At 73.2% G+C, this 230,686-nt stretch carries 179 protein-coding genes and 5 pseudogenes (1 of these 184 cut by a window edge); 88 read left to right on the forward strand and 96 right to left on the reverse strand.

What is annotated here, in order from left to right:
• Positions 1 to 471 (reverse strand): annotated as a pseudogene (locus BLR33_RS26820) (hypothetical protein); the annotation flags it as partial.
• On the opposite strand from BLR33_RS26820, the pseudogene BLR33_RS26825 reads away from it, so the two are divergent.
• Positions 458 to 754, forward strand: a pseudogene (locus BLR33_RS26825) (tyrosine-type recombinase/integrase); the annotation flags it as partial. The pseudogenes BLR33_RS26820 and BLR33_RS26825 overlap by 14 nt on opposite strands.
• A gap of 204 nt (positions 755 to 958) precedes the next feature.
• On the opposite strand, the gene BLR33_RS34835 reads toward BLR33_RS26825, so the two are convergent.
• Both BLR33_RS34835 and BLR33_RS26830 read right to left on the reverse strand, forming a co-directional pair.
• Positions 959 to 1,630 carry a hypothetical protein gene (locus BLR33_RS34835; protein ID WP_176930512.1) on the reverse strand — a complete coding sequence of 224 codons (672 nt, stop codon included), beginning with the start codon at positions 1,628 to 1,630 and terminating at the stop codon, positions 959 to 961.
• Positions 1,631 to 1,683: 53 nt separating this feature from the next.
• A complete protein-coding gene (locus tag BLR33_RS26830) occupies positions 1,684 to 8,625 on the reverse strand; it encodes an RHS repeat-associated core domain-containing protein (protein ID WP_093787207.1) in 6,942 nt (2,313 codons plus the stop codon).
• Positions 8,626 to 8,992: 367 nt separating this feature from the next.
• Between BLR33_RS26830 and BLR33_RS36785 the strand changes: the two genes are divergently transcribed.
• From BLR33_RS36785 to BLR33_RS26845, 3 genes are all read left to right on the forward strand, one after another.
• Positions 8,993 to 13,909 carry a LamG-like jellyroll fold domain-containing protein gene (locus BLR33_RS36785; RefSeq protein ID WP_265737051.1) on the forward strand — a complete coding sequence of 1,639 codons (4,917 nt, stop codon included), beginning with the start codon at positions 8,993 to 8,995 and terminating at the stop codon, positions 13,907 to 13,909.
• A 389-nt stretch (positions 13,910 to 14,298) separates the two neighbouring features.
• On the forward strand, positions 14,299 to 15,144 hold the full coding sequence (locus BLR33_RS26840) for a prephenate dehydratase (RefSeq protein ID WP_093787208.1): 846 nt from the start codon (positions 14,299 to 14,301) through the stop codon (positions 15,142 to 15,144).
• A 600-nt stretch (positions 15,145 to 15,744) separates the two neighbouring features.
• Positions 15,745 to 16,053 (forward strand): SCO5918 family protein, encoded by a 309-nt coding sequence (locus BLR33_RS26845; protein ID WP_093787209.1) that lies wholly within the window; start codon positions 15,745 to 15,747, stop codon positions 16,051 to 16,053.
• 242 nt (positions 16,054 to 16,295) lie between these two features.
• Here BLR33_RS26845 and BLR33_RS26850 read toward each other — a convergent pair whose 3' ends face one another.
• Positions 16,296 to 17,924 carry an RICIN domain-containing protein gene (locus BLR33_RS26850; protein ID WP_093787210.1) on the reverse strand — a complete coding sequence of 543 codons (1,629 nt, stop codon included), beginning with the start codon at positions 17,922 to 17,924 and terminating at the stop codon, positions 16,296 to 16,298.
• 623 nt (positions 17,925 to 18,547) lie between these two features.
• Here BLR33_RS26850 and BLR33_RS26855 point away from each other — a divergent pair.
• Positions 18,548 to 21,295 (forward strand): glycosyl hydrolase family 65 protein, encoded by a 2,748-nt coding sequence (locus BLR33_RS26855; RefSeq protein WP_107408922.1) that lies wholly within the window; start codon positions 18,548 to 18,550, stop codon positions 21,293 to 21,295.
• A gap of 91 nt (positions 21,296 to 21,386) precedes the next feature.
• Here BLR33_RS26855 and BLR33_RS26860 read toward each other — a convergent pair whose 3' ends face one another.
• Positions 21,387 to 21,986, reverse strand: a complete 600-nt coding sequence (locus tag BLR33_RS26860; protein ID WP_176930514.1) for an FAD-dependent oxidoreductase — start codon at positions 21,984 to 21,986, stop codon at positions 21,387 to 21,389.
• A 44-nt stretch (positions 21,987 to 22,030) separates the two neighbouring features.
• Entirely contained in the window at positions 22,031 to 22,642 is a 612-nt protein-coding gene (locus tag BLR33_RS26865; protein WP_107408923.1) for a DoxX family membrane protein, read from the reverse strand.
• A gap of 232 nt (positions 22,643 to 22,874) precedes the next feature.
• Between BLR33_RS26865 and BLR33_RS26870 the strand changes: the two genes are divergently transcribed.
• The gene (locus tag BLR33_RS26870; RefSeq protein ID WP_093787213.1) at positions 22,875 to 23,618 is read left to right on the forward strand and encodes a CBS domain-containing protein; all 744 of its coding nucleotides are present in this window, start codon (positions 22,875 to 22,877) and stop codon (positions 23,616 to 23,618) included.
• Between the two features lie 122 nt (positions 23,619 to 23,740).
• Here the strand turns inward: BLR33_RS26870 and BLR33_RS26875 are convergent, their stop codons facing one another.
• The 4 genes from BLR33_RS26875 to BLR33_RS26890 form a co-directional block, all read right to left on the reverse strand.
• Complete coding sequence (locus tag BLR33_RS26875; RefSeq protein ID WP_093787214.1) at positions 23,741 to 24,496, reverse strand: class I SAM-dependent methyltransferase; 756 nt, start codon at positions 24,494 to 24,496, stop codon at positions 23,741 to 23,743.
• Positions 24,497 to 24,691: 195 nt separating this feature from the next.
• Positions 24,692 to 25,978: a nucleotide disphospho-sugar-binding domain-containing protein gene (locus tag BLR33_RS26880; protein ID WP_143031761.1), complete on the reverse strand. Its 1,287-nt coding sequence runs from the start codon at positions 25,976 to 25,978 to the stop codon at positions 24,692 to 24,694.
• Positions 25,979 to 26,216: 238 nt separating this feature from the next.
• Positions 26,217 to 26,528 carry a hypothetical protein gene (locus BLR33_RS26885; RefSeq protein ID WP_093787216.1) on the reverse strand — a complete coding sequence of 104 codons (312 nt, stop codon included), beginning with the start codon at positions 26,526 to 26,528 and terminating at the stop codon, positions 26,217 to 26,219.
• A gap of 405 nt (positions 26,529 to 26,933) precedes the next feature.
• Complete coding sequence (locus BLR33_RS26890; protein WP_093787217.1) at positions 26,934 to 27,617, reverse strand: uracil-DNA glycosylase; 684 nt, start codon at positions 27,615 to 27,617, stop codon at positions 26,934 to 26,936.
• A gap of 546 nt (positions 27,618 to 28,163) precedes the next feature.
• Here BLR33_RS26890 and BLR33_RS26895 point away from each other — a divergent pair.
• The 6 genes from BLR33_RS26895 (at position 28,164) to BLR33_RS26920 (ending at position 33,861) form a co-directional block, all read left to right on the forward strand.
• Positions 28,164 to 28,871 carry a FadR/GntR family transcriptional regulator gene (locus BLR33_RS26895; RefSeq protein ID WP_093787218.1) on the forward strand — a complete coding sequence of 236 codons (708 nt, stop codon included), beginning with the start codon at positions 28,164 to 28,166 and terminating at the stop codon, positions 28,869 to 28,871.
• A 415-nt stretch (positions 28,872 to 29,286) separates the two neighbouring features.
• Positions 29,287 to 30,243, forward strand: coding sequence for a creatininase family protein (locus BLR33_RS26900; RefSeq protein ID WP_093787219.1), 957 nt, complete (start codon positions 29,287 to 29,289; stop codon positions 30,241 to 30,243).
• Positions 30,240 to 31,100 carry a substrate-binding periplasmic protein gene (locus BLR33_RS26905; RefSeq protein WP_093787220.1) on the forward strand — a complete coding sequence of 287 codons (861 nt, stop codon included), beginning with the start codon at positions 30,240 to 30,242 and terminating at the stop codon, positions 31,098 to 31,100. Before BLR33_RS26900 ends, BLR33_RS26905 begins: the two co-directional genes overlap by 4 nt.
• Positions 31,101 to 31,113: 13 nt before the next feature.
• Entirely contained in the window at positions 31,114 to 31,866 is a 753-nt protein-coding gene (locus BLR33_RS26910) for an amino acid ABC transporter permease (RefSeq protein WP_093787221.1), read from the forward strand.
• The gene (locus tag BLR33_RS26915) at positions 31,863 to 32,657 is read left to right on the forward strand and encodes an amino acid ABC transporter ATP-binding protein (protein ID WP_093787222.1); all 795 of its coding nucleotides are present in this window, start codon (positions 31,863 to 31,865) and stop codon (positions 32,655 to 32,657) included. The genes BLR33_RS26910 and BLR33_RS26915 overlap by 4 nt, the downstream gene beginning before the upstream one ends.
• A 202-nt stretch (positions 32,658 to 32,859) precedes the next feature.
• Entirely contained in the window at positions 32,860 to 33,861 is a 1,002-nt protein-coding gene (locus BLR33_RS26920; RefSeq protein WP_093787223.1) for an alpha/beta hydrolase family esterase, read from the forward strand.
• 633 nt (positions 33,862 to 34,494) lie between these two features.
• On the opposite strand, the gene BLR33_RS26930 is transcribed toward BLR33_RS26920, so the two are convergent.
• The 3 genes from BLR33_RS26930 to BLR33_RS26940 all read right to left on the reverse strand — a co-directional run bounded on the left by BLR33_RS26930 (position 34,495) and on the right by BLR33_RS26940 (position 38,691).
• Positions 34,495 to 35,970 carry an NF041680 family putative transposase gene (locus BLR33_RS26930; protein WP_093787225.1) on the reverse strand — a complete coding sequence of 492 codons (1,476 nt, stop codon included), beginning with the start codon at positions 35,968 to 35,970 and terminating at the stop codon, positions 34,495 to 34,497.
• Between the two features lie 136 nt (positions 35,971 to 36,106).
• Positions 36,107 to 37,711 carry an MFS transporter gene (locus BLR33_RS26935; protein WP_245771691.1) on the reverse strand — a complete coding sequence of 535 codons (1,605 nt, stop codon included), beginning with the start codon at positions 37,709 to 37,711 and terminating at the stop codon, positions 36,107 to 36,109.
• A gap of 335 nt (positions 37,712 to 38,046) precedes the next feature.
• Positions 38,047 to 38,691, reverse strand: a complete 645-nt coding sequence (locus BLR33_RS26940; protein WP_093787226.1) for a TetR/AcrR family transcriptional regulator — start codon at positions 38,689 to 38,691, stop codon at positions 38,047 to 38,049.
• 292 nt (positions 38,692 to 38,983) lie between these two features.
• Here BLR33_RS26940 and BLR33_RS26945 point away from each other — a divergent pair, with 292 nt between their 5' ends.
• Together BLR33_RS26945 and BLR33_RS26950 are read left to right on the forward strand one after the other, a co-directional pair.
• The gene (locus tag BLR33_RS26945; RefSeq protein WP_093787227.1) at positions 38,984 to 40,294 is read left to right on the forward strand and encodes an ATP-grasp domain-containing protein; all 1,311 of its coding nucleotides are present in this window, start codon (positions 38,984 to 38,986) and stop codon (positions 40,292 to 40,294) included.
• Positions 40,291 to 41,541, forward strand: a complete 1,251-nt coding sequence (locus BLR33_RS26950; RefSeq protein ID WP_176930516.1) for an MFS transporter — start codon at positions 40,291 to 40,293, stop codon at positions 41,539 to 41,541. The genes BLR33_RS26945 and BLR33_RS26950 overlap by 4 nt, the downstream gene beginning before the upstream one ends.
• Positions 41,542 to 41,635: 94 nt before the next feature.
• On the opposite strand, the gene BLR33_RS26955 is transcribed toward BLR33_RS26950, so the two are convergent.
• Positions 41,636 to 42,832, reverse strand: coding sequence for an MFS transporter (locus BLR33_RS26955; RefSeq protein ID WP_093787229.1), 1,197 nt, complete (start codon positions 42,830 to 42,832; stop codon positions 41,636 to 41,638).
• A 150-nt stretch (positions 42,833 to 42,982) separates the two neighbouring features.
• A complete protein-coding gene (locus BLR33_RS26960; RefSeq protein ID WP_093787230.1) occupies positions 42,983 to 43,927 on the reverse strand; it encodes a LysR family transcriptional regulator in 945 nt (314 codons plus the stop codon).
• A gap of 133 nt (positions 43,928 to 44,060) precedes the next feature.
• Here BLR33_RS26960 and BLR33_RS26965 point away from each other — a divergent pair, with 133 nt between their 5' ends.
• A complete protein-coding gene (locus tag BLR33_RS26965) occupies positions 44,061 to 44,993 on the forward strand; it encodes an NAD-dependent epimerase/dehydratase family protein (protein ID WP_093787231.1) in 933 nt (310 codons plus the stop codon).
• 56 nt (positions 44,994 to 45,049) lie between these two features.
• Positions 45,050 to 45,601 (forward strand): NADPH-dependent F420 reductase, encoded by a 552-nt coding sequence (locus BLR33_RS26970; RefSeq protein WP_245771692.1) that lies wholly within the window; start codon positions 45,050 to 45,052, stop codon positions 45,599 to 45,601.
• Positions 45,602 to 45,969: 368 nt separating this feature from the next.
• Here the strand turns inward: BLR33_RS26970 and BLR33_RS26975 are convergent, their stop codons facing one another.
• Positions 45,970 to 46,455: a MarR family winged helix-turn-helix transcriptional regulator gene (locus BLR33_RS26975; protein WP_093787233.1), complete on the reverse strand. Its 486-nt coding sequence runs from the start codon at positions 46,453 to 46,455 to the stop codon at positions 45,970 to 45,972.
• Positions 46,456 to 46,905: 450 nt separating this feature from the next.
• Here BLR33_RS26975 and BLR33_RS26980 point away from each other — a divergent pair, with 450 nt between their 5' ends.
• On the forward strand, positions 46,906 to 48,396 hold the full coding sequence (locus tag BLR33_RS26980) for an MFS transporter (RefSeq protein ID WP_093787234.1): 1,491 nt from the start codon (positions 46,906 to 46,908) through the stop codon (positions 48,394 to 48,396).
• A gap of 25 nt (positions 48,397 to 48,421) precedes the next feature.
• Here the strand turns inward: BLR33_RS26980 and BLR33_RS26985 are convergent, their stop codons facing one another.
• Positions 48,422 to 48,838 carry a VOC family protein gene (locus tag BLR33_RS26985; RefSeq protein WP_093787369.1) on the reverse strand — a complete coding sequence of 139 codons (417 nt, stop codon included), beginning with the start codon at positions 48,836 to 48,838 and terminating at the stop codon, positions 48,422 to 48,424.
• A gap of 455 nt (positions 48,839 to 49,293) precedes the next feature.
• Positions 49,294 to 49,629 (reverse strand): cupin domain-containing protein, encoded by a 336-nt coding sequence (locus tag BLR33_RS26995; RefSeq protein ID WP_093787236.1) that lies wholly within the window; start codon positions 49,627 to 49,629, stop codon positions 49,294 to 49,296.
• 360 nt (positions 49,630 to 49,989) lie between these two features.
• Here BLR33_RS26995 and BLR33_RS27000 point away from each other — a divergent pair, with 360 nt between their 5' ends.
• Positions 49,990 to 50,640 carry a GntR family transcriptional regulator gene (locus BLR33_RS27000; protein ID WP_245771693.1) on the forward strand — a complete coding sequence of 217 codons (651 nt, stop codon included), beginning with the start codon at positions 49,990 to 49,992 and terminating at the stop codon, positions 50,638 to 50,640.
• Between the two features lie 275 nt (positions 50,641 to 50,915).
• On the opposite strand, the gene BLR33_RS27005 is transcribed toward BLR33_RS27000, so the two are convergent.
• Positions 50,916 to 51,857, reverse strand: coding sequence for a helix-turn-helix transcriptional regulator (locus tag BLR33_RS27005; protein WP_093787237.1), 942 nt, complete (start codon positions 51,855 to 51,857; stop codon positions 50,916 to 50,918).
• Between the two features lie 104 nt (positions 51,858 to 51,961).
• Between BLR33_RS27005 and BLR33_RS27010 the strand changes: the two genes are divergently transcribed.
• Positions 51,962 to 52,990, forward strand: a complete 1,029-nt coding sequence (locus BLR33_RS27010; RefSeq protein WP_093787238.1) for an aldo/keto reductase — start codon at positions 51,962 to 51,964, stop codon at positions 52,988 to 52,990.
• 182 nt (positions 52,991 to 53,172) lie between these two features.
• Here BLR33_RS27010 and BLR33_RS27015 read toward each other — a convergent pair whose 3' ends face one another.
• Complete coding sequence (locus BLR33_RS27015; protein ID WP_093787239.1) at positions 53,173 to 55,434, reverse strand: alpha-galactosidase; 2,262 nt, start codon at positions 55,432 to 55,434, stop codon at positions 53,173 to 53,175.
• 269 nt (positions 55,435 to 55,703) lie between these two features.
• On the reverse strand, positions 55,704 to 56,090 hold the full coding sequence (locus BLR33_RS27020) for a MerR family transcriptional regulator (protein WP_176930518.1): 387 nt from the start codon (positions 56,088 to 56,090) through the stop codon (positions 55,704 to 55,706).
• A 195-nt stretch (positions 56,091 to 56,285) separates the two neighbouring features.
• Here BLR33_RS27020 and BLR33_RS27025 point away from each other — a divergent pair, with 195 nt between their 5' ends.
• A complete protein-coding gene (locus BLR33_RS27025) occupies positions 56,286 to 57,284 on the forward strand; it encodes an alpha/beta hydrolase family protein (protein ID WP_107408925.1) in 999 nt (332 codons plus the stop codon).
• Positions 57,285 to 57,291: 7 nt separating this feature from the next.
• On the opposite strand, the gene BLR33_RS27030 is transcribed toward BLR33_RS27025, so the two are convergent.
• The 6 genes from BLR33_RS27030 to BLR33_RS27055 form a co-directional block, all read right to left on the reverse strand.
• Entirely contained in the window at positions 57,292 to 58,080 is a 789-nt protein-coding gene (locus tag BLR33_RS27030) for an SDR family NAD(P)-dependent oxidoreductase (RefSeq protein ID WP_218136709.1), read from the reverse strand.
• Positions 58,077 to 59,156: an LLM class flavin-dependent oxidoreductase gene (locus BLR33_RS27035; protein WP_093787242.1), complete on the reverse strand. Its 1,080-nt coding sequence runs from the start codon at positions 59,154 to 59,156 to the stop codon at positions 58,077 to 58,079. Before BLR33_RS27035 ends, BLR33_RS27030 begins: the two co-directional genes overlap by 4 nt.
• 124 nt (positions 59,157 to 59,280) lie before the next feature.
• Complete coding sequence (locus tag BLR33_RS27040) at positions 59,281 to 60,075, reverse strand: amino acid ABC transporter ATP-binding protein (protein WP_093787243.1); 795 nt, start codon at positions 60,073 to 60,075, stop codon at positions 59,281 to 59,283.
• Positions 60,072 to 61,100, reverse strand: a complete 1,029-nt coding sequence (locus BLR33_RS27045) for an amino acid ABC transporter permease (protein WP_176930520.1) — start codon at positions 61,098 to 61,100, stop codon at positions 60,072 to 60,074. Before BLR33_RS27045 ends, BLR33_RS27040 begins: the two co-directional genes overlap by 4 nt.
• Before the next feature lie 8 nt (positions 61,101 to 61,108).
• Positions 61,109 to 62,083 carry an ABC transporter substrate-binding protein gene (locus BLR33_RS27050; RefSeq protein ID WP_176930522.1) on the reverse strand — a complete coding sequence of 325 codons (975 nt, stop codon included), beginning with the start codon at positions 62,081 to 62,083 and terminating at the stop codon, positions 61,109 to 61,111.
• A 109-nt stretch (positions 62,084 to 62,192) separates the two neighbouring features.
• A complete protein-coding gene (locus BLR33_RS27055; protein ID WP_093787245.1) occupies positions 62,193 to 62,966 on the reverse strand; it encodes an HpcH/HpaI aldolase family protein in 774 nt (257 codons plus the stop codon).
• A 308-nt stretch (positions 62,967 to 63,274) separates the two neighbouring features.
• Between BLR33_RS27055 and BLR33_RS27060 the strand changes: the two genes are divergently transcribed.
• Both BLR33_RS27060 and BLR33_RS27065 read left to right on the forward strand, forming a co-directional pair.
• Positions 63,275 to 64,450, forward strand: a complete 1,176-nt coding sequence (locus BLR33_RS27060; protein ID WP_093787246.1) for a pyridoxal phosphate-dependent aminotransferase — start codon at positions 63,275 to 63,277, stop codon at positions 64,448 to 64,450.
• A 95-nt stretch (positions 64,451 to 64,545) separates the two neighbouring features.
• Positions 64,546 to 65,100 carry an Lrp/AsnC family transcriptional regulator gene (locus BLR33_RS27065; RefSeq protein WP_093787247.1) on the forward strand — a complete coding sequence of 185 codons (555 nt, stop codon included), beginning with the start codon at positions 64,546 to 64,548 and terminating at the stop codon, positions 65,098 to 65,100.
• Positions 65,101 to 65,171: 71 nt separating this feature from the next.
• Here the strand turns inward: BLR33_RS27065 and BLR33_RS27070 are convergent, their stop codons facing one another.
• Positions 65,172 to 65,948, reverse strand: a complete 777-nt coding sequence (locus tag BLR33_RS27070) for a maleylpyruvate isomerase family mycothiol-dependent enzyme (protein WP_093787248.1) — start codon at positions 65,946 to 65,948, stop codon at positions 65,172 to 65,174.
• Positions 65,949 to 66,362: 414 nt separating this feature from the next.
• Here BLR33_RS27070 and BLR33_RS36790 point away from each other — a divergent pair, with 414 nt between their 5' ends.
• Positions 66,363 to 69,299 (forward strand): Ig-like domain-containing protein, encoded by a 2,937-nt coding sequence (locus BLR33_RS36790; RefSeq protein ID WP_143031762.1) that lies wholly within the window; start codon positions 66,363 to 66,365, stop codon positions 69,297 to 69,299.
• 130 nt (positions 69,300 to 69,429) lie between these two features.
• Here BLR33_RS36790 and BLR33_RS27080 read toward each other — a convergent pair whose 3' ends face one another.
• The 7 genes from BLR33_RS27080 to BLR33_RS27110 form a co-directional block, all read right to left on the reverse strand.
• On the reverse strand, positions 69,430 to 70,929 hold the full coding sequence (locus BLR33_RS27080; RefSeq protein WP_093787250.1) for a CoA-acylating methylmalonate-semialdehyde dehydrogenase: 1,500 nt from the start codon (positions 70,927 to 70,929) through the stop codon (positions 69,430 to 69,432).
• Positions 70,930 to 70,975: 46 nt separating this feature from the next.
• Complete coding sequence (gene iolD / locus BLR33_RS27085) at positions 70,976 to 73,006, reverse strand: 3D-(3,5/4)-trihydroxycyclohexane-1,2-dione acylhydrolase (decyclizing) (RefSeq protein WP_093787251.1); 2,031 nt, start codon at positions 73,004 to 73,006, stop codon at positions 70,976 to 70,978.
• The gene (gene iolB, locus BLR33_RS27090; protein ID WP_093787252.1) at positions 73,003 to 73,941 is read right to left on the reverse strand and encodes a 5-deoxy-glucuronate isomerase; all 939 of its coding nucleotides are present in this window, start codon (positions 73,939 to 73,941) and stop codon (positions 73,003 to 73,005) included. Before iolB ends, iolD begins: the two co-directional genes overlap by 4 nt.
• The gene (locus BLR33_RS27095) at positions 73,938 to 74,816 is read right to left on the reverse strand and encodes a Cgl0159 family (beta/alpha)8-fold protein (RefSeq protein WP_093787253.1); all 879 of its coding nucleotides are present in this window, start codon (positions 74,814 to 74,816) and stop codon (positions 73,938 to 73,940) included. The genes iolB and BLR33_RS27095 overlap by 4 nt, the downstream gene beginning before the upstream one ends.
• The gene (gene iolC / locus BLR33_RS27100) at positions 74,816 to 75,787 is read right to left on the reverse strand and encodes a 5-dehydro-2-deoxygluconokinase (protein ID WP_093787254.1); all 972 of its coding nucleotides are present in this window, start codon (positions 75,785 to 75,787) and stop codon (positions 74,816 to 74,818) included. Before iolC ends, BLR33_RS27095 begins: the two co-directional genes overlap by 1 nt.
• A gap of 2 nt (positions 75,788 to 75,789) precedes the next feature.
• Positions 75,790 to 76,710 (reverse strand): TIM barrel protein, encoded by a 921-nt coding sequence (locus tag BLR33_RS27105; RefSeq protein WP_093787255.1) that lies wholly within the window; start codon positions 76,708 to 76,710, stop codon positions 75,790 to 75,792.
• Between the two features lie 289 nt (positions 76,711 to 76,999).
• Complete coding sequence (locus BLR33_RS27110; protein ID WP_176930524.1) at positions 77,000 to 77,791, reverse strand: GntR family transcriptional regulator; 792 nt, start codon at positions 77,789 to 77,791, stop codon at positions 77,000 to 77,002.
• Positions 77,792 to 77,906: 115 nt separating this feature from the next.
• Between BLR33_RS27110 and BLR33_RS27115 the strand changes: the two genes are divergently transcribed.
• Positions 77,907 to 78,902: a Gfo/Idh/MocA family protein gene (locus BLR33_RS27115; protein ID WP_093787256.1), complete on the forward strand. Its 996-nt coding sequence runs from the start codon at positions 77,907 to 77,909 to the stop codon at positions 78,900 to 78,902.
• A 252-nt stretch (positions 78,903 to 79,154) separates the two neighbouring features.
• Here the strand turns inward: BLR33_RS27115 and BLR33_RS27120 are convergent, their stop codons facing one another.
• The 6 genes from BLR33_RS27120 to BLR33_RS27145 all read right to left on the reverse strand — a co-directional run bounded on the left by BLR33_RS27120 (position 79,155) and on the right by BLR33_RS27145 (position 89,614).
• Positions 79,155 to 82,184 carry a glycoside hydrolase family 2 TIM barrel-domain containing protein gene (locus BLR33_RS27120; RefSeq protein WP_093787257.1) on the reverse strand — a complete coding sequence of 1,010 codons (3,030 nt, stop codon included), beginning with the start codon at positions 82,182 to 82,184 and terminating at the stop codon, positions 79,155 to 79,157.
• A gap of 89 nt (positions 82,185 to 82,273) precedes the next feature.
• Positions 82,274 to 85,000: a glycoside hydrolase family 38 N-terminal domain-containing protein gene (locus BLR33_RS27125; protein ID WP_093787258.1), complete on the reverse strand. Its 2,727-nt coding sequence runs from the start codon at positions 84,998 to 85,000 to the stop codon at positions 82,274 to 82,276.
• 151 nt (positions 85,001 to 85,151) lie between these two features.
• Positions 85,152 to 85,958: a carbohydrate ABC transporter permease gene (locus BLR33_RS27130; protein ID WP_093787374.1), complete on the reverse strand. Its 807-nt coding sequence runs from the start codon at positions 85,956 to 85,958 to the stop codon at positions 85,152 to 85,154.
• Between the two features lie 62 nt (positions 85,959 to 86,020).
• Positions 86,021 to 86,977 (reverse strand): carbohydrate ABC transporter permease, encoded by a 957-nt coding sequence (locus tag BLR33_RS27135; RefSeq protein WP_093787259.1) that lies wholly within the window; start codon positions 86,975 to 86,977, stop codon positions 86,021 to 86,023.
• Between the two features lie 7 nt (positions 86,978 to 86,984).
• Positions 86,985 to 88,331, reverse strand: a complete 1,347-nt coding sequence (locus BLR33_RS27140) for an ABC transporter substrate-binding protein (protein ID WP_093787260.1) — start codon at positions 88,329 to 88,331, stop codon at positions 86,985 to 86,987.
• 275 nt (positions 88,332 to 88,606) lie between these two features.
• Positions 88,607 to 89,614 (reverse strand): LacI family DNA-binding transcriptional regulator, encoded by a 1,008-nt coding sequence (locus tag BLR33_RS27145; protein WP_093787375.1) that lies wholly within the window; start codon positions 89,612 to 89,614, stop codon positions 88,607 to 88,609.
• A 601-nt stretch (positions 89,615 to 90,215) separates the two neighbouring features.
• Between BLR33_RS27145 and BLR33_RS27150 the strand changes: the two genes are divergently transcribed.
• Complete coding sequence (locus BLR33_RS27150; protein ID WP_093787261.1) at positions 90,216 to 92,477, forward strand: NEW3 domain-containing protein; 2,262 nt, start codon at positions 90,216 to 90,218, stop codon at positions 92,475 to 92,477.
• A gap of 159 nt (positions 92,478 to 92,636) precedes the next feature.
• On the opposite strand, the gene BLR33_RS27155 is transcribed toward BLR33_RS27150, so the two are convergent.
• The 4 genes from BLR33_RS27155 to BLR33_RS27170 form a co-directional block, all read right to left on the reverse strand.
• Complete coding sequence (locus tag BLR33_RS27155; protein WP_093787262.1) at positions 92,637 to 93,395, reverse strand: alpha/beta fold hydrolase; 759 nt, start codon at positions 93,393 to 93,395, stop codon at positions 92,637 to 92,639.
• A gap of 237 nt (positions 93,396 to 93,632) precedes the next feature.
• Positions 93,633 to 94,373, reverse strand: coding sequence for an SDR family NAD(P)-dependent oxidoreductase (locus BLR33_RS27160; protein ID WP_093787263.1), 741 nt, complete (start codon positions 94,371 to 94,373; stop codon positions 93,633 to 93,635).
• Between the two features lie 94 nt (positions 94,374 to 94,467).
• Positions 94,468 to 95,124 (reverse strand): helix-turn-helix domain-containing protein, encoded by a 657-nt coding sequence (locus tag BLR33_RS27165; protein WP_176930527.1) that lies wholly within the window; start codon positions 95,122 to 95,124, stop codon positions 94,468 to 94,470.
• An 83-nt stretch (positions 95,125 to 95,207) separates the two neighbouring features.
• Positions 95,208 to 95,966, reverse strand: coding sequence for a DeoR/GlpR family DNA-binding transcription regulator (locus tag BLR33_RS27170; protein ID WP_093787265.1), 759 nt, complete (start codon positions 95,964 to 95,966; stop codon positions 95,208 to 95,210).
• 92 nt (positions 95,967 to 96,058) lie between these two features.
• On the opposite strand from BLR33_RS27170, the gene BLR33_RS27175 reads away from it, so the two are divergent.
• Entirely contained in the window at positions 96,059 to 97,537 is a 1,479-nt protein-coding gene (locus BLR33_RS27175) for an MFS transporter (RefSeq protein ID WP_093787376.1), read from the forward strand.
• A gap of 26 nt (positions 97,538 to 97,563) precedes the next feature.
• On the opposite strand, the gene BLR33_RS27180 is transcribed toward BLR33_RS27175, so the two are convergent.
• From BLR33_RS27180 to BLR33_RS27195, 4 genes are read right to left on the reverse strand one after another with little or no spacing between them, the layout of a single operon-like run.
• Positions 97,564 to 98,037, reverse strand: coding sequence for a gamma-glutamylcyclotransferase family protein (locus tag BLR33_RS27180; RefSeq protein WP_093787266.1), 474 nt, complete (start codon positions 98,035 to 98,037; stop codon positions 97,564 to 97,566).
• The gene (locus BLR33_RS27185) at positions 98,021 to 98,488 is read right to left on the reverse strand and encodes a Fur family transcriptional regulator (protein ID WP_322987198.1); all 468 of its coding nucleotides are present in this window, start codon (positions 98,486 to 98,488) and stop codon (positions 98,021 to 98,023) included. The genes BLR33_RS27180 and BLR33_RS27185 overlap by 17 nt, the downstream gene beginning before the upstream one ends.
• 36 nt (positions 98,489 to 98,524) lie before the next feature.
• Complete coding sequence (locus BLR33_RS27190; RefSeq protein WP_093787268.1) at positions 98,525 to 99,211, reverse strand: response regulator; 687 nt, start codon at positions 99,209 to 99,211, stop codon at positions 98,525 to 98,527.
• Positions 99,208 to 100,839: a sensor histidine kinase gene (locus BLR33_RS27195; RefSeq protein ID WP_245771694.1), complete on the reverse strand. Its 1,632-nt coding sequence runs from the start codon at positions 100,837 to 100,839 to the stop codon at positions 99,208 to 99,210. The genes BLR33_RS27190 and BLR33_RS27195 overlap by 4 nt, the downstream gene beginning before the upstream one ends.
• 163 nt (positions 100,840 to 101,002) lie before the next feature.
• Between BLR33_RS27195 and BLR33_RS27200 the strand changes: the two genes are divergently transcribed.
• From BLR33_RS27200 to BLR33_RS27240, 9 genes are all read left to right on the forward strand, one after another.
• Positions 101,003 to 102,403, forward strand: a complete 1,401-nt coding sequence (locus tag BLR33_RS27200; protein WP_245771695.1) for a cation:dicarboxylate symporter family transporter — start codon at positions 101,003 to 101,005, stop codon at positions 102,401 to 102,403.
• A gap of 380 nt (positions 102,404 to 102,783) precedes the next feature.
• Entirely contained in the window at positions 102,784 to 103,200 is a 417-nt protein-coding gene (locus tag BLR33_RS27205; protein ID WP_093787270.1) for a gas vesicle protein GvpO, read from the forward strand.
• Between the two features lie 115 nt (positions 103,201 to 103,315).
• Complete coding sequence (locus BLR33_RS27210) at positions 103,316 to 103,765, forward strand: gas vesicle structural protein GvpA (protein ID WP_093787271.1); 450 nt, start codon at positions 103,316 to 103,318, stop codon at positions 103,763 to 103,765.
• Between the two features lie 3 nt (positions 103,766 to 103,768).
• A complete protein-coding gene (locus BLR33_RS27215) occupies positions 103,769 to 104,482 on the forward strand; it encodes a GvpL/GvpF family gas vesicle protein (RefSeq protein ID WP_093787272.1) in 714 nt (237 codons plus the stop codon).
• Between the two features lie 9 nt (positions 104,483 to 104,491).
• Positions 104,492 to 104,770, forward strand: coding sequence for a gas vesicle protein GvpG (locus BLR33_RS27220; protein ID WP_093787273.1), 279 nt, complete (start codon positions 104,492 to 104,494; stop codon positions 104,768 to 104,770).
• Between the two features lie 83 nt (positions 104,771 to 104,853).
• On the forward strand, positions 104,854 to 105,513 hold the full coding sequence (locus BLR33_RS37190) for a gas vesicle protein (protein ID WP_093787274.1): 660 nt from the start codon (positions 104,854 to 104,856) through the stop codon (positions 105,511 to 105,513).
• Positions 105,510 to 106,319, forward strand: a complete 810-nt coding sequence (locus BLR33_RS27230) for a GvpL/GvpF family gas vesicle protein (RefSeq protein ID WP_093787275.1) — start codon at positions 105,510 to 105,512, stop codon at positions 106,317 to 106,319. Before BLR33_RS37190 ends, BLR33_RS27230 begins: the two co-directional genes overlap by 4 nt.
• Positions 106,316 to 106,573 carry a gas vesicle protein gene (locus BLR33_RS27235; RefSeq protein ID WP_245771696.1) on the forward strand — a complete coding sequence of 86 codons (258 nt, stop codon included), beginning with the start codon at positions 106,316 to 106,318 and terminating at the stop codon, positions 106,571 to 106,573. Before BLR33_RS27230 ends, BLR33_RS27235 begins: the two co-directional genes overlap by 4 nt.
• Positions 106,563 to 107,063 (forward strand): gas vesicle protein K, encoded by a 501-nt coding sequence (locus BLR33_RS27240; protein ID WP_093787276.1) that lies wholly within the window; start codon positions 106,563 to 106,565, stop codon positions 107,061 to 107,063. Before BLR33_RS27235 ends, BLR33_RS27240 begins: the two co-directional genes overlap by 11 nt.
• A 159-nt stretch (positions 107,064 to 107,222) precedes the next feature.
• On the opposite strand, the gene BLR33_RS27245 is transcribed toward BLR33_RS27240, so the two are convergent.
• On the reverse strand, positions 107,223 to 107,861 hold the full coding sequence (locus BLR33_RS27245) for an HD domain-containing protein (protein WP_093787277.1): 639 nt from the start codon (positions 107,859 to 107,861) through the stop codon (positions 107,223 to 107,225).
• Positions 107,862 to 107,979: 118 nt separating this feature from the next.
• Between BLR33_RS27245 and BLR33_RS27250 the strand changes: the two genes are divergently transcribed.
• Complete coding sequence (locus BLR33_RS27250) at positions 107,980 to 108,933, forward strand: GlxA family transcriptional regulator (protein WP_093787278.1); 954 nt, start codon at positions 107,980 to 107,982, stop codon at positions 108,931 to 108,933.
• A gap of 50 nt (positions 108,934 to 108,983) precedes the next feature.
• On the forward strand, positions 108,984 to 109,334 hold the full coding sequence (locus tag BLR33_RS27255; RefSeq protein ID WP_093787279.1) for a hypothetical protein: 351 nt from the start codon (positions 108,984 to 108,986) through the stop codon (positions 109,332 to 109,334).
• 26 nt (positions 109,335 to 109,360) lie between these two features.
• Here the strand turns inward: BLR33_RS27255 and BLR33_RS27260 are convergent, their stop codons facing one another.
• Entirely contained in the window at positions 109,361 to 110,203 is an 843-nt protein-coding gene (locus BLR33_RS27260) for an SDR family NAD(P)-dependent oxidoreductase (RefSeq protein WP_093787280.1), read from the reverse strand.
• 40 nt (positions 110,204 to 110,243) lie between these two features.
• A complete protein-coding gene (locus BLR33_RS27265; protein ID WP_093787281.1) occupies positions 110,244 to 110,600 on the reverse strand; it encodes a nuclear transport factor 2 family protein in 357 nt (118 codons plus the stop codon).
• Positions 110,601 to 110,693: 93 nt separating this feature from the next.
• On the opposite strand from BLR33_RS27265, the gene BLR33_RS27270 reads away from it, so the two are divergent.
• Positions 110,694 to 111,209 carry a winged helix-turn-helix transcriptional regulator gene (locus BLR33_RS27270; RefSeq protein ID WP_093787282.1) on the forward strand — a complete coding sequence of 172 codons (516 nt, stop codon included), beginning with the start codon at positions 110,694 to 110,696 and terminating at the stop codon, positions 111,207 to 111,209.
• 69 nt (positions 111,210 to 111,278) lie between these two features.
• Here the strand turns inward: BLR33_RS27270 and BLR33_RS27275 are convergent, their stop codons facing one another.
• Positions 111,279 to 112,172 carry a phosphotransferase gene (locus tag BLR33_RS27275; RefSeq protein ID WP_093787283.1) on the reverse strand — a complete coding sequence of 298 codons (894 nt, stop codon included), beginning with the start codon at positions 112,170 to 112,172 and terminating at the stop codon, positions 111,279 to 111,281.
• Positions 112,173 to 112,285: 113 nt separating this feature from the next.
• Positions 112,286 to 113,152: an SDR family oxidoreductase gene (locus BLR33_RS27280; protein WP_093787284.1), complete on the reverse strand. Its 867-nt coding sequence runs from the start codon at positions 113,150 to 113,152 to the stop codon at positions 112,286 to 112,288.
• A gap of 89 nt (positions 113,153 to 113,241) precedes the next feature.
• On the opposite strand from BLR33_RS27280, the gene BLR33_RS27285 reads away from it, so the two are divergent.
• Entirely contained in the window at positions 113,242 to 113,970 is a 729-nt protein-coding gene (locus BLR33_RS27285) for a TetR/AcrR family transcriptional regulator (protein ID WP_093787285.1), read from the forward strand.
• A gap of 83 nt (positions 113,971 to 114,053) precedes the next feature.
• A complete protein-coding gene (locus BLR33_RS27290; protein ID WP_093787286.1) occupies positions 114,054 to 114,395 on the forward strand; it encodes a hypothetical protein in 342 nt (113 codons plus the stop codon).
• Between the two features lie 134 nt (positions 114,396 to 114,529).
• Here BLR33_RS27290 and BLR33_RS27295 read toward each other — a convergent pair whose 3' ends face one another.
• The 3 genes from BLR33_RS27295 to BLR33_RS35335 form a co-directional block, all read right to left on the reverse strand.
• A complete protein-coding gene (locus BLR33_RS27295; protein ID WP_093787287.1) occupies positions 114,530 to 115,303 on the reverse strand; it encodes an SDR family NAD(P)-dependent oxidoreductase in 774 nt (257 codons plus the stop codon).
• A 1-nt stretch (position 115,304) separates the two neighbouring features.
• Positions 115,305 to 116,840 carry an MFS transporter gene (locus BLR33_RS36365; protein WP_245771697.1) on the reverse strand — a complete coding sequence of 512 codons (1,536 nt, stop codon included), beginning with the start codon at positions 116,838 to 116,840 and terminating at the stop codon, positions 115,305 to 115,307.
• Between the two features lie 479 nt (positions 116,841 to 117,319).
• Positions 117,320 to 117,499 carry a hypothetical protein gene (locus tag BLR33_RS35335; RefSeq protein ID WP_176930529.1) on the reverse strand — a complete coding sequence of 60 codons (180 nt, stop codon included), beginning with the start codon at positions 117,497 to 117,499 and terminating at the stop codon, positions 117,320 to 117,322.
• A gap of 630 nt (positions 117,500 to 118,129) precedes the next feature.
• Here BLR33_RS35335 and BLR33_RS27310 point away from each other — a divergent pair.
• The gene (locus tag BLR33_RS27310) at positions 118,130 to 121,564 is read left to right on the forward strand and encodes a lectin (protein WP_093787288.1); all 3,435 of its coding nucleotides are present in this window, start codon (positions 118,130 to 118,132) and stop codon (positions 121,562 to 121,564) included.
• A 111-nt stretch (positions 121,565 to 121,675) separates the two neighbouring features.
• On the opposite strand, the gene BLR33_RS27315 is transcribed toward BLR33_RS27310, so the two are convergent.
• Both BLR33_RS27315 and BLR33_RS27320 read right to left on the reverse strand, forming a co-directional pair.
• Positions 121,676 to 122,527, reverse strand: a complete 852-nt coding sequence (locus BLR33_RS27315) for a helix-turn-helix domain-containing protein (RefSeq protein WP_093787289.1) — start codon at positions 122,525 to 122,527, stop codon at positions 121,676 to 121,678.
• A 184-nt stretch (positions 122,528 to 122,711) separates the two neighbouring features.
• The gene (locus BLR33_RS27320; protein WP_093787290.1) at positions 122,712 to 123,902 is read right to left on the reverse strand and encodes a M20 family metallopeptidase; all 1,191 of its coding nucleotides are present in this window, start codon (positions 123,900 to 123,902) and stop codon (positions 122,712 to 122,714) included.
• 357 nt (positions 123,903 to 124,259) lie between these two features.
• Here BLR33_RS27320 and BLR33_RS27330 point away from each other — a divergent pair, with 357 nt between their 5' ends.
• The 3 genes from BLR33_RS27330 to BLR33_RS27340 all read left to right on the forward strand — a co-directional run bounded on the left by BLR33_RS27330 (position 124,260) and on the right by BLR33_RS27340 (position 125,902).
• The gene (locus BLR33_RS27330) at positions 124,260 to 125,048 is read left to right on the forward strand and encodes an SDR family NAD(P)-dependent oxidoreductase (protein WP_093787291.1); all 789 of its coding nucleotides are present in this window, start codon (positions 124,260 to 124,262) and stop codon (positions 125,046 to 125,048) included.
• A 73-nt stretch (positions 125,049 to 125,121) separates the two neighbouring features.
• Entirely contained in the window at positions 125,122 to 125,340 is a 219-nt protein-coding gene (locus BLR33_RS27335) for a 4-oxalocrotonate tautomerase family protein (RefSeq protein ID WP_093787292.1), read from the forward strand.
• A 361-nt stretch (positions 125,341 to 125,701) separates the two neighbouring features.
• Positions 125,702 to 125,902 carry a hypothetical protein gene (locus BLR33_RS27340; RefSeq protein WP_143031763.1) on the forward strand — a complete coding sequence of 67 codons (201 nt, stop codon included), beginning with the start codon at positions 125,702 to 125,704 and terminating at the stop codon, positions 125,900 to 125,902.
• A gap of 249 nt (positions 125,903 to 126,151) precedes the next feature.
• On the opposite strand, the gene BLR33_RS27345 is transcribed toward BLR33_RS27340, so the two are convergent.
• Entirely contained in the window at positions 126,152 to 126,652 is a 501-nt protein-coding gene (locus BLR33_RS27345) for a hypothetical protein (protein ID WP_093787294.1), read from the reverse strand.
• 218 nt (positions 126,653 to 126,870) lie between these two features.
• The gene (locus tag BLR33_RS27350) at positions 126,871 to 128,169 is read right to left on the reverse strand and encodes a phosphoribosyltransferase family protein (RefSeq protein WP_093787295.1); all 1,299 of its coding nucleotides are present in this window, start codon (positions 128,167 to 128,169) and stop codon (positions 126,871 to 126,873) included.
• 933 nt (positions 128,170 to 129,102) lie between these two features.
• On the opposite strand from BLR33_RS27350, the gene BLR33_RS27355 reads away from it, so the two are divergent.
• Positions 129,103 to 129,648, forward strand: coding sequence for a hypothetical protein (locus tag BLR33_RS27355; RefSeq protein ID WP_143031764.1), 546 nt, complete (start codon positions 129,103 to 129,105; stop codon positions 129,646 to 129,648).
• A 106-nt stretch (positions 129,649 to 129,754) separates the two neighbouring features.
• Here the strand turns inward: BLR33_RS27355 and BLR33_RS27360 are convergent, their stop codons facing one another.
• Both BLR33_RS27360 and BLR33_RS35340 read right to left on the reverse strand, forming a co-directional pair.
• Positions 129,755 to 130,249: a hypothetical protein gene (locus BLR33_RS27360; RefSeq protein ID WP_093787297.1), complete on the reverse strand. Its 495-nt coding sequence runs from the start codon at positions 130,247 to 130,249 to the stop codon at positions 129,755 to 129,757.
• Between the two features lie 10 nt (positions 130,250 to 130,259).
• Positions 130,260 to 130,403, reverse strand: coding sequence for a hypothetical protein (locus tag BLR33_RS35340; RefSeq protein ID WP_176930531.1), 144 nt, complete (start codon positions 130,401 to 130,403; stop codon positions 130,260 to 130,262).
• Between the two features lie 39 nt (positions 130,404 to 130,442).
• On the opposite strand from BLR33_RS35340, the gene BLR33_RS27365 reads away from it, so the two are divergent.
• Both BLR33_RS27365 and BLR33_RS27370 read left to right on the forward strand, forming a co-directional pair.
• On the forward strand, positions 130,443 to 131,099 hold the full coding sequence (locus BLR33_RS27365) for a hypothetical protein (RefSeq protein ID WP_245771698.1): 657 nt from the start codon (positions 130,443 to 130,445) through the stop codon (positions 131,097 to 131,099).
• Positions 131,100 to 131,434: 335 nt separating this feature from the next.
• Positions 131,435 to 131,875, forward strand: coding sequence for a TIGR03618 family F420-dependent PPOX class oxidoreductase (locus BLR33_RS27370; RefSeq protein WP_093787298.1), 441 nt, complete (start codon positions 131,435 to 131,437; stop codon positions 131,873 to 131,875).
• 43 nt (positions 131,876 to 131,918) lie between these two features.
• Here the strand turns inward: BLR33_RS27370 and BLR33_RS27375 are convergent, their stop codons facing one another.
• Positions 131,919 to 132,389: a winged helix-turn-helix transcriptional regulator gene (locus tag BLR33_RS27375; RefSeq protein ID WP_093787299.1), complete on the reverse strand. Its 471-nt coding sequence runs from the start codon at positions 132,387 to 132,389 to the stop codon at positions 131,919 to 131,921.
• A gap of 167 nt (positions 132,390 to 132,556) precedes the next feature.
• Between BLR33_RS27375 and BLR33_RS27380 the strand changes: the two genes are divergently transcribed.
• Positions 132,557 to 133,312 carry an SDR family oxidoreductase gene (locus BLR33_RS27380; protein ID WP_093787300.1) on the forward strand — a complete coding sequence of 252 codons (756 nt, stop codon included), beginning with the start codon at positions 132,557 to 132,559 and terminating at the stop codon, positions 133,310 to 133,312.
• Positions 133,313 to 133,373: 61 nt separating this feature from the next.
• Here BLR33_RS27380 and BLR33_RS27385 read toward each other — a convergent pair whose 3' ends face one another.
• Positions 133,374 to 134,105, reverse strand: coding sequence for a class I SAM-dependent methyltransferase (locus BLR33_RS27385; protein ID WP_093787301.1), 732 nt, complete (start codon positions 134,103 to 134,105; stop codon positions 133,374 to 133,376).
• A gap of 258 nt (positions 134,106 to 134,363) precedes the next feature.
• Between BLR33_RS27385 and fdh the strand changes: the two genes are divergently transcribed.
• The 13 genes and pseudogenes from fdh to BLR33_RS27445 all read left to right on the forward strand — a co-directional run bounded on the left by fdh (position 134,364) and on the right by BLR33_RS27445 (position 149,762).
• Positions 134,364 to 137,624, forward strand: coding sequence for a formate dehydrogenase (gene fdh, locus BLR33_RS27390; protein ID WP_093787302.1), 3,261 nt, complete (start codon positions 134,364 to 134,366; stop codon positions 137,622 to 137,624).
• Complete coding sequence (locus tag BLR33_RS27395; protein WP_093787303.1) at positions 137,621 to 138,625, forward strand: 4Fe-4S dicluster domain-containing protein; 1,005 nt, start codon at positions 137,621 to 137,623, stop codon at positions 138,623 to 138,625. Before fdh ends, BLR33_RS27395 begins: the two co-directional genes overlap by 4 nt.
• A gap of 2 nt (positions 138,626 to 138,627) precedes the next feature.
• A complete protein-coding gene (gene nrfD / locus BLR33_RS27400; RefSeq protein WP_245771699.1) occupies positions 138,628 to 139,683 on the forward strand; it encodes an NrfD/PsrC family molybdoenzyme membrane anchor subunit in 1,056 nt (351 codons plus the stop codon).
• A 149-nt stretch (positions 139,684 to 139,832) separates the two neighbouring features.
• On the forward strand, positions 139,833 to 141,461 hold the full coding sequence (qcrB, locus tag BLR33_RS27405; RefSeq protein WP_093787380.1) for a cytochrome bc1 complex cytochrome b subunit: 1,629 nt from the start codon (positions 139,833 to 139,835) through the stop codon (positions 141,459 to 141,461).
• Complete coding sequence (gene ctaD / locus BLR33_RS27410; protein WP_093787305.1) at positions 141,458 to 143,164, forward strand: aa3-type cytochrome oxidase subunit I; 1,707 nt, start codon at positions 141,458 to 141,460, stop codon at positions 143,162 to 143,164. Before qcrB ends, ctaD begins: the two co-directional genes overlap by 4 nt.
• Positions 143,161 to 143,559, forward strand: a complete 399-nt coding sequence (gene ctaF, locus BLR33_RS27415) for an aa3-type cytochrome oxidase subunit IV (RefSeq protein ID WP_093787306.1) — start codon at positions 143,161 to 143,163, stop codon at positions 143,557 to 143,559. The genes ctaD and ctaF overlap by 4 nt, the downstream gene beginning before the upstream one ends.
• Positions 143,560 to 143,754: 195 nt before the next feature.
• Positions 143,755 to 143,832 carry a putative leader peptide gene (locus BLR33_RS37195; protein ID WP_407639729.1) on the forward strand — a complete coding sequence of 26 codons (78 nt, stop codon included), beginning with the start codon at positions 143,755 to 143,757 and terminating at the stop codon, positions 143,830 to 143,832.
• Between the two features lie 294 nt (positions 143,833 to 144,126).
• A pseudogene (gene ssuE, locus BLR33_RS27420) lies at positions 144,127 to 144,672 on the forward strand (NADPH-dependent FMN reductase); the annotation flags it as partial.
• Between the two features lie 218 nt (positions 144,673 to 144,890).
• Positions 144,891 to 146,138, forward strand: coding sequence for an LLM class flavin-dependent oxidoreductase (locus BLR33_RS27425; protein WP_093787308.1), 1,248 nt, complete (start codon positions 144,891 to 144,893; stop codon positions 146,136 to 146,138).
• Positions 146,135 to 147,388 (forward strand): MFS transporter, encoded by a 1,254-nt coding sequence (locus BLR33_RS27430; protein WP_093787309.1) that lies wholly within the window; start codon positions 146,135 to 146,137, stop codon positions 147,386 to 147,388. The genes BLR33_RS27425 and BLR33_RS27430 overlap by 4 nt, the downstream gene beginning before the upstream one ends.
• A gap of 91 nt (positions 147,389 to 147,479) precedes the next feature.
• Positions 147,480 to 148,592, forward strand: coding sequence for an LLM class flavin-dependent oxidoreductase (locus BLR33_RS27435; protein WP_093787310.1), 1,113 nt, complete (start codon positions 147,480 to 147,482; stop codon positions 148,590 to 148,592).
• A gap of 63 nt (positions 148,593 to 148,655) precedes the next feature.
• Positions 148,656 to 149,090, forward strand: coding sequence for an OsmC family protein (locus BLR33_RS27440; protein ID WP_176930533.1), 435 nt, complete (start codon positions 148,656 to 148,658; stop codon positions 149,088 to 149,090).
• 9 nt (positions 149,091 to 149,099) lie between these two features.
• Positions 149,100 to 149,762 carry a GntR family transcriptional regulator gene (locus BLR33_RS27445; protein WP_093787312.1) on the forward strand — a complete coding sequence of 221 codons (663 nt, stop codon included), beginning with the start codon at positions 149,100 to 149,102 and terminating at the stop codon, positions 149,760 to 149,762.
• Between the two features lie 170 nt (positions 149,763 to 149,932).
• Here the strand turns inward: BLR33_RS27445 and BLR33_RS27450 are convergent, their stop codons facing one another.
• The 5 genes from BLR33_RS27450 to BLR33_RS27470 form a co-directional block, all read right to left on the reverse strand.
• Entirely contained in the window at positions 149,933 to 150,700 is a 768-nt protein-coding gene (locus BLR33_RS27450) for a SigB/SigF/SigG family RNA polymerase sigma factor (RefSeq protein ID WP_093787313.1), read from the reverse strand.
• A gap of 217 nt (positions 150,701 to 150,917) precedes the next feature.
• Positions 150,918 to 151,388 carry a DUF6098 family protein gene (locus BLR33_RS27455; protein WP_245771700.1) on the reverse strand — a complete coding sequence of 157 codons (471 nt, stop codon included), beginning with the start codon at positions 151,386 to 151,388 and terminating at the stop codon, positions 150,918 to 150,920.
• Positions 151,389 to 151,449: 61 nt separating this feature from the next.
• A complete protein-coding gene (locus tag BLR33_RS27460) occupies positions 151,450 to 153,639 on the reverse strand; it encodes a catalase (protein ID WP_093787314.1) in 2,190 nt (729 codons plus the stop codon).
• Between the two features lie 262 nt (positions 153,640 to 153,901).
• Positions 153,902 to 154,741: an SDR family oxidoreductase gene (locus tag BLR33_RS27465; protein ID WP_093787315.1), complete on the reverse strand. Its 840-nt coding sequence runs from the start codon at positions 154,739 to 154,741 to the stop codon at positions 153,902 to 153,904.
• A 146-nt stretch (positions 154,742 to 154,887) separates the two neighbouring features.
• The gene (locus BLR33_RS27470; RefSeq protein ID WP_093787316.1) at positions 154,888 to 155,220 is read right to left on the reverse strand and encodes a hypothetical protein; all 333 of its coding nucleotides are present in this window, start codon (positions 155,218 to 155,220) and stop codon (positions 154,888 to 154,890) included.
• A gap of 166 nt (positions 155,221 to 155,386) precedes the next feature.
• Between BLR33_RS27470 and BLR33_RS27475 the strand changes: the two genes are divergently transcribed.
• On the forward strand, positions 155,387 to 156,196 hold the full coding sequence (locus BLR33_RS27475; RefSeq protein ID WP_093787317.1) for an SDR family oxidoreductase: 810 nt from the start codon (positions 155,387 to 155,389) through the stop codon (positions 156,194 to 156,196).
• A gap of 322 nt (positions 156,197 to 156,518) precedes the next feature.
• Here the strand turns inward: BLR33_RS27475 and BLR33_RS27480 are convergent, their stop codons facing one another.
• On the reverse strand, positions 156,519 to 157,214 hold the full coding sequence (locus tag BLR33_RS27480; protein ID WP_093787318.1) for a GPR1/FUN34/YaaH family transporter: 696 nt from the start codon (positions 157,212 to 157,214) through the stop codon (positions 156,519 to 156,521).
• A gap of 148 nt (positions 157,215 to 157,362) precedes the next feature.
• Between BLR33_RS27480 and BLR33_RS35670 the strand changes: the two genes are divergently transcribed.
• Positions 157,363 to 157,551 carry a hypothetical protein gene (locus tag BLR33_RS35670; protein WP_093787319.1) on the forward strand — a complete coding sequence of 63 codons (189 nt, stop codon included), beginning with the start codon at positions 157,363 to 157,365 and terminating at the stop codon, positions 157,549 to 157,551.
• A gap of 215 nt (positions 157,552 to 157,766) precedes the next feature.
• On the opposite strand, the gene BLR33_RS27490 is transcribed toward BLR33_RS35670, so the two are convergent.
• Positions 157,767 to 158,339, reverse strand: coding sequence for a hemerythrin domain-containing protein (locus tag BLR33_RS27490; protein WP_093787320.1), 573 nt, complete (start codon positions 158,337 to 158,339; stop codon positions 157,767 to 157,769).
• A gap of 164 nt (positions 158,340 to 158,503) precedes the next feature.
• Positions 158,504 to 159,385 (reverse strand): SigB/SigF/SigG family RNA polymerase sigma factor, encoded by an 882-nt coding sequence (locus BLR33_RS27495; RefSeq protein WP_093787321.1) that lies wholly within the window; start codon positions 159,383 to 159,385, stop codon positions 158,504 to 158,506.
• Positions 159,386 to 159,804: 419 nt separating this feature from the next.
• Here BLR33_RS27495 and BLR33_RS27500 point away from each other — a divergent pair, with 419 nt between their 5' ends.
• Positions 159,805 to 161,271 (forward strand): aminotransferase class I/II-fold pyridoxal phosphate-dependent enzyme, encoded by a 1,467-nt coding sequence (locus tag BLR33_RS27500; RefSeq protein WP_093787322.1) that lies wholly within the window; start codon positions 159,805 to 159,807, stop codon positions 161,269 to 161,271.
• A 145-nt stretch (positions 161,272 to 161,416) separates the two neighbouring features.
• Here the strand turns inward: BLR33_RS27500 and BLR33_RS36795 are convergent, their stop codons facing one another.
• From BLR33_RS36795 to BLR33_RS27515, 3 genes and pseudogenes are all read right to left on the reverse strand, one after another.
• Positions 161,417 to 162,040 (reverse strand): SDR family NAD(P)-dependent oxidoreductase, encoded by a 624-nt coding sequence (locus BLR33_RS36795; protein ID WP_407639728.1) that lies wholly within the window; start codon positions 162,038 to 162,040, stop codon positions 161,417 to 161,419.
• Positions 162,041 to 162,228: 188 nt separating this feature from the next.
• A pseudogene (locus BLR33_RS36800) lies at positions 162,229 to 162,651 on the reverse strand (SDR family NAD(P)-dependent oxidoreductase); the annotation flags it as partial.
• A 199-nt stretch (positions 162,652 to 162,850) separates the two neighbouring features.
• Positions 162,851 to 164,143: a zinc-dependent alcohol dehydrogenase gene (locus BLR33_RS27515; protein WP_093787323.1), complete on the reverse strand. Its 1,293-nt coding sequence runs from the start codon at positions 164,141 to 164,143 to the stop codon at positions 162,851 to 162,853.
• Positions 164,144 to 164,556: 413 nt separating this feature from the next.
• Between BLR33_RS27515 and BLR33_RS27520 the strand changes: the two genes are divergently transcribed.
• From BLR33_RS27520 to BLR33_RS27540, 5 genes are all read left to right on the forward strand, one after another.
• On the forward strand, positions 164,557 to 165,255 hold the full coding sequence (locus BLR33_RS27520) for a HemK2/MTQ2 family protein methyltransferase (RefSeq protein ID WP_093787324.1): 699 nt from the start codon (positions 164,557 to 164,559) through the stop codon (positions 165,253 to 165,255).
• Between the two features lie 28 nt (positions 165,256 to 165,283).
• Positions 165,284 to 165,604, forward strand: a complete 321-nt coding sequence (locus BLR33_RS37200; protein WP_093787382.1) for a CDGSH iron-sulfur domain-containing protein — start codon at positions 165,284 to 165,286, stop codon at positions 165,602 to 165,604.
• On the forward strand, positions 165,601 to 166,620 hold the full coding sequence (locus tag BLR33_RS27530) for an iron-containing redox enzyme family protein (protein ID WP_093787325.1): 1,020 nt from the start codon (positions 165,601 to 165,603) through the stop codon (positions 166,618 to 166,620). Before BLR33_RS37200 ends, BLR33_RS27530 begins: the two co-directional genes overlap by 4 nt.
• On the forward strand, positions 166,617 to 167,282 hold the full coding sequence (locus BLR33_RS27535) for a UdgX family uracil-DNA binding protein (protein WP_093787326.1): 666 nt from the start codon (positions 166,617 to 166,619) through the stop codon (positions 167,280 to 167,282). Before BLR33_RS27530 ends, BLR33_RS27535 begins: the two co-directional genes overlap by 4 nt.
• 139 nt (positions 167,283 to 167,421) lie before the next feature.
• Positions 167,422 to 168,576: a glutathione-independent formaldehyde dehydrogenase gene (locus tag BLR33_RS27540; RefSeq protein WP_093787327.1), complete on the forward strand. Its 1,155-nt coding sequence runs from the start codon at positions 167,422 to 167,424 to the stop codon at positions 168,574 to 168,576.
• Positions 168,577 to 168,601: 25 nt separating this feature from the next.
• Here the strand turns inward: BLR33_RS27540 and BLR33_RS27545 are convergent, their stop codons facing one another.
• Positions 168,602 to 169,060 (reverse strand): MarR family winged helix-turn-helix transcriptional regulator, encoded by a 459-nt coding sequence (locus BLR33_RS27545; RefSeq protein WP_245771701.1) that lies wholly within the window; start codon positions 169,058 to 169,060, stop codon positions 168,602 to 168,604.
• A gap of 118 nt (positions 169,061 to 169,178) precedes the next feature.
• Here BLR33_RS27545 and BLR33_RS27550 point away from each other — a divergent pair, with 118 nt between their 5' ends.
• On the forward strand, positions 169,179 to 170,093 hold the full coding sequence (locus BLR33_RS27550) for an NADP-dependent oxidoreductase (protein ID WP_093787329.1): 915 nt from the start codon (positions 169,179 to 169,181) through the stop codon (positions 170,091 to 170,093).
• Positions 170,094 to 170,221: 128 nt separating this feature from the next.
• Here BLR33_RS27550 and BLR33_RS27555 read toward each other — a convergent pair whose 3' ends face one another.
• Both BLR33_RS27555 and BLR33_RS27560 read right to left on the reverse strand, forming a co-directional pair.
• Positions 170,222 to 171,628, reverse strand: a complete 1,407-nt coding sequence (locus BLR33_RS27555; protein WP_093787330.1) for a hypothetical protein — start codon at positions 171,626 to 171,628, stop codon at positions 170,222 to 170,224.
• Positions 171,629 to 171,883: 255 nt separating this feature from the next.
• Positions 171,884 to 172,795 carry a MurR/RpiR family transcriptional regulator gene (locus BLR33_RS27560; RefSeq protein WP_093787331.1) on the reverse strand — a complete coding sequence of 304 codons (912 nt, stop codon included), beginning with the start codon at positions 172,793 to 172,795 and terminating at the stop codon, positions 171,884 to 171,886.
• A gap of 888 nt (positions 172,796 to 173,683) precedes the next feature.
• On the opposite strand from BLR33_RS27560, the gene BLR33_RS27565 reads away from it, so the two are divergent.
• Positions 173,684 to 176,836: a hypothetical protein gene (locus BLR33_RS27565; protein WP_143031765.1), complete on the forward strand. Its 3,153-nt coding sequence runs from the start codon at positions 173,684 to 173,686 to the stop codon at positions 176,834 to 176,836.
• Positions 176,837 to 176,996: 160 nt separating this feature from the next.
• The gene (locus tag BLR33_RS27570) at positions 176,997 to 179,180 is read left to right on the forward strand and encodes an ATP-binding SpoIIE family protein phosphatase (protein ID WP_093787333.1); all 2,184 of its coding nucleotides are present in this window, start codon (positions 176,997 to 176,999) and stop codon (positions 179,178 to 179,180) included.
• A 319-nt stretch (positions 179,181 to 179,499) separates the two neighbouring features.
• On the opposite strand, the gene BLR33_RS27575 is transcribed toward BLR33_RS27570, so the two are convergent.
• Entirely contained in the window at positions 179,500 to 180,675 is a 1,176-nt protein-coding gene (locus BLR33_RS27575; protein WP_093787334.1) for a beta-ketoacyl-[acyl-carrier-protein] synthase family protein, read from the reverse strand.
• Between the two features lie 349 nt (positions 180,676 to 181,024).
• Here BLR33_RS27575 and BLR33_RS27580 point away from each other — a divergent pair, with 349 nt between their 5' ends.
• Both BLR33_RS27580 and BLR33_RS27585 read left to right on the forward strand, forming a co-directional pair.
• On the forward strand, positions 181,025 to 182,056 hold the full coding sequence (locus BLR33_RS27580) for an MDR family NADP-dependent oxidoreductase (RefSeq protein ID WP_093787335.1): 1,032 nt from the start codon (positions 181,025 to 181,027) through the stop codon (positions 182,054 to 182,056).
• 118 nt (positions 182,057 to 182,174) lie between these two features.
• The gene (locus BLR33_RS27585) at positions 182,175 to 182,567 is read left to right on the forward strand and encodes a MerR family transcriptional regulator (RefSeq protein ID WP_093787336.1); all 393 of its coding nucleotides are present in this window, start codon (positions 182,175 to 182,177) and stop codon (positions 182,565 to 182,567) included.
• A gap of 112 nt (positions 182,568 to 182,679) precedes the next feature.
• Here BLR33_RS27585 and BLR33_RS27590 read toward each other — a convergent pair whose 3' ends face one another.
• Complete coding sequence (locus BLR33_RS27590) at positions 182,680 to 183,636, reverse strand: alpha/beta hydrolase (RefSeq protein WP_093787337.1); 957 nt, start codon at positions 183,634 to 183,636, stop codon at positions 182,680 to 182,682.
• 73 nt (positions 183,637 to 183,709) lie between these two features.
• Here BLR33_RS27590 and BLR33_RS27595 point away from each other — a divergent pair, with 73 nt between their 5' ends.
• From BLR33_RS27595 to BLR33_RS27615, 5 genes are all read left to right on the forward strand, one after another.
• A complete protein-coding gene (locus tag BLR33_RS27595) occupies positions 183,710 to 184,672 on the forward strand; it encodes an AraC family transcriptional regulator (protein WP_093787338.1) in 963 nt (320 codons plus the stop codon).
• A 293-nt stretch (positions 184,673 to 184,965) separates the two neighbouring features.
• Entirely contained in the window at positions 184,966 to 186,117 is a 1,152-nt protein-coding gene (locus BLR33_RS27600; RefSeq protein WP_093787339.1) for an esterase-like activity of phytase family protein, read from the forward strand.
• Positions 186,118 to 186,369: 252 nt separating this feature from the next.
• Positions 186,370 to 188,349 (forward strand): ABC transporter transmembrane domain-containing protein, encoded by a 1,980-nt coding sequence (locus BLR33_RS27605; protein WP_093787340.1) that lies wholly within the window; start codon positions 186,370 to 186,372, stop codon positions 188,347 to 188,349.
• On the forward strand, positions 188,346 to 190,106 hold the full coding sequence (locus tag BLR33_RS27610; protein WP_093787341.1) for an ABC transporter ATP-binding protein: 1,761 nt from the start codon (positions 188,346 to 188,348) through the stop codon (positions 190,104 to 190,106). The genes BLR33_RS27605 and BLR33_RS27610 overlap by 4 nt, the downstream gene beginning before the upstream one ends.
• A 72-nt stretch (positions 190,107 to 190,178) precedes the next feature.
• Complete coding sequence (locus BLR33_RS27615; RefSeq protein WP_176930545.1) at positions 190,179 to 190,706, forward strand: NUDIX hydrolase family protein; 528 nt, start codon at positions 190,179 to 190,181, stop codon at positions 190,704 to 190,706.
• Positions 190,707 to 190,797: 91 nt separating this feature from the next.
• Here the strand turns inward: BLR33_RS27615 and BLR33_RS27620 are convergent, their stop codons facing one another.
• From BLR33_RS27620 to BLR33_RS27630, 4 genes are all read right to left on the reverse strand, one after another.
• Entirely contained in the window at positions 190,798 to 191,874 is a 1,077-nt protein-coding gene (locus BLR33_RS27620) for a DUF3533 domain-containing protein (protein WP_093787343.1), read from the reverse strand.
• Between the two features lie 413 nt (positions 191,875 to 192,287).
• On the reverse strand, positions 192,288 to 192,932 hold the full coding sequence (locus BLR33_RS27625) for an IS110 family transposase (protein ID WP_322987199.1): 645 nt from the start codon (positions 192,930 to 192,932) through the stop codon (positions 192,288 to 192,290).
• A gap of 233 nt (positions 192,933 to 193,165) precedes the next feature.
• Entirely contained in the window at positions 193,166 to 193,444 is a 279-nt protein-coding gene (locus BLR33_RS34840) for a hypothetical protein (RefSeq protein WP_143031766.1), read from the reverse strand.
• Complete coding sequence (locus tag BLR33_RS27630; protein WP_093787344.1) at positions 193,444 to 201,099, reverse strand: RHS repeat domain-containing protein; 7,656 nt, start codon at positions 201,097 to 201,099, stop codon at positions 193,444 to 193,446. The genes BLR33_RS34840 and BLR33_RS27630 overlap by 1 nt, the downstream gene beginning before the upstream one ends.
• Before the next feature lie 265 nt (positions 201,100 to 201,364).
• On the opposite strand from BLR33_RS27630, the gene BLR33_RS36805 reads away from it, so the two are divergent.
• Positions 201,365 to 207,139, forward strand: coding sequence for a LamG domain-containing protein (locus BLR33_RS36805; protein WP_143031767.1), 5,775 nt, complete (start codon positions 201,365 to 201,367; stop codon positions 207,137 to 207,139).
• A gap of 182 nt (positions 207,140 to 207,321) precedes the next feature.
• On the opposite strand, the gene BLR33_RS27640 is transcribed toward BLR33_RS36805, so the two are convergent.
• Positions 207,322 to 208,689 carry an MFS transporter gene (locus BLR33_RS27640; RefSeq protein ID WP_245771703.1) on the reverse strand — a complete coding sequence of 456 codons (1,368 nt, stop codon included), beginning with the start codon at positions 208,687 to 208,689 and terminating at the stop codon, positions 207,322 to 207,324.
• Positions 208,690 to 208,999: 310 nt separating this feature from the next.
• On the opposite strand from BLR33_RS27640, the gene BLR33_RS27645 reads away from it, so the two are divergent.
• The gene (locus BLR33_RS27645) at positions 209,000 to 209,542 is read left to right on the forward strand and encodes a COG4315 family predicted lipoprotein (protein WP_093787383.1); all 543 of its coding nucleotides are present in this window, start codon (positions 209,000 to 209,002) and stop codon (positions 209,540 to 209,542) included.
• An 85-nt stretch (positions 209,543 to 209,627) separates the two neighbouring features.
• Here the strand turns inward: BLR33_RS27645 and BLR33_RS27650 are convergent, their stop codons facing one another.
• Complete coding sequence (locus tag BLR33_RS27650; protein WP_245771704.1) at positions 209,628 to 210,128, reverse strand: lamin tail domain-containing protein; 501 nt, start codon at positions 210,126 to 210,128, stop codon at positions 209,628 to 209,630.
• A gap of 446 nt (positions 210,129 to 210,574) precedes the next feature.
• A complete protein-coding gene (locus tag BLR33_RS27655; protein ID WP_093787347.1) occupies positions 210,575 to 211,507 on the reverse strand; it encodes an NADP-dependent oxidoreductase in 933 nt (310 codons plus the stop codon).
• Between the two features lie 322 nt (positions 211,508 to 211,829).
• On the opposite strand from BLR33_RS27655, the gene BLR33_RS27660 reads away from it, so the two are divergent.
• The gene (locus tag BLR33_RS27660; protein ID WP_143031768.1) at positions 211,830 to 215,690 is read left to right on the forward strand and encodes a SpoIIE family protein phosphatase; all 3,861 of its coding nucleotides are present in this window, start codon (positions 211,830 to 211,832) and stop codon (positions 215,688 to 215,690) included.
• A 144-nt stretch (positions 215,691 to 215,834) separates the two neighbouring features.
• On the forward strand, positions 215,835 to 216,833 hold the full coding sequence (locus tag BLR33_RS27665) for an aminoglycoside phosphotransferase family protein (protein ID WP_093787349.1): 999 nt from the start codon (positions 215,835 to 215,837) through the stop codon (positions 216,831 to 216,833).
• A 27-nt stretch (positions 216,834 to 216,860) separates the two neighbouring features.
• On the opposite strand, the pseudogene BLR33_RS27670 reads toward BLR33_RS27665, so the two are convergent.
• Together BLR33_RS27670 and BLR33_RS27675 are read right to left on the reverse strand one after the other, a co-directional pair.
• A pseudogene (locus BLR33_RS27670) lies at positions 216,861 to 217,238 on the reverse strand (nuclear transport factor 2 family protein).
• Positions 217,239 to 217,543: 305 nt separating this feature from the next.
• Positions 217,544 to 218,317, reverse strand: a complete 774-nt coding sequence (locus BLR33_RS27675) for a hypothetical protein (RefSeq protein ID WP_143031769.1) — start codon at positions 218,315 to 218,317, stop codon at positions 217,544 to 217,546.
• A gap of 400 nt (positions 218,318 to 218,717) precedes the next feature.
• Between BLR33_RS27675 and BLR33_RS27680 the strand changes: the two genes are divergently transcribed.
• Complete coding sequence (locus tag BLR33_RS27680) at positions 218,718 to 220,313, forward strand: immune inhibitor A (protein WP_245771705.1); 1,596 nt, start codon at positions 218,718 to 218,720, stop codon at positions 220,311 to 220,313.
• A 6-nt stretch (positions 220,314 to 220,319) separates the two neighbouring features.
• On the opposite strand, the gene BLR33_RS27685 is transcribed toward BLR33_RS27680, so the two are convergent.
• Positions 220,320 to 222,446, reverse strand: a complete 2,127-nt coding sequence (locus tag BLR33_RS27685) for a SpoIIE family protein phosphatase (RefSeq protein WP_245771706.1) — start codon at positions 222,444 to 222,446, stop codon at positions 220,320 to 220,322.
• 400 nt (positions 222,447 to 222,846) lie between these two features.
• On the opposite strand from BLR33_RS27685, the gene BLR33_RS34495 reads away from it, so the two are divergent.
• The 4 genes from BLR33_RS34495 to BLR33_RS27705 all read left to right on the forward strand — a co-directional run bounded on the left by BLR33_RS34495 (position 222,847) and on the right by BLR33_RS27705 (position 226,490).
• Positions 222,847 to 223,098 (forward strand): hypothetical protein, encoded by a 252-nt coding sequence (locus BLR33_RS34495; protein WP_107408927.1) that lies wholly within the window; start codon positions 222,847 to 222,849, stop codon positions 223,096 to 223,098.
• A 148-nt stretch (positions 223,099 to 223,246) separates the two neighbouring features.
• On the forward strand, positions 223,247 to 224,428 hold the full coding sequence (locus tag BLR33_RS27695) for an aldose epimerase family protein (protein ID WP_093787352.1): 1,182 nt from the start codon (positions 223,247 to 223,249) through the stop codon (positions 224,426 to 224,428).
• Complete coding sequence (locus BLR33_RS27700) at positions 224,425 to 224,823, forward strand: NTP pyrophosphohydrolase (protein WP_093787353.1); 399 nt, start codon at positions 224,425 to 224,427, stop codon at positions 224,821 to 224,823. The genes BLR33_RS27695 and BLR33_RS27700 overlap by 4 nt, the downstream gene beginning before the upstream one ends.
• Before the next feature lie 104 nt (positions 224,824 to 224,927).
• Positions 224,928 to 226,490 (forward strand): AlkA N-terminal domain-containing protein, encoded by a 1,563-nt coding sequence (locus tag BLR33_RS27705; protein ID WP_093787354.1) that lies wholly within the window; start codon positions 224,928 to 224,930, stop codon positions 226,488 to 226,490.
• 25 nt (positions 226,491 to 226,515) lie between these two features.
• Here BLR33_RS27705 and BLR33_RS27710 read toward each other — a convergent pair whose 3' ends face one another.
• The 5 genes from BLR33_RS27710 to BLR33_RS36395 form a co-directional block, all read right to left on the reverse strand.
• The gene (locus tag BLR33_RS27710; RefSeq protein ID WP_245771707.1) at positions 226,516 to 227,625 is read right to left on the reverse strand and encodes a DUF5954 family protein; all 1,110 of its coding nucleotides are present in this window, start codon (positions 227,623 to 227,625) and stop codon (positions 226,516 to 226,518) included.
• Between the two features lie 126 nt (positions 227,626 to 227,751).
• Positions 227,752 to 228,654, reverse strand: a complete 903-nt coding sequence (locus BLR33_RS27715) for a GH25 family lysozyme (protein WP_176930539.1) — start codon at positions 228,652 to 228,654, stop codon at positions 227,752 to 227,754.
• 620 nt (positions 228,655 to 229,274) lie between these two features.
• Positions 229,275 to 230,114, reverse strand: coding sequence for a GNAT family N-acetyltransferase (locus tag BLR33_RS27720; protein ID WP_093787355.1), 840 nt, complete (start codon positions 230,112 to 230,114; stop codon positions 229,275 to 229,277).
• Entirely contained in the window at positions 230,111 to 230,305 is a 195-nt protein-coding gene (locus BLR33_RS34845) for a hypothetical protein (RefSeq protein ID WP_143031770.1), read from the reverse strand. The genes BLR33_RS27720 and BLR33_RS34845 overlap by 4 nt, the downstream gene beginning before the upstream one ends.
• A 53-nt stretch (positions 230,306 to 230,358) precedes the next feature.
• Positions 230,359 to 230,686, reverse strand: the 3' portion of a protein-coding gene (locus tag BLR33_RS36395; protein ID WP_245771708.1) for a sigma factor-like helix-turn-helix DNA-binding protein. 260 nt of this gene lie beyond the right edge of the window; only the last 328 of its 588 coding nucleotides appear in the window; its start codon lies off the right edge, out of view; its stop codon occupies positions 230,359 to 230,361.

Genomic DNA, 230,686 nt, shown 5'->3' on the forward strand with positions numbered 1-230,686 from the left:
GAGTGCGCCGAGGACGGCGAGGCCGTAGCCCGCCACGCCGAGCGGGGCGAGGCCGGGGCGGGTGCGGTCGCCGAGTGCCACCACGCCCACGATCGCCGGGCCGAACGTCTCGCCGAGCACCATGGCCGCAGTGGCGATGGTCACCGAGCCGTGTTGCAGGGCCGAGGTGAGCAGCAGGAAGCCCGCGCCGCCGGCCAGCAGCAGGGCGTACGTCGCCGGGTCGGTCACGATCGCGCCGGGCGACAGATGGGGGATGAGGCGTACCGCCAGCGTCACCACGCCGAAGCCCAGGCCCGCGCCCAGCCCGAGAGCGGCCGACCGCACCCGAAGGCCCGGCAGCCGGCCCGCGGCCAGCCCCGCGACCAGTGTGAGACCGGCGGCGACGAGCGTGCCCCAGCGCAGGGCGGGCGTCCCGGACCCGTGCCCCCCGCTGCCGGAGGCCGCCGCGAGCAGCCCCACCCGGCACTTCAACACCCTGCTCCGCCGGGCCACGCTCCGCCGCATCCTCTTCCACGACCGCCGGCGCTCGGCGGCAACCCTGCTCCTGGAGCAGGGCGTCGAACTGGTCGTCATCAAAGAGCTGTTGGGTCACGCTCACATCGGCGTGACCGCGACGGTGTACGCCCACGTCCGGCTCCGCCTCCAGCGCCACGCCATCGACCTCCTCGGCAACGCCCTCCGTAACCCCCACGAGTCCGCCACCCGACCCGACGAAGGCGGCGAACCACCACTTCGTGTAGCACCTGTCCACTGACGTTGCCGTCAACTACTGCCGTCAGACACCCCAGAGGCCCTGCCGGAAGTCATTTCCGGCAGGGCCTCTACGCACACTTCGCACGCCAAGACAGGTTCACCTCGTGCTCCCGTCACCGCCGAAGTACGTGCGCGTCGTCGCAGCCTCAGGTCGTGAGCGAGGTAGGGGTGAGTGAAGAGTTGACCACGCCAACCGCGTGACCCGCTACTGTCCGCCCACCACACGATGTAGCCCGGATCCTCCGAAGCCCAACTCCTCCATCCGCGATTGGGCATCCAAAGCGAGCAGCCTGGTCCGCGCAAGGACGCTGACCTGGGGGACATCACCGTACCCCGGATTCAAAAAGCGCTCTACTGACAATGCATAGTCGTCAGATACCCACCACTGGGCAAGGCTGCCAGAGGCGACCAAATCCAACTGCAATGAACCGTCATCCAACAAGCCCAAGACTCTCTGCGGCTCACCTCTGAAAAGCGCAGCAAATCGCCACCCACGAAGCGAATTCCACATTGCAATATTTTCTACCATGTGTCCAACGCCATCGAACAAGGGCCAAAAATCAAAGCCCCAGGAACTCCCAATCCGGCCAGAATCAGAGAGCGTCAGCGCACACTGAATTGCATTGTGTCGCGCCACCCGAACGACATATTCATCCCCGGCTTGCCATGCCTGCAACCGTCCGGTAGAACCTAGTTCGAGCTGACCGGCAAGAGCTCCGTCGGGCACTGTGACTTTCATTCCACCATATACGCGGTTTACTTCACCGACTTGCGCAATGAGTGCTTCAACCTTCCTGGATCGAACCGGTTCCCCCAATCTCTCCACGTCGATAGAGAATTTTCGCTCCGCCTCTGCGCCTTCCTTCAATGATTCCATCTCAAGGAATCGCCTGGCCCTTGAGGACAACCCGGCACTATTATCCTCCATCTTCACCCCTGCGTATTAAGGTACGTGAACATCCGCTGGCATGCCGGACAGGGCAGCAGCTCTTCTCCATGCTCTGCGTAGTCATACCCCTGACTACCTCCAGCGATTTTTACCGCTGCTGGTTTAGCCCCTACGAGCGGCGCCCCTTGCTTCTCAAGGTCGCACAATGCTCCCACCTCTGCACAGCCGCCATGGTGACCGGTCTCTTCAACTGCTTCCCGAACCTTAGGGGTCAAGGTTGAAGGGTTGCGCGCGGAACTCACGCCGTACCCTTTTGCTCCATTCGTGGACGTGACTTCTGAAGCGACATTCGTCCTGCCGATGTTTGCGTCCGCAAGATCAAGCAATTCATCGCTGGGTCCCGTACCACAGTTGTGAACGAGTACCGGCGTGCCACCCGCCAGTACATAGTACGAGTGGAGACCCGCCACGGTGAGGTCGTAGGTGACCGCGGTGGTGTGGTAGTTGCGGACGGCGGTGACGGTGGCGTCGGTGCCGTTGGGTTCGCGGAGGTGGGTGCCGGGGGTGAGGTGGGAGGCGTCGACCCACTGGTGGGTGGTGGCGTTCCAGAAGGGGTGGTGCCAGGTCGTGGTGAGGGTGGCCGGCTTCGGCGCAGCAACCGGGCCGGACTTCGTACGGTCCGGCTGGGGGCCTGCGGCCGGGGTGATGGTGAGCTGGGTGAAGTCGTGGTCGGTGGTGGTCCTGATGACCTTCTCCACCGTGCGGGCCGCGGTCTGCCCGGTCTGCGGGTCGGTGGCCAGGACCTGCTGGCCGACCTCGACATCCGCGATGGGCTCGCTGGTGCCGTTCGCCTCCAGGACCGGGGTGTCGCCGGTGAAGCTGTGCGGCCGCACCACGCAGGCGGCGGCGTCCTCGCCGAGGTCGGCCGCCTCCTTCTCGGCCATCTCCTCCCCGGCCTCGTAGGCCGCGATCTCCAACTCGTCCTCGCCGCCTGTGAAGACGAAGCCCGCCACCAGGGCCCCGGCCTTCGCGCATCCGCCGAGCGAGGGGTCGGAGACGCAGCCGACGACGTCCGAAGCGCCGGAGGCGTGGTAGGCGATCTTGGCGCCCTTGGCGATGTCGCTGGTGAAGGAGCCCCACCGGGACTTCTTCTTCTTGGCCTTGGGCTTCGGCAGCGGGTGCGCCAGCTCGTACTGGTACGTGTAGTAGCTGACGGCCTGCTGGTACAGCAGCCTGTTCAGCTTCGCCGTCGCGTGGCCGTTGCTGTCGGTGTAGCCCTGGTCGTGGTACCAGTCGTGCATCCCCTGGACGTTGCCGAACCCGAGCCCGGTGACGTCGTCGTAGAGCATCGTGCCCGTCGGGTCCGAACCGGTGACCGGGTCGTTGCCCGCGTAGTCGTAGCCCCCCATCTGTGTGGGGTCATCGGCCTCGAAGACGGGGTCCACCGACAGGAACCGCCCGCTGGACGGGTCGTACTCCCGCGCCCCGAGGTTCTCCAGCCCGGTCGCCGCGTCCGGGGTGCCCCCCACGTAGCCGTCGTCCCCGCCCGGCCACACCGAGGGCGCCGTCCGCTCGCCACCGAAGGGGAGGTAGGAGCGCCGGGTGGCGGCCAGGGTCTGGTAGTCGATGGCGAGGGTGTCGGTGCCCTGGCGGTCCGGGATCAGGTACTGCACGTCGCCGCTGCTGGAGCGCTCCGCGATCGTGGTCCCGTCCAGGTCGTAGTAGCGGGTCGCGGTCAGCGCGTGTGTCGCGTTGTCCTCCACGACCTGCTGCCCGTCCAGGAACAGCGTCGTCTGGCCCGGATCGGTCCGCAGTACCAGGTTGCCGTCGGTGTCGTACAGGTATGTGGTGGTTCCGCCGGTCGCGGTGTCCGAGAGCGAGGCCAGCTTTCCCTGGTCGTTCCAGTCCATGGTCTGGGTGCCGGCCTGGGTGGTGACGCTCTTCTCGTCGCCGTCCTTGTCGTAGGTGTAGGAGGCGGTGTGCGCGGTGGCGTCCGGGCCGGAGGCCGTGGTCCCGTTCAAGGTGTGCGGCTGGTCGTCGGCCGAGCCCTGCGCAGGGTAGGTGTAGGTGGTCGTGGTGTCCCCGGCCACCTCACCGCTGGTGTCGTGGTCGGTCTGGGTGGCCCGGTTGCCGGCCGCGTCGTACGTCCAGGACTGCCAGTACGGCTGCGGGCCGCCGACGCTTGCGCTGTCCCCGGGTGCGGGGGTGGCGGCGCAGCCGTCGGTGGCGGTCCACGCCGCGTCCAGGCGGGTCGCGTAGTCGTAGTCGAAGCACTGCTGGTCGGTGACGGCGCCGCTGTTCTGCTTGTCGGTGGTGGAGGTGACCAGGCCGGCCCCGCCGGACACGGCTGCGTCCTGGTAGGAGTAGGAGGTGTTGTCGACGACGGTGGACGACGTGGCGGTGGTGGTCTGCGCGTTGGTCAGCCGCTGCGTCTGCTGGTCGTAGGTCAAGGCCAGCGCGGCCCAGTTGCCGGAGGTGCCCATGGTGTACTGCAGCGGCTTGCCGAACTCGTCGTAGCCGACCGCCGATACGTAGTCCCAGCCGATCGTGGTGCTGTCGCTGCCCGCGCTGATGGGCTGGCCGTACAGGTCGTAGTCGTAGAGGACCTGTTCGCCGGCGATGCCTCCCGCGGCCGCGTAGGAGCGGCTGGCCAGCAGCCCGCTGACGGCGGTGTAGGTGCGGCTGGTCACGTAGCCGCCGGAGGGTTCGAGCGCGGCGTCGGCTGCTGGGAGGTTGGCCAGGGTCTCCCGCTGGCTGCCGGGCAGCCCGAGCCCGTTGTAGTTGAGGACGGTGTTCGTCACCGACGGGCTGCTGGTGCCCTTCTGGTAGGAGGTCGTGGCGGTCGGCAGGCCCTTCTTGACGGTGTCGTACGTCCACGCGCCTGTCTCGTTCGCGGCCGAGGGCGCGGCGCCACCGGTGGTGTCGTAGCTGAAGGTCTTGCGGCCGTCGGCGTCGTAGGCGTAGGTGGCCTGGTGGCCGAGGGCGTCGGTGGTGGTGAGCAGCTGGCCGGCGGCGTCGTAGGTCGAGGTGGTGGTGCCCGCATCCGGGTCGGCTGCGGAGACCTGGTTGCCGAGCAGATCGAACGTCCATGACCACGTGTTGCCGGCCGCGTCGGTCTCGCCGGTGCGGTTGCCGCTCGCGTCGTAGGTGTAGCGGGTGGCGGAGTAGTCCGCGGCGGGGTCGTTCACCGGGTCGGCGGGCACACCGGAGTGGTACTGGTAGACGGCAGTGGTGTTGCCGCGGGCGTCGATGAAGGTGCTCTGCGCGACGCCGCCCTTGGGCGGGACGGTCGTGGTGACGTTGCCGCCGTAGCTGGTGGTGGTGCGCCAGGTCTCGGTGCCGAGCTTGTAGGAGATCGCGGCGGTCTGCCGGCCTGCCCCGTCGTAGAGGTAGCCGGTCGCGGACGGGATGTCGCTGGCCTGCGCCTGGACGAGGGTCGTGGAGACGGCGCTTCCGTTGTGGTATGGGTCGGTGGTGCTGGCCTGCCAGCCGTCGGTGTTGTAGACGGTGTCGGTGACGTTCCGGCCGCCGTCCTCGGTGGCGGTCTGCGTCTCGCGCTGCCGCAGCAGCGAGTCGTAGAGCACCTCGCTGGTGCGGTAGGTGTCATTGGCGTCGTTGTTCAGGGTCTGGGTGGTGACGAGGGAGGGCGCGCTGGCGGAGATGGTGTAGGTGTGCTTGTCGACCGCGGACGTGATGCCGGGTTTGAAGTCGGCGGTGGACCGGCCGAGGGCGTCGTACTGGTGCTTGGTGACGTAGCTCGCCGGGTCGGTGGACGTCAGGGGCAGATCCCGCAGCGGGTCGTACGTGGTCACCGTGGCAAGCGACTTCGGGTCGGTGACGCTGACCGAGGTCGGCGACGCGCCGGTGGCCGGGGTGTAGTGGGTCGTGGTGGTGCGGTTGTCCGCGTCGGTGTCGGTCAGTGTGCGGCCGTACTCGTCGACGGTGCTGCTGGAGGTGGTCGTGAAGACCGGCGTGGAACCGCTGTAGGAGGACGCCTTCTGCGTCATCGTCGCCGTGCCCGAGGTGGGTGCGGCACCGAAGGTGGTGGAGCCGTCGTAGTAGGTACGCGTGTCGGAGACGGCGTCCCGCGGGAAGGAGGGCGTGGTGGAGCAGTCGACCGCGACGGTGGTGTTCTCGTCGGGTGCGTCCAGGATCCAGGCAGTGGTGTTGTCGGCGTAGGTGACGGTGGCGCACTGGTCGTCGGCCGCGGTGCTGACGTCGCCCAGGTCGTCGGTCTTGGTGACGCGGCCGTAGGAGTCGTGGGTGAAGTCGGTCTCCGTCTCACCGGTACGGCCGTCGGAGAACGGGGTGTAGACGCGTTCGCGGCTCTCCCCGGTGAGGTAGGCGTGCTGGGCCGGTAGGCCGCCGGTCAGCGTGTGGGTGGCGCGGGACGCGGACGTCCAGGGGTCGGTGATGGTGTCGGTGACGACCTTTCCGCTGCCCGTGCCGTCGTACCGGATGGCCTCGTAGGGCAGTCCCGCGTACTGGTCGAGGTCGGTGACCGCCGGGTCGCCGCGGGAGTCGGTCACCGTCGCCGACCGCGTCCCGTTGTTCGGCAGGGTGTCGCCGTCCATGCCGCGGAAGTAGGTGTAGTCGGTCTCGGTGATCGGGTCGGGGGCCACGCCGGTGGTGACCTTCATGCCCTGGAAGCCGCGGAAGTCGTTCCAGGTGCGCTGCTTGGACGGGGTCAGGACGCTGTCGTCGTAGTGCCAGGCCGGCGTACCGATCGGCGTGTAATGCGTGGTGATGTCGTCGTTGACGCCGCCGCCGGTCTTGTCCTGTTCCGTGACGGAGGTGACGACGTACTTGTTGAACCAGTCCTGGATGGGTTCGGTCTGGCCGCCCGGTGTCCAGTAGGCGGGGTAGCACAGCTTGGTGTTCTGGCTGGGGTCGGAAGGTGTCGCGCTGCCGCACGCCGCCGAGGAGTAGTCGACGCTGATGACTTCACCGGTCTCGGTGGTGATGGTGTCGAGGCGGTGCCGGGTGATCGGCGGGTATCCGTCGGTGACGTCCACGCGGTTGGCCAGCGGTCGCCCGGCAAGCGTCACTGGCGGCAGGGGGATCGAGGTCGTGGGCCCGGTGCCCTGGGCGTCCTCGCCAGTGCGCACGATGGTGGACAGCCACAGCGACGGTGTGGTCGAGTCCCCGGTCGGCGGGAAGGTGTGCGTGAACGCGTACTTGTCGACGTCGCTGAGCGTGCTGCCGTCCAGCGCCTGGGTCTGGATGCCGGTCAGCTCGTATGTCGACCAGAACGTGGGCGTGTTGACGGTGCAGGCCGCGTTCTGCGCGCACTGCAGGTCGTAGGGGACGTCCGGCCAGTCCTTGGCGGTGGACGAGCTCAGCGTCGAGGTGGCACAGCCGCTGCCGGAGGTGTCGCAGCGACCGCTGACGGTGAAGCTGACCCGGCCGGCCGGAGTCGTGCTGTAGACCTGTCCTGCGCGCTGCCCGTAGTCGATGCGGCTGAGGTAACCGCTGCGGGTGTAGGGCGTGTTGGCGGTGGTGCCCAGGTCCCGGGCGTAGTAGCCGGTGTCGTCGGTGTACCAGTACGACAACGCGTCCTGGTGAGAGTCCACCACGTAGTCGAGGTTCCAGCGGTATGCCTGCTGGCACCAGGAGTTCGCGAACGTCGCGTTGTAGCAGGGCTGTCCGGAGGCGGTGGCGTAGACCGGCTCGGTCCACACCGAGTTGGTGGTGGCGTCGCCTGAGGCGTAGCCGGGAAGCTGGTCGAGGCCGAAGTAGTACTGGGTGCCGTCGTCGCCGGTCACCACCCAGTACTCACCGTTGTGCGCGCCGTTGGAGGCGCCGGTCTCGTACTGGACCCGCTCGTTCGCGTCGTCCTGCGGCCGCCAGGTGCCGGTGGCGTCGTCCTTGATGAGGGTGGAGGATTTTCCGGCCAGCGAGAGCGTGAGCGTGTCGTCGTCCGACCAGCAGTTGTCCTGGGTCTTGGTGGCGCCTGCGGGGTTCTGGTCGCAGGACTGGTAGGAGCGCTCGATGAAGCCGGGGTCGTAGCCGAATCCGTCACCGATCGGCGATGCCTGGTTGTTGGTGGAGGAGGTCAGGCCGTCCTGGGACTGGGAGTTGTAGTCCAGTTCGACCTTGGGCGCGAGCCCGCCGGGCACGGTCGGCGTGACGATCGGGTACGACCAGGAGAAGGCGTCCGAACTGCCGCCGGCCTGCCAGGTCGAGGACGGCTGCAGCGAGGTCGCCGCGAAGTTGCCGCCGCCTCCGCCGGCCGAGGACACAGCGGCCACCACCGTGGTGGACGAGGCGGCCTCGAGCGGGATGTCGGAGGCGGTCAGCGTCTTCGCCGCGGCGTCCCCCTGCGACGCGACGGGCCGCTGTGTGCGGCATCCTGCCTTGTCCGGAGTGGTCAGGGCGCAGGCCGGCAGAGTGACCAGATGCAGCCGGGATGCCCAGTCGCCGCCGAACGCGTCCGCGAACCGGCTGTAGTCCAGGGTCGCTCCGACATCCGCACGGGTCTGGGAAGCACGGCCCTCTGCGGTGAGCGACAGCAGGACGCCGTTGACGCCCGCCGCCTGTGCCGAGGCGCGTGGCAGCACCTTCACGGCGACCGTGGGAGGTGCCGTGAGCCGAGCAGCCGCGTGCTTCCCGGACGAGGACTTCCCGGCGGCGGGCTTCGGCGCGTCGGGCTTATCGGGGGCGCCGATCCACACCGGGAGCGAGCCGGCCCGCTGCGCAATCCCCAAGGAGTCCGCGTCGAGGGCGACTTCGGCGCTGCCGGACGGCCATACCGCCGCGCTCGGCCGGTAGCTGGGCATCGGCTTCGGCTTGGCGTACTTCGACACCACCGCGGTCACCGGGACCGACGTCGCCTTCGGCGGGGCCGGCGGCTTGCCGGGGGCCGACGCCTGCGCCGGAACCGCCTGAAGCAGCGCCGCGCACACCGCCAGAGCACCTGCCACAGCGGTGAACGCGCGCAGCGAGGACGCCCGCAGCGAGCGTGGCGTGCTTCCGGCCGACATCCTCGCCGTTCGTCGCCGGTGCCGTGCCCAGCCAGAAGCCACGTGCCCCACCCCTCACCCTCGGTGACCGATCACGTGACGGCACGCGATCATCCGCCGGGAAACTACCAACCCCCCTGACCTGCCTAACTCCCATTACCAACACATGACCCGATATTCACTTTTACTAATTCGACACACTTCCCATACAACTGGGCGGAATCGCTGACTCCGCGTTATCACCCCCACTGGCATGGGCTTTTGTCCTCTTCTAGCGTCTGACCGGACCGGAATCACCGGCCTTCGGACGGGAGATCACGTGACGCGCTCGCACCACGCACCAGCCCGGACGGGTCAAGCCGCACGGTCGGGGGGACCGCAGGGATGCTTGAGGACGGCCGCCGTAGCCGCACTCGCTCTGCTCGCCTCCGCCGCTCTGGCCCTGCCCGCCTCCGCCGCACCAGCACAGCCCGACACCGGCACGGGCCAGGACAACTACTCGTCCGGCCAGTCGGCCCCCGTCACCCCGGCGACGCCGGCCGACCCCGCCGTGCCCCGTCTCGACGACGGCTACGGGCCGGATGCCGCGCAGTCACAGGCCATGCAGAAGGCCGCCGCCGAAGCCGCCGACACCGGTCAGCCCGTCGCCGTGGACAGCCTGACCACCCCCGAGCAACAGGTCACCGCGCTGCCCGGCGGGGGATTCCAGCTGAACGCGAACCCGGAGCCCGTGCGCGCACGGAAGGCAGGCGCCTGGGTCCCGGTCGACACCGCCCTCCATCAGGCTCCCGATGGCCGATGGGCGCCTTCCGCCACCGCGTACGGCACGGTCTCCTTCTCCGCCGGTGGTGACACCGCCCTGGTGACCAGCTCCTACGCCGGCACAGCCGTCACCATCCGCTGGCCGCACGCACTGCCGGCTCCCGAGATCGACGGGGCGACCGCCACCTACCCGGACGTGCTGCCGTCGGTCGATCTGAAGCTGACCGCCACGTCCTCCGGCGGCTTCAGCGACGTGCTGGTCGTCAAGTCACCTGCCGCAGCAGCGCGCCCGGACCTCGCCACCCTCGAACTCGCCACCTCCGTCACGGGAGGTACCCTGCATCACTCCGGGAACGGGCTGAGGGTCGCAGACCACGCGGGGAACGAAGTGATGTCGGCGGCCACGCCCCTGATGTGGGACTCCAACACCACGCTGCCCGCGAACACCTCGCACAGCGCCGCGGCCTCACGGGTCCCGACGGCCGCCGACCCGTCCGACGCAGCCCACGCGGGACTGGCCGCACACATCGCACCGGTCATGACCTCGGTCAGCGGCTCCCGGCTCACCCTCACACCGCAGCAGAGCCTGCTCACCGCGCGCACCACCGTCTTCCCGGTCTACATCGACCCGACGTTCAACTGGCACCCGTCCAGCCCGGGCGCTCCGGCCTTCGACGAGGTCAAGCAGGGCTGCCCCGGCACGTCCTTCTACAACAGCACCGGCAAGCTCGCCGACAACGGCAACCTCGGCGTCGGCTACAACGGCTGGGCCGAAGGCGACTGCAACACCGGCGACGAACACGCCATCTACCAGTGGAAGCTCTCCTCCACACTCTTCGGCGCGCACATCAACAGCGCCACAGTGGAAGCCACCGAGGTCTTCACGGCCGCCTGCTCGGGCACCTACCCGGTCAACCTGCACTGGTCGGGCGGAATCGGCTCCGGCACCGACTGGAGCAACCGCCCCAAGTACAACAGCTACTCGACCTCCGTCGACTTCGCCCGCGGCTACAACCCGGACCTGTGCCCGTCGGCCGGCGACGTCAGCCACGGCTTCAACGTCCTCACCCCCATCAAGGCCGATGCCTCCGGGCACTCCGCCTCCTTCACCGCCACCCTGAGCGAGGACAGCACCGAGTCGTCCCGCAACGACTTCGGGTTCTCCCGCTTCTCGCACAACCCGAGCCTGCAGATCGAGTACAACACCAAGCCCTCGGTGCCCTCGGCCGCGACCATGGCCGCGATCTCGGGGGCGGACGACGCCGCGTGCGACACCACCGCCCCGTACCCGTACATGGGCAAGACACTCGCCAGCACCCCGCCGATCCTTGAGGCCAAGGTCTCCGACAAGGACGCCGACAAGCTCCGCGCCACCTTCCAGTACTGGGTCGACGGCAGCACCACCAAGGCCACCGGTCTGAGCAACGACAACCTCAGCAGCGGCACCTACGCCAAGTTCAGCCTGCCCGCGAGCTTCGTCAGCTCCCTCACCAACGGCAAAACCGTCGACTGGCAGGCGGAAGTCACCGACGGCGAGGACTCCACCACCTTCGCCCAGTCCCCCACCTGCCACTTCACGGCAGAACCCACCGCGCCCGACGCACCCACCGTGACCTCCGAGAACGACCTCTACCCGAACACCGACCAGGACGGAGGCGTCGGCGCAGCCGCGGGCACGGCAGGGACATTCGACGTCGCCACCGCCGGTGGGGCGAGCGCCGCGAAGTTCGTCTGGTCCCTCGACGTGCCGCCGCCCACCAGCAACCCGCCGGCCGCGCAGACCGTGCCCGCCTCCTCCGGCAAGGGCCAGATCAGCGCCACCCCGTACGCGCCCGGCCCGCACACGCTGTGGGTCTACGCCGTGGACGCCGCGGGCGACGACTCCGGCACCACCGGATACCCCTTCCTCGCCACCGGCGACCCCGGCAGCACCTGCTCCACCCTGAGCGCCTGCTTCGACAACACCGCCATCAGCGCCGACACCGCCACCGCGAAGGCCGACATCGACGGCAGCGGCGACAGCTTCTCCGCCACCGACCTGGCCAATGCCGGCTGGACCAGTGGCGGAAAGGTCACCGTCGACGGCGCCACGTTCACCCTGCCCGCCTTCGGCTCCGGCCAGAAGGACAACGTCCTCGCCGACAACCAGACCGTCGGCTTCAGCGGCTCCGGCAGCGCACTGGAATTCCTCCTCACCGCCACCGACGCCAACCTCGCCACCCCCGGCGCCATCGACGGCGACCAGACCGCCCCCTACGTCCCCGAAGGGACAGAAGTCGTCGGCTCCTACTGCTTCGACGGCACCACGCCGAACGGCCCCTGCGCCGCGACCGGCTCCATCACCTACACCGACGGCACCTCGGTGCCCTACGTCCTGACCGTGCCCAACTGGTGGGACATGGGCGGCTCTCTGCCCACCGTCGTCCTGCCGCACCGCAATGACGCCACCGGCACCCATGCCTCACCGCACGGGCTGTTCGCATTCTCCGTCCCCACCAACCCCGGCAAGACCATCGCCTCCGTCACCCTGCCGGACGTCGGCAACCACATCGGCTTCCAGGCCCCGACGCTGCACATCTTCGGCATGGCCACCCGCAACACCACCGCCGGCACCCCCGAAGCCACCGGCACCACCGCCGCCGCCCCCGACGGCCAGTCCTGGACCGGCGCCTGGGCCAACCCCAACGAGGGCCAGTACAACTTCCAGGGCACCGCCTTCTCCAACCAGACCTTCCGGGTCGCCCTGAAGCCCTCGCTGTCCGGCGGCACCGTACGCGTCAAACTCGACAACGCCCTCGGCGCGAGCAAGCTGACCATCGGACACGCCACCGTCGCAGTCGACTCCGGCTCGGAATCCCCCTCCCCGATACCCGCGGGAGCACCGGCGACACTGAAGTTCGGCGGCGCCCAGTCCGTCACCATCCCCGCCGGCGGCTCCGTCTACAGTGACCCGCTGGGCTTCTCCGTCACCGCCGGCCAGTACTTGCTGGTCTCCTACCAGCTGTCCAACTCCGTGCCCTATCTGGTGCAGCACTCGTTCGCCAACACCGCCTACGAGTACCTCACCGCCGTCGGCGCCGGCGACAAGACCACCGACACCACGGGAACCCCCTTCGCCGAGCAGTGGAACGGCTGGTACACCGACCTGGTGACCAACCTCGACGTCATCTCCGCCGGGACCCCCACCCAGGCCGTACTCGGCGACGGTCTCATCGACGCCTTCCAGCCCAACACCCACCCCGTCACCAACGGCACCCGCGTCTCCGACGCCCTGGCCGACGCCGAACCCACCACCCCCCACCCCTACGGCACCATCGCCGAAGGCATCGAGTCCAACGACCTGATGACCGACAACCCCCAGACCTACAACGGCAACACGGTCGGCGGCCCCGCGGTCCTCTCCCGCATCGACCGCGACCTCCTCGACCAACCCGGCATCAGCAACGTCGTCATCACCGAGGGACTCGAAGACCTCCTCCAGGGCACCACCAGCGACGCACTCGAATCCAACGGCTACACCGCGCTCGTCCAGCAACTCCAAGGCTGGGGCATCGCCACGACCATCGCCTCTCTCACCCCGTGCGAGGGATACGGCGGAAGCGGGGCCACCCCCGACGATCCCTGCACCGCCGACACCGACACCAACCGCACCGCCGTCAACGACTGGCTCAGCGGCATGCCCCTGGGCACCCCATGGGACACCGCGCCGGTCTACAACGCAGACTTCGACACGGCGCTGGCCGTGCCCGACTCCACCACCGGTGAGGAGAAACTCGCCACCGCCGCCGACACCGGCGATCACGTCAACCTCACGGACGCCGGCTACGCCGCCGAGACACTCGCCATCATCTCCCCCCACGACACCTGGAACTTCGACGACGGCGACGGCTTCACCCTCGCCACCGACACCGCACCCACCGACACCCCCACCACCGCGAACGACACCACCACCGGGGTCGGCGCCGAACCCCTGACCCTCGCCGGGACGACCACCTGGACCGACGACCCCACCCGCGGCGAAACCCTCACCTTCGACGGCGCCACGGGCGAAGCCGACAGCACCGGACCCGCGCTCGACACCACCGGCAGCTACTCCCTCTCCGCCTGGGTCAAACTCAGCTCGCTCCCCGCCCACAACGCCACCGTCGCCGCCCAGTCCGGCACCGTGAACAGCCCCTTCTACCTGCAGTACAACTACACCGCCGCAGGTGCTCCCGGCTGGGCGCTCAGCTTCACCAAAGCCGACACCGCGAGCCCCGGCTTCTGGACCGCGGCGACCACCGGCGCCACGACCAGCTGGACCCACCTCGTCGGCACCTACAACGCCACCACTCACACCGCCCGCCTCTACGTCAACGGCACCCTGGCCGCCACCGCCACCGGCGTCACCTCCTGGAACGCCACCGGACCCTTCACCGCCGGCCACGACCAGTACAACGGCGCCGACGGCGACCACCTCCCTGGGGCCATCAGCGATCTCCAGGCCTGGAACTACACCCTCGACCCCAACCAGGTCACCGCCCTCTACCAGCAGATCCCCTGACCACCCCCTCAGTGAGAGCGCGCGGCCTACTACTGCGGGTGGCCGCGCGCTCACCACCGCCAGGGGAACTCGACCAGACCCCCTGCTGCCCGCCAGGCCCCCGGACGACCCGCGACGTGCGGGTCCCACGCCCGGTAGGGCTCACCGCTTGCGCAAGCGGCTGACCCCTCAGAGAAGAGTCCCCGGTGACCGCATCGCGGGCGGGCGCGGCAGCGGGGGCGGTGGTGGCAGTAGCGTACGAGGGAGGCGCTCCCGTACCAGCCAGGTGGCGGGCGCGGTCTCGGGGAGTCCGCGGCGGCCGGTGCCGCCCCGCTCCTGCAGCACGCGCGGTTCACGGCGGGGCTCCCGCCGGGCCGCGGCAGCTCCTTCACGGCGGAACGGTGACACGCATGACGACAGTCGCATACCAAGGCGAACCCGGCTCCAACTCGTCCACGGCGGCGCGCGAGCTGTTCCCCGGCTGCACGGAGCTGCCCTGCACGGGCTTCGAGGAGGCGCTGGACGCGGTGACCCTCGGTACGGCGGACCTCGCGGTGATCCCCGTGGACAACTCGACCGCCGGCCGGGTCGCCGACGTGCACCACCTGCTGCCGGAGTCGGGGCTGTCGATCGTCGCGGAGTACTTCCTCGCCATCCGCTTCGACCTGGTGGGGGTGCGCGGGGCGTCACTCGCCGGGGTCGAGTGCGTACGCAGCCACGTGCACGCGCTCGGGCAGTGCCGCAAGGTGCTGCGGAAGGGGGGCTGGCGCACGCTGGTCACCGACGACACCGCGGGCGCCGCCCGCGAAGTGGCCGAACTCGGCGACCCGCGGCACGCGGCACTCGCGCCACCGCTCGCGGCCAGCCTGTACGACCTGGAGGTGCTCCAGGCCGGCGTCGAGGACAACCCGGACAACACGACGCGGTTCGTCGTCCTGTCCCGCGAGGGCGCTTCCCCGGCCGCGGAAGCGCCCGAGGGCCCGATGATGACCAGCCTGTTCTTCTGCGTGCGCAACATCCCGAGCGCTCTCTACAAGGCGCTGGGCGGTTTCGCGAGCAACGCGGTGAACCTCACGAAGATCGAGAGCTACCAGATGGGCGCGGGCCTCAACCCGAGCCGCTTCTACGTGGAGATCGAGGGCCACCCCGCCGAGCCGCACGTGGCCCTGGCCCTCGAAGAGCTCCACTTCTTCTCCTCCGAAGTCCGCATCCTGGGCACCTACCCCGCCCACCCCCACCGCACGGAGTCCCGCTAGCAGGTGCCGCTACCCGCTCAGGGGCATTCAGGTCGCGCGGCACTCCGCGGGCCGGCAGCGACGGTGAGCTGCCCGATCCGGATGCGGGAGGGGCTGCGGCCGTGGCCGGATCCTGCGTGCCCGGCCGGGGCAGGACGTTGTGCGAGGCCGAGCGGGGCAGCGCAGCGGAGGGCGATCGGTCCCGGCGGCGGGATCGGGTCTCAGCAGCGGGGCGGAACCGAGGGGGCCGTGCTAGCGTGGCGGTGGGTTGCAGCCGTGGTTGCCGGAGAGTCCGGCTCCGGACCGGGCCGATCGCCGCGGCAGGGCGGACTTCCCACCCGGAGTTCCAGACATCGCATCCGAGAACGCCTACTTCACCGCCGGGACCTGCACCTTCGAGGCGCGGGCTCCGGCTCGCCGCGTTTCACGAGGTGCGCCGCGACGGCCAGGAGGGTTCGCATCGAGCGTGACCGCCTGCTCCGGTACGGGGCCGCAACGGGGAAGGCCCGGCGACGCTCCCCCGTCAGGCCGCACCCCTGCCCGAAGTCCCCGGCCGGACCTCGCTCCCGGCCCGTTGGCCCCTTCTCCGACCAGCCACTTCTCCAGCTCTTGTGAGGCTTCATGCGTTGCATCATCGCCCGGTACCCGTTCGACCTGACCAAGGACGGAGTGCTGGACTCCATGAAGGGCATCGCGCCCGAGCCCGTCACCGGCCGGTCCGTCGTCATCGGCCGCCGCCGCTACCCGATCAAGCAGGTCGGGCAGGTGATCACCCGACAGGACCCCCGCGACTTCACGGGTGACGAGGTCGCGCGTGCGTTGACCCGTCTCGGGTTCACCTGCGAGGAGCAGCCGCCGGCGGCAGACGTCCCGACACCGCTTCAGGCCGCCTCGGCGCTGTTCGGAACCGCCGACACACCGCAGGAGTGACGACCGGCGGGTGACCGCCGCACAGACTCAGCGGGGGCCCTGCCGACACGTGTCGGCAGGGCCCCCGATGCCGTACGGGCCGGACCACGAGCGGAGGACCGGTGCGCCCACATCGGCACAGAGCACCGGCGCGCAGCCGATCCGTCCCGGCCCCGCCGGCCCGGCGCTGAACCGAACGCGCCGTACGTGCCCGCTCCTGACTGTCCACCGCAACGCCCGAGCCCGCAGCAGCGGCCGGGACGCTACGTCGCGCTGCCCACCCAGGAGTGGGCGGGGTTCGTGGCGTCGCAGGGCCATTGGACCGCGTCGGCGCCGTTCGTGGTGCTGCCGCCGTAGATCGTCAGGCACTGCGCGCTCTCGCCGTTGAAGAGGATCGAGCCGTCGCCCGCGGCTCCCGTCGCACGGGTCCACTCCTGGGAGGCGCTGCCGTTGCAGTCCCACTGAACCAGCAGCGCGCCGTTCGTGCTGCTGCCGCCGTAGACCGTCAGGCAGCGGCCGCTCTGGAAGTTGCGGATCGTGTCGCCGCTCCAGTACCAGTTCTGCGGGCTCGTGCCGTCGCAGTCCCACTGCACGACGTCCGCCCCGTTGTTGAGGCTCGCCCCGTACGGCAGCAGGCACTTTCCGCTGTTGACGTTCTTGAAGCGCACCGTGCTGATCGCGCTCGCGGCCGGGTCGATGTCGAACACCACCCGCTGCGGGTACACCTCGTCCGCCTGGTCGACCTCGTTGACGCCGTGGATGCGGTCGGCGCCCGCGTCGTAGTCGAGGTTCTGCGTCATGTCGGGGGCCGCGGTCAGCACCGAAGGGGCCGCGCCCGGGGCGCCCTTGTGGATGCAGTCGCTCTCGCGGTAGCCGTTGTCGAAGCTGCTCGGGCAGGTACCGCTGATGAAGAAGGCGCCGTCGGCGAAGACCACGCCCTGCATGTGCCAGACCGGCGAGACCCACGCGGCGGTGGCCGCGCTGCTGCCGTGCGCCGTGGCGGAGACCGGCAGGCCGGTGTCGAGGTCGAACGGCCAGCGCATCAGGCGCCCGCCGGGCGCGTTGTCCTGCACGTACTCGGCGGAGGTCAGCGCCTGGTCCGCCCGGTCGAAGCTCATGGCGTTCAGGCAGGGGCCGTCGCCGGTCAAGGACGCGCAGGCGCCGTCGGCGAGGCCGGTGGTGGAGTAGCTGTAGCGCACGGGCAGGAGGTAGGTGAAGCCCTGGAAGCCGATGGAGTCCCGTCGCAGGTCGCCGAGTTGGTAGACGTCGAGCCTCTTGCCGTAGCCGACCAGGAGGTTGTCGCCGTACCAGACGACGCTGTCCACATGGCCCGGCCGGGTGGTGAAGGCGCCGGCCGTCCCGGGGGTGATCAGCAGGACGTCCACGTAGCGGGGAGTGGCGCTGTCGCGGTCGATGAAGCGCAACTTGGCGAGGCTGTCGGATGCCGCGTGCCAGGAGGTCACCTCCCAGCGGTGCCCGCCCCAGGTGCCGTCGGAGGTCTTGGCGTGCGGAAGTGAAAGCCCTTGCGGGGCCCAGCCGTTGGTGCCGCTCTCGTCGGCGGAGTCGTCCCAGCAGTAACCGGCCGCGTGGACACCGGGGTTGAAGGGCGTCGGGTAGCACAGGCCGGACCGGCCGGCCGTGCCGGTACCCGCCAGACCGGTGAGGGACTGCGTCGAGAGCGCGGGATTCTGCGCCAACTGGCCGATGTCGTCGGCGTGGTCGGGCAGTGCGGTGAGCTGGAAGCTGCTCGCGTCGATCGGGTCGATGCCGGACGCGGCGTGCGCGGTACCCGCGCCCGCTCCCGCCCACAGCCCGCCGGCGAGCACGACGGCCGCCGTCCATGTACGCAGCAGCCGCGCGGCGCGGCCGAGGTTCCGGAGATGGGGTGCCATGGGCCACCCTCCTGCCTGGTGTGGGACATGCGGTCACGGGACATCAGTGGCGTCCGCCGACCGGACGCCACCCACCGAGGCGCCACCCTCTCATGCCCCACCGCCCGGAATCCGAGTCGCGACCTCCCCACGGCCTGGCTGACCTGCCGAACTCCCGTCCGCCCGGCCCGCAGGCGGAACGAGGTGGGCGAAGCGGCTCCCGTGAGTGTCACCCGCGCCGCCGCCAGCCGATCAGGCCGCCCACCGGATGAATGCCCTTACCGTTTCGATCCCTTGACGGTGATCTTGGCGAAACGTAGCGTGTGCGTCCGCAGGGCCGCGGCCTGCACCGGCGGCCGGTGCCGTGGACGCGTCACCCGCCTTTCCGCGCAGGTCGCGCCTCCCCCCGCCGTTTCTTTCGGGCTTCTCTTCGGCCCGCACACCGCAGAGGAAGGAACCAGGTGGGCATCACACCCTCGCGCCCCCGGCCGCGGACGGCGCCACAGCCTCCCGGAGCGCACCCGGCACCGCAACCACCGGCGGCCGCGCAGCAGCAGCCCTCCCCCGCCGATCGCCCGGGCCGGCGCCCCGACCGACAGCCCGGTGCACAAAGCCGCGTACGCGCCACCGCAAGGACCGCCCGGGTGGCCCGCAGGACCCGGCGCGCCGCGGGCCTCGTCCTCGCCCTCGGCGGCCTGATCGGCGCGGTCGCCGCCGCCCCCGCCTCCGCCGCCCACCAGGCCCCCGCCCCCGACACCTGGGTGCTGAGCACCACCGACACCACGCATGACTACGCGCCCACCTTCGTCGGCAACGGTTACCTCGCCGCCCGTGTCCCGGCCGCCGGTGAGGGCTACGCGGCGAGCCCCGTCACCACCCAGGCGGAACTCGCCGGCTTCTACGCCCAGCCGCCCGGCGACTACGAGCGCCGGGCGAGCCTGCCGACCTGGACCACGCTCGGCTTCGGCCGCACCGGCGACGTCCACGGCATCCCGGGCACCTGGTCCTGCGGCTTCGACCAGCTGTGCCCGGCCCGCGACGGCGCCATCTCCGGCGGTGCCTTCGTGGAGACCTCCCACGGCGGCTCCATTGCCGGCGGCTACCTGGCCGGCCTCAATACGAACAACACGCCCACTGTGGGCGGCAAGGACAGCATCGTGCTGCGCGACGCCCCGGCCGGCCAGGCCGTGCTGGACGTGCGCTACGCGAACGGCAGCGGCACCCCGCAGACCGTCCACCTCGGTGTCGACGGCGCCTCCCAGCAGCTGACCCTTGCCCCGACGGCCAGTTGGGACGACTGGGCCGTGGCGCACATCCCCGTCACGCTCACCGCGGGCACCAATACCCTGGAGATCACCGTCGCCCAGGGCGACACCGCGCGGGTGAACGTGGACTACCTCGCCGCCTACCCCGAAGGCGCGCAGCCGCCGACGGCCGTGGCCCCCGAGACCGTGGGCACCACCAGCGACTACCGCCAGTCGCTCGACCTCCGCACCGGCACGCTCACCACCTCCTTCGACTGGACCTCGCCCGAGGGCGACCGCACGAGCTTCAGCTACGCGGTCGACACCAGCCGCGCGCAAGGCCACTTGGGCACCGTCACCGCGCGCGTCGTGCCGCACTGGAGCGGAAACGCCACCGCGGTCGACGAGTTCGACGGCCGCGGCCTCGACCACGCCTCGGCCACCGGCTCCACGGTGGACGGCAGGAGCGCCACCCTGTCGGAGACCGTCGCCACCGACGGCAACCTCGTGACCGCGGGCCTGAGTTCGGCGCTGCGGGTGGACGGCCGCACGCAGCGCACCCGGCCGCTGCCCGCCGGCGACGACGGCAGCGCGGGCCAGAGCGCCGCCTTCACCGTCCGGGCCGGGAAGACGTACGAGATCACCAAGTACGTCGGTGTGGCCTCCAGCGTGGACACCGACCGGTCGCTGACGGCCGCGACACCGCAGCAGGCAGCCGCGGCCACGGCCGCCGGTGCCGCACGCGACGGCCTCCGCGCGGTGCGGGCCGCCAACGACCGCGCGTGGGCGAAGCTGTGGCAGTCGAGCATCTCGGTGCCGGGCGACGCGGCCATGACCGCGCAGATCCACGCCTCGATGTTCTACCTGCTGGCGAGCATGCGCGACGGCGTCACCTGGAGCACCAGCCCGGGCGGGCTGTCCTCCGACGGCTACAACGGCCATGTCTTCTGGGACATGGAGACGTGGATGTACCCGGCGCTGCTCGCCCAGTACCCGGACATCGCGCAGACCGCCGACACCTACCGGCAGAAGCTGCTGCCCGCCGCCGAGGCCGCGGCCGCCGCGCTGTCCACCCCGCAGCAGCCGATCAAGGGCGCGAAGTTCCCCTGGGAGAGCTCGCTGACCGGCAAGGAGTCGATCCCGCCGGGCAACAACGAGGGCAACGACGAGATCCACATCGACTCCGACATCGCCCTGGCCCAGTGGCAGTACTACGAGGCCAGCGGCGACACCGCCTGGCTGCGGGACAAGGCGTGGCCGGTGCTGAAGGACATCGCCGACTACTGGGCCACCCGAGCGGTGCCGGACGGCTCCGGCGGCTACGACATCGACCACGTCCAGGGGCCCGACGAGTACCACGACCCGGTGGACGACAGCGCGACCACCGACGCCGGCGCGCAGGCGTCGCTGCGGATCGCCGTCCAGGCGGCCGGCATCCTCGGCAAGGCCGCCGACCCCGCCTGGAGCACGGTCGCCGACGGCCTGAAGATCCCGGTCGACTCCGCGCTCGGCATCCACCCCGAGTACCAGGGCTACAACGGCGAGCAGGTCAAGCAGGCCGACGTCACGCTGCTGCAGTACCCCTGGAACGTGCCGATGCCGGCCGCGCTCGCCCAGAGCGACCTGGACTACTACACCGCGCACACCGACCCCGGCGGCCCGTCGATGACCGACTCGATCGCCACCATCGACGCGGCCGCGCTCGGCTCGCCCGGCTGCACGGCCTACGACCACCTGCGCAGCAGCGTCGACCCGTTCATCGCGGCGCCGTTCGACCAGTTCCACGAGACGCGCACCGGCGGCGCCTTCACCTTCACCACCGGAGAGGGCGGCTACCTCCAGCAGTTCCTCTACGGCTTCACCGGGCTGCGCTGGGGCACCGACGCCGTCACCGTGGACCCGTTCCTGCCGCAGCAGCTGCCGGGCGTGGACATCACCGGCGTCAAATGGCACGGCAGCACGTTCGACGTCTCGGTCGGGCAGCGGACCACCACGCTGACCGTGCGCTCCGGCCCGGCGCTGGCGGTCCGCGACGGCAGCGGCACGGTCCACCGGGTCCACCCCGGTGCTCCGCTCCACCTCGCCACGCGGCATCCGGCGCCCTCCGCGGGCGGCACGGGCGGCTGCGCGGGCGGCACCGGGCAGTAGACCGGCCGCGAACGGCACGACGCCGGGGCCGCGCGGAGTCCCCCGTGAGGGGACCCGCGCGGCCCCGGCGTCTTTGGCGCCGTAGCGGCGGTCACGTGTCGGAGCCGGCCGTCTCGCGGTGGCCCGCCGCCGGGTGGGCCGGGGGCGGGTCCGCGGCCAGGTAGCCGCGGACGGAGCGGGCCAGGCGCTCGGCTTGGGCGTGGAGTTCGGCGCCGGAGGTGTCGGAGGCGCCGGCGCCGATCGCGTAGACGCGGGGGTGGGTGCGGCAGGCGCGGGTGCGGGGGTCGACAGCGACGGTTCCGGTGGCGTCGGCCAGGCCGGCGGTTCGGGTCACGAAGGAGGATCCGCCGGCAGGGCCCGGCAGGTGCGGCCGCCCGGTGGCGACGACCAGGATGTCGAAGGGGAGGGTGGTGCCGTCGGCGAGGGCGACCTCCGAGCGGTCGAGGTCGGCCGCGGCCGCTTCGGCCTGCAGGAAGGCGATCCCTTCGCGCAGCAGCCGGTGCTCGGGAGCGTGGAGGGTGTCCGGGCCGTACAGCCCGAGGACGGTGAGGAGTTCGGCCTCGTGGTCGCGGGTGTCGTAGCGGTCCACCACGGTGATGCGGACGCCGTCCGAGCCGCAGTAGCAGCGCAGCCGGTTCGCGACGAGGATGCCGCTGCCCCCACCGCCGACGACCACGATGTGCGCGTTCATGCCGTCCTCCTTCGCTGGTCGGGTTGCTGCGGTCGGATGGGGTGTCAAAGGAGCCAGCGGTGGTCGCGGACCACGGGGAGGCGGGCCCATATGCGGCCGAGGCCCCAGGTGTTGCCGGCGTAGAGGGCGGCCGACAGGATCGCCGCGAGGGCGTAGAGGACGTGGTAGTCGACCAGGGGGTTGGACGAGCCGCTGGGGGCGCCGCCCGACAGGTGCTGGGCGAGTGGCCATTCGGCCGCCCACATCATGGCCATCATCACGGTGCCGGCGACCGCGGTGATCCGCAGCGCGACCCCGCTGACGAGTGCCAGGCCGATGCCGAGCATGCCCAGCATGAAGAGCCAGTCGGCCCAGCCGTCGCCGGCGATGTCGCGGAAGAAGCCCTGCAGCGGGCCGACGTGGATGTTCGACAGGAAGCCCTTGGTCGGCGAGCCGCCGTCGATCCAGCCCTTGCCCGAGCCGGTGGCGTAGTGCCAGCCGAAGGTCTTGTCGAGGAACGCCCACAGGAAGACGAACCCGGTGGCGATCCGCACCACCGCGGCGACCCGCGCCACGGCCGGCGTCATCACGGTGCCGGGCCGCCCGGTGTGCACGGCGGCTTGCCCGGCCGGGCCCTGCGGTCCGGCGGCGAGGGGGGTTTCCGGGTGAACGGCCATGACGGCTCCTCCTTGCGGTGGTGGTGCGGTGCGGTTGCTGACGGGATCACTGTCGCCCTGCGGCGGTCCGCCCCGCTGGAGGCCGACGTCCCGCCGCCGCGGGACCGAACGGCCCTGCGTACGGGCCTGGTTGGGGCCCCACCGGGCGCCCCGGTCAGCCCTCGTGCATCGCCCTCGCGCGCGGCACGGTAGGTGCGGGAACCCACCGGCCCGACACCTTACGGAGGACACCATGAAGCACCGCATCGTCGGCAGCGTGATGACGGGCGACGTCGTCAAGGTCCGCGAGCAGACACCGTTCAAGGAGGTCGCGACCCTGCTCGACGCGCACCGCATCAGCGGCCTGCCCGTCGTGGACGACGACGACAAGGTCGTCGGCGTCATCTCGGAGACCGACCTGATACTGCGTCAGGCACAGGCCGAGGACGACGGCGAACCGCCGCGCCGGCACCGGCCGTTGCTGACCAGGACCGCGCGCACCACCGCGGCGAAGGCGCTCGCGCTGACCGCGGGCGAGCTGATGTCCACCCCGCCGGTCACCGTCCGCGCGCAGGACTCCCTCGCGCACTCCGCCCGCCTCATGGCCGCCCGCCACGTCGAGCGCCTGCCGGTTCTGGACGAGGAGGACCGCCTCGTCGGCATCGTCACCCGCCGCGACCTGCTCACCGTCTTCCTGCGGCCGGACGAGGAGATCCGCCGCGACATCGTCAAGGAGATCCTGGTCGAGTCGCTGTGGCTGCCCCCGCAGGCGGTCGGCGTCAGCGTCGAGGACGGCGTCGTGACGCTGGAGGGCCGGCTGGAGCGCGAGAGCGAGGTGCTCGTGGCGGGCCGGATGACGGCCAGGATCGACGGCGTGGTCGCCGTCCGCAACCACCTCACCGCGCGCTTCGTCGACTCCGCCCCGCCCGCCCCGCCGGAGGTGCACGGCATCGCCGACGAATGGCTGCAGCGGCCCCGGCACACGACGCAGCACTGACCACGGCGCCGGCCGGCGCATCGACCGTGGCGCCGGCCGCGCCGGGCAAAGCACGAGCGCAGAGCCTGTCGGGGCCGGGCGCCGGGCCAACAGCCCTGCGGCGACCGCGTGTTGGGGGGCAGCTATCGCTGCGGGAGGCGGTAGACCGAGACGTGGGAGCGCGACTCGGCGGTGAACTCCGCGCCCTGCCAGTCGGCGTGCCGCGACTCCGGCTCGAAGCCCGCCAGTTGGGCCATCAGGTCGAGTTCGGCGGGCCAGATGTAGCGGTGCGGGGTGCGGAAGAGGCGGGCCTGCCGGCGGTCGTCGTCGCCGGGCCCGTCGAAGTGGAAGTGGTGCGAGACGACGTGCTGGCGCAGCACGTCATAGGTGTCCAGGCCGATGTACCCGGGCTCGGACTGCCAGACGGTGGCGGTCCGCCCCGGCGGCAGCGCGCGCAGTTCGGGCACCCACAGCTCGATGACGAACCGGCCGCCGGGCGCGAGGTGGCGGGCCGCGTTGCGGAAGCAGGCGACCTGCTCGGCCTGCGTCAGCAGGTTCGAGATCGTGTTGAACACCAGGTAGACCAGGGAGTGTTCACCGGGTACGACGGCGGTCGTCATGTCGCCGAGGACCACCGGCACGGTCTCCTCGTCCACCTTGGCGCGCAGTTGCTCCAGCATCGCAGGCGACAGCTCGATCCCGGCGACGCGCACCCCACGCTCGGCGAGCGGCACGGCCACCCGTCCGGTACCGATGGCGAACTCCACCACGGAACCGCCGCCCGCCAGTTCGGCCAGGCGCTCCACGGTGGGGCCCAGCACCTCGGGGGCGAACATCCCGGAGCCGGGGGTGTCGTAGCGCTGCGCCGTCTCGGCGTCCCAGATCTCCTGCTGCTCCATGCTGTCCACCCTCGCGGGCCCGGCCGCGTGCGGTCCAGCGAATAAACGCCGCCGAACCGCACGCGCGTCGCCAGGAAGTGCGCGCTGACGGCCGCACATTGGGGCCGTACCCTCACCGTCTGCCGGCTGCGGGCCGCCGCACTTCAGCCGCGAGCCGCGGGCCGGGCGGGAGCACCGGGTGGGAAGCAACTGCCCCTATCGGGCGGTGAGTTCGGCGAGCGCCCGCTCGATCTCCGCGAAGGCGTCGACCGCCGCGTACTGCGCGGCCAGGCGCTGCGCGTTCTGCCGGTAGGAGGTGGTGCCGAGGAGTTCGTCGACGGCCTTGCGGACATCGATGGCGGCGGGCCGGTCGGTGCCGAGGTCCACGGCGGCGCCGGTGGCGGCCAGGCGCACGTTGTTCTCCAGCTTCTCCTCGCTGATGCCGGCGGCGACGATCGGGACGCCGTTGCGCAGTGCCTGCTGGACGGCGCCGAAGCCGCCGTTGGTGACCAGGACGTCCGCGTGCGGCAGGAGCGCGTCGAAGGGCACGAACTCCGCGACGCGGGCGTTCGCCGGGACGCCGTCGACCTCGCCGGGACGGCCGGTGGCCGCGACGACCAGACCGGGGAAGTCCGCCAGGCCCTCCAGGGTCGGCTCGATCAGCTCGCCGAAGTCCTGGTTGGCGATCGTGCCCTGGGTGACCACGACGACCTGCTCGGCGGCCGCCACCTCGGGCCACCACGCGGGAAGTTCGCCGATCTCGTCCGACGGGGGCAGAGTGCCGACGAACCGTACGTGCGCCGGGGTGTCGCTGCGCCGGTAGCTCAGCTCCTCGACCGACAGCTGCAGGAAGCGGTCGGCCTTCAGCACGGTGGAGTCCAGGAAGAACGGCGCCTCGGTGACGGTGACGCCGAGCTCGGCGAGCGTGCGGACGAACAACTCCTGGGCAGGGCCGAGCAGTTGGCCTTGCATGAAGGCGTTGGCCTCCTGGTTGCGGGCGCGGCCCTCCTCGCTGGCGTCCGGCGGCAGGCCCATGCCGAAGGGCGCGGTGTCGATGCTGGAGAGGGTGAAGGAGACCGGGCCGAGGCCGATCGCGGCCGCCGGGCGCGGCCCGGGCGCCCCGAACAGCGCGGGCATCGCGCCCAGGAACCCGGTCTCGTACACCAGGACCACCGGCTCGCCGGCGGCCTCGGCGAGCAACCGCTGCACGTCGTGGTGCTGGGGCGCCATCGCCGTCACGAACAGATTGCGCATGTCCCAGGCGAACCGCTGGGGCCCGGCGGGCACCGCCATGCGCTCGGCCGAGGTGAACGCCTGCTCCAGGTCGGCCCCGGCCGCCCCGGTGAACGCCTCGTACCGGACCCCGGCCTCGGCCTCCTCGCGGAACCGCCCGTGGCTCAGCAGCGTCACGTCGTGCCCGCGGCCGGCCAGGAACCCGGCCACCCGGTTCAGCGGGGCGAAGTGCCCGTAGACCGGCGAAGCGGCCACCAGAATCCTGCTCAAGGAGATCTCCTCGTCCGTGCTCGTCCATGCGCGTTGGTGCTTGTTCGTGCTCGGTAACGGCGGTCCCCGCTGCGGAGGGCGCGCCGCACGCGCGTCTCCCTCTTACACGCACGGGAGCGGCGAGGCGTTCAACGGCAAACGGAACGGAAGTGAAGAGGAGTCAGAAAGGCAGGGTTCGGGTGCAGGTTCGGGGGACCCGCTTCCCCGCAGTACGGCGGCAGGTGGCCGCGTCCCGGTCTCAGGCGGCGCGGTGGCGCGGTGCGGGGTGGCGCAGCCGCGCGGCCATGCGGGCGGCGTGGATCAGGGCCGCGAGGAACGCGACGAAGCACACGGACGACATCACGGCGACCACGTTGCGGATGTCGTCCAGGTCCGTCTCCGCCGCGCCCCAGGCGAGCAGGCCGGACAGGACGAAGAACACGGCGGCGAGCATCGCGGAGAACCGGAGCCCCAGTGCGTGGGAGGGGGTGGCGAAGGGCCGCGGCGGCTCCGCCGGCTGCTCCGCCCGCGCGTCGGGCCGTGTCGCCTGCTGCGTGCTCATCGCGTTCATGGCGGACCTCCCAGGGGTTTCCGCTGCGGTGACGGCGCGGCGCTCGGGCGGGCCGTCCCACCCTTGCCGCCGCGGGCAAGGGAGCCGCGGCGCTTGGCCGGCCCCTTCCCCTGCCCACCATTGTCCGACGCGTTCCGCGAGCGCGCATGTCCCGCCGCGGCTTCGGCCCACGGCCTCCCGTCGGGCTCCGCGGTGGCCGGGTGCCTTCGCTCGGACCAGTCGGCGCGGGTCCGAGCCACCCGGGACACGCAGCCGGCGGAAGGCGTCGTGCCCCGGAGCGGTACTCAGGGCGGGACGGGCACGGGGCGAGCACGGCGTCGCGCAGGCGGGCCGCGCCCTGGCCCAGGGTCCTCGTCGGTACGACCATGCCCCCGGGTCCGAGCCCTGCCGTGTTCCTCAGGGCCTTCAAGCCCGCCCGCACAACTCCAGGGCGCGCCGGAAGGTCGCGTCGAGCATCGCGTCGGTGAGCAGGCCCGTCGAGGTGTTGCGGCGGCCGGGGTGGTAGCAGGCGAGCTGGGTGCGGCCGTCGGGGCGGAGGGCCTCGGCGCCGTGGCGGAACGGCGGCCGGGGGCGCAGGCCTCCCTGCAGCGCGGCGGCGTCCCAGGCGAAGGCGCCGAGGGTGACGATGACGGCGACATCGGCCAGGGCGTCGAGTTCGGCGGTGAGGTAAGGCAGGCAGGCGTCGCGCTCCTCGGCGGTGGGACGGTCCGCGGGCGGCGGGCAGCGTACGGCCGAGGCCGTCCAGGCACCGGTCAGCCGCAGGCCGTCACCGCGGTCGACCGAGGTGGGGCGGTTGGCCAGGCCCGCCCGGTGCAGGGCCGCGGTGAGCCGGTCGGCGGTCGCGTTGCCGGTGAGGGCGCGCCCGGTGCGGTTGCCGCCGTGGGCCGCCGTGGCGAGCGCGAGCACGTAGATCCGGGCCTTCGGGTCGCCGTGTCCCGGTACCGGCCGCGCCCAGTACGCCTGCCCGGCGAACCGCGCCGGCGGTGAGGCCGCGGCCTCCTGCCGCCAGGCCACCAGCCGCGGGCACCGCTCGCACGCCACGATCCGCTCCGCGGTCCGCGCGAGCCGGAGCGAGCGATTGTCGGACACGCCCCCAGCATCCCACGCACCGCCCTCACGCCCCGACCACCGCACACCCGCCGCGCACGCCGATCGCCTCACCTGCTGCACACCCGACGCCCGCAGGGACCGTACGCACCTACGGCCGCGTCCGGCGGTCGGAGTGGCGCGCGGGAACGGTGCGGGCGGGACCGGCGAGTTGGGCGGTCCAGGGGTCCGGCAGGTCCGGCGGACCACGACCCACGGGCCGGCTCGGGCCTCCGCCCGCCGGTGTACCGACGCGCCCGCGGGCACGCCCGTATGCGGGCAGGTTCGGCCGATACGGCCCGGGGCCGGCTCGGGTGGCCGCAGGCCGGCGTACTCCTTGCGCTCCGCCGCACCACCACAGCCCCGCCGCACCCGCCGCGCCTGCCTCACCCCTCCACGCTTCCCGCGCCCCGCTTCCACCCCGCGCCCGCGTCCGGCCCGCCCGCTCGCCGGGGGGAGCGGGAGCTGGTCGTGTCACATGTATTGACGAGCAGATTTGGTAAGTGATTTAGTCACTTACCAACCCCGAGCGAGCAGGAGGGCGCGACGATGCGCGAGGCCGAGACACCCGTGGGCGGCAGCGGCGCCGCGCTCGACCGGCCGGCGAGCCTGTCGGAGCGGCTGGCATCCGGGCTGCTCGACCTCATCACCCGGGACGGACTGCGCCGCGGCGACCCGCTGCCGTCCGTCAAGGAGCTGGCCGCGCGGTTCTCCGTCACCCCGCCCACCATGCGGGAGGCGCTGCGCCGGCTGCAGGCCACCGACGCGGTGGAGCTGCGGCACGGCTCGGGCGTGTACGTCGGCAAGGGCGTCCACCGCACCCTGATGCCCAACCCGAACTCCACCGTCACCGACTACGCCGCCCTGGCGCTCGAACTGGTCGAGGCGCGGCTCGTCATCGAGCCCGGTATTGCCGCACTGGCCGCCGAGCACCGCGACGAGGCCGCCCTCGAACGCCTGGAGCTGGCCCTGGAGACCGCGACCAGGGCCCCCGACGACCCCCGCCCGCACCTGAACTTCCACCGGGAGCTGGCGATGGCGTCCGGCAACCGCATGCTCTACGAGGTCGTGGACTCCCTCCTGGTGGTCCGCAACCGCGAGCAGCGCACCCTGCGCCGCATGATCGCCGACCGTCGCCGCGACTACGACGAGCACCGGGCGATCCTGGTCGCCGTCCGCGCGGGCGACGCGGCGGCGGCCGAGTCCCTGACCCGCGACCACCTGCGCCAGTTGCGCTACACGGTGGCACCGAACTGACCTGCGAACCGGGCCCGTTCACCGCGAGCCGGCACCCGCACCCGAATCCGTCCGCGCACCCGCACCTTCATACGTCCACGATTCCGTAGGCCCGTTCCCCGTATCCCCGAGCACCGACCCGCACCCCCGTACGCACCCGTCGCCCCGAAGCGACAGCTCGACGACCCCAACGGCACGGCGGCGTAACGCCGTTCAGGCCGCGGCCCCAACCTCCGGCCCGCGCACGCCGTGCACTCCCCCCGCGGCAGCAGCCCGCTGGCACGGCGGCCCCAACGGCCGCCCCGGGCAGGCATGTTCGTTCTGTCCTGCACAGGAGCGCCCGCCGGCAGCCGGCCCCGAGCCGCCACGACCCGAACCCGCCTTCGCAGCCCTCCGCGGCACGCCGCGCGGGCGCCCTCACCACCCCAGGAAGCAGATGACCACCCAGAACTCCCCCACCACCGCGCCCCGTTCGCACCGGCTCGGCGAGCTGACCTGGCCGGAGATCCGCGACCGGCTCGCCGTGGCGCCCGTGGCGATCGTTCCGCTGGGCGCCTGCGAGCAGCACGGTTACGGCATGGCCCAGCGGACCGACACCACGCGGGCCGAGGTCGTCGCCGACATGGTCGCCGAACGCCTGTCGCCCGCCGTCGTGGTGGCGCCCGCCATCCCGGTCGGCGTCTCCGAGCACCACATGGGCTTCCCCGGCACGCTCACCCTCACCGCCGACACCCTCAGCCGCGTCATCGACGAACTGGTCACCGCGCTGTACCGGCACGGCTGGCGGCGGGTGTTCGTGCTCACCGGCCACGGCGGCAACAACGCCGCCGTGGAGGTCAGCGTCGCCCGGCTGCGCGCCCTGCTGCCCGACCTCCACCTCGCGTGGAGCGGCGTGACACCCGTCGCCTCCGACGTCGCCGCGAAGATCGCCACCAGCCGGGTGCGCGGCCACAGTTGCGAGATCGAGACGTCGCAGGCGATGTTCGCCGACCCCTCGCTCGTGCTGCCCGAGCGCCTCACCCGCGGCAGCGCCGCGCTGGAGGACCTGGACCCGGCGGGCCGGCTGAGCCGCAGCCACCCCGGCATCCACTTCCCGCAGGCGTACCACGCGTTGAGCGCGACCGGCACCCTCGGCGACGCCACCGCCGCCACCGCCGAGAACGGCGCCGCCATCATCACCACCGTCGTGGACCGGATCGCCGCCTTCCTGGAGGGCTTCATCGCCCTCCCCGACCGCGCACCGGCCCCGACGGCGCCCCCGTCCCCGTACGCATCCCCGTACGCGTCCTCGGCTGCGTCCCCGTCGTCCCTACCGTCCCCACAACTCCCGTCCCCACAGCCCCCGTCCCCGCACCCGCACGTGCCCGACGCCCGACCCCTGGAGAACCGATGATCCCGGCCAGCACCACCCGCCGCGCCGCCCTCGCCGGCGCCGCGTGCCTCGTCCTGCTCCCGCTCTCCGCCTGCGGCGGCTCCGGCTCGTCCGCCGGCTCCACCACCTACGGCACCCTCAGCTCGGGCACCGTCAAGTTCGCCTACCGGGCCGACGACAAGCCCGTGTCCTTCGTCCAGGACGGCAAGCCGGCCGGCTTCATGGTGGACCTGACCACGGCGATGGCCGCCAAGCTGCACCTGAAGGCGACCTACGTCTCCACGAACTTCAACAGCATGGTCCCCGACGTGCGCAACCACATGTTCGACGCCGCCGCCTTCGGCACCCTCGTCACGCCCGCCCGCGCCGGGCAGACCGCCTTCACCACGGCCGTCAACTACAGCCAGGCACAGGTGCTCTCGCGCAAGAAGTCGGCCATCGCCGCCGTCGCGGACTGCAACGGCAAGACGATCGCCGTCACGCAGGGCAGCGAACTCATCGCGCTGGTGCAGAAGATCGCACCGAAGGTGACGGTACGTCAGTTCCCGAACGTCGCCGCCAGCGCCAACGCCCTCGTCGCCGGCCAGGTCGACGGCCTGCTCACCGGCGTGACCACCACGCAGAACCTGCTGGCGCAGCACAAGGACTTCACCGCCTCCCCGCCGGTCACCAGCGGCATGAGCGCCTTCCCCGTCGCCAAGGACCGGCCCAAGCTGCTCAAGGCGCTCAACTCCGCGCTCGCACAGGTCATCGCGGACGGCACCTACACCCGGCTGTTCGCCAAGTGGAACCCGCCCGGCACCACGATCCCCGCCAAGCTGCTCAGCGACTACCCGGGCATGCGGCAGGTCCCCGGGGCCTCCGCCGCCGCGTCCTGAACGGCGGCGCGCCATGAACGGACTGCACCGCGTCCGGGACACCTTCTTCAACGGCCATCTGCTCGCCGAGGTCTTCCCCTCCCTGCTGCGCACCGGACTGCTCAACACCCTCGTGCTCGCTCTGCTCGCCAGCGCCATCGGCCTGGTCGCCGGCATCCTGCTGGCCTCCGGATTGATGTCGCGCCGCCTGGTGGTGCGCGTCCCGTGCCGGACCTACGTCGACATCCTGCGCGGCCTGCCCCACATCCTGAGCATCTACCTGATCGGCCAGGGCCTGCCGCTGGCCGGCCTGAACGTCTTCGGCACCTGGACCTACGGCTACGCGGCCCTGGCCATCGGCCTGACCGAGGGCTCCTACATGGCGGAGATCTTCCGTTCGGGCTTCCAGAGCGTGGACCCCGGCATCGTGGAGGCCGCCCGCTCGCTGGGCATGTCGCACGGCAAGGCGATGCGGCTGGTCGTGGTGCCGGTCGGCTTCCGGCGGGTGCTGCCCGCGCTGACCGGGCAGTTCATCCTCGTCATCAAGAGCACGGCCCTGGTCTACCTGCTCGGCCTGGTCACCGGGCAGCGCGAGATGTTCGCCATCGCCCAGGACGCCTCCGCCAACGACGCCTCGCTCACCCCGCTGGTCGCGGCCGGCGTGCTGTACCTGGCGATCACGGTGCCGCTCACCTACGCCGTCAACGCCTGGGACCGCCGGCTGCGCGACGGCCGCAGGGCCCGCCCGGCCACCGAACCCGTACCGCAGCAGGAGGCGCTGGTATGAGCACGTCCGGTTCGCCGGCCAAGTCCGCGGCCCCGCCGGCCCCCGAGGCGGGCCACCGCTCGCCGACCGCCGTCCGCTTCGAGGACGTCCGCAAGAGCTACGGCGCCACGCCCGTGCTGCGCGGCGTCGGCCTGGAGGTCGCCGGCGGCACCACGACCTGCGTCATCGGCCCGTCCGGGTCGGGGAAGTCCACGCTGCTGCGGTGCGCCAACCTGCTGGAGGTCCCCGACAGCGGCCGCGTCCTCATCGGCGGCGAGGCGATCACCGCGCCCGGTGCCGACGTGGACCGCATCCGCACCCGCGTCGGCATGGTCTTCCAGCGCTTCCACCTCTTCCCGCACCACACCGTGCTGGACAACGTGACACTCGCCCTGCGGCAAGTGCTCGGCACACCACGGGAGAAGGCGGTGGAGATCGCCCGGAGCCGGCTCGCCGAGGTGGGGCTGACCGGTGTCGAGGACCGCCGCCCGCACCAGTTGTCCGGCGGGCAGCAGCAACGGGTCGCCATCGCCCGCTCGCTGGCCATGGACCCCGAGGTGATGCTCTTCGACGAGGCCACCTCCGCGCTCGACCCCGAACTGGTCAAGGGCGTCCTCGCGGTGATGCGCGACCTCGCCGGGCGCGGCATGACCATGCTGGTCGTCACCCACGAGATGCGGTTCGCCCGCGAAGTCGCCCACCAGGTCGCCTTCCTGGACGGGGGCCGGCTGCTGGAGACCGCGCCGCCGGAGCAGTTCTTCGACGCACCACGCAGCGAGCGGCTGCGGGGGTTCCTCGACCAGGTGCTGTGAGCCCCACGCTTCGGACGCGCTGCGCCGAGCAGGCCTACCTCCCTCCGCGCGGCCGTGACCGCCTCGCCGGACACCGCGGCGAACCCGCCACGCCCGCGCGGACTTCACCGTACGGACGCCGAACCCCCTTGTGCCGAGCCGCGCTTGACGTCCTCGCCGCTCCGACGCCCCACCACTTCACCCTTCCCGAGGAGGCAACGCCATGCCCCGAACCCCCCGCCGCCGCAGACTACGCGCGGCCGGTGCCGCCCTGCTCGCCGCGGCGGCCGCGACCGCCACCGCCCTCACCTCGGCGGGCACGGCCACCGCCGCCGCGCCCGCCCCGTCCGGGGTCGTGGACCGCGCGATCCCCACCACCGGCTGCGGCCTGCCCCCCTTCGCCGCCCCCGGCAGCACCACCCCGCAGACCCTCACCACCGGCGGCACCACCCGCAGTTACGTCCTCCACCTGCCCGACGGCTACCGGCCGCTGCACCCCTACCAACTCGTCCTCACCTTCCACGGCCGCGGCAAGTCCGGCGCCGACCAGGCGCAAACCACCGCCGTCGCCGACCGCGACACCATCGCCGTCTACCCGCAGGGCCTGCCGGGCACCGGCACCAAGGGCGAGGCGGCCTGGCCCGGCGCTCCGTACAGCACGCCCGCCATGGACAACGACCCACTGTTCGTCAGCGACCTGATCACGCACCTGCAGCGCACCTTGTGCGTCGACCCGAACCGGGTGATGCTCGCCGGCAAGTCCAACGGCGGGGCCTTCGCCGCGCTGCTGGCCTGCACGATGTCGCGCCGGATCGCCGCCCTCACCGTCGTCTCCGGAGCCCTGTACGGCCAGCACGGCTGCTCCCCCGCACGGGCCGTCCCGGTCCTGGACTTCCACGGCACCGGCGACACCACCATCCCCTACGCCGGCGACCCGGCCCGGGACCTGCCCGCGATTCCCGATTGGACGGCCCAGTGGGCCGCGCAGGACGGCTGCACGGCCGGTCCGCGGACGTTCTTCCAGCAGGACGACGTCACCGCCGAGCGCTGGACCGGCTGCCGCGACCGGGCCGAGGTGGAGCACTACCGGATCGACGGCGGCGGCCACGTGTGGCCCGGCAGCACCACCGACGGCGCCACCCAGACAGTCAGCGCCACCGCCCTGATGACCGCCTTCGTCCACCAGCACCCGCTCACCGGCCGGTACCTTGCCCCGGCACTGTGACCCCTGCAGCCCCCGCGCCGGGGACGGCGGACCGAACCGCCCTCCCCGGCGGGGGGGTTGCCCGCCGTCCGGACGGCCGCCCGACCGCAAGCGCCCGCGAACCCCGTACCGATCGGGGGTGCTGCGTGAACTCCCCTTGCTGGCACGGCGTCTCCGCCGACCCCTTACGGCGTGCCCGCCGGCTCGCGGCGGTTCAGCTTGTTGTTTAACCTGCGGGGCTGAGAGGGCAGCCGGGGTGATTCACCGCGTTGGTTTCACGAGATGTCCCAAGGCGACAAGCCCAACGCCAATGGCGAGGAGTGACGGCGAATAGGTGCTCCAGCTGACCACCATGAGGAGGGCACCCGCTCCCCAGAGCCTGGGCTGTCGGACATATCGCTGAAGCCGCCGACCCGGCATGCGGCCGAGTAGCAGGGCGTGCACTCCGATGACGGTCCAGGCAAGGGTCAGCGTGACCAGCACGAACCCAATTGCCAAGACCGATGCGCCGAACATGATCAGGCCCCCTGTGGTGTGGTGGGTCCCATCCAATCCGAGGACGTCGGGTGTGTCAGAGTCGGGGCGGCTCTTTCGTGGCTCGAACGCCGTGGTGCCCAACTGGTCACCGGGGGCGGCGCCGGCAACCCCTCGAATTCAACCAGTTCGTCGGGGTTTGGTGCCGATCTTGTGGTGGGCTGGTCGCTGGTATGCCTCGCCGGTGGCAAGGATTCTTCCCACGTCGTGGCGGGTTGCCGGTCTCCGGTTCTTCGAGCCAGGCGGGCGTCCAGGGCCGGGCGTGGTGGGTTTCGGCGCACCGGCCGGAGAACCCGTCGTCGTGCGGAGGTTCCGGAACCCGCGCCGGACGCGGGCCGGGGTGAGCTTGTGCGGGCGCGCCGGCTTCTCCCAGGGCCGGCGCAGATCGGTGGCGAGGGGGCGGGCGAGACGGAGCTGGGTGTGGGCCGCGATGATCAGCCAGGTCCAGCGGTCGGCGGCGGCCGAGTCGCGCAGGCGGGGCCGGGTCCAGCCGAGGGTCTGTTTGAGCATGCGGAAGGTGTGCTCGATGTCGAACCTGCGCAGGAACGCCTGCCAGCAGCGGTCGACGTCGGCCGGGGTGGCGCCGGTGCGCGACCACCACAGCCAGACCGGCTTGTTGACCCCGCCGGACGGCAGGTGCTCGACGGTCAGGCGGATGACGGTTCCCTCGATGAGTGGCAGCGGGCCGTCGTGGCGGAGCCAGGCGGCCCGCTGGGTCAGCCTGGGGTGCAGGCGGTCCCAGGCCCGCGCCGTGGCCTTGCCGTAGAGGCGAGTGTCGGTGACGGTGGCGGCTTGTTCCTCGCCCCAGGTGGCGGGGTCGCCGAAGACGAACTCCCCGCCGTGCTTGGGCAGTCGTCCGCCCTTGGGGTGGGCCAGGAAGAACTCTTCCCGCGAGGGTGCCGGGCGGCGCATCACCCGGTCCGACCGCGTCCGGCCAAGGATCTCGACCGGCAGGCCGGACAGCAGGTGGGCGATGCGCGGGGCCTCGTATCCGGCGTCGACCACGATCAGGATGTCCGGATCGCCCTCGGCCCACTGGCCCGCCGCGACGAGCCGTTCGACCACCTCGCGGACCTGGGCGGCGGTGACCGCGGCGAGGTCGGCGCCGGGGGTGAGCCGGATGGCGTCAAGGAGCGCGGTCCAGGAAGTGCGGCCGGTCTCCAGGGCGACAATGACCGAGTACGGCCAGCCGGGCATCATCTGGTGCTTGGCGTTGCCCCGGCCGTAGGTGTGGCAGAACGAGCGATCCGGTACCGCGCCGGCATCGGGCCGCAGCCACGGCGAGATATCCACGGCCAGGACCAGTCGCCCATCGGCTGCCCGGGGCAGCGGCACCCCGACCAGTGCCCGCCGCAGCCGGGCGACATCGAGCCCGCCGCGGTTCAGGCCGGCGTAGAGGGAACCGTGACCCCGGCGGTGCTCGGGCGCCAGGGCGAGGCCGACAAGCGACCGCACCTGTCCGTCGGTGCACAGCACCGCGTCGGTCAGCTCGAACAGCGCGTCGGCGCGGGCGGTCAGGCAGTCGTAGAAGTCGGTTCGGAACCGGGACAACACGGCCAGGGACTCGACGCGTCCAGCGTCGTGCAGCAGACTCACCCTCGCGGCCTTGGCATGATCAACAGCGTCTCGACAACGCACATGATCACACCAAGGCCGCACTGCTGTCGCATCAACCCTCACAGGTCAGCGGGTACTCAACTCGCTGAACGGACACAGTCGTTAAAGAACAAGTTCAGCGCCTGTCCGCGAACTCCTCGCGGGCCGAGCCGGGTTGCGGCACCCCGCCGTCGCCCTCGGCGGCGCCCCCGGGGACGAGTTCGGCCTTCGAGGATCCGCGCAGCAGCAGCGCCACCGTCACCACGGCCAGCAGCGCGACACCGCCACCGGTGGAGAACGCCCAGTGCAGGCCGTCCATGAAGGCGCTGCGCGCGGAGTGCGCGACCGGTCCGCCGACAGCCTCCGCGCCGGCCAGCGAGGCGTGCGCCGCGCCCTCGGCCTTGGGCGGCAGACCCGCCGGAAGGTCCAGGTTGTTCCGGTAGCCCGCGCTCAGCACGCTGCCGAGGATCGCGATGCCCAGCGCGCCGCCCAGCTCGCGGGACAGGTCGTTCATGGCCGAGCCCACGTTCTGCAGCGCCCGCGGCAGCGCGTCGGTGATCTCGGTGGTGGCCGGGGTCATCGCCAGCCCCGTGCCCGCGCCCAGCGGCAGCAGCCCGGCCACGATCAGCCAGTACGAGCTGTCCGTGCCCAGCCGGGAGAGCACCGCCATGCCGACCGCGACCAGCACAAGACCGATCAGCCACGGCCGCCGCACCCCCACCTTCGCCACCAGGCGCGGGGTCAGCCGGGTCGCCGGCACCAGCGCCACGGCCATCGGCAGCACACCCAGCGCGGCATCCAATGGATCGTCGCCGCGCACCAGTTGCATGTACTGCATCATCACGAAGATGAAGCCGAAGAAGACCACGAACTGCAGCATCACCGACACCGAGCCGGCCGCGAACCGGCGGTTGCGGAACAGCCGCGGGTCCAGCAGCGGGTGCTCGCGGCGCAGCTCCCACACCGTGAAGGCGGCCAGCACCAGCAGCCCGAGGGCGATCCCGCCGAGCGTGAGCGGGTCGGCCCAGCCCTTGGTCGGCGCCTCGATCACGGAGTAGACCAGCGCCAGCAGGCCGAGGACGGCGATCACCGCGCCCACCGCGTCCAGCCGCGGCTGGTTCGGTTCGGCCGACTCCGGGACGAAGACCACCGTGCCGATCGCGGCCACCACGGCGAGCACCACATTGAGCACGAACGCCGAGCGCCACGACCACTCCTGGAGCAGCAGGCCCGTGCACAGCACGCCGACGACCGCGCTCGCGGCCGCCACCGCCGTCCACACGCTGACCGCCCGGGTGCGCTGCTCGCGCGGGAAGGTGCTGGTGATGGTGGACAGCGTCGCCGGCATCACCATGGCCGCGCCGACACCGAGCAGGGCGCGCAGGGCGATGAGCTGGTCGGGGTTCTTCGTGAACAGCGCGAGCACCGAGCCGGCCGCGAAGACGACGAGGCCGATGATGAGCAGCAGCCGCCGGCCGAACCGGTCGCCGAGGGCGCCGGCGGGCAGCAGCAGCGAGGCGAACGCCAGGCTGTAGGCGTCCACCACCCAGGACAGCTGGGTCTGGGTGGCGTGCGTCTCGCGGGCCAGGTCCGGCAGCGCGACGTTCAGCGACGCCATCGCCGAGACGACCGCCCCCAGGGCGAGGCAGGTGATGAACAGGACGACGCCGTGCCGCATGGCCGGGGCGCCGTCCCCGGTGGTCGCGGGTCCGTCGACCCCGCTGCGCGCTTCGCTCCGCATGGAGGCCCTCCTCCGTCAGGGAAGTTCTGTGTTGACGGGACCACGGTGACGCGCGGGCCGCAGCCATTTCCACGCCGTGGAATTCATCGGGCCGCCACGGGGGCTTCCGGTGGTGCGTTCACGCAGGTCACGCGGGTGCGGGCGGGTCGCAAACGGGCGGGTGGCCGCGGGATCGGCGGCGGGCGTTGAATTCGGGAGAGGGGCGCCGAGGTGCGGCGACGGATTCGTGGCGGGCCGGCGCAGGGTTTCGGGCGGCGGGCCTGCCGAGGTTTCGCGAGACGGCGCGCCCGCCGTCGCCGAGGCCACCGGGGCTCGTCGCGGCCCGTTGACGCGGGTCAGCCCGTGCCTGCCGCCTTCGGCCGGGCCGGGGCGCGGCGGGGCGGCGGCCCCTGGAGGGCGGCGCGTACCGCGGGCCCGTACAGGCGGGCGACCTCCTCGGCGGGCATCGAGGCGATCGGCTCCACGCGCAGCAGGTAACGGGTGACGATGATGCCGGCCATCTGCGTGCAGAAGCCCATCGCGCGCTGCCGTGCGTGCGGCCCACCGATCCGGTCGGCGACGCGGTCGATCAGCTCGCGCTCCAGCACTTCCCTGACCAGCGCGGCGGAGTCGGCGTCCGCGGCGATGCGGCGCAGCATGCCGAGCAGCGCGGGCCCGGACTCGGCGGAGTCCCAGGTGACGAGCATCCGCCGCAGCGCGCGCGGCCCGAAGGTGGCGGGGTCGCCCCGGAGCACCTCGGCGATCTGCTCGGCGGGGTTGGCCACCAGCGCCATGGCGGCGCCGAACAGGCCCCGCTTGGAGCCGAAGTAGTAGCTGATGAGGGCGGGGTCCACGCCGGCCTCCTGCGCGATGGACCGCAGTGTGACGGCCTCGTACCCGCGGGCGAGGAACCGCGCCCGCGCCACTTCGAGGATCGCCTCCCGCGCCCCGGTCCCCCCGCTGGGCCGCCCCGGTTTCCGCCTGCCCCCGCCATCCGCCATCCCCCGATGCTACGAGCCGGCGAGCACCCCCGCCGCCAGGACGGGGCCGCCCGCCGGGAGACGCTTCGGGTGGATCGGGCGGGCGGCCCTTGCCGCGGAGGGCGCGGTCCCGGTCAGCTCCAGTAGGCGAGCGGAACCTCGGGGCCCGCGCAGCCGATGAACGCGGCCATGCCTACGCGGTGCCGTCCGCTGGCACGTCGAGGTCGATGTTCACGGTGAGCAGCAGCTAGTGCCGTAGCTGTTAACGTGCCGGGACACGCAGGGTTCGAGATGCGGTCAGGAGCGTGACGGGATGACAGTCGGCGGGGACGGCGGGCCCTCTTCCCCGGAGGCGGGGCCGGATCTCGACGCGGTGCGGTACCTGCTCGTCGGGTACAGCGCGGACCTCCTCGTCGACCTCGACGGCTTCCTGCCGGAGCGCAGCGTCGCCGTCGTCGAGACGCCGGACGTCATCGAGGCCAGGGGGGTGCGCGGGCAGATCGGGGCCGTCCGCTGCCTGGCCGCCGTCCTCGCGGCCCCGATCCAGGACGAGGCGAACGCCGTCCGGCTCGTCGGGCTGGTCCCGCGGCCGCCGCGGATCGGCGCCGTGGTCCCCGCGAGCGATTACGGGGTGGTGGCCGCCGCCACGCTGGCCGCCGCCTGGGGGCTTCCGGGCGCGGGTCCGGACGCGGCCCCCGTCTTCCGGGACAAGGCGGAGTTGCGCCGCACGGCGGGCGGGGCCGGGATCGCCCAGCCCGAGTGGCGCCTGGTGACCGGCCCCGCGGAGGTCGCCGCCTTCCGGGCCGGCGGCGACGGCACGTGCGTGCTCAAGCCGACGAACCGTCAGGCCAGTGTGGGGGTGCAGATCCTGCCGCCGGACGCGGACGTCTTTACCGCGTGGGCGCTGACGGCGGGCGCCGAGGAGCAGATGTTCCGGCCGGGCGACGCCGGGGGCTCGCGCTATCTGGCCGAGCGCCTGCTGCGCGGGCCCGAGGTCAGCGCGGAGGTGCTGGTCCGCGACGGCCGGACGGTCTTCTTCAACACCACGGCCAAGGACGTCCAGCCGGGACGGCACCCCGTCGAGACCGGTCATGTCGTCTCGGGGCCGGTGACCGAGGAGGTGGCGGCCGCGCTGGCCACGGGCATGCGCGCCCTGGTGGAGGCGACGAAGTTCGGGTCCGGCGTCCTGCACGGCGAGTGGATCGTCGTGGACGGGGTGCCGCACCTGGTCGAGTGCGCGGCCCGGCTCCCCGGCGACTACATCGTCGAACTCATCGCGATGGCCTACGACTGGAGCCTGCTGCACGGCTTCCTCGCCGTCCTCGAAGGACGGGCCGCCGACCCCGCGCCGCCGGTCGCGCGGGGGGCCGCGATCCGTTATCTGTCCGCCGCCCCCGGCACGGTCGACGCGGTCGACGGGGTCGAGCAGGCCCGTGCGGTGCCCGGCGTGTGCGACGTACTGGTCCGGGTCGCCCCAGGCGACACCGTCGAACCCGTCACCAGCTCCTGGAAGCGTCCCGGCCACGTCATCGCCACGGCCCCCGACGCGCCCTCGGCCGCCCGCGCCGCCGAACAGGCCCGCGCCGCGCTCACCATCGCCACGCACCCCGGGGCAGGCCGGTGATCCGGTTACGCGACTACGTCCCGGCCACCAGGGCCGGACGTGTCTTCGCGCTGAGCGCCTTCATCGACGCCTCGGGCACCGGCCTCTACCTCGCCGGCTCGGCGGTCTTCTTCGTGCGGGTCGTCGGCCTGACCAGTACGCAGGTAGGGCTCGGCCTCACCGTCGGCATGACGGTGGGCTTCCTGTCCACGGTGCCGATGGGCCTGGCCGGCCGGCGGATCGGCGCGAAACGCCTGCTGGTCCTGCTCCAACTCGCGCGGGGCTGCGGGCTGCTCGCCCTGGCCTTCTGCACCTCGTTCCCCTGGTTCGTGGCGCTCAGCGTCTACCTGGCCGTGGCGCAGAGTGCCACCGGGCCGATGACGCAGGCCGTCATCGGCGCCGCCTCGGGCGAGGAGGAACGGGTCCGGACCATGGCGGTCGTCCGGTCCACCCGCAACCTGGGCTTCTCCGTGGGCGCTGCGGCCGTGGTCCCCCTTCTGACCACGCACTCGCCGTGGGCGTACCGCAGCGTCGTCCTCGGCAACGCCGTGTCGTTCGTGCTGGCGGCCCTGGTGGTCATGCGGCTGCGGCTGCCCACGGCGCCGAAGGTCCTGCGGACCGGCGACGCGCTCGGACTGCTCGGCCACTTCCGTGACGTCCGCTACCTGTCCATGACCGGCCTCAACGGCGTCCTGGTCCTGCACAACACCCTGCTGTCGGTCGGAATCCCGCTCAGCGTCGTACAGGCCAGCCGTGCTCCGGTGGCCGTCGTTCCGCTGCTGACCCTCACCAACACCGTGATGGCGGTCGCCCTCCAGGTCCCGGTCGCCCGGCGCGCCACGGCCTTCGCCGGATCGATCCGCGCGCTGCGCTGCGGCGGCCTGTCACTGGCCGGCTGCTGTGTGGCGATGGGATTGACCCAGCAGGCCGGCCGCTGGACCGCCGCGGCGCTGCTGTTCGTCGCGATCGTCCTGCTGAGTCTGGGCGAACTGTGGCAGTCGGCGGGCTCGTGGGAGGTCTCCTACCGCTACGCGCCCGAAGCGGAGCGCCCCGCCTATCTGTCGGTCTTCTTCCTCGGGATCACCGGTGAGTCGATCCTCGGTCCACTGGCTGTCACCGGCCTGGTGGTGGGGCACGGCTTCTTCGCCTGGTGCGGCCTCGCCGCTGTCCTCGTCCTGGCCACCTTCCTGGTCAAGCCGGTGCTCCGCCCGCTCGAAGACCGCTTGCAGGCCACCCGGCAGTCCACTCCGTCCCTGGCCGGCGGCTGACGCGAGAGCCCGGACGCAAGGACGCGGCCGTGGAAGCAGGGCCCCTGCTCCGGGGAGCGGGGCCCTGCTTCGTTCGGGCCTCACGGCGCTGGGATCACGGCCGGCGCGGCCAGTGGGGGAAGGCGTGGCGGCGGGCGGCGACGGTCGTGGCCGCCGTCGGGATCATCAGGGCGACGGCGACCCAGGGGATCGAGGCGACGCCGAAGCCCGCGAGCAGCAGGCCGCCGAAGACACCGCCGGCCGCGATGCTCAGGTTGAAGACCGTCACCAGGACGGACTGGACCCCGTCGGTGCCGGCCGCCCTGATGCCCGCGGTGACGAAGAGCGTCGCCGAACCGCCGAACCCGAAGCCCCAGGCGGCCACGCCCGCGTAGAGGACCACCGGGCTCAGCCCCGCCAGGCCCAGGACGACGGCGCTCGCCCCCAGCACCACCGCGCTCATCACGGTCAGCCGCCGGTGGTGCGGGTCCACGTGCGCGCCCGTCAGCCAGATGCTGAGCAGCGCCGCGAGCCCGAACACCAGCAGCACCCACTCCAGCCGGCCGCCCGCGCCCGCACGGTCCGCCAGCGGGCCGATGTAGGTGTAGAGGATGTTGTGGGCGACCATGAACCCGGCGACGACCCACAGCAGCGGCCGCACGCCCGGGTTGCGCAGGATCGCGGTGACCGGCACGTGCCCGCCCGCAGGCCGGCCCGGGAGGTCCGGCAGGACGGCGAACACCCAGGCGATCAACGCGGCACTGGCCGCCGCCACGACCCCGAAGGTCGCCTGCCAGCCCGTCGCGTCACCGAGGAACGTGCCCGCGGGAAGGCCGAGCGAGAGCGCGACCGGCGTGCCCGCCATCGCGATGGCGATCGCCTTTCCCTGGAATTGCGCGGGCACGATCCGCGCCGCGTATCCGCCGATGTTCGACCAGATCAGCCCCGCCCCGGCACCGGCCACGAATCGCGCGGCGAGGACGACGGGAAAGCTGCTCGTGGATGCCGCCACCGTATTCGCCAGGGCGAAGGCGACAAGAGCGGAGACGAGAACATTGCGGCGGCCCCAATTCCTCAGGGCGCCGTTCAGCGGGATCGCCGTCAGTGCTGTGGCCAGCGCGTACACCGTGACGGTCTGGCCGGCGACGGATTCCGAGACGCCCATTCCCTTCGCCATCTCCGGCAGCAGACCGGCCGGAATTGTCTCGTTTATGATTCCCAGGAAGCCCGCCGTGAAAAGCGCCAGAAGGCCCGCCATGGGAAGTTTCACGGCTTCTTCGGCACGGGTTTCTTCGTGGACCGCAGATGACATGGGAAAGCCTCCGATTGGTACTGGGGTGATCTGCCAATCGGGGCTCAACGTGGCCGCGTCCGCGGCGATTCCCGGAATCGGGCGCCGTGGCCCTCGACAATCCGGGGGAAGGTATTCGCCGGTTCGATGGGTGGGCCCGGCCGGCCGGGCTCAGGAGGACGACTGCCCGGCGGCGTCCGGCTGCGGCTCGGCCGGGGTGAGTTGGGTGCGGACCGCGCGGGGGACGCGCAGGCCGTGCGCGCGCAGGTCGGCGAGGAAGCGCGCGAGGAGGGGGTCCGGGGCCGAGGACGTCACCGCGACCAGCTGCCGCACCCAGCGCGGGTCGAAGGAGCGCACCGCGGCCGGGAAGCCGTCGCTGACCGCGCTCACCGGACTGACCGCCACGCCCAGCCCGGCCGCGGCGAGTTGGGGCGCCGCCGCCGTGACCGAGGTGCGCATCACGACCTCGGGGTGCACCCCGGCGCGGGCGAGGGACCGGTCGAGCCAGCCGCCGAGGCCGTTGTCCGGCGCGAAGTGGACCAGCGGCGCGCCGTCGAGGTCCTTCAGCCGGACGGCCGGGCGGTCGGCGAGCGGGTGGCCGGCGGGCGCGGTCAGCACGATCTCCTCCTCGGCGACCGGCGTCACCGTGAAGTCGCCCGGCGGACGGCCGGGCAGCAGCGCCGCGTCCACCTCGCCGGAGGTCACGAAGTCCAGCGCCTCCTCCATCGCCGTGGACTCCCGCAGGGTGATCGCCACGTCGGGGCGGCGGCGGTGCCAGCGCCGGACGACCGGGGCGAGCAGCGCGACGGTGAGGCTCTGCGCGCAGACCAGCCGCAGCACTCCCCCGGCCGCCTGACCCGCCGCGCGGGCCGAGCGCACCGCGGAGGCGGCCGCCTCGATGGCCCGCCGGGCGTCGGCGACGGCGGCGCGCCCGGCGGGGGTGAGCTTCACCCCGCGGGGTTCGCGGTGCAGCAGGGGCGTGCGGGTCTCGCGCTCCAGCGCGGCGATCTGGTGGGAGACGGCGGGCTGCGAGGAGTGCAGCAGCAGCGCGGCCTGCGTGATCGACCCGGTGTCCGCGACGGCGACGAGGCACTCCAGTGCCCGGAGAGTAGCCATCCACTCATTTTATCGCAGCCCCCTGAAGCATGAATGGCGCCGAGGGAAGCCTGGGAAGCCGCTGGTCGCTGCACCGGACGGCACCTTCCCGCCGGAGCACGCGGGGAGGGCCGGAGCACGTGAGGAGAGTTCCATGGCACAGGCGTTCGTGACGGGCGGCTCGGGGTTCATCGGGCAGGTGCTGGTACGGCGGCTGCTGGAGCAGGGGCACACGGTGCGCGCCCTGGTCCGCAGCGAGGCGTCGGCGGCGAAGGTGGCCGCGCTGGGCGCGGAGCCGGTCCGGGGCGAGCTGACGGACGCGTCGACGTGGCAGGACGCGGTCGCGGGCAGCGAGGTGCTGTTCCACCTCGCCGCCGAGACGGACATCACCGCCGACCGCGCCCGGCACGACCTCGTCTCGGTGCGCGGCACCGAGGCGGCGATCGAGGCGGCCCGTGCCGCGCGGGTGCCCCGCTTCGTCCACTGCGGCAGCGAGGCCGCGCTGCTGGCCGGCGACCCGCTGCTGGAGGCCGACGAGACGGCGCCGCTGCGGCCGGACTCGGCGGCGGCGTACTGCGCGGGCAAGGCCGCCGCCGAGCGGATCGTCCTCGACGCGAACGCGCCCGGCCTCGCCACCGTGTCGATCCGCCCGCGGTTCGTGTGGGGCCCGGGCAGCATCCTCATCGAGGGCCTGGTGGCCGCCGTGCAGGCGGGACAGTTCGCCTGGATCGACGGCGGCCGGCACACCACCGACGTCACCTACGTGGACAACGCGGTCGAGGGCCTGCTCCTCGGATGGCGCCGAGGGCGGCCCGGCCAGGCGTACTTCGTCACCGACCGGCAGCGCGTCGTCCTGCGCGACTTCCTGGAGCCTCTGTTCGCGCTCTACGGCGCCGACGCCGCGATCCCCGAGCTGGACGCCGGGACCGCGGCCCGCGAGGTCCCGGTCCCCGCACGGTGGTTCCTCGGGCAGCCGTGCCTGCTGCGGACGGACAAGGCGGTGGCCGAACTCGGCTACGCGCCCGTCGTCACGCACGCCGCCGGGCTGGACGCGGTGCGGAACTCGCTCGCCCTCAAGGGCGCGTGACCCCTTCACGCCGCCGACTGCCCGACCTACATGCGCACTTCGAAAGGACCCATTCAATGAACGCAATGAACATCGTCACGATCGGACGCGGACAGATCGGCGGCGGGCTGGCCCGCCTGTGGCGGGCGGCGGGCCACGACGTGGTGGAACTCGGCCGCGAGGGCGGGGACGCCTCGGCGGCGGACGTCGTCCTGGTCGCCGTTCCCGGCGCGAAGATCTCCGAGGCCCTGGACAGGGTGACGGGCCTGGCGGGCAAGACCGCGATCGACGCCACGAACATCCTGCCCACGCGCCACGGCGACTTCCCCTCCTACGCCGACGAGGTCAAGTCCATCACCGGCGGCCCGGTCGCCAAGAGCTTCAACATGAACTTCAGCGCGCTCTTCGGCCAGGTGCGCGAGCAGCGGGTGCGGCCGAGCAACTGGTACGTCGCCGACGAGGAAGCCCGCGAGGTCACCGAACGCCTCATTCGGGACGCCGGATACGACCCCGTACGCGTGGGCGACCTCTCGCGGGCGCGCGACTTCGAGAACGCGGTGTGGCTGCTGATGGGCATCCAGCCGGTGGGCGGCGTCTTCTACCGCTTCGCCCGCCCCGGCGAGCTCTGAGCACGTCGCTTCCTCTCCACAGCCCCCGGCGGGGTCGCCGCAAATGCGGCCTCGCCGGGGGCTGTTGCGGGCTCGGGCGCGCCTTCGCTGCGGGTGCCCGGGGCGGGCCGCCGGGCGCACGGGCGGGGTCGTCGGCGATGCCCTCCCGTACCCGTTGGAGCCGAGTCGGGGCCGGGGCCGGACGTGGGGCCGGGCCGGCGGTCGTACGGGCGGGGCCTGCTCTGCCGTACCCGTCGAGGCCGGAGACCGGGCCGCACGTGGGAGCCGGGCCACGGTCCGCACCCCGGTCGATGTCGGACCGCGCTGCGGCAATGCCGCGGCCCCCGCGCGTGCCCGCGCCTGAACCCGCGGCCGGTGCCGAGGCCGGGCTACGGCTCCGCTGTGACCGGTTTGCCGAAGATCTCGTCCAGGACCGGCAGCGCGGCCAGCAGGGCATCGCGTTCGCTCGCCGTGAGGTGCCGCAGGCGGGCCGCGATCAGGGCGGTGCGGCGGGCGTCCACCTCCGCGGCGACGGAGCGGCCCAGCTCCGTGATCTCCGCGCGGCTGCCACGAACCGCGGGCCCGGTGCGGGCGACCCAGCCGAGCTGTTCCATCCGGTTGACCAGCTGCGTCATCGTCGGCGGCCGCACACCCTCCGCCCGGGCCAGCTCCCCCACGCCGAGGGGCCCGCCCCGCAGCAGGCTCAGCACCGCGCCCTGGGCGATGGTGACCGGCAACTGCTGGGTGTCGCGCCGCATGGCCTGCCCGGCCCGCAGCAGCCGCGGCCGCAGCAGCCGCGCCAACTGCTCGACGGCGGCCTCCTCCCGCTCCCGCGGGGCAGCGGCGTCACCGCCGTCCCGTTGCGCGTCGTCCACCTCGTCCTCCCGAAGGCGTCGGTCAGCCGGCCCGCACCGTCCACGCGCCCAGGGCGCCGTGCACACGCGAAGGGCACCCTCCACGCGCCAAGGCTAGCGGGAACGACGGCCCGTTCCGGGTGTTTTATAGTTAGGCTACAAAACAGGCTGGAGTCCGCAGCGGCACGTCCCTGGGCCTCGGAGCGAAGGAAGGCCACTCGTATGGCTGACAGCGGTACGCGATTCCCTGGCGGCGCCCCCGGGGCCCACGCGGCCGGGCCGCAACCGTCGGGGGGTCCCGGCGCGGCCGGAGCCCCGGACGGGACGGGGACACGCGCCCCCGCGGGCACATCGACGCCCACAGGCGCCCCCACCGCGGCCGAAACTGCCACGGGACCTGTCTCCGGACTCGCGGCGGGACCTGCCGCCGGGCCCGCCGCCCATCCCGGCGCCGGGCGCGTCCTGATCGCCATGTGCCTCGGCCTGATGCTCTCGATGCTCAACTCCACGCTGGTCAACGTCACCACCCCGCAGATCGGCACCGACCTGCACGCCTCGGTGACCGACCTGCAGTGGGTCGCCGACATCTACACGCTCGGCTACGCGGGCCTGCTGCTGCCCGGCGGCGCGCTCGGCAACCGGCTCGGCCGCCGCACCGCCTTCCTGCTGGGCACGGGGATCTTCCTCGCCGGCTCCGCGCTGTGCGCCCTCGCTCCGGACCTGGCGGTGCTGCTCGGCGCGCGGGTCGTGCAGTCCGTCGGCGCCGCCACGATGCTGCCGCAGACCCTGTCGATCGTCGTCACCGAGTACCAGGCGCCCGCCGCCCGGGCCCGCGCGGTCGGCATCTGGGCGGGCGTGGCGAGCCTCGGCCTGGCCGCCGGGCCCGTACTCGGCGGCGTGTGCCTGGCCGTGGCGGACTGGCGCGCGGGCTTCGGCCTCGTCGCGGTGCTCGCCGCGGCCGCCTGGTACCTCGCCCGCCGGGTGGTGCCCGCCGAGCGCCACGGCCGCCCGGCCACCGCGCACCGGCTCGACGTGCCCGGCGCGCTCCTGGGCGTCCTCGCCCTGACCGCGCTGGTCTACTCCCTCATAGAGGCGGGCAGTTACGGCTGGACCGCGCCGCGGATCCTGGCCGGGTACGCCGTGGCGGTGCTCGCCGCAGCGGGCTTCGCCCGGGTGGAGCTGCGCACGGCCCGGCGCGGCGGCAACCCGCTGATGCCGCTGGCGATGTGGCGCTCGGGCGGCTTCGTGGCCGCCAACGCCGCGGGCCTGGCCTACTTCCTCGCGCTGTTCGGCATCCTGTTCTTCTACAGCCTCGAACTGCAACAGATACGGGGCTACTCGGCGCTCGCGACCGGCGCGCTGTTCCTGCCGATGACGGTGTGCATGGCGCTGTTCGCCCCCGTCGCCGGCCGCCTCACCAACCGTTTCGGCCTCCGTCCCGTCCTCGCCTTCGGCCTCGCGCTGACCGGCGCGGGCTGCCTGCTGCTGGCCACGCAGCCCTACGGCGACGGCCTGCCGGGGCTCGAATGGCGGCTCGCCCTGGTCGGCGCGGGCAGCGGCCTGATGAGCTCGACGATGAGCAACGCGGCCGTCTCCACCATCGACCGCCGCTACGTGACCATGGCCTCCGCGGTCCACAACACCTGCCGGCAGATCGGCAGCACTCTCGGGGTGGCCCTGCTCGGCGCGGTGCTCCACGCCCGCCAGACCGGCGCGCTCGGCGCACCCCTGGCGAAACTGCGGGACCCGGCGGCCCGTTCCGCGGTGAAAGCCGCCGCCCGGCACGGCTCCACCAGCCCGGCCGAGGCGGTCGGCCGCCTCCCCACGGCCACCCGCCGCGCGCTGGACACTGCCGCGGGCCACGGCTTCCAGTCCGGCCTGCACCTGGCGATGCTGATCAGCGCCCTGATCCTCTTCGCCTGCGCCGCGACCGCCGCCGCGCTGCTCCGCCCCCGCCCCTGAACTCCCCCACGCCGGGGGCTCGTTGTCAGGCGCCCGGGTCCACGTAGAGGCAGAAGGGGTGCCCGGCGGGGTCGAGGAGGACGCGGACCTGCGGCTGTGGCTGGTGGGCGGCAAGGCGAGCGCCCAACTGCTGGGCGTGCGCCACCGCTTCGGGGAGGTCGCTCACCTCGAAGTCCAGGTGCATCGTCACCCGCTGGGCGCCCTCGCGCGGCGGCCACACCGGCGGTACGAAGCCCTCGGAGCGCTGGAAGCCGAGGTAGGCGACGCCCTCGGGCGGCCCGACCGCCGCCCAGTCCGGCTCGTCCTTGACCAGCTCCCAGCCGAGCAGTTCGGCGTAGAAGCGGGCCAACTCCCCCGGCTCGGGGGCCTCCAGGACCACCCCCCACCAGTCGTGCCGCTCCCCCCGGGCAACCCCGGCCCCCCGATCGATCCGACCCCGCATCCGCACCGCACCCTTCCCCGGACCCACGCGACCCGCGAACCGCCCAGGCTAGCCGCCGAAAGGGGGCCGGGAGCGCCCGGTTGTCAGGTGGCGGGAGTGAAGGGGAGGGCGGGACGGTGACGGTGGCGAAGGACTGGCGGCGGCTCTCGACGGTGTCGGACTCGTTGTCGTGCCGGCCGAGGAGGACGAAGAGCCCCATGACCGTGTGGGCGAGGTGGGCGAGGTGGCGGAAGACCACCGGGTCGCGGGCGATCCCCCGGCCGGCGGCCCGTTCGAGGACGGCCACCAGGCCGTCACCGTGAGGGGCCCGCCACCGCGAGGTGGCGAGCCCCTTGATCCGCACAGCCGCGCGCTGCACCGTCGCCGGCTCGTGCCGCAGGAGCCCGATCACCCTGCGCGGTGAGGCGAACTCGCAGTCGGCGGAGGCCCGTTGGTCCCTTGGGCGCACATCGGCGTCACGGTCGGCTGCGGATCTCCAGCATGGTGCAGCCCGCCGGGGTGCGGTACGGGCCGTGCCGCATGCCCGGGCGGCGGGACGCGTACTGCCCGGCGGTGAAGGTCACGCCGAGGGAGACGTCGAGGAGTTCGCCCTCCAGCAGGTACACCTCCTCGACGTACTCGTGGGTGATCACCCCGGCGTCCGTGGTGTCGCGGCCGGGCGCCCAGCGGGCCAGGCGGGTCAGCACGGCGGGGTCGCCCGGGGCCCGTGAGAGCACCTTCTCCTGCACGCCGGGCTCGGCGTCCCGCCACGGCACGTCCCCCACCGCGAAGAACTCGAACTCCTCTTTCATGGCACCCCTTCCTCGGCCGGCCCGGCCCTGCGGGCCTTCCCCGGGCACCTGTGCGCGCCACCGGGTGCCCAGAGCCTGTCCCGCCGGCGCGGCCCGCGTCGAGGGGGTGCCCGCCATGCGGTCCGGTCACGTCCGCCGGGCGGCCCGCCCCCTGCCCGTACTCCGCCCGGCTGTCGGGAATCAGGGGGGTTCGGCAGGCGTGCGCCGCCGTCCATCCGCAGCCGGCTGAACTCCTGGCCGTGACCGGCGGCGCACCCCTGTCGGTGGACGGCCGTGCCCTCGCTGCCCAGCCGCCATGAGCCGGCAACGACATCGAAGCGATCATCGATACGATGGGAGCGGTCCATCACAGGAGGGTTCATGGTGAGCGCCATCGGGCAGCCGATCAGCCGGGTCCTGCTCTCCGACCAGGTGTACGCGCGGGTGCGCGGCCTCATCGTCAGCGGCGATCTCAAGCCGGGCGAGCGCCTGGTGGAGTCGGAGATCGCCCGGCAGCTCACCGTCAGCCAGGCCCCGGTCCGCGAGGCCGTCAAACGCCTGGTGCACGAGGGCCTGGCGCAGCACGTCCCCCGGCGCGGCAGCTTCGTGGCCACCGTCTCGCAGGACGACGCGGCCTCGGCCCGCGCGGTGCGCGTGGTGATCGAGGAGCTGGCCGCGCGGACCCTGGCCGAGCGTGCCGACCCGGCCGCCCTCGCCGACCTGGACGCCCAGGTGGAGGCGATGCGCGAGGCTGCGGCCGAGGGCGACGTCGGGCGGTTCCGGGACGCCGACATCACCTTCCACCGGATCGTCTGCGAGGCCGGCGGCAACCCGTTCCTGCCCAAGGTGTGGGCCGTGATGGAGCCCAGCCTGCGCGGGCTGCGCGTGGTCTCCGACCCCACCTTCACCGGCGACTGGGCGGAGATGGCCGAGCAGCACGCCGGCCTGCTCGACGCCTTGCGGACCGCCGATCCGCAACTGGCCGGGGAGAAGTTCGCCGCGCACGCGCGAGGGGAGATCCCCGGCGCCTGAACGCCGCCCGGGCGCGTGGCCGCGCCTCCACCCGGTAAGCGCCGCACACGCGCTCGCGCGCGTGGCCCCGCAGTCCCGGGTTGCGGAGCAGCCCGAACACGCCGCCGTATCTCATCGATGGCGTCGGAATCGCCGAGCGCCGAATCGCCGGCTGTCCCCGCACGGCACCGCCATCGATAGGCGATGGGGTCACGAAGAGGCCGAACCGCTACGCGGCCGGCAAGCGGACGCGCGCATCGGCCAGGGCTCGCAGGAAGCCGAGAGGAACCGACGCGTCATAGCGTCCCGGTCCGAACGCGGCCGACGGCGTCCTGCCGCACGCGGGCCCGGTAGCGCAGCGGTGACTCGCCCACGACCCGTTTGAACGCCGTGCTGAACGCGCTCTCCGAGCCGTAGCCCAGCTCCTCGGCGAGCGCCGCGACGCGCGTGTCACCGTCCCGAAGCGCGCGCTGGGCGAGCAGCATGCGCCACCGCCCCAGGTAGGTCAGCGGGGGCACACCGGCCGCCTCCCGAAACCGCTCGGCGAAGGTCGTCCGGGACATCGCGGCGGCCCGCGCCAGCTCCTCGAGCCCCCAGGCACCCCCGGGACGGCCGTGCAGCAGGTCGAGGGCGGGACGGAGGCGTTCGTCGACGAGCAGCCGCAGCCAGCCGGACGGCAGTACGGACTGGTCGACGTAGGACCGCAACAGCTCCAGCAGGAAGAGCTGGCCGTGCTGCCGGATCGCGAAGGCCGAGCCGAGCCGCTGCGCGGTCGCCTCGTCGAAGAGACGCAGCAGGGCGGCGAGGAGGCGCTCGTCGTCACCGGCCGACCTGATGTGGGCCAGTGGCGGCAGTGATTCGAGCAGGAGCGTTCTTCCGGCCTCGTTCAGGTTGACGCAGCCACCGATGACGATGTCGTCGGCGTCGCGGTCGGAGCGCGCGAAGCGGTCGGTGGAGAAGTCGGATTCCGGCTGCACCTCCTGGCGGGGTTCCGCGCCGGCCTCGAACGCGACCCAGGAGCGGCCGGTGAGGATCGCCACGTCACCCGCCACGAGGTCGACCGGTTCGTCGATGCCGTCGGTGGTGAGGCGAGCCCGACCGCTGACGAGCGCGAAGAACTTGACCGGGTCGGAGAGCGCTCCGCGGGCCCACCATCCGCCGCGGGCCGCGATGCCGCCGGTGAGGACGCCGCGGACCTCGACCAGATCGAGCGCTTCGGAGAGTCGATCGGGGGTCACACCCGTACTCTCGCTCAAAAAATCGGGACTTGCAAATATTCATCGTCCGTCGTCTCCCCACCAGACTGGGGGCAGTACCTCGCAAACGGACCCCAGGAGAGAACATGCGCTACCGCGGCCTCGGCAAGACCGGGATCAGGGTGAGCCCCTACGCTCTCGGCGCCATGATGTTCGGTGCCCTCGGCAACCCCGACCACGACGAGTGCGTCCGCATCATCCACCGGGCCCTGGACGCCGGCATCAACCTCATCGACACGGCCGACATGTACGCGCACGGCGAGTCGGAGGAGATCGTCGGCCGCGCGTTGAAGGGGCGCCGCTCCGACATCGTGCTCGCGACGAAGGCCCGGCTCCCGATGAGCGACGAGCCGAACCACCAAGGCGCGTCCCGGCGCTGGCTGGTGCGCGCGCTGGAGGACTCGCTGCGCCGCCTCGACACCGACTACGTGGACATCTACCAGATCCACCGCCCGGACCCCGACACGGACATCGAGGAGACGCTCGGGGCCCTCACCGACCTGCAGCGAGCCGGCAAGATCCGCACCTTCGGCACCTCGTCCCTGCCCGCCTCCGAACTCGTCCGCGCCCACTGGGTCGCCGAGCGGCGCGGCCTCGCCCGGCCGCGTACCGAGCAACCGGTGTACTCGATCCTCAACCGGGGCATCGAGCGCGAGGTGCTCCCGGTGGCTCAGGAGTTCGGCATGGGCACCCTGGTCTGGTCGCCGCTCGGCGGCGGGCTGCTGACCGGGCGCTACCGGAAGGGCCAGGAGGCCGCGACGCACCGCTCGCAGTACGACTTCGAGCACCTGAAGGACGACCGGCGGCTCGACGCCGTCGAACAGCTCATCCCGCTCGCCGAGGAGGCGGGCATGCCGCTGACCCATCTGGCGATGGGGTTCGTGCTCTCTCACCCCGGTGTCACATCCGCGCTCCTCGGCCCCCGGACCATGGCGCACCTGGACGATCTGCTCGCGGGCGCCGAGGTCACGCTCCCGGACGACGTCCTGGACCGGATCGACGCCATCGTGCCGCCCGGCACGGACATGGGCACGCTCGACATGGCCTACCAGCCGCCGGCCATCCGCCAGCGGGAATTGAGGCGCCGGCCGCCGGCCGACCGCGCGGCGGCGTGACGGCACAGCGGGGCGCGCAGGCGCAGGATCGCAGGTCCGGAGTCCCAGCCGCCGGACCCACCCGGCTCCGTGCACGAGTCCGTTCTCATGAACGTCGATCCGGCCGATCACGAGCCGCCCGCGCGGACTCCCCGTCCCCCGGGGCGGGCCGGGGTACGGGGAGTCGGGTGTGCGGGGAGGGGTCAGCTGGTGGTGAAGGAGTCGAAGTCGGCCTCGCCGGTGCTGCCCGCGGAGTGCGCGGTGGCGAAGACGCCGACGTCCTGGGTGGCGGCCGCCTGCGGGATGGTGACGCTGCCGACCTGCGTCCAGGTGGTGCCGTCGGTGGAGTAGGACCCGGTGTAGGTGGTGCCGGAGCGGACCAGCTTCAGCCAGGCCGGGTAGGTGACCTGGTCGCGCGACTTGTTGGAGTCGAGCTGGCCGTTGCCGTCGCTGTCCCACTGGAGGGCGTAACCGTTGCCCGGGGTCACCGCGAGGATGAGGAAGCCGGTGGAGCCCGAGGCGTTGGTGACGTCGTTGCGCACGATGATGCCGGCCTTGGCCCACGGGTCGGTGTTCGTCTGCGCGGTCACCTTGACGACCGTGGTCGAGCCGTCGTGCTCGGCGCCGGGCCGGTAGATCGTGCCGTACTCATTCGTCCCGCCGTAGACGTCCGATCCCTGGGCGCGGATGCCGAGTTGGGTGCCGGACTGGCCGAAGCCGGCCGTGGTGGAGGCGTACGTCTTGTACGGGGCGGCGACCGGCGTCGCCGTGTTCGCGGTGGCGCTCGCCGTGGCCTGCTCACCGCCGGCGCGCGAGGAGTACGTGGCCTTCGCGCTGATCGCGGCGCTGTTGAAGACGCCCGTGCCCGCGGGGACGGTGACCGTGAACGGGTACTGCACGGTGCCACCGGAGGGGACCGCGCCGAACCTGACGGGGGCGGCCGGGGCGACGGTCGCGCCCTTGGGGGCGCCGAGGGCGAGGGTGACGTTCTTCAGCGGGTTCGCCCCGTAGTCGGTGAAGGTCTCGGTGACCGGGACCGGCGAGGTCTGCGTGGGGGCGTCCAGGCCGCCGATGGTCAGGGCGGTGGTGGGCGGCAGGGTGGCCGAGGTCTTCTTCAGGGCGCTCACCCGGTAGAGGGCGACGCCGTGGCCGGGCACCACGGAGGCGACGGTGCCGGCGGACTCGGTGGACGTGTGGGTCCACAGGTCGGTCAGCTGGTAGTCCGGGGCGGTCGGCAGGCCGAGCGCGGAGGCGCCGGCGGAGACGAGTTTGGGCGCGGAGCCGGTGTTGAACAGGCCGACGATCGTGTCGCCGTTCTGCTCGGTCTTGGCGAACACCTGGGCGCCACCGGCGGAGGAGACGCGGTGGGCGTCGATGCCGTCCTGGTCGACGCCGAGGACGTCGGTGTTCTTCAGCAGCGACAGGTCCGTCGGGTCCAGGTGGGTGAGATCGGTGCCCAAGGTGAGGGGCCCGGAGGCCAGGGACCACAGGCTCATCTGGGTCTTGCGCTCGTCGAGGGTGAGCCCGTCGTTGGCGCCGTTGCCGATCTCGAGGGAGTCGTAGTCGTTGTAGCCGCCGGGGCCGCCGTAGGGCGCCCAGGCCGCGACCTGGTCGAAGCGCGAGGAGATCGAGGACCAGGAGGTCAGCGGGTAGCTGCTGCCGCCCGCCCCGCAGTAGCACTCGATGTCGCCGCCGGTCCGCCAGCCGTTGGCCAGCTTCTTCCAGGTGGCGGCGTTGTTGATGTCCAGATTGTTGGACAGCTCCAGGTGGATCGGGCGGCCGGTCTGGCGCAGGGCGTCCGACCACGCCTGCACGTCCTGCTGGTCCGGGGTGCCGACGCCGTCGATCTTCAGGTAGTCGATGCCCCAGCCGGCGAACTGGTCGGCCCAGGAGTTGACGAAGTCCTGCGCGCCGGGCTTGGAGTAGTCGATGCCGACCATGCCGCCGCAGTTGTAGTTCGCCTCGCCGCTCGTCGTGGCGATGTCGTCGGCGTGGTAACGCGTGCCCTCGATCGCGGTGTTCTGGGCGACGGCCTGCTTGGAGATGCCGGGGGTGACGTACAGGCCGAACTTCAGGCCGAGGGAGTGCACGTAGTCGGCGACGACCTGGATGCCGTTCTCGCTGCCCTTCGGCGGGAACTTCGTCTCGTCGGTGACCCAGCGGCCGTACTGGTCGACGTCCGGGCCCTGCGAGCCCGGGCAGTGGTACCAGAAGTCGTCCACGTTCGCGTAGACGAAGCCCTCCTTCGCCAGCCCGCTGTCCTTGAGCGCCTTGGCCTGCGCCTCGATGACGGCGGCCGTCGGGTGGGAGCGCACGAAGCTCCAACTGCTCCAGCCCAGCAGGGGTTTGGCGCCCACGCCGTTGTCCTCGGCGTGGGCGGCGGGTGCGGCGGTGGCGGCGAGGCCGGCCACGGCCAGGAGTCCACCGGTGAGCGCGGCCAGCAGGCCGCGCACGGGTCTCTTCATTGAGCTCTCCTCGCGCGGTTCGGCCGCACCGCAACGAACGGGCGCGGGCCGAAGGCGGTGTGGTGGTGTCGCCCCGCCCGTCCAGGCGGTGGCGCTTTGTGCGATGCCGTTCGTACCGTTCCGTTGGCGCGGTTCCGTGACGGCAAAGCGAACACAATCAAACGCGACGCGTCAGATATCACCAGGAAGTTGAAGGCACGTCAAGATCCCGGTCGGTTCTCTTTACCGAGCCGGGGAAGTCCCCGCAGGGGGGAGCGAGTGCTGCGGACTCAGCTCGCCGCGGAGCCACGGGGGCCGCAGGGGCGGCCGGTGCGGAGGTTTCCGGTGGCGCCGGTGATCACGGAGTCCAACCGGGCGCGGGTGCCGAGGAGTTCGGCGACCTGGGTGTCGATGCGGTCCCGTTCCGCGGCGAGCCGGTCGAGGAGCGCGGGCGTGGCCCGGCCGTCCACCACGCAGGGCAACAGCTCGGCGATGGTGCGGCTGGACAGGCCGGCCGCGTACAGCTGCCGCACCAGCCGCACCCGCTCGACAGCGCTCTCGGGGTACTGCCGCTGGCCGCTGGGGCTGCGGTCGGCGGCGAGCAGCCCCTGCTCCTCGTAGTACCGCAGCGCCCGCACGCTGGCGCCGGTCCGGCCGGCGAGATCCCCGATCCGCATCACGGTCCTCCCTCGGCCCCGGCGGGCTTCTCCTGCTTCGGCGGGGCGCTCCGAGCCGCGTCCCCGGTCGTCGGTGCGGCCGGTGCCGCCGGCAGCCCTTGCCTCTGACGTCGGCGTCAGGTCCTAGCGTAAGTGCGCCGGGCCGGCCGCAGCCGCCGGCCCCAGGTCTCCCATCCCCGCACCCGCAGGAGCGCCATGCCGTCCTCGACCCCCTCGTACAGCCCGCAGCCGGCTCCGTACTCCGCCGTGGACGGCTCGGCGGGCGCTCCCGCCCCCGTCCCCGTCGTCTCGGTGAAGCCGGTCGTCATCCCCGCGCCAGGCCGGGGCGAGGACCTGCGGGTCCGCGTCAGCGCCCCCGTCACCGGCGACGCCCTGCCCGTCGTGCTGTTCTCGCACGGCTTCGGCTCGTCGCTGGAGGGCTACGGCCCGCTCGCCGACCACTGGGCGGCCCGCGGCTTCGCCGTCGTCCAGCCCACCCACCTCGATTCCCGGACCGTGGGCCTGTCCCCGGGCGACCCGCGCGCCCCGCGCGTCTGGCGGCTGCGGGTCGAGGACATGGAGCGCGTGCTGGACCACCTCGACGTCCTGGCGGCCGCCGTTCCCGGTCTCGCCGGACGCCTCGACCCCGGCCGGATCGCGGCAGCGGGGCACTCCTTCGGCGGCCAGACCGCGGGCGCGCTGCTCGGCCTGCGGGTCCGCGACCCCTCGACCGGCGAGGCAGCCGACCTGTCCGACCCGCGGGTCACCGCAGGTGTCCTGCTCGCCACCGCCGGCCGCGGCGGGACCGACCTCACCCCTTACGCGGCCGAGCACTTCCCGTTCATGAACCCGGATTTCGGCACGCTGACGACCCCGGCCCTGGTCGTCGCGGGCGACCGGGACGACTCCCCGCTGACCGTGCGCGGCCCCGACTGGATGGCCGACCCCTACCACCTGAGCCCCGGCGCCCGCGCCCTGCTGACACTCCACGGCGCCGAGCACTCCCTCGGCGGCATCCCCGGTCACGAGGCCCGGGAGACCACCGACGAGCACCCGGCCCGCCTCGCCCTGCTCCAGCAGGTCACCACCGCCTGGCTGCACCACGCCCTGGGCACCGGCGGCGCCGCGTGGACCGCCGTGCGGCAGACCCTGGGCACGGGCACCCACCCGCTGGGGCGGCTGGAAACGAAGGAACCGGAGGTCCAGGCTTCCTGACAGGTCGTCAGTAGAGGAGCCACCCTCCGTCCACCACCAGGACGTGCCCGCACACGTAGTCGGCGGCGGGCGAGGCGAGGTAGGCGACGGCGCCGGCGATGTCGTCGGGGCGGCCGAGGCGGCGGCGCGGGATCTTCTCCCCGGCCCTGGCCCGCTTCTGCGGCGTGTCCAGCACCTGGTCGGTGAGCGGGGTGGCGATGGTGCCGGGCGCGACACCGTTGACATTCACCCCGTACGGGGCGAGTTCGGCGCCGGCGGAGACGGTGAGCTGGCGGACCGCGCCCTTGGAGACGTCGTAGGCCGCCTCGGGTGTGGAGGAGGAGACGAAGCCCGCGGTGGAGACCACGTTCACGATCCGGCCCGTCCCTTGCGGCACCATGATCCGGGCCGCGGCCTGCAGGGCGAAGAACGTTCCGGTGACGTTGACCGCCATCTGCCGCTCCCAGTCCTGCGGGGTGTACTCCAGCAGCGGCTTGGCCACCGCGATCCCGGCGTTGTTGACCAGGATGTCCAGCCGGCCGTGCCGGCCGGCCGCGCCCTGCACGGCGGCCCGCACCGAGGCGACCTCCGCCATGTCCAGGCAGGCCGCCTCGGCCGCGCCGCCGTCCGCCGCGATGCGCTCGGCCGTACGCGCGGCCGCCTCCGCCGCGATGTCGGCGACGACCACGAACGCGCCCTGCTCCGCGAGCAGTTCCGCGCAGGCCGCGCCGATGCCGCCGGCGGCTCCCGTGACGAGGGCGACCTGCCCGGCGAGCACGCCCGGCTTCCGTAGGGCCGCCGCCCCGATGCCGCTCACGCCTCCCCCACCAGCTTCGCCCGCACCTCGCCGAGCAGCCGGATCGAGGCGCAGGTCGTCTCGTGCGGCACGCCGGGGTACTTCGAGCGGAACATCACGTGCAGGCTCGGCCCGGCGATCTCGCGCAGCTTCTCCAGTACCGGGACCACGTCCGCGGGGGCACCGAGCAGGATCTCGCCGCGCCGGGTGCGGTGCTCCTCGGGCGACATCCGGTCGGGATACCAGTCGGCGTAGGTCTCCGGCGGCAGCCCGTACCAGTCGCCGTAGACGCGGCGGGTGTACATGTAGCCCTCGCTGACGGCCGCCCAGGCGGCGTCGGGGCCGTCCTCGTGGAGGAAGCCGCCGAGCGTCATGTAGAAGCGGGCCTGCTCGGGGTCCTTGCCGTTGCGTTCCAGGGCCTCGCGGTAGAGCCGCACCGCGCCCTCGACCCGGCCGAACAGGCCGCGGTTGTGGCCCTGTTCGCCGAAGGCGTCGGAGTCGGTACCGCCGTCCATGATGAAGGCGTCGGCGAGCCGGGCGGCCCGGTCGATCGCGGCGGGTGCGTGGCCGCCCATGAGCAGCGGCGGCCCGGCCGGCTGCACGGGCTTGGGGTAGACGCCGAAGCCCTTGCGGATGAAGTGCCGCCCCTCGAAGTCCACCTCGCCGGGCCCCCACGCCTGGCGCAGTATCCGGCACAGCTCCTCGGTCCGCCCGACACGCGTCTTGCGGCGCACCCCGAAGCCCTCGTACTCGATGTCGCGGTAACCGAGGGCAACGCCGAGCTGGAGCCGGCCGCCGGTGAGGACGTCGACGAAGGCGGCGTCCTCGGCGAGCCGGACCGGGTCGTGGATCGGGGCCAGCGCGACCGAGATGCCGACGGTGATGCGGCTGGTCGCGGCGCCGACGGCGGCGGCGAAGGGCAGCACGCTGCCGACGTAGCCGCTGGGCAGGAAGTGGTGCTCGGTGATCCAGGCGGCGTCCAGGCCCACCTCCTCGGCGAGCCGGATCTGGCTGATCGAGTCCGCGATCACCTGGGTGGGGGTGACGCCTTCACCGGGCAGGCACTCCCCGCTGTAGACGCCGAGTCCTATCTCCATCTCGTCTCCCTGTGGTCTGCGTGTCCTGTGCCGTCTCGTCCGGCGTGTCGTCCGGCGTGCCGTCCGCCGTCTCGTCGCGGCCGGCCGGTCCGCTGCGTCCCGCGAGGCGCGCGGCGGGCCCGGCTCACCGGAACCGGGCCAGGAATTCGCGAGTGCGCGGGTGTTCGGGGTCGGCCATCATCCGCGCGGGCGGCCCCGCCTCCAGCACCCGCCCGCCGTCCATGAAGACCAGCCGGTCGGCGACGTCGCGGGCGAAGGACATCTCGTGGGTGACCACGAGCATCGTCATGCCCTCGGCGGCCAGGTCGCGCATGACGCGCAGCACGTCGCCGACGAGTTCGGGGTCGAGCGCGGAGGTCGGCTCGTCGAAGAGCATCAGCCGCGGGCGCATGGCCAGCGCGCGGGCGATGGCGACGCGCTGCTGCTGGCCGCCGGACAGCTGCCGCGGGTAGGCGTGCGCGCGGTCGGCGAGCCCGACCCGGCCGAGCAGTTCGCCGGCCAGCGCGGCCGCCTCGGCGGCGGGCATCCCGGCCACCCGGCGGGGCGCCTCGGTGAGGTTCTCCAGCACGGTCATGTGCGGGAAGAGGTTGAAGTGCTGGAAGACCATGCCGGTCAGCGCCCGGTGCCGGGCGATGTCGGCCTCGTCGCGCTCGACCAGCCGGCCGTCCTGCTCGCGGTAGCCGACGAGTTCGCCGTCCACGCGGATGCTGCCGCGCTGGATGCGCTCCAGCCGGTTGACGCAGCGCAGCAGAGTGGACTTGCCGGAGCCGGACGGCCCGAGCAGGCACAGCACCTCGCCGGGCGCCACATCGAGGCTGACCCCGCGCAGCACGTGGTGGTCGCCGTAGCGCTTCCAGACCTCCTCCACGGCGAGCAGCGGCCGGTCCGTCCCGGCCGCCGGTGCGGGCGTGGCCGTCATGCCGCCTCCCCGGTGTGCTTGTCGAGGCCCGCGCGTGCGGTGGCCCGCTCCAGGCGGGCGAGGGCGGCGCCGATCCGGTCCAGGGTCCGGCGCAGCGGGGTGGGCGGCAGTTCGCGCGCGGAGCCGCGGCCGAAGTGGCGCTCGACGTAGTACTGGCCCCAGGACAGGACGGTGGTCATCAGCAGGTACCACAAGGTGGCGACGACGAGCAGCGGGATGGTCTGGAAAGTGCGCGAGTAGACGAGCTGCACGGAGTAGAGGAGCTCGGGCATGGAGGTGACGCTCACCAGGGAGCTGGACTTGAGCATGCCGATCATCTGGTTGCCGGTGGGCGGCACGATGACGCGCATCGCCTGCGGCAGCACGATCCGGCGCATGACGTGGCCGCGCTTCATGCCGAGCGCGGCTGCTGCCTCGCCCTGGCCGGCGTCGACCGACAGGATGCCGGCCCGCACGATCTCCGACATGTAGGCGGCCTCGTTGAGGCCGAGGCCGAGCACGGCGGCGACGAACGGGGTGACCAGGTGGTTGGTGTCCCAGGAGGTGAAGGACGGGCCGAAGGGCACGCCGAGCGACAGCCGGGGGATGAAGGAGGCGAGGTTGAACCAGAAGAGGATCTGCACCAGCAGCGGGGCGCCACGGAAGAACCAGATGTACAGGCCTGCCGACCCGGAGAGCACCGGGTTGCGGGCCATCCGCATCACCGCGAGCACCGCGCCGAGGCCGACGCCGATCGCCATGGCGAGCACGGTCAGCTCGATGGTGCGCACCAGGCCGTCGAGCACCTCGGAGCTGGTGAAGTAGTGGGCGACGACGTGCCATTGGATGCTCGGCGCGGTGACGAGCAGGTGCGCGCCCATCGCGGCCAGCACCAGCACGACGACGGTCAGCGGCAGCCCGGAGGGGCGCACGGCCAGGATCGCGTGCCAGCGCGGCGGCTCGGCGGGCAGCTCCCGCCCGCCGCCGGCGCCGGTCGCCGCGGGGAGTTCGGCAGCGGCCGGGCCGCTGCGGGTGTGCGGGGCCATGGCCGGGGTCACCCGGCCGGGAGCACGGCGGCCTTGGTCAGCCGGCCGCTGTCGACGCCGTACTGCTTGAGCACGCGGTCGTAGGTCCCGTCGTCCATCAGGTGCTGCAGGGCGGCGGCGATCGGCTTCGCCAGTCCGTTGCCCTTGGACGTGCCGACGGCGATGGGGGTGGGCAGGTAGTCCAGCGGCTGGATGGCGAACGCCTTGTGGGACTGCTCGATGAGGTACGGCAGCTGATTGGAGGAGGTGGCGTAGACCTGGGCCCGCCCGCTGCCGACGGCCAGTTCGGCGGCGGCGTCGGAGGGGAAGGTGGAGGTCTGGATCGCCGGCTTGCCGGCCGCGGTGCACTTGGTGTCGGCCGCCTTGAGCTGCTCGACGAAGGCGGATCCCTGGATGACGGCGACCTTGGCGCCGCACAGGTCGGTGATCGCCGACACCTTCAGGGTGCTGCTCTGCGGCACCGCGAACCCGGTCCCGGACTGGAACATCGACACCAGGTCGAGCACCTTCTCGCGCTCGGGGGTGACGACCCAGGAGGTGAAGGAGACGTCGTAGCGGTGGTTCTGCAGGCCGGGTATGAAGGAGTCGAAGGAGCCGGAGCCGGTGATCTCGACCTTCAGGCCGAGCACTTGGGCGGTGGCCTTGGCGAGGTCCACCTCCCAGCCGACGAGGTCGCCGCCGTCGACGTACTCGTCCGGCGGCGCGTCGTTGTAGGTGATGTCCTTGATGACGCCGCTCTTGCGGAAGGACGCGGGCACCATCGCGGCGATCGACGGCACCTCGGCCACGCCCGCGACGGCCGAGGTGCCGCCGGCGGCCGGGCTCGCCGAGGCTGCGGCCGATGCGGAGGCGGCGTCGCCGGAGCCGCCGCTCTTGCCGCCGCCCCCGCACCCCGACAGCAGGGCGAGCGCGAGGCCGGCCGCGCCGACTGCTGCCGCGGTCCGGACGGACCTGCGTGTCCGTCCTGCTCTCTCGTGCTTCATGCGCTTCTCCTTGTTCGTCACGATGTCCTCGCGGTGCTGCCGCGGCGGGCGCGCGGGCCCTGATGGCCCGCGGACGTGGGGGTGACGCGTGTTCCGGGGCCTGCGGCCGTCATGTGCCCTCCCCCTGCGGGGCGCCGAGGACGGTGCGGGCCCGAGCGAGGGTTTCCGCGGCCGCATCGGCGAGCAGGGCCGCGTCGGAGGCGACGGCGAGCATCGTGAAGCCGAGGCCGCGCAGCGCGCGGGCGATGTCGAGCGAGCCGGCGTAGGCCCCGGCGACCACGCCGTGCTCGGCGCAGGCCCGTACCACCGTGGTGAGCGCGGCCCGGCCCCGGCTGCCGGAGAGCAGGCCGGCCACATCCGTGCCCGACGACAGCGCGAGGTCGTAGGGGCCGACGAAGAGGGCGTCCACGCCGGGGACGGCGGCGATGTCGGCCGCCGCGGCGACCGCGGCCGGTGTCTCGACCATCACCGCGCACAGGCTGCGGGCCTCGCCGGCCGTGGGCGCGGTGCCGCCGGCCAGCCCCGCGAGCGGGCCCCAACTGCGGGCGCCGAGCGGCGGGTAGTGGGTGGCGGCGGCCGCGCGGGCGGCAGCCTCGGCGTCGTCGACCACCGGCACGATCACGCCGGCGGCACCGGCGTCCAGGGCCCGCCCGATCAGGCCGGCGTCGTTGCTGCGCACGCGCACCAGCAGCGGGGCGCCGCCGGGTGCAGTGAGCGCCTCGACCAGCGAGCGGTCGTCGTGGGCGCCGTGCTGCGCGTCCAGGCACACCCAGTCGTAGCCGGCTGCGGCCAAAGTGCCCGCGCTCCACCGGCCGGGCAGGGCGCACCAGGCACCGAGCCACGCCTCGTGCGGCCGGCCGAACGGCCACGGCAGCGCCGCCATCTTCAGACCACCTGCCCCTCACTCCGGCGCCCCGCGGTTGCCGGGCGGTGCCGCCCGGTCCCGGCGCAGCGCCGCGACGTCCCGGTCCCGGCCGGGCGGTCCGGCCACCGGAGAGCCTCATCATCGACAGGCGTTCGTAAGACCGACAAGGGAAGAGGCATGCAATTTACCTACGATTAACACCATCGACCTTTCACTCATAAGGCGTTGAGCGGCCTGGTGTTTACATCTGAGCATCGCCGTGTGATGGTGAAGCCCGGCCTGGGGCCGACGGGCGGCCGCTCGGCCGGCGAGACGTGAGGAGCACCATGAGGGTCAGTCGGACGGCCGGCGCGATGCCGCACTCGGGAATCCGCGAGATCGTCAACCGGGTCATCGAGCTGCCCGGCGGGCGGATCAGCCGGCTGGAGATCGGCGAACCCGGCTTCCCCACCCCCGCGCACATCACCCGCGCCGCCTGGGACGCGGTCCCGCGTGGTGTCGGCTACACCCCGAGCACCGGCACCGGCGAGCTGCGCGAGGCGCTCGCCGCGCGACTGCGTCGCGTCACCGGCCTGGACCTGCCCGCCTCCCGCGTGGTCGTCACCCAAGGCGCGGTCCAGGCGCTGTCCGCGCTCGCCGAGGCCCTGCTCGACCCCGGTGACGACCTGCTCGTCCCCGACCCGAGCTGGCCCAACTACGAGATGATCGGCCGGATGCGCGGCGCGAGCGTCACCCGCTACCCCTTGCGCGCCTCGGCCGGCTTCCTCCCCGACCCCGACGAGGTCGAGGCGCTGATCACCCCGCGCACCCGGGCGCTGGTGCTCAACTCGCCGAGCAACCCCACCGGAAGGGTCTTCCCGCAGGAGGTGGTGGCCGCGATCGTCACCGCGGCCCGCCGGCACGGCGTGTGGGTGCTGTCCGACGAGGTCTACGACGAGCTGGTCTTCGAGGGCGCGCCCGCCAACGCCGTCGCCCTGGACCCGGAGACGGTGATCGGCGTCTACAGCTTCTCCAAGACCTATGCCATGACCGGCTGGCGGGTCGGCTACCTCACCGCGCCCGCGCGGGTGACCGCGCTGCTGAGCACCGTTCAGGAGGCGCTGCTCTCCTCGGTCTCCGCGATCGGCCAGTACGCCGCGCACGCTGCGCTGACAGGCCCTCAGGAGTGCGTGGCGCGGATGCGCGAGGAGTACCGGGCCCGCCGCGACCTCGCCGTGCGCCGCCTCACCGGCGCGGGGCTGCGGATCGCGGTGCCCCACGGCGCCTTCTACGCCATGGTGCCGCTCGCGCCGGGCGCCGACTCGCGGCTGGCGGCCCTGGACCTGGTGGGCCACGGGGTGGCGGTGGCTCCCGGAAGTGCCTTCGGCGACACAGCCCGTGACCACGTGCGCATATCATTGTCGGTCGCCGAGGACGTGCTGGAGACCGGGCTCGACCGCCTGCTCTCCTGGGGCGCGCTGACGGGCTTCGGGGCGGGCCTGGGCCGTGCGGCCGGGGCCTGAGCGCCCCGGCACGGCAGCGGGGGCAGCTCCGAGGACGGCCCAGGGCGGCCGAGGAACGCCGGGAAACGCCGGGAAACGCCGAGGAACAGGGACCCATGACCGACCCCACCAAGGGCGAGAGCCCCATGGCCAGCCTCTCCGAGGCCCTGGAGCGCCCGCACGCGCGGGTGCCCGTGGACGAGCTGGACCTGCGCATCCTGCGGCTGCTGGACGCCAACTCCCGCCTGTCGCAGCGCCGGATCGCCCAGGAGATCGACATGTCGGCGCCCGCGGTCGGCGAGCGCATCGCCCGGCTGGAGCGCTCGGGGGTGATCCGCTCCTACACCGTGGACGTGGACTGGGCCGCGCTCGGCTTCCCGCTGGTCGTCTTCATGCCGATCACCCTGCTGGCCGGCGCCGACGTCGGCGACATCCTCACCACGCTGCGGGCGCTGCCCGAGCTCGAGGAACTCATCGTCGTCACCGGCGGCTACGACCTGCTGGCCCGCTTCCGCCTGCGCGGCCACGACCACCTGCGCGAGCTGCTGATCGACCCCATCTGGCAGATACGGGGCATCCAGCGGATCGAGACGTTCCTGAGCATCGGCGAGCTGGTCGGCCCCACCAACCGCAGCCGCCTCCTCGACGAGCCCCCCGAGCTGCGCCAGTAAGGCACGCGGCCCGGGGCCGGAACGGGCGCGCCCGGGTGCTGCCCGGTGCGCCGCCCGGGGCGGGGGGCCGGTCAGAAGCCGGGGAAGACGCGGCCCAGGTCGGGGAGGGTGAGGGCGCCCTCCAGGGTGACGTTCGCTGTGAAGGGGGCCTTGAGGCGGCCGTTCAAGAGGCGGATCACCGCGCCCGGGGCGCCGGTCAGCGTCGCGGTCGGCGCGGCCGGCGGGGTCGTCGTGAGGGTGACCTTGTCGTCGATCAGCACGCCCGCACCCGGTGCCGCCAGCGCGGCCGGCCCGGGAAGCTCCGCCGGCTTGGCCACCCAGCCGAGCAGGAAGGAGAGCGGGCCGGCCAGCAGCTCGACCAGGGCCGCCGCCGACTCGGGCAGGACCTCGGCCTCGGGGTCGAGGGCGACCCGGACGTCCCAGGTGTGGTTCGCGACCTCGTTGAGCCGCAGGCCCACCGCGGTCTCCAGCGGCACCGGTTCCGGCAGGAAGCCCATGTCGATCTTCAGCGAGGAGCGCTGCTCGGGGGTGAGCGCCTCCACCGTCTCCAGCCAGCGCGCGTTCGAGGCCACGAAGCCCGCGGCCTGGTCGGCCGGGGCGGCCGCGTCCCAGCGGGCCCAGATCTCCTGGTTGGTCTCGGCCGGGACGGACTCCCCCGCCGCCCGGGCGATGGGCGCCCGGCCGATCTCGGCGCCGCTGCCGAGGTGCGAGAGCACCTGGGCGACCGTCCACTCCCCGGCGCCACTGGGCGCCGTCAACTTCCCGTCGCCCCGCTCCGCGAGGAGCGCCACCAGCGTGTCGTGCTCGGTACGAAGGGCCGCGATCGTGCGGTCCGCGAGTTCGCTCATGCTGGCCGCAACCGCGCCGGGGCCCGCGGCATTCCTGACGTGCCGCTTTCCTACCCGGACGGGCGAGGCGGAAGCCGGGCCGCATATGGGAGCCGTGCCGCGGGCCGCACCACGGCGATGCCGGACCGTACCGCGGCAATGCCCCGGCCCCCCGCATGAGCCGCGCACGTGCCCGCCGTACACACCCGGCGCGATCCTGGGATGATCCAGCCCCATACATCCGATCCATCACCACGCAACCCCACCCTTTCCCTGAACAGCTTTCTCCGTCCTGCCCGTTGACGCCAGTCGAGGCGACTGCAACGCTGCCCCCAGTCATCGGATGTCTTGGCCTCTGCGGGCATGCCCGCGGGTTGACGGTTAACCGGAGTGCTCATGAGATGGACGGCATCGGCAGGCAGGATTCTCGGGGCGGTGGTGGCTCTGGGGCTGGCGGGCGCGTCGGCGCTGGTGGCGGCGGGCCCCGCGCAGGCGGCAGGTCCCGCGCGACCAGCGGGGCCACCGGTGCTGTGGGCCGCACCCGACGGCCACGGCGCCGCCTGCACCGCGCACGCCCCCTGCTCCCTGACCACGGCCCAGGCCCAGGTCCGCACCGCCGGGCACGGCCACGCCCCCGCCGGCACCAGGGTCGAACTCCTCGGCGGCACCTACCGGTTGGGCGCCACCTGGAAGTTCGGCGCCGCGGACTCCGGCACGCCCGGCCACCCCGTCGTCTGGGAGGCGGCCCCCGGTGCCCACCCGGTGATCTCCGGCGCGACCCGCGTCACCGGCTGGCACCAGGTGGGCAGCACCGGCGTGTGGTCCGCGCGCGTCCCGCGCGGCAGCGCCACCCGCCAGCTCTACGTGGACGGCCAGGAAGCCCCGCTCGCCCAGGCCACCCCCGCCGACCTGCACTTCTCGGGCAACTGGAAAGGCTCGGCGACCGGTTACGACCTCGCGGACGACCCGGCCGCGCTGGCCTGGTTCAGTGCCCTGACCCCCGCCCAGCTGGCCCAGGTCGAGTTCGACTACCCGGCGGGCAACGGCGCCTGGACCGACTCCAAGTGCGGGGTCGCCGGCATGTCCGGCAGCACCCTGGTGATGGACCAGCCGTGCTGGGCGAACGTCACCGACATCGCCCCCTTCAGCCAGGGCACCGGCGGCCTGCCGTCCATGCCCACCTCGCAGGTGCCCACCACCATCCTGGGCGCCCGCGCACTCCTGGGGACCGGCCAGTGGTTCCTCGACACCTCGGCCGGCACGCTCTTCTACGCGCCGCCGAAGGGAAGGAAACCGGCCGCCCTCGACGTCGAACTCCCGCGCCTGGAGCAGCTGGTGCAGGGCGCCGGCAGCCTCGCCCGCCCGCTGCACGACGTCACCTTCGCCGACCTGCAGTTCTCGTACGCGACCTGGAACGCACCCTCCGGCCCGGCCGGTTTCGCCGATGTGCAGAGCAACCTGCACCGTACCGGCGCCACCAACCAGGGCCTGTGCACCTTCTCCCAGCCCGCGGGCAGCTGTCCTTGGGGCGCGCTCACCCAGCCGCTCGCCAACGTCGCCTTCAGCGGCGCCAGCCGGATCACCCTGACCGGCAACCGCTTCACCGACCTCGGCGGCGCGGGCCTGAGCTTCATGTACGGCGGCACCGGGAACACCGTGGAGGGCAACGAGTTCACCGCCATCGCCTCCACCGCCCTCTCCCTGGGCTGCACCTACGACCCGACACCGACGCAGACCCCCGCCTCGGTGATCGAGGCGAACTGCACGCCCGACGCGGACCTGGTGCGCGGTGACACGGTGGGCGAGAACGAGGTGCTGGACCGCACCACCGTCACCGACAACGTCATCCACGACGTCGGCACCGACTACCGCTCGGCCTGCGGCATCACGCTGCTGTTCAGCCGGCACACCGTGATCAGCCACAACGAGCTGTACGACCTGCCCTACACCGGCATTACCGCCGGGGTGATCCAGGGCCACGTGGACGAGGCCGACCACCCGCAGAACTCCACGAACGTCAACGCCGACAACACGATCAGCGACAACCTGATCTTCAACGTCATGCAGGTCCTCGACGACGGCGGCGCCATCTACATGGAGGGCCACCAGGCCCAGTACGTCTACGCGGCGGACGGCACGATCGACGCGGCCGCGACCCTCGCGAACGGCCTGCACGTCACCGGCAACGTTGTCTACAACGACGGCTCGCGCTTCAACGCCTTCTACGACGACGCCGGTTCGGAGTGGATCGGCTTCCACGGCAACGTCGAGTTCCACCCGCTGACCTCGCTCGGCGCGCAGGGCGGCTGCTCGTCCACCGGCCACTTCTGGGTCTCCGGCAACTGGTTCTCCGACCCCGCGGGCAGCTACATCTGCAACGCGCCGGTCGACTCCAACATCCAGGACAACACCGTCATCCCCGCCTCGCCCGGCCCGGCCGACATCCCCGCCGCCGTGCTGGCGAACGCGGGCGTCACCGCCGCGCACCAGGCGCTGGCCGCCGGGGTCCCGCTGGAGACCGCGTACGTCTCCGCGCCCGCCGGCGGTCCGTCGCAGCAGGTGCTCATCGCGGGCGCCGGCTTCTCGGGCGGGACCCCGGTGTACTTCGGCGGGCACCCGGCGAGCCGGATCCAGGTCCTCTCCCCCGGTTTCCTCGTCGCCACGGTGCCCGGCGGCGCGGACGGCACGGACGTGACGGTCGGCCCGTACGTACCGCGGCCGGTGATCACCGCGCCGGCGAGCGGCACCACGGGCCTGACCTCGGCGTTCGCGGTGCGCGGCACAGGGGCGGCGGGCGACACCGTGACCGTCCAGGACGCGACGGACCAGGGCCGTTGCGACGCGCCCGTGGCCGCCGACGGCACCTGGTCGTGCACGCTGAGCGGCGCCGCCTCCGGGCAGCACACCCTGTCGGCCACGCAGTCCGACCGCGCCGGCACCGCCTCCAAGGCGTCGGCCGCCGTCCTGGTCTACGTCGGCACCCCGCCGGCCGCGGCCCGGATCGACGACACCGACCCGTCGATCGCCTACACCGGCTGGGACTACCTGAACGCCCGCGGCTTCGGCGACTACGGCGACGACGTCCACTACGCGACCGCCGACGGCAGCAGCCTCACCGCCACCTTCATCGGCACGGGCGTGAAGGTCTTCGGCGAGGAGTACACCGACCAGGGCGACATCGCCGTCTCGATCGACGGCGCCCCGGCCACCACGGTCTCCACCGTCCCCGCCGACGGCGCCCGCCACGCCGACGTCGCCGTCTTCACCAGCCCGCCGCTCCCCGCGGGCGTCCACACCGTCACGGTCACCAAACTCTCGGGCTCCTACGCGACCTTCGACGGCCTGGAGATCGACAACCCCGCGGCGCCGTAAGCCCGTCGGGCTCATCCCGACCCCGTCCGCCCCCGGCTCACCCCCGCGGGCGGACGGGCCGGGCAAGGTGCCCTCCTCGCTCGGAGAACCCCGCGCACGGCCGTCCCACTCGCCCGGCTGCCCGCAGGGGCTACTCGTTGGTGGGGAAGCCCAGGTTGAGGCCGCCGTGGGAGGGGTCGGGCCAGCGGGTGGTGACGACCTTGGGGCGGGTGAAGAAGTGGACGCCGTCCTCGCCGTAGGCGTGGGTGTCGCCGAAGAGGCTGTTCTTCCAGCCGCCGAAGGAGAAGTAGGACACGGGGACCGGGATGGGGACGTTGACGCCGATCATGCCGACCTCGACCTCGTGCTGGAAGCGGCGGGCGGCGCCCCCGTCGTTGGTGAAGATCGCGGTGCCGTTGCCGTAGGGGTTCGCGTTGATCAGGGCCAGGCCCTCGTCGTAGGACGAGACGCGCACCACGGACAGGACGGGGCCGAAGATCTCGTCGGTGTAGACCGGCATCTCGGGGGTGACGTCGTCGAAGAGGGTGGGGCCGAGGAAGAAGCCGTCGCCGTCGGCGTCGAACTCCCCCTGGGTGCCGTCCACGACGAGCTTCGCGCCCGCCTCGGTGCCCGCCTCGATGTAGGAGGCGACCTTGTCCCGGTGCGCCCTGGTCACCAGCGGGCCCATGTCGCAGCCGCGGGTGCCGTCGCCGGTGCGCAGGCCGGCCATCCGGTGGGCGATGCGGGCGACGAGGTCGTCGGCGACGGGCTCGACGGCGACCAGCACCGAGATCGCCATGCACCGCTCGCCGGCCGAGCCGAAGCCGGCGTTGACGGCGGCGTCGGCGGCCAGGTCGAGGTCGGCGTCGGGCAGCACCAGCATGTGGTTCTTCGCGCCGCCCAGCGCCTGGACCCGCTTGCCGTGCCGGGTGCCGGTCTCGTAGACGTACCTGGCCACCGGGGTGGAGCCGACGAAGGAGACCGCGGCGATGTCCTCGTGGGCGAGCAGCGCGTCCACCGCCTCCTTGTCGCCGTTGACGACCTGGAGGACGCCGTCGGGCAGCCCGGCCTCCTTCCACAGGGCCGCGATCGCCAGGGCCGCGCTCGGGTCCTTCTCGCTCGGCTTGAGCACCACCGCGTTGCCGCAGGCGAGCGCGAGGGGCACGAACCACATCGGCACCATCGCGGGGAAGTTGAACGGCGAGATCACCGCGACGACGCCGAGCGGCTGCCGCACCGAGTGGACGTCCACCGAGGTGGAGGCGTTCTCGCTGAAGCCGCCCTTGAGCAGGTGCGGGATGCCGCAGGCGAACTCGGCCACCTCCAGCCCGCGCATCACCTCGCCGAGCGCGTCGGAGAGCACCTTGCCGTGCTCGGCGGTGACCAGTGCCGCGATCTCCTCACGGCGGGCGTACAGCAACTCGCGGAAGGCGAAGAGGACCTGGGACCGCCTGGCCAGCGACACATCGCGCCACTGCCGCCAGGCCGCCTTCGCGGAGACGACCGCGGCGCCGACGAGGTCGGCCGAGGCGAGGTCCACCGCGCCGGTCTGCTCCCCGGTGGCCGGGTTGTGGACGGGGGCGGTGCGCTCGGCGGTGCCCTGCCACGGACGGCCGTCGATGAGGTGGGTGATGCGCTGCGGCTCGCTCACGGCAGGCTCCTTGACAGATAGGTGTGGGAGGGGAGGTGGCGCCGGGTCAGTTCCCGGCCGGGTCCCCAGGTTGAGGCGCGGTGCGGCCCAGCGGAGCACCCGGCTCCTGTGCGCCGGCCGGTTCCGCGGACGGTCCGGCCGGCTCGGCCGGCGCGAGCAGCGGGCGCTGATCCGCCTTGTGCCGGACGTACTCGGCGTGCGCCTCCCGCGTGGAGTCGAGCGAGGCGGTCTGGCTCACCGGCACGTCCCACCAGCTCGCGCTGTCCGGCGCGGACACCAGCGGGTCGGTCTCGACGTGGATGACGACGGGCCCGCCGTCGGCCGGCCACTCCCTGGCCTTGGCGATGGCCGCCTCCAGGTCCGCCCGCGAGTGCACCTCGATCACATGGGCGCCGAGGCTGCGGGCGTTGGCGGCGAGGTCGGTCGGCAGGTGCGGGCCGTCGAGGCGGCCGCCCGGCCCACGGTAGCGGTACTGCGTGCCGAACCGCTGGGAGCCCAGCGACTGCGAGAGCGAGCCGATGGAGTGGAAGCCGTTGTTCTGCACCAGGACGACGATGATCTTCACGCGTTCCTGGACGGCGGTGGCCAGTTCGGTCGGCATCATCAGGTAGCCGCCGTCGCCGACCATCGCGAAGACCTCGCGGGTGGGGTCGGCGAGCCGGACGCCGATCGCGCCGGGGATCTCGTAGCCCATGCAGGAGTAGCCGTACTCGACGTGGTAGCCCTTGCGGTCCCGGACCCGCCACAGCTTGTGCAGGTCGCCGGGCATCGAGCCGGCCGCGCACAGCACGACGTCGCGCGGGCCGGACAGCTCGTTGACGCAGCCCAGCACGGTGGACTGGGTGAGCACGCCCGGCGCGAGGCGGTCGGTCACCTCGGCGGCCGGGTGGTAGGCGGCCTCCACCTCGGCGTCCCACGCGGCCCACAGCGCGGCCTGCTCCTGCTCGTAGGAGGCCGGGACGCGGTGGCCGGCCAGGGCGGCGGTCAGGGCGGTCAGCGCCTCGCGGGCGTCGGCGACCAGCGCCAGCCCGGCGTGCTTGCCCGCGTCGAACGCGGCCGCGTTGATGTTGACGAACCGCACGCCGGGGTGCTGGAAGGCGGTGCGCGAGGCGGTGGTGAAGTCGCTCCAGCGGGTGCCCACGCCGATGACGAGATCGGCGTCGCGGGCAAGGGCATTGGCCGCGGTGGTGCCCGTGGAGCCGACCGCGCCCATGAGCTGGGGGTGCCCGTGCGGCAGGGAGCCCTTGCCGGCCTGGGTCTCGCCGACGGGGATGCCGGTGGCGGCGGCGAAGTCCCGCAGGGCGTCCTCGGCGCCGGAGTAGTGGACGCCGCCGCCGGCCACGAGCAGCGGCCGCCGGGCGCCGCGGACGAGGTCGGCGGCGGCCGCCACGAGCGCGGTCTCGGCCGGCCGCCGGGCGATGTGCCAGGTGCGCGGGGCGAACAGCTCCGCCGGCCAGTCGTACGCCTCGGCCTGGACGTCCTGCGGCAGCGAGATCGTGGCCGCGCCGGTGTCGGCGGGGTCGGTGAGCACCCGCATCGCGCCGAGCAGCGCGGCCGGCAGCTGCTCGGGCCGTGAGACCCGGTCGAAGAAGCGCGACAGCGGGCGGAAGGCGTCGTTCACGCTCACGTCGGCCGCGTACGGCTGTTCCAGCTCCTGCAGGACGGGCGCGCCCACCCGGGTGGCGAAGGTGTCGGAGGGCAGCAGCAGCACCGGGATGCGGTTGATGGTGGCAAGGGCCGCGCCGGTGAGCATGTTGGTGGAGCCGGGCCCGATGGAGGCGGTGCAGGCCCAGGTCTGCAGCCGGTCCTGCTGGCGGGCGTAGCCGACGGAGGTGTGCACCATCGCCTGCTCGTTGCGGGCCAGGATGTACGGCAGCGGCGAGTGCCCGCCGGACTCCTGCTCCATCTGGAGCAGCGCCTGCCCGAAGCCGGCGACGTTGCCGTGGCCGAAGATCCCGAGGACGCCGGCGAAGAACCGGCGGCGCTCGCCGTCGCGCTCGGCGAACTGCGCGGCCAGGAAGCGGGCGGTGGCCTGGGCCACCGTCAGCCGCACCGTCGCGGGGGCTTGCGTGCTCATGCGGTCTCCTTCGTCTCAGGAGGGGCGGCCGGGCGGACGAGCGGCAGCCGCGGGTCGAACGGCTGGTCCGGCCAGGTGTCGCGGACCCAGGCGTGCGCGGGGTCGTCGCAGATCAGCCAGGCCCGCTCGGGCCCGGGGCCGGCCATGACGTTGAGGTAGTACAGGTGCGCGTCGGGCGCGGCGATCGAGGGGCCGTGCCAGCCGTGCGGGACGAGGACGGCGTCGCCGGCGCGGACCTCGGCGAGCACGTCGATCGGCCGGTCCGCGGCGGAGGCGTAGACCCGCTGGTAGCCGACGGGGTCGGTGCAGCGCGGGTCGGTGGCCTGCGTCTCGAAGTAGTAGATCTCCTCCAGGGCGGTCTCCTCGCCCGGGCGTTCCACGTCGTGCTTGTGCGGCGGCCAGGAGCTCCAGTTGCCCGCGGGGGTGACGACCTCGCAGGCGATGACGGAGTCGGCGGCCAGCACCGCGGGCGTGCCGAAGTTGCGCACCTCGCGCGAGGCGGCACCGGCGCCGCGCCGCTCCACGGGCACGTCGGCGGCGGGGACGCGGTGGACGCCGCGGCCGGTGCTGCCGGGGGCGAGGGCGCCGGCGAGCGCGACCCGGGCGGGGGCGCCGGCCGCTTGCAGGGTGATGCGGGCGCCGGCGGGCACGTAGGCGACGTCGGTGGGGCCGGCGAAGACGTCGGGCCGCCCGTCGAGCCGGACCCGGTGCACCTGGCCGTCGGCGGTCTCGGCGGTGACGTGCACGGCGCCGGACAGCGGCACGACCAGGTGCTCGAAGTCGCCCGCCGCAAGGGCGCGGGTCTCCTCGCCGGCCAGGCGGGCGGTGCGCAGGCTGGTGTGGTGCCAGCCGGGGTGGGCGTCGGTGACGGCGAGGTCCCAGCCGTCGGCGCCCGCGGTGCCGTGGGGCAGGACCCAGCGGGTCTCGTCGGTCACCTGCTGCTCCCGTGGGTGAGGTCGACGGCGATGTCCACGGCGGCCGCCACGTCGCCGTCCGGCGGGTAGAGCAGGGCGCGGCCGACGACGAGGCCGCGCACCTGCGGGATGCGCAGGGCGGCGCCCCAGGAGGCGTAGGTGTCGCGCGGGTCGCCCTGCGGGTCGCCGCCGAGCAGGAGGGTGGGCATGGTGGTGGCGTCCAGCACCCGTTCCAGCTCGTCCACGACCGGGAGTTTGAGCCAGGTGTAGGCGCTGGTGGCGCCCAGGCCGCTGGCTATGTGGATGGAGGTGATGACGCTGTCGGGGTCGAGCAGGTTGCGGGAGCGGCCGGCCTCGCGGACCGACAGGAAGGGCTCGATCATCGCCATCAGGCCCAGGCCCGCGAGTCCGGTGACGGCGGCCGCGGTCGCCTCCAGGGTGGCCGCGGTGCCGGGGTCGCCCAGGCAGATCCGGGTGAGGGTCTTGCCGCCGTCCAGGCCCTGCTCGGCCAGGGCTTGCGGGGTGTAGGCGGTGAAGCGGTCGTCGAACTCGAAGGCGGCGCCCTGCAGTCCGCCGCGGTTCATCGAGCCGATGGCGACCTTGTCCTCCAGGGCGCCCATCAGCAGCAGGTCGTCCAGCAGGTCGGGGGTGCTGAGCACGCCGTCGACGCCGGGGCGCGACAGGGCCGTCGCCAGCCGCTCCAGCAGGTCGGTGCGGCTGGCCATGGCCCGGGTGTCGCCGCGCACGCCGAGGGCGCCGCGGGCGGGATGGTCGGCGGCGACGATGAGCAGGCGGCCGTCGTCGCCGAGCAGGGGGCGGCGGGCGCGCTTCTGCCAGGCGCGGCCGATGCGTTCGGGCTCGCGGGCCCGGATCTCGGTCAGCTGTGCGGCGTCCATCAGGCCGTCCTCTCCGAAGGGCGCGCGCGGGAGGCGAGAGCGGCCTCCACCTCGGCGGTCGTGGGCATGGCGGTCGAGCATTCCAGCCGGGAGGCGACGAGCGCGCCGGCCACGTTGGCGAACTCGACGGTACGGCGCAGCTCCCAGCCGGCGAGCAGGCCGTGCACGAGGGCGCCGCCGAAGGCGTCGCCGGCGCCGAGGCCGTTGACGACTTGGACGGGGAAGGGTGCGACCTCGACCCGCTCCTCGCGGGTGGCGGCCAGGACGCCCTTGGGGCCCTGCTTGACGATCGCGAGGTCCAGGCCGCGGTCGAGCAGGGCGTCGGCGGCGCGCTGCGGGTCGCGTTCGCCGACGGCGACCTCGCACTCCTCGCGGTTGCCGACCGCGACCGTGACGTGCTCCAGTGCCAGGCCGACCTGTTCGCGGGCCTCCTCGGCGTCCGCCCAGAACATCGGCCGGTAGTCCAGGTCGAGGACGGTGGTGGCGCGCCGGCCGCGCGCCTGCCAGGCGGCGAAGTGGGCGGCCCGGCTGGGCTGGGCGGACAGGCCGGTGACGGTGGCCCAGAAGACGGCCGTGCCGCGGACCGCGTCCAGCGGCAACTCGTCCGGCTCGATCATCAGGTCGGGCGCGGTGCCGTAGCGGTAGAAGTAGAGCGGGAAGTCGTCGGGCGGGAAGACCTCGCAGAAGGTGACCGGCGTGGGCGGGCCGTCCGGGTCGGTGATCGGGGTGATGTACGCGGGGTCGACGCCGAGCCGGGCGGCCTCGGCGCGCACGTAGCGGCCGAAGGGGTCGTCGCCGGTGCGGGTGATGAGGGCGGCGTCGCGGCCGTGACGGGCGGCGGCGACGGCGACGTTGGTGGCGCTGCCGCCCAGGAACTTCTGGAAGGTGCGCACCTCCTCCAGGCCGACGCCGTGGTCGAGCGGGTAGATGTCGACGCCGGTGCGGCCGATGGTGACAAGGTCGTGGGCCACCGTCACTCCCCCGCCGGTGCGGGGGCGCCGGCCCGGCCGGCGGCCACGGCGAGCAGGTGGGCCACCGAGGCGCGCACGTCGTCGCGCGGGTCGGCGCCGCCGGGCTCGCCGGGGGCCGCGTGCAGCACGGTGTCCTGCTCCAGGACGTACCAGCCGGCGTACCCGGCGTCCTCCAGCAGGCGGACGATGGCGGCGATGTCCACGTCTCCCGCGCCCAGCGGCACGTACATGCCCTCGGCGACGGCCGCGGTGTAGGAGGTCGCACCGGAGCGGACCCGGTCGGCCAGCGTGCGGCGGACGTCCTTGAGGTGGACGTGGGCGATGCGGTGCGGGTGGCTCGCGGCCAGCGCGACGGGGTCGCCGCCGCCGATGAGCAGGTGGCCGGTGTCGAGGCAGAGGCCGATGCGGCTGCCGTCCAGGACCCGCTGGGTCTCCACGCCGGACTCGACCATGGTGCCGACGTGGGGGTGGAGGGTCGCGGTCAGGCCCGCGGCCTCGGCCGCGGCCGCGATCCGGTCGAGGTTGGCGAGCAGGCGGGCCCAGCCGGCGTCGTCCAGGACGGGGCGGGCGTCGTAGCCGTCGGTGCCGGTCGCGGCGGCGACGACCACGGTGCCGGCGTCGGCGGCGACCAGGCCGGCGATCGCGGTCTCGACCTCGGGCAGCGGGTCGTGCCCGGCCTCGTGCAGGACGACGGGGACGAACTGCCCGACGGCGCGCAGGCCGTGGGCGGCGAGGACCGCGGCCTTGTCGGCCGGGGCGTCGGGCAGGAAGCCGTCGGGGCCGAACTCCGTCGCGGACAGACCCAGTTCACGCATCTGCGGCAGGACGGTGCCGGGGCCGAGCTGGTGGCCCCAGCCGGGGACCTCGCACACGCCCCAGGAGATCGGCGCGCCGGCGATGCGCTCGGCGAGGGGGGCGGTCACGACCGGGCTCCCTTCGCCCGGCCGGTGCCCGGCCCGGCGGTGTGGCGGTGGCGGCGGGCCGACGTGCTCGGCATGGCGCGTCCCTCTTCCCGGTAGGTGTCAGTGTGGCGTGCTGCTGGTGCGTACGGCGCGGTGCGGCCTCGCGCACCGCGCGCCCGGGCGCGCGGCCCGGGCGTCTGCGTCGAGCCTGCCTCTCCAGGCGACAGCATGTCAATAGTTTGTCCTGACATTCTGACTTCCGACAGAGCGCTCGGCAGGTGGCCCGATCCGCGGCGGATCGGGGCGGGAATCAGTGCGCGGCGACCGTCATCTCGAAGGCGTAGCGGGAGGCGCGGTAGACGTGCGAGCCGTACTCCACTGGCCGGTCGGAGGCGTCGCGCGCGGTGCGGACCATGGTCAGCAGGGTGGCGCCGCGGCTCTCCGCGAGCAGCCGCGCCTCGGCCGCGGTGGCCCGGCGGGCACCGATGGTCTGCTCCGCGGTGCTCAGCACGATGCCCGAGCGGCGCAGGAGTTGGTAGAGCCCGGCGCCGGCCAGCGCCTGCGGGGTGAGGTCCACCAGGCCGGCCGGCAGGTGGTTGTGGAGCAGCGCGATCGGCTCGCCGTCGGCCAGGCGCAGCCGCTGCAGCGCCACCACCTCGGCACCCTCGGGCACTTGGAGCGCGGCGGCGACCTCCGGCTCGGCCGGCACCGTCGCTATGGACAGCACCTCGGTGGCGGGGCGCCGCCGGTCGCGGGCCAGGTCCTCGTAGAGGCTGGTGAACTCCAGCTGACGGCGAATGCGGTTCGCCACCACCTGGGTGCCGACGCCCCGCTTGCGGGCCAGCAGGCCCTTGTCGACCAGGTGCTGCATGGCCTGACGCATCGTCGGCCGGGACAGGCCGAACTGGTCGGCCATCGTCACCTCGTTGCTCAGCCGGGTACCGGGCGGCAGCACCCCGGACTCGATGAGGTGCTGCAGCTGCTGGGCGAACTGGAAGTACAGCGGGACCGGGCTGCTGCGGTCGATGGTGATCTGCTGCGCGAGCGACTCCACGTCCACCCCTCCAGGAGACTTCTGCCGACGCACGCCAGTATGACTCATCAGGCGGCGTAACCTCTGTACGTCCATATGTCATAACAAACTCTTGCCTTGTCATCCGTCGAAGAGTAGAAAGCAGAAGGCCGCTCCCGGCGTTCCGCACGAAAGGCACCCGCACATGCGCATCGGACTCATCGGCACGGGACGCATCGGCGCGTTCCATGCCGCCACCCTCGCCGGCCTGCCCGCCGTGACCGGCCTCGTGGTGCACGACGCCGACGAACGCTCCGCCCGCGGCGTGGCGGACCAGGTGGGCGCGCAGTACGCGGGCGACCTGGACGGCCTGCTCGGCGCGGGCCTGGACGGCGTGGTGATCGCCGCGCCCACCGCCTTCCACGCCGAGCTGATCCTGGCCGCGCGAGCGGCGGGCCTGGCCACCTTCTGCGAGAAGCCGGTGGCCGGCACCCTCGCCGAGACCGACGCGGTGCTCGCCGCGCTGGAGGGGGCCGAGGTCCCGCTGCAGATAGGGTTCCAGCGCCGCTTCGACGCCGGGTACGCCGCGCTGCGCGAGGCCGTCGCGGACGGCCGGCTGGGCTGGACGCACACGCTGCGGGCCGTCACCGCCGACCCGGCCCCGCCGCACCCGGGCTACATCCCGGCCTCCGGCGGCATCTTCCGCGACTGCTCGGTGCACGACTTCGACATCGTGCGCTGGGTCACCGGCCGCGAGGTCACCGAGGTCTACGCGACCGGCGCGAACAGGGGCGAGGAGTTCTTCGCCGCCGCCGGCGACGTGGACACCGCCGTCTCCCTGCTCACCTTCGACGACGGCACCCTGGCCACCTGCACCGCCACCCGCTACAACGGCGCCGGCTACGACGTCCGCCTGGAGGTGTGCGGCTCCAAGGGCACCCTGGCCGCCGGCCTGACCGACCAGGCGCCGCTGGTCTCCGCCGAGGGCGCCCCGTGGCCCGCCGGCACGCCCTACGACGGCTTCATGGAGCGCTTCCAGGACGCCTACCGGGCCGAACTGGCCGCCTTCACCGAGGTGGTGGCCGGCATTCGGCCGAGCCCCTGCACCGGGGCGGACGCCCGCGCGGCCCTGGCCGTCGCCGAGGCCGCCACCCGCTCCCGTCTGGAGGGCCGCCCGGTCCGGCTGGACGAGACGGCCTGACACCCCGCACTCGCGACCGCGGCACCCGCCCCCCGCCGCGGTCGCGCGCTGCTCGGGCAACTCCCCATCGACGGGGGCACGTTCACCGTCCGTGCGGCCCTCGCGAGCGGGGCGACCCGCCGCGCGGGCGACGTGGGTGAGCAACTCGACACCGCACAACCGGCGTTCGCCGGTACCGGGCGGGCCCGCGCCCCCGTACCCCGCGCGGCGGTTGCCGTGCCGGGGACGAGGGCGGGCCTGCCCGTGCATCTGTCAGGCCGACCGCAGGCGCAGGCGGATGGTGCGGGCCTCGGGGCGCAGGGCGAACTCGGGCCACACGTCCGGGCCGCAGGCGCGCGAGCCGAGGCCGTGCTGGGCCGCGTCGACGATCAGGTGCGCCGCCGAGGACGCGGGCAGCTCGAACGGGTGGGCGGCGCGGGCGATCTGCTGCGGGGTGTGCCGGCTCAGGCTGAAGCCGGGGCGGCGGCCGCGCGCGTCGGGGTGGGCGGTGACGTGCAGCACGCCGGTCCCGCCCGCGGTCAGTGTCAGCTCCCGCAGCTGCGAGCGGTGCCCGGTCTCCTGCGGCCGCGCGTACTCCACCGACAACTCCCCGATGCCCGCGGCGAAACGTCCCGTGCGGGCCGCGCGCATGCTGTCCGGGTAGGACTCCAGCGGGCCGGTGCCGAACCACTCGGCGCCGTCCACCGGGGCCCCGTCGTCGGGCAGTTCGAAGCGGATCCCGATCCGCGGCCACACCGTGGACCAGCCGCGCGAGGGCGCGGTCTCCACCCGCAGCTCCACCTCGCCGTCCTCCAGCGACCAGGTGGACTCCACCGCCACCCACAGCCCGGAGTTGGCGGCCGACACGCGGTCCACCGTGCGCAGCGCGCCCGGGGCGCTCTCCACCGATATCCGGCGCGTCGTCAGCCGGTCCAGGCCGTCGCGGCGCCACAGTTCGGCGTTGGAGACCCCGGCGAGGCTCGCGTCGCTCTCCTCCACCTCGCCGGAGGTGCCCTCGTCGTTGTCGGTGGGGGCGCGGAACAGCTCCAGCTTCGGGCCCGTGACGGGCCGTCCGGCCAGCCGCACCAGCGAGCCTCCGGCGAACTCGGCGATGCCGAGCGTGAGCGTGCCCTCGGCCCCCTCGGCGGGGCGCCAGTGCCGAGGCGTCCGTACGGGCGGGGCTTCGCGCCGGGCAGCCGTGCGGTCCAGCTGGGCGGTGGCGACCTCGTGTCCTGCCCCGGCCCAGGCGGTCGCGGCGGCGAGCACGGCCTCGACCGTCAGCCATGTCTCGGCGTCCTCGGCCACCGGCACCTCCGGCAGCGGCACGCGCGCCGAGGCGCCGGCCGGCACCACCGGGGCCGTCAACTCGCCCTCGGCGACGGGCACTCCGTCGTGCTCGACCCGCCAGCGGAACCGCAGGTCGGAGGTGTCGGCGGAGTGCCGCAGGTTGGTGATTTCCACGGCGTCCGCGGAATCGGAGCCGCCGGAGGTGTCGGCGGTGGCGAAGGAGAAGCGCACCGGCTGCACCACGGCCTTGAACTCGTGCAGGCTCGGGGTGGGCACGTCGTTGCTGAGCACCATGCCGTCCATGACGAAGTTGCCGTCGTGGACGACCTCGCCGAAGTCGCCGCCGTAGGCGAAGTACGGGGTGCCGTCGGCGGTGGTGGTGGCGATGCCGTGGTCGCGCCACTCCCACACGAAGCCGCCGTGCAGCCGCGGATGGGTGTGCACCAGGGCCTCGTACTGGTCGAGGGCGCCGGGCCCGTTGCCCATCGCGTGCGCGTACTCGCACAACAGGAAGGGCTTGGTGCGCTGGTGGGCGCCCTGGGCGGGGGTGCAGCCGAGCAGCGGGGCGCGCGAGCCGTCGGTGCCGATCTGCTCGGCCTCGGGCACCGAGGCGTACATCCGCGAGTAGACGTCGGTGTAGGCGCCGGTGTGGTCGCCCTCGTAGTGCACGGGCCGGCCGGTGTCGCGGGCGTGCACCCAGGCGGACATGGCGGCGAGGTTGGCGCCGGTGCCGGCCTCGTTGCCCAGCGACCACATGACGATGCTGGGGTGGTTCTTGTCGCGCTCGACGGTGCGGCGGATGCGGTCCAGGTACGCCTCCCGCCAGGCCGGGTCGTCGCTGGGGTTGCCGGCCCAGCCGACCGCGTCGAAGCCGTGGGTCTCCAGGTCGCACTCCAGGACCACCCAGAAGCCGAGTTCGTCGGCAAGGTCGAGCAGGCGCGGGTGCGGCGGGTAGTGGCTGGTGCGGATCGCGTTGACGTTGAAGCGCTTCATGCGGGCCAGGTCGGCGCGGGCGTGCTCCTCGTCGAAGACCCGGCCGCGCTCGGGGTGGGTCTCGTGGCGGTTCATGCCGTGGAAGACGACCCGGCGGCCGTTGACCAGGAAGCGGTCGCCGCGGATCTCCACGGTGCGGAAGCCGAGCCGCACGGTGACCGTCTCGGCGGCGCTGCTCACCGTGGCCTCGTACAGCCGCGGCCGCTCGGCGGTCCAGGGCTGCACCGGGCCCGCCGTGAGGGGCGCCACGTCCTCGGGGCCCGCCCACACCTGCTCGATGCCGAGTTCGGGCACCCGCAGGGTGACGGGGAAGGCGGCGGGGCCGGCGGTGACCTCGGGGTCGATCGTCCCGCGGCCGTCGTCGTAGCCGGTGCGCAGCCAGACGTCCTCGATGCCGCCGGCCGGGCGGGCGTGCAGGGTGACATCGCGGAAGATGCCCGGCAGCCACCACTGGTCCTGGTCCTCGACGTAGCTGGCCGCCGACCACTGGTGCACCCGGACCGCGACGACGTTGTCACCCGGCCGTACGGAGCCGGTCACGTCGAACTCGTGGGCCAGCCGGCTGCCGCTCGCGCCGCCGGCCTCCTCGCCGTTGACCCAGACCCGGAAGAGCGATTCGACGCCGTCGAAGCGCAGCACGATCCGCTCTGCCTGCTCCCAGCCCTCGGGCAGGGCGAAGTGGCGGCGGTAGTCGCCGGTCGGGTTCTCGTCCGGGACGTGCGGCGGGTCGATCGGGAAGGGGAACTGCACGTTGGTGTAGATCGGCCGCCCGTAGGCCCCGTCGCCCTGGAGCACCCAGTGGGAGGGCACCGGCAGGCTGTCCCAGCCGCTGTCGTCGTAGGTGGCGGCCGCGAAGTCCGCGGGGACGTGCGCGGTGGGCGACAAGCGGAACCGCCAGGGGCCGTTGAGCGACAGGCTCGGGGCGTCGGTGTGCAGCCAGGAGCGCGCGGGGCGCAGGGCGCCGTGCCCGGGTGCGGGGTCGGTGACGTACGCGGTGCCGGGGGTGGTTCGGGGGGAGGACACGGGGTCACGACTCTTTCTGATGGGGGCTCTTCCGGGGGCGCCCGCGCGGGGTCGGCGGCGGGCGCCCCCTGGGTGCGGCGGGGCGGGGGTCAGCGCAGCAGGACGGTGCGGATCTCCCACGGGCCGAGGTCGAGGTCGAGCGCGCCGGGCGCGGGTTCCGGCGCGGACAGCGGACGGCCGAGCAGGTCCACGGTGCGGGCCTCGGTGAAGGCGCCGCTCACCCGGGTCCGCACGGCGGTGTCGCTCATGGCGACCAGCCGCACCTCGGTGCCGGCGGTGCCGTCGGCGGCGGTGGCCTTGCGGATCGCCGAGACGAACACGTCCGGACCGTCGACCGCGATGCCGGCCGTGTCGGCGGGCAGGGCGCCGCCCGCGGGGGCGGTGCCGCGGGCCACCAGCACGTCGTTGCGGAAGAGTTCGGCGGCGGCGACCGCGCCGGCCTGCTGCCAGCCGTCCGCCGAGGGCAGCACGGCCAGCCGGTTCTCGATCCGCAGGCCGAGGTCCTGGGCGCCGGGGGCGGGGATCTCGCTGGCGGCGGGCTCGTCGCGGTAGGGGTGGATGTTGACGCTGATGGAGCCGATGGCCCGCAGCAGGGTGACGGCGAGTTCGGTGCCGTCGCCGACGACCTCGTACTCGGCGGAGTGGTCGAGCAGCACCGTGGCGGGCCCGGCGGTGACGAACTGGCTCGCCGGGAAGGTCGGGATCGGGTGCTCGCCCCAGCCGCCCTCGGCGGTCAGGCCGCGCGGGGTGACGGCGAACTGCCCGGCCGACGCGGAGCCCGCCACCGGTTCGGGCAGCGGCACGTGCAGCCGCAGCCGGTGGTCGGCGGAGCGGTTGAGGAAGGAGGTGGTCAGGCGGACGAAGGGTTCGCCGGCCCGCAGTTCGACCAGGGTCTCCACCGGGGTGGGCACGGTCTGCGCGCTGCGCACGTCGCGGTCCTGGGTGAGGGCGGCGGGCCAGTGGTAGACGCGGGTGACGCGGGTGCGGGCCCGCAGCGGGCCCTGCTCCAGGACCTCGACGGCGACCTCGACGGGCTCGGAGACGAGCAGGTCCTTCGCCGGGGGGCCGTAGTTGTAGCTGTCGCCGCGGTCGCCGCCGTCCACCAGGCGGCCCAGGCCGCGCAGCACCGTGCCGTCGGCTCCGGTGACGTCCAGGGTGCCGTCCGCGGCGACAGTGACCTCGACCTGGCCGTTGGCCAGGGTGCGGCCGGCCGCGGTGGCGGGGACGAAGCCGGGCTCGGGGGCGTGCGCGGCAGGGGCGATCCGTATGCTCGCCAGGCCCGAGGCGGGCACGTGCACCGGCGCCAGGGCCGTGGCGCGGGCCTCCTCCAGGGTGAGCACCCGCCACTGCCCGGGGTGCGCGGCCGCCGCCTCGGCCACCTTGCGGCGCAGGATCAGCAGGTCGAACGGCCCCGCGGAGGGCACCTCGGCGAGGTGGAAGACGAGCAAGCCGGGCGAGAGCTCGTAAGCGTCGATGAGCCGGCCGAACAGCTCGCGCCGGTGGATGCGCCGCAGCACCCGCTCGACCTGCGAGGCGTCCATCAGTTCGTCGCTGAGCACGGTGGGCGCCGTGGCGATCAGCTGGACGGGGTGCACGGAGCCGTCGGCCGCGGTCGCGGCGAGCACTCCCCCGTCGGCGGGCGCGACCACGTCCACCTCGATGTGGGCGGTACGGGCCTGCGGCAGCGGGTTGGCGACGAGGTAGGCGTCGCTGGGCACCCGTGCGGCGGGCTCGGCCACCGCGGCGTCCCGTACCGCGCGGGCGGCCTGGGCGGCCTCGGCGAGCCGGGCCTCGACCTGCTCGCAGGTCTCGTCGGTGCCCGAGCCGACGACGGAGTCGTGGGCGGTGGACTCGATGACCTTGTGCCAGGCGAGGGTGAGGAAGGGCGTGCCGTCGCGGCCGGACCACAGGGCGCCGGCCCGCTCGGCGTGGTCCACGGTCCGCTCGGCGGCCGCCATACGCTGCTTGAGGCCGAGCCGGACGGAGAGCACGCCGGGCAGGATGTTGCCGCGGACGTGGCTGCGCAGTTCGCCGGTGACGACCGCGGACGGCTCGTCGCGGACGTGGCCGCGAATGTACTCCTCCAGCGTGGCCAGCGTGATGGGGCGCTCGTCGCTGGAGGCGCGGTGCAGCCAGGCGGTCAGCTGCGGGTCGGGCGCGTTGTGGTCGGTGCCGGCCATGGCGAGCACCGGGTCGCCGCCCCAGCGCTCGGCGGTCATCTCGGCGTAGTCGCCCAGGGCGCGGCCGATCTGCTCGGGCACCAGCAGGACGTCCAGGCCGTTGTCGTAGCCGTCGAAGAGGAATTCGGTGCGGACCTCGGAGCCGTCCGGGGCGCGCCAGCGGAAGGCGTGGCCGTCGACCGTGCCGGGCACGCCCCGCCACAGGGCGGCGTGCTCGATCCCGGCGCGGGCCAGGATCTGCGGCATCTGCGCCACGTGGCCGAACATGTCGGGCAGGTAGCCGATCCGCATGGCGCCGCCCAGCCTGCCGGCCGCGGCCCAGCCCATCTGCAGGTTGCGCACGATGGTCTCGCCGGAGCACAGGAACTCGTCGAGCAGGATCAGCCAGGGCCCGATCGCGAGCCGGCCGTCGGCGACGAGGGCGGCCAGGCGGTCGCGCTGCTCGGGCCGCATCTCCAGGTAGTCCTCGACCGCGGCCATCTGCCCGTCGACGGTGAACCGGAAGTCCGGGTGCGCCTCGGCGGTGTCCAGCACGGTGTCCAGGGCGGTGACGAGGCGGTGCCGGAACACCTGGAAGGGCTCGTACCACTCCCGGTCCCAGTGGAAGTGGGGGACGAAGACGGCGGGGTTGCGCATGGTTCGGCGACCTTCTGTCGGCAGGGCCTGGCGGCCGTAGGGAGCGAAGGGGGTGCGGGAGAGAGGGGTGCCACGGTGGCCGCGGGTGTCGCGGGGCGCGGGGTGGGCCGGGCGGCACCGGCGGCTCGGGGCCCGCCGGTACCGCCCGGGGTCACTTCAGCGAGCCGGCGGCCAGGCCGGTCCGCCAGAACCGCTGCAGCAGCACGAAGACGATGATCACGGGCACGATCGACACCAGCGAGCCGGTGATCACCGACTCCTGCAGCAAAGGCGCGCGGGCGGTCTGCCCGTTCCACTCGAACAGGCCGAGTGTGACCGGGAACAGCGACTCCTTCTGCAGCATCACCATCGGCAGGAAGAAGTTGTTCCAGATGGCGACGAACTGGAAGAGGAAGATCGTCACCAGCGAGGGCGCCATCAGCCGCGAGGCCACCGAGAAGAAGGTGCGGAACTCCCCCGCGCCGTCGAGGCGGGCCGACTCCAGCAGTTCCTCGGGCACCGCGGCGGAGGCGAAGATCCGCGCGAGGTAGACGCCGAAGGGGCTGACGATGCTCGGCAGGAACACCGCCCAGTAGGTGTTGACCAGCCCGATCGAGGAGAACAGCAGGAACAGCGGCAGCGCGAGCGCGGTGGTGGGCACCAGGACCCCGCCGAGCACGACGGAGAAGAGGAACTCCCGGCCGCGGAAGCGGAACTTCGCCAGCGCGTAGCCGCACAGCGCGGAGATCAGGGTGCCGACGCCGGCGCCGAGCACCGCGTAGATCACGCTGTTCAGCGCCCACTTCAGGAAGATGCCGTCGCTGCGGGTGAACAGCGTGTGCAGGTTGCTGAAGAGGTTGAAGTGCGAGAACGCCAGGCCGTTGGTGGCGGCGAGGTCGCCCTGCGGTTTGGTGGCCGCCACGATCAGGAAGTAGACCGGCAGCAGGAAGTAGACCATCAGCACGAGCATCAGCGCCATCACCGCCGTGCGGCTGGCCAGGCTCTCGCGGGAGGCGGACCTGCGGCCCGCGGTCAGGTTGCTCACAGTCCCGCCCTCTTCGAGGTCAGTCGCATGAACCCGAAGCTCAAGACGAAGGTGATGAGGGCGATGACCACGGAGATCGCCGCTGCCTGCTGGTAGTTGTTCCCCGAGGCCACCGCGTAGGCGAGCATGTTCGGGGTGAAAGTGCTGGAGATGTTCGAGGAGATCTGCCGCAGCACGGCCGGCTCGGCGTAGAGCTGCAGCGTGCCGATGATCGAGAACACCGTGGTCAGCACGATGGAGGGGGCGATGATCGGCACCTTGATCCGCCAGGCGATCGCCCAGTTGCTCGCGCCGTCCAGCTTCGCCGCCTCGTACAGCTCCTGCGGGATCGCCTGCAGCGCCGAGTACATGATCAGCATGTTGTAGCCGGTCCACAGCCAGGTGGAGACGTTCGCCGTGGACCACAGCACCGCGCCGGGGCCCAGGAAGTTCGGGTGCAGCCCGAGGTGGCCGAAGAGGTCCACCACCGGGCTCAGCTGCGGCGAGTACAGGTAGGACCACATGATCGCGGCGATGACGCCCGGCACCGCGTAGGGCATGAACGCCGAGATCCGGAAGAACGCCTTGATCTTCAGCAGCGGGGTGTCCAGCAGCAGCGCCATCACCAGCGCGACGAACAGCATGACCGGCACCTGCACGATGCCGAAGAGCCCGATCCGCCCGATGCTGGACCAGAACTCGGTGTTGGAGAGCACCTGCCCGTACTGGTGGAAGCCGCCGAAGGTGGTGTACGAGGTGCCGTACTGGCCACCGGTGCGGCGCACCACCCGGAAGCTCTGCCACAGCGCGTAGCCCACCGGCACCAGGTAGAACAGGATGAACGGCAGGAAGAACGGCGTCAGGAACGCGGCGATGGTGCCCGCCCCCGGGCCGCCGCCGCTCGCGCGGCGACGGCGGCGGGGGACCTCGGGCGCCGCGACCGCTCGCCGCGCGGGGGTTTCGGTCTCGGTCATGCTGCGGTCACTTGCCTGCTGCCTCGGCCGGGATGGCGAGGTCCTTCATCGACTTCAGCGCGGTGGCCTGCGCGGTGGACAGCGCGCCGCTCAGGGTCCCCTTACCGGCCGCGGCCTTCGCCATGGCGTCCTGCAGGCTCAGGTTGACCGTCTTCTGGGTCGGGCCCCAGGCGAAGCTGGTGTCGATGTTCTTGGACGACTCGGCGAAGACGTCGAAGATCTTCTCGTTGTTGTAGTAGGGCACGCCCTGGGAGAGCGACTGCATCTTCAGCCCCGCGGTGGCCGCCGGGTAGAGGCCGCCGAGCTTGTTCTCCAGCGCGAGCGCCTGCGGGTCGGTGTTCAGCCACGCGTTGAACTTCACCGACTCGTAGAGGTGCTTGCTGCCCTTCATGAACGCGACCGTGGAGCCGCCCCAGTCGCCGGACGCGGCGCTCGTGCCCCAGGTCGGCATCGGCACGATCGACCACTTGCCGGACTGGCTCGGCAGGTTGTCGCGGAACATGCTGTAGCCCCAGGCGGCGCCGACGTAGCTGGCGATCTGGTTCTTCTGGTAGGCCGCGTACATCTGCGTCGAGCCGTTGGCGAGGTCGGTGCGCACCACCTTCTCGTCGATCAGCTTCTGCCAGTAGTCGGCGACCTGCCGGCTCTTCGCCGAGTCGACGCTGACCTGCCACTTGTTGTTGCTGTAGGCGTACATCGTGGCGCTGTTCTGCCACAGCAGGCCGTTGAACCACTCGGCGTTGTTCGGGTCGAAGAACGTCATCGTGAGGTTCTTGTCGGCGCTGTGCAGCTTCTGCGCGTCGGACGCGTACTCGTCCCAGGTCTTGGGCACCGGCAGGTGGTACTTGGCGAAGATGTCGCTGCGCACGTAGAGCGCCATCGGGCCGGTGTCCTGCGGGAAGGCGAAGACACCGGTGTTGCCGAAGCTCGTCTGCGACCAGGTCCAGGGGACGAACTTGGACTGGGCGGCGGTGGCCGCGCTGCACTTGGAGGCGTCCACGAAGGCGCTCTGGGTGCGCAGGTTGGGCAGCTCGTCGTAGCCGACCTGGGCGAGGTCGGGGGCGCTGCCGGCCTTGAGGGCGTTGCTGATCGTGCCGTACTGGTCGTTGGAGATGTTCTTCGTCTGGACCTGGATGTTCGGGTTCTGCTTGTTCCAGAGAGCGACGACCTTGTCCATGCCCGGAACGGTGTTCCAGTACTGGAGGGTGACCTTGCCCTTCGCGGGCGCGCAGGAGGAGGCGGCCGAGGAGCTGCCCGAGTTGCCGGACGACGACGAGCAGCCGGCGAGCACGGCGATGCTCGCGACCGCGGTGACGGCGGCGGCAAGGCGGACGCGCGAGGCGGTGTTTCTCATGGGTTCCTTCCAGGGTGTCCAGCTCCAGTGCTGGACCGGTCGACGTTGACACCTCAAGGCGGGGCTGCCTTCTGGTTGGAATCACGGGCCCCGGCGCTTGCCGGTGCGGACACGGGCGGCGCCGCACCAAGCGCCGAGCGTGGGGGCGGGGCCTGGTGGACCCCGTCCCGTGAACGTTCACGGGAACGTTCACGGACGCTCGTGAATTGCTCGGAAGTCTGCGCTCCGCTCCGGACGAATGTCAAGACATACGGGTCAATCCTGCGTCCAACAGGTTACGCCGAACCGGCCAGCCGAAGCTCCGCCCGGACCTCCAGGGCCTCCGGCGGCAGCGGATCGGCGCCGGTCAGCAGCCGTCCGACCTGCTCCACCGCCAGCGAGCCGAGCAGGCGCGTGTCGAGCGCCACACTCGACAGGGGCGGTTCCACCAGCGCACCGAGCTGCAGTCCGTCGAATCCGATCACGGCCAGTTCGGCGGGTACCCGACGGCCGAGCCGGCGCGCCTCGCGCAGCGCGCCGACCGCGACGATGTCGTTGAACGTGAAGACCGCGGTGACCTCGGGGTGCGCGCCGAGCAGCGCCCGCAGCCCCTCCCCGCCGCCGTCCGCGGACTGCGCGGCGCCGGCCACCCGGCCGGGATCGATGCCGTGCGCGAGCGCGGCCGCGGTGAACCAGTCGCGGCGCAGGCTGGGCTCGGCGCGGTTCACGTGGTCGAGCATGCCGATCATGGTGTGGCCCTTGGCGACCAGGTGCGTGACAGCCGCGTGCACCCCCGCCTCGCCGTCGATCCGGATCGAGCTGAACCGGGCCATCCGGTGCTCGCGGCCGATCAGCACCATGGGCATGCCGCGGGTCCAGCGGTCGAGCTCGTCCTCGTCGCAGCTGAAGTAGCCGACCACGCCGTCCACCTGCGAGCCGATCACCTGGAGCGTGCCGAGCTCCTCCTCGGGGCGGTCGGCGGTGTCGTATACGACCACGTGCCAGCCGCGGGCGCGGGCGGACTCCAGCGCCGAGGCGGCGACCTCGGTGAAGAAGGGGTTGCGCAGATCGGGGATGACCAGGCCGATCGTGGTGGTGTCCTGGCGGACCAGGCCGCGGGCGAAGCGGCTGGGCCGGTAGCCGAGCTCACGGGCGGCGTCCAGCACGCGCTGCTTGGTCGAGCGCTCGATCTCGTCCTTGCCGTTCAGGGCGCGGGACACGGTCTGCCGCGAGACGCCCGCGGAGCGGGCGACGTCGTGGATCGTTACCCTCCGTGAGGAGTCGGGGCCGGAAGCTTCAGCCATGCGGCACAGCATACGGGGCGGCTTCTCGCCGTTTGGGTTCCCGTCTCGTCGCCGACAGCCGGCCGGTGACTGGCTGGGCGCGCAGTTCCCCGCGCCCCTAGGGTGCTCGCCCTGCGCGCGGAGGGCGAGGTTTTCAGGGGCGCGGGGAACTGCGCGACCAGCAGGCCACCGGCCTGTGGCCGGGAACGGCGGGGTGGGGGCAGACGTATAGCCGTAGGGGCGCGGGGAACTGCGCGCGCAACCCGTCACCGGGCGGCAGGCGGCGACGAGACGGGAACCCCAACGGCGGGTTGCCGGACCCCTTGACACGCCCACGGCAAACCGTCAATTGTTGGGCTGCGTTCGATCGTGTGCGCTTAACGTCCCGTTATGCGGAGGATGTTGAGCGTACCTGGTGCGATCGGGCGCGGCAGGACGACAGTGAGCCGGGCGGGCTCCGGGCCGTTCCGCAGACCCGCATGCCGCGTCCCCCTCTGCCGGGACGGCGGCCGCGGGAGCGTGGTGCGCCGAGCCGACGCCCCCTTGCTCCCCCGTGTCCCGCCCCGGCGCCGCCACCCACCCCTCTCGCGCTGTCAGGGCGCTGCGATGGAGGAAACCACCCATGAGGAAACCGATCCGGGGCGCGCTGGCCGCGTTCGCCGGAGCGCTGCTGCTGGCCACCGGCGTCACCGCGGCCGGCGCCCCGGCCGCGCAGGCCGCGGACAGCACCACGACCGCCAAACCCGTTCTCGGCTGGAGCAGTTGGAGCTTCATCCGGCGTACCCCGACCGCGCAGAACATCGAGGCGCAGGCCAAGGCCCTCAAGACCAGCGGCCTGGTGAAGGACGGCTTCGTCTACGCCAACGTGGACGACTTCTGGTACCACTGCCCCGGCAGCCAGGGCCCGGACGTCGACCAGTACGGCCGCTGGGTCACCGACGAGACCGCCTTCCCGCCCAAGGGCAGCGAGAACGGCATCCAGGTCGTCGCCGACTACGTGCACTCCCTCGGCCTGAAGTTCGGCCTGTACGTCACCCCCGGCATCTCCAAGCAGGCCGTCGCCCAGAACACCCCGATCAAGGGCACCACCTACCACGCCGACGACATCGCCACCACCACCGACGAGGCCAACTACAACTGCGGCGGCATGGTCGGCATCGACTACTCCAAGCCCGGCGCGCAGGACTTCGTCAACTCCTGGGCCGACCAGTTCGCCGGCTGGGGCATCGACTACCTGAAGATCGACGGCGTCGGCACCCCCGACATCGGCGACGTCCGCGCCTGGTCCCAGGCGCTGAAGCAGACCGGCCGCTCCATCCACCTGGAGCTGTCCAACAACCTGGACATCAACAACGCCGCCGCCTGGCAGCAGCTCTCCGACGGCTGGCGCACCGGCGGCGACATCGAGTGCTACTGCGGGCCCAATGGCAGCAGCTACCCGCTGACCACTTGGTCCTCGCTGACTTCCCGCTTCGACCAGGTCGCGGCCTGGGCGCCCTACGGCGGGCCGGCCGGGTACAACGACTACGACTCGCTGGAGATCGGCAACGGCGCCAACGACGGGCTCACCCTCGACGAGCGCAAGACCCAGATGAGCCTGTGGTCGCTCGCCGCCTCCCCGCTGATCCTCGGCACCGACCTCACCCACCTCGACCCGACCGACCTGTCGCTGCTGAAGAACACCGATGTCCTCGGCGTCGACCAGGACGGCATCGACGCCCGGCGGATCACGGACGGCGCCGACAGCCAGGTGTTCGCCAAGACGGAGAAGAACGGCGACGCGATCGTCGGCCTGTTCAACACCGCGTCCGCGCCCCGCGAGGTCGCGACGACGGCGAAGGCGCTCGGTCTGCCGGGCGCGCGCGACTACGCGCTGACCGACCTGTGGAGCCACGGCACCACCGAGTCGGCCGGGCGGATCGCGGCCGACGTGCCGCCGCACGGCGTCGCGCTCTTCCGGGTCCACCCGACCCACCAGGTCGTCCGCGGCGCCGCCCCCTCGGTGACGCTGGGCCTGGACTGGGCGCCGGCCGCGAGCGACAGCACCACCCGCACGGTCACCGCGACCCTCACCGACAACGGCTCGCGCCCCGTCACCGACGCCGCGCTGGCCCTGACCGGCCCGGACGGCGCGACGATCAGCACGACGTCGCCGACCCGGGCGCGCACCCTCAAGCCGGGCGGCGCGCTGCAGGCCACGTACACGATCGCGCTCAAGCCGTCGGACGAGCTGTTCGCCGCCAGCGACTTCCAGGGCACGGCCTCCTACCGCTTCGGCCCGGGCACCACGCACCTGGACGTCGGCGACACGCTCACCGTCAACCACGCGGTCGGGGCGCCGTACAAGACGTACGCCTCCACGACAGCGAGCTTCAGCCAGTCCGGTACCCGGCTCGGCATCCGGGCGCAGGGCGAGGACCTCTACCAGCCGGTGGACGAGTACGGCACGATCTACCTGCCGGGGGCCGAGCACGACGGCTCCACGACCACGGTGAAGATCGACGCGCAGGCGAACACCAGCGTGTGGGCGAAGTCCGGGATCATGGTCCGCAACGACATCACCAAGGCGGGCAGTTCGGCCGGCTACCTGGCGCTGGTCGAGACCCCGGGCAACGGCTACCTCCTCGACTGGGACAGCAACGGTGACGGCCAGCTGGACTCGCAGGACTCCACCGGCACGGCCACGTACCCGTCATGGCTGAAGCTCGTCCGCACGGGGACGTCGTTCAGCGGCTACTACTCGACCGACGACTCCACCTGGAACCTCGTGGGCACCATCGACCTCCCGACCGCCGCCGCCACCCAGGACGTGGGCCTGACCGCGACGTCGCACGCCGCGGGGACAACGGGCGAGACGGACTTCGACTCCTTCACCACGAACTAGATTCACGACGAGCCAGGTTCACCACGGACCAGGTTCACCTTGAAGCAGGTCACCGCCAAGCAGGTCCTGCCTCAACGGCCGGCGTCCGGCAGCCTTCCCGCTGCCGGACGCCGGCCGTCTCCACGTGCCCGGCCCCGCCGGTGGGTCCGGCGGTGAGGTTCAGACGGTGAGGTGCCGTTCCAGGAACCGGACCGCGGAGGCCGCCTCGAAGCGCGGCAACTCCATGTGCTTCCCCGCGTTGACGTGCAGCGACTTCTCCTCGGAGCCGAAGGCGTCGTAGAGGGCGAGGCCGTCCTCGCGCGGGATGTGCTCGTCGTCCCACTGCAGGGCGAACTCGACGGGGACGGTGATCCGGCGGGCCGCCTCGATCAGTGTCGAGGACCAGAACAGGCCGAAGGCGGCGGCCCGGATCAGGGGTTCCTCGGCGACGAGCGGCACTCCGATCGCGGTGCCGAGGGCGATGCCCCAGTACCCGACGGGCGCGTCGCCGATCTCGGGCACGGCGAGCAGACCGGCAAGGAGGGCGCGCCACTCGGGGACGGTGCGGCGCGCGAGATCGGCGTTGTACGGCTCGACGATCGGCCCGATGGGTTCGTGCGCCCGGCGTGCCGCGTGCAGGGCGGCGACCTGCTCCTCGTCCTGCGGCGTACGGGGCCGCGGCCCGTGCCCGCTCACGTCGAGGGCGAGGGCCCGCAGGCCGATGTCGGTGAGGAGCCGCGCGCGGCCCTCGACGGCACGGTGGTGCCGGTGCTGCACGCCGCCGCCGTGCCCGATCAGCACGATCGGGGTGCCGGGCGCGGCGTGCTCGGTCGCCCAGAGCGTGGCGGTCACCTCGCCGAGCACGAGTTCGCGGGTGGTGACGCCGTCGGACGTGGTGTGCGACAGCAGGCGCAGCGCGCCCGGGTCCAGCTGATTCATGGGAGTGCCTCTCACAGGTCACAAGGACGGGCGGCGCTCCCTGCGGCCCTCAGACCGCGCACCCCGTGACGCAACCGGGGAGCACCCGCAACGTTCCACCGAACTTGCCCACGGGTCCCACCTCCCAGCCTCATGCCACGGTCACCCCCGACGATACAGCGCGCCTGTCCGGGGCCCTAAGGGTTTTCGAGCCGCTGTTGCCCAGCAGATCCGAAAGCCTCCGCGCAGAGCTGCGTGTCAGAGGCTTTGACCGCCGGAAAGGTCGATGATCGCGCCGGTTGTCCATTGGAAGGCATCGGAGAGGATGGCGGGAACAGCGGCGGTAATGTCGTCGGACGTGGCGATTCGGCCCTGGGCTATCGTGCGGGCGGCAAGCTGCTGCACCTCCGGCGAGCGCATGATGCCTCCGCCGAAGTCGGTCAGGACCGCCCCTCCCATGAGCGTGTTGACCCGGATGGACCGCTCGGCCAGTTCGACGGCTTGGTAGCGGGTCAGGACCTCGATCGCCCCCTTGGTCGCGGCATAAGCGGACATCCCTGGAACCACACCCCGTGTCAGAGCGGTCGACACGTTGAGTACACGGCCACCCTCGTTGATCAGGGGCAGCAGCGCCTGGGTGAGGAAGAACGGCGCCTTGAGATTGATCCGGACCAGTTCGTCGAACTGGTCCGGAGTGGTCGTCGCGTACGGAGCATAGGTGCCGATGCCGGCGTTGTTGACCAGGTAGTCGAAGGTCTCCACGCCGAAGCTTTTCCGCAGCGTGCTCCGTACAGTGGTGACGAAATCCGCGAACGTGTCGATTTGGGTGACGTCGAGCCGGCAGAACACAAGGTCCGGCCCAGTGGCCTCGGCGGCCGCGCGCTCACTGGTGAAATAGGTGCCCAGAACTGCGACGCCCGAGCGCCTCAAGTGTTGCGCCATGCCCATACCCAGTCCGCGTCCAGCGCCGGTGACCAGGGCAATCTTCCGGTCCGCCATGAGGAGTCCCTCCGTCGATGGGTTGGTCCTCCCCACGATGGAGGAAACATTCCGCCGGAACGGGATGTTGTCCGCTGGACGGACAACCGCCAGGTCACAGCACGGAAAGCCTGCGTTCCAGTGCGACGGCAGCTCGGTGGACCGGCGCCGCGAACCTCTCCGCGGGCCGCAGCGCCGTGGTGGCGATCTGGAGCGACGCCCGCCGCCCGCCGGGCAGGCCGACCGGCACGGCATAGCAGGTCAACCCCGCGAGCACGTCCTGGTCGTCGATCGCGGCACCGAACGGCCGCCCCCGCGCCGCCGGCAGGGCACCCGGAGCCAGGACCAACGCGGCGGCGGTCGACGCGGGCATCCGCGCCCCACTGCGCGCGTCGATCGGCAGCGTCTCGCTGCCGGGAACCATCTCCAGAGCCACGAACGAGTCCTCCGACGGCACGACCAGGGAGACCGCAGCACCGGTCTCCTCCCGAAGACCCTGGATGACCCTTGAAGCAGCCGCCCGTAGACCCGACAGCGGCTCCACCTGCTGCGCCAGGCCCAGCAGCGAGGCCGAAAGGGCCCAGCGACCGTCAGCCCACGTCACCATGCCGGAGTCGCGCAGTTGGCCGAGCAGCCGGTACACCGTGGGACGAGGCAACCCGGTCAGATGCGCCAGACGCGCCACCTGATGCTCCCGTCCGGCCTCGGGAAGAGCCCGCAGCACGCGAAACGCACCGTCAACGACACCGCGCGGCTCCCTCTGCACAGCCACACTCCTGCCTCCACCACGAACACACCCGTAGACAAAGACAACAGTATGTGTTGCTCCCCAGCCCCCTTGTCGGCCCCGGGTGTTCAGACGCGGTGGATGGCGACTCCGGCCGAGGCCAGGGCGGTTGTCTGCTGCTCGGGGGCCTCCTCGTCCGTGACCAGGGTGTGGAGGGCGTGGGCCGGGGCCACGAAGGCGAGGGCGGTGCGGGTGAGTTTGGGGGACTCGGCCACGGCGATGACGCGGCGGGCCGCATCGATGGCGCCGCGTTTGACGGCCGCATCGTCCAGGTCGTAGGCGGTCAGGCCGTCCGCGGCGGTGAGGCCGCAGCAGCCGATGACCGCCACGTCGAAGCGCAGGGCGGTCAGCGCGGAGAGGGTGAGGGGGCCGGTCAGGGCCAGTTCGCCGGGGCGGGGGCGGCCGCCGGGGACGAGGAGGGTCACCTCGGGCGTCTCGGACAGGGCGTTGACCGCGTGCAGCGAGAGCGGCATCGCGGTGATGCGCCGGCCCGCGAGCGCCCGGGCGACCTCCAGGCAGGTGGTGCCGCTGTCGATGACCACGGCCTCGCCGTCCGAGATGAATCCCGCGACCTCGGCGGCGATGCGGCGCTTGACCGCCAGCCCCTCCTCGGCGCGCACGGCGAAGGGCGGCTCCTCGCCGCGTGCCAGCAGGCTGCGCGCCCCGCCGCGGAAGCGCTCGACCAGTCCCTGCCGGGCGAGGACGTCCAGGTCGCGGCGGACCGTCATCTCCGAGACGCCGGTCAGTGCCGCCAGTTCGGCCACGCCGATGGTGCCCGCCTCGCGTACGACCTCGACGACGTGCCGCAGCCGCTCAGTGCTCGTCATGCGAGGTATTGAACACCGGGACGGCTTCGAACAGGAAGCATGTGCGCATGAGCTTCTTTCGCACAGAAATCATGTGCGATACGGTACCCCGCATGGATCGATCACTGCGCGCCGGACGCGTGGCCACCTTCGCCTTCTTCGGGCTCAACGGCTTCGTCATGGGCATGTGGGTCGTGCACATCCCGAGCGTCGAGCACCGCGCCGGCATCGGGGCCGCGGCCCTGGGCTGGCTGCTGCTCGCGCTCGGCGCCGGCGCCTTCGCGGGCATGCAGGTGGCGGGCCCGCTCGCCGATCGCTACGGGGCCCGCACGGTCGTCCCGCTCAGCGCGGCTCTGTGCAGCGGCACCGCGGTGCTGCCCGGGCTGGCGACGGGGGCAGGCGTGCTCGCCGTCGCGCTCCTCGCGCTGGGTGTGAGCAACGGGCTGCTGGACGCGAGCATGAACGTGCACGCGGTGGAGGTCGAGCACCGCTACCGGCGGCCGGTGATGTCCGCGTTCCACGCGACGTACTCGATCGGCGGGGTGCTGGCCTCGCTGGTGGGGGCACGCACGCTGAGTTGGGGCTGGAGCCCGGCCACGACGCTCGCGTGCGTGGGCGTACTGGGCCTGGCGACAGCGGGGTTGGCGGCGCCGGCGCTGCTGCCGCGGCCGGGTACGGCGGGCTCCGCGGAGAAGGGTTCGGCGGGTTCTGCGGGTGCAACGGGTTCCGCGAGCGCCGTCGGTACGGGTACGGGTACGGGCCGGGCGACATCGGATGCCGCGGACGGGGATTCCGCCGCGGACCGGGGTGCCGTGAGCCAAGGCGCTACGAACGCGGGTGCGCTGGGCCACGACGCTGCAAGCGCGGGTGCGAACTCCGGCGCCGCGCGCCCGGGTTCCGCGAGCCCGGGAACTGCGAACCCGGCTGCCGTAACCCTGGATGCCGCGAACTCGCTTGCTGCGAGGGCGGGTTCCGGCGGCCCGGCGACCGCCGCGCGCATCAAATACCGCACCCCGCAGCGCATTTGGGCCCTGGCTGCCCTCGCCCTGATGGTCATGCTCTCCGAGGGCGTCGCCAACGACTGGAGCGCCTTGCATTTGCGGACGGTCCTGCATGCCTCCCCGGCCACCGCGGCCCTCGCGTACGGCACGTTCGCCGCTGCGATGACGACCGGCCGCCTGCTGACCGACCGCGTCGCGGGGAAATTGGGAGCCGCGGCCGTCCTCCGCTACGGTGCCGCGACCGCCGCGCTCGGCATGACCTGTGCCGCCCTCTCACCCAACGCGGGCCTCGCCATCGCGGGTTGGGGCGTCTTCGGCCTCGGCCTCTCGGGCTGTGTCCCCCAACTCTTCAGCGCGGCAGGCCACACCGACCGTGCCAACGCGGGCGCGAATGTCTCCCGCGTGGCAGGCCTCGGCTACCTCGGCATGCTCGCGGGCCCCGCCGTGATCGGCGCCCTCACCCGGATCATGCCCCTGAACGCGGCCTTCTTCCTCCCCATAGCCTTCTGCGCCACAGCCGCCGCCGCATCCCCCCTCCTCACCCCCCACCCCACCCCGACCCCCGAACGAACCCCCGCCCCGACCGCTTGAAGCGCCCCGAAGCGGGTTCGCCGGGGTCAGGCTGCCGCGGGGAAGGTGCGGGGGTGGGGGGAACGAGGAGGGGCAGGGCGGTAGTGGCGGTCCACGTAGGTCCAGGCGGTCAGGCCCGAGGCCAAGGGGAGGCGGACGCGGTGGACTTCGGGGGCCGAGCGGGCGTCCAGGGTGGCGAGGTCGGCGGGGGTGAGGCGGTACACGGTGCCCGGGACGGAGGTGTCGCCCTCCACGCTCAGCACGGCCACCGGGTGGCGGGCGGAACGGCTCGCGGCCACCAGGCCGGCGTCCTCGATCGTCGTCACCGTCCGTACGAAGCCGGGCAGGTGGTCGGGCACGCCGTCCACGGTCCGGCCGAGCAGGAGCTGCTGGACGTCCGGGGACTGCAACATGCCGTAGGCGAAGAGGAGTTCGGGGGCGGGGCCGTGCCCAATGGGCGCGCCGCCCGCGCGGGGGGCCGAGCGGCCGACAGGACGGCCGCCGCTACGGTTGTCGAACATCGGCTTCCTTCCGCCTGCACTCCGCGCACAACCCCCACCACGTGATCTCCGCCTCGTCGATGGCGAAGCCCTTGTCCTCCGCGGGGTCCAGGCACGGCGCCGTGCCGACCACGCAGTCCACGTCCTCGATGGCTCCGCAGCCGCGGCAGGCGAGGTGGTGGTGGTTGTCACCGACCCGCAGCTCGTACCGGGTGGGTGAGCCCGCCGGCTCGATGCAGCGGATCAGCTGCACCCCGGTGAGGTCGTCCAGCACGTTGTAGAGCCCCTGCCGGGACATCCGCCCCGCCGACTCCCCCGCGGCGGCGATCCGCGCCTCGATCTCGGCCGCCGTCGAGTGCGGGAACCCCCGGAGCGCGGCCAGCACCGCCCGGCGCTGCGACGTACTGCGCAGCCCTTTGCGTTTCAGCAGCTCCCCGGCCTCGTCCACGGTCCATCCACCTTCCAGCGTCACGACTGACCATAAAGCCTAGTTTTGACCGTGTCAAATCTAGACGTCGGCCCATCGGTAGCAGAGCTCCGGCCGCCCCACCTGCCCGTAGTGCGGCGTGCGCGCCGCCCGGCCCGTCTCCACCAGATGCTCCAGGTACCGCCGGGCCGTGATCCGCGAGACGCCCGCCGCCCGCGCGGCGCCGTTGGCCGTCAGCCCCTGCCCGCCCGCCTCGCGCAGCGCCGCCGTGACCGCCTGCAGCGTCGGCCCGCTCAGGCCCTTGGGCAACCCGGCCGGGTGCGGGGCGCGCAGGGCGGACAGCGCGCGGTCCACCTCCTCCTGGCTGCACGCCTGCCCGCCGGCGAACTCGCTGCGGTAGCGGGCCCAGCGCTCCAGCCGGTCGCTGAGCGCGGCGAAGGTGAAGGGCTTCAGCAGATATTGCACGACGCCGACCGACACCGCCTGCCGCACCATCGCGAGGTCCCGCGCCGAGGTCACCGCCACCACGTCGGCGGTGTGGCCGGCGGCCCGCATGGAGCGGACGAGCTGCAGGCCGTGGCCGTCGGGCAGGTAGAAGTCGAGCAGCACCAGGTCCACCGGGCGCTGGTCCAGCAGGCGCAGCGCGGCGCCGCCGGTGTGGGCAACCCCGGCCACCGCGAAGCCGGGCAGCCGCTCGACGTAGAGACGGTGTGCGTCCGCGGCGACGGGATCGTCCTCGACCACCAGCACGGGTATGGGCGCACTCATGCGGGCACCTCCGTCCCCGGAGCGACCAGCGGCAACCGGACGGTGAACTCCGCTCCCCCGCCGGGCCCTTGGGCCAAGCTCACCCCGCCGCCCCTGCGCCGCGCGGTCTGTTCGACCAGCGCCAGGCCGAGCCCGTGGCCCTGGCTCTTGGTGGACCAGCCCCGTCGGAACACCTCGCGGATCGCGCCGGGGTCCACGCCGGGTCCCGAGTCGGCGACGCGCAGCAGGAGTTCGCCGTCCTCGGCGCGGGCGGTGACCTCCACCGAGGGGCGGCCGCCGTGCTGCCCGCTGCCCTCGATCGCGGCGTCGATCGCGTTGTCCACGAGGTTGCCGAGCAGGGTGACGAGGTCGCGCCCGGCCAGGTCGGCGGGCAGCACGCCGTCGTCGATGCGGCTGTCGGCGGTGACGGTGAGGTCCACCCCGCGCTCGTGCGCCTCGGCGGCCTTGCCCAACAGCAGTGCGGCGAGCACCGGTTCGCCGACCGCCGAGACGACCTGGTCGGTCAGCGCCTGGGCGAGCCGCAGTTCGGCCGTGGCGAAGTCCACCGCCTCCTCGGGGCGGCCCAGTTCGATGAGCGAGACGACGGTGTGCAGCCGGTTGGCCGCCTCGTGCGCCTGCGAGCGCAGCGCCTCGGCGAAGCCGCGTACGGAGTCCAACTCGCCAGTAAGCGCCTGAAGTTCGGTGTGATCGCGCAGGGTCACCACGGTGCCGCGCTGCTCGCCGCCGCGCACCGGCGAGGTGTTGACCAGCACCACCCGCTCCGCGGTGAGGTGCACCTCGTCCACCCGCGGCCCGGCGGAGAGCAGCGCGCCGGTGAGCGAGGCGGGCAGGCCGAGGTCGGCGACACCGCGCCCGACCACTTCGCCGCGCAGGGTGAGCAGGTCGCGGGCGGCGTCGTTGCAGAGCACGACGGTGCGGTCGGCGTCGAGCAGCACCAGGCCCTCGCGCAGCGCGTGCAGGGTGGCCTGGTGGTAGTCGTACATCCGGCCCAGTTCCTCGGCGGCCATGCCGTGGGTGTGGCGGCGCAGCCGGCGGTTGGTGACGTAGGTGCCCAGGCCGCTCAGCGCGAGGGCACCCAGGGCGACGGCGGCCAGCGCGGCGAGCTGCCCGCGCAGGTGGTGGCTGATGGTGTCGACGGTGATGCCGACGCTGACCAGCGCCACGACGTGCGAGCCGTCCCGCACGGGGGTGACGACCCGCACGGAGGGCCCGAGGGTGCCGGTGTAGGTCTCGGTGAAGGTGCGGCCGCGCAGCGCCGGGCCGATGTGCCCGAGGAACCGCTTGCCGATGAGGGCGGGGTCGGGGTGGGTCCAGCGCACGCCGCGGGTGTCCATGATGGTCACGAAGTCCACTCCGGCGCCGGCCCGTACCCGCTCGGCGTACGGCTGCAGGGCCGCGCTCGGGTCGGCGGAGCGGACGGCGGCCAGGACGGAGGCGGCGTCGGCGACGGCGGCCGCGGTGGCGACCACGCGGTGGCGCGCCTCGTCGTCGGCCCGGTCGCGGGCGTTGACGTAGGCCAGGGCCGCGCAGCCGGCGACGACGGCAGCGAGCACCACCACCTGCATCACGAAGAGCCGGCCGGCGAGGCTGCGCGGCGGCAGGCGGTGGACGGTGAGCGGGCGGGACATGCGGGCATTGTGCCCGCGGACCCGCGCGGCAGGCAGGGGCGGGGGGCGTGCGAACTCAATGAACACAAGGGTGACCTGTGTCACGTCACGCGTGCATAGTCGGCCGGTGACCCATCCACGTGCGGGCGTCCGGGACGGCGCCCGCGGACCGAGGGAGACGACGGTGTCAGCCCAGGCCACCAACGCCGCCGCGCCGCGCGGGAGCCGCCGCGACCGAACCCGCTACCTGTACCCGGCCGTCGTCCTGGCGGCCGTGGCCGGCGTCGTGGTGGGGCTGGCCGCCCCCGGCACCGGCGTGGACCTGCGGCCGCTGGGCACCGGCTTCGTGGACCTGATCACGATGATGATCTCGCCAGTGATCTTCTGCACGCTCGTGCTGGGCATCGGCTCGGTGCGCAACGCCGCGAAGGTCGGCCGGGTGGGCGGCCTCGCGCTCGGCTACTTCGTGGTCATGTCCTTCGTCGCGCTGGCGATCGGCCTGGCCGTCGGCAACATCCTGCACCCCGGCGACGGGCTGCACCTGACCGCCGCGCTCAAGGGCGCCGGGCACGCACAGGCGGCCAACGCCCCCGCCGAGGGCTGGGACTTCGTGCTGGGCATCATCCCCACCACCCTCGTCTCGGCCTTCACCGGCGGCGACGTGCTGCAGACGCTGCTGGTCGCGCTGCTCGTCGGCTTCGCCCTGCAGGCGATGGGGCGGGCCGGCGAACCGGTGCTGCGCGGCATCGGGCACCTGCAGAAGCTGGTCTTCAAGGTGCTGTCGATGATCATGTGGGCGGCGCCGATCGGCGCGTTCGGGGCGCTGGCCGCGGTGGTCGGCTCGGCCGGTGTGGACGCGCTCAAGGCGCTGGCCACGATCATGCTCGGCTTCTACACCACCTGCCTGATCTTCGTCCTGGTAGTGCTGGCCGCGCTGCTGTGGCTGTTCGCCCGGGTGAACCTCTACCGCCTGCTGCGCTACCTGGCGCGGGAGTTCCTGCTGATCGTCTCGACCTCCTCCTCGGAGTCCGCGCTGCCGCGACTGATCGCGAAGATGGAACACCTGGGGGTGAGCCGCCCGGTCGTCGGCATCACCGTGCCGACCGGCTACTCCTTCAACCTCGACGGCACGATGATCTACCTGACGATGGCCTCGCTGTTCATCGCCGACGCGCTGAACCGCCCGCTCGCCTTCGGGCAGCAGGTCTCGCTGCTGCTGTTCATGATGGTCGCCTCCAAGGGCGCGGCGGGCGTGTCCGGTTCGGGCCTGGCCTCGCTCGCCACCGGCCTGCAGTCGCACCAGCCGGCGCTGGTGGACGGCATCGGCCTGATCGTCGGCATCGACCGCTTCATGAGCGAGGCCCGCGCGGTGACCAACTTCGCGGGCAACGCGGTCGCCACGGTGCTGATCGGCACGTGGACGGGCGAGTTCGACCGGGCCAGGGCGCGGCAGGTCTTCGCCGGGGAGCTGCCCTTCGACGAAAGCGCGCTGGCCGAGGACCACGTGGCGGCGCCGGAGCCCGACTCCGCGCCGGAGGAAGCCCGTTCACCGAAGGGGGCGGCGGCCCCGCCCGTCACCGCCTGACCCCCAACACGGCCGGGCCCGCTCCTCCCCACCGGGCCCGGCCCCCTCGCCTCCGGGCCCGCCCCCCATCGGGCCCGGCCACCACCGCACACGGCGCCTGCGCCCGCGAGCCGCCGCTCCCGCGTCCGCGCCCTCGACGAAGCCCCCGCCATGCGTCCCGCCGACGCCCGTGCGGAACGCCCCTCCGCTTCGTCCCCGGCCCGTCCCCGGCCCGTCCCCGGCCCGCCGCGGCACCCGCGCCCTGGCTCCGTACAGCGACCGCCGGTCAGCGGACAGTCGTGGCCAAAAGCCGCGCCGAAAAAACCGCTCCCGCACGGATGAATGCCGCATATCCGGATAGGGGCCACAACAGGGACACGACTGAGCGGGGCGGGAGGACCATGGCCGCCGGGAACGACGGGAACGCCGAGAAGAAGGGCGGGCAGCGGCGTCCGTCGCGGAGGCGTTCGGCCGAGCAGCCGGGCGGCCAGGCGGAGCGCGCCCGGCCGGATCGGGCGGATCGGGCGGATCGGGCGGATCGGGCGGAGCCGTCGAAGGGGCTGTCCGCGGTCAAGGCGATGCGCGCCGCCGCGGGCCAGCTCGAGGAACTGCTCGGCCGGACCCCGGACGCCGTCTCGGCCGTGCACAGGACCGACGACGGCTGGCAGGCCGACGTCGAGGTCCTGGAGCTGGAGCGGGTGCCGGAGACGACGAGCGTGATGGCCAGCTACCGCGTCACCCTCGACGAGGACGGCGAGCTCCAGGGCTACGAGCAGGTCCGCCGCTACAGCAGGGGGCAGATCGACCGGCGGGCCTGACCTCCGCGACCGCGCAGACGGGCCCGGGCACGCGCAGACAGGCCCAGACGGGCAGAACACGCAGCAGACCTCGGGGGCGCTCCGACGGCGCCGGGCCCCCAGGAAGGAAGGCGCCATGACCGTGGTACCGCAAGGCGGCGGACAGCCACCCGCACCGGGCGGTTCGTCCGGCAATCTCTACGACGTCCTGGAGCTGATCCTGGACCGCGGACTGGTCATCGACGCCTTCGTCCGCGTGTCCCTGGTGGGCATCGAGATCCTGAAGATCGACGCACGCGTCGTGGTGGCGAGCGTGGACACCTACCTGCGGTTCGCCGAGGCGTGCAACCGGCTGGATCTGGAGGCGGACGGCAAGCAGCCCGCCAAGCTCCCCGACATGGTCGGAGAGGTGACGGAGGGCGGCGCCGAAGGCAAGAGCAAGGGGGCCATCTCCGGCGCGGTGGAGGCGGTCGCCGACTCCGTGCAGGGGCGGCGGGGCGGGGACGAGGAGCGCGAGGAGGAGAGCGAGCGGTCCCACCGCAAGGGCACCTCGCGCCGCACGTCCTCCCGCCGCCGTGAGGAGTGACCGATGACCGTCTACGTCTACGCGATCACCGACGCCGGGCACCCGCTGCGGCTGGACGACCTGGTCGGCGTGGGGGACCCGCCGTCCACGCTGCGGACGGTGGCCGGCGGCGGCCTCGCCGCGGTCGTCAGCGACGCGCCCGAGGGGCTGCGCCCCAAACGCCGCGACCTCGCCGCGCACCAGGGCGTCCAGGAGCGGCTGATGTCCGACGGGGCCGTGCTCCCCCTGCAGTTCGGCCTGACCGCCGAGGACGACGACGCCGTCGTACGGGTCCTCGAAGAGCAGGCGCCGGCGTACCGCCGGCGGCTGGAGGCGCTGGAGGGCGCCGCGGAGTACCACCTGAAGTCCGCATGGGACGAGGACGCGCTGCTGCGCGAGATCCTGCGGGAGTCCCCGCAGGCCCGCAGCCTCAACGAGGAGATCAGGGGCGGCAACCCCGATCCCCAACTGCCCATGGCGCTGGGCGAGTCGATCGCGCAGGAGGTGCAGGCGCGGCAGGAGGCGCTGGCGGCCCGGGTGGTCGAGCGGCTGCGGGCGCACGCGCGCGAGGAGCGCTCCTCGGCGCCGACCGGCGAGGACTTCCTGAACGTGTCGTTCCTGGTCGACAGCGGCGAGCGCGAGCAGTTCGTCACCGAGCTGCGGCAACTCGCCGACGAACTCGGCCAGGACGTCGAGCTCCGGCTGCGCGGCCCGCTGCCGGCCTACAGCTTCGTGTGAGGAGGCGCCATGGGACTGTTCACCCAGATCGTCACCCTCCCGCTGGCCCCCGTGCGCGGCGTCACCTGGGTGGTGGCGCGCGTCGAGGAGGCGGCGGAGGAGGAGTTCTACGATCCCGCGCCCGTGCAGCGGGAGTTGGCCGCGCTCGAACAGGCGCTGCTGGACGGGCGCATCGGCGAGGAGGAGTTCGACCGGCGCGAGGACGAGCTGCTCGACCGCCTGGAGGAGATCCGTGCCCGCGGCGCCTCGGCACCGCCGGAGTCGGCGGAGGGCGGCCCGAGTTCGTAGCGCCCCGGCCCGACTCCCGTACGCGGGCGTGAAGAAGCACCCCCGAAGCCACCGCGGAACAAGGAGAAGCGAGGTGGAGAGCCGTGACCCAGTCCCCGGCCGAGCGGTTCGACTCGGTCCCGTCGCGGGCCACGCCCGCGTACGGGCAGGGGTCTTCGGCCAATCTCGCCGACATCCTGGAGCGCGTGCTCGACAAGGGCATCGTCATCGCCGGCGACATCCAGATCAACCTGCTCGACATCGAACTGCTCACCATCAAGCTGCGCCTGCTGGTCGCCTCGGTCGACAAGGCGAAGGAGATGGGTATCGACTGGTGGGAGCACGACCCCTCGCTGTCCTCGCGCGCCCGCGAGGACCGTTCCCGTGACGACCGCGCCCTTGCCGACGAGAACCGGCGCCTGCGCGAGGAGATCGCCGCCCTGCGCGAGAACGCCGCCCTGCCCTCGGGTGAGGAGCCCGTCGAGGCGGAGGTGATCGAGGAGGCGCGGCAGCCGGAGGCGTCGGCCGAGGAGGGCGAAGAAGCGGAGGTGGGCGAGGAAGCCGACGCGGCCGAGGCGGCCGCGCAAGAGCCGGAGGAGGACGGCGGGCGCGCCCGGACCGGGCGGTCCGCGCGCACGGCCCGCCCGGGCGCCGCCCGTACCAGCCGTTCCCGCCGGTCCGACAGCCCGGGCGGCTCCGGCACGTCGAGGGCTTCCAGGACGTCGAGGACGTCGAGGACGTCGGACAAGGGCAGGCGGCGATGAACGGCACCCTGGCGTACGTCTACGCGGTCGCGCGCGACCTGCCGGCCCTGGCCGCCTCGGTCGCGGACCTGCCCGGCGTGTCCGGCGGTCCCGTACGGCTGGTGCGGGCGGAGCCCGGGGACGATGTGGCCGCTCTGGTGAGCGATGTCACCGCAGCGGACTTCGCCGAGGAGCCGCTCAAGCGGCACATGGAGGATCTGGACTGGCTGGAGACGGTGGCCAGGGCGCACCACGGCGTGGTCGAGGCGGCCGCGCAGGGCACCACCGTCCTGCCGCTGCGGCTGGCGACCGTGTACCTGGACGACGACCGGGTCCGCGCCATGCTCGCCGCCCACCGCCGCGCCTTCGCCGATCGCCTCGACCGGCTGGCGCGGCACACCGAGTGGGGCGTCAAGCTCTATGTCGAGGCGCCGGCGCGGGAGGAGCAGCAGCCCGCGGCGGCGGCCGGCACCGGGCGGGACTACCTGCGGATGCGGCGGGCGCAACGCGGCTCGCGCGAGGACGCCTACCGCGCGGCGCAGGGCGCGGCGGCCCGGGTGGAGGAGGCGGCCCGCGGCCACGCCGTGGACCGGGTGCGGCACCGTCCCCAGCAGGGCACCCTCGCCCGGGGGCCGGGCGAGAACATCGTCAACGACGCCTATCTCGTGCCCCAGCGGGAGGCGGAGGCGTTCCGCGAGGACGTCACGCGAGCCGTGGCCGCGCAAGGCGTCCGGGTGGAGATCACCGGCCCGTGGGTGCCGTACTCCTTCGCCGCGCCGCCCTCCGAGGAGCCGCGGCAGGCGCCGGACGGGACGACGGGCCCGTGAGCGCACCGAATGGGCCGCTGCCCGCGGACCGGGGCGACCGGGACCCGCTGCCCCAGCGGCAGGCCGCCCTGATCGACCTGCTCGACCGGCTGCTCGGCGGCGGCGCCGTCATCACCGGCGATGTCGTGCTGTCCATCGCGGACATCGACCTCGTCCGGGTGTCGCTGCGGGCCCTGATCATCGCCATCAGCGAGCAGAACCCGTCGCCCTGGGGTGCCGCGCCCGCCGCACGGGGAGACCGCCATGACGGATGACGGCCGCGAGGCGCGCCGGGAGCGAGGCGGCCGCGGGCCCGGCCAGGAGCGCGACGGCCGCGGGCCTGGCCCGGAGCAGCCCCCCGAGCCCCGAGGCGGCGCAGCCGACCCAGCCGAGCGGTGGAACGAGCTCGCCGACGCCGCCGACCGGGCGTTCCGGCTGCTTCCCGCCCCGCCGGAGGACGACTCCGCCAAGGGGCGCCCCGACCGCCCGGCCCGCAGGGTCGTCGCCGATCCGGACACGGTGGAACGCGACCTCGTACGGCTCGTCCTCACCCTCGTCGAGCTGCTGCGCCAGCTCATGGAGCGCCAGGCGCTGCGGCGGGTGGACGCCGGGGACCTCAGCGAGGAGCAGGAGGAGCGGCTGGGCACCACGCTGATGCTGCTGCACGACCGGATGACGACGCTCTGCGCGCGCTACGACCTGACGATGGAGGACCTGAATCTGGACCTCGGCCCGCTGGGACCGCTGCTGCCACCGGAGCCGTGAGGCCCGGGGCCGGAGCGGTCCGTACGCGGGGCAGTCCGGGTCGTACCCGGGTGATACGGCCCGGAGCGGTTCGTACGTCGGAGGGCGCCGGCCGTACACGGGCGGTGCGAGCCGGAGCGTAAGGATGCGGCCCGGAACGGAGGCACTGGGCGCGGGCCGTCACTCCGGCCACGGCGAGTCCTCGATCACCTCCACGAAGTCGCCGCGGCGGAAGCCGGGGACGAAGTGGGCGAGCACGTCGGCCTTGACGTTGCCGAAGGTGGTGTCCGGGCGGTCCTTGATGCCCTCGGTGAAGGCCGCGAGGATCTGCTTCTTGAAGTCCGGGCGCGGGTGGGCCGCGACCACGGCCGCACGCTGCCCGTCGGTGACCGCGTCGTAGCCGATGCCGAGGACGTCCAGCTCGACGCCGCGGGTGACCAGGGCGACCTCGGGCGCCATGTGCAGCGGGATCTGCGGGGTGGTGTGCAGCGCGATGCCGGTCCAGACCCGGTCGGCCGGCTCGCCGGTGACGCCGTGGGCGTGCAGGAAACGGCGGGCCTCGTCGGCGCCGTCGATCTCGAACCGCTGGTCGGTGCGGCGGAAGCGGGCGGTCAGTCCCAGGTCGTGGAACATCGCGCCCACGTAGAGCAGTTCGGGGTCGAAGGCGAGGCCCTGCTCGGCGCCGCGCAGCGCGCCCCACAGGAAGACCCGCCGGGAGTGGTGGAACAGCAGCGGCGGCGCGGCCTCGCGGACCAGTTCCGTCGCCTCGCGCGCCAGGGCGCTGTCGGGGATGCGCACCCCGCCGATCTGCTCGCTCATCGCTGACTTCTCCTCCTCCGTGACCGGCGGCCGCCCCGTGCGGCCGCCACTTCCCAGCCTCCAGTGGCGGCGTACGCTGGGCCATGTCCCTGCTGCCAGGAAAACCACGGATTCGGACATGACCCATCGGGTGGGCTTTGTGGTCTTCGACGGGGTGACCATGCTCGATGTGAGCGGCCCTTCGGAGGTGCTCCACCAGGCCGGCCGCCTCGCGCCGCCGTACGAGCTGGTGCTCGTCTCCCCCGGCGGCGGCACCGTCGCCACGTCGACGGGGCTCACGCTCGCGGACACGGTGCCGGCGGCGCGGGCGGGCGCGTTCGACACGGTCGTGGTGGCCGGCGGCGACCGGCTCGCCGAGCAGCCGATCGAGCAGGACCTGCCGGCCGCGGTGCGCGCGCTCGCCGCGGGGGCGCCGCGGGTGGCCTCGGTGTGCACGGGCGCCTTCGTCCTCGCCGAGGCGGGCTTGCTCGACGGGCGCCGCGCCACGACGCACTGGCGGCGCGCCGCGGACCTCGCCCGCCGCTTCCCGCGGGTGCGCGTCGAGCCCGACGCGATCCACGTCCGCGACGGCCGCTATGTCACCTCGGCGGGCATCAGCGCGGGCATCGATCTCGCGCTGGCGCTGGTGGAGGACGACCACGGCGCCGGTGTGGCCCGGGAGGTCGCCCGCGAACTCGTCGTCTTCCTGCAACGCCCGGGCGGGCAGTCGCAGTTCTCCACCGCGCTCGCCACCCCGCCGGCCCGCGGCGATCTGCTGCGCACGCTGGTCGCCGCCGTCCTCGCCGACCCGGCCGCCGACCACAGCCTGCCCGCCATGGCCGCGGCGGCCGCCGTCAGCCCCCGGCACCTGGCCCGCCTCTTCCGCGCCGAACTCGGCACGACGCCCGCCCGCTGGGTCGAACGCGTCCGCCTCGACCGCGCCCAGCAGCTCCTGCTGGACGGCCACAGCGTCACGTCCGCCGCGGAGTTGAGCGGTCTCGGCAGCGACGAGACGCTGCGCCGCGCCTTCGCCCGCCACCTGGGCACGACTCCGACGCACTACCGCAGGCGCTTCGCGACGACCCGGCCGTAACATGGGGATGTCGGCGAACTCGGCTCCGCCGGCAGGGGGGTTGGGCAATCATGGCCGCAGTGCGGGGACTTCGGTCCGCGGAGATCCTCTACGTCCTCGCGGTGGCGTGCCTCGCCGCTGTCGGTGCGGCCCGCGGCACCCCGGCCCCTTATGTCGCGGCGATCCTCCTCACCCTGCCCTGCGGCCTGCCCGCCACGGTCGCCGTCTACGGCGGCTACGCCGCCCTCAAGGGCGTGGGCTCGCTGTTCGCCGCGGCCACCTACCCGAACGGCGACGACGCCCCCTGGCTGACGGCCGCCAGCAGCACGCTGAACGTCACGGTGCTGACCGCGGCGGCAGTGGCGAACGTCCTCCTCCTGGAGCGCGCCCGCCGCAACCACACGCGCACCGCGGGCCGTTGACCAACTCCGCCGGTGAGGGGCCTGTTTCACGCGCCCGGCGGGAAGTCGGCACCCCTCGATGCGGCCTCGTGGTCGCGCAACTCGGCGAGGACGCCCTCCAGTTGGGCCGTGGCCGCTTCGTAGGCCGCCGCGCCCAGGACGAGGCGGTGGGGCGGGGGGTCCTGGGCCATCGCCTGCAGGACGGCCTGCACGCCGCGGCGGGGGTCGCCGGGCTGGCGGCCGTCCTGGGCGATCATGGCCGTGCGGACGGACTCCACGAAGGGCACGTACGCGTCGGTGGTCTCCGTCACCTTCTCGTCGGCGAAGCCCGCGTACGCGCGGGTGCGGAAGGCGCCTGGCTCCACGGTGAGGACCCGGATGCCGAAGGGCGCGACCTCCTCGCGCAGCGCCTCGGTCAGCCCTTCGAGAGCGAACTTCGCCGCGCTGTAGGCCCCGAAGCCCGGCACGCCCCGCAGCCCGGCGAGCGAGGACATCGTCACCACCCACCCGCTCCCCCGCGCCCGCATCCCGGGCAGCACCGCCCGCAGCACCTCGGCCACGGCGAAGAAGTTCAGCTCGAGCGAGCGCCGCACATCGGCCTCCGGCATGCCCTCCACCGAGCCGTACCAGCCGCGCCCGGCGTTGTTGACCAGGACGTCGATGCCCCCGAAGCGCTCCTCGGCGGCGCGGACGGCGTCGTGGACCTGCGCCGCGACGGTGACGTCGAGCGGCAGCACGAGCACGCGGTCGCCGTACGGCCGCGCCCAGTCGGCGAGCAGCTGCGGGCGGCGGGCGGTCACTGCGACGGTGTCGCCGCGTTCCAGCGCGGCCTCGGCGTACGCGATCCCGAAGCCGCCGGGCGTGCCGCCGGTGATGAACCAGGTGGTCATGGTGTGTCCTCGTCGATTGCTGGAAGGCGCGCGGGCCCGGTCAGGGGGCGATGACCAGGCTGGCGATGCGGTCCTGGTCGAGGGTGAAGCGGAATCGCAGGTCGACGGTGCCGCCGGGGAAGTCGCCTTCGAGGTGCTGGACGACGGTGTAGCGGTCCGGTCCGTCGTAGGCGGCGCCCACGAGGGTGGTGGTGTACGTGTACGCGGAGGCGGCGCGGGTCAGCCATTCGGCGACGGCGGGGACGCCCCGGTGGGTGCGGCCCTCGTCGGTGACGGTGGCCTCCGGCGTCAGTTCGGCCGTGGCCGCCTGGGCGTCGTGCGCGTTGTGGGCGCGCAGGTAGCGCCGGATGGTGCCGGGGAGGTCGGCGACGGGAAGGGGGGTGCCGGTGTCGGTCATGGGGTCCTCGAAGGTGCGGGCGTTGCCGCTGAATCGTTACTGCTAAAATAGAACCTAGTCACTTTCACTTTAGCAGCAACTCGGGAGGGTGCCATGGCGAGCCGGATCAGGCTGGAGGACCGCGAGTGCCCGCTGTCCACGACGGCCCAGCACGTCGGCGAGTGGTGGACGCTGCTGCTCCTGCACGACGCCTTCGACGGCTACACCCGCTTCGACCAGTTCCAGCAGAGCCTGGGCATATCCACGAGCATGCTCACCGCGCGGCTGAAGACGCTCGTCGCCGACGGGCTGCTGGAGCGGCGCCCCTACCGGACCAACCCGGTCCGCCACGAGTACGTCCTCACCGAGCGCGGGCGCTCCCTGCGCCCCGTGATCGTCGCGCTGGCCGCCTGGGGCAACCGCCATCTCGCCCCGGAGGAGCGCTCGATGGTCCTCGTGGACGCGGCCACCGGCGAGGAGGTCGAGCCGGTGGTGGTCGACGCCCGCACCGGCCGCCCGCTGGACGACCCCGACGCCTTCGTCTTCACCCCGGGCCCCGCGGCCAGCGAGGCCATGCGCACCCGCTACGAGGATCTCGGCCGTGTGCCGGAGGCGCCGCTGCCCGCCTGAGCCGTACCTGCCTGAGCCGTACCCGATGGCCGACGGGCCCGCCCCGAAGGGCGTGTCGGACAGGGCGCCTCAGACGCCCTTCAGGACGCGGTCGAGTGCCGCCCGGCCCACAGGGCCCCAGTGCGGCTTGCCGCCGGGCAGGCCCCGGTCCCCGTTCTGCCCCATGAGCATCAGGAAGAGGCTCTTCATGGCGGCCAGCCCGCGGGCGCGCCGGACCGCCGCCTCATCGGCCTCCGCGTACGCGTCGAAGAACCCCGCGGCCGCGCCCGCGGGCAGCAGCACCCACGCGGCGGCCAGGTCCCACGCCGGATCGCCGGCGGACAGGTCGCCGAAGTCGACGACGCCGGCGAGCGTGCCATCCGCGACGACGACGTTGGCGGGGTGCAGGTCGCCGTGCACCCACACCGGCGGGCCCTGCCTCTGCGGGGCCGCGGCGGCATCGGCCCAGACGGCCCGGATCTCGTCGGCGTCGTCGGGGGCGACAGCCTGCAGGAACTCCTCGAACCCGGCCGTGCAGTCCCGGGGATGGGCGCCGTGGTTCCTGGTGACGGGGGCGTCGGCCGACGCCTCGACGTGCAGCGCCCGGAGGAAGCCCGCGAGCGTTTCGGCCGCGTGGGCGCCGCGGCTGATCGAGCCGTGGTCCAGCGGCTCGCCGGGAACCCAGGTCATCACCGTCCAGTGCTTGGGGAAGCGCGCGGACGGTTCGCCGAACCGCACCGGCACCGGAACGGGCAGCGGCAGGCGCGGCGCCACCACGGGCAGCCACCGCCGCTCGTTGAGCTGGAGTTCGGGTGTGGGGTCCATGCGCTGCATCCGCACGGCCAACTCGTCCCCGAGCCGCCACATCTGGTTCCCCCAGCCGCCCGCGACCTCCCGCACGTCCAGCCCCGCCAGGTCCGGATGCTGCTCGCGCAGCAGCTCCCGGACCAGCTCCGCAGTGACCTCAACTCCAGTACCGGTCATGCGAACCGACCCTACCGATTCGGCCGGGGCCGTCGGTTCAAAAGGCGCCGGGGCGATGGGCGACGCCCTCTCTAGGGGGTTGAGCCTCAGGCAGGGCCGGTCCGCCCGTTCCCTCACGGCCGTTCGGCCCAGGCCCGCTCCAACTCGGCACGGAAGGAGGCAGGCTGACGGCCGATCAGTTCGGCCAGCGTCGGGGCCACCGCGGTGAACTCGGCGTTGCGCGCCGCGGCGAAGATGCTCAGCATCAGGTCGGCGATCGGGGCCGGGGCGCCGTGTGCCAGGGCCTGTTCGCGGAAGTCGCCGTCGGGGACGACGGTGCGGGTGAAGGGCCGTCCGGTGGCCTCGGTCGCGATCTCGGCGACGGCGGCGAAGTCGAGCGCGGCCGGGCCGGTGAGCGGCGGGGTGGGGCCGTCGAAGCGGGCCTCCCCGGCGAGGATTGCCGCGGTGGCCTCGGCGAGGTCGTCGTGGCCGGTCCAGGCGACGGGGCCGTCCGCGGGCAGGGCGATGGCGCCGCTGCGGCGGGCGGGCTCCAGGAACTGCAGGGCGCTGGAGGCGTAGAAGCCGTTGCGCAGCGCGGTCCAGGGCAGGCCGCAGGCGCGCAGCAGGTCCTCGGTCCCGGCGTGGTCCCGGCACGCCTGGAAGCGGGAGTCGTGGGCGGCGCCCATCTGGCTGGTGTAGAGGATGCGGCCGACGCCGGCCCGCGCGGCGGCGTCGATGGCGGCGCGGTGCCCGCTGACGCACTGCTCGCCCACGCGGTCGAGGGAGACGAGGAGCAGCTGCTCGGCACCCTCGAAGGAGTGCGCGAGCGAGGCGGGGTCGTCGAAGCTGCCCTGCCGGACGCGGACGCCGCGGTCGGCGAGGTTCTCGGCCTTGCGGGGGTCACGGACGCTGACGCCGACCCGGGCCGCGGGGACGCGCTCCAGCAGGCGGTCCACGACACGGCGGCCGAGCTTTCCGGTGGCTCCGGTGACGATGATCACTGGCTTCTCCCTGAGATGTTTCCGGTGGAATCACTTCTACGATAACACTGGAATTATCAGCGGAAGCACATCACCGGTACCATCGGTTCATGACCACGCGCGACCCAGCCGGCAGCCCCCGGCGCCGTATCGTCGAGGCCGCCGTCGAGCTGCTGGAGAGCGGCGGCCCCGAGGCGGTGAGCACGCGCGCCGTCGCGGCCGCGGCCGGGATGCAGCCGCCGGCGATCTACCGCCTCTTCGGCGACAAGGACGGACTCCTCGACGCCGTCGCCGAGCACGGCTACGCGCAGTTCCTGGAGCGCAAGCGCGCGCAGCTCGACCCCGATCCGCAGGACCCGGTGGAGGAGTTGCGCCGCGGCTGGGACCTGGTGGTCGAGTTCGGGGTGTCCCGCCCCGAGCTGTTCGCGGTGATGAACCGGGCCGCCGGCAAGGGATCGGACGCGGCGCACCGCGCGGGCCTGGAGATCCTCCACGGGCGGGTGCGCCGGCTGGCGGCCGGGGGGTGGCTGCGGGTGGACGAGGAGCTGGCCGCCCAGATCATCCAGGCGACCGGCCAGGGCGCGGTCATCACCTGGCACTCCACCCCCGCGGAGCGCCGCGACCCGGCGCTGCTGACGGTCCTGCGCGAGGCGATGATCGCAGCCGTCACCCGCGCCGAGCCGGTGGTCCCCGCCGCCGAAGCCGGCCCCGCGGCAGCCGCCCGCGCCCTGCGCGCCGCCCTCCCCGCCCGCCCCGGCATCCTGACCGACGCCGAACAGCACCTCCTCCACGAATGGCTCACCCGCCTCTCCACAGACCCGGGTGTCCCCCACAGCTGACGGTGCGTCAACCACCTTCGTGGGTTCCTCAAGATGGAGGCCGCTGGACGCCCGACCGCGCACGGCGGCGTAGCGGGTGCCACGTGGACTTCGACGTGGAGACGGCCGGCGGTGCCGCGGGTCCCTTCACCGTCGCCGGCGCCTACGTCCTGCGGGTAGCGGATCCGCGTATGCTCCACGCCGGCATGCGGGCGCACAGATGGGCAGGGCTGACAATGTCGTTCGCCGCAATGACGCTGATACTCCAGACCTTCGCGCTGGTCTTCGCGGCGCTGGGGGTCTTCGGCATGTTCACCAGGCGCAAGCCTCCGGCGTTGCCCACCCGCGCCGCGCCGGCGGCCACCGTGGTGGTGGCGGTCCGCCTATTGGTGTTCGCGGTCGCGGTGAGAGACGGCTGGGTTGACGTCCATCACTACCGAACTTGAACTTGTGATGTCGGTCGGCTCGTGGTGGCGGCGTCAGGGTGGGAAACCGCCGGATGCTGCCTGCTCGGGTTCAGGACGGTGGCTGCGGCGAGTGCCGCGCGGTAGCAAAGAGCGGCGTCTTACAACGCTGATCGTCACCTGGTGAGCGTGATGCCGCTGGAGTCGGCGCACAGGGCTGCGATCTCGGTGCCGTATGCCGCGTCCCGGGCGGCCGGGTGGAGATCGGCCGGCTGCTGGTGGTAGAAATATCCGCCCGTGACGTTGGCCGCGGGATCGTCGCTGACGGCCAGCCAGACCTGGGTTACAGGAGCCAAGGACAGGTCGTCGGGAGCACCCGGGCCTCCCATCTTGGTGGCGACCCAGCCTGGCTCCAGGGCATTGCTCCGCACGTCCGGCCACATGCGGGCAACGTGGAGCGCAAGGGCCGTCACCTGGAGCTTGCTATCGCTGTATGCCTGTATGCCGCTCCATGGCCGGGATCCCCCCTGGGAGTCCGTCAGGTCGGCTCGGCCACCGCGATGGAGTCCGGAGCCGACGTAGACCAGGCGGTCCGGGCGGGTCATCAACCCGGTCAATACGTACGGTGCCAGGACATTGACTGCGAAGTGCTGTTCCAGCCCGTCCTCGGTCACCACCGGCTTTGGCTTCGTGTACCCCACTCCAGCGTTGTGGATCACTGCGTCGAATCGGCCCAAGGCGTTCGCTCGCCGTGCGGCCTCGTGCATTCCGCCGAGAGTGGCAAGATCCCCGACGATGGCGGTCTCAGCCCCCGGAACCCGCCGCAATGCCGCCTCGGCCCGGCTCTCGTTCCGGGCGTGCAGGACGACCTTGTGCCCTTGCTCGACCAGGAGCTGTGCAGACATGGAACCGAGCCCGTCGGCAGCTCCGGTAACCAGTACGTGTGCCATGTCAGTTTCCCTTTCCTGAGTTGGCGTGCAGATTTGTCAGAGTCCACAGCAGGGCCGCGAGCAGCGTCGACGCCAGGCCGGCCAGGCACACGCCGCGCCAGCCGGCGTGGGACCACGCCACTGACGCAGCGGCGGAGCCCAGCGCGCCGCCGACGAAGTAAAAGGTCATGTAGATGCTGTTGACGCGGTTGCGGGCGGCCGGGTCCACCTCGTAGATGATCCGCTGGTTCAGCACATGCAGGCCCTGTACTCCGATGTCGAGAAGCAGCACGCCGATGATGAACCCGGCCAGGTTGCTGCCGCCGGACCACAGCACGGCAAACGCCGCGGCGATGACGGCAACGGCCGCGGCAGTGGGCAACGGACGGCCATGGTTGGTGATCCTGCCGGTGAGGTTCGCGGCCAGCGCTCCCGCAGCGCCCAGGAGCCCGAACAACCCGATGACGGCGGAGCCGTACCCGAACGGCTGCTCGCTCAGTCGCAGCGCCGCGGAGGACCAGAAAATGCTGAATGCGGCAAAGCCCAAAGCACCGTAGGCAGAGCGCACGCGGACCGCTGAACTCGCGCGGTAGATCCGGACTGTGGATCGCAGTACCTCCCCATAGCCTGTAGCAGTGGGGGGAGCCAGGTCGACGGTGCGCAATGCGCGCCGCAGGACGAGCACCACAAGGAGCATGAGAACGGCCGCCCCGAGGAAGATCGGACGCCAGCCGACCGCGGCGGTGATCGCACCGGAGACCGTCCGTGCCAGCAACATACCGGTCAGCAACCCACTGATCACGGTGGCCACGACCTGTCCTCGCTGCTCGTCCGTGGCCAGATGTGCCGCGGCGGGTACCAGCACCTGGGCGGCCACGTTCGCGACCCCCAGGATCGCGAAGGCCACGAGTGCCACGGTCATGTTCCAGGCGAGACCAGCCGTCGTCAGCGCGGCGGCGTCGAGGAGGAGGAGACCGGTCAGGAGGCTGCGACGGTCGAGCAAGTCACCCAGCGGGAGGATGAGTACCAGGCTGACGGCGAACCCGAGTTGGGTGACGGTGACCACGAGCCCAGCCGTGCCGGAGGACGCGTGCAACGCGTGAGCAAGGGTGTGGAGCAGCGGCTGGGCGTAATACAGGTTTGCCGCGATCGCGCCGGTGATGACCGCGAGCAGCAGGACCATGGGACGGGAAAGGCCGGCCCGGCCCCGGGGGAGGGGGAGGCGGGCCTCGCGCAGCGAGGCCGACTCAGTGGTGGACATGATGAAACTCCGTTGTGTGGGCAGGATGGAAGGGGACACCGACAGCCGTACGAGACCAAGCGCCGGACGGACGCCGCCGGCAGGGCCGGCCCCGCGGCTTCCGGATGAGACCGGGACTGTGCCACCGTCGACGGTGATCACTGACCCGGTACCGAACGGCTGGGCCATGCGGTACAGATACGTGCGCGCAGTGTCTTCGACCTCGCCCACACGGCCCACCGGCAACGACTTGCCGTCCTGGTCATGCATGCTGTCCCGACCGTGGGAATCCATCTGCGACCAGATGTCGCTGCGCACAAGTCCCCAGCTCGGCTACTGCGCGGTCGACGCTACGTTGCTGGCGCGAAGCCACGACCACCCATGCTCCTGCCGCTGCAGCTGCCTTCGCCACAGCCAAACCGATTTCGGCGGCCCCACCGACAACGACGACCTTTTGCCCGCCGATGCTCATCTCCCACTCCTCGGATGTCACTACCGCGACCGGGACTGGCCGCATGAACGTGTTTCCAGGGTCGGAGTTCCGGCTCAGGGTGTCCAAGACCCTTTCGGGCTCCTGTGATGCTCAGTCGGTATGACAGGCCCGCGTCGCGTGGAGTCTCCGGCGGATAACGGGTGATCTTGGCCGTGACCCCGTCCACCAGGGGCTTCACTCATCCGTCGGACCAACCGACCGCCTCACAAGGCACGTTGACAAAAGCTCATTCCGGAGCGCTTGGTCATTTGGCTGCCGTGTGGTTCGCTCGGTGGGTTGTGATCAGCAACCGGGCCAGTGCCGCCTACAGCACCAGTCCGGTGAGCGGGTACCGCAGCGACGGCCAGCGCGGACATGGCCGCGAAGGCGAACCGGTAAGGTCACCGTCGAGCAGGGCGGACATCGCGCCGCCGGAGAGCTCGGCAAAACGTACCCGCTTCGGGCTCCGTCCGAACGGCCCCCGACGATCGGCTTCATCCGTCACGTGCGGATGCTCGCCGACCGGCCCGGCGGGTGTCCACCGATTTCGCGGCGACCCCACAGCATCCCCTGCGAGGTCGGCCACGGACGCGACCGCGGCGCCGGCCGCCGCACTTCGCGCACCAACCGGGGGGCCAGCCGCCGCACCTTGCACGCATAACCGCGGGGCCACCCGCCCCACCTCGCAAAGTGTCCCCCTCGCACCAAGCCCGCCCCACCGCGCGCACACCACCGCGGGCCAGGGCACCCCACCTCGCACACGCAGAGCACCCGCCCCCCCCGCAAGCGCAACGCCGGGCACCGCCCCACCCCGCACCCACGACCACGCCGCACCCCGCCCCACCCCGCAGGGTCCCCCCGGCCAACACAAAGCCCACCCGCCCCACCCCCCGCGCCCCCGGAGGGCCCCGCTTCCACAACCCCCACAACTCCACCATGCGAAGGACAAGGAACCCCCATGTCCCGCACAGGCATTGACATGCCCTCAGCATCCGCGTTTGACTCGACGCTCGTGCAGGTCTGGCAACGTTGTCATCGCAGGCACCCCGCACCCGCTGCGACGACGCTGCCGGCCGAGGACGCCATCCGTCCTCCCTGGGCACACCCGTGCGCACGATTCGCGGAGGCAGTCTCGATGATTCCCTTGCGTCGCCCGGACCACCCCCGGCCCACCCCTCCCCCGAGACCGCGGAGCGCGGCGCTGCGCCGCGCGGCCGTGGTCGCCTCGTTGCTGGGCCTGGCCGCCCTGCCGCTGCAGTCCCTGGACAGCGCCTCCGCCGCCTCGGCGCCGTCCCCGGTCAAGGACCCCGCGTCCCTGGTGAACCCGCTGATCGGCACCTCGGGCGCGGTCAACACCTTCCCCGGCCCCGACGTGCCCTTCGGCATGATGCAGTGGGGTCCCGACACCACCCCGCAGCGCGCCCAGGGCGGCGGCTACGAGTACAACAGCACGCAGATCTCCGGCTTCAGCCTCACCCACGTCTCGGGCCCGGGCTGCGACGTCGCCGGTGACGTGCCGATCCTGCCGGTCTCCGGCGCGCTGTCGGGCAACCTGTCGAACGACGCCGCGACGTTCTCGCACTCCGACGAGCAGACGGCCATCGGCTCGTACACCGTCAAGGACGCCTCGGGCGTCACCACGGAGCTGACCGACACCACCCGCGCGGGCCTGGGCCGCTTCACCTTCCCCGCCGGCGCGCCGGCCAACCTGCTGCTCAAGCTGAGCGGCGGCGCCACCCAGGTGGACGGCACCCGGGTGAAGGTGGTGAGCAACCGCGAGGTGAGCGGCTCGGTCGACAGCGGCCACTTCTGCGGCGCCAACAACCGCTACACGCTGCACTTCGACATCAAGTTCGACCGGCCCTTCACCACGAGCGGCACCTGGGTCGGCAGCACCATCAACCCGGACGCGAAGTCGCTGACGGCGGGCCGTACCGCGGCGCCGAAGTCCAGCAGCACGCAGGGCAGCACGCTGCACGAGAAGCACTTCACGGTGCCGGCCTCGCCGTCCCCGGTGATCCACCCCTCCGCGGGCGCCAAGTCCACCGGCAGCGCGACCAGTTCACCGGCCGCGACGGGCAAATCCTCCGCCAAGGCGAGCGGTTCGGCCTCCACCGCCCCGGTCACCGGCGCCAACGGGATGTACCTGACCTTCGACACCGCCTCCTCCACCGCGGTGACCGCGGCGGTCGGCATCTCGTACACCAGTGACGACAACGCGGCCGCCAACCTCTCCTCGGAGATCAGCGGTTGGGACCTGAACAAGCTCAAGACGGCGAGCCACAACGCCTGGAACGCCCTGCTCGGCAAGATCGCGGTCGGCGGCGGCAGCCACGACCAGCAGGTGGAGTTCTACACCGCGCTCTACCACGCGCTGCTGCACCCGAACGTCTTCTCGGACGACAACGGCCAGTACATGGGCATGGACAACCAGGTCCACAAGCTGGCGAAGGGCCAGAAGGCGCAGTACGCCAACTACTCCGGCTGGGACACCTACCGTTCCCAGACCCAGCTGATCGCCACGGTCGCCCCGCAGCAGACCGGTGACATCGTCACCTCGATGCTCAACGGCTACGACCAGACCGGCCTGCTGCCCAAGTGGGCCTCGAACAACGGCGAGAGCTACGTCATGGTCGGCGACCCGGGCGCCTCGATCATCGCCGACGCCTACGCCTTCGGGGTGCGCAACTTCGACACCGCGCACGCCCTCGACGCGATGGTGCACGAGGCGACCGCGCCCAACCAGGACCGCCCCGGCGAGTCGGTGCGCGACGCCAAGGGCTACCTGCCGCTGGACGAGACCGACTACGGCTGCTGCAACTTCTACGGCCCCGTCTCCACCCAACTGGAGTACGACAGCGCCGACTACGCGCTCGCGTCCTTCGCCAAGTCGCTCGGCAACACCGCCGACTACACGAAGTTCGCCACCCGCGCGCAGGACTGGGAGAACGTCTTCAACCCGCAGACCGGCTACCTCCAGGGCCGTAACCAGGACGGCAGCTTCGCCGGCGGCTTCACCCCCGGCACCTCCAACGGCTTCGTGGAGGGCACCTCGGCGCAGTACACGCCGATGGTTCCCTTCGACCTCAAGCAGCTGATCGCCGCCCGCGGCGGCTCGGACGCCTACGCGTCCTACCTGGACAGCCTGCTGGACAACATCACCGACCCGGGCTCCACCAACGCGGACCTGTCCAACGAGCCGAGCCTGGAGATCCCCTGGGAGTACGACTACGTCGGCCAGCCGTGGAAGACCCAGGAGGCCGTGCGCGAGGCCCAGTTGGGGCTGTACTTCAACGCGCCCGTGGGTTCCTTCGGCAACGACGACCTGGGCGCGATGAGTTCGTGGTACGTGTGGTCCTCGCTCGGCATGTACCCCGAGACGCCCGGCACGGACACCCTCGCGCTCGGCAGCCCGGCCTTCCCCGTCGCCAAGGTCACCTTCGGCAACGGCAAGCAGGTCACGATCAACGCCCCGCAGGCCGCGCCCGACGCGCCCTACGTGCAGTCCCTGAAGGTCAACGGCAAGGCGTGGAACACCTCGTGGCTGACCGCGGGCCAGTTCAATTCGGCCAGGACGCTGGACTACACGCTGTCCACGCAGCCCGACACCGCCTGGGCGAGCGGCCCGGACGCCGCGCCGCCGTCCGACACCACCGGCAGCGGCCGGGTGCTCGCCGCGACCGGCCCGACCAGCGACGGGCTGATCGTGGCCCCGGGCGGAAGCGGTGACGCCACGCTGAAGCTCACCAACCTCGGCGACAAGGCCGCGACCGTGGACTGGACGGCGACCGCCGACAGCGGGGTGACCCTGGGCACCTCCTCCGGCTCGGTCTCCGTGCCCGCCTCCGCCACCGCGCAGACGCAGGTCCCGGTCACCGCGGGCAGCAAGGAGGGCGCGTACACCGTGACCTTCGCGCTGACCGACCACACCAGCGGCGCGAGCCTGGGCAGCGCCACCCTGCGGGTGGCCGTCGCGCAGCCGGGCGAGCTGTGGCCCTACGAGTCCAACGTGGGCGTCTACGCCGACGGCACGCACTTCAGCGGCGGCTTCGACGACGGCGGCTGGGCGTACTCGCAGAACGCGCTCGCCGCGGCCGGCGTGACCAGCGGCGGCAAGGTCACCGCGGACGGGATCACCTACAACTGGCCCACCACCGGCGCCGGGCAGCCGGACAACCTGGAGGTCGGCGGGCAGACCATCCCGCAGCCGACCGGCTCCTCGGGCGCGTTCCTCGGCCTGCTCGGCTCGGCGACCAACGCGCCGACCGACGGCAGCGGCGTCCCCGGCGACCTGACCGTCACCTACACCGACGGCAGCACCGCCAAGGCGACGGTGGCCTTCTCGGACTGGACGCTCAACGGCGGCGGCAGCAAGCCGCTCGCGGGCAACACCGAGGCCATCACCACCGACTACCGCAACACCGGCTCCGGCGGCCGCGACACCGTGAAGGCGTACGTCTTCTCGGTGAAGGTGCCGCTCGACCCGAGCAAGACGGTGGCGTCGGTGACGCTGCCGGTGACCAGCGCCTCCGGCACGGTCCACCTGTTCGCCCTGGGCTACGGCAGCTGAGCCCATCCCACCGCCCGTGCCGTCCCCGGTCCGCTTCCCGCGAACCGGGGGCGGCACGGCCGTTTCCGGGGTGGCACGGCTGCTTCCGGCCTGCGGGAGGCGGATCGGCGGCTACGGCCGGTCGGTGTCCGGCGCCATGTGCTGCAGGCCGATGACCGACAGCAGTTCGAGCTGCTCGACGGCCTCGGTGCCCGGTGGCGCGGTGAACCACAGGAACCGCTGATGCCCGTCCTCGCTGACCAGGTTCAGGCAGTTCAGGTCGAGGACGCCGAGCTGCGGGTGGATGATCCGCTTGCGGTCCTCGCGGCGCACGGCGACGTCCTGCTGCTGCCACAGCGCGGCGAACTCCGCGCTGTAGCGCAGCAGATTGGTCACCACGCTGCGCACGTCCGGGTCGCTGCCGCGGCGCCCGACGACCGAGCGCAGGTCGGCGACGAAGACGCGCGAGTGGTGGGTGTGCTCGGCCTCCGGGTAGATCAGCCGGGCGTCGGGCTCGGTGAACCACCGGTACAGGAAGCTCGCCCGCAGCCCCTTCGCCTCGATCGGCGGGCCGAGCAGCGCCCGGGCGAGCGGATTCTGCACGAGGGTGACGTGCAGGTCGGTGATGACCATCGCCGGGGTGCTCTCCAGGCGGTCGAGCAGGTCGAGCATGCCGGGCTGGACGTGGGCCGCGGCGCCGCTGGTGGGCGGCAGCGGGCGGCCGGCCTGGCGGAAGAGGTAGTCCCGCTCGTCGTGGCCGAGCCGCAGGGCGCGGGCGAGAGCGGCGAGCATCTGCTCGGAAGGCTGGGCGGTGCCGCGCTCCAGTTGCGTGTAGTAGTCGGTGGAGGCGCCGGCCAGCTGGGCGACCTCGTCGCGGCGCAGGCCCGGCACGCGCCGGCGCGGCCCGGTGGGCAGCCCCACGTCCGCCGGGCGCACGCGGTCGCGGCGGTTGCGGAGGAAGGCGGCCATGGCGTCGAGATCCATGCCCCCAGTATCGGCACGGCCGCGGGCCTTACCCAGGGGTTCCCATCACCAGGGTGGGCGCCGCCGACCCCACCACCGCGCGAGCGAATCATGGTTTTGTCTGTGCGGGTGCGACCGCGTACGGCCGCCCCCCAGGGATGCCCGGGAGCCGTCCTGGGAAGAGAACCGGGTCGGGCCTGGGACGTCAGCCCGCCAGCAGGTCGAGCACGGCCCGGTGGTACACGGCGTACACCGTGGGGAGTTCCGCGAGGTGAGCGCGTTCGTCGATGCCGTGCAGCCCTTCGTACGGCACGCCGAAGCCGGCCGTGGCCCGGATTCCCTCGCCGGCCAGCAGGTTGCCGATGTTCGACGGTCCCGCGGTCTTCGCCCGCACGGTCAGTCCGGCCTCGGCGGCCGCGTGCAGCAGGGCGGCGGCGGGCTGCTCGTCCTCGGCCAGGCGGAAGGGCGGCCACGCGGCGACGGGGGTGACCTCGGTCGGCGCCGGGGCGGGCAGTTCCGCGTCGAGTTCGGCGACGGCCTTGCGGACGAGGGTCTCGGCGTCGTGGGCGTCGAAGGCCGGGGTGGTGCGGATGTCGATGTTGAGGTCGCACCGGTCGGGAGTGACGGAGAAGCCCTGACCGCCGTGGAAGGACGTGACCGACAGCTTCGGCGGCAGCGGAAAGCCCGAGGTGCCGTCGGCACCGGGCAGGTCGGCGGCATCCAGGAGGCGTACGAGGTGCGCGGCACGGGAGATGGCGCCGACCACGGTCCGGCCGGCCCCGGAGTGCCCGGCGGGGGCGTGCACAGCGAGGGAGGCCCGCCAAAGGCCCCGGCCCCCGACCACGACCTCGTCCAGCCCCGGATATCCGATCATCACCCCGGCCGGACGGTCGGCAGCGGGGTCGGCCAGGTAGGCGCGGGCGCCCCCGAAACCGCCGGTGTGCTCATCGACATCCAGGAGCACGGCCAGTCCGCCGTGCAGGTCGGCGGCGCGGGGCAGCACGTCGGCGGCGATGTGGCAGAACATCGCCGCGGCGAGCTTGGAGTCGGCCGCGCCACGGCCGAGCAGCCAGCCGTCCACGACATCTCCGGAGGCCGGCGGGAAGGACCAGGCGGTCTCGTCGCCGTACGGGGCGGTGTCCACGCACGCGTCGAGCGTCCACCAGGGCCCCGGGTGCCCGCCGGGTATCTCCACGAGCAGCCCCACCAGGGCGTCTTCGCCGTCGTGGAGGCGCCGGTGCGGCAGGCCACGGGCGGCGAGCCAGTCCTCCAGCACGGTGAGAACGGGCCCGTAGTCGTCGATCCCGCCCCGGCTGGGCCGCCGGATCAACTCCTGGGCCAGCTCGACCACGGACGCCGTACGGGCCTCGGCCGGCCGCTGAAGATCCTCGTTCACGCCTCTCCCCACTCCGTACCGGCAGCGCACCGACGCCTTCGATCGTCGCCACCGGCCGCGCGGACGCGCACGCCTCACGCCCATGGTGGACCAGGCCCACCGCCGCCTCGCGACTGCCTGAAACGCCGCAGTCGCCCCCCACTCCGAGGAGCGAAGGCGGCGGCACCACCGCGGCGGTCCCCGACACGACGAAGAAGCGCTCCAGCGGGTACACCCAGTATCCGCATGGCCGCGGGCCTTACCCAGGGGTTCCCATCACCTGGGTGGGCGCCACCTCGCTCATCGCGCGCCGCGGGGCGAGCATCGGAAGGGAAGGCGCCCACCGCGCCGACGAACCACCCCGGAGAAAGGCACCCCATGTCCACCAGCACTCCCAGGATCGCCCTCGTCACCGGCGGCAACCGCGGACTCGGCCGGGCCGTCGTGGAGGCGCTCGCCGCCGACGGCATCGACGTCGTCTTCACCTACCGCTCGCACGAGGACGAGGCCAAGGAGGTCACCGAGGCGGTGGCCGCGCTCGGCCGCCGGGCCGAGGCGCTGCAGCTCGACACCACGCAGACCGGCGCCTTCGCGGACTTCGCCGCGACCCTGCGGCAGAAGCTGCGGGACGCCTGGGGCCGCGAGAGCTTCGACATCCTGGTCAACAACGCCGGCTTCTCCGGCAGCACCGTCCTCGGCTCCACCGACGAGGAGACCATCGACCAGCTCTTCGCCGTCCACTACAAGGGCGTCTACCTGCTCACCCAGGCGCTGGCCACCGCGCCCGAGGGCAGCACGCCGCTGCTGGCCGACGGCGGCCGGGTGGTGAACCTGTCCACGGGTCTGGCCCGCTTCGTCACCAAGCCGTACGCCGTGTACGCGTCGATGAAGGGCGCCGTGGAGGTGCTGACCCGCTACTGGGCCGCCGAACTGGGCGAGCGCGGCATCAGCGTCAACACCATCGCCCCCGGGCCGGTGGCCACCGACTTCGCCGGCGGCTACCTGCGGGCCAGCGACGAGGTCCAGCAGGCCATGACCGGCATGACCGCCCTGGGCCGGATCGCCCACGCCGAGGACATCGGCCCGGCGGTGGCCGCGCTGGTCTCCGAGGGCACCGCCTGGATCACCGGCCAGCGGATCGAGGCCAGCGGCGGCTTCCGCCTCTGAGCCGGCCCGTACGGCCCCATCGCCCCTCCCTGCACGACCCCAGGACCGCTCCCCGTACCGAAGGAGACCCGCCATGCCGTTCGCCCACTTCAAGGTGCCCGCGGGCACGCTGACCGCCGAGCAGAAGAAGCAGATCGTCGACCGCACCACCGACCTGTACGCCGAGATCTACGGTGAGCGGGCCCGCCCCACCACCCTGGTCCTGGTGGACGAGGTCCCCGACGGCGGCTGGGGCATCGGCGGCACGGTGCTCACCAAAGCCATGCTGACCGGCGAGCCGGGCACCCCGTGACGCCCACCCCCGGGGTGCGGGCCGCCTGTTCCGGGCGCCCCGCACCCGCGGCGTGACCGCGACGGCCCGCACCGTACCCGCACGACCGCCGAGCCGGGGCACAGCTGCCCGCTGCCAGCGGGCGGTGCCGGTCCATACGATCGCCCGCGCCGCGGGTGGCGGCTCGATGGCCGCCCGGCGCTCATCTGCTGCCCGGAACCGACCGTATGCCCCGGAGGCTCGCAGGGGCCGTCCGGCAGGGGGCGAGGCCCGTGCGGCGCTTCCGGCCGGGAGCGTCAAACCTTCGGCGTCGCGTTTCCCGCGCCCGGCGGCGGTCAGGCGAGGGTGGTACGCAGAGCGTCGACCGATGGGAGGCGGCACCATGACCGGCCACGACGAGCAGCACCGTAAGGCCCGCGAGGACCACGGGAACCGTGAGCACGCGGAGCGGGAGGAGACCGAGCAGGACGAGGGGCGGCGGGTCGTCGACAAGAGCGTGCCGACGCCTGAAGGGCTCACCTCGCCGGACGAGACGGTGGACGACGCCCCCGCGGAGCCCCGGCAGTCGAAGGACTACGCCTGAGGGTGAGGGCCACCTGTCAGGGCGGCCTCGGGGCCGGGTCCGTGCGCCCGCGGAAGGTGGGGCTGCCTGTCCGGGCGGGCCGCCTTCGCTGCCGGGCTTCGTACGTCCGCGGAGGGTGACTGGGGGCGGGCCGTGCAGGGGGCGGGGACGTATCACGGCGCCACCGTCCTGGGGCCGTGTCACAACCCCGGCCCCGCCGTCACCCGTGCACCGCCCCCCTGCTCGCTTCCCCGCGCTCCCTCACGCCCCTCACCCCGCGAAGACCTCGGCGGCCCGCCGCACGCGCAGCTCCTGCAAGGTCTCGGACTGGGTCCGGGCCCGCTCCAGGAGGGTGTCGATGCGGTCGGGGTCCAGGCGCGGGTCGGTGTCGGCCAGCTCCCGCAGGGTCCGCCAGCCCGACGCCTTCCCCTCCACGCCGAGCCGCATCGCCTCCAGCTCCAGCAGTGAGCTGAGCGGCGAACGGCGCACCACGTAGCCGTTCGACTTCAGCCGCCCGGCCTTCTCGCCCGCCCACCCGAGCAGCATCTTGTACCGCCGTATGGGGATTCCGAGCCGGCGCATGATGTCCTGCAGGGCCCGCGCGTCCTCGGCCACCTCGGCGGCCAGACGCCCCAGCTCCCTTGCCCCGCTGGCGCCGCGCTGCGAGCGCGCGATGCGGCGGGCGAGGTCCCGCCCGCCGGTCGCCCCCGCGAGATGGTCGTTGAGGTAGATCGCCAGCAACTCGTCAGCCGTCCCGGCCGAGCCATTCATCAGCGGCCCTCCGCGTCCTCAAGGCAGCAGCACCCCACCGCCGCACGCCTCCGCGGGTACCCCGCCCCGCCCCGCCGAACCCGCCCCTGAACAGACACCTGGCCCCCTGGGGGCACGAGGAACGGCGCGACCGACCACCCACCGACCCGCAGCCGGCAAGGCGCCCAGCGGGGCACACACGCCGGCACCCCCCTTCCCCGCGGAGCGCGGAGCGGTCCTCACCCGCGGAGCGAGGCCGCGGACGGGGCCATGTGGGACGTGAACCAGTCGCGCGCCAGGTCCGCGGCCTGCTCCAGCGTGCCGGGCTCCTCGAAGAGGTGCGTGGCGCCGGGGACGACCGCGAGGTCGCTCTCGCAGTGAAGGCGCGCCTGGGCGGCACGGTTGAGCGCGAGCACCTCGCGGTCGTTGCCGCCGACGATCAGCAGCGTGGGCGCCGTCACCGCCGCCAGCGCGGGTCCGGCCAGGTCGGGCCGGCCACTGCGCGAGACGACCGCGGCCACCCGGCCGTCCGCCTCCGCGGCGGCCCGCAGCGCCGCCGCGGCTCCCGTACTGGCGCCGAAGTAGCCGAGCGCGAGCCCGTCGGCGGCGCGCATCGCGCGCACCTCGGCGGTGGCCCGGGCGAGGCGGCGGGCGAGCAGCGCGGTGTCGAAGACGTTGCCGCGGTCGGCGGCCTCGTCCTCGGTGAGCAGGTCGAACAGGAAGGTGCCCAGGCCCGCCCGGTTCAGCCCGGCGGCGACGAACCGGTTGCGCGGGCTGCGCCTGCTGCTCCCGCTGCCGTGGGCGAACAGGACGATCCCCGTCGCGCCCTCCGGCACCGTCAGCCGCCCGCGCAGCACCGCCGTACCGGCCCGCAGCTCCACCTCCCGGTCGGTGGCCGACGAACGGGCGGCGGCCTCGTCCAAACAGGCGGCGACCTCCTCGTCGTCGGTCTGCGTGAAATCGGCGTAGAACTGGCCGATCGCGTGGAACTCGCGCGGGGTGTACGGGCAGACCAGCGCGTCGGCGTCGCCGCCCATCCGGTCGGCCCAGTCCTGCGGTGCCACCGGGACCGCGGCGACGATCCGGGCCGCTCCCCTGGCGCGGGCGATCCGGCAGGCCGCGCGGGCGGTGGAACCGGTGGCGACGCCGTCGTCCACCACCAGGACGGTGCGGCCCTCCAGCGGTACGGCCTGCCGGTCGCGGCGGTAGCGCCGGGCGCGCCGCTCCAGCTCGATCCGCTCGCCGGCCTCGACCTCGGCGATGTCGTCGGGGCCGACGGCGGTCGCGCGCAGCACATCGGGGTTGACCACCCGCACCCCGCCCTCGCCGATGGCCCCCATCGCCAGTTCGGGCTGGTACGGCACGCCGAGCTTGCGCACGAGGCAGACGTCGAGCGGCGCCCGCAGCTCGCGCGCGACCTCCGCGGCGACCGGCACCCCGCCCCTGGGCAGTCCGAGCACCACCACCCCGCGCCCCGCGAACTCCTCCAGCCGACCGGCCAGTTGCCGCCCGGCGTCACGCCGATCCAGAAAGAACACGATCCGGCCTCCTCACCACGGGGACGGCCCACCGGGCACGCGCCCGTCCTTCCATCCTCGCGCGCCGCCCCGCCCGACGCGCGTGCGCAGCGGCACTCTCCCGTACGAGAGGCGCGGCGGCCGTGGGGGTTCGTCGGGCAACCCTTCGCGTCTGCACGCCGCACACCTCCCGGCCGAGCGGCCCCCTTGCCTGAAACGGCCCCGGAGCCCTCCCAGCCCAGGGCGCGGCGATCGCTTAGGGCACGGTACGCAAAGGGGCGCGGGGAACTGCGCGCGCAATCGGTACGCTCGCGCGCTTCGTCACCGGCCCGAAGAGGCAGCTCGGTCCGCCCCGGGCTACCGGCGGGCACCGCACCCGGGAACCGCTCTGGCGAGGAACGCACGGAAGCACTCCCCCTCCGCCCCCGTGAGCGGGCCCGGGGCGAAGACGACCGTTCTCACAGGTACGCGCGGGATGCGTGCGAGGGTGTCCCGACCCGTACCGAAGCCGCCGCGGTGGAACAGCGCGCCGCCCCTGAACAGCGTGCCGCTCGGCTTGTGGAGCAGGACGACGTGCCCGGGCGAGTGCCCAGGAGCGCGGACGGCCCGCGGTACCGCCGCTGCCCTCGATCGCCTCACCGTCGCACACGGTGGCGTCGGCCTCGAAGGGGATCCAGTACAGCTTCGGCAGGCGGTCCACCGGCCGCCCGAGCCACCTGGACAGCAGTCCGAACCGCCCGCGGCGGCACCCCGCCACGAGCAGGCCGGCAGCGAGCACGAAGGGATCTTCGCGGCCCGCGCATCAGCCCAACATGTAAGCGCCGCACATCTCTTGGCGGACGGCCCCTCCAACAGCCGCTCGGCCTTCCCCCACTACCTGCCGGATCGCGATGAGGGCACATTGGGGGTTGTGACCCCTATTGCGATGTGCGCGTGCAGGTCGATACTCACGCTATGGAGATGGTGGTCCACCCCGAGTCAGGTTTGAGCAAGGCCACGTGGACGGAGCGGGACCTCGACGCGATGTCGTTCGACTCGTGCCAGATCCACGCCCTCGCCGTCACCGATGACGAGGGCCCGCCCGACGGCCTGAGCCCCGAGGAGTTCCTCGAGCAGAGCGACATCGACGACACAGCACCGTCGGCCGTGCAACTGCACCTCGACCTCGATTACATCGTGCGCCGGGTCGAGCCGCCGACACCCTGGCGGGACGTCAATTTCTGGGTCTCACCGGCCACGCTGGTCTTCGACTGCATGGACCCGATATCGGGCGATCTGCACTCCATGCGGCTGCCCCCGCAGATGAGGAGGCTGCAACGGGTAGGACCGACGCACCCCGGCAGCTCGACGTGGTGGCACCTGGAGGGCGACGGCTTCCTCCTGAAGTTCAAGGCCTGGGGTTTCACCCTGCACCTGCGCCAACCACCGCGCTACGGCAGGCGAGTGCTCCGGATGGCCGACCGCGGAGGGATCAGCTTCGAACGGCGCTCCTTCGCCTAGAACTCCAGCCGCGGGTCGTGAACTTGCCGGTCGGTGTGCCGAAGCGCTTCGGCGGGCGGATGACCGTTCGACCGTTTGAGTCAGCACGGCTCGTCGGGCGCCATGCTCACGGTGGTGACGGCTGCTGCCGGCGGCGCGCAAGGCCGGTCCACAACCACGCCTGACGGCGGGTACGACCCTCGATGTCAGCGCTGCGCACGGCGGCCACCACCGTCATCACCGGCCATGCGAGCACGGTCACCACTATCTCAAGGGGCCCGAAGTCCGTGCCCAGCGCCACGGCCACGATCTCCGCGGGGAACACCACGGCCGCCAGCAATCCCCCTACGAGGGCGGGCACCCATGCGCGGCTGCCGACGGCCCGCCGGGATACGAGAGCCAGCCCGCCACCGATGACCACCCCCATCACGGCGCCCGCCGCCGAACTTCCGACGAGGAGTATCCCGCCGTCACGGAGAGCAATCAGCGCGGCCTGCGTGCTGCCTCTTGCCAGGAGAGCGAGCGCGACCCCGAAGGCGAAGATGGCCCAGAGCCCTCCCGGAACGCCTGCCATCAGCAGGCCGACTCTCATACCGCGGCCCAGCGCTTCGCGCCTCTTCATAGGCACACGTCTACCACCAGCGAGAGACGAACGCCCAGGGGACGGCCACCGCCAGCACGCTCAGCTCCCCGGCCGCCAGTACACCGGCACCGCGGACAGGACCGCGAACTCCCAGGTCGCCCTCCACCTCGTCCATGCCGGCGGACACGGACACCCAGCGGTGCACCACCAGATGTTCTCTAACCTCGACGGCGTGACGATCGATCCCCTGCTCACGCTGTTCCACCGCGCGGCCGACGGCCGGTTCCCGCCCGCGGACGGCCGGGTTACCGTGCTTCCGTCACTGCCGGGCGGGTTGGAGTGCTCCGTCGCCTTCACCGGGCACGCCGTCATCTCCACCGCCCTGCCCGAGGAGGAGGTTCTCACGCAGCGGCCCGACGGCTACGGCGGTTCGCTCGCGCCCGACTTCCTGCGGTTCCTCGCCGGGCCCGCCGGGCGGATCGGCACGCTGGACGCCGTCCTCGTCGCGCGAGGCACCTCCAACGCGGCCGATGCGGCGCGGCAGTTGCCCGTACGCCTCGACGCCGAGGACCACCAACGGGTCCGCCACGCGCGCGACCTCCGTACCGACGTTCGCGTCCACGGTGACGCACGCGGCCTCGTCACGCTCGCCAACGGCCTCGCCGGACGGCGGGAGTTGAGCATCGAACTCGCCGACCCCGCCAACGCCTCCCGCGGCCGGGGCCGTTCGCTCCTGCGGGACGCCCTCGCCCTGGTACCCGCCGGCGAACCGGTCTTCGCCGCCGTCTCCCCCGGCAACGCCCGCTCCCTGCGCGCCTTCCTGGCGGCCGGCTTCACCCCGCTGGGCAGCGAGGTCATCCTGCGTCCGCAGCGGCCCTCCTCACCCTGACGGGTCTCAATAAGGCGATGCCCGACACCCGTTGGACGGGTGGGGGTCGAGAAACCGAACTCTCCCTGGGAGCAGGGCCGTTCGCGTACGGCTGCCTCGCCAGCGGGCTCGCGCCCCGCTGCGGCCGGGAGGCGGCACAGCGAGAGCCCGCGGCTCCGTCTCCCGGCGCCCCCGCCGTCTGCCGCGCCCACCCCGCGCTCGCCCCTCCGAGTCATCCCACCGAGAGGTTAGTTGGTTTTTCGAACCCACTGTGCCATGATCGGCACCTCCGGCACCAAGCCGGAACCCGGAAGCCCGGAAACCGGGAACCGAACCCGAACCCGCAGGAGACCGGCATGACCACGCTGCAGGACTTCGCCCGGCTCGCCGGCGCCGAGCAGGGCCTCGGTACGGTCTCCACCCTGCGCGCCGACGGCACCGTCCAGTCCTCCGTGGTGAACCTCGCGGTCACCGCGCACCCTCTCGACGGCACCGAGGCCGTGGCCTTCGTGACGTACGGCAAGGTCAAGCTCGCCAACCTCCGGGTCCGCCCGCGCCTCGCGCTGAACGTACGGTCCGGCTGGCGCTGGGCCACCGTGGAGGGCACCGCCGCGATCATCGGCCCCGACGACCCGCACCCGGACGTGGACGCGGAGCGGCTGCGCCTGATGCTGCGGGAGATCTTCACCGCCGCGGGCGGCACGCACGAGGACTGGGCCGAGTACGACCGCGTCATGGCCGCCGACCGCCGCGCGGCTGTCCTGGTCCGCCCGGAACGGGTCTACGGCAACAGCTGAACTCGGCGGCCGGGGCAGGCCCGCCCTCGCCGGGACCCGAACCTCAACGGCTGCCGCCCGGCGCACCTTCCGCCCGCACGCCGTCCCCATGCGCGGCTTCCGCCGTCCGCGCAGCTCCCCCTCGCACGGCTCCCGCCCGACCCGTTCGCGCACCTTCCCCCCGTACGGCCTCGCGCCGCTGCGGTGTCGCATGCCGCTCCCCCCACGCGTGCAGCGCGCCCAGTACGGGCGCCAGGTCCTCACCCGCCGCCGTCAGCACGTACTCGTCGCGCGGCGGGCGGTCGCAGTAGCGGCGGCGGGCGATCACGCCCGCTTCCTCCAGCTTGCGCAGCCGCAGCGCCAGCGTCTCCCGCGGGGCGCCCGTGTTGATCTGGATGTCCTTGAAGCGGTGCACGCCGAAGCCCAGCTCGCGCAGCACGAGCAGGCTCCACCGCTCCCCGACGACGTCGAGCGCGTCGGCGATGGAGCACACCCGGGGAGCCCCGAGATTGGTCGATTCGCTTCTCTGACTCACGGTGCTATCGTAACGCGTAGAGTTGGTTCGGAAATCGAATCCACCGACCTGACCATCTGATGCGCGTGCGCACACCCCGCATACGGACCTTCCGGAACCGCCCTCGGCGATGCCGTCCGCGCGAGGACCCGGTGGGCGCCCGCGGCGAATGAGGAGTTGTTGCAGCCATGGCCTCGATCCTGATCACCGGCGCCTCCAAGGGCGTCGGCCGAGCCACCGCCGTCGAGCTGGCGCAGCGCGGGCACCGCGTCATCGCCACCGCCCGCGACCCGCGCACCCTGGACGACCTCGACGTGGCACTGCGGCTGCGGCTGGACGTCACCGACCAGGAGAGCGTGGACGCCGCCGTCGCCCAGGCGGGCGAGATCGACACGCTGGTCTCGAACGCGGGCGTGATCTTCGCCGCCGCCGTGGAGGCGAGCCCCATCGCCGAGATCGAGCGGCTGTACGAGCAGAACACTGTCGGGGCGATCCGCGTCGTCCAGGCCGTGCTCCCGCAGATGCGGCAGCGCGGCAAGGGGCGGCTGCTCTTCGTCTCCAGCGCCGCCGGGCGCACGGTGCGCCCCGGCAACGCGGCCTACGCGGCGACGAAGTGGGCGCTGGAGGGCTTCGGCGAGGCGCTCGCCCTGGAGCTGGAGGGCTTCGGCATCGACGTCACCCTGGCCCAGCCGGGCCCGATCAGCACCGGCGCCCTGGACGACGTCCTCACCTACCGCCTCCCCGGCGACCCCTACGCCGCCGTCCTCGGCGACGGCCGTATCCCGCCGGAGGCGATGAGCACGCCTGAGGAGGTCGCCTCGGCGATCGCGGACCTCGTGGAGCTGGACACGGTCCCCCTGCGGGTGCCGATCGGCGAGGTGGCCAAGCAGGTCCTGGCGGCCAGGGATGCGGCCCCCTACGACCGCCCGTTCGCCCGCCTCTGACCCGCGGCCGGCCCCGGCCCGCCGGCTCGCACCCCGGCGCGACCCGCTCCCGCGCCGGGGCTCACTCCTCGCGGCGGAAGAGCGCGGTCCACAGGAACGGCTCGCCGAAGAGCGGGGAGTCCTCGCTCTCGTCGTGCATGCGGCGCAGCTCGACCTCCGTCAGGTCGGCGAAGATCGCGCGCAGGGACTCGGGGGTGTAGGCGAGGCCGCCGTGCAGGCGGGCCTGGTGGTAGAAGGCGACGTCGGGCAGTTCGGAGCCCATCGAGCCGGCGGCGAAGCAGGCCAGCCCGAAGTGGCCGCCGGGGGCCAGCACCCGGTCGAGCAGGGCGAGGTGGCTGATCCGGCGGTGCGGCGGCAGGTGGTGGAAGCAGCCGGAGTCGTAGACGAGGTCGTATGGGCCGGCGAGGACGCCGTCCGCGAGCGCGAAGGCGTCGCCGCAGTGGAAGCGGATGTCGGCGCCGGCCGCGCGGGCGCGCTCCCGCGCCCAGTCGACGGCCGCGGGCGAGAGGTCCACGGCGTCCACGGTGAAGCCGCGCGAGGCGAGGAAGATCGCGTTGCGCCCGGGCCCGCACCCCAGGTCGAGGGCCCGCCCGGGTGTCAGCAGCCCCCGCTCGACATGGGCCACCAGGTTCTCGTCGGGCTTGTCCGCGAAGAAGGGCACGCCCCGCCCGCGGTCCCCGTAGAAGGCGTCCCACCACGGGGCCCCCTCGGTGGTCCACCGGTCGGCCTCGGGCGCGAACAACCCGTCCAGCAGCCGCAGTACGTCCTCCACGGTCCGGATATCCCGCTCCACAGGACCCCCCCTCTCGCCTCCCCCGACCTTAGGCCACTGCGAGTGCCGGACGGGCCCGGCGGCGACCCGGCCGTCGTCAGACCCCGCCCCGGCCGTCGTAACACCCCGCCCCGGCCGCCACCTGTTGGCGCGGCAGGCGGGGGAACTGTGTGGTCTGTTCCGGGGGATCGGCGCCCCCGGGATGTGTGCGGGGCGGCTGCGCGGGCAGCCGTGCACCCGGTAGGCGGCGCGGCCGCGACCCGGAGCGAGGAGTTGCCCATGGGCGTGCGGACCTGGATCCAGGACTGGCCGGTGTACCGGCAGCTGTCCGGTGGCGATCCGCTGGGCCGCGGCGCCGCGGCCCGCTCCCGGACCACGGACGGGCTGCGGGCCCGTACCGCGACCGCGGACAAGGTGGTCAAGTCGATCTGCCCGTACTGCGCGGTGGGCTGCGCGCAGGACGTGTACGTCAAGGACGGAAAGGTCGTGCAGATCGAGGGCGACCCCGACTCCCCGGTCAGCCGCGGCCGGCTGTGCCCGAAGGGCTCGGCGACCCTCCAGCTCACCACCGGCTCCGCCCGCCGTCACGAGGTCCTCTACCGCCCGCCGTACGGCACCGACTGGGAGCGGCTGGACCTGGACACCGCGCTGGAGATGGTGGTCGACCGGGTGCTGGCCACCCGGCGCGAGACCTGGCAGGACGAGGTCGACGGACTGCGGGTCAACCGCACGCTGGGCATCGCGAGCCTGGGCGGCGCCACGCTGGACAACGAGGAGAACTACCTGATCAAGAAGCTCCTCACCGGCCTGGGCATCGTGCAGGTGGAGAACCAGGCGCGGGTGTGCCACAGCTCCACCGTCGCCGGCCTGGGCACCTCCTTCGGGCGCGGCGGCGCCACCACCTTCCTGCAGGACCTGCAGAACTCCGACTGCATCGTCATCGAGGGCTCCAACTTCGCCGAGGCGCACCCGGTCGGCTTCCAGTGGGTGATGGAGGCCAAGGCCCGCGGCGCCAAGGTGATCCACGTCGACCCGCGCTTCACCCGCACCAGCGCCCTGGCCGACCTGCACGTGCCGATCCGCGCCGGCAGCGACATCGCCTTCCTCGGCGGTCTGATCAACCACGTGCTGAGCACCGGCTCCGACTTCCGCGAGTACGTGCTGGCGTACACCAACGCGGCCACCATCGTGGGCGAGGACTTCCGCGACACCGAGGACCTGGACGGCGTCTTCTCCGGCCTGGACCCCGACGGCGGCCACTACGACCCGCTGAGCTGGCAGTACGAGGGCGGCGATGTGCAGGCCGCCTCCGGCGAGCGGGACACGCTGTACGAGGAACGGGCCCGCAACAGCGCGGTCTCCGCCGCCGGCCACTCCGAGGCCCACGGTTCCGGCGGCGCCAGGGCCGACCGCACCGCGAACAGCGACCCCACACTGGAGCACCCGCGCTGCGTCTACCAGATCCTCAAGCGCCACTTCGCCCGCTACACCCCGGAGATGGTGCAGGAGGTCTGCGGCATCGCACCGGAGGCGTTCCGCGAGGTGTGCGAGGCGCTGGTGGCGAACTCCGGGCCCGAGCGCACCACCGAGTTCGTGTACGCGGTCGGCTGGACGCAGCACAGCGTGGGCGCGCAGTACATCCGCACCGCGTGCATCCTGCAGCTGCTGCTGGGCAACATCGGCCGCCCCGGCGGCGGCATCCAGGCGCTGCGCGGCCATGCCAGCATCCAGGGCTCCAGCGACATCCCCACCCTGTTCAACCTGCTGCCCGGCTACCTGCCGATGCCGCACGCGCACGCCCACGAGGACCTGGACTCCTTCGTGGACGCGGTGAAGACCGAGAAGGGCTTCTGGGGCAACATGCGGGCCTACATGGTGAGCCTGCTCAAGGCGTACTACGGGCAGGCCGCGACGGCCGGCAACGACTTCTGCTTCGGCCACCTGCCGCGCCTGACCGGCTCGCACAGCACCTACGAGACGGTGCTCGCGCAGCTGGACGGGGTGTGCAAGGGCTACTTCCTGATGGGCGAGAACCCCGCGGTGGGCTCGGCGAACGCCAAGATGCAGCGGCTCGGCATGGCGAAGCTGGACTGGCTGGTGGTGCGCGACTTCTCCCTCATCGAGTCGGCCACCTGGTGGAAGGACGGCCCCGAGATCGAGACGGGCGAGCTGCGCACGGAGGACATCGGCACCGAGGTGTTCTTCTTCCCCGCGGCCGCGCACACCGAGAAGTCGGGCTCCTTCACCAACACCAACCGCATGCTGCAGTGGCACCACACCGCGGTGGAGCCGGCCGGCGACGCCCGCAGCGACCTGTGGTTCACCTACCACCTGGGCCGCCGGATCAAGGAGCGGCTGGCCGGGTCCACCGAGCCGAGGGACCGCGCGATCCTCGACCTGGCGTGGGACTACCCGGTGGAGGGCCCGCTGGCCGAGCCGAGCGCGGAGGCGGTGCTCGCCGAGATCAACGGCTACGGGCCCGACGGCGCACACCTGTCGGCGTACACCGAGCTGAAGGACGACGGTTCGACGAGCTGCGGCTGCTGGATCTACTGCGGGGTCTACGCCGACGGCGTGAACCAGGCGGCCCGCCGCAAGCCGCACACCGAGCAGGACTGGGTGGCCGCGGAGTGGGCCTGGGCGTGGCCGGCCAACCGCCGCCTGCTCTACAACCGCGCCTCGGCCGACCCCGAGGGCCGCCCGTGGAGCGAGCGCAAGGCATACGTGTGGTGGGACGCCGAGCAGGGCCGTTGGACCGGCCACGACGTGCCGGACTTCATCCCGGACCGGGCGCCCTCGTACCGGCCGCCCGAGGACGCCACCGGGCCCGACGCGCTCAGCGGCATCGACCCGTTCATCATGCAGGCCGACGGCAAGGGCTGGCTGTTCGCGCCCGCGGGGCTGGTGGACGGCCCGCTGCCCACGCACTACGAGCCGCAGGACTCCCCCGTCGCCAACCCGCTCCACCCGCACCAGCAGCGCAGCCCCGTGCGGCAGCTCTTCGCCCGCGACCACAACCGCTACCACCCCAGCGGCGCCGAGCCGGGCGCGGGCGTCTTCCCGTACGTGGTGACGACCTACCGGCTCACCGAGCACTTCACCGCCGGCGGCATGACCCGCTGGTCGCCCTATCTGGCCGAGTTGCAGCCGGAGATGTTCTGCGAGGTCTCCCCGGAACTGGCCGCCGAGCGCGGCCTGGTGAACGCCGGGTGGGCGACGGTGGTGACCGCCCGCGGCGCGATCGAGGCGCGGGTGCTGGTCACCGACCGGATGGCGCCGCTGCGGGCCGGCGGGCACACCGTCCACCAGATCGGCCTGCCCTATCACTGGGGCCCCAACGGCTACAGCACCGGGGATGCCGCCAACGAGCTGTCCTCGATCGCGCTCGACCCCAACGTGCACATCCAGGAGGTGAAGGCGCTGACCGCCGACATCAGGCCGGGCCGCCGGCCGCGCGGCCCCGAACTGCTCGCCCTGCTCGCCGACTACCGGCTGCGGGCCGGGATCACCGAGCGCACGGGGACGGAGGTGCGCGGATGAGCTCGCTCATCGGCCGCAACCTGCTCGCCGGCGCCGAGCCCGACCCGGCGGGCGACGCCGGCTACGGTGACCACCCGCCGCGCATGGGCTTCTTCACCGACACCTCGGTGTGCATCGGCTGCAAGGCGTGCGAGGTGGCGTGCAAGGAGTGGAACGCCGTCCCCGAGGACGGCCTGGAACTGACCGGCATGTCCTACGACAACACCCAGGGCCTGAGCGCCGACACCTGGCGGCACGTCGCCTTCGTCGAGCAGACCCGGCCACTGCCCGCGGCCCCCGACCACAGTGGCGTGGACGTCTTCGCGCTGGCCGCGGGCGAACCGGACGGGAGCGCCGCCGGCGCCCGCGACTCCCACAGCGCGGCCCCGCAGGCCCAGCAGGGCGCGGACCTCACCGTGGTGCCCTCCCCGGACGGGCGCACCGAGCTGCGCTGGCTGATGTCCTCGGACGTGTGCAAGCACTGCACGCACGCCGCCTGCCTGGACGTCTGCCCCACCGGCGCGCTGTTCCGCACGGAGTTCGGCACGGTCGTCGTCCAGGAGGACGTCTGCAACGGCTGCGGCTACTGCGTGCCCGCCTGCCCGTACGGCGTGATCGACCAGCGGCCCTCGGACGGCCGGGTGTTCAAGTGCACCCTGTGCTACGACCGGCTCGGCGACGGCATGGAGCCGGCCTGCGCGAAGGCGTGCCCGACCGACTCCATCCAGTTCGGCCCGCTGGAGGAGCTGCGCGAGCGCGCCGCGGGAAGGGTGGCGCAGCTGCAGGCGGCCGGCGAGAGCGGCGCCCGGCTGTACGGCGAGGACCCGGACGACGGGGTCGGCGGCGACGGCGCCTTCTTCCTGCTGCTGGACGAGCCCGAGGTCTACGGGCTGCCGCCGGACCCGGTGGTCACCACCCGGGACCTGCCCTCGATGTGGCGCCACGCCGCCCTCGCCGCCGGCGGCCTGCTCGGCGGGCTCGCCGCCGCGTTCGCCGTCTTCGGCACGGACCGGAAGGGATGACAGTGAGCGGATCGGGAGTGGGCAGGGACGGGGTGTACGGCGAGCGGCCCGGCCGCGAGGCACCCGGCGGGCAGGGCGCCCGCACCGGCCGGCGCCGTGGCCGCAAGGGCGAGCAACTGATGGTGCCCGAGGCGGAGTTCGGCTCGTACTACGGCCGCCCCGTGATCAACGCGCCGACCTGGGCGCCGCTGGACATCGCCGGCTACTTCTTCCTGGGCGGGCTGGCCGGGGCCGGCTCGGTGCTGGCCGCGGGCGCGCAGGAGACCGGGCGGCCGGTGATGGCGCGCGCCATGAAGGTCTCCTCGATGGCCGCGATCAGCGCCTCGGCAGCAGCGCTCGTGCACGACCTGGGCCGCCCGGAGCGCTTCGCCAACATGCTGCGGGTGCTGCGGCCCACCTCGCCGATGAGCGTGGGCTCCTGGCTGCTGTCGGTGTACGGGCCCGCGGCCGGCGCCGCCGCCGTCCTGGACGCCACAGGCAAGCTGCCGCGCGTGGGCCGCGCCGCGACGGCCGCCGCCGCGCTGCTCGGGCCCGCCGTGGCCGCCTACACCGCGGTGCTGGCGGCCGACACCGCGGTGCCCGCCTGGCACGAGGCGCACCGCGAGCTGCCCTTCGTCTTCACCGGCTCGGCCGCTGCCGCCGCCTCCGGCATGGCGCTGGCCGTGTCCCCCACCGCCGAGAACGGCCCCGCCGTTGCGGGCGCGGTGCTGGGCACCGTGCTGGAGAGCGCGGCCGTGCGCCGGATGGAGCAGCGGCTGGGGATGGTCGCCGAGCCGTACCGCGAGGGCACCGGCGGCCGTCTGATGCGCGCGGCCAAGGGCCTGGGCGTGGCCGGGGCGGCGGGGGCCGCGCTGTTCGGCCATCGCAGCCGGGCGGCGGCCGTGGTGAGCGGGGCTGCGCTGCTCGCGGGGTCGGCCTGCACGCGGTTCGGTGTCTTCCACGCCGGGGTCGCCTCGGCGAAGGACCCCAAGTACACGGTCGTGCCGCAGCGCGAGCGGCTGCGGGCCCGCGAGCAGGAGCGGCAGCGGGCGGCCGCGGCCGCCGAGCCGGGCGCCTGAACCGGCGGAACCGCCCACGTGGGGGACCTCCTGATGTCCCGTCAGGACATTTTTTTCCGCCGAACGGCTGACACCGCGTTAGCGGCGCGGTCGTGCGGGCACCCGTCAGGGCCGGCCGGTGCGCGAGAGAAGGAGGGTGGGGCCAGGTGTTGCTGTTCCGCGGGCGCCGCGAGCGCCTGGGCACGGCCGTACGGCAGGCCGCGGACACCGGGTTCACCGTGCTGGACCGGCGGCTGCCCGCGGCGGAGGCGGCCAAGGTCCTGCTGCGCAAGGCGTTCCCCGACCACTGGAGCTTCCTGCTGGGCGAACTCGCCCTCTACAGCTTCGTGGTGCTGGTCCTCACCGGCAGCTGGCTCACCCTCTTCTTCGACCCCGGCACCCGCGAGATCGTCTACCACGGCTCCTACACCCCGCTGCAGGGCCTGCCGGTGTCCGTCGCCTACGACTCCACCCTGCACATCAGCTTCGACGTGCGCGGCGGCCTGCTGGTGCGTCAGATGCACCACTGGGCCGCGCTGTTCTTCCTCTCCGCGATCGGGGTGCACCTGCTGCGGGTCTTCTTCACCGGCGCCTTCCGCCGGCCGCGCGAGATCAACTGGATGATCGGCGTCACCCTCTTCCTGCTCGCGCTGCTGGAGGGCTTCTGCGGCTACTCGCTCCCCGACGACCTGCTCTCGGGCACCGGGCTGCGCACCGCCAACAGCATCGTGCTGTCGATCCCGGTGGCCGGCACCTACCTGTCCTACCTGTTCTGGGGCGGCTCGTTCCCCGGCCACGTGCTGAACGGGCGGCTGTACATCCTGCACGTGCTGTTCCTGCCGGGCGCGCTGATCGCCCTGGTCGCGGCGCACCTCGTGCTCGTGTTCTACCTCAAGCACACCCAGTGGGGCGGCCCGGGCCGCACCAACCGCACGGTCACCGGGCGGCCGCTGTTCCCGCACTTCACCGCGAAGTCCACCGGGCTGCTGTGCATGGTCGCCGGCGTCATGGCGGTCCTGGGCGCCCTCGCGCAGATCAACCCGGTCTGGGAGTACGGCCCCTACCGCGCCGACCAGGTGAGCACCAACGCGCAGCCCGACTGGTACGTCGGCTTCCTGGAGGGCGCGCTGCGGCTGATGCCGCCCTGGGAGACCCGCGCGGCCGGGCACACCGTGATGTGGAACGTGCTGCTGCCCGCCGTGGTGCTGCCCGGCCTGCTCTTCACGCTGCTGTACGGCTACCCGGTCTTCGAGCGCTGGGTGACCGGCGAGCGCGGCGAGTCGCACCTGTGCGACCGGCCCCGGGACAACCCGACCCGCACCGGCCTGGGGGTGGCCGCCGTCGTCGCCTACGCGGTGCTGCTGCTGGCCGGCGGCAACGACGTGGTCGCCTTCTCCTTCCACCTGTCGGTGAACGCGCTGACCTGGCTGCTGCGGGTGCTGGTGGTCCTCGGGCCGGTGGCGGCCTTCCTCGCCACCAAGCGGCTGTGCCTGGCGCTGCAGACGCACGAGCGGCACGTGCTGGAGGAGGGCGAGGAGACCGGCGTGGTGCGGCAGAGCGTGTACGGCGGCCTCGAACCGCAGCGCGCCGAGGTGCGCATCGACCGCCGCTACCGCTTCCTCGTCCGCGACCTGCCGCGCCCGGCGCCGCCGCCGGAGCGGGCGGCGCCGCGGCGGGTGCGGCTGCGGGCCGCGCTCAGCCGCTGGTACTTCGCCCGCCGCGAGGAACTGCCGACGACACCCGAGCAGCGGCGGCACATCGAGGAGGCACTGGCGGAGCCGGAGCGGAGGCGGTCATGACGGACCTGGAGACGGCGGCGCCCGAAGGCGTCGACCAAGGGGCCTCCGGCGGGAGCCGGCTGGGCTCGCGGGTGCTGGGCTGGACCACCACCACCGACCACAAGACCATCGGCAACCTCTACATGGTCACCGCGTTCTGCTTCTTCCTCTTCGCCGGCCTGCTCGCGATGGGCATGCGCGCCGAACTCGCCCGGCCGGGCCTGCAGTTGTGGAGCAACGCGCAGTACAACCAGCTGGTGACGATCCACGGCACCATCATGATGCTGCTGTTCGCCACCCCGATGTTCGCCGGTTTCGCCAACGCGGTGATGCCGCTGCAGATCGGCGCGCCGGACGTCGCCTTCCCGCGGCTGAACGCGCTGACGTACTGGCTCTACCTGTTCGGCGCCCTCATCGTCGTCTCCGGCTTCGTGGTGCCCGGTGGCGCGGCCGCCTTCGGCTGGTTCGCGTACGCGCCGCTCAACAGCGCGATCTTCTCCCCCGGCGCCGGCGGCGACCTGTGGGCGATGGGCCTGGTGCTCACCGGGTTGAGCACCACGCTCGGCTCGGTGAACTTCGTCGCCACGATCATCTGCCTGCGCGCCCCGGGCATGACGATGTTCCGGATGCCGATCTTCACCTGGAACATCCTGTTCACCTCGATCCTGGCGCTGCTCGCCTTCCCGGTGCTGACCGCGGCGCTGCTGGCGCTGGAGGCCGACCGCAAGTTCGGCGCGCACGTCTTCGACGCCGCCAATGGCGGAGCGATCCTGTGGCAGCACCTGTTCTGGTTCTTCGGGCACCCGGAGGTCTACATCGTCGCCCTGCCGTTCTTCGGCGTGATCACCGAGGTCATCCCGGTCTTCAGCCGCAAGCCGGTCTTCGGGTACCTCGGCATGGTGGGCGCCACGGTGGCGATCACGATGCTGTCGGCCACGGTGTGGGCGCACCACATGTTCGCCACCGGCATGGTGCTGCTGCCGTTCTTCTCCCTGATGTCCTTCCTGATCGCGGTGCCGACCGGGGTGAAGTTCTTCAACTGGATCGGCACCATGTGGCGCGGCTCGGTCTCCTTCGAGACGCCGATGCTGTGGTCGGTGGGCTTCCTGGTGACCTTCCTGCTGGGCGGCCTGAGCGGGGTGCTGCTCGCCTCCCCGCCGCTCGACTTCCACGTCACCGACTCCTACTTCGTGGTGGCCCACCTGCACTACGTGCTCTTCGGCACGGTGGTCTTCGCGATGTTCGCCGGCTTCTACTTCTGGTGGCCGAAGTGGACCGGGCGGATGCTGGACGAGCGGCTCGGCCGGATCCACTTCTGGACGCTCTTCTTCGGCTTCCAGGGCACCTTCCTGGTCCAGCACTGGCTCGGCGAGGAGGGCATGCCCCGCCGGTACGCCGACTACCTGGCCGCCGACGGCTTCACGACCCTCAACACGGTCTCCTCGATCAGCGCCTTCCTGCTGGGCTTGTCGACGCTGCCCTTCCTCTACAACGTGCTGCGCACCGCCCGCCAGGCGCCCAGGGTCGAGGTGGACGACCCGTGGGGCTTCGGGCGCTCGCTGGAGTGGGCGACCTCCTGCCCGCCGCCGCGGCACAACTTCCTCACGCTGCCGCGCATCCGCTCGGACTCCCCCGCTTTCGACCTGCACCACCCCGAGACGTCCCGCCCGCCGGCCCCGCCCGGGCAGGCCACGCCCGACCCGCACCAGGAGAGCACGCCGTGAGGGGCGAACGGAACCTGTTCACGGGCGTGGCCTGCTTCTTCCTGGTCACCGGTGCGCTGTACGGCTGGTGGTCGGACGCGGAGCCGGCCGGGACGGCGGCCCTGACGGTCGCCTTCGTGATGGCGTCGGTGATCGCCTTCTTCCTCGGCCTGGCCGGCCACCGCGGCGGGGAGCGCCCGGAGGACCGCCGTGAGGGGGACATCGCCGAGCGGGCCGGCCCGGTGGACTTCTTCCCCGCCCGCAGCCCCTACCCGCCCCTGACCGCGGTGGGCACCGCCATCTGCGCCCTCGGCGTCGTCTACGGCCTGTGGCTGTTCCTCCTCGGCTTCGGCGTCCTGGCGTCGGGCGTGGGCGGCATGTGCTTCCAGTACGTCCACCGCGGCGAGGACTCCTGATCCGCGCCCGCACCTTCCCCGGAGCCCGGCCGGGCAGCGAGGCCCGGCGGGATGGCGGCACGGTGGGGCGGCAGGTCCGGCCGCCGGAAACGGCCGTTCGGCCGGTACTCCCGGGATGCCCGCTGTGCGCCGCGGCGTCCGTCATACGAGATCCGTGTTGACCCGACCGGTTGTTGTCTGTTGGACTTTCCTTTCATGAGCCCGCGACTGGACCTCACCCGGCGCCGCCACATCGACCTGGCGCGCGTCTCCAGTGCGTTCTGTTGCCGTTGACGCCCCCGGGACGCTGCTAGCGCGTCCCTGACCGCCCGCCCCGGCAGCGCCCGCTCCTCCCCCTCGTGTCCCGCCCGTCTTCCGCGGGCCGCACCGAGCCGGAACCTCCCGCGTGCTGCCGAGGCCGGCGTACTTCTCCGGCCGAACGGGACGACGACGCCCCGCCCCGGCACCGTTCCCACGCCTCCGCCGGCCACCGGGCGCCGACCGGAACCGGCGTCCCCTCCCGCGGTCGCCGCGCGCCCGTGCGGCACCCTCCGCCCCTCGCGGTCCACCTCTTCGAAACGAGGATGCATGGCCACCGTCCTGTCCTTGTCCGGCAGCCCCTCCCCGACCTCGCGCACCGCCCGCCTGCTGCGCCACCTGGACGCCCGGCTCGCCGAGCGCGGCCATACCGTTCTGCCGCTGGACGCCCGCGACCTGCCCGCCGAGGCGCTGCTGGGCGCCGACTTCGGGCACCCCGCGATCGTCGGCGCCCGGGAGCTGTTCGAGCGGGCCGACGCCGTGGTGGTCGGCACGCCCGTCTACAAGGCGGCCTACTCCGGGCTGCTCAAGGCGCTGCTGGACGTCCTGCCGCAGCACGCGCTGGCCGGCAAGACGGTGCTGCCGCTGGCCACCGGCGGCAGCACCTCCCACGTCCTGGCGATCGACTACGCGCTGCGGCCGGTGCTGTCCTCGATGGGCGCCGCGCACATCGTGCAGGGCTGGTTCGTGCTCGACCGCGACCTGGCCGCGGGGCCGGACGGCTCGCTGGTGATCGGCGAGGAGGCCGCACAGGGCCTGGCGCAGGTGCTCGACCAGTTCGCCACCGCGGTCGAGGCACCGCGGGTACGGGCGGCCGAGGTCGCCACGGGGCGGCGGCGGGCCCGCACCGTGCGGGAGGCCGCACGCGAGGCGCCCCGCGACACGCCGAGGGAGGCATCCCGAGAAGCCCTGCGCGAGGCGACCGCCCCCGTCCCCCGGCCCTTCCGGCCCTGACCGCCATCCGTTCGTCCGTCAGCTCATGCAATATATATATTGCATGAGCTGACGGACCGGCACCTTCCGGAGCTGCCCCCGTGTCCGTACGCACCCGCCAGACCCTCCATGTCCCGCCCGGGCCGCAGGAGTTCCCCGACAGCCCGCTCTCGCGCGCGCTGCGCCAGCCCCTGCTGCTCGGCGTCTTCCTGCCGCTGCAGACCGGCGGCTGGTCGCAGTCCACGCTGCCCCGCGGCACCGACTGGACCTTCGACTACAACCTCGAACTGACCCGGCGCGCCGAGGCGCTGGGCTTCGACATCGCCTTCGGCCTGTCCCAGTGGCTGCCCAAGGGCGGCTTCGGCGGCGCGAGCCGCTACCGGGAGAACTTCCTCGACCCCTTCGTCTCGGCCGTCGCGCTGTCCGCCGCCACCCGGCGCATCCTGCTCTTCGGCACCGTCCACGTCCTCTACGGGCCCTGGCACCCGCTGCACCTGGCGAAGTTCCTCGCCACCGCCGACCACGTCTCCGGCGGCCGCTTCGGCGCCAACATCGTCACCGGGTACGCCGACACCGAGCCCGACATGTTCGGCATGACCCGCCTCGACCACGACCTGCGCTACGAGGCCGCCGACGAGTTCACCGCGATCTGCGAGGACCTGTGGGCCGGCGCGGACAACCTCACCTACGAAGGCGCGCACTGGTCGCTGCGCGGCGCCTACGTCTCCCCCCGCCCCGCCTACGGCCGCCCGATCCTGGTCTCGGCCAGCGGCTCCCCGGCCGGCTTCGCCTACGGCGGCAGGCACTCCGACATCGTCTTCGTCTCCTCCCCGGCCGGCGAGGAGTTCGAGAAGGCGATCACCGCGCTGCCCGCGCACGTGGCCCGCGTCAAGCAGGCCGCCCGCGACCAGGGCCGCGAGGTGAAGGTCATCATCAACCCCACCGTCGTCTCCGCCGACAGCCGCAAGGAGGCGCAGGCCAGGTACCAGGCGATCATGGACCACGCCGACCTGGAGTCGATCGCCAACTTCACCGGCCGCCACCAGGCCGGCGACAGCCGCTCCTGGCTGGAGCACTCCGCACGCGGCCGCGCGGTCGGCGGCCACCTGCACATCGTGGGCGACCCCGCCGACGTCACCCGGCAACTGGCCGCACTGCACGCGGCCGGCCTCGACGGGGTGCAGCTCACCTTCTACGACTACCTGCCCGACCTCGAGCACTTCGGCCGCGCGGTCCTGCCACTGCTGGAGCAGGCCGGGCTGCGCACGCCCGCCGAACCGCTCGACCTCGCGTCCCCCCGCACGCCCTCGCACCCGTCCCCGTACACCTCTCCGCAGGAGACGCCGTGACCGCCACCCTCGCCGCTCCCGCGGCACCGACCCGGCTCGACCGCAGAGCCTGGACCGTCCTCGCCATCACCACCGTCTTCTGGATCGCCGACGGCTACGACACCTTCGTCCTGATCATCACAGGAAAACCCGCCCTGCTCGACCTGCTGCCCGCGCACGAGGCCGGCTCGGTCCCCCGCTACATGGGCTACCTGCTCGCCATCACGCTGGCCGGCTGGGCCACCGGCGGCATCGTCGGCGGCGCGCTGGGCGACCGGCTCGGGCGGCGGCGCACCATGGTCGCCGGTGTCGCGGTCTACAGCGTGGCCACCGTCGCCTCCGCGGCCACCGGCACCTGGTGGCTGCTCGGCATCACCCGCTTCGTCACCGGCGTCGGCATCGGCGCAGAGTGGGGCGTGGGCACCTCGCTGCTCCAGGAGGTCTGGCCCGAGCGCTGGCGCACCAAGGGCGCGGGGCTGCTGCAGGCCGGCTTCTCCGTCGGCGGCCTGATCGTCTCCGCGCTGTGGGTGCTCATCGGCTCCACCTGGGGGCTGTCCTGGCGGTGGATGTATCTGTTCGGTCTGCTGCCGCTGATCATCGTCGCCCTGGTCTTCCGCAGCATCCCGGAGTCCCCGCGCTGGGCCGGCGGCCCGCGCCGGGTCCGCCGCGCCGATCTGCGACAGGCGGGCGTGCTGCGGAGGTTCGGCGCCGCCCTGGTGGTCTCGATCGCCATCACCGGCGGCTGGTGGGCAGTCTCCTCCTTCCTGCCGACCTACGTGGGCGGCATGGTGCACGACCCGCGCCGGATCGCCTTCTTCACCGGCTGGGCGGGCGCGCTCTACAACGTCGGGGAGATCCTGGGCTGCGTCGCGCTGGGCTTCCTCGCCGAGTGGTGGGGCCGCAAGCCCACCGCCGTGCTGTTCTTCGCCGGCTCCGCCGCCGTGGTGCCGATCGTCTTCCTCGGCCTGCACGGCGCAGGCCTGGTGACGTGGTGCCAGCTCGCGGCCGGCTTCTTCACCGGCGGGCTGTACAGCTGGTACGCCGTGCACACCCCCGAGCTGTTCCCCACCGCCATCCGGGCGACCGCGATCAGCTCGGTCTTCTCCGGCGCCCGCTACCTGGCGATGATCGGCTCGGTCGTCTCCGGCTCGCTCGCCTCGGCGATCGGCGGATTCGGCCGCACGGCCGCCGTGTTCGCCCCGATCTACCTCATCGGCATCGTCGCGGTGCTCTTCCTGCCCGAGACCCGCGGCCGCGGCCTGCCGCAGTGACCCGCCCGCGCAGCGGCCCGTACCCGCGACCGCGCACCGCACCCGCCGACGAGCCCGCCGACCCCACGCCCCGACCGGAAGGCCCCACCCCGTGAGCACCACCGAGCCCGAGTTCCTCTGGTACTACGTCACCCACGACGGCCCCTATCCCTGGGAGCCCGAGGGGCGCCGCGACATCCGCCTGCCGGACGTCAAGGCGCTCGCCACCGCGCTGGACTCCCTGCCCTACAGCGGCGCCCTGCTCTCGACCACCGGCCACAACGCCTGGGTCACCGCCACCGCCGCGGCCACCGTCACCCGCGACTTCCGGCCGCTGGTGGCCCTGCGTCCCCAGGTCACCTCCGTCACCGAACTCGCCAACATCGCCCTCAGCTTCGACGAGCTCTTCGACGGCCGGCTGCTGATCAACGTCATCAACTCCGAGACCCCGATCTGGCGCCAGCACGGCATCCACCTGGAGAACGACGAGCGCTACGACCTGCACGCCGAGTACTGGGAGGTCTTCAACCGCCTGGTCGCCGGCGAGAAGGTCAGCTACAAGGGCCGCTACGTCGAGGTGGAGAACGCCGTCGGCAACCCCTGGCTGACCCCGCGCCGCCCGCACATCCCGCTGTGGTTCTCCGGCTCCTCGGACAAGGCCCTGGACGTCGCGGCCCGCTTCGCCGACGCCTACCTCACCTTCTCCGAGCCGCTGGAGCAGCTGCGCGAGAAGCTCGCCGCCGTCACCGGCCGGGCGGCCGCACTCGGCCGCACGCCCCGGCTCGGCCTGCGCGCCTCGCTGGTGACCGGCGAGACCGACGCCGACGCCTGGCGCAAGGCCGACACCCTGCTGCGCGCCACCAGCCGCGCCACGCTGGATCGCAAGCTCGGCGTCATCGCCAAGGGCGGCAACGCGGGTGGCCGTTCGGTCACCCAGTCCCGCGTGTTCGCCACCCTGCCCGAGGCGGGTCTGGAGGCACTGCGCGCCGGTCGGCTGCCGGACTCCGCGCGCGACCTGGCCCACGACGAGGTGCTGTGGCCGGGCATCTCGCTGCTCCAGCAGGGCCCGCCGATGGCCCTGGTCGGCGGCCACGCCACGATCGCGGCCCGGCTGCGCGAATACCGGGAGGCGGGCGTCGACATCTTCATCCTCGACTCCCTGCCGCTGCTCGAAGGCGCCTACGAGGTCGCCGAGAAGATCCTGCCGCTCGTCCGCGGCGCCTGACCGGACCGCCCGTTCACACCGGCGGTCGCAGACAGTTTCGAATTCATGGAAGAGGAGCACACCATGGCGGACAACACCGTCGTCGTCGGAACCACCCGCACCCAGGGGCGGTTCCTGGCCGAGGCCAGGGAGCGGCTGCTGGTCGTCGACTCCACCGACGGGCGCGGCGGGCGCGGCCAGGCGTGGCTCGCCGGCGAGCTGCTGCTCGCCGCGCTGGGCGCCTGCGCCACCAGCAGCGTCACCCACTTCGCCCGGGAGGAGGGCATCGCGCTGGACGACGTGGAGGCCACCGCGTCCTACACCCGGCACCCCACCGACCCCACCGCCTACGAGGAGGTCCTGCTGGAGGTCACCACCTGGGACGTCACGCAGGAGCAGGCCGAGCTGCTGGTGCGCCTGTACACCGAGAACTGCCCGGTGTACGGGACGACTTCGCGCGGCGGCAAGGTGCGGCTCGTGGTCCGCGCGCAGGCCGGGCGGCGCACGGACGATCGGTAGACTGCGGCGATGAGGCTCACTCCCCCGCACGCCCCCACCAAGAGCGAGGCGGCGTACCAGGCCCTGCTGCGGGCGATCCGGGCGGGCGACCTGGCGCCGGGCCAGCGGGTGATCATCGCCGAGGTCGCCGAGCAATTGGGGATGAGCCTCACGCCCGTGCGCGACGCGCTCGCCCTGCTCGCCGAGCAGGGCCTGGTGGTGCGCCGGCCCAACCACATGACGGTCATCAGCGAGCACACCCGCGAGCGGTCCGCGGAGGTGTCGATGCTGCGGTCCCTGCTGGAGCCGCAGGCGGCGATGCTGGCGGCCGTGCGCGCCGACCCGGACGCCCTGGCGGCGATCGGGGCGGCGTGCGCGGCCATGGACCGGGCGGTGGCCGGCGGTGACGGCGCCGGGCCGGGCGACGCCAACGCCCGCTTCCACCAGGCGGTCGCGCGGGCCGGCGGCTCGGAGGTGCTGGCGGACTTCATCGACCGGCTGTGGAAGCAGATCCCGCTGCAAGGGCTCACCGTCACCGGCCAGTCGGCGAAGGCCGCCCGCGAGCACCGGGAGATCCTGGCGGCGATCGAGGCGGGCGACGGCGAGCAGGCCCGCCTGCTGATGGCCGCGCACGTCGGCCACGCGGCAGCGGCGGCCGAGGCGTTCCTGGACGAGATCCGCCCCCGGGTCTGAGAGGCCGCCGCCGCGGGGGCTTCGAGGGCCCGACGGGCTGGGGGCGTCGGGCGCCGGGTGGCCCACGCCCCGGACCGCCTGGGCGCGGGACGCGAGGTCCCGGAGTTGGCAGTCCGAGCGGCCCCCCGGCCCCGGGTGTGCGGCGCGCGGCCCGGCGCTGCGCTGCGCTGTCAGCCTCCGCAGTTCTCGTCGAGCACCGCGGCGCGCAGGCCCGCGCACGTCTCGCGCAGCAGGCGGGAGACGTGCATCTGGGAGATACCGAGGGCCGTGGCGATGTCGCGCTGCTTCATGTCGGCGAAGTAGCGCAGGTAGAGCAGGCTGCGCTCGCGTTCGGGGAGCAGGACGAGCCGGTCGCGCACCGACTCGCGGTCCACGACGCGCTCCAGCGCGGGGTCGGGGCCACCGACGGCGTCGTGCAGGGTCGCGGCGGTCTCGCCGGCGGGCCGGTCCAGGGACAGCGGGGACAGCTCGGCCGCTGCCGCGAGCGCCTCCCTGACCTCGTCCTCGGGCAGGCCGGTGTGTTCGGCGAGGGCAGCGGGCTCCTCGGTGCCCAGTTCGCGGCAGGCCGCGCGGACCCGGGACCGCAGCTCCTTGACCTGGCGGGGCACGTGCACGCTCCACACGTGGTCGCGGAAGTGCCGCTTCAGCTCGCCGTCGACGGTGGGGACGGCGAAGCTCGGGAAGGCCGACCCGCGTGCCGGGTCGTACCGGCGGACCGCCTTGACCAGACCGAGCGCGGCCACCTGCCGCAGGTCGTCCAGGGGTTCGCCGCGGCCGCGGTAGCGGCGGGCCAGCCGCTCGGCCATCGGCATCCACACGACGACCAGCCGCTCGCGCAGCGCCTCGCGCTCCCCCGGCGCGGCAACCGTCAGCCGGCGCAGCAGCTCCGCCGACTCCGCGGGCTCGTCGTGCCGCCGCACGAGAGGGCGCTGGTGCATCGGTGACCTTCCCGTGGCGGTGTGCGGGCGGGGGGACGGGCGGGCGCACCGCCGCGCGCGTCCAGTCTGCGCCGGTCACGACCGGCGGGCACCGCTTCTCCCTCGGACGGCCCACGAGCAGGACCCGCATGGTCGAGAGCGCGCCGGGCGTGCGGCGCCCGGGGGCGCGCTCCCTGCGTCGTCGCCCTCGCCCCGGCCGCGCCGTCGCGACGGGGCCTCATCGCCCGGTGGAGCCACCGCGGCGCAGCGGGCCCCAGGAGCGGGAGGCGCGTTCGACCTCCTCGGTGGCCTCGTCGATCAGCTCGGGCGCCAGCAGGGCGACCGGACGGGCCGAGCCGACCAGCGGCTCGTTGTCGGGGCCGCGGCCCTCCTCGTGGCCGGTGAGGACCCAGGCACCGACACCGGGCCCCTTGTCGGCCCGCAGGTGCACATAATCGTAGAGCCGGCGGGCCACCCACAGCCGCGGCGAGCGGTCGCCCCACCAGGGCTCGACGGCGAGCGGGCTCGCCGACAGCCCCGGCAGCGGCACGCCGGTCAGGTCGTCCATGCTGGCCGGGCCGCTCAGGTCCTCGCCGGGGCCGCGCGACCAGCGCACGTACAGCGGCTCGCCACCGGCCACCAGGTCCACCAGCTCGCCGAGTTCATGGAGCACGGGCAGGTCCGCCTGCCGCTCCACCGTATCGCCCACTGCCGCCGACCTCCTGCCGCCCTCTCGCGCCAAAGCCCCGTTCACGGCCCGCCACCCCGTCTCAGCCGGTGAGCACCGGCGGGAAGCGGTCCCAGACCCGGTGGGCGGTGAGGAGTTCGGTGAGCCGGGCGAGGACCGCGGCCGTGTCGCCGCTCACCACGCCCGCGGAGCCGGCGGCCAGGCCCACCGCGGTCAGCACCGCCTCGCCCTCGCCGACGGCGCCGATCGCCTTGCCGTGCCGATAAGCCTCGGTGACCAGCAGCAGCACCCGCGGATCGAGGTCGGTGACGGCGGCGGTGTCCTCGTCGGCCTTGGCGTCCCGTACGGGGTGCGCGTCGGCGGCGGGTTCGGGCGCGTCGGCGAGGACCAGCGCGTCGAACTCGATCGAGCGGGCGGTGGCGAAGGTGCGCTGCACGCCGTCGCCGCCGGTCGGGGCCACCACCAGCGGCACCATCCCGGCCGCGTGCACGCCCTGCCGCAGCTCGGCGGTGTCCTGCCCGGGGTCGGCGACGACGATGCCGACGGTGCGGCCGTCCAGCGGCCAGGTGCGGCCGAGCTGGGACAGCGCCGGGCTCGGCTCGGGGTCGGCGAGCGGCACCTGCGGCGCGGGGGCGGGCAGGCCGAGCCCGGCGGCCACGGCGGCGCACAGCTCGCCGTCGATGTTCGCCAGCACCTGCAGCCCGCGCTCCTTGATCGCCTGCTCGTAGCACTTGCCGAGCTCGAAGGTGTAGGCGGCGGTGATGTGTTCGCGCTCGGGCGAGGTCATGCTCCGCCAGAACAGCCGGGGCTGGCTGAAGTGGTCGTCGAACGAGGCGGCGGCGTCGCGTACCTTGCGGGACTCGGGCACCGGCACGGGCGCCTCGATGTAGCCGCCGGCGTCCGCGCCGGCCAGGAACGGGCAGCCGCCGTCGAGGGAGTTGGGCCGGTAGGGGGCCACCCCGCGGTGCACGGCCGTCTGGTGCATGCCGTCGCGCAGCATGTCGTTGACCGGCGCGTGGGTGCGGTTGATGGGCAACTGCGGGAAGTTGGGGCCGCCGAGCCGGGTGATCTGGGTGTCGACGTAGGAGAAGAGCCGGCCCTGCATGAGGGCGTCGTTGGTGACGTCGATGCCGGGCACCAGGTTGCCGACGTGGAAGGCGACCTGCTCGGTCTCGGCGAAGTAGTTCGACGGGTTGGCGTTCAGCGTGAGCAGCCCGACCGGCTGCACCGGGGCGATCTCCTCGGGCACGATCTTCGTCGGGTCGAGCAGGTCGATGCCCTGGAAGAGCTGGTCCTCGGTGTCGGGGAAGGTCTGCACGCCCAGCTCCCACTGCGGGTGGGCGCCGGACTCGATGGCGTCGGCGAGGTCCCTGCGGTGGAAGTCGGGGTCGATGCCCGCGGCGAGCTGCGCCTCCTCCCACACCAGGGAGTGCACGCCCAGCTGCGGCTTCCAGTGGAACTTCACCAGCGTGGTGCTGCCGTCGGCGGCCACCAGGCGGAAGGTGTGGACGCCGAAGCCCTCCATCATCCGGTAGGAGCGCGGGATGCCGCGGTCGGACATGTTCCAGAGGGTGTGGAAGGTCGCCTCGGTGTGGAGGGTGACGAAGTCCCAGAAGGTGTCGTGGGCGCTCTGCGCCTGGGGGATCTCGCGGTCCGGGTGCGGCTTGCCGGCGTGGATGACGTCGGGGAACTTGATGGCGTCCTGGATGAAGAAGACCGGGATGTTGTTGCCGACCAGGTCGAAGACGCCCTCGTCGGTGTAGAACTTCGTGGCGAAGCCGCGGGTGTCGCGCACGGTGTCGGCCGAGCCGCGCGAGCCGAGGACGGTGGAGAAGCGGACGAACACCGGGGTGCGGGCGCCCTCGGCCAGGAAGGCGGCGCGGGTGATGCGGGTCGCGGTGCCGTAGGACTCGAAGACGCCGTGCGCGGCCGCGCCCCGGGCGTGCACGACCCGCTCGGGGATGCGCTCGTGGTCGAAATGGGTGATCTTCTCGCGCAGGTGGTGGTCCTGGAGCAGCACCGGGCCGCGCGGCCCGGCCTTGAGCGAGTGGTCCGTCTCGTACAGCCGTGCGCCCTGGGCGGTCGTCAGGTAGGCCCCGCCCTGGGCGACTCCTCCTTGGTCGGTGCCGGTCTCCTGGCCGGTCGGGCTCACCGTCTCCGGGCCGGACTGGTCGGCCTTGGGCGGCAGCGGCCCGCGCGGCTCGGTGGGCTCCTCGTGGCTCGGCGGCTCGACGCCCGGCGCTCCGGGGATCTGCGGGTCCTTGCTGCTCACTGTCTGCTCCTCGGGGGTGCGCGGTGGGCGCCCGACGGCGCGAGGCGGCCGGACGGGACGGGGAGAACGGGCCGGTGCGGCGGCCCCGCGCCTCCCGGGCAGCGGGGAGGGCGCGGGGCATGCGGTGCCGGTCTGGAGGACACCGGCACCTGCCGGGTGCCCCTACGGCGCGGCCGGAACCGCCCGGGGCCGGAACTTCCGCCGGATGGCGGGCGCCAGCAGGGGGCCGGTCCTCGCCGGTGGGCGGACCGGCCCCGGCGCGTCACAGGACGGGGCGGCCACCGGTGACGGCGAGGCGGGCACCGGAGATGTAGCTCCCCTCGTCGGAGGCGAGCAGCACGTACGCGGGGGCCACCTCCGCGGGCTGGCCGGGGCGGCCGAGCGGGGTGTTCGTGCCGAACTGCTCGACCTTCTCCGGCGGCATCGTGGAGGGGATCAGCGGTGTCCAGATCGGGCCGGGGGCCACGCTGTTGACGCGGATGCCGCGGTCACCGAGGAGCTGGGCGAGGGCCGCGCACATGTTGGCGATGCCCGCCTTGGTGACGTCGTAGGGCATCAGCGCCGGGCTCGGGGTGTCGGAATTGACCGAGGAGCTGCCGATGATCGAGGCGCCCGGGCGCATGTGCGGCACGGCGGCCTTGGACAGGTGGAACATCGCGCTGAGGTTCGTGGCCAGTGTGTGGTCCCACTCCTCGTCGGAGATCTCCTCCAGCGTGGTGTGGGTCATCTGGAAGGCCGCGTTGGAGACCAGGACGTCGATCCGGCCGAACTCGGCCACGGCCCGGTCCACGACCGCGCGGCAGTGCGCGGGGTCGGCGAGGTCGCCGGGGACGAGCACCGCCTTGCGGCCGGCCTCCTCCACCCAGCGCGCGGTGTCGCGGGCGTCGTCGTCCTCGTCCAGGTAGGAGATCAGCACGTCGGCGCCCTCGCGGGCGAAGGCGATGGCCACCGCCTTGCCGATGCCGCTGTCGCCGCCGGTGACGACCGCGGCCTTGCCTTCCAGGCGCCCCGAGCCGCGGTAGCTCTTCTCGCCGTGGTCGGGCCGCGGCTCCATGGGGGCGAGGGTGCCGGGCGGTTCCTGCTGCTGGGCGGGCTGGGTCATGGGGGTTCCCTCCGCTGTTCTGTGTGCTGTGTGCTGTGTCGTGCGGCGAGCCGCGGTTCCGGCCCGGCGCCGGGCCGGCGGGGCGCGGCGGCTCGTCCAGCGGCTCGGGTACCCGCTCGGAGGGCGCCAAACAGCGGCCGCGCGGTTCACGGCTGCGGCCGGTGCCAGGGCCCGAGCGGGATGCGTCGCGCGGGGATCCCCGGCACCTCGGGGTAGGGCTTCTGCTCCGGCACGGGCGCGGTGCTGCCGCCCGGCGGGCTCTTGCGCGGGGCGGTTTCCCGCAGCCGCCGCAGCCGGGCGGTGAGCAGCCGGATCACCGGTGTGCGCTCGCGGTGCGCGCACTCGTACCGCAGCAGCGCCTCCACCTGCGCGCGGTCCAGGTCGGCCACCCGGCTCTCGATCGCCCGCGTGGTCAGGTGCGGGTAGTCGGGGAGGGGGAGTTCCTGCGTATGGGGCTCGGGCAGCGCGTCGTCGAACACCTGATCATCACCTCGGGAAGACGTCCAGCAGCGCTGCTACCCCGCCGCCGCCCGTCCGAACAGCCCCCGAACGCCCCGTTACGCCCGCCGTCCGCGGGTATCCGCCGGGCCGTACGCATCGGCGGCCGCGCACGGCGGCCGGAACCGGAAGAGGAGCGGAGACGGCATGGCGGACAACGGGCGGACCCGGCGGCGCAGCGCGCTGGTGACCGGTGGCGACTCGGGGATCGGGCGGGCGACAGCGGTGCGGCTCGCGGCCGACGGGCTCGACGTCGGCGTCACCTGGCACACCGACGAGGAGGGCGCCGAGCGGACGGCGGACGAAGCGCGCTCGCACGGCGTACGGGCCGAGACGGCCCGCCTCGACCTGGGCGACCTGCCCGCGGCCGCGGACGCGGCGGACGACCTGGCCGACCGGCTCGGCGGCCTGGACGTGCTGGTCAACGGCTCCGGCACCGGCACGGCGACGGCGTTCCTCGACCTGGACCTGGCCACCGTCCGGCACGTCCTGGACGTGGACCTGCTCGGGCCGTTCCTGCTGGCCCAGCGGGCGGCCCGGCGGATGATCGCGGGCGGCCGGGGCGGGCGGATCGTGAACATCACCTCCGTCCACGAGCACCAGCCGCGGGTGGGCGCGGGGCCCTACTGCGCGGCCAAGGGCGGGCTGGGCCTGCTCACCCAGGTGATGGCGCTGGAGCTGGCCGAGCACGGCATCACCGTCAACGCGGTGGCCCCCGGCGAGATCGCCACGCCCATGACCGGCCAGGAGGACGCCGACGTCACCCGGGCCGACCGGCCGGGCATCCCGCTCGCCCGGCCCGGCGACGCCCGCGAGGTGGCCGCTGTCATCGCCTTCCTCGCCTCGCCGGACGCCTCCTACGTCACGGGCGCGTCCTGGGCGGTGGACGGCGGCATGCTCCGCATGGGCCCGATGGCGGGCTCGCACCTGACGTCGAATCAGTGGCGCGAGCCCTGACGGCGGCTCGGGCGCGGTGCCGGAGCGGCCCCGGACCTTTCCGGACTGCCGCGGGCCGATGTCCGCCTCCGCCGGGGCCCCGGAAGCGGCCTGTCACCGGAGGGCTCCGGAAGCTGCCGGGGGCACTCGGCTTGACCTCGACGCGCGGATTCCCCGGCCGCACACCGACCTGCCGCGGATTCGCCCGCGCGGGTACGGCCGGCGGCCGCCGGGTTGCCGGGCTGTCGGGTTGCCGGCACAGGATGGGGGCCGGGGGTGCCGGCACAGGTCCGCCCATACCCGGGCCCGGGCTGGCCGCTCCGGCTCGCGCCCGGCGCCCGGCTCACAACTGGCGGCGGACGCCTGCCTCGCGTTCGGTGCGGTGGACCTGGTGGGCGAGCCCGCCCTCCAGCGAGGTGCGGGCCCGGCCGCGTCGCCCGATCGGCAGCACCGTGTGCTGGGCGCCCTCCTCCAGCAGCAGGGCGAGGCCGCCGTAGAGGGCGAACGCGCCCAGGGCGACGCCGAACCAGCCGGCCACCGTCTGCAGCACCTCCGCTCCCCCGGCCTGGTAGGCGCCGACGAGCACGAAGCGGCAGGCGCCGATGAGCAGCAGCACCCCGAACAGCGGCTTGCCCTGCAGCGAGGCCGCGCACAGCACGAGCATCAGCGGCGCGACCGTCAGCAGGAACACGGCGAGGACGGGACTGGGCGCCCCCGGTGTGCCCATGGCCATCGTCAGCGCGCTGCCCGCCCAGACCCCGGCGAACACCGCCAGGGCGCAGGCCGCCCCGGCGTCGCGGGCGAGGAAGGCGAAGACGGCGGCCAGCAGCTCCAGCGGGACGGCGTAGACCAGGACGAGCAGCATCAGCGCGGAGGTCTGGCCCTGCGGGACCCAGTGCAGTTCCAGGGCGGTGAGCAGCACGCTCGCGGTGCCGAAGGCGAAGAACCCGAGCGGCAGGCTGCTGGCCACGGGCCGCAGCACGATCCGGGTGGCCCGCGCGGCGGGGGCGTCGCCGTCGGGACGGGTCTGTTCGGACACGGTGCCTCCTGGGTGTCGTGTGGGCCGGGTGCCTCATGGCGGCTTCCGCCGTCTTCCGCCGTCTTCTGCCGTCTTCCGGTGCCTTCTCGGCGGGACACGCCCGGCGCCCGCCCTGCGCTCGGCGGTCGCCGCCGACGCGGAGATCGCCGTGGTGGGTGCCGACCGCCGGGCCCCCGGCCCGCAGGACCTGCGACGGTCCGCGGACGGCGAGGGCGACGGCGGCAGCGAGAATGCGGCGGACGCGCTGGCCCGCAGGGCCGAGGAGGCGCTGCCGGGCGGCTTGGGCGCCCTGCCCCGCTGGGCGTACGACACGGGCGGTCAGGGAAGCCCGGGCTGACCGCGGCCGGCCCGGGCCGCATGTCCGTACGGTCGTACGGGCGTGGCCGACCGCATGAAGTCGACCGCATGAAAGAGCCGCCCCCACGGCAACCGTGGGGGCGGCTCCTTTCTGCTTCATGCGGCGTCTGCTTCACGCGGCCGCTGAGCCCGCGAGGGCCGCGTTCTTGCTTCACGCCGTCACGGAGCCTGCGCGGGTCGTGGCTCGGTCGCGGGTCAACGGCCCATCGCGTCGCGGACCTTGTCCATCATCGCTGCGAACGGGCCGGTCAGCGCGACCATTCCGGGCTTGCCCGCGGCGGTCGGGTGCGGGTGGCTCGGGGCCATCTTCTCGGCCGCTTGGAGGCGTTCGCCCATGGTGTGCCGCTCCTCCTGCGTGCAGCCGTGCAGGATCGCCGGGAACTCCTCGGCCTCCTCGCTGTCCGCGTGGTCGCCCACCGACTTCTCGAACTCCTTGATGGCGGAGGTGAATTCGGCGCTGTCGACGTCAAGGCCCTCCAGGTGCTTGAGCACTTCGGCGGCCTCGGCCTCCTCGGCGTTGCGCGCGTCCGCCTCCTGCGAGCCCGCGGTCCGCTTGGCCACCGGCCGGACGATCAGCTCCTCGGCGACCTCGTGGACGGCGAGCAGCGCCCGCAGTTCGTCGAACGCCTTGCGGCGCATCTCGCCGCTGGTGGTGCCGATGGTGGCGAACAGGTCGCGGATACGGGCGTGCTGGGTGAGCAGGACAGCGATCACGTCGCCGTCGGGCAGCTTGGCCGCCTCGGTCCGTTCCATGGTGGCCGAACTCATCGTTGCCTCCTGGTGCGTTGCTCTCTGTTCGTGCGTGGTTCGTGCGGGTGCCGCGTAGTGGCGGCCTCGTGGTCCCGGGTCCTCGGGGGCTCGGGAGCGCTTTGGATGCCTCTCGGATGACCGCTGCCGTGCGCGGCAAACGCCTCGCCGGCCGCGCGCCCGGATCACTCCTCCGCCAGCAGCTCCGCGCGCAGCCGGGTGCACAGCGCCGACAGCCGCCGCGAGATGTGCATCTGGGAGCAGCCGAGTTCGTCGCCGATCTGCTGCTGGGTGCGCTCCTCGCCGAAGCGGAGCCGGAGCAGGAGCTTCTCCTGCGGTTCGAGGCGGGCGAGGAGCGGGGCGAGAGCGCGGCAGTTCTCGAACAGCTCCAGCTCGCGGTCCTCGGTGCTCAGGGCCCGGGCGTAGCGCCGGGTGTCGGGGCCGGGCCCGTCGGTGTCGCCGCCAGGGCTCTCGGCGGGCTGGGCGTCCAGCGAGGCGGCGGTGTAGCCGTTCGACGCGGACATCGCCTCCACCGCCTCGGCCACCTCGACCCCCATCTCCGCGGCGAGTTCGGCCGCGGTGGGCTCGCGTCCCTGCCGCGCCTCCAGCCGTTCCTTCGCCTTGGCCAGCTCCACCCGCAGTTCCTGCAGCCGGCGCGGCACATGGACCGCCCAGGTGGTGTCCCGCAGGTGGCGCTTGATCTCGCCGCGGATGTACGGCAGCGCGAAGGTGGTGAACTCCGTGCCGCGGGCGAGGTCGAACCGGTCGATCGCCTTGATCAGGCCGATCACCCCGGTCTGGAAGATGTCCTCGGCCTCCTCGGGACCGCGGTGCCGGAAGCGGCGGGCGGCGAAGCGCACCAGCGACTGGTTCATCTCGATGAGTGTGTTGCGCACGTACTGGTACTCCGCGGTGCCCTCCTCCAGCTCGCCCAGCCGGCGCAGGAACGTCCGCGACAGGGTGCGGGCGTCCTCGGGGGCCACCTCCCCGGCGTCTCGGACCCGCGGCAGCGGATCGGGGGTCCCGCGGGGCGGTGTCTCGAGGGTGGGGACACAGTGCTCGCTCATGTGCTTCCTCTCTGCGCCGCGAGTGGCGGCGCGTGTCCGCCCGCGTACGACGGGGTGGGCGGACCGGGCGAGCCGCTCGGCCCTGGGCTGAGGCGGGTCTCGTCCGCATCCCGTCCGGCGGTCCTCCGCCTCTCCGCCCCCGGTGCTCGGGCGGAGTGCGCAGGCACGCGATCACGGCGGCCTCGGGCCGGCGCGGACGTGCCTCTGCTCCGAAGCACGTCCCACGCCTGTCCCACCCGGCCCTGCTGAAACATGGCATCACACCAAGGAGCGCCCCGCCCGGTGAGCGGACCGGAAGCCGCGCCCGCCGGCCGCCCGGGTCAGCGGTGCCTGCGCCGCCGGAGGCGGGTGCCCCGCGGGCGGGCGGGCAAACGGTGTACCACGGGCATGCTCCGAGGCCGTGGGGGCACCCGCCGGACATGGACCATTCGCGCGCTCCCATCCTCGAAGCGCTCGCCGACTACCACGCGAGCGGGCAACTGCCGTTCACCCCGCCGGGGCACAAGCAGGGCCGCGGCGCCGATCCGCGGGTGCGGGAGACGCTGGGGCAGACGGTCTTCGCCCATGACGTGCTCGCGGTGGCGGGCCTCGACGACCGGACCTCCTCCGGGCATGTCCTGCAGCGGGCCGAGGAGCTGATGGCCGATGCCGTGGGCGCCGACCACACGTTCTTCTCCACCTGCGGCAGTTCGCTGTCGGTGAAGGCCGCGATGCTCGCCGCCGCGGGTCCGCACGAGAAGCTACTGGTCAGCCGGGACGCCCACAAGTCCGTGGTGTCCGGGCTGATCCTCGCCGGCATCCGCCCGATCTGGGTGGAGCCGCAGTGGGACGGCGACCGGCACCTGGCGCACCCGCCCACCCCGGAGTCCTACGCCAAACGGCTGGCGGAGCACCCCGACGCCCGCGGCGCCCTCGTCACCAGCCCCACCCCGTACGGGACCTGCGCGGACCTCGCGGAGATCGTCCGGGTCTGCCACGCGGCCGGCGTGCCCGCGATCGTGGACGAGGCGTGGGGCGCCCACCTGCCCTTCCACCCCGACCTGCCGACCTGGGCGATGGACGCCGGCGCCGACGTGTGCGTCACCTCCGTCCACAAGATGGGCTCCGGGCTGGAGCAGGGCTCGGTCTTCCACCTCAGGGGCGACCGGATCGGCGTCGACACGCTCGCCGCCCGCGCCGACCTGCTGGGCACGACCAGCCCCTCGGTGCTCCTGTACGCCGGGCTCGACGGCTGGCGGCGGCAGATGGTCGAGCAGGGCCGCGACCTGCTCGACCGGGCGCTGGTGCTGGTGCACGGTGTGCGCGGCCGGATCGCCCTGATCGAGGGCCTGCACGTCGAGGGACGCGAGGACTTCTGCGGCGAGGGCCGCGCCTTCGACATGGACCCGCTGCAGGTCTTCGTGGACCTGTCCGGACTGGGGATCACCGGCTACGCGGCCGCCGACTGGCTCCGCGCCCACCACCGGGTCAACCTGCACGTGGCCGACCACCGGCGGATCAGCGCGCAGTTCACCCACGCCGACGACGAGGCCACCGCGCAGCGCCTGGTCGACTCCCTGGCCGACCTCTCCCGCCACGCCGCCGATCTGCGCCCGGCCGGCACCGTGGAGGTCCCGGACCCGGGCGATCTGCGGCTGGAGCAGGTGGAGCTGCCCCGCGACGCCTTCTTCGGCCGTGTCGAGCAGGTCCCCTGGCAGCAGGCCGAGGGCCGTATCGCCGCCGAGATGCTGACCCCCTACCCGCCGGGCATCCCCGCGGCCCTCTCCGGCGAGCGGCTGAACGCGGCCGTGCTGCGCTACCTGCACAGCGGGGTGGCGGCGGGCATGGTCGTTCCGGACGCTGCGGACCCCCACGTGGAGACGATCAGGGTGCTGGTGGAGGAGTAGCGGCGCGGCCAGGCCGTACGAACGGGTCCGGAAGGGGTCCCGGTCCGCCTGTGGAGGGCGGATCGGGACCCCTTCGCGCGCCAGAACCCGTTCATGCGATCCGATGCGCCGGCCAGGATCCCTTCTCACGCCATGCCACGCACCCTCACGCCCCTTGGGGGCCCTCCTTGCCCGCGCCGCCGCCGTTCCCGTGCTGGAAGCGCTCCGCCGCCCTGTCGTTCAGGGCGCTGCCCCATGCGCGGAGGCGGGCGGCCACGCGGTGGCCCGCGGCCGGGTGGCGGATGTCGTGGCCCTTGGTACGCGGCACGCCGCCGCCCGCGGAGGCCGCGGGGGGCTCGGGGGCGGCCGGCGCGTCAGGGAGGGCGCGGGCGAGGGCGCCCGAGAGGCGGGTGGTGGTGACCGGGGCGATGCCGTGGAAGAGGTCGGCCGCCTTCGCCGCCGGGGTCAGCACCACCCGGGGGCGCCGCCGCTGCACACCGCGGACGATCCGGGCCGCCGCCCGCTCGGCGTCCATCGAGAGCACGGGGGTGCCCGAGAGCGCCGAGAACCACGCGAACTCCTGCTCGGCCTGCCCGCCGAACTCCGCCTGCAGGTGCGAGTCGGTGCGCATCAGCCCCGGGTGCACGGCCGTCACCGAGACCCCGGCCGCGCCCTCCTCGGCGTGCAGTCCCTCGGCGAGGGCCGCGACCGCGGACTTCGCGCAGGAGTAGGGCAGCAGGTGCGGCACCCCGAGCAGGCCGCCGACCGAGCCGACTGGCCCTGGAGCCAAAGGGCGCGCCGGTGTCGAAAGGGAGAACACGCGCAGGCCGTGAGGTACGAGCGGCCGAGCATGATCGACCGTCGACACCGGGTCGAAGCGACCGGAGGCGGAAGGGCGGCAAAACAGGCGAGCCGGCCGCCGGCGGGGCTGTCGCGCAGATGCGGGAGGGCGGCCAGGCAGGTGTGGAGGGTGCCGTCGAAGATGGTGGCCATGGCGGCGTCGAAGCCGTCCAGGCCGACAGCCTCGGCGGGCCCGACCTGGATGACCCCGGCGTTGGCGATCACGATGTCCACGCCGCCGTGTGCCGCCGCGGCACCGTCGAGCAGGTCGGCGACCTGCTCGGGGCGCCGGACGTCGCACACCTGCGTCCGGACCGAGGCGTCATGGCGGGAGAGCAACCGGTCGGCGGCGTGCTCGAGTTCGCCGGCGTCCCGGGCCGCGATGGTCACCGCGCAGCCGCGCGCGGCGAGTTCGTCGGCGATGAGCAGGCCGAGGCCGCGTGACCCGCCGGTGACCACGGCGGACAGCCCGTCGATGGGCTCGGGCGCGAACGGTCCGAACGAGCTGAGCGAGCGGAAGGGGTCGCCGCGGCGCTTGGCCGCGGGCGGAGCTGTCGTCATGTCGACTCCTCAACGAGGGTGTCCGTACGGGCGGTCGGCTCCCGCGGGACCGGACGCGTACGGCCGGGGCGGGGCCCCGCGCGCGGCGGGACCCTGCCCCGGCGCGGCCGGCCCGCACCGGCTCAGCGGGCCCCTTGCCGGGCGGCATGTGCCGCGCGAGGAGCAGCCGCGCCGCCGGACGGCACGCACCGGCTCGGCCTCAGCGGGCCTCGGGGCCGCCCGTGCCCGCCGTGGTTGCGGTGCCGTAGCCGGCCTGCTCGCCCGAGCCGGGCGGCATGGCGCCCTCGCCGCCGAGGCCGATGGCGACCTTCGTCCAGCCGGACTCGCGGCGGTCGAAGGAGGTGTAGGCGTCCACGGCGTCCTGCGTGGCGGACCAGCGGGTGATCAGCGGGGTGGGGTCGAGGGCGCCGGTGGCGACCAGGGAGACGAGGTGCGGGACGTAGGCGCGGTGGTTGCAGTTGCCGGACTTCAGCGTGAGGTTCTTCATGAACGCCTCGCCGAAGGGATACGTCTCGACCTGCGGCGGATAGACGCCGACGGTGCCGATCGTGCCCGCCTTGGCCACCGCCTGCACCGCCCAGCGGGCCGCCTGCGAGGGCGCGTTGCCGGGCACCCAGGTGTCGCCCTTCGGTGCCGCCTCGGGCGCGGCCTGCTCCCGCTCCCGCTCGAACTGCTCGCGGTCGGCCTGCTCGGCGGCGGGCCCGTGCGCGGGGCGCTGGGCGTCGACGCCCACGGCGTCGATCACCCGGTCCGCGCCGATCCCGCCGGTCAGGTCGCGGATCGCCGTCACGGGGTCCTCGGCGTTGAAGTCGACGGTCTCGGCGTGCTGGCGGGCGGCCAGGTCGAGCCGGTCGGGCAGGCCGTCCACGAGGATGATCCGCCCGGCCCCCTGCAGCCGCGCGCACGCGATCGCGGCCTGGCCGACGGGCCCGCCGCCCAGGATCGCCACGGTGTCCCCGCGCCCCACCTCGGCAAGCTTCGCGCCGAACCACGCGGTCGGGTAGATGTCGGAGAGCAGCACGGCCTGCCCGTCGTCCACGGAGTCCGGCAGGGGCACCAGCCCGGTGTGCGCGTAGGGCACACGCGCGTACTCGGCCTGCAACCCGTCGAGCCCCCCGGCCGCCTCGGGCCCGCCGAAGAAGACGGTGCCGGCCAGCGGCCCGCCCGGGTTGGCGTTGTCGCACTGCGCGTAGTAGCCGGCCCGGCAGTACGAGCAGCTGCCGCACGCCACGGTGGAGGGCACGACGACCCGGTCGCCCGGCCGGAAGTTCCGCACCCCCGGGCCGACCTCCTCGACCACGCCGACGGCCTCGTGCCCCAGCACCCGCCCCTCCTTCATCCCGGGCATGGTGCCGCGGGCGAAGTGCAGGTCGGTCCCGCAGATGGCCGATGTGGTGATCCGCACGATGGCGTCGAAGGGCTCCTGCACCTTGGGCTCGGGCACGTCGTCGAGCCGGACGTCCCCCACTGCGTGCCAGACGACAGCCTTCACGGTTCTCACTCCTTCCCCGCCCCGCGGGCGGGACTCGGGTCCACGGCCGCGTTCGGGTGCTCCGCGGCGCCGGACCCTGCGGCTAACCCGAGGGAAGGTGCGGTAAACGGTCCTGCGGGCACTCGTGCCGGGCGCCCCGCCGCCCACCGGCCCACCGGCAGTTTTCGGACGGCGCGGCAGGGTAGCCGGGGCGTATGACCGACGTCGGCGGAATCACGGCGCTTGCCCCGGTATGTTCCCGCGGGCCCTTCCCCGTCCGCTCCGGCCCGCGCCGCTCGCCCGCCCCGCCGGGCTGACCGCCGCGAGCCGTCCCCGACCCCGCCGTACCGCCCCTGTCCCGAGGAGGATGCCGTGCTCCCCACACCCGCCGCAGTCCCGCTGCCGGCACCCGAGTGCAGCCGGGTGGTGGGCCGGTGACGGCCGCCGCCACCGGGGTCGCCGCGGTGCCCCCGCTGGGCCGGCTCTGGCGGCTGCCGGGCGTCTACCGGCCGCAGGCCGACAGCGCGCTGCTGGCCGCCGCGCTGCACCGCGAGGTCGCCCCCGGCGCCGACGTGCTGGACATCGGTACCGGCAGCGGTGCCCTCGCAGTGTTCGCCGCCCGGCTGGGCGCCCGGGTGGACGCGGTGGACGTCTCCTGGCGCGCGCTGCTGACCACCCGGCTGAACGCTGCCCGCGCCGGGCATCGCGTCCGGGTGCGCCGCGCGGACCTGTGCCGCCCGGGTACGGGGCTCGGCTCGCGCACCTACGACGTGGTGGTCAGCAACCCGCCCTATGTTCCCGCGCCGAACTCCTGGCCCGGCGGCCACAGTTCGGCCCGCGCCTGGGACGCCGGGCACGACGGGCGGCGGGTGGTGGACGCGGTGTGCAGCCGGGCGGCCGACGTCCTGCGGCCGCAGGGCGTGCTGCTGATGGTGCACTCCGGGCTGTGCGGGCCCGAGCGCACCCTGGACCGGCTGGCCGCGCACGGCCTCACGCCCGAGGTCCGCGCGACCGCCCGGGTCCCCTTCGGCCCCGTGCTGCGCTCCCGCCTGCCCTGGCTGCGCGCCCAGGGCCTGCTCGAACCGGGCGAGGAGACCGAGGAGTTGGTGGTGATCCGTGCCGAACGACGATGAGCGCGAGGCCCGTACGGCAACGGGCGATGTGCATACGGCCGGCGACGGCGGCGGGCCCGGCTCCGGCGGGAGCGGGAGGCGCCCGGCGGAGGCGGCTGCCGCTCCCGCCGGCCCCCGCCCCGGACACACCCCGGCTGCGGGCGGCGCCACCCGGGTCAGCGTCGAGCGCGGCGGCCCCCTCCTGGTGGAGGGACCCGTCGAGTTCGTCGCCGAGGACGGCACCCGCGCGTACTCCGACCGCTTCCGCGTGGCGGTGTGCACCTGCCGGCGCAGCCGCACCTACCCCTGGTGCGACACCAGCCACCGCGCCCATGAGCGGCCCGCCCGCCCGCACAAGGAGGAACAGTGACCACGGCCGCGCCCCCCGCCCCCGCCCTGCCGCGCGCCCGCGGCGAGCTGTCGGCGTGCGTGCTCGCCGCCCTGCGCGACCCCGAACTGCCCGTGCCCGACCTGCGGGAGCCCATCGCGACGGCCGAACCGTACGGCGACGACCTGCAGTTGGCCCTCTACGTCCTCTACGAGCTGCACTACCGCGGCTTCGTGGACGTCCCCGACGACCGCGAGTGGGACGTGACCCTGCTGGCGTTGCGCGGGCTGATGGAGGAGCGGTTCCTGGCCGCGCTGCGGCAGGACGTGCCGGGCGGGCGCGATGTCGAGGAGGTCTTCGGGGAGTTGCTCACCGAGCCCGCCGACACCTCGGGTTCGGTCTCCCACCACCTCCAACGCGGTGGGGACCTCGGGGAGTTGCGCGAGTATGCGGCGGTGCGCTCGCTGTACCACCTCAAGGAGGCCGATCCGCATGCGTGGGTACTGCCCCGGCTGCACGGGCGGGCGAAGGCGGCGATGGCGGCCGTGGAGTACGACGAGTTCGGCGCCGGCCGCGCCGACCGCGTGCACGCCCGGCTCTTCGCGGACCTCATGGCGGACCTGGCGCTGGACCCCGCGTACGGTCACTACCTGGACCGCGCCCCGGCGCAGGCGCTCGCCGTGGTGAACCTGATGTCGCTGTTCGGCCTGCACCGCTCGTTGCGCGGCGCCCTCGTCGGGCACTTCGCCTGGGTGGAGGTGACCTCCTCGCCCGGTTCGCGGCGGCTGGCCGAGGCGATGCGGCGGGCCGGGGCGGGCCCGGCGGCGCAGCACTTCTACGACGAGCACGTCGAGGCCGACGCAGTGCACGAGCAGGTGGTCCGGCACGAGGTGATCGCCGGCCTGCTCGCCGACGAGCCCGCCCTCGCCCCCGACGTGGCCTTCGGCGCCGACGCCACCACCTTCGTGGAGGACCGGCTGGGCGCCCATCTGCTGTCCGCGTGGCGGTCCGGCCGCTCGGCCCTGCGCCCCGAGCCGGACGAGGGCGGTGCCAGGTGAGTGGGCCGGAGGAGTACGACGCGACGCCCTTCCTGCCCGCGCGCGGCGGCCTGCCCGCCCACCGCAAGGCGGCCGCCGAGTGCCGGGGCTGCCCGCTGTACGGGCCGGCCACGCAGACCGTCTTCGGTCAGGGCAGTCCCGAGGCGCGGCTGGTGCTGGTGGGCGAGCAGCCCGGGGACCAGGAGGACCGGCAGGGCGAGCCGTTCGTCGGCCCGGCCGGGCGGATGCTGCACAAGGCGCTGGCGGAGGCCGGGCTCGGCGATGAGCCGGTGTGGGTCACCAACGCCGTCAAGCACTTCAAGTTCAGCCCCGGTGAGCGCAACCGGCGCCGTATCCACAAGCCGCCGAGCATGAGGGAGATGCGCGCGTGCCGGCCCTGGCTCACCGCGGAACTGCGGCTGGTGGACCCGCGGGTGGTGGTCGCGCTGGGCGCCACCGCGGGCAAGGCGCTGATGGGGCCCTCGTTCCGGGTGACCGCCGACCGCGGCACGCCCCTGCCCTGGCCCGGGCACCAGGACGCGCCCGACCCGGCCGCCACGGCCGCGGACCGCGTGCTGCTCGCCACCATCCACCCCTCGGCGATCCTGCGGGCCGAGGACCGCGACGCGGTGTACGCGGGTTTCGTCGCCGACCTGCGGGTGGCCGCCGGGCTGCTGGAATGACCACCGCCTGAGTCCCCTGCGGCGGCCCTGGCGGCCGGCTCCCTGTTTTCCCGCCGCTGCTTCGGGCACCCGCGAAGGCGGAAAGGGGCGGCCCCCGTGCGACGGGCCGCCCGGCACCTGCGAGTCAAGGAGAGCGGACGTGAAGGCTGTCGTGTACCGGGGTCCCTTCGAGGTGTCGGTGGAGAACGTGCCCGACGCGCGTGTCGAGCAGCCCAACGACGCGGTCGTCCGGATCACCACGAGCAACATCTGCGGTTCCGACCTGCACATGTACGAGGGCCGCACCACCGTCGAGGAGGGCACCGTCCTCGGCCACGAGAACATGGGGATCGTCGAGGAGGTCGGCCCCGGCGTCACGCGGATCAAGCCCGGCGACCGGGTCTCGGTGCCCTTCAACATCGCCTGCGGCACCTGCCGCAACTGCGTGGCCGGCTGGACCGCGTTCTGCCTGCGCACCAACCCGACCGAGGGCGTGGACGGCGCCGCGTACGGCTACGCGAACATGGGCCCGTACGCGGGCGGCCAGGCCGAGTACCTGCGGGTGCCCTACGCGGACTTCAACCTGCTGGAGCTGCCGCCGGGCGAGGAGCACGAGAACGACTTCACGATGCTCTCCGACATCTTCCCCACCGGCTGGCACGGCACGGAGCTGGCCGGTATGAGCGCCGGTGACCGGGTGGCGGTCTTCGGCGCCGGCCCGGTGGGCCTGCTGGCCGCGCACAGCGCGCTGATCCGCGGCGCCTCTGAGGTCTACGTGGTGGACAAGGAGCCCGACCGGCTGGAGCTGGCCGCTTCCATCGGCGCCACCGCGGTGGACTTCTCCGAGGCCGACCCGGTCGAGCAGATCCTGGACGCCACCGACGGGCACGGCGCCGACTGCGGCGTGGAGGCCGTCGGCTACCAGGCGCACGACCCCTCCGGCCAGGAGCATCCCGAACTGGTGCTGGACAACCTGGTGAAGTGCATGCGCACCACGGGCGGCATCGGCGTCATCGGCGTCTACATGCCCTCCGACCCCGGCGCCGCCGACGAGGGCGCGAAGGAGGGCCGGATCGGCTTCGACTACGGCACCTTCTTCACCAAGGGCCAGCGGATGGGCACCGGCCAGTGCCCGGTGGTGCGCTACAACCGGGGCCTGCGCGATCTGATCATCAGCGGCACCGCCAAGCCGTCCTTCCTCGTCTCGCACGAACTCGGCCTGGACCAGGCCCCGGACGGCTACGCGCACTTCGATCGGCGCGACCACGGCTGGACGAAGGTCCTGCTGCGCCCCTCGCTCGCCCAGGCCGCCTGATCCCCGCCCGATCGCCCGACCGCGCTCAGGAGTCCACGGCCGTCTCCGCCGCCGTGAGGTTCGCCTCCAAGGCGGCGAGGGCGTCCAGGATCTCGGCCCGGCGGGGCGCGGACAGCGCCCCGGCGGTCAGGCGCTCCAGCTCGCCCCAGGCGTGCTCGACCTTCGCCCGCAGCGGCAGGGCGGCCGGTGTGGCCTCGACGATCACCGCGCGCCGGTCGGTGGGCGACGGGCGGCGCGCGACCAGGCCGGCCCGCTCCAGGCGGGTGATGCTGCGGGCCATGGTGGGCGCGTCGGAGCCGAGCGAGGTGACGAGGTCCACCTGCCGCTGGGGGCCGTCCTGCCACAGGGCCATGAGCACCAGCTCCTGCCCCGGGCGCAGGCCGCTGTCCCGCAGCAGCCGCGCCACCAACGCCTTGTGCAGCCGGGCCGTGCGGAAGACCGCATGGCTCAGCGGACCCACCGCCGCCATCCCCTGCTCGCTCACGCCCCCAGCCTAGCGGAGGAAAAAGTTGTCCGGACAAGGAATGCTCACGGGGGTGGGGGTGTTCGGGTGGACAGGGTCGTTCGCCGGACGGCCCACATGCGACCACAGGAGCCATGCCATGCGCGCAGTCACCATCGACACTTTCGGTCCGCCGAGCGTCCTGCACCTTACGGAGGCCGCCGAGCCGGCTCCCGGGCCCGGGCAGGTCCGGGTGCGGGTGCACCTGTCCGGGGTCAACCCGCTGGACGCCAAGATTCGTTCCGGTGTCGCGGCCAAGCAGTTCCCGACGCCGCTGCCGGCCGTCCTGGGCTCGGAGTTCGCCGGCACCGTGGCGGAGGTCGGCCCCGGCGTCACCGGCGTGGCGGTCGGCGACCGGGTCGCCGGCTGGCCCGACGCGCCGGTCGGCAGCTACGCCGAGTCCGTGGTGAGCAGCGGCTTCGTCCGCGTCCCGGACGGCCTGGACCTCGCACAGGCGGCCGCGCTGCCGGTCGCGGCGAACACCGCCGCCCGGGTGCTGGACGAGCTGGGCGTGGCGGCGGGCGAGACCCTGCTGATCCACGGCGCCAGCGGCGCGGTGGGGAGCATCGCCGTTCAGCTCGCGGTTGCCCGGGGCGTGCGCGTGATCGGTACCGCGGGCCCGGCGAGCCAGGACCGGGTGGCGGGCCTGGGCGCCACCGCGGTGGAGTACGGCGAAGGCCTGGCCGACCGGGTGCGCGCCGCGGCGCCCGACGGTGTGGACGCCGTCCTCGACGCGGCGGGCACGGGCGACCTGCCCGTCCTGGTGGAGCTGCGCGGCAGCACCGACCGCGTCGTCACCATCGCCGACCCCGCCGCCGCGTCGGTCGGTGTGCCCTTCAGTGCGGGCGGCAAGCGCGACCTGGGGGCCGTCTCCGAGGTGCTGGAGTCGGCGGCCGCCGGGCGGATCACGGTGACCGTCGGCCGGGTCTTCCCGCTCACCGAGGCGGCCGCGGCGCACGAGCTGATCGAGACCGGGCACGCGGGCGGCAAGGTGCTGCTGGAGGTGGCGGGCTGAGCCGAGTGGGCCGAGCCGGCCGGGCGGCCGGAGCGGCCTCCTGTCGTGTGGGCCCGTACGCGCGAACGTACGGGCCCGCACGGCGTCTTGCCGCGGTGCCGGGGCATCTTCCGGCGGCCCGGGCGGGCTCAGGCGGGCGAGAGCCGGTGGAGGGCGGCGCCGCCCGCGGGCAGGGCGAGGTCGAGTTCGGCGGGCCGTCCGGCGTCCCGGTAGGTGTTCTCCGCCGGGACGAAGCGGGCCACCGCCCGCACGTGGGCGCGGTCGATACCGAGCTGGATGCGGGCGGGCGCGTCCGGGTCGCGGTTGACGGCCAGCAGGTAACGGGTGCCGTCGTCCTCGGAGTTGCGGAACAGGGCGAGGACGCACGGGTCGCCGGTGGCGGAGGTGAGCTGCTCGCCCGGCGTGAAGGGGGCGGCGCTCGGCGGCAGCGGGGTGTCGTTGGCGTGCTGGACGGACTGCGAGACCAGCGGCTTGAGTTGGCGGCCGACCGGCTGGAGCCAGTCGCGGTTGAGCGCCTTGGCCGCGGCGTAGAGCGGGGTGCGCTTGCCGTCGGTGGTGATGAGGGCCTGGGTGAAGCCCTCGCCGCGGGCCGGGTCGGGCGTCCAGTAGGTGAAGTACTGGATGCCCTTGCAGCCGTAGGCGAGGGAGATGTTGGCCTGCCAGGCGAGTTGGGTGGCGGTGGGCACGCGGTGGCCGTCGAAGCCCACGGACTGGATGTAGGTCCAGGCGGGCAGCCCCGACCGCAGGGACGACTCGCGAAAGACGGCCCAGTTGTCGAAGTAGTTCAGGTCGATGCCGTCGGCGAGGATCGGGTAGCGGTCGAAGGAGATCAGCGGCGGCCGGACGGTGTCGATGTAGTCCTGCACGAAGGCCGCGTAGGCGGCGCCGTTGCCGGGCCACAGGTTGGAGTACGGCAGCAGGTCCGGGGCGAGCGTGCGCACCGTCGCGGTGAGCGCGCCGACCGTGGGGAAGCGGTCCTGCGCGGGCTCGTCGTAGACGTTGAAGCCGGCGAAGGAGGGGTGGCCGGTGTAACTGCCCAGCGCGGCCCGGACCCAGGAGGCGGTGTCGGCGGTGGTGAGCGAGGAGGGCACGCTGCGGTCGTCGGTCACCGTCAGGTAATGCGCGATGGCCTCCACCCTCGGGTCGCCGGCGATGAGCACCTTCAGGCCCGCCTGGTCGGCCATCGCCAGGGCGTAGCCACCGCTCTGCTCGTCGAACTGGTAGTTGCCGGTGATCAGGAAGGTGAAGCCGGCGTCGGCGATCTCCTGGTAGCGCTCGGCCGTGGTCTGGAAGGGGTGCGGCGGCCAGAACAGGCCGATGGGGAAGTCGGGGCCGCCGGTCAGCGGCAGGTCCGCGCTGCTCACCGAACCCGTCTGCCGGGTGGGCGACGTGAGGGCCGCCGCCGGGCCGGCGGCGGTCGCGCGGGCGGCCGCCGCCCCGCTCGCGGCGAGCACGCCGGCGCCGATTCCGGCCGCCTGCAGGAGGGTTCGGCGGTTCAGCGGGTGCGGTGCGGACGAGGGGTGCTGCTCCGACATGGCCTACTCCGATCGTGGAAGCGCAAGGGCGGGAGCGCGACGAGGGTGGCTTCAGACGCGGTGGTACGGCAGCGGGTGGGGTGCGGCGGGCGCACGCGGAACTCCGGCGAGGGCTCCTGCGGCGCCCGCCGGCCGCGGCGGACGCAGACATGCTGGCAGACAGTGATGATTCAAACAACCATCGCGCACACATCTGATGAATGAATCATGCAGCCGCCTCCGTGCGGCAACTCCCGTGTTCGTGCCGGGCGTTGCTCAGCGCGCGCGGCGGCCCTTCACGCCGTGCTGGGCCGCGATGTGCCCGGTCAGCGCCATGGACGCGCTCGCCCGCGCGTACGTCAGCTGCGCCACGCGGACGTAGAGGCAGTCGATGAGCAGCAGGACCGAGTGGCGGGCGCCGATGCTGCCGGAGCGGAAGCTGGTCTCGGCGGTGGTGGAGACCAGCCGGATCTCGGCGGCGCGGGCCAGCGGCGACCTCGGATCGGCGGTGACCGCAATGGTGGTGGCGCCGCGCTCGCCGGCCAGCTCGAAGGGCTCGACGGTCTCGCGGGTGGCCCCGGAGTGGGAGATGGCGATGGCGGCGTCGGCGGGCGTCAGCAGCGCCGCCGAGGTGGTGGCGGCGTGCACCTCGTTCCAGCCGCGCACCGCGCAGCCGATGCCGTAGAGCCGCAGTTCGGTCTCCACCGCCACCACGCCGCTGCCGCCCACCCCGTAGACATCCACCCGCCGGGCCCGCGCGACCGCCTGGGCGGCCCGCTCCAGCGCGGCCAGGTCGATCGTGTCCAACGTCCGCTGCACGGCGCCGAGATCGGCCTGCGCGACCACCGTGACCACCCGCTCCAGATCGTCGTCCGGCGAGATGTCCGGCCCGATCTCGGAGGTGCCCCAACTGGTCCCGGCGCCCCGCGCGCCCTCGCGGGCCAGCTCGATGAGCAGGTGCTGGTAGGAGTCGAGGCCGATCGCCCGGCAGAAACGCGTCACCGAGGGCTGCGAGGTGCCGGTGCGGCGCCCGAGTTCGGCCGCCGAGCAGCCGATGACGGCGGCCGGGTCGGCAAGGATCAGCTCCCCCACCTTGCGCAACGACCCCGTCAACCGCGGCAGTTCGGCCCGGATCAGCGCGGTCACGTCGGCGCGCCCGCCGGTGCGGCCGTAGCCCTTGGCGTCCATACGGCTCCCCGATCGCTCACGCCCGTTCCGGAATGTGCCGCGATTATGGCATTCAGCCGGGCGGGGGCGCAGCGGCTCCCGCATTCACCCCGCGCCCAACGGCCGCACGCCGGGCGGCTGCTGGGCCCGTACGCACGCGGCGAGCGTACGCGTACGGCGCCCGGCGCGGGTCCGGCGGGCCTTGCGCACCGGCTGCGTACCCGCGTCAACACGCTGCGTGCACACCGGTATTGGCCGGGACGGCGGCAACGAGAACGCACCACCGGGGTGTTGGGCCGCACGGTCGTGATGACGCTACTCTCGTGACCCTCACAGCGCCTGCCCGCCGGCCCGGGGGTCCTCCCGGCCTGCGGCTGCGCCGTCGTTGCCGCGTCCTGCCCGGCCGGCTTCCGCGCGACGGCATCCGGCGCGTGGGCCCCGGCGGCTCGGCCCGACGTCCGGCGGCACGGGCAGCACCACGGGGAAACGGGCCGAACGACTGCCGGACGAACTAGGGCCAGGGCTCCTGCACCAGGGGCAGCGCGAGGGGCGGAACACGTGGACGACCACGACGGCACGGGTATACCCGGCGACGACAAGGGAGCAGCGGAGCAGCCGCGACCGCACACCCGCCGGGCGCGCGTCCCCGCGCCCCGCACGAAGGCGACCCCCCGCGCCACAGCTGCGCCCGCCACCCGCCGCGCCACCCCGTCGATCCCCCGCCAGTCGGCACCCGCCGCGGCGACATCCGAGGAGGGTCCCGCGGAGCAGCCGAACGGCCCGAAGGGCAGGGGGAGTTCGGTGGCGGAGGCGGCGACGCCCGCGGCCGGCAAGGACGCACGCCCGCCGGCCCCGGCACACGAGGGCTCCGCCGACCGGCCGAACGGCCCGGAAAGCAGGGAGAGTTCGGTGGCGGAGGGCGCAGCCGCGCCCGGGGCACCGACAGCGAGCACAGCGTCCGAAGGTGAGCCCGCGCAGGCGGGCAACGCCGCGGCAGCCGCCACGAAGAAGGCACAGGCCGACACGGCACAGGCAGCCGACGCGGCCACCCGGCCGGCCCGGAGCCGGGGCGGCCAGGCGGACGCGGCAGCGACGGGCCCCCACGCGAGCAGCGCGGCTCCCGCCGACGCATCCTCCGAGCCGACGCAGTCCCCGGCCGCGCAAACGGCAAACGCCGAGTCGCCGGACAAGCCGAACCGGGCGGAAGAGGCTCAGGCGTCCGCGGCCACGCCGAGGGAGGCCGGGGCACCCGGCAAGCCGACGCAGGGGCAGGACGTCCCGGCCGACGCGGCGGAGGCCACAGCCGCACCAGCGACGGACGGCTCCGCGCCCGTCCCCGGCACGTCGACGCAGGGGGAGAACGTCCAGGCGGACGCGGCACAGGCCGACGCCGCTCAAGCAGACGGCGCCAAACCGGCGGACGCACCGGCCCCTGACAAGCCGGTGCAGGAGCAGGCCGAACCCGAGGCCGGGCGGCCGTTCCTCGCCTCGCGGATCCGGCGGTTGTCGAACGTCATACCGGCCCTGGGGACGAGGGCCACGAAGGCGAAGCCGCTGTCGAAGGGCGTCCCCGCACGACCCGCACGACCCGCGATGCCTGCCCAGCCCATGCGCCCGGCACAGCCCGCCGTTCCGGCCCAGCCCGCCGAAGCAGCGCCCGGGGATGTCGACAAGGCGGCACCGGTGACCCCGGAGGCAGCGAACCCCGCCGGGTCGGTGTCCGCCACCACCGCGCCCGCGGACGGCGGCAAGACCGCACCGGCCACGCCCGCGGCACCGCCAGCCGCGCCGGACGACGCCGCCCCGGCGAACGCCGAAACGGCCACCCCGGCCGGTCAGCCTGTCCCCGCGGACATCGACAAAGCGACACCCGTATCCCCGGCCCCCCGACAGGCCACGCCCGCCCGAAAGGCATCCGCGAGCAAGCCTCGTAAGGCATCCCCGGCCCGTCAGGCAGGTACGCCCGGCGCCAAGGCGACGGCGAAGTCCGACACGGCGCCCGCAGACGGCAACAAGACCGCGCCCGCCGGCACCACCGCACCGACAACCACGCCGGACAACACCGCCGCAAGCAGCGAGGCAACCGTGCCCGCCGACCAGACGGCAGCAACCAGCACCAAGGCAACGGCGAACCCCGGCACGGCAGCACCCGCCGACACGACGCCCGCAGACGGCGACAACACCGCATCCGCCGGCACCGCCGCACCGACAGCAGCCGCCGACCAGGCGGCAGCCACGTCGGGAAAGGCCGCCCCGGCAGGAGCCACCACCGCTGCCCCCGCCGACCAGGCCGCAGCGAACGGCGCCGAGGCGACGGCGGTCTCCGCCGCGACGCCCGCCGAGGGCGCGGCAGCCGTTCCGGACAAGGCCGCATCCGCGCAAGCGGCCGACCCGACGGCCGAGGCCGCAGCCGGCGAGGAGCCCGCCCAGAGCAAGGCCGCCGCAGGCGCCGGCAAGGCCGTACCCGCCGCGGACGACGTGGCCGTACCTGCCGAAGGCGACTCGGCGGGAGCGGCCGGCACGGCGGCACCCGCAGGGGCCGTACCCGCCGGGCAGAAGGCGGCCGCCGCCCCCGCGGGCAAGCGGTCCAAGGCCCCGCGCAAGGGCGCCGTCAGCGCGACCGTCGGTGCCAAGGCCACCGATGCGCAACAGGCTCCGGCCGAAGGCGCGGACACGGCGTCCCAGGCGACCGGGGACCAGACCCGTACGACCGGCGAGGCCACGGCAGGCGAGGCTCGTACGACCAGTGAGGCCGCGGCAGGCGCACGTGCACACGACCAGCCCAGCGACACGGACGCAACCGCCGCACGGACCACGTCCGCCGCAAAGCAGCGCCGGTCGGCCGCCAAGCCCGCCGTGAAGGCCGTACGGAAGCAGCCGGGCACCCCTCGGGCCAAGGCCGTCGCCGCGGCAGCAGCCGAGGCCGTCGCTCAGGAGCAGCCCGGAACCGTCCCCGCCCAAAACGCCTCCGCCGCCGAGGGCACCGACGCCACCCCGCAGGCAGCCGCACCCGAAGCCGGGAGCGCCGTCTCACCCACCGAGGCAACCGCGCCCGCCACCCCGGACGCGGCCCCCGCCACCCCGGACGCCACCCCACCCTCCGCAACAGCCGCGCCCGCAAGCGAGGCCACCCCGGAACCCTCCGCACAGCCCGCCCAGGCCGAGCAGCCCGGCGCCGCCGAACCCGCCGCACCCACCAGCCCGCCCGCCCAAGGCGAACCCACCGCGCCAGCCGCCCAGGGCGAACCCTCGGAACCCGCGGCCCCCTCCGAACCCGCTGCCCCCGTGCGCGTGATCATCCCGCTCCAGCCGCTCACCCCGCCGGAGGCACCCGGTGGCGAGGGGGCGGGCCCCGCCGGCGAGGCGCCCAAGCGGTTCGGGCGGCGCGCCCTCGTCATCACGGCGGGAGCCGTCATCGCCGTGGTGGCCGTCGTCGTGGCCGTTGCGACCGCGGCCTCGGGGGGCGGCGACAGCGGCGGCAAGGACAAGGCGGCACCCTCCGCGTCCGCCTCGCAGGTGCAGGCGCCCGCGACCGTGCCCTCCGCCCCCGCGACCACCAGCGCCTCGGCGACCCCCTCGGCGACGGCCACCGCCACGACGCCCACCACCCCGCCGAGCCCCACCCTCAGCCCGAGCACGGCGGCCGCTCCCCCGGCCACCGCCGTCTCCTCACCGACGGCCGACCCGGTCACCACCGTGCCGAGCCCGCCCGACCGGGGCAAGGGCGCGGCCGGGCCCAAGGTGCAGTCCGTACGGGTCACCCAGTCCGGCTGCGGCACAGGCAAGCAATCAACCGCCACCGCGACGGTCGTCGTGAACTACGACGGGACGGCCGCCGGCACCCTGCGCCTGACCTGGTGGCAGGGCGCGAACCCGAGCCCGCAGGGGGCGGTGAGCCGGCCGACGCAGACCGCGCACTTCCCGAAGGGCTCGCACAGCTACACGCTGACCGACACCTTCACCTTCACGCCCGACGCGGCGCACCCGTACGTCGGCCTCAGCATGGCCACGACGCCGGGCGCGGCCGCCGGGAACGGCTCGTTCGCCCTCGTCTGCCACTGAGTCCGCGTCCGCCCCTGCCGCCGCGACCAGGCGGCGGGGGCACCGCCCGCGCCCGCGCGATACGAACGCGCGTGCGACCCTTGCATGTGAAATGTCCGTTTTTCTGTGATGGCATGGCACCATCGCATGTGTGATCCGGGTAACGGGACGGGAGCACCTGATGGATGATCCCATCACGTCACCGAGCGGTTCCGACGAGACCGACCTGTCAGCGCTCAGCCACGCCCTAGGAGAGGCGGCGAGCGGTGCGCACGGTCGGAACGGAGCCGGCGGCGGCGCTGGTGGCGCGGGGCCGGCCGGGGGCGGGCCGCTCGACGCCCACGGCGACTCCGAGCAGATCCTCGGCGCCGTGACGGTCGACCGGGACCTGCGGATCATCAGCGCCAACCTGGACGCGCCCTGCTTCGACGGCCTGACCGCGCTGCCGGGCGAGCCGTTCGCGGCCCTGCTGCCGCACGCCGACGTCCCGGCGGTCACCCACCGCATGCGGCGGGTGCTGGAGACCGGCGTGCCGCACGTGGCCCGGGTGCAGCGACTCCCGAAAGCGGACAAGTCCGACCTCGTGGTGTCGCTGAGCATCCTGCCCTCGGCACCGCCGGAGGACGGGCTGACCATCTCGTTCATCGACATGGCCCGCCGGCTGCACCTGTACGCGGCCGCCACCTCGATCGGCACCACGCTGGACGTCGGCGAGACCGCCCGCGCGCTGGCCGCCTCGCTGCTGCCGTGGGGCGACGTGGCGGCGGTGTCGCTGGACTACGACGTGTGGACCGGCGAGCACATCGAGGACCGGGCGCGGCTGCGGCGGGCCGCCCTCGCCCCGGACCGGGCCTGGCCGGAGGGCTTCCTGACCACCGGCCGCAACCTGCCGGAGGAGGCCGCGGTCTTCCTCGGCCGCACCCGGCGGCACGACCGGTACGGCGCCTTCGTCCTGCCGGACCGGGAGGCGATAGAGAAGGCGCTCGGCAACGACCCGCGGCTGATCCGTGCCCTGGTGCCCGACGACGGGCCGCTGACGGTGGCGTGCGTGCCTCTGGTGGTGGAGGACGCCGCCGGGGACGACGAGGGGCCCATCGTGCTCGGTGTGGCCGAGGTGTGGCGCCGCCCCGGCGGGCCGCAGGGGCCCTTCGGCGAGGACCTGATCGACATCAAGGAGCTGGTCGTCAAGACCGCCAAGCACGTCGACAACGCCCGCCGCCACCAGCGCGAGCACACCCAGGTGCTGGCGTTGCAGCGCCGCCTGCTGCCGCCGCTGCCGTCCGGCACGATCGAGGTCGCGCACGCCTATGAGCCGACCACGCCGGACAGCGCGGGCGTCGGCGGAGACTGGGTGTCGAGCTTCCCGCTGGCCGGCGGCGGCACCGCGCTGGTCGTCGGGGACGTGGTGGGCCACGGGCTGGGCGCGGCGGCCTCGATGGGCCAGCTGTCGATGGAGGCGCGGGCGCACCTGTCGGCGGGGCTGCCGCCGGACCAGGTGCTCGCCCGGCTGGACGAGACCGTGGCGCTGCTGGACGAGTCGGAGACCGGCTTCGCGGCCGGCTACAGCGCGCTGAACAGCACCTGCTGCGTGGTCTGCTACGACCCGGTGGACCACCTGTGCACGATGTGCAACGCGGGGAACCTGCCGCCGATCCTGGTGCACCCGGACGGGCGGGCCGAGCTGGTGGCGCCGCCGGCCCACTCGGGCCTGGGCACCACGTTCGCCACCCGCGAGCCCTTCACCGTCCACGAGTTCACCGCCGAGCCGGGCTCGCTGCTCGCCCTCTACACCGACGGCCTGGTCGAGGACCCCTCGCGGACGATAGACGAGGGCATCGGCGCGCTGATGCGCGCGGTGGCCCGGATAGCCCCGGGCGACAACCTCACCGAGGCCGTCCGCCACGCGGTGGCCGAGCTGACCCCCGAGCGGCCCCTGCTGCGCGACGACGTGACGCTGATGGTGGCCCGCATGCACGGCCGCCCCGAGCACGACGCGGCCACGCTCGCGGTCCCCTCCGCCGATTTCGGCGCGGTCTCCCGGGCCCGGGACCTGACCGTCCGGCGGCTGTCCGAGTGGGGCCTGGTCGACCGGGTGCACGAGGCGTCGCTGGTGGTCAGCGAGCTGGTGACGAACGCGCTGCGGCACGGCGGCCCCGATGTCACGCTGCGGCTGATCAGGACCGACACCCGGCGGGTGGTGTGCGAGGTGCGCGACCACGGCAACGGCCGCCCGTGGCTGCACCGCGTGGACCCGCTGGGCGAGGGCGGCCGCGGCCTGCTCCTGGTCCACAAGCTCAGCACCCGCTGGGGCGTGCGGTGGGGCGCGGAGGGGGCGAAGACGACATGGGCGGAGATCGCGGCGTGAGCCCGCGGCGCACGGGGACGGCGCGGGGCTCCCGGGCTCCCGGGGGAGGCTTCCCCCGGCCCGTACCGGTGGCCGTCGAGGCGGGCGCCTGCCACCGCACGGAGGCTCCCCTGGACCGGCACCGCAGATCGGACCAGCCGCACCGGCTGAGCGACCACCGCCACGGAGACCGGCCCGGCGGCACGGCCCCAGCGACCGGCGTCACGGAGCCGCGCCGGGGACCAGCCTGAGGCCCGGTGTCGAAGAACGGTGCCGGGCAGCGGCCCAGTGGCAGACCGCCGTCGGGAACCAGCACCGGAAACCGGTCCGAGGGACCGCCCTACAGCCACTCCCCTTCGAGGGCGGTCGCGGTGAGGCCGGGGGCGGCCGCGTAGAGCACCGTGCGGGAGCCGGGCGCGGGGGCGGTGCGGTGGGCGCGGGCGAGGATGTCGAAGACGGCGGCGCCGCCGCGGTTGCCGGTGGCGTAGCTGTCCCAGCTGTGGGCGAGCAGCCCGTCCGGCCAGGAGTCCGGCATGGTCTGCTTCATGTATTCGAGGACGCGGGTGCCGCCGGGGTGGGCGAGCAGCAGGTCGGGGTGCCAGGCCTCCTCGGGGTGGCGGCGGCGCAGCCACTCCCACATCGCGAGGACGGTGCGCTGCACGGCCCGCGGGCCGGAGCGGTCCATGACGAAGTGCACGCCGTCGGCGCGGGTGTGCAGCCGGTGCAGGTCGCTGGTGTCGTGCAGGGTGTGGTGCCAGGAGGCGTCCAGCCGCAGCGCGGCCCCCGGGCGGGGCCGCCCGGTGACGACGGCGGCGACCGCGGTGTCGGCGAAGAGCAGCCGCGTGATCAGCGACTCAAGGGTGTCGTCCAGCGGCTGGTAGGTGGTGCTCAGCGCCTCGGAGACGACGACGAGGACGGTGCGGTCGGGGTCGGCGGCGACCAGGTCGGCGGCCAGGGCGAGCGAGCGGGTGCCGGCGATGCAGGCCCACTGGCTGGCGGGCAGTAGCAGGACGTCGTCGCGCAGCGGCAGCCGGTTGGCGAGGGAGACGTCCAGGCCGGGCAGCGCGGGGGTGGTGGAATGGCTGGTGATCAGGCAGTCCACGTCGGCGGCGGTGATCCCGGCGTCCGCCAGCGCGCGGCGGGCGGCCCGCTCCCCGTACTCCTGCACGGCGGTCCACGCGGGCCCGTTGCGCTCCTCGATCGTCCGGGGGCCGGGCACGCTGTGCAGGGCGCCCACGATGCGGTCGATGTCGGCCTTGCCGAAGTCCTCGGCGGCCAGCGCGGCGCGTGCGGCGGCCTCGTCGGGCGCGCGCAGCCCGCCGTCGGCCAGCGCGGACTGCTCCGCGAGCGGCCGCATCCAGTGCCGGACGGTGATGCCGGTGCTCGCGGCTATGCCGTCGATCCGGGAGAGCCAGGGCGCACTCGGGTGCCGCACCCGTACGTCCTTGAGGATGTCCTCGGTGGTGACGGCGAACTCGCCCGCGACGACGGCCGGCGGAAACACGTAGGCAGGCACGGGGCCCTCCTCAAAACGACGGTGGTGGACGTCCGTGTGACGGCGGGGGACCCATGGCTCCGCGGCCGCTCTTGCATTGTGTCCCACGAGAACACCAATCGGCGTGAAAAGTGACAGAACTGACACGCCACCTCTTTTGCTGATCTTCCGCCCTTGCTCGTTTCCGGGCGCGATCCGAGCCGCAGGCTCACGGGCATCCCCCCGGGGAAGCGGTCGGGCCCGGGGCGTGCACTCGCGGGCACCCTTGTGTCCGGGGCCGGGCTTGACCCTGACGTGCGGGGCAGGGCTTACGGTCCCCCCGTCCCGCGGCCGCTGCCGCCGCCCCCAACTCCCCTGCTGGAGTCCGCACATGACGCTGCCGCCGTCCCTGCCCGCCCTGTCGCGCGAGGTGCGTCTCGTCGCCCGCCCCCGGGCCCTGCCCGCGCCCGAGCACTTCGCCGTGGCCGAGGTGCCGCTGCAGGGCCCCGCACCCGGCCACGTCCTGGTCAGGAACCGCTACTTCCTCGTCTTCCCCGGCCTGCGCACGCTGATGGGCGAGGAGAGCGCCGGGGTGCCGCTGCCGCCGCTGCGCCCGGGCGACACCGTGTTCGGTCCCGCGGTGGGCGAGGTGGTGGTGGCGCCGCCGGGCGGCCAACTGCGCGCCGGGGACCGGGTGATGCACCTGCGCGGCTGGCGGGAGTACGCCGAGGTGGCCGCCGGGGAGTGCGTGCCGCTCGGCGGCGAACTTCCCGAAGTGGCGTACCTCAACCAGGGCGTGGCCGCGTACGGCGCGCTGACCCGGCTGGCCGCCGTACGGACCGGCGATGTGGTCCTGGTCACGGGGGCCGCCGGCGCGGTGGGCTCGATGGCCGGGCAGATCGCGCGACTGCTGGGCGCGGGGCGGGTGATCGGGACGACGGGTTCGCCGCGCAAGGCCGAGCGGCTGACCGGGGAACTCGGCTACGACGCCGTCGTCCTGCGCGGCTCGGGCTCCTTCGCGGACCGGCTGACCGAGGCGGCACCCGACGGCATCGACGTCCTGCTCGACACCGTGGCGGGCGAACAGCTGACCGCCGCGGTCGCCGCGGCCCGGCCGGGCGCCCGTTTCGCCCTGGTCGGCGCCCTGTCGGGCCAGCTCTCCGCCCGGCGCGCGGGCGGCAGCGCCCCCACCACGCTCGACGCGTACCGCCTCGTCATCCAGGGCGTCTCCCTGCGCGGCTACCGCGGCACGGACCACCCCGACGTCCCCGCCGAATGGACCCGCCACCTCGCCACCTGGCTCCGCACGAAGGCGATCACTTTCCCCCACACCCTGATCCCGGGCCTCACCGACGCCCCTCAGGCGCTCCAAGACCTCCTCAAGGGCGCCCACTTCGGCCCGGTGATCGTCCAACTGCCGTAAGGATCGCGGACGCTGGGAAGCCTGCTGGTCCGCACCGAGAAGGTCTTGGGGCGCCGCGAGATGACGTGGAGCCCTGCCCCGGGCGTAACTTGGGGCCTCGGGGAGCGGGGAGGGGATCGTGCGGATCGGTGAGGCGGCTGCCGCGGCGGGGACGACGGCCAGGGCGCTGCGGTACTACGAGCAGCGCGGGCTGCTCGCGGCGCCGGCGCGGTCGGCGTCCGGGCAACGCGAGTACGGGGAGGGCGAGGTGGCCCGCGTGCGGGTCATCCGCGACATGCTCGCGCTGGGCTTCACGGTCACGGACCTGTGCTCCTGCGCCGACCGGCTCCACCTGCTGGAGCGGGATCCCGCCCCCCGCTGCGGCTCCGTCGATCCCGCGGACCCCGCCTCCGGCGTGGTGGGCCGTCGCCTTGCCGCCCTGGACGCCGAGATCACCCGGCTGACCGCCCTGCGCGAGAACCTCGCCCGCCGCGCCTCGGGCGAGCCCGCGGACCGCACGGCGGCGCCGTAACCGTACGGGGCGGGCCGGCACCGCGCCGGCGCGGCCGACGTACGGACCCCGCTGCAACCGCGACGCGGAACCCAGCGGCCCGTACCGTTCGCCTCTGCCGTCCTGCCCGCTCTCACCGGCCTGCGGGCATGCCGGTGGCGGATACGGGGGCGGCGAGGTGGGCGTCGAAGAAGGCGCCGAGGGCCGAAGCGGCCTGGTCGACGTAGCGCGGCACGTCGTACAGGTCGTAGTGGCCGGCGCCTTCCACGACCCGCAGGCTCTTGTCGCAATCGGCCCGCCGGAACAGCTCGTATCCGTCGCGGTAGGACCCGAAGCTGCCGACCCGGTCGCCCACGACGACCTGTAGGGGCTGGGTCAGCAGCTCCTCGACCAGGTGGAAGGCGTCGAAGGCGATCACCGGGGCGACGCTGACGAACCGCAATCGGTTGGCCGAGCGCGGGTGCTCACCGCGGGGTGTGCGGTAGTAGTCCACTGCTTCGAGCACATCGGCGTCGGTGATTCCGGCCGCGCGTGCCTCCTCGGGGCTGTCGGGGACCCATGGGCGGATCCCGGGCTGTCCGCCGCGGGCCTCGATCGTGCGCTGCCGGCCGACCTCCTCCAGCAGCCGTACCGTGTTCTCGCGGCTGCCCGCGCCCTCTCGCCGGGCCCGGCCGATGCTGATCGGCGCCACCACGCCCACCGCGGCGATGCGATGGTCGGTCATGGCCGCGTTGACCGCGTATCCCCCACCCGCGCAGACGCCCAGCACGCCGATCCGCTCCTCGTCGACGTACCCGAGCGTGGTCAGATGGTCGACCGCGCACCGGATGTCCTCCACCCGCGAGGCGGGCTCCTCCAGGTGGCGGGGCTCACCGCCGCTCTCCCCCTGGTAGGAGGCGTCGAAGGCGAGGGCGACGTACCCGCGCCGCGCCATCTCGGCCGCGTACAGCCCCGCGGTCTGCTCCTTGACGCCGTTCCCGGGATGGACGCAGACGACGGCGGCGTAGGTCCCGGCCGGATCGAAGCCGGCAGGCAGGTGGAGGATGCCGGCGATCTCAAGGTGCCGGTTGGGGAAGGTGATCGTTTCCATGCCTTCATCCTGATCACCGGCCACGGGACTTTGAATGCTTGCCCGTGCCCCGTTGTTGTTCGAGAATCCCACCATGGCGCGTGACCCCGTCTCCGAAGTGCTCGATCTTGTCGACGCGCGCTGCGTGATCACCGGCGGTCTGCGGGCGGGCGGGCAGTGGTGGCACCGCTCGCGACCCGGCGCGGCGGTCAAGATCGACGCCGTGGTGAGCGGCTCGTGCCGGCTGATCGCCGACGATCGGGCGCCCCTGCTACTCGGCCCGGGGGACGCCGCCGTGCTCTGCGGCGTCGACACCGCCGTCCTGTGCAGCGATCCGGGCCCGGACCCCCAAGCGGGCCCTCACATGGATCAGGAGCCGACGCGGGAGACGGGCTTCTTCTCGCGCATCGGCGCGGGCGAGCCCGAGGTGGTCGTCATCGGCGGACACGTCGAGCTCGACCCGGCGTCGGCGGACCTGTTCACGTCGGCGCTTCCGCCCGTCCTCCACGCACCGGCCGCGGACGCCGAAGCGGCCGGGATGCGGCGCCTGCTGGAGCGGATCGTCGAGGAGAACGACACCGACCGCGCCGGGGCCCGCTTCGCCGCCGACCAGTACGCCCAGCTCCTGCTCCTCGAAGCACTCCGCACCGTGCTGCGGCACGAAGCGGCCGCCCCGCCCGGCTGGCTGCGCCTGCTGACGGACCCCCGGCTGCGCCCCGCGGTCCGCCTCATGCACGCCGATCCCGGCCGCGCCTGGCAGCTTCCCGAACTCGCCGCCGCCGCGCACATGTCCCGCAGCCACTTCGCCCGCCGGTTCGCGCACGTGTCGGGGCAACCGCCCCTGACGTACCTGTCCCACTGGCGCGTCCGGCTCGCCCAACGCGCCCTGCGGACGTCCGACACCACCGTCGCGGCACTGGCACAGCAGCTCGGCTACGCATCCGAGAGCTCGTTCAGCCACGCCTTCACCCGCGTGACCGGCACCTCCCCGTCCCGCTACCGGCGCGGCGCCGCACCTCGGAACGGTCCCCGACCCGGTGGCCCGCCCCAGGACTGAAACCGAGCTGCCCGGCGCCCGTGCGCACGGCGGACACGGCCGGGGAAGCCGTGACGAGCCGCCCGGCACCGCCTCGTCCCCACCCGCAACGCCGCTCCAATACCCCCGGCCGATCTGCCCGTTCGGATCCGGAGACCGTGCACTTTTGGTCTGCGTGGCTCAACTCCGCTCCCCTGCTGCCCCTGCCAACTGGCAGGGTGGCCGTACAAAGTCCACACCCGCGTGAGCGGCCCGCGCCCCACCCGAGGTGGGGAGCGGCACACGGGTGACGTCAACTGCCGCCTGGAGTACGTGTGTCCACATCCGTCACCCCGTCCGTGCCGGCCCGGCGGCGCTCGCGTGCCTGGCTCGGCGTCCTCGCGACCGCCGCCGGCTCGCTCGCCCTGGCGGCCGGGCCCGCGCACGCCGCCGCTCCCGCCGGCCACCACCCGGCGCCCCAGGGGCCGTTGGCCTGCGGACGGGCCGGGTGGGTGGACGGCTACAGCGACGCGCTGGACAAGACGTCCGCCTACGGGCTCGGCGTCGGCGACCTGTCCGCGCTGACGTGGGACGCCCGCCGGGGCGCGTACGCGGCGATCGTCGACCACGCCACCGGCGAGCAGGCGCGGTTGTGGTTCATCGCCGACCCCGCGAAGCCGCGCATCACCGGCACCCTGGTGCTGCGCAAGCCGGACGGCACCCCGTACGACGACACCGACTTCGACGGCGAGGGCCTGGCCGTCCTGCCCGACGGCGACTACCTGGTCAGTTCCGAAGTCGAGCCCTCCGTACGGGTCTTCGACCGCCAGGGCGTGCAGCAGGCCGAACTGGCCGTGCCCGCCCGCTTCCGCGTCGCGCCCGCCGGCGAGGCCACCGCGAACGCCACCCTGGAGGGCCTGAGCGTCTCGCCGGACGGCCGCTACGTGTACGCCGCCATGGAGGGCGTCCTGTCCGGCGACGTGGCCCCGGGCGGCAGCGCCGACGACCGCCGCATCCTCGTCTACCGCGCCTCCGGGCGGCACGGCTACACCCTGGTCAAGGAGATCGGCTACCAGGTGGACCCGGGCAACCGCATCTCGGAGGTCGCCGCCTACGGCCGCAGCGGGCTGCTCGTCCTGGAGGCCGCCTTCATACCCGGCACCGGCAACACGATCAAGGTCTACGGCGTGCCCGACGCCCGCGGCGCCGCCGACGTGACCGCCGTGCCCGACCTCGGCACGGCCCCCGCGGGCGTCCTCGCCCGCAAGGTCCTCACCGTGGACGTCGACGCCTGCCCCTCACTCGGCGCGGTCGCCAAGGAGCCCCAGGCCAACCCGCTGATGGACAACTACGAGGGCATGGCGATCGCCCCCGGCCCGCAGCCGCTCGGCCTGGCCCAGGTGGTGCTGGTCAGCGACGACAACTCCAACGCCACCCAGACCACCCGCCTGCTCCGCCTCACCGCCCGCCTCCCCGGAGCCCGTTGACGGCTCCCGCCCCGAAACCCCGCGGCACGGCGCTTCTTTGGGGGAGTGCCGTGCCGCGGCCCTGCACCGGACCGGTCACGCGTGCCCGATGCCGGGGCGGCGAATAAGCGGTGGCCCCGCGGCCCGCGGCTCTGCCAGGGTGTCGGCCATGAACCACTGTGGCCACCTCCCCGTTCGACCGGTTCGTCCGCATCGTGCGGAGCATCACGCGGGGAGGAGAGCCGCCGCCGCGGCGGCCGGGCGCCCCCGGTCATGATCGACGCCTTCGCCGATCCCGGAACCCCCGACCACCGCTCCCCCGGCCGCTACCTGTGGTGGCTGCTGACCAGCCAGCGCCGCCGCGCCTGGGGCGGCGCGCTGCTCGGCACGGTGTGGATGATCCTCACCACCCTCACCCCGTACGTGCTCTCCCGCGCGATCGACGACGGCCTGGTGCCCGGGCGTACCGGCGCCCTCCTCGCATGGAGCGCGGCGCTGCTGTGCCTGGGCTCGTTCACCGCCTGGGTGAGCATCATGCGGCACCGCACGATGACGCGGCTGCGGATGGACGCGACCTTCCGCACGGTGAAGTCCGTGGTGGGGCAGGCGGTCCGGCTGGGCGCCGCGCTGCCGCGGCAGGCGGGCGCGGGCGAGATCGTGACCATCGGCGTCACCGACGTGCTCCAGATCAGCCAGGCGCTGACGATGACGGGGCCGGGCGTCGGCGCGGTCGCGGCCTGCCTGGTGGTGGCCGTCCAGCTGCTGGCTATCTCCCTGCCGCTGGCCGCGGTGGTGCTGGCCGGGGTGCCGGTGATCGCCCTGGTGGTGGGGCCGCTGCTGGGACGGCTGAAGGGCGCCGAGGGGGACTACCGGGAGCAGCAGGGCGGCCTGACCGCGCGGATCGGCGACCTCGCGGGCGGCCTGCGGGTGCTCAACGGCCTCGGCGGCAAGCGGCTGTTCGCCGACGCCTTCCGCGGCGACTCGCGCGCGCTGGTGGACCAGGGCTACCGGGTGGGTTCGGTGACCAGCTGGGTGCAGGCGCTCGGCATGGGCCTGCCGATGCTCTTCCTCGCGGTCGTGACCTGGCTCGCGGCCCGGCTGGCGGCCCAAGGCAGCATCAGCGTGGGCGAATTCGTGGGGGTCTACGGCTATGTGGCGGTGCTGGTGCAGCCGGTGGCGTTCTTCATCGAGTGCGGCTACGACGTGACGCGCGGCATGGTGGCAGCGAACCGCGTCGTACGGTTCCTCGCCCTCCAGCCGCCGCAACGCGAGCAGACCGCCGAAGCTCCCGCGGCGCCCTCGGCGTTGAGCGATCCGGAGTCGGGAGTCGAGGTGGCCCCAGGGCAGTTGACGGCTCTGGTGAGCGGCCGGCCCACGGAGGCGGCCGAAGTGGTGGACCGGCTGGGCGGGTTCGCCGACTCGCGGGTGCTGTGGGGCGGGGTGCCGCTCCTGGACGTCCCGGCGGCGCGGGTGCGCGAGCGGGTCCTGGTCGCCGACAACGAGGCCGACCTGTTCGCGGGCACGCTGCGCGAGGTCGTCGCCGGGGCGCGTGAGCACGGCGACGAGGAGATGGCGGCGGCCGTCGAGGCGGCCATGGCGCAGGACGTGGTCGACGCCCTGCCGGACGGGCTGGACTCGCCGATCGACGCCCAGGGCCGCAACCTGTCGGGCGGGCAGCGCCAACGCGTCCGCCTGGTACGGGCGTTGCTCGCCGACCCGGAGGTGCTGCTCGCGGTGGAACCGACGTCCGCGCTGGACGCGCACACCGAGGCGGCCGTCGCCGCGCGGCTGCGTACCGCCCGCGAGGGCCGTACGACCCTGGTCGCGGGCACCTCGCCGCTCCTGCTCGACCAGGCCGACACCGTCTACTACCTGCGGGACGGCAAGGTGGCGGCGAAGGGCCCGCACCGCACCCTGCTGCGCGAAGTCCCCGGCTACCGCGCCCTGGTGGCGCGTGAGACCGAGGAGGCGCCGCCGGATACTCCCGGGGACACCGCGCCCGGCGGGACGGCGGGACGCGGCGGCGGCACCACCGCGCCGGAGGGCACCCCGCGGGAAACTCCGCGCGGCGATGCCGCAGCGCCGGACCACGCCACCGCACCGCCGCCTGGTGCCGCCGGGATGGCGCCGCGCGAAGACGCCCCGCTCGACGACTTGTCCGAGGAAGCCGCAGGACCGGGCACCGTCCCGCGCAACGGCCCGCTGCTGCCCGACCAGAACGCCGCCGACTCGCCCCGTGGAGCCGCCCGATGAGCGGTCACCTGCCCGTCGCCGAGGGCGCCGCCACCCGCCGTGCCGCCTGGCGGCTCATCCGCGCCGACGGCCGGGCCTTCGCCCTCTCCCTGGTGCTCAACGCGCTGGCCGCCGCGGCGGGCCTGGCCGGTCCGTGGCTGGTCGGCCGGATCGTCGACGACGTGCGCGCGGGCTCCGGCACCGGCGCGGTGGACCGCCTGGCGATCGTGATCGCCCTGTGCAGCCTCGCCCAGTTCCTGCTGGCCCGCTACGCCCGTTACGTGGGGCACCGGTTCGGCGAGCGGACCCTGGCCCGTATCCGCGAGGAGTTCGTGGACCGGGCGCTGGCGCTGCCCGCCTCGGTGGTGGAGCGCGCCGGGACCGGCGACCTGACCGCGCGCGGCACCAGCGATGTCGCCGCGGTGGGCACCACGCTGCGCGACGCCGGGCCCGAAGTGCTCACCTCGCTGGTGCAGGCGGCCTTCATCCTGGGCGCGGTCTTCGTCCTCGACCCGCTGCTGGGCTGCTGCGGCCTGCTCGGCCTGGTCGGCATCAGGTTCGCCCTGCGCTGGTACCTGTCCCGGGCCCGTACCGCGTACCTTGCCGAGGGCGCGGCCAACTCCGCGCTCACCGAGGTCCTTTCGGCCACTGCGTCCGGCGCCCGCACGATCGAGGCGTTCGGGCTGCAGCAGCGGCGGGCGCGGGCGAGCCGGGAGGCGATCGAGGTCTCGCGCCGGGCGCGGATGCGCACCCTGTTCCTGCGCACCGTGTTCTTCCCGTGGGTCGAGGTCTGCTACGTGGTGCCGGTGGTGGGCGTCCTGCTGGTCGGCGGGCTGCTGCACGCGCACGGCGTGATGAGCCTGGGCGCGGTGGTCTCCGCGGCCCTGTACCTGCGGCAGTTGTCCGAGCCGCTGGACCAGGTGCTGATGTGGGTGGAGCAACTGCAGTCCAGCAGTGCCTCGTTCGCCCGCGTCGAGGGCCTGGCCGCCGCTCCCCGCACCGCGGGCGGGAGTTCGCCGGCGCCGCGGGACGACCGGATCGACGTGCGCGGAGTGCGCTACTCCTACGACGGCGGCGCACAGGTGCTGCACGGCGTGGACCTCACGGTACGGCCGGGTGAACGGCTGGCCGTGGTCGGCCCGTCGGGGGCGGGCAAGACCACGCTGAGCCGGCTGCTGGCGGGCATCGACCGCCCCGACGCCGGCTCGGTGACGGTCGGGCGGGTGCCCGTCGCGGACCTGGACCCCGAGCAGCTGCGCCGCCAGGTCGTCCTGGTCACGCAGGAGCACCACGTCTTCCTGGGCACCCTGCGCGACAACCTGCTGCTTGCCGCCCCGGACGCCGACGACGGTGAACTCCTCGCCGCGCTCGGCGCGGTCGGCGCGGAGTGGTTGGCGGCGCTGCCGGCGGGCCTGGACACCCGGCTGGGCGAGGGCGGTCACCGCACCGACGGCTCGCAGGCGCAGCAACTGGCGCTGGCCCGCGTGGTGCTGGCCGACCCGCACACCCTGGTGCTCGATGAGGCCACCGCGCTGCTCGACCCGGCGACCGCCCGGCACACCGAGCGCGCGCTCGCCCATGTGATGCGCGGCCGTACCGTCATCGCCATCGCCCACCGCCTGCACACGGCCCACGACGCGGACCGGGTGGCGGTGATGGCGCACGGCCGGCTCGCCGAAGTGGGCACCCACGAGGAGCTGGTGGCGGCGGGCGGCGCGTACGCGGCGCTGTGGGCCACCTGGCACGGCGACCGCGAGAACGCCGCTGAGCAGGTGTGAACGGTCCGGGCGGTTGTGCCGGGTGCCGGGCGGCGGGGCGCCCTCACCACGTACGATCGCCCAATGGCTGACATGACCGAGACCACGCCCGGCTGGCTGTCCGACGACGAGCTGGAGCTGACCCGCGCCCGCATGCCGATCCTCTACGTCGACGCCGTGCCGGTGCGGGTGGACGACCGCGGGGAGGTCACCCACGTCGGGCTCCTGCTGCGGATCGGCCCCGACGGCACGGTCAGCCGCACCCTGGTCTCGGGCCGGGTGCTGCACCACGAGCGGGTCCGCGACGCGCTGCTGCGGCACCTGGAGAAGGACCTCGGCCCGGTGGCGCTGCCGCACGTCCCGGCGTCCCTGCAGCCCTTCACGATCGCCGAGTACTTCCCCACCCAGGGCATCACGCCCTTCCACGACCCGCGCCAGCACGCGGTCTCGCTCGCTTATGTCGTCCCGGTGGCGGGTGACTGCCGCCCCCGGCAGGACGCCCTCGACCTGGTCTGGCTCACCCCGTCCGAGGCCGTCTCCCCCGAGCTCCAGCAGGAGATGCCGGGCGGCCAGGGCGTCCTGCTGAAGCAGGCGCTCTCCCACGTGGGGTGCCTCGGCTGACCTGCGGGAGGCGGGATTGGCCGAGCTTTCGGGAAGCAGGGTTCGCCGAACTTCGGAAGGCGGGGTTCACCGAGCTGTCGGGGAGCGAGGTTTACGCGGTACGGCGGAGTCGCCTGGCTCGCAGCAGGGCTCCGGCGAGCGCCACGGCGATGCCGCCGGCCGCGTAGCACCCCAGGACCCACAGCGGCCCGGTGGTGTGGTGCCCGTCGAAGTACACGGTGTTCCGTACGGCGGTGGTGCCCGCGCCCGGTGGCAACCACGGCCCGATGCTGCGCCAGAACGTCGGCAGCAGCGCCCCGGGGTAGGCACCGCCCGCGCTGGGGTTGCCGAGCACGACGAAGAGCAGGATGGCCACGCCCACGCCGGCGGTGCCGAGCAGCGTCTGGAAGGCGACAGTGGCGGCGCCGGAAGCGAAGACGACCAGCGTACCGATCGCCCACAGTGCCGCGAAGTGCCCGGTGAGCGCGCCGAGCACGGGATCGGCGATGATCGCGCCGCCGAGCCCTGAGACGACCGCGTAGACCGCCAGGCCGAGCAGGCGGATGACGGTGCGGTGCGGGTTGGCCGGGCGGGCGCCGCCGGCCATGCCGAGGATGGCGGCGGCGAGGTAGCCGCCGATCATCCAGCCGAGCACCAGGTAGAAGGAGGAGAGGCCGCGCCCGTCCTGGGGGCTGGGAGCCCGCAGATCGGTGATGCGGAACTGCCGCCCCTGGGCGGTCTCGACCCGCCGGACGATCTGCGTGGCCGCGTCCGACACCGACGGCCCGCCGGCTGAGGCGATCAGCAGGGTGTCGGTGCGGGCGCGCGGGTCGAACACGAAAGCCGCGTCCACCTCGCGGGTGAGGACCAACTGCCGGGCCTGTGCGGGGCTGTCCGCCGTACGGGCACGGAACGGGCCGCCGGGCAGAGCGTCGAAGCGCGCGGCGATCTGTTCGGCCGCCTGCCCGGGCGCGGTGACGGCGACGGGGATGCGATGCGGCTTCGGTGCGTGGAAGGCACCGATGTAGGAGAGGACGAAGCCGAGTTGGAGGGCCAGTACGGCGGTCACGAGCAGCACCGCGCGCCGGCTCACCGCGTCGCGCAGCTCGCCGGTGAAGCGGTGCCGCGGGGACGGACCGGGGGCAGCACCGGGTGCCGGGCCGGGGGTGGTCGGGCCGGTGGGGGCCATGGGCGGGTCCTGTCGTCGTCGGCGTCTCTTCGGTCGCAAGGCGGTTGTACGGCGGTTCCGGGCGGTTGCGGCGGGTTGTGCGGCGGTTGCGTGGCGTACGGTCGTCAGCCGCGCGGCTCGGCTTCTTCCGACGTCCCGCTGCCCGCCCCGTCCGCCTCACGGTGCCGTCCAGCCTGCCCCCGTCGCCCGCCGCCCGCCCGCACGGCACGCGGAGAGCGCTCCCGTACGGCCCAGCGCGCCACCTGCGTCACCGCGTACCGGGGTCTTCCGTTCCGCAACTCATACCCACGGGCACGCCCGCGGCAGTGCGCGCAGACGGCAGCACGGGCTGCTGCAACGGGCTCGGCTCAAAGGACGGCCGGGCATCCCCGACGCGTCCAAACGCTGCCGCTGTTTGTGGCCGGCCCAACGATCTAGGCAACCTCGATCGCCCGGTCCAGCCTGTCCCTGCGAGCCCGCACGCTCAGGACCGCATCGAAGGCCTCGTCGAAGGCCAGCCGCACCCCGACCCGCTCAGAGGACAGCGAACGCAGCCAGCTCTCGTGCTCTGCCGTCCACGCCGATCCCTCCCACAGCAGGCCCTGGCGCAGCAGCAGCTTGGAAAGCCGGTGCCGGGCCCGCATCAAGTCCCCCCGCGCGCGCACCAGATCCCGGGCGGCCTCCTCGGCCTCGGTGGGCACCCGCACTGCAGGCAACCCGCCGATCCGCAGCAGTCGCGCGAGGCGCTCGGCGTCCCGGCGATCGGTCTTCACCCGATCCCCCGGCGGTCGCTCGATCTTCGACGGCGCCACCACCACGCACCGCACCCCCGCTCCCGTTAATGCTCCGGCCAGCCCGAACCCGGTCAGACCAGCCTCATAGGTCACCGCCACCGGGCCGTCCAGCGTAAACACCCACGCCAGCACAGCATCGGTCTTCGGCGACAGCCGCAACGACCGGACCTCACCCGACAGGGCATCAATCACACACGCAACAATCGACCGCGCGTGAACGTCCAACCCCACACACGTACGCTCGAACAGCACCGGCGCCTCCCGTAATTGCGGCTCTGCCGTCACACCACAATGTGACGGCAACCCGCGCCAACTTACGAGCGAGGCGCCGGCCCTCCATACGGTCTAGCCACGGAGAGCAGGCAGGAACCCAATGCTTCGGCGATCCTGGGGTCTTTCCAATATGGACAAGGAGCGGGGAATCGCTATCAGAACCCCAAATATGCAGAAACCAGCACAGAATAGCCAACTGGCTACGGGCACCCACCGCCATGCGTGAGACCCTGCGCCCTGATAGCTCACTCGCGGCGGGCGAAGTCGGGAACGCCCTCGACCGACGCCGGATCTTCGATCGACCACGTCGGAGCACCTTCTGGAGCGCGGACCCGGGAGACAGAGATGCCGTGCAGGCATGCACCGCACCACAGGAGCACGTACCCGATCCGCGTTTCGAGCTTGACGATGTATCTGATCTCAAGCCGGTTTTGGCCGCACTCCGGACATGGGATCAGACCTACATCGCCCTTCCGGTCGACCACCTGGCTGAGCACCCTCAGCCATGCTGCGCGATCTGCCATCAGCCCAACCTCCCACTGAAGAAGCTCCAGAATTGGTCCTCTGATCCGTAGGCGGCGCGCTCCCAGGCAGCCTCTTGCTCAAGCGACGACGCGGGTCCGTACAACTGGATCTGCATGACGTGCATCCGCTCGTGACCAATCGTTCGAACGAGGTTTTCTGTGGAAGAGAAGGCATCCGGGTACAACGTGATCGTCCCATCTGGTGACGTATGACCGTACAAGCCGCGCCCGATCAAGTCTGTGTCGCGATTAATCTTGACCTTGACACCGTCAAGACTCACTCCAGCGTCTCGGGCCACTTGCTTGACCGTGCGCTTCTGCATGGGAACCTGGAGATCAGAGAAGGCTCCTGTATTCGCAGTGCGTCGTGTCAGTCCTGGTGAACTACTACGGCCCGATGTGCCCGCGCCACCACCGCGTCCGGCGGTGAAACTGTCGGCCCCTGCCAGGTCCGCGACGACCGCGGAGCCCGCCGCGACGGTGTCCAGACCGGCTGTCTCCGCGGCGACACTCACGCCGGCGGCGGAGGCTGCGACGGTGGCCATGCTCGCGCCCGCGCCGCCTGCCGAGGCTTCCAGGAACGCGCTTCCTGCTGCCAGCGCGATCTCGGGTGCGGTGGCCACGAGAGCGATCGCGGCAGCGATGGCCAGCCCGATCAACACCGCCAGCAGGATCTGCTCGGCGTGCACCTCGACTTGGCAGCCCACGTTGTACCAGGAGCAGTGCCGGTGCGCGGCCTCGGCGACAGCGCCCTTCTCCAGCTTGGCGCGGGCGGCCGAGGCCGCCTCCTTCTTCGACTGCGCCTCGATCGCGGCACGGTCGGCGTCCGCCTGCTGGGCGTTGTAGTCGCTGCACGTCGTCGCTGTACAGTCCGCGCCGAAGCCCTCTTCCTGGGCCTGGTGCTGCGTGATCGGCGGCGCGTCGGGAGTGGTCGGGGTGTTGACGGTGGGATCGGCCCACCAGTTGTCCATGCCGGTCGGGTCGGAGCCGCTTGCCGGGTTGTCGGCGGCGTAGGTGTAACCGCCCATTTGGCTCGGGTCGCCCGCCTCGAAGATCGGGTCGGGTGACAGGAAGCGGCCCTGGACCGGGTCGTACTGGCGTGCCCCGAGCAGGTCGAGGCCGCTGCCGGGGTCGGACGGCTGGTTGAGGAAGCCACGGGTGTCGTACGGCGAGACCCACGCGGAAGGGATTGCCCCGCGGGTGTTGCCGTAGGGGTCGTAGAAGCGGCGTGTCACCGCGTCGTTGGCGGCGTTGACCAGCAGTGTGCCGGTGCCCTGGAGCCCAGCCAGTTGGTAGGAGAGCTTGCCCGAGCTGTCCCGGATGATCTCGGTGCCGTCCGGCCCGGTGTAACTGCGGATCGCGTTCTCGGTGGAGGTGCCGCCCTGGGTGTTGAGCGTGATCTGCTCGGCGCCGCCGAACAGGAACAGGGTCTTCGTGCCGTCGTCGTCCTGCTCCAAGAGGGAGCCGTCGCCGCCGTAGAGGTAGCTGCTGGTGTGGGTGGTGCCGTCCGGCCCTGTGGTGGTTGCGGTGGCGGTGCGGCCCTGGACGTCGTACGTCAGCGCCTGGTGGGTGGTGCCCGCGCCGGTACCGGTCGAGTTGGTGGTACGGGTGATGGTGTCGCCGGCGTCGTCGTAGCCCAGCTGCTGGCTGGAGTCGGTGGCGGGACCGGTGGTGGTGACGCTGCCGGCCCGGTTCGGGTCGGTGGTGGCCTTGGTGGCATCGACACCCGGGTAGTCAACCTGCTGCACGGTGTTGGCGGCGGAGTTGCCGGCCGGGTCGTGCTGGACCAGTTCGGTCCGGTCGCCCAGCAGGTCGTAGCTGTAGCTCTGCCAGTAGGGGGCCGGCCCGCCGACGGTGGTCTGGTTCGGGTGTGCGGGGTTCGCCGTTGCCGTGGGCGAGGCGCTGGTGCAGCCGCCGAGTCCACCGGCTGGCACGCTGGTCTGGCTCTGCTGGGACGGGTCCTCGGTGATGGTGCCGGTGTCGGTCCATGCCTGGGTCAGCCGCTGGAGCGAGTTGTAGTCGAAACACTGGAGGTCGTGCGCGCCTTCGGCGATCTGCCAGTCGTCGACCGCAGTGATCTCGCCCGCGGCGTTGTAGCGGTAGTCCGTGCGGTCGACTTCCGCGTCGGACTGCTGGAGCGAGGCCGAGGTGTCCAGGAGCCGCCCGGTGGCCTGGTCGTAGTCGGCCGTGGTCATCAGCTCTTCGCCGGTACCGCCGTAGGTGGTACTGATGGTGTGGCCGTATCCGTCATGGACACTGTCGTCGACATAGGCGGACCTGGTGTTGGTACCGAGGCCGCTGAACTCGCCCATGGCGTTGTAGCTGTAGGCGAGTTGCTCGGCGGGCAAGCCGCCGTCCGTGCCGAACGACTCGTTGTTGAGCAGTCCGGTGGTCGTCGTGTAGCTGGCGTCCTGCTCGAACACGGTGCGCCCAGCCGACGTGGTCTCGTGCGCGCCGTCGGGCAGGGCCGGCTGGGCGAAACCGTCGGCGGCAGGGATGGACACGTACGCCCCGGTGGGCTTGCCGAACGCGTTGTACCCGGTCACGCCGGTGATGTAGGTGTTCGGGGTGGTGCTGCCCGAGGGGTAGACGTAGCTCGTGGCCGAGGTCTGCGCCCCCTTGCGGAGCGTGTCATAGACGGTACTATCCAGCTTCGCCCCGGCGGCCGGGTGGTCGGTGTAGGCGCCGCTGTCCACCTCGACCTGCCGGTTGTCCCAGTCGTAGTGGTACGACAGGGTGTTCCCCGCGGGGTCGGTGGTCTGCAGCAGGTTGCCCGACTCGTCGTAGGGCCCGTACACGGTCTTGCCGATGTTCGGGTCGGTCTGCGAGGTCTTCTGTCCCAGCAGGTCGTAGGTGGCGCTCCACGTGTTTCCGGCGCTGTCCTGGACAGACTTGACCTGGCCGGAGGAGTAGTAGCTGTAGGTGGTGGTCGAGTCGGCGGCCGACGCCTGGCCGGCCGTGCCGGAGGTCCACAGGGCCGTGCCGCCGGAGGAGTCCACGGCGAGGCTGCCGTCGTTGCCCAGGCGCAGGGTGTTGCCGGTGGCGGAGGTCAGGCCGGAGATATTGGTGACGGCACCGGTCGGGGTGACCACGTCCAGGTTCCCGTCCGAGCCGAGTTGGGCGTGGGAGCCCGGCGTGGAGGTGCCGGAGTGCCAGAGGGTCTTGCCGCTCGCCAACGAGGAGAGCACCAAGTCGCCGCCGGGTTGCATCTCCAACCGGCTCGACGCCGACGCCAGTTGCGATCCGGAGGTCAGGATCTGTCCCTCCGTGAGGCTGACCGCCGCATCGGTGTCCTCGACCACGGTGCGGGTGGTGCGGCCAAGGGCGTCGGTGAAGGTCCTGGTGGTGGGGCCGCCGGCCGGAGAGGTGGCGATGGCCTCGTCCGCACCCGCGTAGTTGGTGGTGGACTGCCACTGCACCTGGTTGCCTTGGGTGACGGTCTGCGCGGCGGTGGCACGTCCCATGCCGTCGAAGACGGTGACGCTCTGGACCGGTGCCGAGCTCTGCGGGAGCTCCGCCATGGTGGTGGTCGGGCCGGATGTGTCGTCGTAGTAGGCGGGGTAGCTGTCCCAGGCCCAGCCGTGGTCGTCGTAGAAGGTGTCGGAGACAAGCCGCTCGGAAGCCCCCGATCCGCTGGTGCCGCTGGGATCGCTGGCGAATCCGGTATCGGTCAGGGCGTTCGCCTGCGTCTCACGCTGCTGCATCATCCCGTCGAGGATGGTGATGGTGGTGCTGTAGTAGCCGTCGTCCAGCAGGGTCTTGGTGGTCACCGAGGAGGGAGCGCCGGGGTCGGTGACGGTGCCGTCCGTGTCGACCTGCGCTCCGGGGTCGACCGCGTAGGTGTAGGTCTCCTGCGGTGTTGAGGTGTTGCCGGCCTTCGGGTGTCCCGGTCCCCAGACCTCGGTGGCACGGCCGAGGGGGTCGTACACGTAGCTGGTGACACCGCCGTTGACGTCCGTGCTGGCCAGGGTCAGGCCACGCTCGGGGTCCAGGGTCTCGGATGTCTTCCACTGGGCGGAGCCGTCCACCGGGGTGGTCACCGTGGAGGTGGCGGAGGGCAGTTCACCGGCGGAGGCCGGGGTGTAGCTGGTGGTCGTCTTGTTGCCGCGTTCGTCGTATGTGGTGGTGACCCGGCCGTACTGGTCGTAGGAAGTGGCGCTCTCCACCGTCCACTGCGGTTGTCCCCCAGCGGGCCACGCGGTCATCTGCTGCGTCGCCGACGCAAGTCCGGTGGTGTTCAGCGTGCCGAAAGTCCCTGGGCTGGTCGGCGTTCCGTCGCCGTCGTACAGGGTGCGCACGTCCGAGATCGGCGGAGCGCTCGCGGAGGGAGTGGTGGAGCAGGGGCCGGCCACCTCCTGGCTCTCGTCCGGGTAGTCCAGCATCATCGGATCCGCGGCGGGCGGCGTGGCGTAGCTGGTGAGCGTGCACGTCTCCTGGGACGGAATCGAGACGTCGCCCAGGTTGTCCACGGAGGTGACCCGGGCATGCGAGTCGTAGTCGGTGACGGTGCGGGTGTGCCGCCATCCTTGGCTGCCCGACAGGAGGTCGTAACCGTCGGATGCCGTCTGGGTGGTGCGGTAGGCGCGTAGCGGCGGGAGAGTGGACAAGGTGGCGGGCGCCGGGTCCTTGGAGGTCCAGGCGGTGCGGTTCACGCTCACGGTGGTGGTGAGCGTCGGCGGTTCGGTCACCGTGCTGGACTCGACGGTGCCGCCGGCCTTGGTGTAGGTGTCCGTCTTCAGAACGGTGCCGGCCAGATTGTTGCTGTCCGGGACTGTCTCCGCGATGGCACCGCCCGCCGAGATCGGGATCGAGACACTGCGTTGCGAGCCGTCGGCCTTGTAGTCGCCGTCCATGCCCTGCGCGTAGGTGCTGGTGGTCTGGGTCAGCAGGTCGGCGACCGGGTTCGATCCTTGGGTGCCTGCCTGATTGGTCGCCGAGTTACCGGTCTGCACGGTGACGGTACGGAAGCCGCGGAACTGGTCCCAGGTGCGGTACCGGTCGTCGGTCAGGTCCGAGTCGTCCCGGTGCCAGGCCGGGTCGGCGTAGCTGTAGGTGGTGGTCTGGTCCGGGCTGTCGGAGACCTGGTCGTGCACGGTGACGCTGTGCACCGTCGTCTTGTTGAACCACTCCAGTGTCGGGGTTTCCGCGGCCGGGTCCGTGGTGTAGACGGGGTAGCAGCTGGACGTGTTGGCGTCCGGCGCCGAGGGGGTGGCCGAGCCCGCGCAGGACGGCGGGTTGTAGTCGACGTTGATCGAGTCACCGGTGTCGGTGATCACCGCGCTGATGCGCGGGTGGTAGAGCGGCGGTTCGTTGGAGGTGTCACCGGTCATGTCGTCGTTGACGCGGTTGTCGACCTCCTCGCCCTGGAAGACGACCGGATTGGTCTTCAGGGTGCCGCTGGTGCCGCCGAGGGCGTCCCCGCCTGCCCGCTGGATCTCCTGGAACCACATCACCGACTGGAGCGAGCCTGCGTCCCCGGGGTCGACGGTGCTGCCGGTCACCGGGTCGACCGCTCCGGCGTCGGAGTAGGTCTGGGTCAGCTTGTAGTCGTCGACGGTCTTCCAGACCCCGCCGACCCGGACCGCGGTGGCGATGGTGCTCAGCCGATTCGTGGTCCAGAACGTCGGCGAGGTCTGGTAGCAGGTTCCGGCCTGGGTCGTCGTGGTCTGGGTGTCGGCCGAGTCGGAGGCGCTGCAGTTCAGGTCGTAAGGGACGTCGGGCCAGTTCGGGGCGTTCGCCTCGGTGAGATTGGCCGCCGTGCACTTGGAAGCGGGGAATGCCGCGGAGACCTCGCAGCGGGTCACGCTGCTGAAGGTGACCTGCGCCGACGCCGTCCGGCCGGCCGCCTCGTCCGCCAACTGGTAGCCATAGGAGATCTTCGTCAGGTGGCCGGAGCGCACGTATGGGGTGATCGTGCCGGTGCCGTTGGTCGCCTGTCCGGCGCCCATGTTGTAGTAGCCGGTCTCCGTCGCCCAGTCGTACCTGGTCAGGTCGCCGAGCGGGTCGGTCTCGAAGTCGAGGTTGAACCGGTAGCCCATGGTGGCCTGGGAGGCGCTGCCCTTGGAGCTGTCGTAACACGGGTCGGAGCTCTTCGGGCAGTACACGGGGACGCCCCAGGCGGAGTTCGTCGCCGCGTCGCCGTTCCCACCGACACCGCCGGCGGCGGAGGGCGCGTGGTTCAGGCCGAAATAGGCGGTGGCGCCGTCGGTGCTGGTGACCTTGAAGTAGGCGCCCTGGAAGACCCCGTTGGAAGCCCCGGAGAACTCTTGCACCAGCGTGTCGTCGTCGTTCTGGAGCTTGAAGGCCTGGATCTCGCCCGCCACCCCCGACTGCACGCCGATCGGCACCAGCACTCCACTGCTGCTGCCGTAGCTGAGGGTGAGCTGGTAGCCGCCCCAGCAGCTGTCGCCGGACTTCTTCAGCGCGTCGACACCATCGTTGCCGCAGGAGCGGAAGGACTGCTGGATGTACCCGGGGGTGTACTCCCAGCCGTCGCCGATCCAGTCGTCCTGCTGCCCGTCGCGGGCAGCCGTCTCGCCGTCGACCGCCTGGCTGTCATAACCGAGGTCGACGGTGGGAGTGCTGCCGCCCAGCGCCGTCGGCATCTGGATCGGGTAGGAGTAGACGAACCCGCCATCGGACGACTGCGTCCAGGTGCCCGAGCCGGTGGCCGGATCGGAGGCGGTGAAGCTGCCCTGTGAGCCGGACGCCGTGGAGACCGCCGCCACCACTGCCATCGGCGCTGCCGACGCCGACCGAGCCTGCGAACCGGCTGTATCCGTCCCGTTCAGGGTCACCTGCGCGGACAGCGTCTGGTCGGCAGCCGAGACCGAGGTCGCCAGAGGGGTGGCGGCGTCGCAGCCCTGCCGCTGAGGGGTGGTCAGCACGCAGGTGGGCAGCGAGACCAGCCGCAGCCGGGAGGCATAGCCCCCGCCGTACGCGTGGGCGAAAGAGCCATAGTTGACGGTCACACGGACCTTGGCGTCACCCGTGGAGCCGTCGCTGCGGGACACTGCGGCGAGCAGGCCGTCCACGCCCGCTCGTTCGGCCTGGTCGTGGCCGGCGACCCGGACGGTCACCTTCGTGGCCAGTCCCGCGGAGGCGGCGTCGTGAGCGGTGGCGAAGGTGCGCCCGGCGGTCGATGCTTTCGCGACCGGGGCGACCGAGACCGGTGAGGAGCCGGCGCGCACCGCGGCGGGTGCGGCCTGGAACCTCGCCCGGTGCTGCTGCTGTTGTTGTGCGGAACGGCTCGGGCTGGGGTCGGCACCGACCGGCGACCCGGCGTACTCCGGAGCAGTGCGATGGGTCGGCGTCGGGCTCGCGGGTACGGTCCGCAACAAGGAGATCGACGTGCTCGTGGCGCTCGGCCACGCGGTGCGGGTCACCCGGTGGGTCTGCAACGGCGCAGCGCCTTTGGCGAGTTGCTGCTTCAAGGGGCCGTTGGCACGGACCCGCCGCCCGGTGTGGCTGGCCTGCTTGGCGGGTGCAACGATCCCGTTCCACAACTTCTGCCCGTTGTGCGGCCGCGGTTCGAAGCCTTGCGCGACGGCGGTGGAAGCGGTCAGCGACAGCACCGTGACGGTCACCGTGACCATCGTGCTCAGCCGGTAGCGCCCGGACCGATCGGGCCGCGTGAAGGCGCGCCATATCCCCACGAGTGGTGTCCTCTCCCACGCCAACACACGTCCCCCGCAGGCCAGTTGGACGCTCATCGATCAGTCCTGGTGATCATCGCGACGTTATTGTCTTCACACGGTCAACACAAGAAATTCGAAGTGAACACACCAAGAACTGGCCCGCGCGTACGGGGCACGGGTGCTTCGATCTCCAAACGGAGCGGCCTGTTCGGGGCCGCTTCGTGATGCCTGCACGCAGTGCGCGTGGGACCACGTCATTTTCCGTACCTGCCAAGGAACTTGTGTGATACGCAGATCACGTGACCGCAGACGTCCGACGGTGCTCGTTGCCGCTGTCGCGGCGACTGCCGCGTTCGTCCTCGGCGCCACCGCCGCGCCGGCCTTCGCCGCCCCGCAGCCCGCCACCGGCCCCTCGTCCTCGTCGGCTTCGCCGGACGGGAACCGCGCCACCGATCCGACGGCCGCCGCGCTCGCCGAGGCCGAGGCAACCGGCCTTCCGGTGCCGGTGGACTCTCTGACGACGGCGACCTGGACGTCGACGGCCAACCCGGACGGCTCGATGTCCACCCACATCGACGCCCAGCCGGTACGGACCCGCCGGAACGGGAGCTGGGTCGCCCTGGACGCCACTTTGGCGGTCACCGGCGGAAGGCTCGCGCCTGCCGCCACCACCGATTCGATCACCCTGTCGGACGGCGGCGACGGTCCGCTGGCCACCCTGACGGACACCGGCGGACACAGCATCTCGCTGACGTTGCCGTTCACACTGCCCACGCCCCAGATCGACGGCGACACGGCGAAGTACCAGTCCGTCATCCCCGGGGTGGACCTCCAGGCCACGGTGGACCCGCAGGGCGGATTCAGCGATGTGCTCATCATCCGTGACGCGCAGGCCATGACGGACCCGCGGCTGGCGAAACTCACCTTCGCCGTCTCGGCCAACGGCCTTACCGTCCACCAGGACAGCACCGGGCTCGAGGTGACCGCGCCGGACGGTTCTGTCTCCTACTCCGGTCCGCAACCCCTGATGTGGGACTCGAGCACCGCCGGCACCGGCGGCTCGGCTCCCGCGGCCAAGCAGCCGGCCGCAGAAGCCGAGAACGATGACACGGGCAGTGCGCCGACATCCTCCGCCGCCGGCCCCGGCACCGGCGCCCAAGTCGCCCCGCTCGCAGTGGCGGCAAGCGATACCAGCCTGACGCTGACCCCGGACCAGCAGATGCTGGACTCCCCGGACACCACCTGGCCGCTGTACATCGATCCGAGCATCACCGCCGGGACGACCGGTTCCAAGTTCGACCAGCTCTACATGTCCGGCTCCTGCGCCAACACGCCGACAACAGGCAAGGCGCAGACCAACGGCGAGGGTGTCGGCTACCAGCACTGGGACACCAGTTGCGGTTTCGCGGTCGAGCGGACCCTGTACCAGCTCAACCTGAGCGGACTGGCCTCGAACTTCGTGGTCAGCAAGGCGACGGTCAACCTCACCGAGACCTACGCGGCGGCCTGCAGCCACTCCTCCACGCTCAAGCTGCGCACCGTGCACCCCTTCGACGGCTCCACCGACGGCAACTCGCAGCCTTCCCAGAGCACCAACTTCACCGCCGTCTACTCCGACGCCGTCACCAGCGGCACCGGCAGCCTGTGCTCGGGGGCGGCCGTGTCATTCAATGTGACCAGCACCGTCCAGAAGGCGCTGACGGCCAGTGACTGGTACGTCGAGGTCTACAACGGCAACGAGTCGGTGTCGAGCGGCAACAACGACTTCGTCCGGCTGAACACCAACCCGAGCGTCAACATCACCTACGACATCACGCCGAAGACCCCCACGACGTCCTTCACGGTTCCCAAGGGAAGCAAGGGCTCGACCGCGCCGTGCGGCAGCCCGAGCAAGTACACCTGGATCGGCGCGACCACCTCCGGCTCGTCGGGCAGCAAGATCTCCTTGTCCACAGCGGTCGCCTCGGGCGTCAAGGGCGAGAAGATCCGGGCGGACTACAAGGTCTGGGACGACAACGACGTGACCAGTACCGGGCCCGTGACCAAGGCGATGCTCTTTTCGGCATACGTGGCCTCGCCGACAACGGCGACAGCACCGATCGGGTTCACCGTCCAGGACGGCCACACCTACGGCTGGTACGTCTACGCCGCCGACGGCACGCTGATGTCCGGCAAGCTGCTGTGCTACTTCAAGATGGACGAGAAGGCGCCGACCACTCCGGCCGTCGCGACCAACTCCAGTTTCCCTCCGCTGAGCAGCGGCAAGACCGCCACCGGCTACGCCGGGCCGAACCAGACCACCAGCTTCAAGGTCACCGTCACCGACCCCGCTCCGCCGCAGACCAACTGCACCACCACCTGCACCGCCAGCGGCGTCACCAAACTGATGTGGGAGATGGACTCGACCACGCCGAGCGCCACCTCCGGCACCGCCGTCACCGCGCTGACCAGCACCGGCAACGGCACTGTGACCGCCACGATCAGCAACGTACCGGTGGTGAAGTGGGGCCAGCACACACTGAAGATCGTCGCCGTGGACAAGGCCGGCAACGTCTCCCCCGCCGCTTCCTACACGTTCTTCGCCCCCTGGAACCCCGACACCAAGACCCGCGCCGGAGACCTCGACGCCGACCAGATCCCCGACCTGGTCGCCGCGGACTCCGGCGGCAACCTCGTGGAGTACAGCGGCGCCGCGGCCGTCACAGCCGCTCCGACCCGGCTGGCCACAGCCGCGCAGAGCCCCGACGGCAGCAGTTGGGCCGGCTTCCAAGTCGCCCATGACGGCTCGATGACCGGCGGCTCCATCGACGACCTGTACGCCTTCCAGACCAAGACCCACAAGCTGTTCACCGACGAGAACGACCTCAACTCCGGCACCGCGTCGACCGCCGGCTTCACCGGCAAGCGCTACACCCCGCTCGACAAGCCCGGCAGATGCGACTCCACTGCCTACGGGGCGACGCGCTGCGCCGGCTACGACCCCAACGGCTGGGCGACGACCACTCAGATCGCCGCACCCGGGTCCCTCTACGGCGACGGCTTCGGCGACCTGGTCGCCATGGAGAACGGCAAGCTCTGGCTCTACGAGGCGGGCAGCGGCCGCACCCTGACCGACGTCGTCCTCCTCGGTGACGGGAACTGGACCGGCACCACCCTCATCACCCCCGGCACGGTCAGCGGCATCCCCACCCTGTGGGCCCGCGACAAGACCACCGGTGTCGTCTACAGCTACTCGCTGGCCACCGACCCGACCACCGGCCAACCCGCCCTCCTGCACGCCCCGACCAAGCCTGCCGCGCTGGTCTCCGGCGTGCCCGCCGGCACGACGCAACTGTGCATGGACGAGACCGGAGCCTCCACCACTCCCGGCACCGCGATCGACATCGCGGCCTGCTCGGGAAGCGCGGGACAGTCGTTCGTCCGCTCCACCGACGGCACCATCCGCGTCCTGGGCCTGTGCGTCGAGGCCAAGAACGGCGGAACCACCACCGGCACCCTCATCGACGCCGGCACCTGCAACGGCGGGGCCGCACAGCAGTGGCAGGCCGAGCCGTACGGCGTGCTGGAGAACCCGGCCTCCGGTCTGTGCCTCGGCGACCCGAGCGCCAAAACCACGCCGGGTACCCAACTCGTCCTGTGGACCTGCCACACCGACCTCGGCGACGGCTCCCAGGACTGGAACGGCACCGCTTCCGCCGCCCTGCCCGCACCGGCCCAGACCGCCGTCGGCTACGTGCCGACCACCACCTACCCGACCGTGATGTCCACCGGCGACATCAGCGGCCCGGCCGGTATCCCGGACGGGGTGCCCGACCTCTACCTCGTCGACGCCTCGGGCAAGGTCAGCCTCGCGGCAGGCGCCCAGGCGCCCGACGCAGACGTGGACCCGCAGGCCCCGGCCGCAGCCGGCGACCACCAGTGGGCCCTCGATGACGGCACCAGTGCCGGCGGCGCCACCGACAGCGGCACCATCCAGGGATCACCGCCCGGCAGCTACAGTTCGACCGGCATCACCTGGACCGCCGACACCACCCTGCCGCAGGCCGACACCGCCATGCAGCAGACCGACCCGGCAGGTACCGTCCCGGTCTTCAACGGCACCAGCGGCGTGGTCACCACCGGAGCCCAGATCCTGACCACTCAGGCGTACACCGTCTCCGCCTGGGCGAAGCTGAGCGCCCTGACCGGCAGCGCCGGCGAATGGGTCGCCTCCCAGGGCACCCAGTACCACCAGGCGTTCTCGCTCGGCTACGACCCGACGAAGAAGGTCTGGGCGTTCACCACGACCACCGCCAGCAGCAGCTCCACCACCACGGTGGAACAAGCGCAGTCCGCGGTCGGCGCTCCGCAGGCCGGCGTCTGGACCCACCTGGTCGGCGTCCACAACACGGACGGCTCGATGGCCCTGTACATCAACGGCCGGCTCTCCGGCACCGCCAAGAACCCCGACCCCGCCTACGACGCGGACGGCTTCCTCACCATCGGTGCCGCCGAGACCCCGGGCAGCACCACCGGCCCCTTCCAGCTCTTCCCCGGCTCCATCTCCGACGTCCGGGTCTACTCCGCGGCCTACGGCCCCGACACCGCCCTGGCGGCCCCGGCCTCCCTGGGCACCGTCGCCACCGACGCCGCTGCCTCCTGGGCGCTGAACAACACCGTCCCGAACGCCCCCGTCCAAGCCCTCGACGCCGACACCTGGGCACTGACCCCGACCACCGACGCCGCCGGCAACCCCGTCGCGGTGGCGGCCGACACCAACACCGACAACCCCGCAACCGGCCCGGCCGGCAACACCGTGCTGACCGGTGACAACGCGGAGGCCACCGGAGCCGCCAGCTTCAACGGCTCCAGCGACTACCTCGCCACCGCCGCCCCCGCCCTGACGACCGGTCACGACTTCACCGTGGAGGTCACCGCGCAGCAATCCATCGACACCAGCGGCGATGTGCCGCAGGCTGCCACCCAGGACGTGGCCTGCCAGATGGCGGGCACCGGGGCCGCGGACCTGTGCCTCGGCGACAGCGGACCGGGCACCCCCTGGTTCGTCACCATGACCGGCGCCGACGGCACCGTCACCGCCCAGAGCACCAGCGACTGGGCCGACGGCAGCGCCCAGGACCTCGTCGCCACCTACAGCGCCACCAGCAGGACCATCACCCTCTACCTGGACTCCTGCCTCGCCGACACGGAAACCGTCACCAGCCCGCAGTTCACCCCCACCGCCCGGCTCGTCCTGGGCGCAGGCGGCACCACCGCCGACGCCACCGGCACCGTGCCCGACGCCTTCGACGGCACCGCACAACACCTGTCCGTCAAGCCCTACGCCGACGCGCCCGACACCGCCGACTGCGACCCGCAAAGCGCCCCGGTCGTCACCGATCCCTCCGGCCTGTCCGACGAGGAAGTCATCACCACCGCCGACAACCCCGGCCAGTACCGGGTCTTCCTCGCAGGTTCGGCACTCCCCCTGAGCGAGGACGACCTCGCCGCGGACGGCGACATCTACCAGACCGGCTCCGCCATCACCGTCACCGCCAGCCTCTGGAAGGACCTGCCCACCACCCTGCCCGACGGCATGACCGTCACCGACGCCTCCGGCGCCGACCCCACCACGTACGAAACGCTCGCCGGAGCGGCGGTCCCGCTCACCGCGGACGAGGCCGCCGGCGGCGCCTTCGCAACTCCGGTCCCGGTACCGACCTCATGGCTCGGCACCGCCGACCACACCAGGCCGGCCGACGGCACCCTGGTCGCCGACGCCACCGGCAGCGACAGCAACCAGTACGTCCTGGTCGGCGGCACCGCCATCCCGATCACCTCCGACGACGAGGGCTACCTCGGCTACGACTTCACCCAGTCCGTCCCCGTCCCGCCGACCTGGCTGGCCCAAGCCATCATCGCCACGCCCGCCGACGGCACCTTCGTGATCGACCCGACCAACACGTTCACCGCATACACCGTCCAAGGAGGGGCGCTGGTCGTCAGTGACGACGACACCAGCACCGCCCTCCCCGTCCCACCGAGCTGGATCGAATCCCTGCCCGGCTACGAAGGCTGACCCCCTCGGCCCTGCGCACCGGCCCCGCCCCGCACCCAGCGGCGCGGGGCCGTCCGCTGCCGTCTCGCTACTGCCGGGACCAGCAGCCGGGCCGGCAGGTCTCCCTCGGCGTTGTGCAGTTCGGCGGAGGCAAGGTGCCGAAGGAGCAAGGCCCGGTCAGGTGACGGGCCGTCGTACGGCGGTCAGGGGCGCGGGGACGTCCGCGCGTTCTGCCGCTCGGTGGGAGACCTCGCGGCCGTGGGCGCGGACGGCGGCGCCGACTGTACCGACACACTCGGCTCAAGCCGCTGCACTGTCGCCAGGCGTCGCAACGCCGCCCTTCGCTGCAGAACGCTCACCCCCGTCACCCCCGTGGCCAACGCGAGCCAGCCGACGGGGCCTGCGGCCATCACCGCCCCCGTCAGCAGCGGCGGCCCTGCCGAACGGCCCACCGCCTGCGAGACACCCGCCACCCCGAGGTACTCCGGCGGCGCAGGGGACGGCGCCAGGCAGACCGCGAGCTCCCACGAGGTCACCGATCGGACCAGCTCGGCCGCGGTGACCGCCAGCGCCGCGGCGAGCAGCAGCAGCGCGGAGACCGCCGCTCCCCCGCCCGGCGCGAGCGCCACCAGCACGCAGCAGACCGACAGCGCGGCGCCGTAGCCGACGACCGCGCGGGCGGCCGCACGCGGAGTGGAGATCCGCGCCGACACCCGCAGTTGGAGCAGCACGACCAGCACGGTGTTCGCGATGAGGAAGGCGGGCACCACCGCGTGCGGCGCCGAGGTGCGGCTCACCAGCCACAGCGGCAGGCCGACGTTGAGCACGGCGTCGTCCACGTTCAACGGGGTGTCGAGCAGGGCGAAGAGCAGGTAGCCGGGGTCGCGCCAGGGACTTCGGCCGTGCGGTCCCTCCACCCCCGCACCCGTACGCGGCGACGGCACGGACACCTCGCGGGTACGGAACACGAGCGCTCCGGCCAGCAGATACGACAGCGCGTTGCCCAGGACGAGCGCGACATAGGCGCCGTGCGTCCCAACGGCCAGGCCGAGCGCGGCGATTGCGGCTCCGAGCGCGTAGCCGGCGTTCATCATCACGCGCGACAGCGCCCGGTAGGTGGCCCGTTGCTCGCCCGCGGCACGGGTGGCGTAGAGCGTCTCCATCGTGCGGGCGACGCGGTCGGCCACCGTGATGACGGTCACCGCCGGCAGCAGCGTGGCGAAGCTGCCGCACGCGAGCAGCAGGCAGGCCGCCGCCAGCCGCACCCCGTGGGCGCCGACGAGGATCGAGCGCACCTGCCGACGGGCGGCCAGCCGGCCGGCCAGCGGCGGGCCCGCGATGGCCGCGGCTCCCGCGATGCCCAGCAGCAGGCCGACCTGGCGGGCCTGGAGCCCGACCACGTAGGTGAAGTACAGCACCGCGACGGCCGACCACATACCCGAGCCGGTCCGGTCCAGCAGCAGGGCGTGCAGCATCGTCCGCCCGTCCCGCCCGCCCGGTGGGTCGCGCAGCTGCGCCATCAGGCCGGGCGCGCTGCCCGCCGTACCGCGGCCGATCCTGTTTTTGGGCATACACGTCCCCCTTCTGCCTCATGCGCCACGTGCGCCTCGGAGCAGCAGGGACGATTCTGCCGAGCAAGTTCCTCGATATCAAGATACTTGATATCGACAGATCTGGGAGCGGGCAGGGCACGGCGTCCCGCGTACGGCTGACGGCTGACGGCCCGCCGGGGTGTACGGCCAAGGGGACCACCGGGCGGAGCACGGCATTGGGCTGAACGGTTGGCCGCCGGGCGGGACACGGGCGTGGAGGACGGCGGGTCGCACACGGGGAACGGAAGGTGGTCAGGCCCGTCCCCACCCACCCTCCATGGAGTCCTGGATGAAGCGCACCGCCAAGGCGGCCACCTGGCCGCTCGCCGCCCTCCTGCTCGCCGCTGCCGCCACCGGCTGCTCCTCCGACGGCAAGACCTCCTCCGCCGCGACCACCACGGCCTCGGCAGCGGCCTCCTCCGCCGCCTCCTCCCCCGCCAGCGCCGCCCCGGCCGCCTCGGTGGGCGCGGCCTCGGTGTCCACCAAGTCCGCCGGCAGCCTCGGCACGATCCTGGTCGACAGCAAGGGGCGCACGCTCTACCTGTTCCAGGCCGACCAGAAGAACAAGTCCAACTGCAGCGGCGCGTGTCTGGCCGCCTGGCCGCCGCTCGTCACGAAGGGCGCCGCCAAGGCCACCGGCAGCGCGAAGAGTTCGATGCTCGCCACGACCACCCGAGCCGGCGGCGTCACCCAAGTGACCTACAACGGGCACCCGTTGTACTACTACGTCGGCGACACGAAGACGGGCAGCACCAACGGCCAGGGCCTCAACCAGTTCGGCGCCCTGTGGTACGTGGTGGACCCCGCGGGCAAGGCGATCACGAAGAGCTGAGGTCCCGAAGGGCCGTACGACGCAAGCGGGGGCACGCGTGGCTCGCGTGCCCCCGCCGCAGCGGTCACCTCAACCCGTGGTTCGACTAGCGGCGACCTCCCCAACCGTGGCCCCACGACTCGGTGTCGACCACGTGGCCGCGCGCGTCACGCAGCGTCGCGGTGTCCCTGGCGTCCCACAGCGAGCGGCGCGAGCCCTGGTAGACGTCCCGCGAGGTGTCCCGGCCGAAGCCGGTGTGCACCCTCACGGACTGGTGGCCGCCGAGCCACAGGTGGTGGAAGCGGTAGGTGTGGTGGTCGCTGTCGGACAGCGTCCAACCCGCCAGATCCACCGCGGAGCGGCCGGTGTTGGTGACGGCGATCCACTCGGCGTCCAGCGCGCGGACCGAGTTGCCCCGGATCCGGCTGTCGTGCTGAACGGCGCCCAGGACGACCTCCGCGCGCTGGGGAGCGGGCGCGCGGTGGGAGACCGGGAAGGGGTGGTGCGGCCGGGCGTGGCTCGCCGCGGCAGCCGGCAGCGCTGCCGCGGCGAGGACCGCGCCGCAGGCGGCCGCGGTCGCGGCCAGCCGCATGGTGATACGGGACACGGTGACGTCCCCTTTCGTACTGGGTGCGGTCCGACGGCCGCACCGGACTGTGCTGTTCCCGGCGTTGCGCCGAGGACCACCACTGTGCGCGAACGGGCGGATATGCCACGGGAAGGACCGTTCCGTGTTACTGAACGCGGACATTTCAGTAACTCTTCATTGCGCCGATCATCGATCGCCGATACGGGCGTGTCGCTCGGCGCCGCTACGGCCGAACTCCCCGTGATCCAGGGCCGGTACGCGCCGGCGGCCCCGGCCGGGAGGTTCGAACACCTCCTCGATCGGGGCCGCTCGCACGGGTAACGGCATGTGGGGGACGGCGACATGCGCGTGTCGGCAGCGTGTCGGCCGTGTGCCCGGATTCATGCATGTCCCGCACGGAGAACGCGTCGGCTGCCGGCGAAGGCCGACCAGGGCGTCAGGTGCCCGTCGCCCGACGGACGCCGTCAGGGGATGAGCACGATCTTCCCGTGGGTGTGCCGCTGTTCGAGTTCGGCGAACGCCTCGGCGACCTCGTCGAGCCGGTACGTGGCCGCGATCGGGATCTCGATCTCACCGGCGGCGACCCGGGCGGTCATCTCGGCCAGCACCTCCTTGGTGGAGGCGGTCCCGCTGCCATCCGCCTTGGTGCCCAACTCCTGGGCGCGGGCGAAGGAGATGATGGTCTCGATGCGCTCGGGCGGCACCCCGAGGTCGATGGCGAGGTCGAGGTATTGCGGCCCGAACAGGTCGATGAAGGCGTCCACGCCTTCGGGCGCCGCGTCGGCCAGCCGCTCGCGCAGGCCGTCGCCGTACGGGACGGTGGTGGCGCCGTGCGCGGCGAGCCAGTCGGTGCTGCGCGCGGAGGCGATGCCGAGCACCTTCACGCCCTGCGCGGCCAGGAGTTGGACGACGACGCTGCCGACTCCGCCGGCCGCGGCCGACACCGCGACGGTCTCGCCGGGCCGCGGGGCGACCGCGCGTACGGCGGCGTACGCGGTGCAGCAGGGCATGTAGAGCGCGCCGGCCACCTGCCAGGGCAACTGCGGCGGTTTGGCGACGAGTTGGCTGGTCGGCACCGCGGTGTGGGTGGCGTGGCTGGAGCGGGTGAACGAGAAGCCGAGTACCTCGTCGCCGACCGCGAACTCGGTGACACCCTCGCCGGCCTCGGTGACGACACCGGCGAGTTCGCTCCCCTGGCCGGAGGGGAAGGTCGCGGGGTACATCGCGTGCATCTGCCCGGCGCGGATCGCGGCCTCGCCCGGATTGATGCCCGCGGCCCGCACGGCCACGACCACCTCGCCCTCGCCGGGTTCGGGCATCGGCACGTCGGCGACATGGAGCACGTCGAGGCCGCCGTACTGGTCGAAGCGGACGGCTCGGGCGCGGGTCTCGGTCATGGGACGCGTTCCTTTCACGGGAGGAGCGATAATACTTTAGCACTAATCATATTAGCTCTGACGTTTCATTGGTACGAGGCCCGTCGTCTGCGGTTATCCACAGGGCACGGGTTGCCGAGGTGGGGCCGAGCTGCTTCTGCGTAAGAATGGGTCGTACCCGCCGTACACCACCCAATCTGGACAATCTCCGCACAAACCGCAGCAGACCGTAGTGGCCAACGGCCGCCCGAGCCGACCGAAGCAGAGGAACCAGGGGGTCCCCGATGAACCACCAGCAGCACCGACGCCGCCGGCGCGGGCCCGGCTGAGGGCAGGTGACACGATGAGCCGTCCCGAGGACGCCCGCGGGTCCGGACCGCCGGCCGCTGGGGGCCCGCCCTCCTCCAGGGACCCGCGCTCCCCCGGGCCCGCGCAGCCGGGCCGGCCCCCCGAGGCCCCCCGCCCGGTGGGACCCGCCCGGGTCTCGGAGGCCGCCCGGGCCGCACGGGCAGTGCGCATCGCGCTCGGTGCCCCGCCGGTACGGCGCAGCGCCTGCTGGCCGCGCGACCCGCACGAACCCCTCGGCACCCGTGCGGCGCCCTCCGGGATGGACGACGCGCGCTGGCCGCGCGACCCGGACGGCCCGGACGGGCCCGACGCGCCGCGGCAGAGCGCGGACGCGGTCGACGACGCCCGCCTCGCGCTGCTCACCGCCGGGGACCCGGGCGAGGCCGACGTGCTGCGGCTGGCCGTGCAGCAGGCGGTCGCGGCCCTGGGCGCGCTCGGCGGCCTGGCCCACCTGTGCGAGGACGACTCCCTGCGGCTGGCCGCGGCCGGCGGGGTGCCGGACGAGGTGGGCCGGCCGTGGGACCTGCTCCACCGCAGCAGCAATGTGGCCCCGGTACGGGCGGTGCGCGAGCGCCGTACGGTCTGGGCCACCCGGCACCCGCAGATCGGGGGTGGCCGCGGACGTACGGGCAGGGTTGGTCCGGAACAGGAAGCCGCTCGGGCGGCGGGCCGGGGGGCGGGGCCGGATGTTCCGTGGGAGACGTGGCACGCAGCCGGACGGCGGCTCGTGGAAGAAGCGGAGCCGCGTTCCGCCGAGCAGGCGGGGCAGGCGGCAGGGCAGGGCTCCGGGCCGCAGGAGGCGCAACAGGCCGGGCGAGGGTCCGGGCAGCCGACGCAGACGGGGCCGCAGTCCGCGCCGGCAGCCCCCGAGCCGGGGCGAGGCTCCGGGCAGGGAGTTGTGCGGGACTCCGGTCGGACGGCAGGGCAGCGGGACGGGCAGGCCGCCGCTTCCCGCACGCAGGGGCCGAGCGGTGTTCCGAACACCGTTCGCAGCCCGGTCCAGGGCTCGGCGCCCTCCACCCCGCGGGTGCGGCCGGCGCCGCTGACCGTGAACGGCGTGCCGGTCGGTGTGCTGTCGGCCCCGCTGCTGGTGGACGGCGAGACGCTGGGGGCGCTGTCGGTGCTGTCCTGGGACGAGCCGTCCAGGGAGCGCCGTGAGTTCCTGGCCCGCCTTGCGGAGGTGACCGCGGCCCGGCTGCCCGCAGCCCGGCGGGAGCGGCGGGGCGCGACCCCGTGGTGGCAGGAGCCGTTCGGGGTGCGCGGGCAGGTGATGCGCCAACTGAACGTCGGCACGTGGAGCCTGGATGTGAAGACGGGCCTGCTGGACGTGGACGGGGTCGCCGAGGACGTCCTGCGGGTGGCCGGGCTCGACCCTGCGCACTGGGACCACCGTGTCGCCACCTGGCGCGCGCGTATCCACCCCGAGGACCACGCGTGGGTGACGGAGGCGATCGAGGACGCGCTGGCCACCGGGCGGCCGAGCGCGGTGGAGTTCCGGGTGGTGGACACCGCGGGGAAGGTGAGCTGGGTCGAGCTGCGGGCCACCGTCGAGCACGACCAGGGCGGCTCGGCCGTGCGGATGGTCGGCACGATCTGGAACGTCACGGAGCGCCGCAGGCGCCTGGAGTGGCTGGCCGGGCTGTTCGAGCTGCACCCGGACCCGATCTACGTGCTGTCCGCCGACGACCGGGTGGAGTGGGTCAACGAGGCGGCGCGCGAGCTGGGCACCGCCGAGGGCACCTGGCTCACCGATCGGGCGCTGCGCCCGGTGGAGCGGGTGGAACAGCAGGGTGCCGCAGGAGCCGACGGCGGCGAGGAAGGTGAGCCGGCCGAGGGCGCAGGCGAGACGCCGACGGGGCTGCACGCCCTGCTCGACCGCGCGCGGGCCGAGCCGGGCTGCGCGGTCACCGGCGAGCTGGAGCTGCGCGGGCACGATCTGCGGGAGCGGGCGGAGTACCTGGTGCGGGCGGTGGAGGTGGAGGGCTTCGTCGCCACCCAGATGGCCGACATCACCGAGCAGCGCGACGCCGAGCGGGCGGCGGCCGAGCGCAGCGTGCGCGTCACGGAGCTTAACGAGGCGCTGGTGCGCGCCCTGAACACCGACGACGTGGTGGCCGCCATCGCCGAGCACGTCCTGCCACTGGTGGAGGCGGACGGGCTGATCGTGCACGACCTGACCGGGCCGCGGCCGCGGCTGCTGGGCGAGATGGGGCACCCGGAGGGGTTCCTGACCCAGTTGCGCGCCCACGCCCAGCCGGAGCTGCGCGACACCGCGCCCGAGGACACCCGGGCCCGGCTGTCGGCCTCCCCTCCGGTGGAGTCGTCCCGATCGTGGCCGGTGCTCAGCCCGCTGACCGACGGGGAGACGACGGGGGCGTGGGTGGTGCTGCCGCTGGTGGTGGGCGACCGGCGGGTGGGCTCGTGCGTCTTCGGCTGGAAGGTGCCGCGCCGCTTCACCGAGGACGACACCTCGCTGCTGGGCACCGTCGGGGTGATCATCGCCCAGGCGCTGGCCAATGCCCGGCTCTACGAGGAGGCACGGCACCGCGCCCAGCGCTTGCAGAAGGAGCTGCTGCCCGGCGACCTGCCGGAGACCACCGCCATCGACGCGGTGGCCCGTTACCGGGCGGCCGACGACCGTGAGGTCGGCGGCGACTGGTACGACGTGATCCCGCTGCCGGGCGGCCGCACCCTCGCCGTCATCGGCGACGTGATGGGCCACGGCCTGGAACAGGCCATCTCCATGGGCATCATCCGGCAGTCCGCGCTCACCGTCGCCGCGCTCGACCTGCCCGTGGACGAGGTGATGGCGCATCTGGACGACGTGGTCTCGCGGCTTGCCGCCCGCACCCACGTCCCCGCGGTGAGCGCCACCTGCCTGCTCGCGCTCTACGACCCGACGACCGGTTCGCTGCACGTGGCCAGCGCCGGCCACCCGGCGCCGATCGCCATGCGCCCGGGCGGCAAGCCGCGGCTGCTCGACATCCCCGCCGGTCCGTCACTGGGCCTGGCGCAGGTGCCGGCGCCGGTCACCGAGACGGTGCTCGCCGAGGACACCGTGCTCGTGCTCTACACCGACGGCCTGCTCGGCACACGCGCGCCCGATCCGTCCGAACTGGTCGAGCAGATCGCCCGGTACGCGGCGGCCGCCCCCATGCCGTCCGAGCGTGCCGCCCACCGGGACTGGCTGGACCACCTGTGCCGGGCGATCACCGCCAAGTTGCCCCCGGACCCGACCCGCCACGACGACGCCGCCCTGCTCACCCTCGCCACCGGCCGCGTCCCCGAGGACGACATCGCCGCCTGGGACCTGCCGTGGGCCCCGGAGTCCGCCGGGCGGGCCCGCGATCTGGTCACCGAGCGGTTGGGCGCCTGGCACCTGGAGGAGCTGGCCGAGACGGCGACCTTGATCATCAGCGAGCTGATGGGCAACACCGTGCGCCACGCGGTCGGCATCGCACCGCACGAACCCGAGTCCCCGATCGCGCCGGGCGCCTCCCGTCCGACCGACGGCTCGCCCTCGTCCGAGCCGGACCTGGACACGCTCGCGGAACTGGGCGGCTTCGGCGACCTCGGCGAGTTGGGCGGGGACGCCGACCTGTCGGCCGAGGGCACCCGCAAGCACGGCGGCGTCATCCGCCTCCGCCTGCTCCACCTCGGCACGTCCCTGGTCTGCGAGGTCTACGACGGCTCCCAGGCCATCCCCCGCGTCCGCCACCCCCTCCTGGACGACGAGTTCGGCCGCGGCCTCCAACTGGTGGCGATGATGGCCGATCGCTGGGGCACCCGCTACACCGAACAGGGCAAATGCATATGGGCCCGCCTGGACACGGCGAGCCCCGCGGAGGCGAACTGACGCGCGACCGACCGCCGTTGCGGCCGCCGCAAGCCTGCCGCTCTGACCGCGTCGACAGGTGGACACCTATGCTGGTGCGTCCGTCCATTGAGGCTCGCCGCCGCTTGCCGGGACCGACGCGGGCGTCCCGGAGGGGGACCGTACATGACCGTTGAACGTGAATTCGCCAATGCCGAAACTCTGGCTCCGGTGATGCGGGAGGTCTTCGGCACCGACCGCCGCACAACCACCGTCGACCGTCTGCTCAACGGCAGCAAGAAGGGCGTGTACCGCGTCACGCTGGACGACGCCACGAGCACGATCGTCTATGTCTGGAACGCCGACGAGGACTACTGGGACGGGCTGCTTCCCGATGGCCACGACGACCCGTCGAACCCGTTCGCCCACGCCTCCGGCATCGACTTCTTCGATGGTGCCACCCACCGGCTGGAAGCGGTCGGAGCCCGTTCGCCTCGGCTGTTGCTCACCGACCGCAGCAAGGATCTGTACCCCGCCGACATCGCCGTCGCGGAGGACATCCGCGGTGGAACGCTGGCGGCCCTGCTGGAACGCGATCCGGACGCCGGCCGGCACACGCTCGCGCAGCTCTCGGACATGCTTCGGCGCATGCACGGGTACCCCGCACCGGCGTTCGGGCGGGTGGCGTGGATCGATGGCGGGGGCGCAGCGCCGGACGCCACCTGCGAGGATGCCTACCTGGAGCGTGCGCTGGTGAACATTGCCACCGCTGCATCCCGCGACAACCGTGCGGCCGAAGCCGAGACAATGCTGGAGGAGAAGCTCCGCGCTCTGCACGCCGCACTCGAACCGCGCGCGGAGTTCGGCGTGGTCCACGGCGAACTCTGCGCGGAACACACGCTCGTCGGCCCGGACGGGGAGCCCGTCATCATCGACATCGAGGGCCTGATGTACACCGACATCGAAGTGGAGCACTGCTGGATGCGGATGCGTTTCGGCCCGCACTACGAGGCGCTCCGCAACCCGGACCTCGACCCCCGGCGCATGACGTACTACCAATACGTCATGCACCTGGACCTGGTCGGCGGCCCGCTCCGCATCGCCGAGGGCGACTTCCCGAACCGGAAGTGGATGCTCGACATCGCCGACTTCCACCTGCAGAAGGCGCTCGCCTACGACGCCTGAGGCCAGGCCCCCGCACAGAAGGACGGCTCAGGAGGCGGACGACTTGATCTCGCCCGCAAAGACGATGACCTGGTCGATGAGGCTCCGTCGCAGATGGACGACATCCGTTCCCGCCAGCCGGGGGCCTCAATCGGGCGTGGTGAAGACCCACTGGTACCGGGCCCATTCGTCAGGCATGTCCACCGCTGAGCAGCGCACCATCGTGCCGGTCCCCGCCGGGTGGCGCCGGATGTCCAGCACGAACCGCTCGACCGCCGCGATTCCGTCGCTGCGACCCAACGGTCCCCAGAAGACCACGTCCGAGGTCAGGGCCTGGGAGAGCAGGGCAGGCACATAGCTGTCGCTCGAGGCGTTGAACGCGGAGATGAACATATCGATCGCGGAGCGTGCGGTCTCTTCCTGCATGCCCCAGTAATACCAGCCGGTTCGCGCGCGCTCGCCCTACGAGCCGCCGTCCGAGAACGGTGAAATCCCGGGCACAGCAGTAGCGACCGGGCCCCTACGGAGTAGCGGGGAACGGCGCCGGTACGGATACGCCTGCTGGCAACGGTCCGGCCAGCGGCTCCGTACAGCCCGAACCGCAGCAGGGCCGGCACGGTTCGGCGCAGCCCCGCATGGCACGCTGAAGGTGCGACTCCCCGACACCGCACCACCGGAGGCGATACAGCCCTGCACGGTTCACTGTCGTTGAAGTCCCGCTGGGGGCAGGTCTATTGGGCCAGTGTCACCAGAAGGGCGCGGGCTGCGTCTGCCAGGGCGGGGACCAGGCGGTTCGGGGCGGGGTCCGGGTCCGAATCGGCCGAAGGGTCGGGGCCGGCTTCTTTCGACGGGGCAGCTGCAGTGGTGGTCGAGGTGAGGCGGAGGGTGATGACGGCGCCGCCGCGGAGGACCTTGAGGAGTTCGGTGCGGTTCTGGAGAGCAAGGGCGTACGCCTCGTCGCCGACGTCGGCGAGCGGGGTGGCGGTGTCGGCCACGGCCAGGGTGTCGGGATCGACGGCGGCCTCCTGCTGGAACTCCGCACGCGGGTCGGTCCTGCGGTGGAGGTCGACCGCGAGCGCCACGGCGTACTCGGTGACGGCGCCGCGCTCGGGCCGGGACCGTACGGTGAAGGTGCAGCGCGCGCCGTCCAGGGCCGGGCCGTGCGAGAAGGTCGCCGGGGCCGCGGTGCCCGCCAATCCGCCGACCGCCCGCACCAGGGCGTCGAACGTACCGCCCGCGCACGGGCTGAAGCCTATGCGGAAGCCGTGCAGGTCCGGTCGTCCTGCGGGCGGGGCCGCGGACGCCGCGCCCGCCCACACCGCGCTGGCAACCGCCGCCCCGGCGAGCGCACCCCACAGCCATCCGCCACGCCCGCTCCCGCGAACCCCGCGCAGCCCCGGGCGGGGCCCCAAGTCCTGGACGACATCGGCGAGTTGACCGTCCGCTCCGGCCCGCCGCAGGGGCTCTCCACCGCTCGCCCCGGTCAACTCGGGCTCGGTGATCATGGGCACCCCCCTCCATCCCCCCTGGTCAGCGTGCGAACACTGTACGGTCGACCGCCCGATCCGTCACGGGTCCAACGCCCGCAACCGAGCCCCGCCCGCGCCCGCAGTCGAGCGGCCCCCCGCTCCGAACACGGCCCCGCCCAGCGCCCGAAGCCCACCCCGCGGCACCGGCACCGGCACCCACCCCCGGCGCGCTCAGACGCGCTCCCGTACGCTTCCCCACCCCCCAACACACCCCGCGTCGTAGGACGTTCACCGAGTCGTCACACCGGGCACATCCTTATCAGGCTCTACGCGCGCAGAATCATCAGGCGCACCCCCGCACCAACCATGCACCGCCTGCAATCCCCGCTCCCGACGACGGTTCCCCCATGCACCGCCCCCACCAGGAGGTTCGAGGATGCCCGCTCCCCGCAAGTCCCGCACCGCCCCGGACCGGCTGCCCGGCACCCCGCGCGGCCGCGTCCTCGCCGGCGGCGCCGCCGCGCTCGGCCTGGTCGCCGCCCTCGCCGGCGCCGCGCTCTCGGCCGGCAGCGCCCAGGCCGCCCCTGCCGACCACGCCGCCCAAGCGGCGCAAGCCGCCCCCGCGGCCACCACGCACCGCGTGCTCTTCGACAACACCAAGGCCGAGACCGCCGGCAACGCCGACTGGATCATCAGCACCAGCCAGCCGGACCCCCTCGGCGAGGACTCCTCGCCGAACAGCGAGACCGACTGGACCGGCGCGCTCTCCTCGTGGGGTGTGGCCCTGCAGAAGGCCGGCGGCTACAGCCTGGCCACCCTGCCCTCGGGCCGCACCATCACCTACGGCGACTCCTCCAACGCGCAGGACCTGTCGAAGTTCGACGAGTTCGTGATCGACGAGCCCAACGTCCGGTTCAGCACGGCGGAGAAGACCGCTCTGATGACCTTCGTGCAGAACGGCGGCGGCCTGTTCCTGATCTCCGACCACAACGGCAGCGACCGCAACAACGACGGCTACGACTCGCCGAAGGTGATCAACGACCTGCTGACCAGCAACGGGGTCGACAACACCGACCCGTTCGGCTTCTCGGTGGACTCCCTGGACATCAGCACCGACACCCCGAAGGCGATCAGCGACAGCACCAACCCGGTGCTGCACGGCCCGTTCGGCACCGTCACCGGCAGCATCATCGCCGACGGCACCACCTTCACCCTCAAGCCGTCCGACAACCCGAACGTCAAGGGCCTGCTGTACCGCACCGGTTACTCCGGCAACACCGGCGCCTTCTTCGTCACCAGCACCTTCGGCAGCGGCCGCGTGGCGATCTGGGGCGACAGTTCCCCGGTGGACGACGGCACCGGCCAGTCCGGCAACGACCTGTACGACGGCTGGAACGACAGCCGCGGCACCGACGCGGCCCTCGCCCTGAACGCGACCGCGTGGCTGGCCGGCAGCGGCAGCGGCGGCACCTCCGGCGGCACCACCTCGGGCACCACGAGCGGGACCACCAGTGGTACGACGAGCGGCACCACCACGGGCAGCACCACCGGCGGCACCGGCGGCTGCACCTCCCGCCAACTGCTCGCCAACCCCGGCTTCGAGTCGGGCAACACCGCGTGGTCGGCCAGCTCCTCGGTGATCACCAACGCCAGCGCCGAGGCCGCCCACAGCGGCTCGTACAAGGCGTGGCTCGACGGCTACGGCACCGCCACCACCGACACCCTCTCCCAGAGCGTGTCCATCCCCGCGGGCTGCTCGGCCACACTGAGCTTCTGGCTGCACATCGACACCGCCGAGACCGGCTCCACCGCGTACGACACCCTGAAGGCGCAGGTGCTCAACTCCTCGGGCACGGTGCTGTCCACGCTGGCGACGTACTCCAACGCCAACGCGGCCTCCGGCTACCAGCAGCGCACCTTCGACCTCAGCGCGTACGCCGGCCAGACGGTGACGCTGAAGTTCACCGGTGTGGAGGGCTCCAAGCTGCAGACCTCCTTCGTCATCGACGACACGGCGCTCAACGTCTCCTGACGCGGTTCACCCGGTGGGGGCGGTCGGCGCGCCGGCCGCCCCCACCGCTCCCTCGGGCCGCTCGGGCCCCTCGGACCTCCGGGCCCCCTCTGCCCCTTCGGCGCCCTCGGCGCCCTCGGCCCCCTCGTCGTCGGGGCCGAACTCGCACCACACCGCCTTGCCCTCACCGCGCGGCTCCACGCCCCAGGAGTCGGCGAGCACGTCGATCATCAGCAGCCCGCGCCCGGAGGTCGCCGCCTCGCCCGGGGAGCGGCGGCGCGGCCACACGCTGGAGCGGTCCTGCACCGACAGCCGCACCCGGCGTACCGGCTCGGGCAGCACCTCCAAGGTGAGCACGGCGCCGCCCTCGGTGTGCAGCAGCACGTTCACCAGCAGCTCGCCCGCGGCCAGCTCGATGTCGTCGGCCAGATCCTCCAGGCCCCACGCGGTCAGCGCCTGCCGTAGCGCGAGCCGGGCGTCGGCCAGCCCCTCGGGGTCGGCCTGGTGGACGTACTGGTGGATGCGCGGGGCGCGGATGGTGCCGGGGTCGGGGTTGCGGCGCAGGACGAGCAGCGCCACGTCGTCGCTGGAGCCCCAGCGCTGCCACAGGCGCTCCGCGAGGTGGTCGGCCAGCTCCTCCACCCGCTGCGGCCCGTGGTGGACCGCCTCGGCGAGCGCGTCCATGCCGACGGTGATGTCCAGGCCGCGCTCCTCGACCAGCCCGTCGGTGCAGAACACCAGCGTCTCGCCGGGCACTAGGTCCAGGCGGGTCTCGGGGAACTCGGGCAGGCCCAGGATGCCGGCCAGGCCGAGCGGCAGCCCGCCGCGCACGTGCGGCCAGCCGGTGCGGCCGTCGGTGTGCCGGATCAGGGGGCCGATGTGCCCGGCGCGGGCGGCGTGCACGCTGCCGGTGGTCAGGTCCAGCTGGGCGTAGGAGCAGGTGGCGAAGCGCTCGGTGTCCAGTTCGGCGAGGAAGCGCGAGGCGCGGCCCAGCACGCTGGAGGGCGGGTGGCCCTCGGCGGCGTAGGCGCGCAGGGCGATCCGTAGCTGGCCCATGACGGCGGCGGCGTGCGTGTCGTGGCCCTGGACGTCGCCGACCACCAGGCCGACCCGGTTCTGCGGCAGCGCGATGACGTCGTACCAGTCGCCGCCGACCTCGCGGCCGCTGGAGGCGGCGTGGTAGCGCACGGCGATCTCGGCGCCCTCGAACCGGGGGATGTGCCGGGGCAGCATCGCGGACTGCAGGCCGGTGGCGAACTCGCGCTCCTTGTCGAAGAGGATCGCCCGCTGCAGCGATTGGGCGACGATCCCGGCCAGCGCGGTGCCGAGTTCGCGCTGCTCGCGGGTGAACTCGTGCCGGTCGTGGTAGAGCAGCGCGATGCCGCCGATGGCGCGGGACTGGGCGATCAGCGGCAGGAAGGCACCGGCGGCCAGGCCGAGCTTGTCGACGTAGGGCTCGATGAGGGGGAACCGCTCGCGCAGGTCGTCGATGTCGCCGACGAAGTGGGGTTTGCGGGTGAGCACCGCGTCGGCCAGCGGCAGGGATTCCACCAGCCGCACCGGCTCCGGATGGCCCATCCTCGCCATCAGTTCGCCGCTGGTGGCGATGAAGCGCATGGTGGCGCCCTCGACCAGGGACAGCGCCAGGCCGTCGGCGCCGAAGCGCTGCAGGCCGCCCGCGCCGGTCAGGACGGCGACCACGTCCCGCACGCTCACCGCGTGCGACAGGGCCTCGGTGGTGCGGCCCACGGTGGAGGTGAAGCTGCGCACCCCGCCGGCGGGGCCGATGCCCTCGGCGGCCGCGGGGGGCGGTGAGTGGGCGAAGTCGTCGCGCGCGTCGCGGACGATGCCGACCACGCGGCGGGCGTAGCCCTGCTCGTCGCGCACGATGGTGCCCTGGGTGTGGGTCCACTGCTTGGTGCCGTCGCGCCGGGTGACCATGAAGTAGGCGCTGTACGAGGGCCGGCCGGACTGCACGGCCCGCCGGATCTCGCGGTCGAGCCGGTCGCCCTCGCCGGGCTCCACCCGCAGCACCAGGCCGTCGGGGCGCCGGCTGTACTCCTCGGGCCGCAGGTCGAAGACGCGCAGCCCGGCCTCGTCGAAGTCCAGGATTCCCTGGTCGAGGTCCCAGTCGAAGCTGCCCATGCGGTTCATGGCCAGCCGCTCCCCCGGCCCGATCGGCGGCGGCACCCCGCGCCCCGAGGCGGACACGCCGGAGCGGGGGTCGTAGCGGACCCGATCGGGTCGCTCTTCTGGCGGGGGAGCTGGCATCCGGCTGCTCCGGGGTCGGGCCGGCGGTGCGGGACGGGCGAAGAGGGGGCGGGCGAAGAGGGCGGCGGGCGCGCACGGGGGCGGGTGGAGTCGCGCCGATGGCCCCGTGGCGAACGGAACGCGCCCTCAGAATAACGTCGTCCCGGTCTGTCGGCATTGTCGGTATCTGCGCCTGTAACGGCCATTATCCATCGCCTGCGCCCAGGCATGCCCACCGCGGGCCCGGGTACCCGGAGGTGATGGCAGGAAGACGCCGAACCGGCCGCACAACCCGGGAGGACCGATGACCGAGCCGTTCCCCGCGCCGCCCAAGCCGCCGGACCCCGGCGAGCCCGCGCCGGGGCCCGATCCGGTACCGGACCCCGGTCCGCGTCCGGGCCCGCCCGGCCCGGTGCCGGACCCGGTCCCCACACCGCCCAAGCCCGAGCCGACCCCGCCGGGGCCCGCCCCGGACCCGGTGCCGCCGACCCCGGTGCCCGACCCGGTGCCGCCGACGCCCGAACCGGAGCCGATGCCGTCCCCGCCGCCGCTGTGAGCACGACCGCCTGACCTTCCCCCATCGCCCCCGCCACCCCGCCGCTCGCCGGGTGCCGGCCGTGAGGACCCCCGCGCCGTAAGGGGGCAAATCGGCTGTGGCACCGTAGAGGGGCGGGGTGAGCGCTGGTGGAGTGGTGGGAGTCGGCATGATCGCGTGGCGTGGAGAGCCCTTCGGGGACGGGACCGGGGTCGAGCGGTGGACGGCCGCGGCGCCCTGCGGGGTCGAGGTCGAGGTGCTCACGTACGGCGGGATCGTGCACGCCCTGCGGGTGCCGGACGGTACGGGCCGCGTCGCCGACGTGGTGCTCTCGCTGCCGGACGCCGCCTCCTACGCCGAGCGCAGCCCGTACTTCGGCGCGCTGATCGGCCGCTACGCCAACCGGATCGCGTACGGCTCCTTCACCCTGGACGGCACCGCGTACCGGCTGCCGGTCAACGACCGCGGGCACACCCTGCACGGCGGCCCCGAGGGCTTCCACCGCCGGCTGTGGGCGGCCGAGCCGCTGCCCGGCGGGGCCCTGCGGCTCACGCTGACCAGCCCGGACGGCGACATGGGCTTCCCCGGCGAGCTGACCGTCGCCGCCACGTACACCCTCGGCGAGGACGGCACGCTCGCGCTGGACTTCGAGGCGCGCACCGACAAGCCGACCGTGGTCTCCCTGACCAACCACGCCTACGTCAACCTGGCCGGCGCCGGACGCGGCGACGTGCTCGGCCACACCCTGCGGGTGGACGCCGACGGCTACCTGCCGATCGACGACACCGGCATCCCGGACGGGGCCGAACTCCCCGTGCGCGGCACCGTGTTCGACCTCACCCGGCCGCGGCCGCTGCGTGAGGGCGTCACCTCGGGCGACCGGCAGGTGAAGGCGGCCGGCGGGTACGACCACTGCTGGGTGCTGCGGCCGGCCGAGCAGCCGGGGCAGCCCCGTACGGCGGCGGTGCTGCACGACCCGGACAGCGGCCGGACGCTGGAGGTGCGCACCACCGAGCCCGGTGTGCAGGTGTACACGGCCAACGCGCTGGACGGCTCGCTCGCCCACGCCGACGGCAGCCGGTACGGGCCGCACGGCGCGGTCTGCCTGGAGACGCAGGCGCTGCCCGACGCCCCGAACCGGCCGGACTTCCCGTCCCCGGTGCTGCGGCCGGGCGAGGTGTACCGCAGTCGCACCGAGTTCCGCTTCCCGCACCTGGCGGCGGCAGCAACGGTGCCCCGGCGGGCGGCGGGCGGCGCGGACGTGCCCGCCACCTCGGATGCGGCCGGCCCGGCGGATGGGGCCGAGGCACCGGCCGGGTCCGGCACCGCGGATACGGCGGCCGCCCGGTGACGCAGCGGCCGCTGCTGCTGGTGGACGGTGCGAACGTCGTCGGCTCGGTGCCCGACGGCTGGTGGAAGGACCGCAGGGGTGCGGCCGAGCGGCTGCGCGACGCACTGGTGCCGCTGGCCGCCGCGGGGCTGGCCGCGCGCGAGTCGGTGCCGCCGTGGGCGGTGGGCGTCCCGCTGGAGGTCGTCCTCGTCGTGGAGGGCGCGGCCCGCGGGGTGGCTCCGGTGCCGGGCGTGACCGTGGAGTCCGCGCCGGGCAGCGGCGACGACCTGATCGCGGCGCTGGCGGCGGCGGCCACGGGCCCCTGCCTGGTGGTCACCGCCGACCGCGGCCTGCGCGCCCGCGTCACAGCGGCGGGCGCGGCGGTCACGGGCCCGCGCACGGTCCGCCCGGCATGAGCGGCGCGGGCTGAGGCCGGCCCGGAGCAGTGTGGGTGCGGGGGCCCCAGAGTCGTGTCCGAAATCCGCCAGTCGAGGTCCTCGGGCCCGCCGATACTTGAGGTATGGCGACCAGGAGCGGCATCAGGAACAGCACGGCGGACCGTGTCGGTGACGGGCTCGGAACCGGCCCCGGAACCGGCCTCGCCGACGGCATCGGCGCCGGCGGCAGGGACGGTGTCGAGGACGCCCGGTACGAGGCGGTGCGGAGCCGGGACGCGCGGTTCGACGGCGTGTTCTTCTTCGCCGTCTCCACCACGGGCATCTACTGCCGGCCGAGCTGCCCGGCGGTCACACCCAAGCGGCAGAACGTGTCCTTCTTCGCCACCGCCGCGGCGGCCCAGGGCGCCGGGTTCCGCGCGTGCCGCCGGTGCCGGCCGGACGCGGTGCCGGGCTCCGCGGAATGGAACGCGCGGGCCGACGTCGTGGGCCGCGCGGTGCGGCTGATCGGGGACGGCGTGGTGGACCGCGAGGGCGTGGCCGGGCTCGCCTCGCGGCTGGGCTACAGCGCCCGGCAGGTGCAGCGGCAGCTCACCGCCGAGCTGGGCGCGGGCCCCATCGCGCTGGCCCGGGCCCAGCGCGGCCACACCGCCCGCGTGCTGCTGCAGACCACCACGATGCAGGCCGCCGAGATCGCCTTCGCCGCCGGCTTCGCGAGCATCCGGCAGTTCAACGACACGGTCCGGGAGATCTACGCGGCCACGCCCACCCAGTTGCGCGCCGCCCGTCCCGGCCCCGGCGCGCCCCTTGGTCCCGACGGCGCCGCGGGCGTGCCGCTGCGGCTGGCTTTCCGCGGCGGCTACGACACCGAGCAGGTCTTCGGCTTCCTCGCCGCGCGGACCGTACCCGGCGTCGAGGAGGTCACGGGCGTGCCGGGCGCGCGCGGGTACCGCCGCACCCTGCGGCTGCCGCACGGCTCGGGTGTCGCCGAGGTGGCCGAACGCCTCGGCGGCGGGCAGTGGTTGGCGTGCCGGCTGCACCTGGCCGACCTGCGCGACCTCACCTCGGCCACCCAGCGGGTGCGCCGGCTCTTCGACCTGGACGCGGACCCGTACGCGGTGGCCGAACGCCTCGGCGCGGACGCAAAGTTGGCGCCGCTGGTGGCAGCGCGCCCCTTCCTGCGGGCGCCGGGCGCGGCCGACCCCGAGGAGCAGGCCGTCCGCGCGGTGCTCGCCCAAGGGCTGCCGCCCGAGCGGGCGGTGCGGGCGGTGGAGGTGCTGGTGGCCGTGTACGGCGAGGAGTTGGCGCAGCCGAGCGGCACCCTGACCCGGCTCTTCCCGAGCCCGACGGACCTGGCATCGGCCGGACTTGCCGAACTTATGGACGTCGGCGTCCCGTTGGAGCGCGTTGCCGCGCTCCGGGCACTGTGCACGGCGCTGGCGTCGGGTGATCTGCGGCTGGACCCGGGCGCGGACCGCGAGGAGGCGGCGCGGCGCCTGCTCGCCCTGCCCGGTGTCAGCGCCTGGACGGCGTCCTACGTGCGGATGCGCGCGCTGGGCGACCCGGATGTCCCGCTCGGAGCCGCGGACGCACCGCCCGGCTCACCGGACATCTCGGCCTGGCGGCCCTGGAGTTCGTACGCCACGCACCATCGTTGGGCCCCGAACGGCCCGGCGCTGCCTGCGTGATACGGCCCGGAAGCCCTCGGAGTCCTTACCGCTGCGAGCTCTGGCGCAGGTGCTGGCGGCGGCGCCGCTCCTCCTCGAAGAGCTCGATGAACTTCAGGGCGCGCTCGTCGGTCTCCTCCGGTTCCGGCTCCTCGTCCTGGAGTTGGCGCTCCTGCACCATGGCCGGCGGCACCGGGTCCACATCGGAGGGGCGCGGTCCCTCGGGGCCGTCCGGGCCGACACGGACCAGGCGTTCGACCCGGATGATCGCGAAGTGCCGCCCGGCGACATCGAGTTCGTTGCGCTGCTCGGTGTCCAGCAGGTCGGCGGCCTGCTTGTACGCCTCGTGCTCGGCGTCGGTCAGCTCCTGCTGCCAGGGCACCATGATCCGCAGGTGGACGGCGAGGCTGTCGCGGGCGTCGCGCGGGGTGGGGGCGGTGCCGGTGGACTGCGGGCGCCAGCGGCCGCCTTCGCGCTCGGCGGCCATGAAGGTCGCGGGCAGCAGCACGCCGCCGGGGTGGGTGCGGGCCGCAGTGTGCGAGTCCTCGCGCACGTCCCTCGGCACGGTGCCCTTCTTCCGCAGGGCGGCCAGGAGTTCGACCCGCAGCACGCCGGGGGCGACGCCGGTCTCCGCGGGGTCGATCACCAGGCCGTCGGCGGGGTCGAGCGGCGGGTCGGCGGGGTCGGTGCGGTCGGGGTCGGAGCCGCGCGGCGGTTCGGGGCCGTCGGGCCCCATGCGGATGAACCGCTCGGCGCGCACCACCCGGTAGCGCTCGCCGGCCACGGTCAGTTCGTCCAGCGGCTCCCAGTCGAGGCGGTCGGCGGCCGCGGTGTACTGCGCGGCGGCATCCGCGTCGCCGGCCTCGGCCGCCTGCGCGGCCAGGGTGCGGAAGTCGGCGGCGAGCCGGTCGCGGGCGTCCTGCGGGGCGAGGCCGCTGAAGTGCGGGTGCAACTGCCAGCCGCCCTGGGCCCGTTCGCGGGCGATGCCGAAGACGGGGCCGCCGGCGAAGAGGGTGGAGGGGTAGGCCTTGCGGGCCTTCCACGTCTCCACGTCCGCCGGTGCCGAGAGCGCGGCTCCGGCCAGGGACCACGGCTGGATGCCCGGCACTCCGGCGCCCACGGGAACGTCGTCCTCAGCGCCACCGTTCGACTCCATGGCTCCAGGATGCCCTTCCGGACCGGCGATCGGCGCCGATTCCCGCAAACCCGTGCGCCTCTACCCGCGTCCACCGGCCCCGCAGTGCCCCCGGGGCCGGTGGACGAAGGCTCAACTCGCCTGCGCTCAGGTGTTGTTGGCCAGTGCAAGCAGTCGGCTGCTGTCGCCGTTGAACCGGTCGCGGTCGACCGAGCCCGAGACGCCGCTCACCGAACCGGCGTCGGTGTACTGCCACAGCGTCCAGTAGGGGAAGCCGGTCGGGATGGTCGGGCTGGCCGCGGTGGTCCAGTGCGCGACGAACAGCGGGCTGCGGGCGGACATCCCGCTCCAGCCGCCGGTGCACGAGTTCCACCAGCTGGCGCTGGTGTAGATGACGACGTCGCGGCCGGTCTTGGACTTGTAGGTGTTGTAGAAGTCCAGGATCCAGGACTGCATGGCGGCGGCGGTCTTGCCGTAGCAGCCGCCCTCCAGGTCCAGCATGCCGGGCAGCGTCAGGTTGTCGCGGGACCAGGCGCCGCCGTTGCCGGCGAAGTAGGTGGCCTGGGCGGCGCCGGTGGACAGGTCCGGGCGGGCGAAGTGGTAGGCGCCGCGGATCACGTTGGCGTTGTAGGCGTTGAGGTAGTTCGCGTTGAAGTTGGGGTCCTTGTAGGTGGTGCCCTCGGTCGCCTTGATGTAGGCGAACTGGATGCCGGCCGACTTCACCGAGGACCAGTTGATCGAGCCCTGGTAGTGGGAGACGTCGATGCCGCCGGGGTAGGTGGCGTTCGGGGCGAGCACGCCGGGGGCGTCCAGCTGGAGCTTGCGGGTGTCGGGCGTGAAGGACTTGCCGTCCGCGAGGTAGCCGGCGCCCATGTAGCCGTCGCCGAACGGGATGCTGCTGGTGGACTTCGCGGAGCCGGCCGACGGCGCCGGCGCGGCGGAGGCCGTGCCCGCCGACGCGGCCACGACCAGTGCCAGGCCGGCACCGACCACCGCGGCCGCCGTCAGTTTCCGCTGTACTGCCCTGGTCGTGCGGATTCGGGTGAACAAGGCTTTCCTCCGGGAACGTTGAGGGAACGCTGGGGGCTGGTTCCGTGGCGTCCGCCCGGCGGATCTACTCGCGTAGCTCCAAGGCCGGCCGGTACCCGCCACCACCGGTTCGGGGACAGCGGGCTGTTCTCGTTGCGGTGCTGGGGGTGCGGGGTGGTGCTCGGGGGTGCGCGGGAGGTACGTGCCGCCGGCGTGGAGGAGCCGTGCGGCCGCGGTGCACAACCGGTGCTCCTGCGAAGGTTGTTGTGCACGCGCCAACGAGTGACGCATGAACGGGCCCTGGAAGTAAAGGGTTTCCGGGTTCCCTCTGTGGTCCAGTCCACTGCCCGGGGCGGGGAGCTGCGGTGTTGCCGGGAGGGGCGGGAAAACTTCCAGCGCCTGAAAACGGGGAAGTGGCCGCAGGGGGGCCTCGCTTGAGGAGACGTCCGGGGCACCCGATCGGTTGCATCCCCCGCTGGGTATGGCCGGTTCCCGCCCCGAACGCCCCGCGTTGACCCGAAGTCGGCCCGAAGTCGGCCCGAGGCTCCTCGCCGGCGACCACCCCGGCCCCTGCTGCTGCCGTGCCGCGGGCGGCGTTCACAGCGGCAGGGGCCGGCCCTCCGAGAGGTCGAGTGGGGCTGTCACCCTTCGCGCCACAGCCATGTGACGCGCTCGTACAGCGGCTCGAATCCGGCGCGCAGCATGTTGTGGAGGGAGGTGTTGTGGTCGCCGGGGGCTTCGGCTCCGGTCTCGGCGACGAGCCATCGGCAGCCCGCCGCCCTGGCCGCCCGGGCGCGGGCGGTGAGCAGTGCCGACTGGGCGCCGCGTCCACGTCCTTCCGGGAGCGTCGCGCCGCCGAACATGTCGGCGCATTCGCCGTTGACGAAGATGCTCCCGACCGCGACGATCCGCTCGCCGTCCCGGACCGCGTACTGGTGCCAGTTCGGCCTGCCCACGCACGACGCCGCCATGTCGATCATGTCCGGTGTGCCGAACCCGAAGGTGGTCATCATGACCGTGGCCCACTCGGCCGCCTGATGCGGTTCGACCGGCCCGACGCGCAGCCCGGGGTCGAGTGCCGCGACGCCGTCGGGCGCGGACAGCGCGGTCTCGACGTCGCAGCCCAGTTTGACGAAACGGCTGCCCTCGGTGAGGTTCAATGTGCCGGCGGTCGAGGCCCAGTCCGCCGGCAGCAGCGGCGGCGCGATCATGAACGCGCCCTGGGGTACGCCCTGCTCCCGGAAGAAGTCGCAGACCTGCGCCGGGACGTCCGCGGTGGTCAGGTCGCCCCCGCCGAATCCGCCGGCGCGGTTGAAGAAGCGGCTGGAGTCCTCGCGGATCGCGAGAGCCAGCGCCGGGCCGATGTGCTGGGAGCCGATGCCGAGCGACGTGCGCAACGGTGCCGGCGCGCCGGTCGCGAAGTCGGCGTACGCCTCGATTTCGGTCTGCTCGGCCAGGCCGATCGGCACGGAGGTCGTCATGCCCGCTTCCCCATCCGGTGGTCGTTCACGAAGCCCGGCACGATGGCGGCGAACGCGCAGGCGGCCCCCGAGCCGGGATCGCCGCCCGTCCGCCCGGCCGTCTCCCTGTTCCCGGCCACGACGGTCCGTGCCTCGCCCACGGGGCTCAGGTGGGCGGCTCGGCGCCCGGGCCCGTGTGTCTTTGTCTTCATACCCGCACGATGCGGTGAGGGCGGGGAAAGTTCGGCCGCGCGCCGACTTTGTTTCAGCGGCGGCGCGGGTGGAACAGGCGCAGCTCGCCGACCCGCCCCTGGTCCAGGAAGTGCACCCAGACGACGCCGGGCGGGCAGTGGAAGGGGTCGTCGGGCGGGTTGCGCAGAGCGGCCTCCCAGATGACCACCTTGCGGCCGGCCACCACGTTCACCAGTTCGTGGCGCACGCCGTCGGACAGGTCGCGGTCGAACGCGGTGGGCAGGCAGTCGACGCCCGTGCGTTTTCCGGTCGGCCAGGTCACGTCCGCCTGCGGGGACCACCATTCGGACAGGGCCGAGGCGAGCCGGCCGCGGTGGGCGGCCGCCAGGGTCTCCTCGGCC

It is taken from the genome of Actinacidiphila guanduensis (assembly GCF_900103985.1).
Classification (GTDB): domain Bacteria; phylum Actinomycetota; class Actinomycetes; order Streptomycetales; family Streptomycetaceae; genus Actinacidiphila; species Actinacidiphila guanduensis.

Bases quoted from the DNA above. Each gene is read 5' to 3' on its own strand.
- BLR33_RS27180 (WP_093787266.1), bottom strand. From the start codon at position 98,037: ATGTTCGACAACCGTAGCGGCGGCCGTCCTGTCGGCCGCTCGGCCCCC.
- BLR33_RS27230 (WP_093787275.1), top strand. From the start codon at position 105,510: ATGAACGGCACCCTGGCGTACGTCTACGCGGTCGCGCGCGACCTGCCG.
- BLR33_RS27595 (WP_093787338.1), top strand. From the start codon at position 183,710: ATGGCGCGTGACCCCGTCTCCGAAGTGCTCGATCTTGTCGACGCGCGC.
- BLR33_RS27255 (WP_093787279.1), top strand. From the start codon at position 108,984: ATGGCCGCAGTGCGGGGACTTCGGTCCGCGGAGATCCTCTACGTCCTC.
- BLR33_RS27570 (WP_093787333.1), top strand. From the start codon at position 176,997: ATGGATGATCCCATCACGTCACCGAGCGGTTCCGACGAGACCGACCTG.
- ctaD (WP_093787305.1), top strand. From the start codon at position 141,458: ATGACGGACCTGGAGACGGCGGCGCCCGAAGGCGTCGACCAAGGGGCC.
- BLR33_RS27040 (WP_093787243.1), bottom strand. From the start codon at position 60,075: ATGACGGCCACGCCCGCACCGGCGGCCGGGACGGACCGGCCGCTGCTC.
- BLR33_RS27620 (WP_093787343.1), bottom strand. From the start codon at position 191,874: ATGGCCCCCACCGGCCCGACCACCCCCGGCCCGGCACCCGGTGCTGCC.
- BLR33_RS26865 (WP_107408923.1), bottom strand. From the start codon at position 22,642: ATGGCCGTTCACCCGGAAACCCCCCTCGCCGCCGGACCGCAGGGCCCG.
- BLR33_RS34845 (WP_143031770.1), bottom strand. From the start codon at position 230,305: ATGAAGACAAAGACACACGGGCCCGGGCGCCGAGCCGCCCACCTGAGC.
- BLR33_RS27115 (WP_093787256.1), top strand. From the start codon at position 77,907: ATGCGCATCGGACTCATCGGCACGGGACGCATCGGCGCGTTCCATGCC.
- BLR33_RS27160 (WP_093787263.1), bottom strand. From the start codon at position 94,373: ATGGCGGACCGGAAGATTGCCCTGGTCACCGGCGCTGGACGCGGACTG.
- BLR33_RS27000 (WP_245771693.1), top strand. From the start codon at position 49,990: ATGGTGAGCGCCATCGGGCAGCCGATCAGCCGGGTCCTGCTCTCCGAC.
- BLR33_RS27645 (WP_093787383.1), top strand. From the start codon at position 209,000: ATGAAGCGCACCGCCAAGGCGGCCACCTGGCCGCTCGCCGCCCTCCTG.
- BLR33_RS26920 (WP_093787223.1), top strand. From the start codon at position 32,860: ATGCCCCGAACCCCCCGCCGCCGCAGACTACGCGCGGCCGGTGCCGCC.
- BLR33_RS27560 (WP_093787331.1), bottom strand. From the start codon at position 172,795: ATGGACGCCAAGGGCTACGGCCGCACCGGCGGGCGCGCCGACGTGACC.
- BLR33_RS26860 (WP_176930514.1), bottom strand. From the start codon at position 21,986: ATGAACGCGCACATCGTGGTCGTCGGCGGTGGGGGCAGCGGCATCCTC.
- BLR33_RS27190 (WP_093787268.1), bottom strand. From the start codon at position 99,211: ATGAGTGCGCCCATACCCGTGCTGGTGGTCGAGGACGATCCCGTCGCC.
- BLR33_RS27340 (WP_143031763.1), top strand. From the start codon at position 125,702: ATGACCGGCCACGACGAGCAGCACCGTAAGGCCCGCGAGGACCACGGG.
- BLR33_RS27175 (WP_093787376.1), top strand. From the start codon at position 96,059: ATGGATCGATCACTGCGCGCCGGACGCGTGGCCACCTTCGCCTTCTTC.
- BLR33_RS27270 (WP_093787282.1), top strand. From the start codon at position 110,694: ATGGCGAGCCGGATCAGGCTGGAGGACCGCGAGTGCCCGCTGTCCACG.
- BLR33_RS26870 (WP_093787213.1), top strand. From the start codon at position 22,875: ATGAAGCACCGCATCGTCGGCAGCGTGATGACGGGCGACGTCGTCAAG.
- BLR33_RS27195 (WP_245771694.1), bottom strand. From the start codon at position 100,839: ATGTCCCGCCCGCTCACCGTCCACCGCCTGCCGCCGCGCAGCCTCGCC.
- BLR33_RS27245 (WP_093787277.1), bottom strand. From the start codon at position 107,861: ATGAGCGAGCAGATCGGCGGGGTGCGCATCCCCGACAGCGCCCTGGCG.
- BLR33_RS27640 (WP_245771703.1), bottom strand. From the start codon at position 208,689: ATGCCCAAAAACAGGATCGGCCGCGGTACGGCGGGCAGCGCGCCCGGC.
- BLR33_RS34835 (WP_176930512.1), bottom strand. From the start codon at position 1,630: ATGGAATCATTGAAGGAAGGCGCAGAGGCGGAGCGAAAATTCTCTATC.
- BLR33_RS27465 (WP_093787315.1), bottom strand. From the start codon at position 154,741: ATGACCCAGCCCGCCCAGCAGCAGGAACCGCCCGGCACCCTCGCCCCC.
- BLR33_RS27275 (WP_093787283.1), bottom strand. From the start codon at position 112,172: ATGACCGGTACTGGAGTTGAGGTCACTGCGGAGCTGGTCCGGGAGCTG.
- BLR33_RS27130 (WP_093787374.1), bottom strand. From the start codon at position 85,958: ATGGCGCTGATGCTCGTGCTGATGGTCTACTTCCTGCTGCCGGTCTAC.
- BLR33_RS27335 (WP_093787292.1), top strand. From the start codon at position 125,122: ATGCCGTTCGCCCACTTCAAGGTGCCCGCGGGCACGCTGACCGCCGAG.
- BLR33_RS27295 (WP_093787287.1), bottom strand. From the start codon at position 115,303: ATGGCACACGTACTGGTTACCGGAGCTGCCGACGGGCTCGGTTCCATG.
- BLR33_RS27285 (WP_093787285.1), top strand. From the start codon at position 113,242: ATGACCACGCGCGACCCAGCCGGCAGCCCCCGGCGCCGTATCGTCGAG.
- BLR33_RS27125 (WP_093787258.1), bottom strand. From the start codon at position 85,000: ATGCGCAACCCCGCCGTCTTCGTCCCCCACTTCCACTGGGACCGGGAG.
- BLR33_RS27695 (WP_093787352.1), top strand. From the start codon at position 223,247: ATGATCGCGTGGCGTGGAGAGCCCTTCGGGGACGGGACCGGGGTCGAG.
- BLR33_RS26905 (WP_093787220.1), top strand. From the start codon at position 30,240: ATGATCCCGGCCAGCACCACCCGCCGCGCCGCCCTCGCCGGCGCCGCG.
- BLR33_RS27720 (WP_093787355.1), bottom strand. From the start codon at position 230,114: ATGACGACCTCCGTGCCGATCGGCCTGGCCGAGCAGACCGAAATCGAG.
- BLR33_RS27610 (WP_093787341.1), top strand. From the start codon at position 188,346: ATGAGCGGTCACCTGCCCGTCGCCGAGGGCGCCGCCACCCGCCGTGCC.
- BLR33_RS26885 (WP_093787216.1), bottom strand. From the start codon at position 26,528: ATGAACGCGATGAGCACGCAGCAGGCGACACGGCCCGACGCGCGGGCG.
- BLR33_RS27140 (WP_093787260.1), bottom strand. From the start codon at position 88,331: ATGAGAAACACCGCCTCGCGCGTCCGCCTTGCCGCCGCCGTCACCGCG.
- BLR33_RS26985 (WP_093787369.1), bottom strand. From the start codon at position 48,838: ATGCGGGGTCGGATCGATCGGGGGGCCGGGGTTGCCCGGGGGGAGCGG.
- BLR33_RS27330 (WP_093787291.1), top strand. From the start codon at position 124,260: ATGTCCACCAGCACTCCCAGGATCGCCCTCGTCACCGGCGGCAACCGC.
- BLR33_RS27705 (WP_093787354.1), top strand. From the start codon at position 224,928: ATGGCGACCAGGAGCGGCATCAGGAACAGCACGGCGGACCGTGTCGGT.
- BLR33_RS27035 (WP_093787242.1), bottom strand. From the start codon at position 59,156: ATGGAGATAGGACTCGGCGTCTACAGCGGGGAGTGCCTGCCCGGTGAA.
- BLR33_RS27555 (WP_093787330.1), bottom strand. From the start codon at position 171,628: ATGTCGGAGCAGCACCCCTCGTCCGCACCGCACCCGCTGAACCGCCGA.
- BLR33_RS27220 (WP_093787273.1), top strand. From the start codon at position 104,492: ATGGGACTGTTCACCCAGATCGTCACCCTCCCGCTGGCCCCCGTGCGC.
- BLR33_RS27345 (WP_093787294.1), bottom strand. From the start codon at position 126,652: ATGAATGGCTCGGCCGGGACGGCTGACGAGTTGCTGGCGATCTACCTC.
- BLR33_RS27495 (WP_093787321.1), bottom strand. From the start codon at position 159,385: ATGAGCGAGCACTGTGTCCCCACCCTCGAGACACCGCCCCGCGGGACC.
- BLR33_RS26910 (WP_093787221.1), top strand. From the start codon at position 31,114: ATGAACGGACTGCACCGCGTCCGGGACACCTTCTTCAACGGCCATCTG.
- BLR33_RS27500 (WP_093787322.1), top strand. From the start codon at position 159,805: ATGGACCATTCGCGCGCTCCCATCCTCGAAGCGCTCGCCGACTACCAC.
- BLR33_RS27060 (WP_093787246.1), top strand. From the start codon at position 63,275: ATGAGGGTCAGTCGGACGGCCGGCGCGATGCCGCACTCGGGAATCCGC.
- BLR33_RS27050 (WP_176930522.1), bottom strand. From the start codon at position 62,083: ATGAAGCACGAGAGAGCAGGACGGACACGCAGGTCCGTCCGGACCGCG.
- BLR33_RS27170 (WP_093787265.1), bottom strand. From the start codon at position 95,966: ATGACGAGCACTGAGCGGCTGCGGCACGTCGTCGAGGTCGTACGCGAG.
- BLR33_RS26960 (WP_093787230.1), bottom strand. From the start codon at position 43,927: ATGGCTACTCTCCGGGCACTGGAGTGCCTCGTCGCCGTCGCGGACACC.
- BLR33_RS27205 (WP_093787270.1), top strand. From the start codon at position 102,784: ATGGCCGCCGGGAACGACGGGAACGCCGAGAAGAAGGGCGGGCAGCGG.
- BLR33_RS27655 (WP_093787347.1), bottom strand. From the start codon at position 211,507: ATGACCGAGACCCGCGCCCGAGCCGTCCGCTTCGACCAGTACGGCGGC.
- BLR33_RS27315 (WP_093787289.1), bottom strand. From the start codon at position 122,527: ATGGATCTCGACGCCATGGCCGCCTTCCTCCGCAACCGCCGCGACCGC.
- BLR33_RS27605 (WP_093787340.1), top strand. From the start codon at position 186,370: ATGATCGACGCCTTCGCCGATCCCGGAACCCCCGACCACCGCTCCCCC.
- iolD (WP_093787251.1), bottom strand. From the start codon at position 73,006: ATGAGCACGCAAGCCCCCGCGACGGTGCGGCTGACGGTGGCCCAGGCC.
- BLR33_RS27475 (WP_093787317.1), top strand. From the start codon at position 155,387: ATGGCGGACAACGGGCGGACCCGGCGGCGCAGCGCGCTGGTGACCGGT.
- BLR33_RS27450 (WP_093787313.1), bottom strand. From the start codon at position 150,700: ATGCACCAGCGCCCTCTCGTGCGGCGGCACGACGAGCCCGCGGAGTCG.
- BLR33_RS26875 (WP_093787214.1), bottom strand. From the start codon at position 24,496: ATGGAGCAGCAGGAGATCTGGGACGCCGAGACGGCGCAGCGCTACGAC.
- BLR33_RS27440 (WP_176930533.1), top strand. From the start codon at position 148,656: ATGGCGGACAACACCGTCGTCGTCGGAACCACCCGCACCCAGGGGCGG.
- BLR33_RS26895 (WP_093787218.1), top strand. From the start codon at position 28,164: ATGCGCGAGGCCGAGACACCCGTGGGCGGCAGCGGCGCCGCGCTCGAC.
- BLR33_RS27665 (WP_093787349.1), top strand. From the start codon at position 215,835: ATGACCGTTGAACGTGAATTCGCCAATGCCGAAACTCTGGCTCCGGTG.
- BLR33_RS27550 (WP_093787329.1), top strand. From the start codon at position 169,179: ATGCGCGCAGTCACCATCGACACTTTCGGTCCGCCGAGCGTCCTGCAC.
- BLR33_RS34840 (WP_143031766.1), bottom strand. From the start codon at position 193,444: ATGGCAGATCGCGCAGCATGGCTGAGGGTGCTCAGCCAGGTGGTCGAC.
- BLR33_RS26850 (WP_093787210.1), bottom strand. From the start codon at position 17,924: ATGGCACCCCATCTCCGGAACCTCGGCCGCGCCGCGCGGCTGCTGCGT.
- BLR33_RS27055 (WP_093787245.1), bottom strand. From the start codon at position 62,966: ATGGCGGCGCTGCCGTGGCCGTTCGGCCGGCCGCACGAGGCGTGGCTC.
- BLR33_RS27065 (WP_093787247.1), top strand. From the start codon at position 64,546: ATGACCGACCCCACCAAGGGCGAGAGCCCCATGGCCAGCCTCTCCGAG.
- BLR33_RS37195 (WP_407639729.1), top strand. From the start codon at position 143,755: ATGAGCCCGCGACTGGACCTCACCCGGCGCCGCCACATCGACCTGGCG.
- BLR33_RS26970 (WP_245771692.1), top strand. From the start codon at position 45,050: ATGAACGCAATGAACATCGTCACGATCGGACGCGGACAGATCGGCGGC.
- BLR33_RS27310 (WP_093787288.1), top strand. From the start codon at position 118,130: ATGATTCCCTTGCGTCGCCCGGACCACCCCCGGCCCACCCCTCCCCCG.
- BLR33_RS26900 (WP_093787219.1), top strand. From the start codon at position 29,287: ATGACCACCCAGAACTCCCCCACCACCGCGCCCCGTTCGCACCGGCTC.
- BLR33_RS27265 (WP_093787281.1), bottom strand. From the start codon at position 110,600: ATGACCGACACCGGCACCCCCCTTCCCGTCGCCGACCTCCCCGGCACC.
- BLR33_RS27020 (WP_176930518.1), bottom strand. From the start codon at position 56,090: ATGCGGATCGGGGATCTCGCCGGCCGGACCGGCGCCAGCGTGCGGGCG.
- BLR33_RS27395 (WP_093787303.1), top strand. From the start codon at position 137,621: ATGAGCTCGCTCATCGGCCGCAACCTGCTCGCCGGCGCCGAGCCCGAC.
- BLR33_RS26965 (WP_093787231.1), top strand. From the start codon at position 44,061: ATGGCACAGGCGTTCGTGACGGGCGGCTCGGGGTTCATCGGGCAGGTG.
- BLR33_RS27360 (WP_093787297.1), bottom strand. From the start codon at position 130,249: ATGAAGAGGCGCGAAGCGCTGGGCCGCGGTATGAGAGTCGGCCTGCTG.
- BLR33_RS27660 (WP_143031768.1), top strand. From the start codon at position 211,830: ATGAGCCGTCCCGAGGACGCCCGCGGGTCCGGACCGCCGGCCGCTGGG.
- BLR33_RS27015 (WP_093787239.1), bottom strand. From the start codon at position 55,434: ATGAAGAGACCCGTGCGCGGCCTGCTGGCCGCGCTCACCGGTGGACTC.
- BLR33_RS27070 (WP_093787248.1), bottom strand. From the start codon at position 65,948: ATGAGCGAACTCGCGGACCGCACGATCGCGGCCCTTCGTACCGAGCAC.
- BLR33_RS27025 (WP_107408925.1), top strand. From the start codon at position 56,286: ATGCCGTCCTCGACCCCCTCGTACAGCCCGCAGCCGGCTCCGTACTCC.
- BLR33_RS26995 (WP_093787236.1), bottom strand. From the start codon at position 49,629: ATGAAAGAGGAGTTCGAGTTCTTCGCGGTGGGGGACGTGCCGTGGCGG.
- BLR33_RS27250 (WP_093787278.1), top strand. From the start codon at position 107,980: ATGACCCATCGGGTGGGCTTTGTGGTCTTCGACGGGGTGACCATGCTC.
- BLR33_RS27095 (WP_093787253.1), bottom strand. From the start codon at position 74,816: ATGGACGCCGCACAGCTGACCGAGATCCGGGCCCGCGAGCCCGAACGC.
- BLR33_RS26830 (WP_093787207.1), bottom strand. From the start codon at position 8,625: ATGTCGGCCGGAAGCACGCCACGCTCGCTGCGGGCGTCCTCGCTGCGC.
- BLR33_RS27150 (WP_093787261.1), top strand. From the start codon at position 90,216: ATGAGGAAACCGATCCGGGGCGCGCTGGCCGCGTTCGCCGGAGCGCTG.
- BLR33_RS27380 (WP_093787300.1), top strand. From the start codon at position 132,557: ATGGCCTCGATCCTGATCACCGGCGCCTCCAAGGGCGTCGGCCGAGCC.
- BLR33_RS26955 (WP_093787229.1), bottom strand. From the start codon at position 42,832: ATGTCATCTGCGGTCCACGAAGAAACCCGTGCCGAAGAAGCCGTGAAA.
- BLR33_RS27210 (WP_093787271.1), top strand. From the start codon at position 103,316: ATGACCGTGGTACCGCAAGGCGGCGGACAGCCACCCGCACCGGGCGGT.
- BLR33_RS27010 (WP_093787238.1), top strand. From the start codon at position 51,962: ATGCGCTACCGCGGCCTCGGCAAGACCGGGATCAGGGTGAGCCCCTAC.
- BLR33_RS26980 (WP_093787234.1), top strand. From the start codon at position 46,906: ATGTGCCTCGGCCTGATGCTCTCGATGCTCAACTCCACGCTGGTCAAC.
- fdh (WP_093787302.1), top strand. From the start codon at position 134,364: ATGGGCGTGCGGACCTGGATCCAGGACTGGCCGGTGTACCGGCAGCTG.
- BLR33_RS27045 (WP_176930520.1), bottom strand. From the start codon at position 61,100: ATGGCCCCGCACACCCGCAGCGGCCCGGCCGCTGCCGAACTCCCCGCG.
- BLR33_RS26945 (WP_093787227.1), top strand. From the start codon at position 38,984: ATGACAGTCGGCGGGGACGGCGGGCCCTCTTCCCCGGAGGCGGGGCCG.
- BLR33_RS27590 (WP_093787337.1), bottom strand. From the start codon at position 183,636: ATGGAAACGATCACCTTCCCCAACCGGCACCTTGAGATCGCCGGCATC.
- BLR33_RS26940 (WP_093787226.1), bottom strand. From the start codon at position 38,691: ATGGCGGATGGCGGGGGCAGGCGGAAACCGGGGCGGCCCAGCGGGGGG.
- BLR33_RS27675 (WP_143031769.1), bottom strand. From the start codon at position 218,317: ATGATCACCGAGCCCGAGTTGACCGGGGCGAGCGGTGGAGAGCCCCTG.
- BLR33_RS26840 (WP_093787208.1), top strand. From the start codon at position 14,299: ATGACGACAGTCGCATACCAAGGCGAACCCGGCTCCAACTCGTCCACG.
- BLR33_RS27155 (WP_093787262.1), bottom strand. From the start codon at position 93,395: ATGAATCAGCTGGACCCGGGCGCGCTGCGCCTGCTGTCGCACACCACG.
- BLR33_RS27580 (WP_093787335.1), top strand. From the start codon at position 181,025: ATGACGCTGCCGCCGTCCCTGCCCGCCCTGTCGCGCGAGGTGCGTCTC.
- BLR33_RS27490 (WP_093787320.1), bottom strand. From the start codon at position 158,339: ATGAGTTCGGCCACCATGGAACGGACCGAGGCGGCCAAGCTGCCCGAC.
- BLR33_RS27445 (WP_093787312.1), top strand. From the start codon at position 149,100: ATGAGGCTCACTCCCCCGCACGCCCCCACCAAGAGCGAGGCGGCGTAC.
- BLR33_RS27260 (WP_093787280.1), bottom strand. From the start codon at position 110,203: ATGACCACCTGGTTCATCACCGGCGGCACGCCCGGCGGCTTCGGGATC.
- BLR33_RS27110 (WP_176930524.1), bottom strand. From the start codon at position 77,791: ATGAGTCATACTGGCGTGCGTCGGCAGAAGTCTCCTGGAGGGGTGGAC.
- BLR33_RS27240 (WP_093787276.1), top strand. From the start codon at position 106,563: ATGACGGATGACGGCCGCGAGGCGCGCCGGGAGCGAGGCGGCCGCGGG.
- BLR33_RS27615 (WP_176930545.1), top strand. From the start codon at position 190,179: ATGACCGAGACCACGCCCGGCTGGCTGTCCGACGACGAGCTGGAGCTG.
- BLR33_RS26845 (WP_093787209.1), top strand. From the start codon at position 15,745: ATGCGTTGCATCATCGCCCGGTACCCGTTCGACCTGACCAAGGACGGA.
- BLR33_RS27215 (WP_093787272.1), top strand. From the start codon at position 103,769: ATGACCGTCTACGTCTACGCGATCACCGACGCCGGGCACCCGCTGCGG.
- BLR33_RS34495 (WP_107408927.1), top strand. From the start codon at position 222,847: ATGACCGAGCCGTTCCCCGCGCCGCCCAAGCCGCCGGACCCCGGCGAG.
- BLR33_RS27710 (WP_245771707.1), bottom strand. From the start codon at position 227,625: ATGGAGTCGAACGGTGGCGCTGAGGACGACGTTCCCGTGGGCGCCGGA.
- BLR33_RS27680 (WP_245771705.1), top strand. From the start codon at position 218,718: ATGCCCGCTCCCCGCAAGTCCCGCACCGCCCCGGACCGGCTGCCCGGC.
- BLR33_RS27685 (WP_245771706.1), bottom strand. From the start codon at position 222,446: ATGAACCGCATGGGCAGCTTCGACTGGGACCTCGACCAGGGAATCCTG.
- BLR33_RS26935 (WP_245771691.1), bottom strand. From the start codon at position 37,711: ATGCGGAGCGAAGCGCGCAGCGGGGTCGACGGACCCGCGACCACCGGG.
- BLR33_RS27135 (WP_093787259.1), bottom strand. From the start codon at position 86,977: ATGACCGAGACCGAAACCCCCGCGCGGCGAGCGGTCGCGGCGCCCGAG.
- BLR33_RS27145 (WP_093787375.1), bottom strand. From the start codon at position 89,614: ATGGCTGAAGCTTCCGGCCCCGACTCCTCACGGAGGGTAACGATCCAC.
- BLR33_RS27355 (WP_143031764.1), top strand. From the start codon at position 129,103: ATGGAGATGGTGGTCCACCCCGAGTCAGGTTTGAGCAAGGCCACGTGG.
- BLR33_RS26915 (WP_093787222.1), top strand. From the start codon at position 31,863: ATGAGCACGTCCGGTTCGCCGGCCAAGTCCGCGGCCCCGCCGGCCCCC.
- BLR33_RS27370 (WP_093787298.1), top strand. From the start codon at position 131,435: ATGACCACGCTGCAGGACTTCGCCCGGCTCGCCGGCGCCGAGCAGGGC.